This is a genomic window from Streptosporangium pseudovulgare (genome assembly GCF_014648055.1).
GTDB lineage: Bacteria > Actinomycetota > Actinomycetes > Streptosporangiales > Streptosporangiaceae > Streptosporangium > Streptosporangium pseudovulgare.
On sequence record NZ_BMQJ01000003.1, the window covers coordinates 114,582 to 345,267 of the forward strand.

The window sequence follows — 230,686 nt, forward strand, 5'->3', positions numbered from 1 at the left end:
CTCCAGTTCGGCGCCCTTCATGGTCACCGTCACCAGGAGCATCGTGCCGTCAGCCGAGACGGCCGGGGCGGCCACGCCTTCGACCTCGGGCAGCTTCCTCATTCGGGCTGTGACGTCCCGAGCGGCGGCGGTGGCCGCCCTCCGGTCCAGCGCGCCGGACCTGGCATGGATCATGACCTGTTCCACGGGTCTGCGCTGCAGGCCCCCGTCGGCCGCCATCGCCTCGGCGCGGCCGGCCTCGCCGACCCGGTAATCCTCGCTGGTGGCGCTGTTGGTGCCGGCCGCCACTCCGGCGCCGAGGCACAGGGCGACGAACAGGAGCCACGCGGCGACCGCCCGCCACGGGTGGGTGGCACTCCACCTCGCCACCCGCACGACCAGGGAACGACGTCCGGGTGATGCGGTCATCGAGCCCCACCGCCCGGCATGTCGCCGCCGCTTCGGCCGCGGGCGGCGCGCGGTTCAGGCGCCATGGACCGGGCGAGCCCGGGGGAGGATTTGCGTTCGAGCAGCATGAGCTGCTCTCCTTTCCTTGGAGGATCGTGCGCTTGAAGGCACGCCGATACGGCGTGGTCGCGCGACTTCCGCTTGCCGGGGTGGCGAGTTGCCGCTCGCCGCCCCGGGCCTGACTACCGCTTGAGGTGGAAAACCGCTGTCACGGGCCGCTGTCACGGGCCGCTGTCACGGGCCGCCGGGCGTCATCCGACGCTGCGTAGGATCTGCTCGACGGCGGCGACCCGCTGGGTCAGCTCGGCGAGCTGGGCGTTCAGCTGCTCCTGGTTTCGCGCTGTCCGTTCGGTGGCGTCGCGGTACTCCGCCATCGCCGCCCGGTGAAGCCGGAAGCAGGAGATGGCACCCACCGTGACGCCGACGGTGATGATCAGGATGATCCCGAGCGGAAGGATGACTTCCTTCATGATTGGAACTCCTGCACGTCGTCGGGTCCTTCCTGTCCGTCCGCCCGGAGGGCGTCAAGGATCGTGTCCGCCGTCAGGTGCACGTCGAACGGCACCAGCTCGAAATACTTCATCGCCTTGCCGTCCGCCGCGAGTTCCAGTGCGCCGGTGACCAGCCCCGCCTTCTCCAGCCGCTCGAGATGCATGTAGAGCAGCGGCCGGGAGATGCCGAGCCGCCGGGCCAGCTCGCTGACGTGCACCCGGCCCGCGGCCAGCTCGGCGATGACCCGCAGGCGCAGCGGATGGCCAACCGCGGCGAGTATCGCGAGCAGTTCCTCACTGGTCAGAATCCCATCCACGACACCTTGACCTTCCACCTGTAATATGAGACTTACATATGGGGTCGTGGCCGTCAAATCACCGGCGCGTTGGAGGATCCCCGGTGCGTGATGTCCGGAACCTCTCCCGTCGGGCCCGGTGCCGCGGGGTCAGCCGGTGACCCGCCGGTGCAGCAGGTCGGCGAGCGTGGCGTGCAGCTCCTCCAGCGGGCGGTCCGGGTGCAGCGCCCGGCGCTCGATGGAGACGGTCACCACCATGCCGAACACGGCGGTCGCCGCGGTCTCGACGTCCAGGCCCTCCCGCACCAGGCCCTCGGCCACCGCCCGGCGCAGCACGCCGGCGTAGACGCCCAGCACCTGGTCGCGCAGCCTGGCCACCGCGTCCTGCCAGGCGGTGCGCCACATCTCGGCGAGCAGCACCCGGGCGAACGCGCCGTACTCCTCGAAGAACCGCAGCTGCGCCATGACCACGGCGTCCAGGGCGTCCAGCGCCGTGCCTCCGCCCGGCGCGGCGGGGCCGTCGGCGCCGTCCCGTCCGGTACGGCCGGCGTCGCGCTCCGGGACGGCGGGGCCAGGTCCGCCCGACGCGGCCTCGGCCAGCGCGGCGGCCAGGTGCCCGATGCCGTGGTCGAGCATCGCCGCGAAGAGCGCCTCCTTGCTGCCGAAGTTGTAGAACACGGTGCCCTTGGCCACCCCGGCGCGCTCGGCGATCGCCTCCACCGTGGCGGCGGAGTAGCCCTGTTCGGCGATCACCTCCACGGCCGCGGTGAACAGCTTCAGGCGGGTCTCGGCCCGGCGCCCGCCCGTCTTCGCCGTGGCCCTCGGCGGGGCCGGGGCCGGGGGCGGCGCGTCCTGCCGGGGGGCGGCTCCGGACCGGCTGATCTCCGTCATGAGCCAACCGTAGCCACAGGAACGGCCCCTGAAGGAGCCGTCACGCGGACGGAGCCGCGGTACGGCCGGGCCGCCGCGCCGGCGGCCGCGGAATCCGTACCGGAGGGGCCGGAGGGGCCGGAGGGGGAGGCCACGCCGGCGGTCACAGGGACAGCTCCGGGTGGAGGCGGCGCAGCGACCAGGTGCGGCTCTTGTGCACCGCGTGGATCGTCAGGGCGAGGCCCAGCGCGATGGTCAGGCCGAGCACCCCGCACGCCTGCCAGACCACGGTGAGGTCGCCGCCGCTGATCAGCCGGCGCAGCGCGCTGACCACCCAGCTCATCGGCAGCCACGGCGAGATCGTCTGGAAGAAGCCCGGTGAGGTCTCGATCGGGTACGTGCCGGCCGAGGAGGTGAGCTGCAGCATCAGCAGGGCCAGCACCACGACCCGGCCCGGCGGGCCGAGCAGCGCGTTGACCGCCTGCACGACCGCGAGGAACGCCGCCGCGGTGAGCAGCAGAATCCCGGCCACTCCGGCCCAGTGCGCGGCCTCCATGCCGAGCCCGAAGCGCAGCACCGCCAGCAGTACGCCCACCTGGGCCGCGCCCAGCACCAGGCCCGGCAGCCAGCCGCCCACCGCGATCCGCCACGCGGCGGCCGTGCCGGCGAGGAGGCGGGGGTTGAGCGGCCGCAGCACCATGTAGCTGACCATCGCGCCCACCCACAGGGCGAGCGGGACGAAGAACGGCGCGAAGCCGGTGCCGTAGTTGGGCACCTCGTTGAGGACCTGCTTGGCCACCCTGACCGGCTCGCTCATCATGTCGCTGCGGTCGGCGCGCTCGCCCTTGCCGTAGTCGGGGATCTCCTTGGCTCCGTCGCCGAGCTTGTCGCTCAGCTCGGCGGAGCCGTCGGTGAGCTCGCCGAGGCCGGTGGTGAGCTCCCCGGCGCCCCGGTGCAGGCGGCCGACGCCCCGGTCCACCTGGGTCGCGCCGTCGCTCAGTTTGACGATCCCGCCGCCGAGCTGGTTGAGCCCGTCGGACAGCTTCCCCGCGCCGTCGCCGAGCTTGGTCAGCCCCGCGGTGAGCTTGCCGTTCGCGGCCGTCGCGTCACCGAGGCCCTTGGAGACCTGCTGGGAGCCGTCGGCCAGTTTGCCGAGGCCCGTGTCCAGTTCGTTGAGCTGGTCGCGGAGCTGTCCGACCCGCTGCCCCGCGGTCGGCGCGAGCTCCGCCGTACGGGCCGCGATCTCGGAGATCCGCTGGGCGTTCTGCCGGAGCCGGTCCGCCGCGCCGCTCGTGTCGCCGCCGCCGGAGGACCCCTCCAGCCCGCCGGACACCTGCTGGACGGCCTCGGTCAGCCGGTCGGCGATGGCCCGCAGCGAGGGGTCGGCGTCGGGGTTGGACTCCACCCAGCTCTGCAGCTGCTGGGCCTGCCGGCGGGCCTGCTCGGCGCCCTGGGTGAGGCCGCCGGGCAGTGATTTCAGTGAGTCCGCACCGCCGGCGACCCGGTCGGCGCCCTCCTCGACGGCCTGAGCCAGCGTGCGCAGCCGCGAGCCGTTCTCCTCCAGCACCGGGATGACCTCGTCGGCCACCGCGTCGACCTTCGACACCTGGGCGTGGACCTGCCGGTAGACCTTCGCGTTGCCGTCGGCGACCTGCTTGGCGCCGCCTGCGAGCTTGGTCAGGCCCTGGCCCAGCTCGCGCGAGCCGCTCTCCGCCTGGCCCAGGCCGGTGGACAGCTCGCCGGCCCCGGCGGCCAGTTTGCCGGTGGCGGTGTCGGCGCTGTTCAGGCCCACGGCGAGCTGGTGCGTGCCGTTCTTGGCCTGGCCGAGACCGTCGTTCAGGGAGGACGCGCCCTCGCCCGCCTTCGCCGAGCCGTCGCGTAGCTTGTCCGCGCCGTTCGCGGCCTTGGCGGTGGCGTCGTGCAGCTCCCCGAAGGAGACGAAGACGTTGTTCCAGTAGTCCTTGAGCGCGGTACGGCTCGCCGCCTCCCTGACCTCGGCGAACACCGCGTCGGAGATGGTGCCCATGATGTAGCTGCGGCCGGTGTCCACCCGCACGCCCAGCTCGGCGGGGGTGGGCGTGCCGTTCTTGTCGGACGGCGAGGCGAGGTGGGAACTGAAGTCGGCGGGGACGGTCAGCGACAGGTAGAAGCTGCCGTCGTTGACGCCGTCGGCGGCCTCGCGGGCGCTGACCCGGTGCCACTCGAAGACCTTCCGGTCGCGCAGTTCGTCGGCCAGCTCGCGGCCCGCGTCGATCGTCTTGCCGTCGGCCTTGGCGGGCCGGTCCTCCATGACGAGGGCGACCGGGATGTTCTCCAGGTGGCCCTGCGGGTCCCAGAACGACCACAGGTACAGCCCCGCGTACAGCAGCGGCAGCATCACCACGCCGGCCAGCGCCGAGCGGGTCAGCCGCGAGCGGGTGAACCGCCGCAGTTCCAGCCGTCCCGGTCCCAGCGCCCTCATCGGTCCTCTCCCTCGTGTCCCTCGTGTTCCTCACGTGCCTCGTGTCCGCCGTCCCCGCCGTCCCCGCCGTCCCCGCCCGGTACGGCTCCCGCCCCGCGCGCGGCGGCCTTCGGTGCCGCGGCCCGGGAGGGCAGGTGCACCGAAGGCACCGGGGCGTCCTCGACGCAGGAGGCGACGACGGTCAGGCCCAGGCCGGCCAGGTCCGACAGCGTCCTCCAGATCGCCTCCCGCCGGTCCGCGGTGACGCCGACGTCGATGTTGTCGGCCACCAGCAGCCCGGGTTCGTCGAGCAGCGCGAGGGCGATGCCGAGGCGGATCCGCTGCTCCCGCTCCAGATCGCGGACCAGGGTCCGGTCGCCGGGCGGAAGGTCCAGCCCGGCCAGCTCCAGGGCCCGCGTGGCGCGCGCCTCCTGCCGGCCGCGCCGGAGGAGGCCGGGGGACCGCTCGTGCAGGTGCTCGCCGACCGACAGCGCCTTCTCCAGGTCGTTCACCCCGTCCACCAGGCCGAGCGCGGCGACCCGCCGGATCGCCTTCGGCGCGGTGTGCCCGGCGACCGAAAGCGTGCCCTCGGTGGGTTTCATCCGCCCGGCCAGGGTGAGGAGAAGGCTCGTCCGCCCGCTGCCGGCCTGGCCGGTGACCGCCGTGACGCAGCCCGGCCCGGCGTGGAGGGCGACGTCGCGGTAGGCCCAGCCGTGGTCGCCCTTCAGCGACAGGCCCGCCGCGCGCACCTCGGCTCCTCGGAACACCGCGCTCCTCCGTTCTTTAAACTGACCAGTCAGTATAAAAACTATCACGCAAAAGAGCCCTGCCCGACGGCGGGCAGGGCTCTTACCGGCCGGTCCTCCGCGGGGCGGCCCCGGACCCGCCGGGACACCGGGCGGTCCCGGTCCCCGGCGGACCCGTTCCGGTCCCGGGCGGCGGGCCTCAGGCCGTCGCGGCGCCGTACCGCTGCAGGAAGAGCGCCTCGGCCAGGATGTTGCGGCGGAGCTCGGCGAGGTCCACGCGCTCGTTGGGCGCGTGGATCGAGGCGTCGTCGTCCTCGGCGCCGAACAGCAGGATCGAGGCCGCCGGGAACTGCTTGGCCAGCGTGGAGACCAGCGGGATCGAGCCGCCCGTGCCGACGTCGCGCGGCGGACGGCCGTAGGCGCGCTCCATCGCGTCGTTCAGCGCGGTGCGGGCCGCGCCGCCGGAGTCGGCGAGGAAGCCGGAACCGGCGACGTAGTCGCTGAAGCTCACCTTGACGCCCCAGGGGGCGACCTGGTTGAGGAAGTCGACCACGGACTCGACGGCCGTCCTCGGGTCGGCGGCCGGGGGGACCCGCACGGTCACCCGGGCGCGCGCGACCGGCTGGACCGCGTTGATGGCCCCGGCGACGGTCGGCACGTCCAGGCCGGTGACCGTGATGGCGTAGGAGGCCCACAGCCGGTCGGCCAGCGACCCCGAGCCGACCAGCGAGACGCCGTCGAGCACGCCCGCGCCCTTGCGGAACTCCTCCTCCGAGGGACCCGCCCCCAGGAAGACGCCGCGCGGCAGGCCGGGGACGCGGATGTCGCCGTTGTCGTCGTGCAGGGCGGCAAGCATGCGGATCAGCGCGGCGAGGGCGTCCGGGGCGGCGCCGCCGAACGTGCCGCTGTGCAGCGACTCGCTCAGGGTGCGCACCTCGACGGTGAACGCGCCCATCCCGCGCAGGGAGGTGGTCACCGCCGGGTCGTCGACGTGCGGGTTGCCGGTGTCGGCGACGATGATCGCGTCGGCGCGGAGCAGTTCGGGGTTGCGCTCGACGAACGCCTCCAGGCGCTCCCCGGCGTACTCCTCCTGACCCTCGATGATGATCTTGACGCCGACCGGGAAGCGGCCCTGGAAGACGCGGAGGGCGGCCACGTGGGAGATGACGCCCGACTTGTCGTCGGCGGCGCCGCGGCCATAGAGGGCGCCGTCGATCTCCGTCGGCTCGAAGGCCGGGGTGCGCCACAGCAGCGGGTCCCCGGCGGGCTGGACGTCGTAGTGGGCGTAGAGCAGGACGGTCGGCGCGCCGGGGGGCGCCGGGGCCTCGGCGTAGACGGCGGGGAAGCTGCCGTCCACCGGGATCTGGCGGACGTGCGGCAGCCCCGCGCTGCGCAGCAGCTCCTCGGTGGCGGCGGCCGCCGCGTGCACCGGCTCCTCCGGGTGGCCGGGGAAGGCCACCGAGGGGATGGCGACGAGCCGCTTGAGGTCTTCGACCGCCTGGGGCAGGCCGGCGGCGACGGCGCCCTCGATCTCGTCAGGAGTCACGAACTTTACCCCGCATCTCAATATCTGGTCGTTTCCGTTGCGGCGCGGCCGGTGGGGTGGGCCGCTCCAACGTCCGATTCCAGCACATCCCGCCTCCGACCTGCGGCCCGAGGGCCGCGCGCCGCCCGTTCCGCCCCATTATCGACTCGCGGATTCCGTTGCTTGGGCGTGGTATGGCAACGGATTTCGACGCGATCATACGGCGACACCACGTTTTCACTTGTCAATGTCCGTATTTGCCGGGCACACTGGTTGGCAGCCCAGCACAGCGAGGGAAGATGGCAATGACGCACCCCGAAAACACCGACGTGGCTTCGATCATGCAGGCCGCCCAGGACAACCTCTGGATGCACTTCACCCGGCACGGCGCCTACCAGGACTCCGAGGTGCCGATGATCGTCCGTGGTGAGGGCTCGTACATCTACGACGTCCACGGCAAGCGCTACCTCGACGGTCTCGCCGGGCTGTTCGTGGTCCAGGCCGGGCACGGCCGCAGCGAGCTGGCCGAGGCCGCCGCCAAGCAGGCCCAGGAGCTCGCGTTCTTCCCCCTGTGGTCCTACGCCCACCCCAAGGCGGCCGAGCTCGCCCAGCGCCTGGCCGAGCAGACCCCCGGCGACCTCAACCGGGTCTTCTTCACCACCGGCGGCGGCGAGGCCGTCGAGACCGCCTGGAAGCTCGCCAAGCAGTACTTCAAGGTGACCGGCCGCCCCCTCAAGCACAAGGTCATCAGCCGCCAGATCGCCTACCACGGCACCCCGCAGGGCGCCCTGTCGATCACCGGCATCCCCGCCTTCAAGCAGATGTTCGAGCCGCTGGTCCCGGGCTCGGTGCGGGTGCCGAACACCAACCACTACCGCGCCGACGAGATCACCGGCGTGCCCGGCATGACCCCCGAGCAGTACGGCTACTGGGCCGCCGAGCGCGTGGCCCGCGCCATCGAGATGGAGGGCCCCGACACCGTGGCCGCCGTCTTCGTCGAGCCGGTGCAGAACGCCGGCGGCTGCTTCCCGCCGCCCCCCGGATACTTCCAGCGCCTGCGCGAGATCTGCGACGAGTACGACGTCCTGCTGGTCTCCGACGAGGTCATCTGCGCCTTCGGCCGTCTCGGCACCATGTTCGGCGGGCAGAAGTTCGACTACGTCCCCGACATCATCACCTGCGCCAAGGGCCTGACCAGCGGTTACTCCCCGATCGGCGCAATGATCGCCTCTGAGCGCCTGTTCGAGCCGTTCAAGAGCGGCACCGAGATGTTCGCCCACGGCTACACCTTCGGCGGCCACCCCGTCTCCTCCGCCGTCGCCCTGGCCAACCTCGACCTGTTCGAGCGCGAGGACCTCCTGGGCCACGTCACCCGCAACGAGCCGGTCTTCCGCGCCACCCTGGAGCGCCTGCTCGACCTGCCCATCGTCGGGGACGTCCGCGGCTCCGGATACTTCTGGGGCATCGAGCTCGTCAAGGACAGGACCACCAAGCAGACCTTCGACGCCGACGAGTCCGAGCGCCTGCTCCGCGGCTTCCTGTCCAAGGCCCTCTTCGACGCCGGGCTGTACTGCCGCGCCGACGACCGGGGCGACCCGGTCATCCAGCTCGCCCCGCCGCTCATCTGCGGTCCCAAGGAGTTCGACGAGATCGAGTCGATTCTGCGCTCCGTGCTGACGGAGGCGTGGAGCCTGCTCTAGCCGCGCCGCGTGCCGCGCGCCGTACGTCCCCGTACCGGCGCGCGGCGCTACCCTGCCCCTTCATCCCCCTCTTCTCCGGCGTCTCGTTGGAACCGAAGGGAACCACAATGAAGATCGGCGTGCCCGCTGAGGTCAAGAACCACGAATACCGTGTCGCCGCGACCCCGGCGGGCGTGCACGAGCTCGTCCGCCACGGCCACGAGGTGTACGTCCAGCGCGGCGCCGGCCTCGGCTCGCACCTCCCCGACGAGGACTACCTCTTCGCCGGAGCCAAGATCCTCGACACCGCCGACGAGGTCTGGGGCGAGGCCGAGATGATCCTCAAGGTCAAGGAGCCGGTCGCGGAGGAGTACCACCGCATGCGCGAGGGACAGGTGCTCTTCACCTACCTGCACCTCGCCGCCGGCCGCGAGTGCGCCGACGCCCTGCTGGAGCGGAAGGTCACCGGCATCGCGTACGAGACCGTGCAGGCCGGCGACACCCTGCCGCTGCTCGCCCCGATGTCGGAGGTCGCCGGCCGCCTCGCCCCGCAGGTGGGCGCCTACAACCTCATGCGCTCCAACGGCGGCCGCGGCATCCTGCCCGGCGGCGTGCCCGGCGTGGCCCCGGCCAAGGTCGTCGTCATCGGCGGCGGCGTCTCCGGTCTCAACGCGGCGCAGATCGCCGTCGGCATGGGCGCGGACGTCACGGTCCTCGACCTCAACATCGACCGCCTGCGCCACATCGACGCCGTCTACCGGGGCCGCCTGAAGACCCTCGTCTCGAACTCCTACGCCATCGAGCGGGAGGTCCTCGCGGCCGACCTGGTCATCGGCGCGGTGCTGATCCCCGGCGCCAAGACCCCGACCCTCGTCTCCAACGAGCTGGTCTCCCGCATGAAACCCGGCTCCGTGCTCGTCGACATCGCCATCGACCAGGGCGGCTGCTTCGAGGACTCCCGGCCGACCACGCACGCCGAGCCGACCTACCGGGTGCACGACTCGGTCTTCTACTGCGTGGCCAACATGCCCGGATCGGTGGCCAACACCTCCACCTACGCGCTGACCAACGCGACCCTGCCGTACGCGGTCAAGCTGGCCGGCCTGGGCTGGAAGTCGGCCCTGCGGCAGGACCCCGCCCTCGCCCCGGGCCTCAACACCCACGACGGACGGCTCACCAACGACCAGGTGGCACTCGCCCTCGACCTGCCGTACACGCGGGTCTCCGAGGTCGTCGCCGCCTGATCCCGATCCCGTACGGCCCGCTTCCCGCGCTCCTGCCGCGCGGGGCGGGCCGTACGGCTGTCCGGGGCGGGCCGTACGGCCACGCGGGTCGGCGTCAGAGCGGCCAGGCCGACCGGAGGTCGCGGGCGACCGCCAGGACCCGCTCGACCTCCCCGGGGGTCGGCCACGGGGCGCTGCCCGGGCGCAGCAGCGTGTCCCGCACCGAGGCCAGATACGCGAGCGCGTCCCGCGGGACGTCGCTCCGCCCGGCCAGCCAGGCCAGCGCGCCGGCGCGGTCGCGCGGCGGCCGGGTCACCAGATCCCAGGTGCCCAGGATCTCGGTCAGGTCGGCCACCTTCAGCGGGGTGCCGCCCCGCCGCGCCACGGCGGCGGCCGTCAGCTCGGCGCGGGCCACCAGCTCCGGCGAGGCGGGACGGTCCCAGAACGGCGGGAGCACGACCGCCGGCCGCCGCGGGCCCGCTCCGGGATCCTCCGCCGCGTGGCGTCCGCCCTCGTCCCGACGTCCCGCCCGGGACGCCGGGCCCTCGCCGTGACGTCCCGCCCGGGACGCCCCGGCCTCGCCATGACGTCCCGCCTCCGCCGTCGGCGAGGCCAGCTCGGCGGCGGCGCCGCGGTGTCCGGCCCGCGCCGCCTCCCGGAACCAGCGCCGCCCGCCCCGCACGTCGCCGCGCTCGGCGATCAGCAGCAGGCCGAAGGTGAAGGCCGCCTCCGGGTCGCCCCCGGCCGCGGCCCGGCCCAGCCAGTGGCCGGCCGTCCGCGGATCGCCCAGCTCCACGCACACGAACCCGGCCATCCGCTGGTCGTCGATCCGCCCGGCGCGGGCGGCCCGCTCGAACCAGGCGCGGGCGGTGCGCAGGTCGCCGCGGGACAGCGCGATCCCGCCGAGCTGGGACGCGGCCCCGGGATGCTCGCTCTTGGCCGCGAGCCGGTAGAACGCCTCGGCCCCCTCGGGGTCGCGGTCGGCCCGCAGGAACAGCCCCAGGTGGTAGGCGGCGTCGGCGTGGCCGCCCCGGGCCGCCAGCTCCCACCAGCGCAGCGTCTCGTCGTCCTCGCCGCGGGTGTAGGCGATGAACCCCAGGTCGTGGGCCGAGGCCAGGTCGCCCGCCACCGCCGCCCTGCGGTGCCACTCCCCGGCGGCCCTCGTCTCCCCGGCGTCCTCGCAGATCAGCGCCAGGCGCCGGGCCGCCGACCGGCACCCGCCGCGCGCCGCCGCCTCGAACCAGCGCCGCGCGCCGGGCACGTCGCCGCGCTGCTCCAGCAGGAGTCTCGCCAGACCGGCCGCCGCCTCCGCGTCACCGGCGTCCGCCGCCAGCTCGTACCACCGCGCGGCGTCGTCGGGGCTGCCGTGCGTCTCGTGCCAGAGGCCCAGGTTGTAGGCGCTGTCCATGTTCCCCCCGGTGGCCGCCCGCTCCCACCAGTGGCGCGCCGCCGCCCGGTCGCCGCGCCGGGCGCAGTGCCGGCCCAGCAGGTGCGCGGCCCGCGTGTCGCCGCCGTGCGCGGCCGATCGCAGCGCCGTCTCCTCATCCGGGTCGAGAGCCGGATCGAGAGCCGGGCCGGGACCCGGGTCGAGAGCCGGATCAGGCCCCGGACCGGGACCCGGCCCGGGGCCGGTGCCGTGCCGGGCGCCGCGGGGAGGCGGCACCGCCGTACTCCGGGGGGCCGCCTGGGTCGAAACCGTCTCCGGACCATCGGGCCACCACCCCATGCCACCCTCCTCGTCAGGACATCCGACAGATTGCCATGTGACCGAGTGGGCACGGAGTGTAATTGAAATTTTCCCCGGGCAGGACGAAAGATGACCTCCCTTTGCGAGGGCGGCCGGTGCGCCGTCGCGCCTTTCATCTCCCGGGCCGCCCGTGCCGGATCGTCCGACGAACACGGAGAGTGATCGAATGCGGTTCGGTTCGGTCAGGTCCAGCCGGGCCTGACCAGGCCGGTCTCGTAGGCGAGGACGACGAGCTGGGCGCGGTCGCGGGCGTGCAGCTTGACCATGGCGCGGCTGACATGGGTCTTGGCGGTGGCGGGACTCATGAACAGCTTGGCGGCGATCTCGTCGTTGGTCATGCCGGTGCCGACGAGGGAGAGCACCTCGCGCTCACGGTCGGTGAGCAGGGCGAGCTCGCGGGCCGGGTGGGGCTGCTTGGCGCGGCTGGCGTACTCGGCGATCAGGCGGCGGGTCACGCCGGGGGAGAGCAGCGCGTCGCCGGCGGCCACGACGCGGACCGCCTGGATCAGCTCGGCCGGCTCGGTGTCCTTGACCAGGAAGCCACTGGCGCCGCCCCGCAGGGCCTCGAAGACGTACTCGTCCAGCTCGAAGGTCGTCAAGATGATGATCTTCGGGCCGGGAGGCATCCGGCGGGTGGCGGTCAGGCCGTCCATGCCCGGCATGCGGATGTCCATCAGCACCACGTCGGGGTCGTGCTCGGCGGCCAGCCGCAGGGCCTGCTCCCCGTCGGCGGCCTCGGCCACCACGGTCATCCCTGGCTGGGCGTCGAGCAGGGCGCGGAACCCGGCCCGGACCAGCGCCTGGTCGTCGGCGATGACGATCTTTATCATGCGGTCTCCTGGTGGATCATGCGGTCTCCCCGGCGGATCGCGCGCCTTCCCCGGGGGACGGCGTGCTCTCCTCGGGGATCGGAAGCCGCGCCTCGACGCGGAAGCCCCGTCCGTGCGGCCCGGCGGTCAGCGCGCCGCCGAGGGCCGCGGCCCGCTCCCGCATGCCGGGGATGCCGTTGCCGCCGCCCAGGCCGCTGCCCGGCCCGCCCGCGGGGGCGTCGCCGCCGGTGTCGGTCACCCGCACCACCAGCTCGCGCGGGCCGTACTCCAGCCGGACGGCGACGGAGGCGCCGGGAGCGTGCCGGGTGACGTTGGTGAGGGCTTCCTGGACGATGCGGTAGCCGGCCCGGTCGACGCCCGGCGGCAGGTCCCTCACCGTGCCCGTGACCTCGGTGACGACCGGCAGGCCGCTGCGTCCGGCCAGCTCCTCCAGCCGGTCCAGCCCGGCGGTGGGGGAGCGGGGGGCGCCGTCGCGCAGCACGCCGAGGACCGAGCGCATCTCGGTCAGCACGTCCTTGGAGGCGTGTTTGATCGTGGTGAGCGCGGTGCGGGCCTGCTCGGGGTGGTCGTCGATGAGGTGCAGCGCGGTGGACGCCTGCACGTGGATCAGGGAGATGTTGTGCGCGAGCACGTCGTGCAGCTCCTGGGCCATGGTCAGCCGCTCCTCGCTGGCCTGCCGCCGGGCCTCCTCCTGCGTCACCCGCTCGTGCTCGGCGAGCCGCTCCCGCCGGGCGCGGACGAACTCGCCCGTCGCGAGGACCGTCCCCATGGCGGCGGCGATGGCCAGGACGTGCCACAGGCCCGGGCTGGGGACGGGGGCCAGCCAGGTGGTGTAGACGACGAAGAACACGTAGGTCACCGTCGAGGAGATCCAGGCGGCGCGCCGGTGGCCCAGGGTGACGGCGATGTACAGGGCGACGGCCGGGCTGAAGAAGATGGGCCCGTAGGCGTGGCCGCGGAGGATGAAGACCCAGGTGGCGGCGATGTTGACGGCCAGCGTGACGGCCGGGTGGCGGCGCCGTACGGCCAGGGCCGCCGGCCCGGCGACCAGCAGCGCGTTGCCGAGGAGGTCGACCGGAAGGCGGTCGGGCTGGTTCCACTGCGCGCCCTGGGTCGTCACGACCTGCAGGGCCGCCATGAGCAGGGGGAGCAGCGGGTCTATCCATCGGGTTCCGGCGCGCACGCCCGAACTTTACGCCCGCCCGCCGCCGGGTTCGTCCGCCCGGCGGGGCAGGGCCGGCTACGCCGTCCGCGGTAGCCGGAGGCGGAACGGCGGTGGTCTCCGGGAGGCCGGACGACGGGCCGGGAGCCGGCGGCGGCCGTTCCGATTCGATCGGCGCCGGGCGGGAAGGGGCCGGTGGCGGCCGCGCGGGTTCGATCGGCGGCGGGCGGGAATCCGGCCGATGAGAGACGAGGGGCTGACATGACGAGCGAACCGCGAAAGGCTGGGGCGAGCTGACTGTGGGAGGCCAAATGATGCATCGCCGTCTCGCCCTGCCCCTCGCCGTGGTCCTGGCCGGGGGATCCGTTCTTTTCACCCAGCCCGCGCTCGCCTCGCCGGCGGGCCACCCGATGTCACCCGGACACCCGGCGGCGTCCGGCCACCGGATGGAGAAGAAAGCCGTCGCCGAGGGATACGGCGGAGCGGTCGCGACCGTCGACCTGGACGCCAGCCGGGCCGCGCTGGACGTGCTGCGCCGCGGGGGCAACGCCGTGGACGCGGCGGTCGCGGCGGCCGCCACGCTGGGGGTGACCGAGCCGTTCTCGGCGGGCCTGGCCGGGGGCGGGTTCATCGTCTACTACGACGCTCGGCACGGGAAGGTCCACACGATCGACGGCCGGGAGACCGCGCCGAAGGCGATGACCGCCTCCTCCCTGGAGGGCATCCCGTTCGACGAGGCCGTCACCAGCGGACTGTCGGCCGGGGTGCCGGGCAGCGTGGCCCAGTGGGAGCTGGCCCTGCGCCGCTTCGGCACCGTCTCGCTCCGGCAGGCGCTCCAGCCCGCCATCGAGGTCGCCTCCCGGGGCTTCACCGTCGACCAGACCTTCCACGACCAGGTCGCCGCCAACGCCGCCCGTTTCGCGGACTTCACCTCCACCGCCCGGCTGTACCTCCCGGGCGGCGCACCGCCGCGGGTCGGCTCCACCTTCCGCAACCCCGAGCTGGCCGCCACCTACCGCACCCTCGGCAGGGAGGGCGGCGACTGGCTGTACCGCGGGCGGCTCGGCGCGGAGATCGTGGCCACCGTGAAGAGACCCCCGGTCACCCCCGGGTCCACCCGGAACGTGCGGCCCGGCCTGATGGAGCCGTCCGACCTGGCGGCCTACCGGGCGCTCGAACGGCCGCCCACGAAGGTCACCTACCGCGGCATGGACGTGTACGGCATGGCGCCGCCGTCCTCGGGCGGCTCGACGGTGGGTGAGGCGCTCAACATCCTGGAGGCCCTGCCGGACGCAGGCCTGCACGAGTACCTGGAGGCGTCCCGGCTCGCCTTCGCCGACCGCAACAAGTACGTCGGCGACGTCCCGGGTGTGCCGCTGGAGCAGCTGCTGTCCGACGGCTTCGCCAAGGAGCGCGCCTGCCTGGTCGGCGACCGGGCGATGGCCAACCCGGCCCCCGCCGGCAGCCCCGACGGCTCCTACGAGCCGTGCCGTCCCGCCACCCCGGCCGGCGAGGCCGCCGAGGAGGCCCCGCAGGGGCCGGAGACGACCCACATGGTCATCACCGACAGGTGGGGCGGCGTGGTCGCCTACAACATCACCATCGAGTCCACCGGGGGCAACGGCATCGTCGTCCCGGGCCGGGGCTTCCTGCTCAACAACGAGCTGACCGACTTCACCTTCGGTCCCGCGGCCGGCGACCCCAACCTCCCCGGCCCCGGCAAGCGCCCGCGCTCGTCGATGGCGCCGACCATCGTCCTGAAGGACGGCAAGCCGCTGCTCGCCGTGGGCTCCCCGGGCGGCGCGACGATCATCACCACCGTCCTGCAGATCCTCGTCAACCGCTGGGAACTCGGCATGACGATGCCGGAGGCGCTGGCCGCGCCGCGCGCCAGCCAGCGCAACACCGCCCAGACCCAGGCCGAGCCCGCGTTCATCGAGCGCCACGGCGCCGAGCTGACGGCCAGGGGGCACGTTTTCGCGCCGACCCCCGAGATCGGCGCGGCCACGGCCGTGGAGTTCCTGCGTGATGGCAGGCTCCAGGCGGTCGCCGAGCCCGTACGGCGAGGCGGCGGCAGCGCCCTGGTGCTGCGCGAACGCCGCTAGCGGGCCGTTCGGGTCCTGCCCGTGGGTCCCCGCCGCGACGGGGACCCACGGGCAGGGGTGGCTCCGCGCGGCGCCGCCGCTTCCACGGCCGGACCGTCTCCGCCCCGGGCACCGGTACGGCGGGCGGCGCGTATCGGCGCGACCGCTCGCGGACGGGGAGAAGCGACCGTCCGCGGACAGGGAAAAGCGCCGGGGAACCCCACCGGCGCCGCTGCTTCGTTCGCGTGTCCCGTCCGGGTCGCGGGCCGCCCGGCCCGCGAACAGTGCGTGTCAGAGCATGAGGTAGGCGACCACGGCGATGATGACCAGCACCGCGACCGCTATCGCGATCGGCACGGCCGGCGACTTCTTCTGGGAGGCCGCCTCCGGCTCCGCCCCCTGGGCGAAAGCGCGGAACTGCTGGGTGTTGCCGGCCGGGTCAATCTGCGGATCAGACATGGGATGACTTTAGCGATATCGCGGGTTCTTCCACCACCGCTCATGCCATTTTCACGAAGAGCACGGGCGCTTCCCTGACGCTTCCCCGATGCTTCTCCAGTGCTTCCTCGGTGATTCTCCGGTGCCTCCCGGCCGCCCGGCGTGACCGGTGCCCGGCGCTCCCGGAGCGACCCGGGTGACCCGCGTGACACGGGACACCCATGAGTCGCGACACTGGGGACGGGACCGCCGATCCGGGCGGATAGCGTGGTGTCATGCTCCGCATCCTGTTCTCGCCCCGCGCGCTGGTGCTCCACCTGCTCGCGGTCGGGGCCCTCATCGCGTGCGCGCTGCTCGGCCGGTGGCAGCTCGGCGTCTTCGAGGACTCCGGGAAGCCCCGCGCGGCGCGTGACCCCGCCCCGGTGGCCGTGCAGACCCTCGCCCGGCAGGGAAGCCACCTGACGAGCGACGCGGTCAGCCGCCGGGTGACGGCGCAGGGGACGTTCGAGCGGTCCAGGCAGCTCCTGGTGGCCGAACGCGACGGCGGCCTGTGGCTGCTCGCCCCGCTCGACCTCGGGGACGGCACCGTGATCCCCGTCGTGCGCGGGTGGGTGCCCCGGGCCGACGACCCGGCCGTCGCCGCGGTGCCGGAGGGGACGGTGACCGTGACCGGGCGGCTGCAGCCCTCGGAGCCCACCGACAGCGTGCCGCGCAGGGCACGGGCGCTTCCGGCGGGGCAGGTGCTGACCGTGTCGTCGCCCGAGCTGATCAACCTGTGGCCGGGCGTCGGTCTGCGCGACGGGTTCGTGGTCGCCGCCGCCCAGTCGCCCGCCCCGGCCGTCGCGGCCAAGCCGGTGAGCGTGCCCCCGCCGACCGAGCCGGGCGGGCTCACCTGGCGCAACCTCGCCTACGCCGCCCAGTGGTGGATCTTCGGGTTGTTCGCCGTCTTCATGTGGTGGCACTTCCTGCGCGACATGGTCCGCAGCCGTTCCGGGGACCGGGACTCCGGCGCCGAACCGGCCACCGCCTGAGCCGCATATCGTTGCAGTGCCGACAACTCACAGACCGAGGTAGATGACCGTGGAATCCGCCCTCAAGCCCTTTCGCGTCCTGGCCTACATCGTCGGGACCATGCTGCTCGTCCTGTGCACATGCATCGTGCTGCGGTACGGGTTCGACGTCGCGGGGCCGTCGAAGGTCGTCTCGCCGATCCACGGCTTCCTCTACATGCTCTACCTCGTCGCCACGATGAACCTCGGGATGAAGGCCCGCTGGTCGTGGCCGTACGTCGTGGGCGTGATGCTCGCGGGCACGGTCCCGTTCCTGTCGTTCGTGTTCGAGCGCCGGGTCACCCGCCGCGTGGAGACCGAACTCGCCACGGCGCCCACGGCCGCCTGAGCACCCGGTCCCCGGGGCCCAGACGGCCGCCCGGGGACCGTCAGCGGCCGATGCCGCGCCTGCGGGCGCGGCGGAGCCGCGCGCGCTGGGACGGGTCGAGCATGAGATAGCCGACCACCGGGGCGGCGACGACGCCCAGAATGATCAACCAGGTGACCACGCTCGGCAGGGGCAGGATCAGGGCGAGCACGATCACCGCGGCGGCCCCGATGGCGTACTTCTGGACGGGCGACATCCTCAACATCCTCCGAACGCGGAGCCGGCGCCCCGCCTTTGGTCCATTCTGCGTCGCCCGTCCAACGAGCGGGCCCGTCCCCCGGGTTCCAGGCGAGATATATCTTGTCCGCCCGCGAACTCCGGGTACGGCTCAGCGCGCCCGGGACAGGGCTTCCAGGACCCACCGGGTCGCCCGCAGCGCCCCCGAGCGGGTGCGGTCGCCGGGGTCCTCGGCGCCTCCGTCGCGCTGGTACTGGACCGCGACCACGAGGTTGGCCGCGCGGAAGACCACGCCGCTGTTGTAGGTGATCCCGTTGGTGGTGGCGAAGGTGTACGCCTCCGCCGCGATGCCGGGCTGCGCGGCCGCGGGCCTGACCTGACGCAGCGGGAGGCCGGTCGAGGTCCTGTCCCGTTTCCCCTCGGAGGCCATGAAGCGCGCGTGGTCCGCGTGGGCCCTCTCGTCCGTCGGGTAGCGCAGGACCTCGACGGTGAGCGTGTACTGGAGGTTCCCCGGCAGGCTGCGGTCCTCGGTGTACCAGTCGCACTCGGTCTTTCTCACGGGCCGCGGCTCGGCGGCCAGGGTCAGCTCGGCCGCCTGCTCCTTGGTGATCAGCGAGCAGGGGTCGGGGGCGGTGGCGAAGGAGGTGGGCAGCGTGATCGGTGGGGCGGCCGGGCCTGAGGCGCGGGGCCAGAGCCAGAACGCGGCGCCGGCCAGGAGCGCGACGGCCGCCACCGCGGCCGTGACGAGGTGCCTGCGCCGGGACGCGGGAGGGGCGGGGGCGATCCGCTCCAGCGTGAGGCGGACCGAGGTGGCGTCGGGGCGGTGCGCCGGGTCGGCCGCCAGCAGCCCCTCCACCAGCGGCGCGAGCGGGCCGTGCGTCACCGTCCCGGTGGTGGGATCGGGGTCGGCCAGGGGAATGCCGTTCACCAGCGGCGGGAGGGAGCCCGTGGCCGGGGCCCGGCCCTCCAGGGCGGTGAACAGGGTGGCCCCCAGGTCCCGCAGGTCGTCGGCGGACACGGGACCGGCCACGCCGGTCAGCACGACCCGGCCGTCCGCGCCGAGCAGCACGGTGTCGGGGGTGGCGGCCAGGCGGACGCCCCTGCCGTGGGCGGCGGTCAGCGCGTCCAGCACCCGCAGGCCCACATCGGCCGCCCGCTCGGGGGCGAGCGGCCCCTCGGCGCGTACGGTCTGCAGCAGCGAGCGGCCGTCGATCGACTCCAGCACCAGCCACATCCGGTCCGGGGCGGAGATCACGTCGTGCAGGGTGACCACGCCGGGGTGGCGCAGGTCGGCGGCGGCCCGTACCTGGCCGAGGAGCCAGTCCCGGTGCGGGCCCGGCGGCGGGAGCCGTACCTCCGAGACGGTGACGTCGCGGTGGAGCACCTCGTCGCGGGCGCGCCAGGCGGTTCCGGTGCGGTCGCGACGCTCCAGCAGGCGGTAGCGCCCGGCCAGCAGGTTGCTGGGCGCGCGGGTCGGCTCAGTCACGGCTGTTCAGCTCCTCGGCGATCCGCCGCGCGGCGGTGAGCGCGTTCCCGCGCAGTGCGGTGTCGGGCCGCTTTCCCTTCCGCGACACGTCCACCTCGACCAGCACGTTGCTGACCCGGAAGCGGACCGTCGAGTAGACGCGGTCGAGGGAGGTCAGGTCGAAGGCGAACGCCTCGGCGCCGATCCGGCCCGCGTCGCGCAGCGGGCCGACCGAGCCGACGAGGCCCGTTCCGGCGTCGGCGGCGGTCTTGGTGCGGTCGGCGGCGAAGAACGCCCGTGCCGTCTCCGGCGCGGTCTTCCCCGGCGAGGGCCTGTGGTGGGTGACGGTGACGCGGACCTGCGGAGCGCCCGGTCCGCCGTCCCAGGTGCAGGAGGGGCCGTGGCCGTCCATGGCGTCCATCGGGAGCGGCTTGCCGGTCGGGCCCATCGCCCGGACCTGGGCGGGGGTCAGCAGGGAGCAGGGGGCGGGGGCGGTGGCGAACCGCCCTGCGCGCGGGTCGGGCCCGGTGGGGGCGGGCTTCACGGGGTCGTCCGAGGAGGTCAGCACCACGGTTCCGGCCACCGCGGCGGCCATCACCGCCAGCCCCGCCCCCACGAGGAGGCCGGTGCGGCCCTGCCTCGCCGTCGGGGCCGGCCCCGCCTGGTCCTCGGGGAGGAGCGGCCCGGCGGGCAGCCCCCGGGCCACCCGCTGCAGGGCCGCGCGCAGGGCGGCCTCCCCGGGCCGCCGCCGGGGATCCTTGTCCAGTACGGCGAGCAGCACCGGGGCCAGCTCGCCCGCCCGCGCGGGGACCGGGGTCTCCTCGGTGAGCACCGCGCCGAGGGTGGCGGCGGAGGCGCCCCGGTGGAACGGCCCGCGCCCCTCGACGGCGGTGTAGAGGGCCGCGCCCAGCGACCACAGGTCGGCCGCGGGGCCGTCGCCGGTGCCGCGCAGCCGTTCCGGGGCGATGTAGCCGGGGGAGCCGACGAGCGCGTCGGGGGAGGTGAGCTGGACGTCGCCCTCCAGCGTGGCGATGCCGAAGTCGGTCAGCAGCACCCCGCCGTCGTCGGCCAGCATGATGTTGGCCGGCTTCACGTCGCGGTGCATGATGCCCCGGCTGTGCGCGAGGGCCAGCGCGTCCAGCACGGCCGCCCCGATGGCGGCGGCCCGCCGCGGGTCGATCGGCCCGGAGGCGCGGACCACCTGCTGCAGGGACCGGCCCCGGATGAGGTCCATCACGATCCACGGCCGGCCGTCCTGGGAGATGACGTCGTGCACGGTCACGATGGACGGATGGCCCAGCCGGGCGGCGGCCCTGGCCTCGCGCAGGGTGCGCTCGCGCATCTCGGCGCGCTGCGCCTCCGGCAGCCCGGGACCGAGCTTGACCTCCTTGATCGCCACCTCGCGGTGCAGCAGCTCGTCCCGGGCGCGCCAGACCACGCCCATCCCGCCCGCGCCGAGGCGGTCGATCGCCCGGTAGCGGCCCGCGAGGACGGGAAGGCCCGGATCAGCCATTGGTCCTGAGGGACTCGACGACCCAGCGGGCGGCCTTCTGCGCCCCCGCGGCGAGTCTGCCCTCGGCGTCCTTCTCGACGCCGCCCTGCTCGTACTCGACCTCGCCGATCAGGTTGCTGACCCGGAAGACCACGCTCACCTTGTACGACCCGCCGTAAATGTTGATCTTGTTGTACTTGCCGGTGGTGAACGCCTCCTCGCCGATGCCCTTCAGGTCGCCGGGCGGGGCGGGCTTGGGGGTGGCGAACTCGGCGTCCCTGACGAAGTCCTTCTTCTTGCCCGCGAGGTACTCCTTGGCCCGCTGCACGCCGGAGTCGCTCTGCTTCATGGCGACCAGCCGCACCTGCAGGTCGTACCTCTGCGTGCTCGGCTTGCGCCAGTCCTGCTGGTTGAGCCAGTCGCAGACGCCGGGCTCGACCTCCGAGCTGCGGAAGCCCGGAACCAGCTCCCCGGCCTGCTTCTCGTCGAGCATGCTGCAGGCGCGGGGCGGGGCGGCGTACCGGCCCCCGGGCCCGGCGGAGGCGGACGCGACCGGCTCGTCCGCGGCGGGGTCGCCGGGAGCCGAGGCGAGCAGGTAGCCGATGACGGCCGCCATGCCGACGACCAGGACGCCGGTCAGCGCCACGATCGGCTTGGGAACCAGCACCCCGGACCTGCCCCGGGCGTACTCGGTCGGGCCGGTCGGACCCTCCTGACGCCGGGAGCGGGACGCCCGCCCGGACCCGGACGCCGCCTCCGGCGTCCCCGGACCCTGGACCGCCTCGTGCGGGGCGGGCACGCCGGGAGCGGCCGTCACCGGCGCCGGTCCCATACCGGTGACGGCCGGGCGCGGCGCGGTCGCCTCGGGGTTGGCGGCGGGGTCGTCGTCCGGCGGGTCCGCGACCGCGTTCCCCTGGCCCGCCTGCTCCCGGGCCGGCGCCGCCGGTCCGGAACCGGCGGGAAGCGCGGGCGGCGGGCCCGCCGGGGGCCCCTGGGCGTCCCGCCGCGCCGTACCGGGGGCCGGCGGGGGAACCTGGGCCGGGGCGGGCGGCTGGAACGGCGTCGCCGGAGCCGTGCCGGTCAGGGAGATCTCCAGCAGGGCGTTGCGCAGAGTCCCCGGGTCGGGCCGCCGCCCCGGGTCCCCGGACAGCAGGTGGGACAGGATCGGCCCGAGCGGGCCGGCGTTGTCCAGCGACCCGCCGGGGGCCGGCGGACGGCCCTCGACGGCGGTGTAGACGGTCGCGCCGAGCGACCACAGGTCGGCGGCCGGGCCCGTCACCCCCTCGGGGGCGGTGAAGGTCGGCGACCGGAAGGTCGGCCCGAGGAGGGTGACCCGGTCGTTCGGGCCGAGCAGCACCGAGCCCGGCCGCACGTCGCCGTGGAGCGTCCCCCGGCCGTGCACGGCGACGATCTGGTCCAGTACGGCCAGGCCGACCGCCGCGGCCTGGCGCGGCGCCATCGGCCCGCCCCGCGCGACCGCGTGCTCCAGCGAGATCTGCTCACCCGGGGACTGCTCCAGTACGGCGGGCAGCGCCGCCCCGGCGGCGGGCTCCGCCTCTGGGGTGGCGTGCCTGCGGCCGCGCCTGCCCTGGGGCCGGGTGACGTCTGGGTCGTTCATCCGCTCGCCTTCTGCTTGTTCAGCGCGTTCGCGATCCAGGTGGCGGCGGTGTGGGCGCCGGCCTGGATCGCCGGGGCGTCCTTGCCGCCGTCCACCACCGCGTATCCGACATCCAGCACCAGGTTGTCGACGCGGAAGACCACGTGGCTCTGCTCCAGGCGGCCGGTCTTCCGGTTCTCGTAGTAGTCGTAGCCGAACGCCTCGTCCCCGACCGGCTTCACCGGCAGCGGGCCGGTGGTGCGGGTGGACCGGGGGGCGGCCTTGATCTCCGACCAGCTCCAGAGGATCGTCCCGGTCGGCACGGTGCCGTTGCGCTGGTTCACCAGCAGTTCGTGGGCCTGCCGGGGGCTCTTGCCCCACGGCTTGTCCTGGCCGCTGCTGAGAGGGTCGATCCGCAGGCCGGCCCCGGGGACCGCCCACGCGCAGCCGCCGGTGTTGAGCGCCACCCCCTTGGCGTTCGACGCCGGCAGGAGTTTCCTGAGGTCGGCCGCGGCGATCTGCTTGCACAGGTCCACGGGTACGGCGAAGGCGCCCGGCTTCTCGCTCAGCCGGACCGGTTTCACCGGGGCCGCGGAGGCGTCGGTGAGGTGGGCCACGCCCATGGTCGCCCCGATGACGGCCGCGACCGCCGCCACCTCGGCGGCCGCCCACAGCGCGACCCGGACTCCGGGACGATCCGCCCCGCGCGCGGCGGGGACGGGGGCCTGGGCGGACTGCGGCCCCTGCCCGTGCCGGGGGAAGGCATCCCGCTCCGGGGCCGGGGAAACGGACGGGGCGGGGGACGGGACGGGGGGCACGGCGGCCGGACGGCCGGCGGCGAACTCGCGCAGGGCCTGGGCGACCGCGTCGAAGGACGGCCGGTCCTCGGGCCGGGAGGCGAGCATGCCGAGCAGCAGCGGGCCCAGGGCGCCGGCCCGCTCGGGCGGCCGGGGAGGCTCGGTCAGCACACGGCTGATCGCCGAGACGGGGGTGTCCGCCGGGTGCGGCGGCAGGCCCTCGACGGCGAAGTAGAGCGTGGCGCCCAGGGACCACAGGTCCGAGGCGGGCCCGCCCCGCTCACCGCGCAGCCGTTCCGGGGCGATGTAGTTGGGCGAGCCGACCAGGCGGCCGGTCTGCGCCGCGGTGGCCTCGTCCTCGACGACGGCGATGCCGAAGTCGGTCAGCACGGCCCGGCCGGTCCTGGTGAGGAAGACGTTGCCGGGCTTGACGTCCCGGTGCACCACCCCGGCGGCGTGCGCGGCGATGAGCGCGCCCGCGACGCTCACGCCGATCCGGGCGGCCTGGCGCACCGGCAGCGGACGCCCGTCGCGGACCGTCTGCTCCAGCGACGCGCCGGACAGCAGCTCCATGACGAGCCACGGCCGGTCCTGCTCGACGATCACGTCGTGGACGGTGACGATGGACGGGTGCTTGATCCTGGCCGCCAGGTTGGCCTCGCGCAGTGCCGCGTCGCACAGCTCCTGCCGCCGGGCGGGGTCGAGGTCGGGCGGCAGCCGTACTTCCTTGACCGCCACGTCACGGCCGAGCATCTCGTCGGCGGCAAGCCAGACGGTGCCCATCCCGCCCTCGGCGAGCGGGTTGAGCAGGCGGTAGCGGCCCGCTAACAGTCGAGTGTCGATCCCGTTCACCCCGTTCACTGTCCCATCGAGCACAGAAACATAGCCACTTAGGGCGATATGGACCAACGAACAAGGATCTTTCGCATCACCGAAATACCGTTGAACGGAACGGGCGACGGGAATGCCGGCCGGATGAGCCGGTTGATAGCCCGGCGGTCCCCCGATACTCTTGCGGCCTCGCCGGCCGAGGTTCGGCTGGCGACGCGACAGAAGACAGGAGGTGAGGAGCCGATGTCCACCCTCGTCACGCGCTCCCGCCTCAGGCGACAGGACGCCTGAGTCCCGGGAGAGCGCACCGCTTTTTCGGAGAAAACGTGTCTGACCTGATTTTCCGCCCGCTCACCGCGGACGGCCTCCACCTTTTCCACGCCTACGGCCCGCTGCCCGCCTCCGGTGTCGGCGCGCGCCACGCCCCCTTCGAGGAGCTGGGCTACGACCGGCCCGACTGGCTCTGGGTCGCGCTGCGCGACGACCGGGTGGTGGCCCGCGCCGCCTTCTGGGGCCCGCCCGGCGCGGAGCACCCGTTCAGCCTCGACTGGTTCGACCCGGGCACCGGCCCCGACCGCGTCGAGGTGGGCGCGGCCCTGCTGCGGGCCGCCTACGCCGCGCTCGTCACGCCGGACTACTCCTCGCCCGCCGGGGACCGTCCCGACTTCCACCTGTTCCTGCCCGCCGACTGGCACGACCGCCCCGACGCCGTCGCCGACGTCACCGACCGGGTCGAGGCGGCCGAGCGGGCCGGGCTGCGCCACTCCGTGGAGCGGCTCAACCTGCGCTGGATCCCCGAGTACGGCCTGCCGCCCCGCTCCACCCGGCTCACCTTCACCCCGGCCGACGACGACGAGGCCGTCCTCGACGTGCTCACCCGGATCGCCGAGGGCAGCCTCGACGCCTGGGACCGCCGCCGTCTCGCCGAGCAGGGGCCGCGGAAGACCGCGGAGGCGACCCTGGAGGACATCGCGGACTTCCCCGGCGGGCGTCACCGCTGGCGGCTGGCGCACGACGCCGCGGGCGACGTGGTGGGCATCACGATGCCCACCCGCAACGCCACCACCGCCACGATCGGCTACATCGGGGTGGACCCCGCGTACCGGGGCCGCCGCTACATCGACGACCTCGTCGCCGAGACGTTGCACATCTTCACCGCCGAGGGCGAGCCCCAGGTCAGGGACAGCACCGACGTGGGCAACGCGCCCATGGCGGCGTCGTTCGCCCGGATCGGCTACCGGATCACCGGCCGCCGGATGATCATGATCTGACCGCCGGGTCTTCGCGGCTCGTCCCCGCCGGGGCGGGCCGGGAGACGACGGGCCGGAGGACACCGCGCCCCGGCCACCCGCACCCGCGCCCTCCCGGCGCGGGTGCGCGAAACCTTCACAATTATCCGCGGATCGTCTGCACCGCCCCGGTCTACGCTCCGCCTATGGCAACCCCTCAGCAACGACGCGTCCTCCTGGTGGAGGACGACGAGACGATCGCGCGGGCCGTACGGCACCGGCTGACCGCGGAGGGCTTCGACGTGCGGGCCGTCGGGGACGGCGAGGCGGCGCTGGCGGCGTACGCGAGGTCGCGGCCCGACGTGGTGGTGCTCGACCGGCTGCTGCCCGGCCTCGACGGTCTGGAGGTGTGCCGGCGGATGCAGGCGGCCCGGCCGGTGCCCGTGCTCATGCTCACCGCGCTGGCCGAGGAGACGGACCTGCTCGTGGGGCTCGGCGTCGGGGCCGACGACTACATGACCAAGCCGTTCAGCATGCGCGAGCTGGTGGCCCGGGTGCACGCGCTGCTGCGGCGGGTGGAGCGGGCCTCCCAGCTCGCCGGGCCGGACACGGTGATCCGGGTCGGCGACGTCGAGATCGACGTCGCCGAGCGGCGGGTCTACACCCGGGGCGCCGAGGCGCAGCTCACCCGGACCGAGTTCGACCTGCTGTGCCGCATGGCGGAGCGGCCCGGCCAGGTTTTCGAGCGGGAACGGCTGCTCTCCGACATCTGGGGTTTCTCCGAGGCCGCCGCCACCCGCACGGTCGACAGCCACGTGCGGGCGCTGCGCCGCAAGCTGGGGCCCGGCGTCGTGCGGACCGTCCACGGCGTCGGCTACGCCCTCGTCCGCCCCTGATCACGGGATGTGCTCCGCTTGAGACCCCTCGACTTCCTGGGCCGGATCAAGGTCAAGCTCGGGCTGGTGATCCTGCTGGCCGTGGTGGTGGCGTTCGTGGTCAACGAGGTCGGCATCAACTCCGGCTACTCGCGCAACGTCCGCGTCGCGGTGGCCGCCGTGCTCGCCCTGGTCATCATGCAACTCCTCGCGCGGGGGATGACCAAGCCGCTGCGCGAGATGGCCGCCGCCGCGCAGACCATCGCCAAGGGGCGGTACGGCCTGCGCGTCACCGCGACCTCCCGCGACGAGGTGGGCGAGCTGGCCCGCGCGTTCAACGCCATGGCGGCCGACCTGGGCGAGGTGGACCGGCAGCGGCGCGCGCTGGTGGCCGACGTCAGCCACGAGCTCCGCACGCCGATCACCGCGCTGCGCGCCGTGCTGGAGAACGTGGTGGACGGCGTCTCCGCGCCCGACCAGGCGACACTGGAGACGGCGCTGGCCCAGACCGAGCGGCTCGGCCGACTGGTCACCCAGCTCCTGGACCTGTCCCGGCTGGAGTCGGGGGCCCGGCTGATCGAGCTGGAGAACGTCGAGCTGCGGCCCCTGTGCGAGCAGGCGCTGCGCGAGGCCGTGCTGGCCAGGGACGGGGTCGCCGCCCGCTGCGAGGTGCCCGGGGGGCTGGGCGTGCGCGCCGACCCCGACCTGCTGGCCCAGGTGCTCGCCAACCTGCTGGACAACGCCGTACGGCACAGCCCCGACGGCGGCGCCGTGGTGCTGGCGGCGGCGCCGCGGGACGGCGGGGTGCGGCTGCGCGTCACCGACGAGGGGCCCGGCATCCCGGAGGCCGAGCGGACCCGGGTCTTCGAGCGGTTCTCCCGCCTGGACGCCGGCCGCGCGGCCGACGACGGCGGCGCCGGGCTGGGGCTGGCCATCACCAAGGAGATCGTCGAGCTGCACGGTGGCTCCATCCGGGTGGAGGACGGCCCCGGCTGCCGCGTCGCGGTCGACCTGCCGCGGCGCGCCGCCGCGGGCGCCGCCCCGCCCACGGCGGCGCCCGTCCCGGTCCGGCCGCCGCCCGTCCCGGCCCCGTCCGGGAGCGGGCTCCCGGACCCGTCCGAACCGGAGATCCCGGGGCGGTCCCGGTGGGAGGTCCCGGCCCCCTCCGCGTGCGAGCGACGGGTGACGTTCACCGTTCCGGTCCGGCCGCCGCCCGGATCACCGGAGGCCGGCCCGGCGCCCACCCCGTCCGCGCCCGGGAAGGCGGTGAAGCCCTCCCCGGCCCCGCCGGGGACGACCGGGGAGTACGTGGCGCCGCCCGTGCTGCCCCGGCCCGAGCTGCCCCCCACCCCCCGGTGGGCGCCTCCGGCGTGCGCCGCCGTCGGGCTCCTCGCCGCGGTCGCGCTCCCGGGCAGCGCGATGAGCCTGGGGTTCGTCCTGGTCGCCGCGGCCATGGGGATGGTGGCGCTGCCCGCCGTACGGCGCCGCGTCACCCCCTGGTCGGCGGCGCTCGGCCTGATCGCCTACGGGCTGGTCGCGGTGGCGGCGTTCCGGGACGCCGACTGGCTCGCCGGGCCGCTCCTGCCGGCCGGGTTCCTGCTGGCCGCGCTCGCCCTGTCGGGGGCCGGGCGCGGCTGGGCGGGCGTGCTGCGGGGCGGGGCGTCGGTGGTGCTGGGGCTGCTGCCGGTGCCGTGGTTCCTGGCCGCGCCGGTGAGGCCGGCGAGGGGGCTGCCGCTGCGGCGGCGGATCGTGCCGGTGCTCGCCGGGATCGCGCTGAGCGCCGTGCTGGTGGCGGTGTTCGGCGCGCTGTTCGCCTCGGCCGACGCGGTCTTCGCCGAGGCCGTCGCCCGGGTCTTCAGCGTGCGGGACCTGCTGGGCGCGGGGGCGCTGCCGCTGCGGATCCTGTTGTTCGGCCTCTTCGCGGCGGTGACCGCCTCCGCCGTGCTGGCCGGCCTGCGGCCGGTGGCCGAGCCGGAGGGGCCGGGCACGCGCCTCACGGTGAGCCGGGGGGTGTGGGTGCTGCCGCTCGCCGCGCTCGACCTGCTGTTCGGCGTGTTCGTGGCGATGCAGCTCACGGTCCTGTTCGGCACCTCCAGGTGGCTGGTGTCGGCGACCGGCCTGACCTACGCCCAGTACGCCCGCTCGGGGTTCTTCCAGCTCGCCGTGGTCAGCGTGTTCGTGCTGGCGATCGTGGCGGTCGCCTCGGGGGCCCTCAGGCTGCGGGGCCGGGAGCGGTGGCTGATGGCCGGGCTGCTCGGCCCGCTCTGCGCGCTGACCATGGTCGTCCTGGTCTCGGCCCTGCACCGGCTGGACCTGTACGTCGGCGCCTACGGCTTCACCCGGTTGCGGGCCTCGGTGGAGGCGGCGATCTGGTGGCTGGGCGCCGTCTTCGCGCTGGTGCTCGTGGCCGGAGCCGTGCGGCTCGTCCGGCGTCGCGCCGCCCGGTGGCTGCCCAGGACCATGGTCGCGATGACCGGGGCGGCGCTGCTGGCCTTCGCCGCGTGGAACCCGGACCTGCGGGTCGCCGAGACCCAGATCGCCGTCCGGGGCCCGGACCGGATCGACCACCGCTACCTGGGCGGCCTGGGGGCGGAGGCCGTACCGGTGCTGGACCGGCTGCCCGAGCCGGTCCGCAGCTGCGTGCTGCGGACCGTGGTCGAACGCAACGAGCTGGCCTCGCCGGACCCGTGGAACGGCTGGAACCTCGCCAGGGAGCGGGCCAGGGAGGTGCTGGCCCGCCATCCGGTCAGGGCGTCCAGCGATTGCCGGACACCGTGATCATCGCCTGGAGGGTGACGCTGGCGGAGAAGTAGTCCCGGCGGGTGAACGCGGCGGTGGCCATCTCGTCCCACAGGGCGTCCAGCCACGCCTGGCCGCCGGGGTCGGCCATCGCCGCCACCGCGAACGGGGCGGAGAACGCGAGTTCGGTGTCGCCGGAGAGGCTGCGGCCGGCGAGGGTGCGGCCGGCGCCGATCCGGCCCGGGTCCCCGCCGGTCTCCTCCCTGATCCAGGCGCTCATCCGGCGGACCGCGGCGAGCGACCGGGCGTCCCCGGAGGTCACCGCGTCGTCGCCGATCCGCCACGGGGTACGGCAGGCGTTCCACCAGTACGCGCCGTCGTGCGGGTCCTCCAGGACCTCCCGGGGCGCGGGCTTCGGGGCGGTGCGGGTGCCGACCACGAAGTCGGCCAGCAGCCCGGTGCCCGGGGCGTACCGCGCCTGCTGGGCGGCGATCAGGTCCTGGTGGGCGTCGGTCACGGCGTCCCAGAACGGGTCGCCGGTGGCGCGGCGGAAGGCCCGGAAGTGGCCGATCATCCAGTCGGAGGACCGGCTGACCCAGTAGTACTCGTCGCCGCGGTCGGTCCAGTCGCCCAGTTTGGTCAGCCTGGTGACCGGGTTGATCTCGCCCTTCCTGATCGCGCGGATCCGGTCGAGCGCCAGCCCGCGGTAGTCGAAGGCGCCCGAGCTCCCCCACTGCCGGTCGGCCAGGAGCAGGCCGTAGGCGACGTCGAGGTCGCCGTCGGTGGCGGAGTCGCCGCCGTTCACGCTCTTGCACGAGGCGTCCTGCTCGGCCGCGAGCAGGCCGGGGGTGATCGACGAGGGGTGGGCCAGCACGTACCGCAGGAGCCCGTCGAAGATCTTCTTCGCGTCCGGGTCCGCCCCGGCCATGGTGGCGGCGACGACCATGCCGTAGCCCTGGGCCTCGGCCACGTACGGGTGGTCGGCGTCGGGGGAGAGGATCTGGTACCGGTCGTGGCCGCAGTCCTGCCTGACGAAGGCGGCCTTCCACCGCCGGTAGTGCTCGACGACCTTCGCGTCGAGGGCGGCCTGGTCGCCGCTCGGGCGCAGCGTCCCGGCGGCGTAGCGGCCCGCGTGCCCGCCGAACGGCACGCGGGGCGCGTCCGGGGCCGCCGGGGCGGGGGTGCCGGTCGCCCCACCGGTCCCGGGGGTGCCGGTCGTCCCGCCGGTCCCGCTCGCCGCGGGGGTCCGGGCGGCGGCGGAGCCGGGGTCGGCGCCGCGGGCCGTACCGCCGTCCGCGGCGCAGCCCGCCACCGCGAGCGCCGCCGCGGCCAGTGCCGCCGCCACCGGGGCCGCGGCCCGGACCGGGACGCCGCGGGGACGGCGGGGACGGCGGGGACGTCGGAGGAGCTGCCTTGTGCGCACGGGACGACGGCCTTCCTGCGGGGAGTTCCTGACCCGTGAAGGATGCCACCGCCCGCCGGTTCCGGACGCCACCGCCCGCCGGCTACGGACGCCACCGGCCGCCGGCTCCGGGCGTCACCGGCCCATCGGTGAGGGTCCCGCGCGGGCGGGGGAGCGCGGCCGTACCTCAGGCGGTGCGCGCCGCCGGAGCCGAGGGCCCGCGCGGGCGGGGGAGTGCGCCGGAGCGCGGCGGGTGGTTCAATCCGGGCATGATCTTCGATGTGCTGGTTCAGGGTGGCCGGGTGCTGGACGGCACGGGAGCCCCCGCCTTCCCCGCGGACGTCGGCGTCGTCGCGGACGAGATCGTCGCGGTGGGGAGGCTGGACGGTGCCGAGGCCGCCACGGTCGTCGACGCCTCCGGGCGGCACGTCATGCCCGGCCTGGTCGACTGCCACGTCCACGGCGACGCCCTGGCGGGCGACCCGGCGGTGCAGCTCGCCGCGCTCCGCCAGGGCGTGACCACGTTCGTCCTCGGCCAGGACGGCCTGTCCTTCGCCCCGGCCACCACCCCCGGGACCCTCGCCTACGTCACCCGCTACTTCGCGGCCGTCAACGGCGCCCACCCCTGGGCCGACGGGCCGCTGAGCGTCCGCGAGCTGCTGGACGGCCACGACAGGACGACCGCGCTCAACACCGCCTACCTGCTGCCGCACGGCACGATCCGCTACGACGTGATGGGCCCCGCCGAACGGGCCGCCACCCGCGAGGAGCTGGCCGCGATGCTCGCCCGGGTCGAGCGCGGCCTGGAGGAGGGCGCGGCGGGGCTGTCCACCGGGCTGGAGTACGCTCCCGGCCGCTACGCTGACGCCGCGGAGATCGCCGCGCTGTGCGCGCCGCTGGGCGGCCTGCCGTACGTCACCCACATGCGCGCGTACGGCGAGCGGGGCGCGACCGGCATGGCCGAGGTGGCCGCCATCGCCCGCGCGTCCGGCGTGCCCGTCCACGTGTCGCACTACCACGGCCCGGCGTCCGTCCTGCTGCCGCCGCTCGACGCGGCCCTCGCCGAGGGGCTGGACGTCACCTTCGACAGCTACCCCTACCTGCGCGGCAGCACGATCCTGGCGATGGTCGCGCTGCCCGCGCGGATCCCGGCCGCCGACACCGAGCGGGCGCTGGGGATCCTCGCGTCCGAGCCGGTCGAGTGGGACGAATCCCTCTGGCCGAGGATCACCCTCTCCTACGTGCCCGGGGCCGAGTGGGCCGAGGGGATGACGCTCCCGGAGGCCGCCGCGAAGGCCGGGACCGGCCCGGGGGAGTTCTGCCGCCGGATCCTCATCGACACCCGCCTTTCGGCCGGCTGCGTGACGGCCCGCCCGGACGACGGCCCCGAGGGGGAGGAGTCGGTCCGCGCGATCCTGCGCCACCCGGCCCACACGGGCGGCTCCGACGGCATCTACGTCGGCGGGCACCCCCATCCCCGGGGGTACGGGGCGTTCGCCCGCATGCTCGGCCACCACGTCCGCGAGACCGGTGACTGGAGCCTCCCGCAGGCCGTCGTCCACCTGGCCTCCCACCCGGCCCGCCGCTTCGGCCTGCCCCGCCGGGGCCTGGTCCGCCCCGGGCAGATCGCCGACCTCGCCGTCGTGGACGCCGCCGCCCTCCGCGACCTGGCCACCTACGAGTCCCCCCGCGTCCCGGCCGCCGGCGTGGACGACGTCCTCGTCTCCGGCGTGCCGGTCCTGGCCGCGGGACGGCTCACCGGCGCCACCCCCGGCCGGGCGCTGCGGCCGTGAGCGGCTCCGTCCCCCCGTGTCCCGGCGGACCCGGCTCCGCGCCTCCCCGGCGGTCCCGGCTCCGCCTCCCACGCGGCGTCCGTTTCCCCTGTGGCCCCCCGGACCGCGAGGATAGGGTCGGCGGGACCGGCGGCGGCCGGCGCCCGCGGGACCACCAGGACCCCCGCGACGTGGAGGCACCGTCCTCCGGGGCGGCGGGGAGACCGAAGGGAGCGGTGCGGTGACGGCGACGGTGAAGGGGATCGTGGATCCCGAGAAGGCGGTGGGGTCCTCGCTGTTCGGCGGGGCCTTCAGCTTCCCGGTCATGGTGGCGCGCCGCTCCGCGCTGGAGCACAACATCGCCACGCTCGCGGACTTCGCCGAGCGGCACGGCATGCTGCTCGCCCCGCACGCCAAGACGACCATGTCCCCCGAGCTGGTCCGCGCCCAGCTGGACGCGGGCGCGTGGGGGATGACGGCCGCCACCCCGAGCCAGGTCCTCATCCTGCGCGAGTTCGGGGTCTCCCGGATCGTCCTGGCCAACCAGTTCTTCGACCCCGCCGGGCTCGACGCCGTCGCCGCGTGGCTGGAGGAGGACCCCGAGGCCGAGTTCCTGTGCTTCGTGGACTCGGTGGCGGGGGTGGAGACGCTGTCGGCGCACGCGGGTGCCAGGCCGTTCCGGGTGCTGGCCGAGCTGGGCGTCGCGGGCGCGCGGTGCGGCAGCCGTACGCTGGGTGAGCTGCTGGAGGTCGCCGGGGCGGCGCAGGCGGCCGAGGGCGTGGAGCTCGCCGGGGTCGCCGGGTACGAAGGGGTGCTGGGCACGGCCGAGGAGGTGCGGGCCTACCTCGGACAGATGCTGGAGGCGCTCGCGCACCTGCGGGTGCGCGACCCGATCCTGTCGGTGGGCGGCAGTCAGTGGTTCGACGTGGTCGGCCGGGAGCTCGCCGCCTGCCAGGCCAGGATCGTGCTGCGCAGCGGCGCCTACGTCACCCACGACGACGGCCACTACCGTGAGCGCACGCCGTACAACCGCATCGAGGGCGAGCTGCAGGCGGCGCTGGAGGTCTGGGCGCACGTGCTGAGCACCCCCGAGCCGGGGCTGGCCGTCGTCGGGCTCGGCAAGCGCGACGCCCCCTTCGACGAGGGGCTCCCGGTGCCGCGCGGAGTCCTCACGGGCTCGGAGGTGATCAGGATGCACGACCAGCACGCGGTCGTACGGCTGGCGCCCGGATCGCAGGTCACGCCGGGCGAGCTGGTGCCGTTCGGCATCTCCCACCCGTGCACCGCCTTCGACAAGTGGCGGGTCATCCCGGTGGTGGACGACGACTACCGTGTCGTCGATCTCGTCACCACCTTCTTCTGAATTCCGTATATTTCCCTCTGTTTAAGTTGTTTTCGATCGTCCGTTGCCCGCCGAGCCGGCGGCCGCGGACACGCGACCCGATCGGAGGCGCGGCGCCGTGCCGCGCGTCCTCCCGGCCCCGCGGGCCGGGTTTCCACGCTGGAGGTAGTTGATGAGCGTCAAGCAGGAGCTGCGCACCGCCGAGGGTGCGGCGCCGGTCGGGGCGTACTCCCAGGGTCTCGTCGTCGGGGACTTCGTCTACACCTCCGGCATGGGGCCGCTGCACCCCGAGACCGGCGAGGTCGTCGGGACCGACGTGGCCGAGCAGACCCACCAGGTCATGCGCAACCTCGGCGCGATCCTGGCCGCCCACGGCCTGGACTTCGACGACGTGGTGAAGGCGACCGTCCACCTCCAGCACCTCAAGCGCGACTTCGCCGCCTACAACGAGGTCTACAAGTCCTACTTCACCCGGCCCTACCCGGTCCGCACCACCGTCGGGTCCGACCTCATGGACATCCTCGTCGAGATCGACTTCGTCGCCTACAAGGGGCGTTGAAGTCTGACCGGCTTCGACTCCGACTCCGGTTCCGGGTGAAGGGCGGCGGTTTGGACAGCTCGCTACACGTCCACGTCGAGGACGTGCGCGGGGAGGGCCGCGCGGCGGTCCTCGACCGGATCGCCGGGTACGGCATCGCGGGCGTGACCGTGGCGGCGGCCGGCGAGCGGTCCCGCGACATCACGCCCCACGGCCCGGCCCGGGTGACGCTCCGCGCGGACGGGGTCCACTTCACGCCGCCCGCGGACCTGTTCGCCGGGCTGCGCCTGACCCCGCCCGTCCAGGCCGGGGCCGCCGAGGAGCCGCTGGCCGCCCTGCGCGCGGACACCGCCCGGCGCGGCCTGCGGCTGCACGGCTGGGCGGTCTTCCTGCGGAACGCCACGCTGGGCCTCGCCGCCCCCGACGTGACCGTGCGGAGCTGCTTCGGCGACCGGGGCGCGCCCGCCGACCTGTGTCCCTCCCACCCGGACGTCCGCTCCTACGCGGTGGCGCTGGGCCGGGCGGTGGCCAGGCAGGGGGTGGACAGCGTGGTCGCCGAGGCGCTGCACTTCGGCGCCTTCGACGGTCCCTGCGGCTTCGGCCGGGGGCACCGCCCCGGGCGCGGCCACGTCCCCCTGGGGCCGATGGACGCGTTCCTGTTCGGCCTGTGCTTCTGCGACTTCTGCATGCGGCGCGCGACCGACCTGGGCGTCAACGCCGAGGCGGCGCGCGAGGAGTGCGCGCGGATCGTGGGCGGCGTGCTCGGCGGCGACCCGCCGGCGCAGGGCGAGGTGACCCGGGCGGCGCTGACCGCCTACGCCGGCCCCGAGGCGGTCGCCTACGCCAGGGCCCGTTCGGAGGCGGTGACCTCGCTGGTCTCGGAGGTCTCCGCCGCCGTCTCCGCCGAGGGCTCCAGGCTCGTCTTCCTCGACGGGACCGGCGCGGTGAAGGGCCACGACGACGGCCTGCCCGCCCCGGGGCTCGCCGCGCACGACGCCTGGCAACTCGGCGTGGACCTGGTGGCGCTGGGCGACCTGGTGCCCTCGCTCGGCGCGTTCGGCTACGCCCGCGACGCCGTCCGGGTGGCCGACGACGTCGGCGCCTACCGCCGCTCGGCGGGCGAGGAGCGGGAGCTGCGGGTCGTGCTGCGGCCCGGCCCGCCCGACACCGACTCGGCCGACAGGCTCGCCGCCAAGGTCCGGGCGGCCCGGGCGGCCGGGGCGGACGCGGTCGACTTCCACGCCTACGGGCTGGTGCCGTACCCGATCCTGGACCGCGTCACGGCCGCGCTCGCGGGCTGACCCGCACCGTCCGCGTGGCCCGCTCCTCTCGGACGGACCGGGAGGCGGGCGGGCGCACCGGTCATCGGGACGGCGCCGGGCCGCGCGGGATCAGGAGCATGGGGACGAGCGCGGCGGCGGTGATCGCCAGGGCCCACCGGAGGCTTCCCGCGAAGGCGGGCACGTCCGCCCCGCCGGAGCGGGTGAGCGACTGCAGGACGACGGCGGCCACCGCCGCGCCGAGGGCGCTTCCCACCCTGATCACGATCTGCGAGGCGGTCGCCGCCCCGGGCAGGGCCGCCCCGGGCAGGGAGCGGTAGGCGCCCGCCATGACCGCCGGGGTGACGAGGCCGTGCCCGAGGCCGATGACGAAGAGCGCGGCGGCCAGCGGGGCGGTGCCGGCGGAGGCGTCGGCCAGGGCGCAGGCGAGGATCCCGGCGAGGACGGCCGCCATCCCCGCGATCGCGGGCGGGCGGGGTCCGACCCGGTCGGTGAGCCGCCCGGCCAGCGGCATGGTCACGATCGCGCCCGCGCCCATCGGGGCGACCAGGAGCCCGGCCTCCAGCACTCCCGGTCCCGACACCGCCTGGGAGTACAGCGGGATCAGCAGGAGCACGCCGAAGACGCCCGCCGAGTAGCAGAACAGGGCCGCGACGGAGCCGGTGAAGGACCGGTCGGCGAACAGTCGCACGTCCAGCAGGGCGCGCTCCCCCCGGCGCGACGCGTGGACGGCGAACGCCGCCACGAGGACCGCGCCGAGCGCCATCCCCGCGGCCGCCCGCGCGCCGCCCGCCGTCTCGCCGACCTGGGAGAGCCCGTAGACCAGCACGGCCAGGCCGGGGGAGAGCAGCGCCAGGCCCACGGCGTCCAGGCGGCCGTCCGGGCGCGGCTCGGCGTCGTCCGGCAGCAGCCGTACGGCGAGCAGCAGCGCCACCGCGCAGACCGGCACGTTGACGTAGAACATCCACCGCCAGCTCAGGTGGTCGACCAGCAAACCGCCGGCCAGCGGGCCGAGCGCGGGGGCCAGCATCGACGGGATCGAGACCACCGCCATCATCCGTCCCATCCGGCCGGGACCGGCCGCGCGGGCGAGCAGGGTCTGCGCGACGGGCATGAGCAGGCCGCCGCCGAGGCCCTGGACCGCCCGGAAGGCGATCAGCGAACCGGCGGACCAGGCGGCGCCGCACAGGGCCGACCCGGCCCCGAACAGCGCCAGTGAGACGAGCCAGGTCCGTTTGGCGCCGAACCGCCCGACCGCCCAGCCGGTGACCGGGATCGCCATGGAGAGGGCGAGCGTGTACCCGGTGACCACCCACTGGACGGTGGCCAGCGGGATGCGCAGCTCCCGGCCGAGGACGCCGACCGCGACGTTGACGATGGTCGCGTCGAGCATCGTCATGATCGTTCCCAGTACCACCGCGAGGGCGATCCCGCGGAGGGCGGGATCGGACCGCAGACCCGCCGGTTCCTTGATCGAGGTCATTCCGGACCACCGTTCCGTACGCTGTATCGGTTTTCCGTACACCGTATCACCAGGGCGATACGCCGTACACTTTCCGGTTGTGGGATCCGAGCGAGCGCAGGGGCCGGTGTGGGCCAGGGACGCGGCCAGGCGCCGCCCGAAGCTGACACGAGAGGCGATCGTGGCGGCCGCCGTCGGAATCGCCGACGCCGAAGGGGTGGACGCCGTCTCGATCCGGCGGGTGGCCACCGAGCTGGGGGCGCGCGCGATGAGCCTCTACACCCACATCGAACGCAAGGAGGACCTGCTCGACCTGATGGCCGACGAGGTCACGAAGGAGATCCTGATCCCGGGAGAACTCCCCGGCGACTGGCGGGAGGCGATCTCGGCCATCGCCCGGAGCACGCGCGCGGCGATGCGGCGCCATCCCTGGCTGGCCGAGGTCGTCTCCCGCCGCCCGGGCGTCGGCCCCAACGCCCTGCGGCACGTGGAGCAGTCACTGGCCGCGCTGTCGGACCCGCGGATCCGCCCGGAGTGGAGACCGTCGATCGTCTCCGCGGTCGACGACTACACGCTGGGATTCGTGATCAGGGAGACCCTGCGGCGGGAGACGCCGGCCAGGTACGGCTGGGACCCCGGGGAGCGCGACGCCTTCATCCGGTCCTTCCTGGGGGAGCCGGGCGTCGCCGAGGAGTTCCCCAACCTCGCGCCGCTGCTCGCCGGTGACGCCCCCCGGGCCGCCGACGCCGACGCCGACGCCGCCGACGACGAGTTCGAGCGCGGCCTGCGCTGGCTGCTGGACGGCATGGCCCGCGACCTGCTCCCGGAGTGACCCGCGTCCCCGGGACGGCTCTCATACCCGGAGCGCTCCCTCCCGGAGCGGCCCCGCGCCGCCGGGACGACCCGCGGGACGGTCCCCTCCCGGGCTGGGCCGGCTGATCCCGTTGAGGACCCGGGGCCGGCCGGACGCCTGGCCGGACCCGGCCCGGCCGCCTGACCGAACCCCGGCCCGGACCCGGCCCGGGCACCTGACCGGACCCCGGCCCATGCGTCTGACCGAACCCCGCCCGGACCCCGGCCGGGCGTCTGGCCGGACCCCGCCGGCGGGCACTCGTCCACACCGTCGGCGTCGGCGTCGTCAGCCGTCGTCCCGGGTCAAGGGCCCGGCCTCGCGGACCACCCCGTCGAGGACCGCGGACACCGCCCTCGCGGCGAAACCGTCGTCCAGGGGCAGGCCGCGGAAGGCCACGCGCAGCCACACCGCGCCGCCGAGCAGATCCATGATCAGCAGCGGGTCGGCCGAGGCCGGCAGCTCGCCGCGCCGCCGCGCCCGCTCGAAGATCTCCGCCTCCCCGGCGAGCCGCTCGGCGAAGAAACGCCGGGCCGCGGTGGCCATCTCGGGATGACGCACGGCGGCGCCGAGCGCGGTCAGTGCCACATCCGCCGACGGCGGGCGGGTGAGCAGCCCGGCCATGCCGGTGACCAGCGCCTCCAGGTCCTTCCTGAGGCTGCCGGTGTCGGGCTGCTCCAGCGTCAGCAGGTCCGCCTCCACCAGCGCGGCGGCCAGCAGCGCCGCCTTCGACGGCCACCACCGGTAGATCGTGGTCTTGTTGACCCCCGACCGCTCCGCCACCCCCTCGACGGTCAGCCCGTCGTAGCCCTTCTCGGCCAGCAGGTCCAGTGTGGCCCGGAAGATCTGCTGCTCCTTGCGCGGTGCCATCCCTGCTCCTTGCTCCCTGCTCTCGCTCTCCGCGGTCCCGCGCGGTCCCGCGCGGTCCTGTGCGGTGCCGTGCGGGCTCACCGTCCCGTGCCGCCCGACGCCGCGATGCCGTCCGGTCCCGCGCGACTCTGTGCGGTCCCGTGCGGTTCCGCGGTGGCGTGGTGCCGGTGACGGTGCCGTGCTGTGCCGTACCGACTATAACCACGCAACGGTGCGTTGTGTTTTAATGGCGGTACGCCAAATGCAACGCACCGTTGCGTTGTAGTCTGCTCGGTACGTCCTCGAAGCGTGGAGGTCAGTGATGCTGCCGGTCGTCCTCGTCCATGGAATCCGGGTCAGTGCGACCATGTGGGACCCCGTGGCCGCCCGGATCAGCGGCCCGGTCGCCGCTCCCGACCTGCCCGGGCACGGCTCGCGCCGGGGCGAGCCGTTCACGATGGAGGGGGCCGCGTCGGCGGTGGCCGACGCGATCGACGCGCTCGGCGGCCGGGCGTTCGTGGCCGGGCTCTCCCTGGGCGGCTACGTCGGCATCGCCACCGCGGGCCGCTTCCCCGAGCGGGTGGCGGGGCTGGCCGCCCTCGGATGCACCTCGAACAGCCGACTGGTGACCGTCCCCTACCGGTTCGCCGCCTCCCTGGCCGCGCGGGACCCGGCGCGCGCCGACCGGGTCAGCGCCCGTCTCCTCCGCCGCCTCCTTCCCGGCCCGGCCGGCGCGGCGATGGTCGCCGGGGGACTGTCGTGCGAGGCGCTTCCGCAGGTCGTCGAGGCCGTCACCGGGTACGACCACCTCGCGGCGCTGGCCGCCTACCCGGGCCGGGTGTGGCTGGTCAACGGCGCTCGCGACCCGCTCAGGTCGAACGAGCGCGACTTCCTGCGCGCCTGCCGGAACGGGCGGCTGATCCTGCTGCCCCGCCGGGGACACCTGGGCGCGCTGGCCGCGCCGGGGCCGCTGGCCCGCCTGTTGGAGGACCTGCGCGACCTGTCCTGCGACCGGGAGGACGGCGCCGCGGCCGGACGGCGCTTCGGCGGGTCATGACATACTCGCCGTCGTGGGCTGGCAAAAGGCGCTGAACGCGCTTATCGGGCGATCGGCGGAGCTCGCCCGGCTGGCCGCGGTCCTCGACTCCGCCGCCGCGGGGCTGGCCGGGGTGGCCCTCGTCGGCGGCGACGCCGGGATCGGCAAGACCCGCCTGGTCGCCGAGCTGGCCGAACGGGCCGAGGCGGCCGGCTTCGCCGTACTGGTCGGGCAGTGCGCCGAACTGGGCGACGCGCTGCCGTACCTCCCGCTGGCCGACGCCCTGCGCGGCGCGCCCGCGGAGCTGCGCGCGGAGATCGAGGCACGCCCGGTCCTCGGCAGGCTGCTGCCCGGCGGCGTCGACCTCGGCGCCGAGACCGCCTCGGCCCTCACCCAGCAGCGGCTCTTCGGCTCGATGCTGGGCTTCCTGGCGACGAGGCCCGTGCTGCTGATCCTGGAGGACCTGCACTGGGCCGACCGGTCCACCCGCGACCTGCTCGTCTTCCTCAGCCGGATGCTGCAGACCGAGCGCGTCTGCCTGGTCGGCACCTACCGCACCGACGACCTGCACCGCCGCCACCCGCTGCGCCGCGTCCTCGCCGAACTCAAGCGCCTCCCCTCGGTGACGGCCGTCGAGCTGAGCCCGCTCGGTCCCGACGAGATGGCCGACCACCTCTCCGGACTCGGCGGGACGGATCCGCGGGTGATCGGCGAGGTCGTCGACCGGGCCGAGGGCAACCCGTTCTACGCCGAGGAGCTCCTGGAGGCGTTGACCGACGGCTCCTCGATGAGCGACGGCCTGGCCGACCTGCTGCTCTCCCGGGTCGAACCGCTCTCCGACGCCGCCCAGCGGGTGCTGCGGGGCGCCGCCGTCGCCGGGCGGCGCGTCGACCACGCCCTGCTCCAGGAGGCGTCCGGCCTGGACGACCTCGCCTTCGAGGACGCCATGCGGGAGATCGTCTCCCAGGGGCTGCTCCGCCCCGACGGGGAGTACGGCTACGCGTTCCGCCACGCCCTGCTCCAGGAGGTCGTCTACACCGACCTGCTGCCCGGCGAGCGGACCCGGATGCACTCGGAGTTCGCCCGGCTGCTCACCGCCCGCGAGGGCGCCGCGGCCGAGCTGGCCTACCACTACCTCGCCGGACACGACCTCGCCGAGGCGATGTCGGCCTCGGTCGAGGCGGGCCGGCGGGCCGAGCGCCTCGGCGCGCCCGCCGAGGCCCACCGCCACTTCGAGCAGGCGCTCGGGCTCTGGGACCGCGTCCCCGACGCCGAGCGCCGCGCCGGGACGGACCGCGTACGGCTCGCCATGCGCACCGCCGCCGCCGCGGCCGACATGGGCGACAACCACCGGGCCATCGCCCAGCTGCGGGAGCTGCCCCCGACGGCCGAGACCCGCGAGCGGCTCGCCTACTACCTCTACGACTCCGACGACGTGCCGGCGGCCGTCGCCGCCGCGGAGGAGGCCGTGGCGGCGGCCGCTCCGGGCACGGCCGTGCTGGCGCGGGCGCTGGCCACTCTCGCCCGCACGCTCCTCCCCACCGCCCGCGATGCGGAGATCGGGCCGCTCGCCGAACGCGCCCTGGAGATCGCGGGGGACACCGGGGCCCGCGACGCGCAGAAGAGCGCGATGGTCACCCTCGCCTCCTGCGCCGAGTACGACGGCGACCCCGGCCGGGCCGGGGAGCTGTTCGGCGCCGCCGCCGCCCAGGAGTCCGGCGACCTGGCCGTCGACCTGCGGGCGATCTTCCAGCACGCCCGGCTCACGTTCGAGCACGGCTCGATGGCGGAGGCCGCCGTGATCGCCGAGCGAGGCGTCCGGCTGGCCGAGGACAGCGGCCTGTCCTGGAGCACCTTCGGCACCGACCTGCGGTTCCTCCAGCTGCTGATCCACTACACGACGGGGGACTGGGCGCGGGCCCGCAAGGAGGGCTCGGGGTTCGGCGTGCGCGTCGGCACGAACCACGAGGCGATCCTGTCGTCCTTCGCGCTGTTCGTCGAGGTCGCCATGGGGCTGCCCGAGGTGGACGAGCGGCTGACCTGGGTGCGTCCCTTCTGGTCCGACTCCCTGGTCGCCTACATGTCCCGGGCGCTGGCCGCCGAGCACGCCCTGTGGAACGGCGACCCCGCCCTCGCCCTGGAGCACGTGACCGCCGTCCTCGACGCCCTCGACCCGGCCGACATGGGCAACATCCGCATCGGGGCGGTCGGGCTGTGGGCGCTGGCCGAGCTGGGCCGTACCGACGGTGCCGACGAGCTGCTGGCCCGCGCCCGCGGACCGGTCCGGCCCGGGACGGGGGTCGAGGGGCACGCCTGGCTGGCGAGGGCCGAGGCCGAGTGGCACCGCGTGCACGGCCGCGCCGACGTCGGGGCCTGGCGGGCCACGGTCGAGGCGTTCGGCTACGGGTTCGTCTACGAGACCGCGCGCTCGCGGTGGCGGCTGGCCGAGGCGCTGCTCGTCTCGGGGGACCACGCCGCGGCGCTTGAGGAGTGGAGGCAGGCCGTCCGGGCCGCCGCGTCGCTCGGCGCCCGGCCGCTGGGCGACGCCCTGGCCGACCTGGGCCGCCGGGCGCGATTCCCCGCGGCCGAGTCCGAGGTGCCGTCCGGGACCGGGCCCGGGGACGCTTCCGCAGATGCTTTCGGGGGCGCGGCGGGGTCGGTGGCGGGAGCCGCGGCGGGGTCCGGGTCAGGGGCCGCCGAGGGGCGGGAGACAGGGAACGGCACGCGGGGGCGGACGCCCGCCGGGTCGCGCCCGGGCGCGCTCACCGGGCGGGAACGGGAGGTTCTCGCGCTGGTCGCCGAGGGCCTGGCCAACCGTGAGATCGGCGAGCGGCTGTTCATCGCGCAGAAGACGGTGAGCGTGCACGTCTCCAACATCCTGGGCAAGCTCGGCGTCTCCTCCCGCACCCAGGCCGCCGCCGTGGCCCGCAGGGAGGGCCTGCTGTAGGGCCCCCGCGGGCATCGGGGACCGGCGCGGCGGCCAGAGGAGACCGAGCGGTGGCCGGGTGACATCGGGACACCGGCCGGGAGGTCAGCGGCCCCGAGTGGAGACGGCCAGGTCGCGGACGACCTGGATCAGCTCGGCCGGGTCGAACGGCTTGGTGAGGTAGGCGTCGACCCCGATGCCGAACCCGCGCCGCTTGTCGTCCTCCTGCGCCCGCGCGGTGATGAGAACGACCCTGATGTGGCTGGTCCCCTCGTTCCTCCGCAGCTTCGTGGCGGTCATCCAGCCGTCGAGCCGGGGCATCATGACATCCAGCGTGATCACATCGGGCATCACGTCCCGCACCTTGTCCAGGCAGTCCTGCCCGTCGAAGGCGGTCTCCACCTGGAACCCCTCAAGGGTCAGGTTGACCGCGATGAGCTGCCGGATGACCTCGTCGTCATCCACCACCAGTACCTTGCCCAGAACCTCGCCCACGGCCGTGAGGCTAACCCGTGGGAGCGGGGCCACGCGTGGTTTTCGCCGGACGCGTACCGGCGGCGCCCGGAAAAGCCGCAGAAGGCCGGGAGTCCGGAAGGCCGGGGGCCGGGGGTCCGGAAGGCGCGCCGCCCGCCGTTGGGGGCGCCATCGAGCCCGTGGGCGATGAAACCGACGGACAGCGGCGCGTCACCCGCCGCCGAGCCGCCACCCGCTGTGGGCGGCGCCGCGTTGTCCACAGAATCCCGTTCGGCTCCTTGGCGATCACACGTTCCGGCCGATCCTGGGCTCCGGTCATCCGCCGAACCTGGGAGGACACATGATCACCGCATTCCTCGCCGCCACCGCTCTCACGGCGACCCTGGCGGGAGCGCCGCAGGAGTCTCCGGCCCGGCACTGCCCCGACGCCGTACGGCTCCTGCTGAGCATCCGCTCCCTCCTCGGAGCCGGGATGCCGGACGGCATCCGGAGATGGATCGAGAGCGAGATGCGGGACACGCTCGTCGCCGCCTGCGAGGCCCGCCGGGCGGTTCCGGCCCCCACTCCGCCGGTGCCCCCGGCCCGCGACTCCGCGCCGCCGGCGCCCCCGGCTCTCGGCTCCGTGCCGCCGTGGGCGCCTCCGCCCTCCACCTCCACGCCGCCGTGGGGGGTTCCGGGCTCCGGGGACGAACCACCGGAGAAGGTTCCCGGCGCGAGCCCCGCCGGGCCCGGGGCCGCTGATCCGGACGCGATCGGGGCCGTGATACGGGGTGCGATCGGGGCCGTGACCCCGGGTGCGGCCGAGGACGGCCCGTCCCATGAGACAGGCGGCCCATCCGGCGAGGCGGGGAAGCCCGGCCTTTCGCCCGGCCCCTCGTCCGTCATCTCCCCGCGGCCGCGCCCCGTCTCACCCGCCCCCTCTCCGCGGTCGCGCCGCACCCCACCCGGCCGGACGGCCGTGGCCGCCGCCCTCCGCCAGCTCGGCAGGCCGTACGTCTGGGGAGGCGGATCCGGCGCGGGGCCGACCGGCGGCGGCTTCGACTGCTCGGGGCTCGCCCTGCACGCCTGGTCCAGGGCGGGCGTCGCGCTCACCCACTACACCGGCAGCCAGTTCAGGCAGGGCCGCCGGGTGCCGTTCTCCCGGCTCCGGGCCGGTGACCTGGTCTTCTTCGGTGGCGGCACGGGAGACCCCACGCACGTGGGCATCTACGTCAAGGGCGGCGTCATGGTCCACGCCCCCAAGACCGGCGACGTCGTCAGGATGACGAACTTCGCCGCCTCCCCCTACTACCGAGCCCGCTACCGAGGAGCCGTTCGCCCGGGCCCTCGGTGACGCCATCCGCCCGCCAGACGCCCGCCAGACCAAGCCGTTCGCCTCCTGTGATCTCCCCTCCGCGCTTCGAGTGTCGGTCCACCTCCAGAACCTGGTAATCTTTCACTCGTTGGCCCCCTTAGCTCAGGGGATAGAGCACCGGCCTCCGGAGCCGGGAGCGCAAGTTCGAATCTTGCAGGGGGCACACAGCAAAAGGGAAGCATCTCCCGACGCCGATCCGCCACCAGGCGGGTCGGCGATTTGCTTTGTAGGCGCCTGGATCGCGGGCACGTCGTCCTCCTTGCCGGTGATCCTGATCAGAACCTGGCGGGCGCCGTACCGACAGCGAATCTTCAGGTGGAAGGCGTCGAAGAGCCGGTGCCGCGGATCTTCCGCGGCGCCGTGGCCATACCGGCGGCCGTGGGGGTTCATCGAGGAGGCCGAGGCCTTCCGTGGGCCGCGGTTTGCCGACCAGGGCGTTCCGCTCTTCTGACTTCGCCTTGCGGGCCCGGGCCGGGTCCGCGTACCGGCGCCGGAGCCGCTCACGGGAGCCCCGATCGATCTCGTCGTCGCCGGGGTCCGGCCCGCTTCCGGGTGAACGGCCATACTCCAGATCGCGGTCGGTGACGGCCCGCGGGGCGGCTTCGCGATCGAGGCCGGCGACGCGGAACGTCGCCCCGCCGGCCGGACGAGGAGGCGACGGGCGGGTCTCGATCCCGGTGACCTCGGGATACAAGAGCCGCAGAGTTCGCCCGGTTGCCGGCCATGGCGGTTCCGCCATGGCCGGCAACCGGCCTGTCCGGCGATTTTCGGTTACCGGCAGGGCAACGTCTGATTGTTGTTGTTCGGAACCCGTGACTTTCGCGCAGGAGTGTTGACAGTCGTCCGAGGCCGTTTTAGCTTCGACAGATGTCAGACGTCTGATGTCCGCCACAGTGAATGCGATCCCCGCGGAAGCGAGTCCCCCCGTGAAACGCAGACTTCCCCTGGCGTCAATCGCTGCCGTCGCGTTGGTGACAGTGTCGCTGTCGCCCGCCCGAGCCGAACCTCTCCGGGCCGCACCCGTCCATGCGCAGACCGTTCTCCCGAGGACGACACCACCCGGAGGAGAGATCCGTACGACCCGGACGGTCGATCTGGCCACCAGCCAGGACGGCCAGTACCGCCAATACCGCATTCCCGCGATGGTGGTGACGAGATCCGGCACCATCGTCGCGTCGTACGACGGCCGGCATACCGTGGCCGACCTGCCGTCGAACATCGACAATCTCGTGCGTATCAGCCGTGACGGCGGGAACACCTGGTCGGCGCAGCGGGTCAACCGCTCCGGAGAATATCCGGCCGGCTTCGGTGATCCGTCGCTGGCCTACAATCCCGCGACCAACCGGATATTCCTGTTCTACGCGGCGTCACTTCGCACCGGATTCGTCGCGAGCCGTACGGGAACCGACCACAACGATCCGTACGTGGTGCAGGCCGACTACAGCTATTCCGACGACGACGGGCAGACCTGGAAGACCAAGCGAATCACCGACCAGGTCAAGGACCCGTCCTGGGGCGGCATCTTCGCCTCGTCCGGCCGTGGGCTCTATGTTTCCGCCGGCCGCTACAAGGGCCGGATCGTCCAGCAGTACAACGTCCTGAAAAGCGGCCAGGTCTATGCCGTGAGCGCGTGGACCGACGACAACGGGGAAACCTGGCATCACGGCGACCTGATCGGCCCGGGAACCAACGAGAACAAGGTCACCGACACGTCGACCGGTGACCTCCTGCTCAATGTCCGAGCGAATCCCTACAGGTTGCGGGCCGTCTCCACCGATGGCGGCCGGACCTACTCGCCGCTGACGCGGGACACGGCGCTGCGTGACCCCAATGACAACGGCTCGATCATGCGGGCCTACCCGAACGCCCCGGCCGGGGATCCGAGGTCCCGCTGGTTGATCTCCACCAACAACGACGATCCGCAGATCCGGATGAACACCACTGTCCGGCTGTCCTGCGACGACGGACAGACCTGGCCCATCTCCAAGGTCCTCGACCCGGGAGCGTCCGCATACTCCACGGCGGACATGCTCGCTGACGGACAGGTGGGTGTCCTCTACGAACGCGAGGGCTACGCAAAGATCACCTTCGCGTCGTTCCCGGTCAGCGAACTCGACGGCCTGTGCGCACCCATCGCCATCCCGGCCGGTACGGCGCTGACGGCCGACGCCACCACCATCGTGCCGGTCACCGTGACCAACCAGCAGAACGACACGCTGCCGGCGGGGGCCATCGCCCTGGGCGGTCTCGACGGCGTTTCCGGTACCGCCGCGACGCCTGCCGTCGAGCCGGGCCGGTCGATCACGCTCGACGTGCCCGTCAGAGTCGGCAAGGACGTACCGGTACGGTCGATCCGGCTGACCGGCGTCTACACCGCCGGGGGGAAGAGTTCCACCACCGTCCAGGCGGCCACCATCCAGCCGCCGGCCGGCCCCGTGACCACGGTGTACCGCGACACCGCGACCCACGCCTTCACCGGCAGGGAACTGATCGATGTCACCCCTGACCTGGCGAAGGTGCGCGCCCTGGACAACGGATCCGTCTCGGTCACCTTCACCACGACGAACGCGAACCAGACGCTCCCCCAGGTACTGTTCGGCGCCTCCCGGAACGGGGTGGACGACCACGAGTTCCTGATCACGATCAACTCCGGTGGCAGGCCCTACTTCGAGATCCGGCCGTCGCGCGCGCAGGGGTACCTCGCCAATCACCAGAGCCAGGTCAACGTCGCCGACGGCAGGGAGCACACGGTCGAGCTGCGGGCCGGCGGCGGGCAGACCACCTTCTGGCTCGACGGCGTGAAGCTCTACACCGCCCCGCGTCAGGTCTTCTTCTCCGCGCTCACCAACCTGGAGAACATGACGCTGGGCGGTGTCCACTTCAAGACCGGCAAGGACTCGGCCCCCACCGATCAGTGGTTCTTCACCGGCACCATCAGCGAGGTGCGGATCGCCACCACGGCGCCTCCGGCGTCCGGGCCGGCCCCGGCACCCGCAGTGAAGATCGAGCCCGTCCTCGACGTCTACCGGTACAACGCGCCGCCCGGACTCGGTATCAAGGACCAGGCGTCGTACATGGTCCGCGTCACCAACACCGGGAACGTGCCGCTGACCTCGCTCACCACCACCGGGAACATCGACCTGAGCGGCTGCGCCTCGAGCCGTCTCGCACCGGGGGACGACATCGTCTGCCGGAGCAGGACCCACACCTTCACCCAGAATGACGTCGACGCCCGCGCGTACACGCCTTCGGTCACGGTGAACGCGACCGCCGACGGCCGGCCGTTCACCGCCTCGGACACCGGCGGGACGCTTGCACTGCCCGCGCCGTTCCAGCTCCCGCCCGCGCCCGCGCCGGCACCGGGACCGGTCGACGGTTGCGGGACGCCGGCCCGCCCGGTGGGCGTCAAGGCCAACAGCGAGGAGTCTTTCGCCCACTACGGGGCGGAGGACACGCCGGCCACGAATGTCATCGACGGCAACAGCGGAACCTTCTGGAGCTCCGGCTGGTCGTACGGCACCCGGGAGTTCCCGAACGCCATCGTCCTCGACCTGGGCGCGTCCGCGAAGGTATGCGCGCTGAACTACCTGCCCAGGCAGAGCAACACCAACGGCAACATCGGCGACTACCGCGTCTACGTCTCCGACGCCCCGGACGACTTCGGCGAGCCGGTCGTCGGCGGGGCCTTCGTGTCCGGTACGGCCGCGCAGACCGTGTACCTGCCGAAGGCGAAGAACGGCAGGTACGTCAAGCTCGCCGCCTACGGCGACATCGGTGCGAACAACACGCAGACCACCACGGCGGCCGAGCTTTCGGTGCGGGTGGTGGGCCGATCCGCGCTTCCGGCGGTGATCCCCGCTCCGACGTCCATGGCCGCCGGTCCGGGCCCCGGCTTCGAGCTGAAGCCGGACACGCCGATCCTCACCGACGCCGCAACGAGGGAGCAGGGCGCGTACCTGGCGTCGATCCTGGCTCCGGCGACCGGCTTCCACCTGGCCGCCGGCCCCATGGTGAAGGGCGTGGGGAAGAAGCCGGCCGCCGTCACCCTCTCAGCGGCGGGATCCGCCGACCTGGGAGAGCAGGGCTACACGCTCACGGCGGACCACAAGGGCGTTCTGATCACCGGCCACACGGCCGAAGGCGTGTTCAACGGCGTCCAGACGCTGCGTCAGCTGCTCCCGCCGCAGATCAACGCCCCCACCGTGCGGCAGGGAGCCTGGACGGTGCCCGCCGTCCGCGTCTCCGACACACCCCGCTTCCCGGTGCGCGGAGCGATGCTGGACGTCGGCCGCCGGTTCTACCCGGTGACCGACGTGAAACGACTGCTGGACCACATGGCGGCCTACAAGCTGAACTCCTTCCATTTCCACCTGACCGAGGACCAGGGATGGCGTATCGCCATCGACGCGTATCCCGCGCTGACCCAGGTCGGTGGGTCCGGACAGAGCGGGATCAAGCCCGGCACCGTTGACAACGGCGTGGCCGGGCCGTGGTTCTACACGAAAGAGCAGTACCGCGAGATCGTCGATTACGCGAAGGCCCGCTTCATCCAGGTGATCCCGGAAATCGACGGACCCGGCCACATGGGTGCGGCGATGGCCTCGGTGGCCGGACTGAACTGCAACGACACGGTCATCCCGGTCTACACCGCCTTCAATCGCGGACCGAACCTCTGCCTGAAGGACGACCGGCATCTGGCCGGTATCAAGGAGTTCCTCACCGCGGTTCTGGCCGACGTCGCGGGCCAGAACCCGACCAGTGACTACATCCACGTCGGCGGCGATGAGGCGGACGGCACCCCGAACGCCCAATACCGGGCCTACACCGAGATCGCCAATCAGGCGGTGGCCGCGGCCGGCAAGAAGGTCATGGCGTGGAACACCTGGGCGAGCGGCGAGGCCCTGCCGGAAGGCGCGGTACTCCACAACTACGGACAGGAGAACGGCGAGTTGGGCCTGGCGGCCGGCGTGCGCACGGCCCTGGCCAACGGCAACAGAATCCTGATGTCGCCGGCCGACCATACCTATCTCGATATCAAGTACGACAGCTCGGTGCCCTACGGCCTCACCTGGATTCAGGGCCGCTACCTGGACCTCGCCAGGGCCTACCGATGGGACCCGAACACCGTCGTTCCCGACCCGGATGGTTCGGGGCGGCTGGAGGTCTCGGACGAGCAGATCTACGGTGTCGAGCTGGCGCTCTGGGCGGACGCCACCAACCAGAACGGCCCGACGACCCCGTGGAGCGACGACAAGCCGTTCGACCCGGTGTCGAAGTACATGGACACCATGTTGTTCCCGCGTCTTCCGGCGGTGGCGGAGGTGGCGTGGAGCGCCAGGCTCGACCGGCAAGGTGACCCGTCGCTCTTCGAGGACTTCCAGAGCCGGGTGGCTCAGCATGCGCTCGGCTGGGAGTACGCGGGCATCCGGTACTACCGGGCTCCCGACGTGCCGTGGCTGCCCGCCGTGTCCGTCTCCGGGAAACAGGCCGTTACCGGCGGCCGGATGCACTGACCGCGGCGGTCGGCAACCATCGTTACCGGCGGCCGGATGCACTGGCCGCGGCGGTCGACAATCACCGACATGTGACCGGCAACGGTGAATTGTTCGAGGGCCTTCTGGCGTGTGGGACCCGACCGGGATCCACATCGCCAGGAGGCCCCCATGCCCGCTGCCGGACCTCGTCACCCCGAGACGTCCGGCAGCCGATCGCGCCTTCGCCGGCCGCGCCGTCGTGGGGGCCGTCAGGGATGTGCGGCCGCCCGGCGCTCGTGCTTGGAGCGCCGGAGCCGTGGCACCGGGATGATAGCGGTGCCATGAGGGTCTCCACCAGGCATCCACTACGTGGATCGGCGCGGGAAGCAACGGCTGATGGCGTTATCATGACCTGCGAGAGGGGCGGCAGGGGGGACTCATGAAGTTGCGGAGCGCGGGTGACGGTGCCGCACGGCCTCCCGCGATGGCCGATGTCGCCCGGGTCGCGGGGGTCTCCCCCCAGACCGTGTCGCGAGCCCTGTCCGGCCACCCCTCGGTGCAGGAGGAGACGCGGGCGAAGGTCCTGACGGCCGTCGACCAGCTCGGATATCGCAAGAACAACGCCGCGCGGATGCTGTCGTCCGGTCGCAGCCGCAGCATCGGCGTGGTGATGCAGCAGACCAACTCCTACTCGCGCATCACCTTGATGTACGGCATCGAGAGCGCGGCCCAGGAGGCCGGCTACTCGGTCCACACCGCCACCACCGTCTCCCTTGACACCTCCGCCATCGAGGACGCCCTGTCGCGACTGGCCGACCAGGGCGTCGAGGGGGTCATCCTCGCCGTCCCGCTCATCCACGTGAGCAGGCGGATCGAGCAGCTCACCGGTTCGATGCCCACCGTCACCATCGACGGATCGCGCACCTCCGCCACCGAGGTCGTGGCCGTCGACCAGGCCCGGGTCGCGCACCTGGCGACCCGGCACCTGCTGGATCTGGGGCACGAGACCGTCTGGCATGTCGCCGGGCCCCGGGCGTGGCTCGAAGCCGCCAGTCGCGCCCAGTGCTGGCGCGATCTGCTGGAGGCGGAGGGGAGGACGGTCCCGCCCGAGCTGGAGGGGGACTGGTCACCCGAATCCGGCTACCGCAACGGCCTCATCCTGGGCAGGATCCCGAATGTCACCGCGGTCTTCGTGGCCAGCGACGAGATGGCGTTCGGCGTCATCCGTGCCCTGCACGAACTCGGCAGGCGGGTGCCCGGCGACATCTCCGTCGTCGGCGTCGACGACATCGCCCTGGCCCGGTACTGCTCCCCATCGCTCACGACCGTGGCCCAGCCGTTCACCCAGATGGGCGCCCTCGCCGTCTCCCACCTGATGCGCCACCTCGCGGATCCCGACGCCACCCCCGAACCCGCGTCCGTCGAGCCCACCCTGATCGTGCGCGCCAGCACCGCGCCGGCCGGCCGGGGCGACGCGTAGGAGTCGCCGCGCCCGAAGGGGCCGTCCCGCTCTCGTCGGCGGCCCCGCCGGGCCATGGCTCCGGCCGTGTCCGGTCGGCGCGGCCGATGCCCGCCGTCCTTCCGCAGCCGGAGCGCATCATGCCGCGGCGGCGGAAGGACGGTGAGCACCCGATGCCCCAGCCGGACCCGGCCTAGTCGATCCGCGCGGTGGAGCCCGGCCGGTCGTCTGGCGCACCAGAGACGATGGGATCGATAACATCAGCGAAACAAGCCCAGATCAATATCTGGTGTTATCGATGCCATTCATCTACTGTCTCTCTCGTCCCCCTTCGGAGCCACGAGGAAGCTGCCAGGTGGAAACCATGGCTCTGCATCTCCCCCGACCGCCCCCACGTACGTCCCCGCCGGGACCGGCTCGACATGGCACATCTGAGCCGGTGGCGTGGCTTCCGGAAACCGGTCGCGCCGGATGACGGCCGCATCCCGGATGGGACCGGTGAGCACTTCGAGACACTTCGCACCCAGCGGCTCCACACCGCGGCAGGCACACGGCGAGACGACCTGCCGACGGGCCGGGCGGGCGCCGCCGACATGCCCTGCCCACGGCAGGACGCGCCGGCCTTCAGGACACGCCGGTCCCGCCGTCGATGCGGTTCCACCTCGGCCCGCGTCCGCATGCCGGCGCCGCCTCACGCGGCGGGAACCGCCGGCTCCAACGTGAACTCCGCCACCCCCCGAGGACACGGCCCTCCGACCAGGCCCTCCAGCTCTTGCGACCGTCCTTCTCCGCGACAGCGGACTCCTGACCCGCACCAGACGTCGCCGCGATGTGCACCGGCAACCATTCAGATCAAGGGGACCAGATGCCGATCACCCCCCATCCCCGTCACCGATTGCGCAGGTTCTCCTCCGCCCTGCTGGCCGCCCTCATGACGCTCGGCACGTTCACGCAGGCCGCGGCGGCGGCTCCCAGAGGCGCTCTCCCGCCGGATGCCGAAGCGGCGCGGCAGGCCCCGGCGCCGGCGGCCGTCACCGGTACGTACCGCTTCCCCGGCAATGACGGGGCCGCCCACAAGGTCAGCTGGGACGGCTACTCGCTCAAGGTGGACGGCGCCCGCCTCAACGTCTTCTCCGCCGAGATCCACTACTGGCGGCTTCCCAGCCCCGAGCTCTGGCGGGACCTCCTGCAGAAGGTCCGGGCCGGCGGCTTCAACGCGGTCTCGCTGTACTTCTTCTGGGGCATTCACTCGGTCGCGCCCGGCAAGTACGACTTCTCCGGGATCCGGGACATCGACCGGCTGCTCACCATCGCCGAGCAGGAGGGCCTCTACGTCATCGCGAGGCCGGGGCCGTACATCAACGCCGAAGCCTCCATGGGTGGGCTGCCGGCGTACATGACGAACAACCCCGACGGCCTGCGTTCCACCCAGCCGCAGAACCTCGCCGCGGCCAAGGAGTGGCTGCACACCTTCGACCAGATCGCCAGGAAGCATCAGGTGACGGATGGTGGCGGCGCCATCCTCCTCTACCAGGTCGAGAATGAGCTGATCTCCGAGACGGCGGCCCGCGCGTCCTACGAGAAGGCGCTCGTCGAGCAGGTCCGCTCCGACGGCATCACCGTGCCGCTCTCGCACAACGACTACAGCCTCAACAAGCGGTGGGTGCCGAAGGCGGCGGGCGGCACGGGCGCCGGCGCCGACACGGGTCTGGACCTGTACACGTACGACACCTATCCGCTCGGCTTCAACTGCAACGCGGGGCGCGGCGGCATCAGTGACCTCGAGTCGGCCTTCCGCTCGTCGATCACCGGCAACCCCATCATGATCGCCGAAGGGCAGGGCGGGGCCTTCACCCCTTGGGGCGCCTCCTTCACGCCCGCCAAGTGCCGGCAGTTCGTCGACCCGGCCTTCACCCGCCAATGGGGAGTGAACAGCATCGGCTCCGGGGTGACGCTCTTCAACCACTACATGGAGTACGGCGGCACGAACTGGGGCTGGACCGGCTCCCCGTCGTCCGGCTTCACGTCCTACGACTACGGCGCCGCGATCGACGAGAACCGCCGGCTCACGGCGAAGTTCACGACCCAGAAGCAGCTCGCCTACCAGCTCGACACCCTGACCGGCATCGCCTCCATGCAGCGGGTCGTCCCGCCGGCGGTTACCGTGGCCCCCGGCGGCGCGGACGTGCTGGCTCTCTCCCGCCAGGCCACGGAGAACCAGGCGACCGGCTCGGTCACCGGCAACGGCTCCCGGTACATCGCCTTCCGCCTCGCCGACTCCAACGCCACGACGGACACGTCCTTCACCTTTCCCCTGACGCTCGGCCGGTCGCAGCCGATGGGCCTGTTCACGACCGACGACGCGGACACGGGCAAGGTCGAGTACACCGGCTCGTGGACGCACGCGACGGGCCACAGCTGGACCGCCAACGACTACAAGGGGACCGAGAGCTTCTCCGACACGCCGGGCGACTCGGTCTCGTACACCTTCACGGGCACCGCGATCCAGGTCGTCATGCCGCAGTCGGAGAACCACGGGTACGGCGACGTCTACATCGACGACGTCAAAGCGGGCCGGACGAACTCCTACCACCCGCTCACCGGACAGACCAAGCAGTGGGTCGCGTTCGAGAAGAACGGGCTCAACGATGGCCGGCACACCATCAAGATCGTGGTCAGCGGGCAGAAGGACCAGGGCTCCTCGGGCACGTACGTCTCGGTCGACGCCTTCAACGTCCCGCCGGAGGGCACCGGGGTGACCTTCGCGCGGATCCCTCAGGACACGGGCACCGCGCTGCGCCTGCACGGCCGCGACGCGCTCGGCGTGGCCGCCGATCTCAAGCTCGGGGCCCAGGAGATCTACTACACGACCTCCGAAGTCGTCGGTTTCACCCCGATCAAGGACTCCGACCTGCTCCTGCTCGACGGCTACGCCGGGGACCCCGGGGAGACCGTCCTCCACTACGCCACGCGACCCAAGGTCACCGTCACAGGTACCGCGGTCACCACGGCGTGGGACGCGGCCACCTCCTCGCTGCGGCTCGACTACACCCACGGTGGAGCCTCGCAGGTCGTCGTGAAGGCGGGCGGCCGTCCCACCCTCACCATCCGGGTGCTGTCCCGGGACGACATGGCGACGGCCTGGCGCGTCAGCGGCGCGAGCCCCGATGCCGCGGGGAACCTCACGACGGTCGTCCTCGGCGCGGATCTGGTCCGTGCCGTCCGCTACGCCGACGGCACGGTCCACCTCACCGGCTCGATGCAGTCCGCCGGGACGCTCACCGTCTTCCCGCCACCCGGCTACCCGAAGATCACGTTCAACGGCGTCCCCCTCGGCAAGACCAACGGAGCGCCCAGCCTCACCGCCCCGGTTCCCGGACCGCGGCCGGTCACCGCGCCGACGTTGTCGTGGTCCCGTATGCCGGAGAACCCGGAGACCTCCGCCGACACGGCGACCGCCGGGCCGGGATGGCGGACGCTGGACAAGAAGACGACGCACAACCCGCGGCAGGGCCCGGGCAACCAGGGCATCGTCCTCGACGCCCACGCGTACGGCGCCTTCGAGGGCCATGTGTGGTATCGCGCCGCCTACACCGCGGCGACCGACCTCACGAGCATCTCGCTGCGTGGCAACGGGTCCACGGGCTCACCGAGCGGCGGAGCGTACGGGGACCGGCTCAAGGCCGTGGGCGGCACCGCCGCGGACATGCTGGTGTGGGTCAACGGGACCTACGCCGGAGCCCGCCCGGCCAACGGCGAGGACCAGACGCTCACCCTGCCCGCCGGACTGGTCAAGGCCGGCATGCCGGTCGTCGTGTCCACGCTCGTCCTCAACCTCGGCCAGAACCTCGACTGGTCGGACGACGGCTCCTCGCGCGCCAACCGCGGTCTCCACAGCGCTGCCCTGGGCAACTCGGGACCGGTGACGTGGCGGCTGCGGGGCGCCCTCGGGTTCGGCGAGGCCCCGGCCCCGCCAGACACCGCGCGCGGTCTGTACAACAACGGCGGCCTGTACGGCGAGCGGGCCGGCTGGCACCTGCCCGGTCATCCCGACGCGACGTGGACGCCGGCGACGGACCTCCACGCGCCGAAGGCCGGCGTGACGTGGTACCGCTCCTCGGCCACGCTCGACGTCCCGGACGGTCAGGACGCGTCCTTCGTCCTCAGGGTCTCCAGCGCCCGCTTCGCCTCGAAGACCGACAAGTCGCGGGTCATCCTCTTCGTCAACGGCTGGAACACCGGCGTCTACGCCGGGAACGTCGGGCCGCAGACCGAGTTCACGGTGCCTTCGGGATTCCTCGACATGCACGGCGGCAACGACTTCGCGCTCGCCGTGGTCGCCGAGGAGGACGGCGCCGGCCCCGACGACGTCCAGCTGAAGCTCGTGGGCAACACGACGGGCGGTCTCCCCGCGGTCCAGGACGGCGCGCCCGTCATGCCCGCTCTCGGTGTCACCGCGGCGGGAGCGGCGACGGCGAGCACCGGCGAGCGTTACACCATCACCGGCACGGTCACGGTGCCCCCGCTCGTCGGGGGTGTCCAGGCCGCCGCGCGGGTCGCCTGGGGCGACGGCACGACGAGCACCTGGCCGGTGGCCGACGGCCGGTACACCGCCCGGCATCGGTACACCGCCGCGGGCGGCGACCGCGCCACGGTGACCCTCGTCGACGCGGTGTCCCACGCGCCCCTCGCGGAGGCGTCACCCGTCGAGGTGACGGTCTCCGCCGGGCAGGCCGGGGCGTCGCCGGCCCTGTCCGTGGACCACGGCACCGTGGAGGCCGGCAGGTCCGTCACGGTCACGGCGGCGGGGTTCGCCGCGGGGGAGACGGTCACCGCCACCCTCACCTCGTCCACCGGCGACAAGGTCACCCTCGGCGCCCTCGACGTCAGTGACGACGGGACGGCCGCCGGGGAGCTGACCGTGCCGCGGTACCTCGCCGCCGGCGACTACCTGCTCGCGGTCACGGACGGTCTCGACACGCCGACCGCTCCGCTGAAGGTCGCCGAGACAGCGGCGCACGGCAACCTCGCCCTCGCGTCGAACGGGGCCGGCGTCAACGCCTCCGGGAGCGAGACGACGTCGTGGACGCCCGACAAGGCGATCGACGGCGACCGGACGACGCGATGGTCGTCGGACTACTCCGACGGTGCGTGGATCACGGTGAAGCTGGCCCGCGCCGCGGTCATCGACCACGTGAACATCTTCTGGGAGGCGGCGTGCGCCGCCCAGTACAAGCTGCAGGTATCGGCCGACGGCACCACCTGGGCCGACGCGACGAGGGCCGTCTCCCCGGCCTGCGGCGGCCGTGACACCCAGACCGTCGGCGCGGACGCGGCCCCGGGCGCGGCGTACCGCTACGTCCGCGTGCAGACGCTCAAGCGGACCCCCATCGGCGGCCGGTACTACGGCGTCTCACTGTGGGAACTGGAGGTCTGGGACGGCCCGGAGCAGATCCTCCCGGCACCCCTGTCCGTCGTGCCGAAGCCGCTGACACTGACGCGGCAGGCGGGGGCCGAGCCGTTCACGCTCTCACCCGCCACCGCCGTCGTCGCGTCGGGTGAGGCCACCCCGGTCGCGGACTTCCTCGCCGGGCTGCTCCGGACACCGACGGGCTTCCCGCTTCCGGTCCGGACCTCCGGCTCGGGCTCGGGCGACATAACGATCACTCTGGATCGGGCCGCCTCCTACCCGGCGGCCGGGCCGGCGGGTACGGACGAGGCCTATCTCCTGGACGTCACCGACCAGGGCGTGCGCATCACCGCGAAGAGCGCGCACGGCGCCTTCAACGCGGTCCAGACCCTGCGCCAGCTACTGCCGGTGTGGGCCGAGGCGCCCACGAAGGTCGTGGCGTCGTGGAACGTCCCGGCGGTGCACGTGGCCGACGCCCCACGCTTCGCCTACCGCGGGGTGATGCTCGACGTCGCCCGGTCGTTCCAGACGGTTGACGAGGTGAAGCAGACGATCGACACGCTCGCCATGCTGAAGACGTCGGCGCTGCACATCCACCTCGCCGATGACCAGGGCTGGCGCATCCAGATCACCGACGACGGCAAGGACCCGGGCGATCCGATCGACTACGCGAAGCTGACGGGTCGGTCGGGGATCACCGCGATGAACCAGCAGGGGTACCGGAACGAGGTCGGCCGCACCGGGTTCTACACGCAGGCGCAGTTCCGCGACATCGTCGCCTACGCGAAGGCCCGCTTCATCCAGGTGGTTCCGGAGGTCGACGTGCCGTCGCACACGAACGCCGCCCTCCACGCCATCCCGCAGCTGAACACCGCCCGTTCCCTCCCGGCCCGGGACGCCGCCACCGGTGTCGTCGCCTGGAACGGCTCCGGCAGCGTCGGATACTCGGCGCTGGACGAGCAGGCCGACGTGACGTACCGGTTCGTCCAGCACGTCTTCGCGCAGCTCGCGGACATGGCCGGTGGCGACTACGTGCACATCGGCGGCGACGAGTCACACGCCATGGGCCACACCCGCTACATCGACTTCGTCACGAAGGCCGTGCCCAAGGTCCGTGCGGCGACCGGCAAGGGCACCATCGGCTGGAGCGAGTACGCCGAGGCCGGCCTCAGCCAGGGCCCCGGATACTGGAACGGCTCCGTCGTTCAGTACTGGGTCGGCTCCGGTGACCAGGTCCGTGACTTCATCGCCAAGGGCGGCAAGGCGATCGTGTCGGCCGCGGGGGGCGCCTACCTCGACCAGAAGTACAACGCGTCCACCCCGATCGGCCTCACCTGGGCGTGCTCCGGGAGCTGCGACGTGGACCGATACTACTCGTGGGAGCCGACCACGACGGTCTCCGGCGGCGTCCCCGAGTCGGGTGTGCTGGGCGTCGAGGCCTCGCTGTGGTCGGAGACCGTGCGGGGAGGCGACCAGGCTCAGTTCCTCGTCTTCCCACGTGCGGCGTCGGTGCTGGAGATCGGCTGGACGGACCAGCAGAACAAGGATGTGGCCGACTTCACCGGCCGGCTCGCCGTGCTCGGTGACCGGCTCGCCCTGCGGGGGACGAACTTCTACGCCACGAGCGCGGTGACATGGCGGCATGCTGTCGCGGCGACCCCGCTCACGGCCAGGACAGGTGCGACCGCGGACTGGCCGGTGGCCACTCTCGTGGCCCCGGGCACCGTGTCGGCCGACGGGACGGCCGTCCGGCCCGACCCGCTCAGCGCCTCGACGGTGGTGACCCCGCTCACGGGTGAGCTGAGGTGCCCGAGCGGCTCGGCCCCCGTGCGGTGGCGCACCGAGCAGGCCGAGGACGAGCTCCACAGCGCCGGCGTCTACACCGCGGTCGCCGACCGCGCCTTCGACGGCGCCGAGAAGTGCGTCCTCGTCACCTCCGACGGTCGGTCCACGCGGGTCGACGTCGGCGTCGCCGCCGACGCGCCCCTGCCCGCGGAGCCCGGTTTCACACCGTCCGACCCGGCCTCCGCCGCCCTCGGCGACGGTGGCGGCCCCGTCCGGGCGGGGACCTGGGTCCACCTGACGCTCACCGGGTTCGACGACCGCGACTACGTGACCCTCGGTCTGAAGAGCGCGGGCTCGACCGGTTCGACGGCCCTCGGCACCGTCCGTACGTCGCCGACGGGGACCTTCGACGGGTACCTTCCCATCCCGGCCGCGACGCCGGAGGGCTCCGCCGTCCTCACAGCCGGCCAGGGCCTCCGCACCGCCACGGCCACCGTGGACGTCTCCTCCGGCGTCAAGCCGCTGCCGAACCTCATCGACCAGAAGACGGTGAAGGTCGCCGGCGTCGACAGCCAGGAGACGGCCGGAGAGAACGCCCCGGCCGCCAACGCCCTGGACGGGAACCCGGCGACGTTCTGGCACACCCAGTGGCAGGCGGCCCAGCCGGGGTTCCCCCACTGGATCAGCCTGGACCTGGGGCGCTCCCACGACGTGACGGGGCTCTCCTACCTGAGACGGCAGGACCAGGACAACGGTGTCCTCGCCCGCTACGAGGTGTACGTCTCGGCGGACGGCGTCAGCTGGGGCGACCCGGTCGCGAGCGGCACCTTCGGCGCCGCGTTCACCCCGCAGAACGTCACCTTCCCGGCCGTGACGGCGCGGTACGTCAAGCTCGTCGGGCTCAGCTCGCTGGCCGGCAACGGCTTCGGCGGCGCCGCGGAGATCAACATCGGCGGCACTCCCAGCCCCTGACCCACACAAGCCTGATCACCACGAACCGGAGAACAGAATGGCGAGACCCGTGATCCCAAGACCCCTGATTCGAGGCGCCGCCGCGGCACCGGCGTTCGCCGCCATGGCCGGGAGACTCCGGCCCCGTGCTCCCCGGCGCCGTACCGGTGTGCTGGCGGTCCTGGTCGCCGCGCTGACCGCCCTGACGAGCACACCGGCCTCGGCTCTGCCGACGTCCGCGGGCGCGGCCGCGGCGCCGGACGCGGCGACCGCGCCGGTGACGGTCCCGGCGCTGTCCGGCTGGAAGCCCGCCGAGGGCGCCTTCCAGCTCACCCGCCGCAGCCGCGTGCTGGTCGACCCGCGCGCCACCGCCGTGCACGACGAGGCCCGGACGTTCGCGGACGACATCGCGGCGGAGACCGGCAGGCGGCCGCCCGTGGTGCACAGCACCACGGCGGCGAAGGCCGGCGACATCGTGCTGCGACTGGACGACTCCCGCGCCGACCTGGGCGCCGAGGGCTACGCGCTCACCGTCGGCGGCGTCGCCACCGTCACCGCCAAGACGGACGCGGGCGCGTTCTACGGCACCCGCACCCTGCTGCAGATGTTCCGGGCGGGTGCGGCGGTTCCGGCCGGCAGCACCGTCGACGTGCCGCAGTACGCCGAACGCGGCGTCGGCGTCTGCGCCTGCGTCATCAACGTCTCCACCTCCTGGCTGGAGCGGCTGGTGAAGGACGCGGCGTACCTGAAGCTCAACCAGCTGTGGCTGGAGCTGAAGGTGAAGAGCACCGCCCACCCCGAGTCGAACGAGTGGGGCTACTACACCGAGGCCCAGATCGCCGCCCTGCAACGGCTCGCGCACCGCTACCACGTGACGCTGGTGCCCGAGGTGAACTCGCCGGGCCACATCGAGCCGTGGATCCGCAACCGTCCCGATCTGCAGCTCACCGACAGCTCCGGGCAGAAGCAGGTCAGCCGCCTGGACATCACCAAGCCCGAGGCGTTCACCTTCCTGACGCAGATCATCGACGAGTACTTCACGGTGTTCGACACGCCGTACTGGCACATGGGCGCGGACGAGTACATGATCGGCTCGGACTACGCCCGGTACCCGCAGATGGCGGCGTACGCGAAGGAGAAGTTCGGACCGGACGCCGTGCCGCAGGACGCGTTCGTGGACTTCGTCAACCGGATCGACGACTACGTGAAGGCCAAGGGCAAGACGCTGCGGATCTGGAACGACGGCATCACCACCGCCGCGAAGGTGCCGCTCAACACCGACATCGTCGTCGAGCACTGGTACAGCTACGGCCTGAAGCCCAGCCGGCTGCTGGCCCAGGGGCGCCGGCTCATGAACGCGAGCAACGACCTGTACCACGTCCGCGGCGCCTACGGCGTCAACACCCGCAAGCTGTACGACGACGGCTGGGACCCGCGGCACTTCCTGGGCGAGACCGTCCCGTCGGCCGACGGCATCACCGGCGCCAAGATGACGATGTGGCCGGACAACGGCTCCGGCAACACCGAGAACGAGGTCGAGTCCGACGTCTTCGCGCCGTTGCGCCTGGTCGCGCAGGTCACCTGGGGCCGGCCCAAGCCCGACCCGGATTACGCGGCATTCACCGGCCGGGTGAACGCGGTCGGCCGGGCGCCCGGGTTCGGCAACGTGGACCGGACGCCGGTCGAGCCGGGCACGTACACCCTCGCGCGGGGCGACGCGTTCCTGTCCGCGGCCACGGCCGCCGAGGGCGCGTCGCTCGCCACGGGCACGGCGGAGTCGGCGTGGGACGTCAGCACCACCGCGGACGGCTACTACACGCTGCGGAACGCGGCCGCCGGCCGCTGCGCGGAGTCCCGGATCGGCACCCGCTACCTCAACACCCCGCTCCAGCCCGGCACCCCGATCACCGCGCAGACCTGCGACCCGGGCAACCGGCTGCAGCGCTGGCAGGCCACCGCGGTTGACGGCGGTGTCACCCTCACCAACGCGATCACCCGGATGGTGGCCGTGCTCGACGACGGCGGCCGCCTGGTCCAGCAGGTGCCGGACGGACACCGGGCCGCGGTGTTCACCCTCGCCCCGGCGCTGAAGGTGGCCGCCGCCGCCGACCAGGCGACCGTCGTGCCGGGCGGCACCACGACGCTGACCGTCACCGTCACCAACGGCACCGGGGAGCCGGCCTCCTCGGTCGAGGCCCGGCCGACCGCCCCGGCCGGCTGGACGGTGACCCCGGGCAGCGCGACCGCGGCGACCATCGCGCCCGGAGCGACCTGGACCGCGTCCTTCACCGCCACGCCGCCGCGGCAGGCGCAGGCCGGGACCACGTCCCTCGGGGCCGCCGTCGGCTACACCGTGGGAGGCGTCCACCACTCGGTCGCCGCCGCGGCACAGGTGCGGCTGAGCTGCGCGACCGCCCCGACCCGGCCGGCCGCCGTCACCTACGCCGACAGTGAGGAGACCGCAGGGGAGAACGGCCGCGCCGCCAACGCGATCGACGGCAACCCCGCGACGTACTGGCACACGGAGTGGTCGCGGAACGCCCCCCGGCCGCCGCACGAGATCCGGCTCGACCTGGGTTCGGCGAAGTCCGTCTGCGCGATCACCTACCTGCCGCGGCAGGGCAGCGGCGGCGGGTCGGCGAACGGCCGGATCGGCGACTACGAGATCTACCTGAGCACCGATGGCAGTTCCTGGGGCGACCCGGTCGCCAAGGGCGCCTTCCCCGACACCGCCGAGGCCCACTGGGTGCCGGTCCCGGCCACGACGGCCCGCTACCTGAGACTCGTCGAGCTGTCCGAGGTGAACGGCAACCCGTGGGCGGCCGTCGCCGAGGTCGGCGTCGACGCGACGGCCGCGCCGTAAGTCGCCTGCCGCGGCAGCCGGACCCCGTCTCGCGGCCCGCGCCGCCGGGCCGCGAGACGTCCCGGCCGGCTGACGCACCCCGATGACGCGAACGGCGCTCCGCTCCCGGTGCCCCGGCGCCGTTCCCGTCTCTCTCGTTCTCCCGACCACACCCACGAAAGCCGGCAGGTGCAACCTTGACTCCGTGTTCCCTCCGACCTCCCCGACGCACACCCCTTCCGAGATCCGGTGCCGCGGCCGCGGCCGGCGCGGCCCTCGCGCTGTGCATGCTGTCAGCCGGCGCTCAACCGGCCTACGCGGCCCCGGCCGCCGCCTCCGCCCCGGTCGTCCCGGCTCCCCCCGAGGATCCGGCGACCCCGGCAGAGCTGACCGGCCCGGGCCTGACCGTCCGGGTGGCCAAGGAGTTTCCGCAGGTCATCTCCTACACGATGGACGGCAGGACGATCGGCGGTCAGGCCCGGGTCCTGAACACCTTCGTCATCAACGGCACGCCGCACGTCGCCACCACGACCATGAAGGCCGACGGGGACCAGGCCGAATACACCTCCACCTTCGCCGACCTGCCGGACCTCACCATCACCTCCACGATCACGGTGACCGGCCGCGGGGCGGTCGTCTTCGCGGTGAAGAAGATCGAGGGCGCCGCCGCCTCCACCGTCGACCAGCTGGCGATCCCCGACCAGTCGCTCGTCTCGGTCGACTCCTCCGCCCCGCAGGCGGTCCTGGCCCGCACGAAGACCTCGACGGACTCGACCACCACCGCGGACCGGTTCATCGCGATCACCGGCGCCACTCCCACGGACAAGTCCCCCGTCGGCACGCCGTACGGCTTCGTGAGCAACGGCGAGCTGGCCGCCGGCATCATCACCAACGCCACCGACGACTCCGCCCAGGACAACAACGACAACTGGAACACCCGCCTGCAGTCGCGGATCGTGGACGCCGGCGACGGGGCCCGCCGCGCGGAGCTGTCCGTCGGCAACTACACCTACGCGCCACGGGGCGCCACCGACCCGCGGGTGACGACGTACGCCCTGCCCGAGGCGACCGTCGTGCTCTCCGCCGACGCCAACGGCGACGGCCGGGTGGACTGGCAGGACGGCGCGATCGCCTACCGCGACCACATGACCCGCCCGCTCGGCGCGGACCGCGTGCCGGAACGCGTCGTGCAGCGCATCCCCTTCAACTTCGCCAGCCAGGCCACCAATCCCTTCCTCAAGACCCTCGACAACGTCAAGCGGATCTCGATGGCCACCGACAACCTCGGCCAGTGGGTCCTGGAGAAGGGCTACGGCAACGAGGGACACGACTCGGCCCACCCCGACTACGGCGGCAACCACAACACACGGGCGGGCGGACTCGCCGACCTGAACAAGCTCACCGATGCCGGCGCCGGGTACAACGCCGACATCGCCGTACACGTGAACGCCACCGAGGCGTACCCGCAGGCGAAGAACTTCAGCGATGCCCTGATCAAGGGCCAGGCCAACGGCTGGGACTGGCTCAACCAGGCGTACCACATCGACCAGCGCACCGACCTGGGAACGGGCGCCGTTCTGGACCGGTTCCGGCGACTCCGCAAGGAGGCTCCGGGGATCAGGACCCTCTACATCGACGCCTACTACTCCAGCGGCTGGCTGGCCGACGGACTGGCCGCGCGGTTGCGCTCGATGGGATTCGAAGTCGCCACGGAGTGGGCGTACAAGTTCGAGGGCAGCTCGATCTGGTCCCACTGGGCGAACGACAAGAACTACGGCGGTGCCACCAACAAGGGCATCAACTCCAACATCGTGCGGTTCATCGCCAACTCCGACCGTGACGTGTGGAACGTCGATCCGCTGCTCGGCGGGTCCAGCATCAAGGATTTCGAGGGCTGGACCGGCCACGACGACTGGAACGCCTTCTACCGGAACATCTGGACGGACAACCTGCCGACCAAGTTCCTCCAGCACTACCAGGTGATGAAGTGGGACTTCGGCAGGTCCGCCACCCTCACCGGCGGCATCGGCGTCAGCGTGGCCGACGGTCTGCGCCGGATCACGATGGGCGACGCGGTCGTGCTCAGGGGCGACACCTACCTGCTGCCCTGGGGCGAGGCCAAGGGCGGCAACGGCGTCTCCTCGCCGAGCGACCCCGGCAAGATGTACTACTACAGCGCCTCCGGCGGCACGCACACCTTCGACCTGACCGAGCGGTTCGCCTCCACTCCCACCTTCACCCTCTACAAGCTCACCGACCGGGGCCGGGTGAAGGCCGGCCGAGTCCGGGCCCACGACGGGCAGGTGACCCTGACCGGGGACAAGGACCAGCCCTACGTCCTCGCCCCGAACGGGAACCAGGCGCCGCACCGGGACGCGCACTACGGTGAGGGCACCGGGCTGGACGACCCCGGCTTCAACGCCGGGAACCTGAACGCCTGGAACCCGCGAGGCGAGGCGGCGATCGTGCGCACCGGCAAAGGCGACAACGTCGTACGGCTCGGGACCGGCGAGTCCGGCATCTCCCAGAAGGCGACCGGCCTCGCACCGGGACGGCGGTACACGCTGAGCGCCGACGTCGAGATCGGTCCCGGGCGGCGCCGTGCCACCACGCTCTCCGTGACCGGCCATGAGGTGCGGGCCGAGAACGGTTTCGACACCACCCCGGCACAGAACAAGATGGCGGCCGACGCCAAGCGGGACACCTACTCGCAGCGCGCGTCCGTCGCGTTCACCGCGCCCGGGAACGGCAAGGTCACCGTCGCGATCGGGGCGGCCGCCGGGGACGCCGCCGTCACCCTCGACGACGTGCGCATCATGATCGACACCTCCACGCCGCTCCCGGAGAAGAGCGGCGCGTCCGGCGGCGGCGTCATCGTCCGGGACGACTTCGAGGGCAACCGGCCCGGCTGGGGGCCGTTCGTCAAGGGCGACGCGGGAGGCGTGACCGACCCGCGCACCAGCATCAGCGACCTGCACGAGCCGTACAGCCAGAAGACCTGGAAGAACACCTACTCGCCCTACGACTCGGGCGCCCTCAAGGGCCGGGCGGTGGACGACGTCATCGGCGGCGGACACTCGCTGAAGGCCCACGAGGAGAACACGGGCCTGGTGTATCGCACCATTCCCGCCACGGTGCCGTTCACCGCCGGGCACAGGTACGCGATCTCGTTCAAGTACCAGACCAACATCGACGGTCAGTGGGCCTGGGTGACGGGAGCGGACACGGTCGGGGACGGCACGGTCGTGTCCAAGGACATCACCCGTGACGCGATCGCGCCCGCGCTGGACACCGCCACCTACGCGAAGGAGATCGTCGCCGGCTGCGGCGACACCTGGGTCGGCCTGCGCAAGCTCGGCGGCGCGGCGGGCGCCGACTTCGTGATCGACGACTTCGGCGTGACCGACCTCGGCGAGGTGGACGGCGGCGCCGCCTGCGCGAACGTGACCACCCCGGCCGGCGCCGACCTGAGCGCCGGCGTGCCGAGCGAGTATGTCACGACCTTCACCAACAACGAGCAGACCGACATCGCGAACGTCGGCCTGAGGTTCGACGGCCTGCCCGCCGGCTGGACCGTGCAGGTCGAGGAACGGAACGGCAACCTCTTCGACACCGTGAAGGCGGGCGCCACCGTGCGCACCACCTGGATCCTGACGCCGCCGGCGAGTGCCGCGGGGACGTCCGCGACCTGGAAGGTCACGGCCGTCTACGCCGACGCCGGCGTCACCAAGACGGCGTCGGCGGACGCCAGGGCCACCGTCGCGACCACGCCGGTGCTCGCGCCGAGCTCGATGACCGCGACCGCCGACTCGGAGAACCTCTCCTCAGGGCCGGCGGAGGGTCCGGTCTCCAACGTGCTGGACGGAGAACCCGGCACCATCTGGCACACCGACTACACCGATTCGAACGCGCCCTACCCCCACTGGGTGACCCTGAGGCTGGGCGGCGAGGCCGAGGTCAACGGCTTCGGCTATCTCGGCCGGCAGAGCGGGGGACAGAACGGACGGGTGGCGGGCTACGAGATCGCCGTGTCCGACGACGGCACGAACTGGAAGACCGTCGCCAAGGGCACGCTCGTCGACTCACCCCAGACGCAGAAGGTCTCCTTCGACCCGGTGCGCGCCTCCCACGTGAGGTTCACCGCCCTCAACGCGCTCAACGGGCAGCCGTTCGCGGCCGCCGCCGAGATGCGCGTCTACGGCACCCCGGCGGACCTTCCGACCGGCTACCCCCCGGCCGACCGGCCGTAGGAGTCGCCTCCGGGTCCTGCCGCGTTCGGTCATCCATCCCGGCCGCGGCAGGGCCAGGGGGCTCAGGGCTCGTCGGCGGGGAGGGCGAACATCCGGATGTGCAGGGGCCGCGCCTCCGGCGGCGCGTCCTGCGCCCGGTGGCTGTACCTGAGCAGCAGTGCGACGTAGGCGTCGAAGAACTCGGCGAACTCCTCCTTGGTCATCCGGCCGAGACCGCGTGAGCCCTTGGCCCAGTCGGGATCGCGCCGGTACGCCTCGGGGAAGCGTTCCAGGAGCGCCCGGTCCTCCTCGAAGCCGACGCGGTGGAACTCCTCCAGGGCCGGGCGGTCCTCGGGCGCGAGCTGTCCGGGGGTCGGCGCGCGCAGGTCGCGTGGGGTCTCGGTTCTGCGCCACCAGCGCTCCCGGCCGGCCGAGCGCTCGGGGATCTCCTCGATGAAGCCGTACTTCTCCAGCTGGCGCAGGTGGTAGCTGGTCGTGCCGGTCTTCGCGCCGAGCAGTTCGCCGATCGTCGTGGAGGTCGCGGGCCCGTGAATGTTGAGGTGACGCAGGATGAGGCGCCGCATGGGGTGAGCCAGCGCCTTGAGGCGGGCCGGGTCGTCGAGCAGGAACGGCTCCTCGTCCTTCATGGGGTTCACCCTAGTCCTTCAGAACGATATCTGCAGAGAAAATTTTGCCGAGATCTGTCTGCAGACTAGTATCGGCGATATGCGTCAAATCGCCCTGGCCACCGGCCTCGCCCTCTCCCTGGTGGCCGCCCCCGCGGCGGCCACCGCTGCCGCCCGGCCGTCCTCCGCCGTCGAACACGCGTCCGCTCCCGGGGAGGCGCCGGTCGCCGTCCCCGCCGACCTGACCGGAAAGGAGGTGAGTTTCCTGGGCGGCGGCGGTCTCACCCTGCACGGCACCGTGCTGTCACCGGTGAAGGCGTCGCCGGAACGGCCCGGTATGGTGCTCGTCCACGGGGCCGGCACCGGCACGCCGCGCGCCAAGCTCATGGGCGAGGCCGTGGAGTTCGCCCGCAGAGGCATGTCCGTACTGGTCTACGACAAGAGGTCGGAGGGCTACTCCCGCTTCCGCCGGTCCTACTCGACGCTCGCGGACGACGCGCTGGGCGCGGTGACCGCGCTGCGGTCGCAGCAGGGTGTGGACCCGGCGAAGGTGGGCGTCTGGGGGCTCAGCGAGGGCGGCTGGGTCGCGCCCCTCGCGGCCTCCCGCTCGCGGGACGTCGCGTTCGTCGTGGCCGTCGGCGCCAACGCGCTCACGCCGCTGCGGCAGCAGACCTGGGCCGTCGCCGAGGGTCTGCGCAAGGCGGGTGTGGCGGGATCGCTGGTGGACCGGGCCGAGCCGAAGCTGTACCGCACGATCGCCGACGGCGGGATGTTCCCCGAGCCCTGGTACGACCCCGAGCCGACCCTCGCCGCGGTGCGGCAGCCGGTGCTCGCGATCTGGGGCGTCCATGACCTGCTGACGCCGCCGGAGGAGACCCCGCCGATCTTCGCACGGGCGCTGGAGAAGGGCGGCAACCGGCATTACACGTTCCGGTTCTTCGCCGGGGCCGACCACGCCGCCCACCTCACGCCCGACGGCGGCGTCACCCGGCTCCCCGCCCTCGCTCCCGGGTACGCCGACCTGGTCGGCTCCTGGGTCCGCGAGGTCGTCGCGGGACGGCCGCCGCTGGCGAGCACGTCGGGCCCCGCGCCCGAGCAGGCGACACCGACCGTTCCGGTGGAGCGACCCGCGCCCTGGGAGTCCGCCCCGGTGCAGGCGGCCGTAATGGCGCTGATGATCGTCGCTTTCGCCGCCTACCCGGTGACCGCACTTGTCCGCCGGCTGCGCGGGCGGCCCCGTACGGCCCTGCCGGCGGCGCCGCGCGTGCTCGGCGCCGCCGGGCTGGTCGCGTTGCTCGGGTCGTTCGCCTATCTGTTCTACTTGCTCATGACGGGGGGCAAGCTGGCCGCGCCGGGGCCGGTGCTGCTGGACCGTCCGATCGTCTGGCTGGCCCTGCAGGCCCTGGCGCTGACCACGGTGGCCGCCTCCATCCGGACGGTCCGGGCGTGGCGGAGGGCCGGGACACGGAGTGAGCGGGCCCGCCTCGGCCTCCTGCTCGCCGGCGGTGCCGCGTTCCTCCCGTGGGCCCTCTACTGGGGCCTGCTGCTTCCGTGAGCGGGGGGCCGGCGGGGAATCGGGCCTCCCGCCGGCCTGGGCCACGGTGATCGGCCTTCGGCCGGCGGTCCGTCGCGACGGGCATGAAGGCCCTTTCCCCCTGACACCCGTCCGTGCCGGGATTCCACCACGGGGTTTACTGTTAGGAAACTTTCTTTTATGTTTCACTTACTGCCCCCCCAACAGAGGAAGCATGACATGCGGAAACTGTTAGCACCCCTGGCGGCCCTCATCGTCGCCGCCACATCGGTGGTGGTGATCGCCTCGCCCGCTTCGGCCCACGGCTACATCTCGGACCCGCCGAGCCGGCAGGCATGGTGCGCCGCCGGCAAGGTCCCCAACTGCGGCCAGATCATCTGGGAGCCGCAGAGCGTCGAGGGGCCCAAGGGCCAGCGCAACTGCAGCGCCGGTGACCCCCGGTGGGCTCCACTCGACGATGACAGGAAGGCCTGGCCTGCCACTGCGGTCGGCAACACGGTCACCTTCAAGTGGCTGATCGAGGCCCGCCACGCCACCAGCACGTGGGAGTACTACATCGGCAGCGAGAGGATCGCGGTCATCGACGACCGCGGTAGGCAGCCGGGGTCCGTCGTCACGCACACGGTGAACCTGGGCGGCCGGACCGGCCGGATCAAGCTGCTGGCCATCTGGAACATCGCCGACACCGAGAACGCCTTCTACAACTGCGTCGATCTCCAGGTGGGTCCCGGCGGCCCGGACCCGACGCCGACCCCGACGCCCACGCCTACCCCCACGCCGACGCCGACGCCGACCCCGACCCCGACCCCCACCCCGACTCCTTCGACGACGCCCGGCGGTGCCTGGACCTCCGGCACGCCCTACAAGGCCGGTGACCTGGTCACCTACAACGGACGCACCTACCGGTGCCTCCAGGCGCACACCGCGTTGCCCGGCTGGGAGCCGTCGAACGTCCCGGCGCTCTGGCAGCCCGTGTGACCCCTCATCGAGTGACCCGGTAGATCACCGGGTCACCGCCCGCGGGTGTCCCGCGCCGGCGTACGGCGCGGGGCACCCGTAACGGACCACGCCGGGTTCGACGGGAGCGTGACGACGCCGTCATCGTGCCGTGGCCCGCGCTCGTCGTTGAGCGCGCGGTCGCCCGCGCCGACGCCGAGGAGAGCCGGCCCGGTTCCGGCGCCGGAGGATTGAAGTGCTGGTCCCCGACGCCGTGCCCGGCGGATTCGCGACTCCGCCGGGGCCGCACGTCCCCCTTGCGGGCGTGGGACGGATCTCGGTGCGGACCGGCAAGGCGAACAGCGCCGGACAAACCGTGATGCCGCGGGTTTCCCCGGCCGCGGCCGCTCCGGCGGCGATCTCCTCCTCGGTGAGCCGTTTCGGGCACAGGCTTAGCATTTCATGAAATATGAGCTAAATGCGAGCATTGTCAGAATTAACTGTTCGTTCATTTTCGTGGCATGTCTCCTAAGCAAACTGTTCCACCCGTTGTGATTTCTGTGATCGGCACACCGAAATCACCTGAAACGGTAGAAACATGACGCGCAGCAGCGCATCCCGAACACCTGCCTGGTCCGGCGCGATCACGGCGGTCGCGCTCGCGGCCGGCGCACTGGCCCTCGTACCGGCCTCCCCGGCCACGGCGGCCGACGAGAACCGGCCGGTCTACCTCGGCAAATCCCTGTACACCGGCGAGTTCCACGCGCACACCTCGGTGAGCGACGGCGTCGAGCTGCCGCCGGACGCCTACGAACACGTCCGCGGCGAGACCGACGCCGACTTCTTCGCGGTGTCCGAGCACGACGTCATGTGGGACATCCGCAACGGCGACGACTTCGTCGAGGACTGGCGGGACGCCGACTCCGCCGAATGGCGCTACCTGCACGAGAGCGCCGCGAAGTTCAACGCCGGCCGGAACGACCTGGTCGCGGTCCCGGCGATCGAGAACACCTGGTACGACGGCACCGGCCACATCAACGTGTTCGACACCGACTGGCACGTGACGGCGCGGGCGACCGAGAAGGGCAGCGTCGACGGGTACGGCAACGCGTTCGGCACCGGCGACATGAAATACGACTACTTCACGTTCCTGGCCCGGCTGAAGCGGGATCCGAAGGCGATCGGCCAGTTCAACCACCCGTCCACCACGTCCAAGGGCGATTTCTTCGGCTTCAAGGGCCTGGACCCGGCCGCCGACGAGCGGATGGAGCTCATCGAGGTCAAGTCCGCCGACGCGGTGGGCGAGTTCCAGAAGGCGCTGGACGCAGGCTGGCACCTGGCCCCGACGTGGAACGGCGACGAGCACTCCGCGACCTGGGTGTCCGGGAACCCGTCGATCACCGGCGTGTGGGCCGGGGGACACTCCCTGGACTCGCTGTACACGGCGATGCGGGACCGCAGCCTCTACTCGACCGCCGACGTCAACGCGGTCCTCGCGTTCGGCGGCAATGACAAGCTCATGGGCGCGATCCTGCCGGGCGATACCACCACCCTGGACGTCGACCTCCGCCTCGCCGACCCGGACGCCCGGGACTCCTTCACCTCAGCGCGCCTCATCACCAACGGCGGCGCGGTCGCCCACGACTTCGGAAAGATCAGCGGCAACGACCTGACGCTGAAGACCAGGCTGAACGTGCGGGACGGCGACTTCTACTACGTGCGCGCCGACCAGGCCGACGGCAACTTCCTGGTCTCCGCCCCGATCTGGATCGGGAAGACCGTCCGCGGCGCGAACTACGCCCCGCGGATCACCGTCCCGGACGACTTCCCCGCCACGGCGCAGTACGGTGACACGATCACCCTGCCGCGGGTGACGGCCACCGACGACTCCGGCGCCCGACCCACGATCACGTCCGAGGTGTTCGACTCGGCAGGGGTGGTCCCGGTCTCCGGCGGCGCCTTCCGGATCCGCTCGTACGACGACGCGTTCGTGGTCGTGAAGGCAACCGACGACCTCGGCAACACCAACGCCGAGCTGCTCCGCATCCAGGTCTCCCGGAAGGCGCCGGACCCGGCGGGCGTGTTCCGCTTCGGCGGCAACGCGTCCGTCGGCGAGAAACCCGGTTCCGCCGGCATCGCGGTCACCACCGACCGTGCCGTCGAGCGGGTCTACGCGCAGGTCCTGCCCGCGGGTTCGGACGACTGGTCCGGGGCCGAGGTGCTCACCTCGGCGAACGACCGTCCGTACGAGGTCAACGTGGTCGGCGACGATGAGCCCGTCTACCAGCACTCCATCACGGGCCAGACGCTGCGTTCCCACGAGTTCCGCCTGACCGGGCTGAAGGTCGGCACGACCTACCGGTTCCGGTTCGGCGTGGCCCGCGACGGCCGCGCCCCCACCCCCGCCGACGCGTCGGCCTGGACCGGCGCGCGGGGCGAGTTCCTCGCCGGCGGCGCCGAAGGGGAGCCGATCTACATCCTGGGCGACGTTCAGGTGCCCGACGGAAACGCCGGCGACCTCACCCTGCCGCGGCGGGTGCTCGACCGGCTGAGGAACCAGACGCCGGGTGGCGGCACCGTGGTCCAGGTCGGCGACCTCGTCGACCGCGGCGGCAGGGGGGAGAAGTGGGCCGAGATCCACGGCTCCTTCCTGTCCGGGCTCGACCTGCAGTACGCGGGCCTGGTCGGCAACCACGAGACCTACGAGGACCTCGACTACGACGCGGTCGGCAGGCAACCGGGCGCGATCTTCACCAACACGTTCGCGCTGCCGCGCAACGGTGTGATCGGCGAGAGCAACTACTCCTTCGACCGCGGCGACGTCCACTTCGCCGTGCTGAACTCCAACGCGCGCCTGGACGAGCAACTCGACTGGCTGGTCGACGACGTGCGCGCCTCGGACGCGACGTGGAACGTCGTCATCGGGCACTTCTCCTACTACGGCGGCCAGCACGCCGACGACGGCGGCATGGACATCGACCGGGAGAAGGTCATGCGCGTGCTCGACCAGCTCGGCGTCGACCTGTACGTCGGCGGCCACGACCACGTCTACAAGCGATCCACGATCTACGAAGGACGCCTGGCCAGGACCCCCGAGGAGGAGGTCGCCGGCACCACGTTCGTGACCATGGGGTCGTCCGGCCCGAAGTTCTACGACAACCAGCGGTTCTGGTGGGACGACAAGGTCTTCGACGAGAACGTCCAGATGGGCGGCGTCCTGAAGGTGACCGACGCCGGACTGCGGCTGTCGACGCACACGATCGACGGGCGCCTGGTCGACGAGGTGACCGTCGCCAAGCCGCACGGTTCCTGGAAGATCTCCTCGGCGGGGATCGAGAACCGTGAGCTGAAGGGTGTGGGGCTCCTGTCCTCCCCGGGCAGCCTGGACAAGGTCACCGTCATGGCCGCGACGTACGACAGCACGCAGCAGCGGATGATCGACGTGCGCACCCTCGACGTCGCACTCGACCACCTCGGCCGTGAGCAGTACGTCCGCTTCGGCACGCCGCTGCCGGTGGCGCCGAGCTCGACCGTCAAGCTGTTCACCTGGGACTCCCTGGCGTCCGGGAAGCCGCTGCGGCCCGCCGTGACCCTGCGCGAGGGCCTGGCCGGCGAAGGTAGTGAGAAGTCCCCGTACCTGATCGACTCACCGGACGACCTGGCCAAGGTCGACAATGACCCGGCCGGCCACTACCGGCTGACCGCGGACCTGAACCTGACCGGGCTCGCCCGTGCCCAGATCGGCCGCACCACCGCCTTCACGGGTGTCTTCGATGGCGACGGGCACACGATCTCCGGGCTGGCCGCCCTGTCCGACCAGGGACCGGGCCTGTTCGCCGACAACCGCGGCACGATCGAGGACCTGGTGGTCCGGGGCGATGTCACCACCGACCGTTCGACCGCCGGACTGGTCACCGACCAGAACCACGGCACGATCCAGCGGGTCCGCGCCGACGGGTCGCTGACCGCGAACAGCTACGTCGGCGGCATCACCGGCCATCACTTCGGCACCGTCCGCGACAGCGTCTCCACGGTGAACGTGCGCGCCACGACCCAGTACGCCGGTGGTGCCGTCGGCGTCTCCGTCGGCGGGTCGGTCACCGAGAACGTCCTGGCCACCGGCGCGGTCTCGGCGGGCGGCGCGTCCGCGGGCGGCGTGGCCGCCTACGGTTACACCGACACCCGGGTGAGCCACACGGTCGCGCTGAACACAAGCATCTCCGCGTCGAGCCACGCGCACGCCATCGTCGGCCGTGTCTACACCGGGCAGACCGCCACGCTTGAGGACAACCACGTCAGCCGGTCCGTGCCGATCAGCGGGCAGTCACTGACCGACCCGCCCGCGGCCGACAACCAGAAGGGCAAGGTGGTCGCCACCTCGGAGATCCAGAGGCAGACCTTCTACGAGGAGCGCGGCTGGGACTTCGAGACCGTCTGGCAGTGGGATGGCGTCGCCAGGCGCCCGACGCTGCGGATGGCACCCGAGACGCTCGAACCGGCCCCGGGGCCCGGGCTGCCGGCCGACGGGCGCGGCTTCCACGTCGTCGACAGCGTCGAGGACCTGACCCTGATGGGCAGGCACCCGTCCTACGACTACGTGCTCGCCACCGATCTCGACCTGACCGGCACGCCGTTCACCAGCCTGCCGGGGCCGTTCACCGGCGAACTGGACGGCGCCGGCCACACCATCACGGGCCTGACGTCCACCACCGGCGGGCTGTTCACCCAGATCTCCGGGCACGTCCACGACCTCGCGGTCCTTGACGCCAGGGTGAACACCACCACCGCGCGCGCCGGCATTCTGGCAGGCAGCAGCACCGGCACCATCGAACGCGTGTGGGTATCCGGGTCCGTGACCGCGGGCTCACGCGTGGGCGGCCTCGTCGGCGACTCGCAGGGCATCGTGCGGGACGCCTACTCCACGGCGGACGTGCGCGCGCTCACCACCGAGGCGGGCGGAGTGATCGGCGTGGCCCTGGCCGGTTCCACCACGGAGCGGGTCTTCGCCACGGGCGCCGTCACCGCGGACACCCGCAACGACGGCGGTGTGGCCGGCTACGGCTACACCGGCACCACCATCCGCGGCTCGATCGCGCTCAACCCGGCGGTCACCGCGCCCTCCTGGGCGCACCGCCTTCTGGGCCGGGTGCTGGCGAACAACGTCGCCACGCTCAGCGACAACTGGGCGGCCGAGACCGTGGTGGCGCAGTCGCAGACCGAGACCGCGACCGGCCCTGCCACGCTCAACGGCGCCACCGCGACCCGGGCCGAGGCAGCCGACCAGGCCTTCTGGGCCGACAGACTCGGCTTCGACTTCGCGTCCGTATGGCAGTGGGACGCCGGCCTCGGCCGGCCTGTTCTGCGCGGCCCGGCGGCACCCGCCACCGAGGCGAGCGCGGCGCCCGCCGCCCATGCGGCAGCGGTACGGCCCGCCGCCGCGGGTGAGACCCCCGCTGAGGCAGGGGCGGTCCGCGCCGCCGTGAACCCGCCGGCCGCCGAGGCGGCCGAGTCCGGTGGCATCCGCCACGAGACGGTCGTGAACGGTGACGGCACCGTCACCGTGACGGTGTCCGCCGGAACCGCCGGGGCGGGCGAGCAGCTGTCGTTCCTTCTGCTGAAGGCCGGCGCCTCGGTGTCGGCTCCGGCCGAGGATGACATCGCCCACCTCGGCGAGGTTCACCTCGACGACCAGGGCGGTGCCGCGCTCACCGTCCTCCTGAGCCGGCCGGACGGGACGACGCTCGTGCTCAACACCTCCGGCGACACGGAACGCCACGCCGCCCCGCTCGTCCCGGGCAGCCCGGGGACCCCGGGGACTCCGGGGATGAGGGTGCTCGACGACACCGTCACCGCCACGGTCAAAACGCAGGGGAACGCCCCCGCCCAGGCGGTGATCACTCTGGTCTGCGCCGGAGAGGAGAAGTGCCGGGAACAGGTCACCGTCACCTACGACGGCGACCCTCTCGACACCGAAAAGGTCACGCTCCAGCCCGGTAAGACCCGGGACCTGAAGCTCGACCTCCGCGGCGACGCCCGCGCCGCGCTCCGCGCCGGCAAGCCGATCACCCTGGACGTCCGGATCGGCACGGCCCCGGCGGTCCGGGTGACCGTCAGCCCGTGACGCACCGGCCGCCGGGGCCGTTGGGGCCACGGTCTTCGCGGTGACTCCCGAACCTGTGGCGCCCGCAGCCCCGCCCGCGGGCGCCACAGGCGGCGTGCGAGGGGTGAACGGAGGGCCGGAACCTCGGGCCTGCGTACGGGAGGGGCTTGCCGTGGAGCGCGCTCCAGGGCCTAGGGTCCGACTTGCGATCATTCCCGTCTGCGATCCCCAGGGAGTCCGGGCATGCGTTACCGAGTCCTCGGCGGCACCGGCATCGAGGTGAGCGTCCACTGTCTCGGCGCCATGATGTTCGGCGCCGTCGGCAATCCCGATCACGACGAGTGCGTCCGCATCGTCCACGCCGCCCTCGACCGGGGGATCAACTTCGTCGACACCGCGGACATGTACTCGGCGGGGGAGTCGGAGGAGATCGTCGGAAAGGCGCTGCGCGGCCGTCGTGACGACGTCGTACTCGCCACCAAGGTGCACTTCCCGATGGGTGAGGGCCCCAACCGGGGCGGCAACTCCCGGAGGTGGATCGTCCGGGCGGTCGAGGACAGCCTCAGGCGTCTGGGGACCGACTGGATCGACCTCTACCAGGTCCACCGGTCCGACCACACGACCGACATCGAGGAGACGCTCTCCGCCCTCAGCGATCTCGTCCATCAGGGGAAGATCCGCGCCTTCGGCTGTTCCACGTTCCCGGCCGACGAGATCGTCGAGGCGTACCACGTGGCCGAGCGCCGGGGCCTGATGCGCTTCAGGACGGAGCAGCCGCCGTACTCGTTGCTGGCCCGGGGCGCGGAGACCTCCGTGCTGCCGGTCTGCCGGCGGCTGGGGATGGGCGTGCTGACGTGGAGCCCGCTGGCCTCGGGGTTCCTGACCGGAAAGTACCGCGCGGGCCGGCCCGTCGACCTCACCACCGGCCGTGCGGCGTTGATGCCGGCGCGCTTCGACCCCTCGCTTCCGGTGAACGCCGCCAAGCTGGCCGTCGTGGAACGGCTCGTCGAGGTCGCCGACGACATCGGCTGCTCACTGCCGGAGTTGGCCGTGGCCTTCGCCGCGGCGCACCCCGGCGTCACCTCGGTGATCCTGGGGCCGCGGACGATGGAGCAGCTGGAGGCGTCGCTGAAGGGTGCCACGCTCACGCTCGATGACGCGACCCTCGACCGGATCGACGAGATCGTCCCGCCCGGAACCGACGTCTATCAGCCGGACGGCGCCTGGCGTCCGGTCGCGCTGACCGACGCCGCGCGGCGCCGTCGCCCGTTCGCGGACCGCGCCGCCGCTCAGTGACCCCTGATTCGTGGGGGTCGACGGGTGGATGGTCGGCGTGATGATGGTGAACCTCCTGATTCCGGGGGATTCGCCATCGTCGCCCGGCTATAGTCCCGTCTCATGATCAACAAGTCCTCTCGAATCCTGGCGCTGGCTCTGGCGGCGGCCGGCGTCGCCGCCCTCCAGGCCCCGGCGCACGCCGCCCCCGGCGATCGGTGGCAGCCCAAGGCCGGACTGACCTGGCAGTGGCAGCTCTCCGGAAAGATCGACACCTCGGTGAAGGCCGATGTGTACGACGTCGACATGTTCGACACCCCTGCCTCGACGGTGTCCGCCCTGCACGGCATGGGGCGCAAGGTCGTCTGCTACATCGACATCGGAGCGGCCGAGCAGGGGCGTCCCGACTTCAAGGACTTCCCGAAGTCGGTCCTCGGAAAGCCGGTCGACGGCTGGCCGCAGGAGCGGTGGGTCGACATCCGGCAGATCGACGTCATCAAGCGCATCTGGTCGGCCCGGCTCGACCAGTGCAAGGCCAAGGGCTTCGACGGTGTCGAGGCCGACCTGGTGGACGCCTACCAGCAGGACTCCGGTTTCCCGGTCACCGCCAAGCACCAGCTCGCCTTCAACCGCATGCTCGCTGCGGTCGCGCACGAGCGCGGCCTCGCGATCGGGCTGAAGAACGACCTCGACCAGATCCCGCAGCTGGTCGGGGACTTCGACTTCGCGGTGAACGAGCAGTGCGCCGAGTACCGCGAGTGCTCCGCGCTGACCCCGTTCATCAAGGCGGGCAAGCCGGTCTTCCACGCCGAGTACTCCGTGGCGCTCGGCAAGTTCTGCCCGGAGTCCAAGCGGCTCGGCCTGAGCTCCATCAAGAAGACCCTCGACCTCACCGCCAAGCGCGAAACCTGCCCCGCCTGACCCTCGACGGGGCCACGCCGACCGTCGTGAGCTGTGGCCCCCACGCATCGGCGTACGGGCGTCCGCGTCTTTGCGGCCGGTGACGGAAGTCATCCACAGAACGCGATTCGGCTCCGAAGCCACCTCCCGCGGCCGGCCATCCTGTCTCCCGTGACAGGGAAAACGCGATGAACAGTCACTTCACGGTAGTAGAGCTTCGGGAGCGCGGCTGGAGCCCGGCCATGATCCGGGCGCTTCTCGATCCGCCCGACCAGCTGGCTCCCAACCCCGTCTTCCGGTCCGCGGCGCCGATGCGGCTGTACGAGGCGAAGAGGGTGCTCCTCGCCGAGGAGACGGAGGCGTTCACCGCGCTACGCGCCAGGGCCGAACGGAGATCCCGGACGGCGCTGCTCGCCGCGGAGCGCAGGCGCGGTGAAACGCTCGCCGGCCTCGCCGCCGTGCCCGTAACGGTGCCGGTCGTCGCCTGGAACGCGCTGGCGCGCAAGGCGGTCGACCACCGCAACCACCGCGACACGGAGCGGGCCCGGCACCGGCCCGATCACGTTCCCGACCCTGCGCGGGTGACGGATGTCGATGAGTCGACCCTGCGGAGATGGGTGGTCAACTACCTCCGTCATGAGCTCACCGTCTATGACGGCACTCTGGGGGAACTGTTCGGCAAGGTCGGTCGCGCGGAGGCGACGCGCCTGCTCAGGCGGCGAATCTACGAGGCCATCGCCCGCACCTATCCTCAGCTGGCCGACGAATGCGGGCGGCAGCTCCGCCTGCGTGAGAGGGATGCCGGCTGAGGGGAAGCGACGACCGCGCCCGCCCATTCCGGGCATCGCCGATCCGATCTCGTAAGTACCGCCTCGGGTCATCGCAGGCGCCCGGGAAGATCAGGCGAATCTTCCCGGATCCGCACGGTGAAGCCGCCGTGGCCGTCGAAGGTCACGATGTGGATCACATCGAACCCGTCCGACAGGCGGGGCGGGCGGAGCCGTTTGAAGGTGGCGCGGACGCCGACCTCGGGTACTCGCGCGCGGCCGAGCCGTACAGCGTTGCGGTCCAGGGACGCGGCGAGGTCGGGAGGGAACCAGTAGGCCACCGGGTTGGCGCCGTACTCCCTGGCCGTCACGATGAGCGGGCTCCACTCCTCGGCGGAGGGATTGGTGTTGTCCACCGCCACGTGCCGCCCCTCCTCCAGCGCCTCGACGATCAGCCGGAGCTGGCGGCGCTGCCGGTGGCGGGCGTTGGGGAAGGCGTCCTTGCTCACATGGACGTGCGTCGCCGCCAGGCAGCGGCGGTAGAAGGTGGACTTGCCCGACGCCTGCAGCCCGACGAGGACGGCGACCTCCAGGTCCGTGATGCCTCCTCAGCCCGAGGGCGGCAGCCGGCACCGCGGCTCGAGATCCGCCCTTTCCTGCAGCCTTCCCCTGCGGAACGGCACGTCACACACGAGCGCTCCTGGGCCGGTCGCGGGCGGGTCGGCTGTCGAGCCGGTGAGGTCTGCCTGTTCCCTGAATCTCAGGACAGGCCGGGATCTCTCCACTCTGGGCGAACGGCTCGTCGAGCATGGCCGGCGACGTTATCTTGTCCGCAAGGGGAGTTCCTCGTTTACCAAATTGGTTAATACTCAGAGGAGGCCGGTGAGTTGGAGGTGTTCTATGCGGACCGTCGTCTCCAGCTCGTCTGCCAATCGGACCGGGAGATGCGCGCGGCCTATGGGGCCGAGGGGGCCCGGAAGCTCAGGCAGCGGCTGCAGGCCCTCCGTGTCGCGAACACCCTTGACGACCTCTTCTGCATGCCAGGGCGCTGCCACCCCCTGCGCGGGAACTACGCGGGATGCCACGCGATGGACCTTCACCGGGGCTGGCGTCTCGTGTTCCGGCTCATGACGCCCAAGGAGAAGGCCGACCAGGGGCTGGCGGAAGAAGAAGCCGCGCTGGTCATAGAGATCGTCGACTACCACGGATGAACCGCCAAGCGAGAAAGGAGCGTGGAAGATGATGCCGGCAACCGAGTTCCATCCTTCTGGCGCCCCCGACTACGCCGTGCCGCCGGGGGAGACGATCCGCGAGTACCTCGACGAACTCGGCATGACCCAGCGTGAGCTGGCGACCAGGTTGGGACTCAGCGCGAAGCACCTCAACAGGCTGGTCCAGGGACTGGTGCCGCTGAGCCACGAGATCGCGCAGCGACTGGAGCTGGTGACCGGTATGCCCGCCAGGCTCTGGAACCGCCTGGAAGCGGACTATCAGTCCGCCCTGCAACGGCTCAGGCTGGAAAAGGAGCTGCTGGAAGCGGTTCCGTGGCTGGACGAGATGCCGGTTCGCGAACTGGTGGCCCGGGGGATCCTTCCCGAGGAGCCGACGGATGACATCTCCCGGGTGCAGCAGCTTCTCGCCTTCTTCGGGGTCGCGCATCTGACGACATGGCGTGAACTGTACGAGCGGCCGGCCGCCGCCTTCCGCAGGGCGGAATCCTCCGTGATCCGCCCCGGTGCGGTCGCCGTCTGGCTTCGGCTGGGAGAGCTCGCGGCGCGCGACATCGAGTGTGGGCCGTTCGATGGTCCGGGTCTTCGGCGTGCGCTGCCTCGTCTGCGGCGGCTGACCTCGCAGCCCCCTGAACTCGCCGCGTCGATGATGCGGGATGTCTGCGCGCGGTACGGGGTCGCGATGGTTTTCGTCAGGGAGCTCGACGGCGCGCGCGTCAGCGGGGCGACAAGATGGGTGTCCGGTGACAAGGTCATGCTCCTGCTGAGTCTTCGCCGCAGAACAGACGATCACCTTTGGTTCACCTTCTTCCACGAGATCGGCCACATCCTGCTGCACGGGAAGGGTGACACGTGGATCGATGATGGTGGGTCCGCCGGCGACCCGAGGGAAGGGGAGGCGAATCGGTTCGCGTGTGACCTGCTGATCCCCGAAGAGCACTCCTCACGGTTGCGCACGATCACATCTCCGGATTCCGCCCGCGCGTTCGCCCATGAGATCGGAGTGTCACCCGGCATCGTCGCGGGCCGGCTGCAGCACGATGGCATCTGGCCCGCCGGCTACGGAGATGACCTGAAGAAGAGAATCGATGTGGAGACCGGTCTTTGACGGTCCTCGGGCCTCGGCGGCTTCGGTTCGCCATGCGGGCCGGAGCGTTGTGCCGGGGACCACACCCGTGGTGAACCGGATGCCGGGGACCACACCCGTGGCGGTGCGGGCGTCGAAGATCATTATCGTCCTGGGGTCTGGCCGGTACCGCCGCGATCGACACTGTCGCTCCGGCACCGTCGTTACGGCCGCGGACGCCGTCTTGGCGCCGCGGCCGTGACCATGGTCGCCGCTCCTCGCCCGGGAGGCGGGCCGCCGACGTGTCCGGCCGGTCAGCCGCCGCCCTGGTCTCCGGTCACCTCTTCCCGGGACGCCTCCCCGGTGCTGCGGTCCTCGACCTCGCCGGACTCGCCGGGTTCGGCGCCGATCGCCTCGCGGGCGGCCTCTCCCTCGGTGCTCTGGTCGCCCAGGGGAGCGCGGGCGCCGGTCCCCGCCATGTCGCCGATGCCCTGGACCTGGCCCTCACCGCCCCCCGTCGTGCCCGGAGTCTCCTCGGTGACGCGCTCTCCTCGCGCCGCCGGGTCGGTGTGGCCCAGCGCGGTCTCGCCCGCCAGGTGTTCCACGTGCTCGTGCGCGATCTTCTCCAGGCGCTCTCTCCGGTCGTCCTGCTCGCTCATCGGGTCCCCCTTCCTCCGACCACCCCTCCTTACCCGCTCCATGCCGGACGATCGGCTACATAACCCCATAAATCGGCAATGCCATCATTCGGCGCAGAGGTGGCGTCAACCGACCGTGCCGAGGAAGACGGCGGCGGCGCCCACACCCAGCGCCAGCGGGTAGGCCCACCACCTGGGCGCGGGACCGTTCCGCAGGACTCCGATCCCCAGCGGTACCAGCGCCGCGCACAGGCCGAGGGTGGCGACCACCGACATCGGCCCCGTCCCCTTCAGCACGCCGATCGGCAGCGCGCTCATCGAGGCCAGGGCGACGGACCTGGCGATCCCGAGCACACCCGCCCGCCACGCCCCGACGGCCAGCACGATCCAGCCGAAGAAGATCGCGGGAGACAGCGGGTGGAAGGGATGGAAAGCACCGTAGGAGTCGGCCACCGCCCTCCGGGCCGCCTCGACCCCCTGGACGTCGACGAGCTGGAAGGCCAGGTGGCTGACCCCGGAGTGGAAGGAACGGGCGAACAGTCCGGACATGACCATCACGCCGCCCCACAGCGCCCACCGCGGCCGTACCGCCCACACCCGCCGGACCAGCGCGATGACGGCGGGCCACAGCAGGACGTTCCCCACGGCGAAGGTGCCGTAGGAGGCGGTCATCAGAACGGGGTTCTCGGCGAACGCGGCGAGCTGTTCGGGGAAGAAGCCGTCGAAGCCGGCGCGGAGCAGCACGCCGGCGAGCATCAGGGAAGGCCCGAGGACGAGCCCGGCACCCTCCACCCAGCGGCCCGGGAAGTCGAACGAGGTCGTTGTCATACCGCCGATCCAACCGGCGCGGCATCCCCCGCACACTGGTGCGGGATGGAGATCCCGGGGTGGTCCTGGCACTACGTTCCGGGCCGTGCCACCGATGGGGCCCGGGGCCGGCCGGGGGCGTACGGGCGGCTCGTGCGGCGCCCGCTCGCCGCCCCGGCGTCATCGCCATGTCCCGGTGACCCCCTCGATCCGGTCCGCCGCACCGGAGGTCCCGGCCGGTACGGCCGGCGGCCGAAAGATCGCCGGAAGGAGGGCGGCCGCCTATGCTCGCCCCCATGCCCGAAGCGAATCCCGGCGCCGTGCCCGGCGGCCCCCTGCCCGAAGAGACACCCGGCGGTCCCGGCGCGGCGCCCGGCGGCCCCCTGCCCGGAACGGCGGCCGGCGGTTCCGCGCCCGGGGAGGCTCCCCGCGACCCGCTGCCCGGCGTCGTCGTGCGTCCCTCCGCCCGCGTCCTGCTCCTCGACGGCCACGACCGGGTCCTGCTGTTCCGGGGCCGCGGCCTGGTCAAGAATTCCGGTCTCGCCTGGTTCACCCCGGGCGGCGGCGTCGACCCCGGCGAGGAACTGACCGCGGCCGCCGCCCGTGAGCTGCGCGAGGAGACGGGCCAGGTGGTCTCCCCGGATGACTTCGGCCAGGTCGTCGCCGTCTCCCGGGGCCACTGGGCCGACGCCGACGACCGGCTGTTCTACGCCTGGGACCACTACTTCCTGCTGCGCGTCCCCGAGCCGACGGTGGACCTCTCCGGCATGGAGGACCTCGAACGCTCCCTGCTGGACACCTTCCGCTGGTGGCCGCTTCCCGAACTGCGGACGACCGGCGACCACGTCATCCCGCCCGGCCTTCCCGGCCTGCTCGACAGGCTGCTGACCGGCGACCTCCCGGCGGAGCCGCTGATCCTGCCCTGGCACCACCCGGAGCCGCCCCTGTAGCGGGGCGCGGAAGCGGACGGCGGCGCGGCCGCCCCCGTCCGGAAAGCCCGGTCCCGGGGCGTGCCGTCGCCGGCCCGCGGCGCCGCGCCCGTATGGGTGATCGCCGGTTCGAGTGCGAGGTCCGGTCACCGCCAGATCCCGCCGTCCCCGACTCGGCACCATTGCCCGTATGACGCTGAACGACGACGACAACGACAACGACAACGACAAGGGCGGCGAGCGGACGAGCCGGGCGCTGCTGGAGCGGTTCTACGCCGCCGAGGCGCGGTACATCGCCGCCGGCGGACCCGGCAAGGCCGACTTCTCGGAGATGGCGGCCTGCCTCGATCCCGACGTGGTCATGTACCAGGCCGAGGGGCTTCCGTACGGTGGCACCTGGCGCGGCCCGGAGGGCATCGAGGGTTTCATGGCCGCGATGAGCGAGGCATGGGACTCGCTGGAATTCATGGAGCAGCGCTACGTGGTCGACGGCGACAGGGTCGCCGTCTTCAACCTCGGCCGTCTGCGGGCGCGCGCCACCGGCCGGGTCCTCGACACGGCGGTCATGCAGCTCATCACCTTCGGGAACGGCCTGATCACCGAGATCCGCCCCTTCTACCTGGACACGATCGCGGTCGCGGAGGCGCTGGGCGTCCGGCGGACGCCCGTGGAGGCCGCCTGACATCCGCCGCGGCCGTCGGAGTGGGGGCCGGGGCGGCGGTGCGCGGAGGCGGGCGGAGGCGGGCCGTTCGCAGGACGGAGTGTTCATCGGGGATTCATCCAGCGAACACAGCGGGACAACAAGGGTGTTTCCTGGACATAGTTGGGTCTATCGGTGTCAGCGTTCCAAACTGGAGGCGATATCCGTGTCCTCACCCGTTTCCCGCCGCAACTTCCTTCGTAGCAGCGCCGCAGGCGGCCTCGGCATCGTGTTCGCCGGCAGCATCGAGGCGATCGCCGGCCCCGCGGCGTTCGCGGCGACGCGGCCCGCGCTGGGGTACGGCCCGCTCGTCGACGACCCGGCCGGTCTGCTGGCCCTGCCCGCGGGCTTCTCCTACAAGATCGTCGCTCAGGCCGGTGTGACGAAGCTGGAGACGGGTGAGCCGACGCCCAGCGACCCCGACGGCACCGGAGCCTTCCCCCACGGCCGCGGCACCACCCTGGTGAACAACCACGAGGTCGGCGGCGGCGAGCCGTACCGGGTGCCGGCCCTGCCCGGCCTCACCTACGACCCGGGCGCCGGCGGCGGCACGACCAACATCGACGTGGACGTCCGGGGTGACCGTGTCCGGGAGTACGTCAGCCTGGCCGGCACGCACAACAACTGCGCCGGCGGCAAGACCCCGTGGAACACCTGGCTGACCTGCGAGGAGACCGAGCAGAGGGCCGGTGGGCAGTACCAGAAGGACCACGGCTACGTCTTCGAGGTCGACCCCTTCGACCGCGACGCCAACCAGAACCCGGTGCCGCTGAAGTTCCTCGGCCGCTACTCGCACGAGGCCGTCGCCGTCGACCCGCGGACCTTCACGATCTACGAGACCGAGGACGCCTCCGGTCCCAACGGCCTGTACTACCGCTGGACCCCGCCCGCGCGCTTCCGGGGCGGCAAGGGCGCGCTCAAGGCCCTGGCCCAGAGTGAGGGCGGCGACACCGCGGGCACCCTGGAGGCGATGAGCTGCTACCACGGCTCCGAGCACATCCAGGACCTGTCGCAGGCCACCCGGCCGGGCACCCGCTACCGGGTCCGGTGGGTCCCGGTGCCCGACCGCGACGCCCGCAGTGTCTCGACGCGCAAGCAGTTCGCCGACGACCAGGTCACCCGCAGCCGCAAGCTGGAGGGCGCCTGGTGGGCCGACGGCGGCGCGTACTTCGTGGCCAGCTTCGCCCGGCACAGCGACGGCAGCGTCAACGAGCACGACGGCCAGGTGTGGTTCTACGACCCCAAGAGCCAGACCGTCACGCTGAAGACCATCTTCGGCGTCAACACCAACCCCGACGAGGACGGCGCCTTCGACGGGCCGGACAACATCACGGTCTCGCCGTACGGCGGGGTCATCCTGGCCGAGGACGGCGAGGGCGTCCAGCACCTGGTGGGCGTCACCGACCAGGGCAAGTCCTACCCGATGGCCCGCAACGACCTCAACGACAGCGAGTTCACCGGCCCGACCTTCAGCCAGGACGGCAGGATCCTGTTCGCCTGCATCCAGACCCCGGGCCACGTCTTCTCGATCACCGGCCCGTGGGGCCGCCCCAGCAACGGCGCGCACTGACGTACGGCGCGAGCCGGGCGGCGCCGTACACCGGGGCGCAGGCCGGCCGTGCGGTGGTCAACGGTGAGGCGGAACGGCCCGCCGCGTCCTCCCCGGAAGGCGCGGCGGGCCGTCCGGCGTCCGGCGGCGTCCGGCAGCATCCGGCGGTGTCCTGCGGCCTCCGGCGACGTACTGCGGCGTCCGGCGGCTCCCGCCAGGCGGGAATCCCCGTTCCCCGATCCCGCACGAACCGTGAAACAGTGAGCACAGACGGCCCGGAAGAGAGCGGACCTTCCAGCCGGGTGACGGCCACGGGCGGCCGGGAGGGGACGCGATGGACGAAAGCCGGATGGTGCGCGTTTCCAAATACCTCGCCAAGCACCTGCGGCACCGGCCCGAGCGGATCGGCATCGAGCTGGACGAGCACGGCTGGGTGGAGATCGAGACGCTGCTGGCCGCCGCGGCCGGGCATGGCTTCCCGATTTCCCGGGCGGAGCTGGAGCAGGTCGTCGCGGACAACGACAAACGCCGGTACGCGATCGAGGGCGGGCGGATCCGCGCCAGCCAGGGCCACTCGGTGCCGGTGGACCTCGGTCTGCCCGAGGTGGAGCCGCCCCCTATCCTCTACCACGGCACCGTGGGGGCGAACCTCGCCGCGATCCGCGCCGAGGGGTTGCGGCCGATGGGCCGCCACCACGTGCACCTGTCACCCGACCGCCGGACGGCGGAGAAGGTGGGGGCCCGGCGCGGCAGGCCGGTCGTCCTCGTCGTGGACGCCGCCGCCATGCGCGCCGCCGGGCACGTCTTCCACCTCAGTGCCAACGGCGTCTGGCTGGCCGGACACGTCCCGCCGGCCTTCATCCGCCTCCCCGGATGACCGGCGGCCCTTCTCCCGTGAAGACCGCCGGAGCTCCGGAGACCGAGAGGCCCGACCGAAGAGGAGGCACATGACCACCCCAGCCGAGGGGACGCCGACGACCGGCCCGGCCGTGGCCGTCGTCGGCGAGTGCGTCGCCGACGCCTTCGCCGACCCCGGAGCGTCCCGGCGGGGAGAGCTCGCGCTGCGCGTCATCCCCGGCGGGGGCCCGGCCAACGCCGCGGTCGCGCTCGCCCGGCTCGGCACCCCCGCCCGCTACCTGGGCAGGATCTCCGCGGACCCGTTCGGCCGCCTCTTCCACGAGCGCCTGACCGCCTCCGGCGTCGACCTGTCCGGCGTCGTGCGCGCCGCCGAGCCCAGCACGCTGGCGGTGGCGACGCTCGACGCGGAGGGCCGGGCCGAGTACTCCTTCCACGCCGAGGGCACCGCCGATTGGCAGTGGACGGCGGAGGAGCTCGCCACCCGGGACCTCGGCGGGGTCGCGGCGGTGCACACCGGCTCCCTGGCCCTGGTCATGGCGCCCGGCGCCGCGCGGATCGAGGAGTTCCTGGCCGGCGCCCGCGCCGGGGCCACGATCTCCATCGACCCGAACGTCCGTCCCGGGCTCGTCGATCCGGCGGTCTACCGGGCCCGCCTGCCCCGCTGGGCGGCGCTCGCCGACATCGTCAAGGTGAGCGAGGAGGACCTCGACCACCTCGGCGACTTCGACGGGTTCCGCGAGGAGTGCCACGCGGCCGGCGCCAGGCTCGTCCTGCTCACCCGGGGCGCGGACGGCGTGACCGCCTCCCTCGACGGCGTACGGCTGGCGGTGCCCGCCCCCGCGGTGAACGTGACCGACACCGTTGGAGCGGGAGACGCGTTCACGGCCGGCCTGCTGCACCGGCTGGGCGCCCGGGGCCTCCTCGGCGGACGCCTGACCGGCCTCACCGCCGGCGACCTGTCCGAGGCCCTCGCCTTCGCGGTTCGCGTCGCCGCCCTCACCTGCGAGGTCGCGGGCGCCGACCCGCCCTGGCACCACCAGCTGGCCGCCCCCGCACCGCTCACCCCGTAACCGGACCGGCACGCCCTGGCCGCCAGGCGACCGGGGCGGGTTCAGCCCTTGATCTGGCGGAGGATCGACTCGTCGGTGATGTCGGCGTCGTGGGCCAGGAGGAACGCCTTGCTGAGGATGAGGGCGAGGCGGCCGTCGTCCTCGAAGGGCAGGAACAGGCCCTTCCCGGCGGCGGGCGCGGCGACGACGCACAGGTGGACGTCGCCGGGTTCCATGAGGACGCCGGCGCTGCCGAGGTGGATCCGGTAGGTGCGCAGGTCACCGCGGACGACGAGGTGGCGGTCGGTGAGGGTGCAGCGGCCGGCGATGGCGGTGCGGGGGAGCAGGCGGGCGAGGGCGTCGCGGCGGACCTCCGCGGACGGGGACAGGGGAGCCGAGGACGCCGCGTGGCGGTAGTCGCGGTGGCCGTCGTCGTCGCCGGTCCAGGCGGGGTCGGTGGCGATGGAGGTCAGGGCGACGAACAGGTCCACGTCCCGCATGGCCTCGCTGAACACCAGCGGCGGCACCTCGGGGAGCGGCGCCTCGTGCCACTCGCCGGAGACCTTCCGGTGGAAGCGGACCCGGCCGGTGACCGCGCGGTCCTCCGTCTCCCCGTAGAGGTAGGAGTGGAGGAGGGAGACCCGCCACCGGCCCCCGGCGAGCACCCGCCGGGCCTCGTCCTCCCCGCCGCCGTCCCAGGGGCCGAGCATGGACGACGTCCAGCCGCGCTGCCTGAACAGGGCGTACAGCGTGCGGTACGCCACGATGTGGGCCGCGAACCGGGCGGAGTGGAAGCGGGCGGCCTCCTCGGCGGGGGTGAGCAGGTAGACCTCGCGGAACGCCTGCTTGAACGGCTGGCGGATCCGCTCCCCGGTCACCCGGTCGCGCCAGGCCGTCACCTCCGCGAGCGGGGCGCGGGCCGGGTGCCACAGCCGCACCGGGGTGTCGGGCGGCGGCGCGGCCACCGGCTCTCCCGCCGCGTCGCGGGGCTCGGCGCCCATCATGCTCCGCCACTGCCCGGGGGCGTGCTCGAACTCCCAGATGAGGCGGTCGGCGACGGTCCCGGCGATCGGGTGGCCGGCGATCTCGGCCCGCCACCTGGCGTAGGGATGGACCGCCTCGCCGGGGTAGCCGCCCTCCAGCGCGCGGACGAGGGTGGTCAGCTGCCGCCGGACCTGCTGGACCTGCTCGCGCAGGTGCTTCACCTCGCCGGGGTGGTCACGGCGGACCGCCGCCGGGACGCTCCTGAACCGCTTCTCGCCCCGCTGCCAGGTCAGCTCGACGTCGTCGCCGATCGTGATCACACCCGTGTGCTCGCCGGCCGGCACGCGGAGCACCCCGCCGGGCCCGAAGCCGAGGTCCGGCATCCGGAAGGCCACCTCGACCCGGTCGGCCAGCGCGGGGTCGATCCGCTTGAGCATGCGGTCGAGCCGCCTGGGCACGCCCGCGTGCCGCGTCGCCCCGCGCGCGGCGCGCAGCGCGGTGACCGCCTCGGGGGTCGGGAAGTCCTCGACGGCCCGGGCGATCTCGTACAGCAGCGCCTGGGACGGCAGGGTCCGCGCGGTGCCGGGGGCGACCGCGATCCCGGTCAGCAGCGGGGTGAGCAGGCCGGGCAGCCACTCCTCGTCACGGGCCAGGGCCAGCCGTACGGCGCGGCCGAGCGCCTCGGTCTCCGACGCCTCGAACGCGCGGTCGGCGCGGTAGGGGATCTCGCCCGCGTGGATCGCGGCGACCCGGGCGGCGGCGGTCTCCAGGGCCGCGCGGGCGAAGGCGGCGTACCCGGGGATGTCCGCCAGCCGTTCCCAGACGTCGGGCAGCGGCGGCGGGGAGCCGAACGACCTGTTCCGCAGGGTCTCCAGGAACAGCGCCCGGTGTCCGGTGCCCCAGCTCGCGAGCAGGCGGAGCTCGTCGGCGCCGATCGGGCCCCGGCCCGCTTCGATCGCCCCGGTCACCTCCGCGTCGAGTCCGTCGCCGCCTCGCCCGTCGCACCCGGCGAGCCCCGCGACGGCCAGCAGCGCGTACGGCTGGTCGGTCCGGCCGGCGTCCAGCAGGAACCGCACCAGCGTCCGGGCGGGGGCCGCGAGCGCGGCGAGGGGCGGCCCGTCCGGGCAGCGCACCAGCGAGGCGGCGCCGAGGTGCAGGTCGGCCCATTTGCGGGTGGCCAGCCCGTCGACCAGCGCCGCGAACAGCTCGGCGCAGGACCCGGGGGTGAACGCCGGCTGGCGCTCCCGGGCCTCGTCCTCCACCATGAACCTCGCCGACATCCCGGCGGGGGTCGCGGGGACGCGGTAGGCGAAGGGCAGCAGGGCCCCCAGCTCGTGGGGGCCGAGCTCGGCGCGGCCGGGCCAGGTGGCCGGGTACTCCGCGGCCGGGTCGGTCATGAGCGCGAGCAGCCGGCGGGCGGCGGGGGAGAGCTCCATCCGGGTCGATCCTCAATCTGGTGGTGGGGCCGGTGGGGTCCGGCGCGGCGGCCGGGGACGCGCGGCCGTACCGGGGGCCGGGCGGCGGCGTCCGGCGCCCCGGCGGTCGGGTGACCACCGGGGTCGCCCACGGCCACCCGGCCCGCGGCGGGTACGCGCATGCCACGATCCTGCCGGGTTCCACCGACAGAAGCCGACAGAAGCCGGCGGAAGCCGACAGAAGCCGGCGGAGGACCGGCCCCGGCGGAGGACCGCCGGGGCCGATGGGCCTCTGGGCAGGCCCCTGTGATGTCACGCGCCGCGTGCGGTGAGTGCGGACGAACGCCTCCGGACGAAGTCGGCGGATCGGTTGAGGACACCACCGTCGGTCAATGACGCACCGGACTTCACCGGGAGGCGTTCATCTACATCCTCACCGTCAGTTGACGGTGATGGTGAACGTCGAGGTCGTGTTCCTGATGTTCACGGAGTTGTCGCTCATCCTCAGGTTGTTGAAGGTCACCGACCCCACGGCCGGTCCCTGGTTGGGTTCGGGCAGCTCGTTGGCCCAGATGGCGAAGCCGGACTTGGCGTCGTAGGCGTCACCGCTCCGGTGGGCGCCGGTGATCGAGATGTTCGTGAAGACGGTGTCCTTGACCGGGTTCAGCGGTCTGCCTCCCGAGTAGCCGGTCTGGAACATGATGCCGTGGTAGGTGGGGTCGACGATGTCGACGTTGCTGACCCGGATGCCCTGGAACACCTTCGAGGCGGAGAAGACCCAGATGCCGGGGAAGGTCTGCGCCCCCCAGAAGTGGCCGCCGGCCCGGACGATCGAGACGTTGTCGAACCTGGTGGGCGGGTCGGCCCCGAAGCCGTTCATCGGGTAGCCGAAGTCGAGCGAACTGATCGTGATGCCGGAGTAGACGAGCGTGTCGGCGATGTAGATGTTGCGGAAGACGTTGTCGTAGCCCCCGTACACCGCGATGCCGGCGGCGCGCCAGGGGAGGATCGCGGTCAGGTTCTCGTAGACGTTGCCCTTCATGTCGGCCCCGCCCGCGTCGATGGCCGAGAAGAGGGCGAAGCTGTCGTCGCCGGTGGAGCGGGCCGCGTTGTTGCTGACGAGGTTGTCCGTACTGCCGTTGGTCATGTTGACGCCGTCGGCGAACATGTCGCGGATGCGGGAGTTCCTGATCGTCATCCGGTCGGTGTTGGCGCCCCAGTAGAGGCAGACCAGGTGCTCGCTCCAGATGCCGTCGATGACGATGTCGGCGACGTTCTGGAAGTCGAACACCTTGCCGGGGCCGTCGATGCGGGAGGTGTAGTTGCCGAAGTAGGCGAAGCCGGTGAAGGCCGAGCCGTTGGCGGAGGACTCGGCGCGGAAGCCGACGTCGGTGTTCTCCTGCGTGACGGGGGCGTGGAACCGGGTGTACCAGGGGCCCGCGCCGACGACCTTGACGGGCTTGCCGTACACCTGGAACTTCTGCGCGGTCTGGTAGTCGCCCGGCGGCAGGTAGACGCCCAGCCACCCGGTCTCCATCCGCGCCCTGTCCAGGGCGTTCTGCACGTCCTGGTGGGTGAACCCGGACGGGACGACGTACCGCGCGGGGTCGGGGTTGGGGACCGGCGTGACCTGCTCGGTGTCGATGAAGTCGATCGCGTAGGTGGTGGTGTTGGCCGTGCCCTTCTGCAGCCTGATCCTGCTGCCCTTCGGGACGGTCGAGTTGAGCATCATGTTGGCCTCGTCGTAGATGTGCCGGGGGCCGCCCAGGGACGGGGAGTTCCCGGGGCTCGCCTCGGGGCCGTACAGCCAGGCGTACTTCGAGGTCAGGTTGAGGGCCTTGTGGAAGACGCCGTCGACGTAGACGTCGAGGGTGGCGTCGATGCCGCCGCCGCCCGGCGCGTCCGGGATGGAGAACCGGGTGACGAGGGTGTTGGTCGGGGCCCTGGTGGTGAACTCGACGTAGGCGCCGGTGGTCGCGAGCTTCACCGCCCTGCGGCCGGACGCCTCGCCGGCCAGGTCGCCGACGGTCCTGTTGGGTCCGACGACGGTCGCGCCGCCGCCGATTGAGGCGTCCTCCGCCTCGTAGGTGTCGTAGGGCATGTTCGCGCCGCGGCCGACGAACAGCGGGGTCGTCACGGTGTTGTCGTCCCGCTTCACGGGAAGCTCGCCGGCGTCGGCCGCGACCTCCGTCCGTACGGTGTACCGACCGTTCGCCGCGGTCCACGTTCCGAGGGTCACCGGGGCGGTGGTGGCTCCCGCGGCGATCGCGCCGCTGTACGAGCCGGTCAGGGTGCGCACCGCCGTCCCGGCGTCGTTGAGCAGGGTGAGCGTGATGGCGTGGCCGCCGCCCGCGGACGCGATGTTGCCCTTGTTCCGGATCGCCACGGAGAAGGTCACCGTGGCGCCGTTCGCCGGGTTGCCCGGGGTCCAGCTCGCCACGGGTGTCAGGTCGGAGCTGTCGACCGGCTTGACGACCAGCGGAGAGGAGGCGGTGAGCGCGTTGTTCAGCTCGTTCTGCTCGGCGACCGCGTCGGCCTCGTCGACCTTGGCGGTCACCGGGTAGGAGCCGGCGTCCCACCGGCCGGCGGACGCCGAGACCTCCGCGGAGGCGCCGGCCGCCAGCGCGGTCAGCGGGGCGGAGCCGACCTTGGTGGCGCCGAAGGAGAAGTTCACGCCGGTCGCGCCGGAGGCGCGGTTGCCGGAGTTGCGGACGGTGGCCCGCAACGTGACGGTGTCGCTCTCCGTCGGCGACTGGGGCGTCCAGGAGACGGCGGTGACCGTCAGGTCGGGGTTCGGCGCCGGGACGCCGATCACCTGGAACTCGGCGACCTGCCCGCCGGGCGCCCCGGTGTTGGAGGTGAACCTGAGCTGGACGTCGGCGACGTCACCGCTGACCGGGATCGTCACGGCGTTCCCGGTGGCCGGGTCGAAGGTGTACGGCGCCGCCGCCTTCAGCGTGGTGAGGGAGGAGGCGCTCTGCTCGCGGCCCAGCACCTCGATCGTCTGGGTGCGCCGGCCCCAGGCGGGGTCGGGGTTGAGCTTGAGCACGACCGAGGTGACGCTCGCGTTCGCGCCCAGCTTCACCGTGAGCGTGGCGGGATAGGCGCCGGGCCCGGACTCCCAGTAGGTGGCCGTGTCGTTGTCGACCGCGTTGGCCGCGACGAAGGTGTGGACGTAGGAGGAGGCGCTGACCTGCTTGCCCACGGCCAGGTTGGAGCCGGCGCCGCTGCCGGTGCGGGTGACGGCGTTGCTCGGGGCCGACCGGTTGCCGGCCGCGTCCTTCGCCCGGACCCGGTAGGTGACGGTGGCGTTGGCGGGCTGGGTGTCGGTGTGGGTGAGGACGTTGCCCGCGACGGTGGCGCGCAGGACGTCGTCGGCGTAGATCTCGTAGCCGGTGACGCCGACGTTGTCGGTGGAGGCGGTCCAGGTCAGTTTGATCTGGCCGGCGGCGGGTTCGGTGTAGGCGAGGTTGCCGGGCGCGGTGGGCGCCTGGGTGTCGCCGCCGTACACCTCCAGCTCGGAGACCTGCGCCGCGGGCCATCCGGTGTTGGCCGTCATGTTCAGCCGGACGTAGCGGGTGACGGTGGCGGGCAGGTCGACGGTGACCGTGTTGCCGGAGCCGGGGTCGAAGGTGCGCGTGGCGGGGCCGGCGATCGTGGTGTAGGCGGCGCCGTCGGTGCTGCCCTGCACCGAGAACGTCTGCGTGCGCGGCTCCCAGCCGGGTGGGAGCTTCACCACGACCCGGTCGACGCTCGTGCTCGCGCCCAGGTCGACCCGGATCCACTGCGGGAAGGCGTGTGACGGGCTCTCCCAGTAGGTGGACGGGTTGCCGTCGGTCGCGTTGCCGGCGACGTAGACGTCGGTGTGCCCGCTGGCGGTGACGGCCTTGCCAGCCGCCAGGTTCGGGCCGGCCGCGGCCGCGGCGGGGAGGGGTGGTCCGGTGACGATCAGGAGGCCGAAGGCGGCCAACGCCGCGATCAGCCGGAGTAGTGTGGCGCGCTTGTGTGTCATCCGTTCCTCTGTCTCATGTCTGGAACGCCGGGGGGTGCCGGGATCGGGGGAGCGTGCCCTTCGTCGGGTCGGATGGCTGAACCGTAAAATGACAAATCGATGTCTGCAATATTTCGACTTAATTTCGCAATGAATTGACTTCGTGTTCCCGTGTGAGAGGGCGGCATCATCGCTGCTCAGCAAGGGGCTTTGGGGCGGGGAGCCGCTGTCGTGGACCGCAAGCGGCTGACGTTCGGGCCCGCAAGTGGCTGCAAATATTTGCTTCAGATGTCGTATGGTTTGCGCATGACGCGACGACTTGCAGAGGTGGCCAGGAAGGTCGGGGTGAGCGAGGCGACGGTCAGTCGCGTGCTCAACGGGAAGCCCGGGGTCTCGGAGACGACCCGGGAGGCGGTGCTGACGGCTCTCGACGTGCTCGGCTACGAGCGGCCCACCCAGCTGCGCGGGGACCGGGCCCGGCTGGTCGGCCTGGTCCTGCCCGAGCTGCAGAACCCCATCTTCCCCGCCTTCGCCGAGGTCGTCGGCGGCGCGCTGGCCCAGCAGGGCTTCACCCCGGTGCTGTGCACGCGGACGGTGGGCGGCGTCTCCGAGGCGGAGTACGTCGACCTGCTGCTGCAGCAGCAGGTGTCGGGCGTGGTCTTCGCCGGCGGCCTGTACGCCCAAGCCGACGCCTCGCACGCGCACTACGAGCTGATCCTGGAGCGCGGGCTGCCCGCCGTGCTGGTCAACGCGGCCGTCGACCACCTGGGTTTCCCGCAGGTGTCCTGCGACGACAAGGTGGCGGCCGAGATGGCGCTCGGGCACCTGAAGGCGCTGGGCCATGAGCGCGTCGGCATGCTGCTGGGGCCGAAGGACCACATGCCCTCCCGCCGCAAGCTGGAGACCTTCGTCGCCGCCGGCGGGGACCCCGCCCTGGTCGAGCACACGATGTTCTCCCTGGAGGGCGGGCACGCGGCGGCGGCGAGGCTGCTACGGGCCGGGGTCACCGGCGTGGTCTGCGCCAGCGACCCGCTCGCGCTCGGCGCGATCAGGGCGGCCCGCAGGTCGGGGCTGTCGGTGCCGGCCGACGTGTCGGTGGTCGGGTACGACGACTCCGCCCTGATGAACTGCACCGAGCCGCCGCTGACCACGGTCCGGCAGCCGATCGACGCCATGGGGCGGGCGGCGGTGGACCTGCTGGTCGCGCTGATCGGCAAGGCGGCCGTGCCCGCGGACGAGCTGCTCTTCGAGCCGGAGCTGGTGGTGCGGGCCTCCACGGCGAGGCCGGCCGCGGGCTGAGCGCGGCCGCTGGGACGGCGCGGAAGGGGTGGCCCGATCGGTGGGTCACCCCTTCCGCGTTTTCGCACGGGAAACGCGTGACTCAGTCGTTATGTTTCATATTTCTGTCGAAATATTGCATCACGGTGTCGGGGATCCTATGGTGAGGCCACGCCGGAGCGGACCGTCCGGCTCACTCCTGGCCTCCCCCAGCAGAAGGGTCAGCTTCATGACGAGATCCGGGTGTCGCAGGCTCCTCGGGCCGCTGCTCGCGAGCGCCCTCGTCCTCGCGGCGTCGGCGTGCGGTTCCGGCGAACCCACCGCGGACGGCACGCAGCCGTCCGCGTCGGGCTCCGCCGGCGGTCCCGTGTCGATCACGGTCAACTGCATGCCGCCGAAGACCAACAAGGCGCAGCGCACGACCTACGAGGAGGACCTCGCGGCGTTCCGGAAGCTCAACCCGGACATCAACATCGAGAAGGTGACCGACGCCTTCCCCTGCTACGAGCCGCGGACGTTCGAGGCGAAACTGGCCGGCGGCCAGCTCGAAACGGTCTTCTTCGTCAACTTCCCCAACGTCGGGCGACTGGTGGACGCCGGCCAGGCCGCCGACCTCACGCCGTACGTCGGGGAGCTGAAGACGTTCAAGGACTACAACGCCTCCCTCGACATCTTCAAGAAGGACGGCAAGGTCTACGGCCTGCCCACCGACGGCTACGGCATGGGCCTGGTCTACAACCGCGACGTGTTCACCAAGGCCGGCCTCGACCCGGCCAACCCCCCGAAGACCTGGGCCGAGGTGCGGGAGGCGGCCAAGAAGATCTCCGCCCTCGGGCCCGGCTACGTCGGCTTCGGCGAGTACAGCGGCAACAACGTCGGCGGCTGGCACTTCACCGCCTCCCTCTACGGCCGCGGAGGCGACGTCGTCACCCCCGACGGCAAGAAGGCCGCCTTCAACAGCCCCGAGGGCGTGGCGGTGCTGGAGAACCTCAAGCAGATGCGCTGGACCGACGACAGCATGGGCTCCCGCCTCTACATCGACTGGCCCGCGCTGATGAAGGCGATGGCCGGCGGCAGGATGGGCATGATGCTCGGCGCCCCCGACGTGCTGATCTCGCTGCGCAACGACTTCCAGGCGAAGTTCGAGAACTACGCCATCACCGCGCAGCCCGAGGCCAAGGCGCTGTTCAACGGCGGCGCCGGATACATGATCAACCCCAAGGCCACGCCCGAGCAGATCAGGGCCGGCCTGAAGTGGATCGAGTACGAGTTCCTCACCCCCGGCAAGGGCCAGCTCGACTACGTGCGCGCCAAGGGCGCGAACCTGACGGTCGGCCAGCCGTACCCGGACCTGTACGGCGCCGACACCCCCTCCGGCCAGGAGGTCCTGCGGCTGCGCTCCGAGAACGCCAACGTCGCGCCCGAGCAGTTCGCGCTCTGGGTGGAGGGCTCCAAGGGCATCACGCCCAAGGCCGAGCCGGGGCCGTACGCCCAGGAGATCTACGCCATCCTCGACACCCCGATGTCCGCGGTGCTGACGAGGCGGGACGCCGACCCCGCCAAGCTGCTCGCCGACGCCGAGGCGAAGGTCAACGCCCTGCTGGCGAAGAAGGGCTGACCCGGCGGCACGGGCCGGGGCGCCGGTACGGCGGGCGCCCCGGCCGCGCCGGGAGGCGGAGGGCCGGTACGGCCGGCACCCCGGCCGGCACCACGGCCGCGCCGGGCCCCTCGGCCGGAGCCGGAGCGAAACGAGCGGACCGCGGAGAGCGCGGGTGCGGAGGACCGATGACCACTGTGACCATGCGAGGCCCGCGGCGGGGGGACGACCCGGGACGGCGACGGAACGCGCGGCGGCGGCTCGCCGTACGGCGGAACGTCACCGCCTACGGGTTCCTCTGCGGAGCGCTGATCTGCTTCGCGTTCTTCTCCTGGTACCCCATGGTCCGGGAGGTCGTGCTCAGCTTCCAGCGGACCAACTTCGTCGACGCGCCCGTCTGGGTGGGACTGGAGAACTTCGTCACGGTCGTCCAGGACGCGGCCTTCGGGCCCGCCTGGAAGAACACCGTGGCGTTCACCGTGCTCGCGCTGGTCCTCGGCTACGGCGTCCCGTTCGTCGCCGCCCTGGTGCTCAACGAGCTGCGCCACGCCCGCGCCTACCTGAGGCTCGTCGTCTACCTCCCGGTGATGCTGCCCCCGGCCGTCGGCGTGCTGCTCTTCCAGTGGTTCTACGAGCCGGAGTCCGGCCTGTTCAACCAGGTGCTCGGCTTCCTGCACCTGCCGCCCCTCGACTGGCTGAACAGCACCGACACCGCGCTCGTCTCGCTCGTCATCGTCTCCACCTGGATGAACCTCGGCAGCGGCACGCTCATCTACCTCGCCGCGCTGCAGACCATCCCCGGCGAGCTGTACGAGGCGGCCGAACTCGACGGCGCCGGGCTCTTCCGGCGGATCCGGCACATCACGATCCCGCAGACCAAGCTGATCCTCCTGGTCATGCTCCTGCTGCAGATCGTCGCCACCATGCAGGTCTTCATCGAGCCCTACCTGCTCACCGGGGGCGGCCCGGAGAACTCCACGGTCAGCGTCGTCTACCTCATGTACCAGTACGCCTTCAACTTCGGGAACATCAACGGCGGCAACGCGCTCGGCGTGATGCTGATGATCGTTCTGATGGTCTTCTCCGCCGTCTACCTGCGCGTCTCGCGGGAGGACAAGAGCTGATGCCGAACCTCGCCGACCTCACGGCCGCCCCCGCCACCGCCTCGCCCGCTCCGCCCGAGTCCCGCCCGCCACGGCCGCGGCGACGGCCGCGGCGGATCGAGTCGGAGTTCCGCACCGCCGTCTCCCCGCACCGGCTCAACTCGCCCGGGGGCCGGATCGTCTACTGGACCGTCCTCGTCGTGGTCGTGGTGGGCTTCACCGCCGCCTTCGTCTTCCCGCTGTACTGGATGGTCACCGGGGCGATGAAGTCCACCGAGGAACTGGTGCGGATCCCGCCGACGTTCCTGCCGTCGAAAGTCACGTTCGACGCCTACGCCGAGGCGTGGGAGCTGATGGACCTGGGCCGGCTGCTCGGCAACACCGCCCTGTACGCGGGCGGGGCCTGGCTGTTCACGCTGGCGGTCGACGTCACCGCCGCCTACGCCCTGTCCAAGCTGCGGCCGGTGCTCGGCAAGCTGATCCTGGCCATGATGCTGGCCACGCTGATGATCCCGCCGATGGTGATCATGCTGCCGGCCTACCTGACGGTCAAGGACCTGCCGCTCCTCGGCTGGGACCTGCTGAACACGCCGTGGGCGATCTGGCTGCCCGCGGCGGCCAACGGGTTCAACGTCTTCCTGCTCAAACGGTTCTTCGACTCGATCCCCCGCGAACTGCTGGAGGCGGCCGAGATCGACGGCGCCACGCCGGGGCGCATCCTGTGGTCGGTCGTCATCCCGATCTCCCGCCCGATCCTGGGCGTGGTGTCCATCCTGACCGTGGTCAACGCCTGGCGCGACTTCGTCTGGCCGCTGCTGGTGCTGACCGACGACGAGAAGATGTCGGTCAGCGTCGGCATCGCCAACCTGTCGGCGCAGATGCCGCAGAACGTGCTCATCGCCTCGCTGGTGATGGCCAGCGTCCCGACCATCGTGGTCTTCCTCGTCTTCCAGCGCCACATCATGGCCGGCCTCACCGCCGGCGGCCTCAAGGGCTGACGCGGTGACCGGCGAATCCCTACCAGTGAGGAGTCACAGCAGCATGCCGGAAACGTGGTGGCGGGGGGCCGCGATCTACCAGGTCTACCTGCGCAGTTTCGCCGACGGCAATGGTGACGGGACGGGAGACCTGGCGGGTCTGCGGGCCCGCCTGCCGTACCTCGCCGACCTCGGGGTGGACGCCGTCTGGCTCAACCCGTGGTACCCGTCGCCGATGGCCGACGGCGGGTACGACGTGGCCGACTACCGGGGCATCGAACCGGTCTTCGGCACGCTGGCCGAGGCCGAGAGGTTCATCGGCGAAGCCCACGGGCTGGGCATCAGGGTCATCATCGACGTGGTGCCCAACCACGGCTCCGACCGGAGCGCGTGGTTCCAGGAGGCGCTGGCCGCCGGGCCCGGCTCACCCGAACGGGAACGCTTCTGGTTCGCCGACGAGCCCGGCGACTGGCGGTCCATCTTCGGCGGGCCGGCCTGGACCCAGGTGCCGGACGGGCAGTGGTACCTCCACCTGTTCGCCCCCGAGCAGCCGGACTTCAACTGGACCAACCCCGAGGTGCGCGAGGAGTTCCGCGACGTGCTGCGCTTCTGGTTCGACCGGGGCGTGGACGGCATCCGCATCGACTCGGCCGCGGTGCTGGTGAAGGACTTCGACGGCGGCGACCCCGACGGCTACACCGACCTCGACGAGGTGCACGAGATCTACCGCGACTGGCGCCGCCTGGCCGACGGGTACGGCGACCGCATGCTGGTCGGCGAGGTGTGGTTCCCCGACCAGGAGCGCTTCGCCCGCTACCTGCGGCCCGACGAACTGCACACCGCCTTCAACTTCGACTTCCTGGCCTGCCCCTGGGAGCCCGCCGCGCTGCGCCGCTCGATCGAGCAGACCATCGCCACGCACGCCCCGCTCGGCGCGCCGCCCACCTGGGTGCTGTCCAACCACGACGTGGCGCGCGTGGTGACCCGGTACGGCAGGGCCGACACGTCCTGGGACCACGGCGACCGCCGGGACGGCGCGCCGTCGGACCTGGGGCTCGGCGGACGCCGGGCCAGGGCCGCCGCGCTGCTGGCCATGGCGCTGCCGGGCGGCGTCTACGTCTACCAGGGCGAGGAGCTCGGCCTGCCCGAGGTCGACGACATCCCCGACGCCCTGCGTCAGGACCCCATGTGGACCCGTTCCGGCCACACCGTGCCGGGCCGGGACGGCTGCCGGGTGCCGCTGCCGTGGTCGGGGGAGAAGCCGCCGTTCGGCTTCGGCACGGGCGAGCCGTGGCTGCCCCAGCCGGAGGAGTGGCGCGCGCTCACCGTGGAGGCCCAGTCGGCCGACCCCGGCTCGATGCTCACCCTCTACCGCGCCGCGCTGCGCATCCGCCGCGACCGGCTCGGCGACGGCACGCTCACCTGGATCGACCTGGGGTCCGGCGTGCTGGCCTTCACCCGCGAGTCGGGGCTCACCTGCGTGACCAACCTCGGCCCCGACCCCGTACGGCTTCCGCCGCACGGGTCGGTCCTGCTGGCCAGCGGCCCGCTCGACGGCGCTGTCCTCCCCGCGGACACCACCGCCTGGCTCGTCTGAAACCGCTCCTCCGGACCGCTCGCGGGGATGCCCTCCGGAAGCCGGGTCCGGAGGCCGACGGCCGGTGGCCGGAGCCGGGGGTCGGGGCCGGGGAGGGGTCGGGGCCGGGGAGGGGAGCCGGCGGCCCGGGGAGGGCCGGCCGGTTCCGTTCAGGACGACCGGCCCACCCGGACGCCGCCGAACACCCCGTAGGCGCGGACGGTGACCACCGGGCCGTCGGGCGCCCCGGCGCCCTGCTCGACGCGGTGGCCGCCGAACAGGTGGAACCCCCCGACCTCGACGCGGACGCCCGCGGGGACGGTGAGCTTCACCCCGCCGGCGAAGGAGACCTTGGTCAGGGTGAACCGGCCGCCGGAGAAGGCGGCGCCGGTGAGGTCGAGGTCGGCTCCGCCGACGGCGGTGACGACGACCAGGTGCTCGGGCAGCCGCTGGGGGCCGCGCTGCTTGACGCCGCCGAGGAGGGAGATCTTCCAGGACTTCGGGGTGGTGTTCGTCATGGTCACCACGCTACGAAGTCAGCGATCTCCTGATAAGTGCTGCGGATCGTGATCTCACCCAGGACGGTCGTCACAGACCGGCCCCGGCCGTCCGGCCCGGGTCGCGTGAACGGTCTCCCGCGCGCCCGGGTCGCGTGAACGGTCTCCCGCGCGGCCGGGTCGCGTGGACCGGCCTCCCGCGCGCCCCGGCCGCGCGCCCCGGCCGCGCGGCCCGGTCTCCCGGGCGCGGGGTTCCGCGACCGGCTCGCGCCGTCCGGCCGGACGTCAGAGCCAGCCCTTGGAGACGGCGATGTCGATGGCCTCGGTCCTGGTCCGGGCCCCGAGCTTCTGGATCGCCGCCGACAGGTGGTTGCGGACGGTCCCCGGCGACAGGTGCAGGTCGCGGCCGATGTCGGCGATGGTGCCGTGGGCGCGGGCGGCGGCCAGGACGTCCTTCTCCCGCGGGGTGAGCGGGCTGGCGCCCTCGCTCAGCGCCGCCACGGCCAGCGCCGGGTCGACCACCTGGCCGCCCGCGGCGACCTTCCTGATGCCCGCGGCCAGCTCGGCGACGGGCGCGTCCTTGAGGAGGAAGCCGCGGGCCCCGGCGGCCATCGCCGCGTGCAGGTAACCCGGCCGGCCGAAGGTCGTCACGATCACGACCCTCGTCTCCGGCACGGCCGAGCGGAGCCTGCGGGCGGCCTCCAGCCCGTCCATGCCGGGCATCTCTATGTCGAGCAGCGCCACGTCGGGCCGGAGGCGTTCGCACGCGGCGACGACCTCGTCCCCGCGGGAGACGTCGCCGACCACCTCCAGGTCGGCCTCCAGACCCAGCAGGGCGGCCATCGCGCCGCGGAACATGGTCTGGTCCTCGGCGAGGAACACCCGGATCAACCCGTCACCTCCACTCGCGGCCGGAGCCGGACCGGCCCCACGCCTCCGTCCGCGGCCGGAACCGTCGACCGGCCACCTCCGCCCGCAGCCGGAACCGGGATCAACCGGTCACCTCCACTCGCAGCCGGAAGCCGCCCCCGTCGCGCCTGCCCGCGGTCAGGGAACCGCCCAGGGCGCGGGCCCGCTCGCTCAGCCCGGCCAGGCCGTTGCCCGGCCGGCCGTCGCCGTCGCGGTCCCGTACGGCGCCGTCGTCGGCGACCTCGACCGCGATCCCGGCGGTGACCCCGGCGGCGTCCCCGGCGTCCCCGGTCACCGTGATCCAGCAGTTGGCGGCGCCGCTGTGCCGCAGCACGTTGGTGATGCCCTCCCGGACCGTCCAGGCCAGCAGGCCCTCGACGGCCACCGGCAGGTCCCAGGAGTCCGGGCTGGACACCTCGCAGCGGATGCCGGCCGCCCGGGCGGCCTGGACCGCCGACGACAGCTCGGCCGCCAGCGTCGGCTGCCGGTAGCCGGTGACCGCCTGCCGTACCTCCGACAGGGCGCGGCGCACGATGGCGTCGATGTCCTTCAGCTCGCCGTCGGCGCGACCGGTGTCGATCGGCAGCAGGCGGCGGGCCAGCTCGGTCTTCACGGCCACCACCGACAGGCTGTGCCCGACCAGGTCGTGCAGGTCGCGGGCGATGCGGTTGCGCTCCTCGACGACCGCCAGCCGGGCCAGCTCCTGCTTGGTCTCCCGCAGCTCGGTCATCAGCTCCGAGGCGTGCCGGGCCTGGACGGTGAAGAAGCCGACGAGCGCGACGAACCCGCCCAGCACCAGGGCCAGCCCGGCGTCCCCGCCGCCGGCGAAGGCCAGCAGGCCCGCCGACAGCCCGAGCCCCACGACGTACGGCTGGGCCCGCCGCGAGGGCCCCCACCCGGCGGCGGTGCTGGCCCACGCGGCGGTCGCCGCCCACCAGGGACCGGCCACGAAGGCGAGCAGGAGCGGGATCGCGGCCAGCGCCGCGAACCGCGGCCACCACACCCTCGGCTCGGCGGCGGAGCGGACCGTCAGCCCCAGCAGGGACAGCGGCGCCCCGAGGGCGATCGCGGTGGCCGTCAGCCACGCCGGGGTGCCGGCGGCCACCTGGGCGGCCGAGGCCCAGACCGTGACGGCGACCATCAGCAGGAGCCGGGAGCGGTCCCGGGCCGACCACAGGCGGGTGATCCGGCCCTCGTCCTCGGCGTCCGGGAGCCCGTCCACACCCGAAGACCCGGCGGGCCGGGCCCGCCGGGTCCAGCCGGCCGTTCCTCCGGGCGCGGCTTCGGAGGCCGCCCCGGACGTCACCGCGGGCGCCGTCCCGGGCGCCGCCTCGGACGCCGCCCCGGGTGTCGTCTCCGGCGCGGTCACCCGTCCGAGCTCCAGCGCCGCCGCGCCAGCACCGCCGCGCCGGCCAGCGCGGTCCAGGCGGCCAGGACACCGGCCTGACCCAGGCCGGTGTCCCGGCCGTTCGCCGCGGCGCCGCCGTACAGCAGCAGGCTGTGGGACGGGGTGAGCTCGCGGACCCGCTGCCAGGCGCCGGGCAGGTCGCCCTGGCCGATCACGCCGCCGAGCGCGGCCAGGGCGAAGAAGACCACCACGATCCCGAGCTGGGCGGTCTTGCCGCGCAGGGTCAGCCCCAGGAACAGCCCCAGCAGGCAGAACGGCAGCGACCCGGCCAGCAGGACCCCGGCCAGCGCGGCCCACCGCGTGGGCGGCAGGTCGGTGCGGCCGACCAGGACGGCCGCCAGGCAGACGGCGAGGATGCCGGGCAGGGTCATCACGACGCCGAGCACGACGCGCCCGGCGAGCCACCGGGCGCCGCTCAGCGGGGTGACCCGCAGCTGCCGCAGCCAGCCCTGGGCGCGGTCGTCGGCGACCCCGCCGCCCGCGGCCATCAGCGCGCCGCCGGTCGCGGCGTAGACCGCCATCGCCACCAGGGCGGCGTCCGAGCCGCGCCCCCACATCAGGTAGAAACCCACCGGGACGGCCACCAGGAACACCAGGTACTTGACATTGCGCAGGGCGCGAACGAGTTCGAACCGCACGAGGGGCAACATTACGCGGCCTTTCCGGAAGACAGAAGGATCAGGGCTTCATCGAGACCGGCACCGGTCACCTCGAGGTCGCGCACCCCGCCGATCGCGGAGTAGAGGGCGCCCACGGTCCGGTCGGCGTCGTCGGTCCGCAGCTCCACCTGCCCGGCGCGGACGGTCACCTCCGTCACGCCCGGCAGGGCCAGCAGACGCTGCGGGTCGGGTTCGGCCAGCACGCAGCGGACGATCCGCCCGCCCACCCGGGCCTTGACCGTCGCCGGGGCGGCGTCGGCGACCACCCGGCCGTGGCCGAGCACCACGACCCGGTCGGCGAACTGGTCGGCCTCCTCCAGGTAGTGGGTGGCGAACACGACCGTCGTGCCCTCGGCCTCCCGGCAGGCGCGGACCGCGTCCCAGAACTCGCGGCGGGCCTCGACGTCCATCGCCACGGTCGGCTCGTCGAGGAACAGCAGCTCCGGCCGTCCCGCGACCGCGATCGCGAAACGGACCCGCTGGGCCTGCCCGCCCGACAGCGCGGTCGCCTGCCGCCCGGCCAGCTCGGTCAGCCCGGCCAGTTCGAGGACCTCGCCGACCTTCCGGCGCCCGCCGTACAGCCCGCAGGCCAGCCGGACGATGTCGCGGACCGAGGCGCCGTCGGGCAGCCCGCCGCTCTGCAGCATCGCGCCGACCCGGCCCCGGGCGACCGCCTTGGCCGGGGAGCCGCCCAGGACGCCGACCCGCCCGCCGTCCGGGCGGACCAGCCCGAGCATCAGCGCCACCGCCGTGGACTTGCCCGCCCCGTTGTGGCCCAGCAGGGAGACCGTCTCCCCGCGCGCCACCGTGAAACCCGCCGCGTCAAGCGCCCGGACCTGGCCGTAGCGCTTGCTCACCTCGTGGAACTCGACCGCCGCTCTCTCCATGACGCCAACCCTAGGAATCGGCGTTTTCCCAGGTAAGTGGCGGTCATCGTGACTTCACCCCTGACGGTCGTCACAGGCGCCGGGCGCCGGGCGCCCGGGGGCCGCCCAGGCGGTGAAGAGCGCGAGGCTCTCGGGGAGCTGGGAGTGCGGCCGGTCCGGAAGCCGGCCGGGTGCGAACCAGCCCAGCTCGTCGAACTTGTGGGGCTCCCCGATGGCGACCTCGGCCGGGTCCACCCGGACCGCGAAGACCACCGCCACCCAGTGCGAGGAGACCGGGTCCCCGCGCAGGACGTTCCGGACGCCGATCGTCTCGATCTCCAGGGCCGCCGCCGAGTACTCCTCGCGGACCTCGCGGGCGACGGCCGCCTCGAACGTCTCGCCGTACTCCAGCGCCCCGGCGCCGCAGTCCCAGGCGCCGGGCTCGTCCCGCGCCCCGGCGCCACGCCGGGCCAGCAGCACCCGGCCGGCGCCGTCGTGGCAGACGAACACGCACGATACGGAGGGCTTCGATGTCATGTCTCCCCGTTTCCCGGTCTTCAGGCGGAGGCCCGGCCGATGCGGCGCGGTGGCGGCGGGCGGCAGCAGGCGTCAGAAGTGGTCGAGCAGCTCCGGGAACCTCCGCAGCCGCAGCACCCGGTCGTCGTCCGGGGCGAGGTCGGCCCGCTCCAGCACCCAGGTGTTGTCGTTGGGGATGAAGACGGCGTTCATGCCCGCCTGCCGGGCCGGCAGGATGTCCGACTTCGGGGAGTTGCCGATCATCCAGGTCGTCGCGGGCGTCAGGTCGTGCTGCCGCACCAGCCTGCGGTAGACCTCCACGTCCTTCTCCGGGACGATGTGGACCTCGCGGAAGTGGTGCGCGAGCGCGGAGACCTCCAGCTTGCGCCGCTGCTCCTCCAGGTCGCCCTTGGTGAGCAGGAGCAGGTCGTGGCGGTCGCCGAGGGAGGCCAGGGTCTCCGAGACGCCCGGGATCAGCTCGACGCGGTGCTCGACGAGCGCCACCGCCAGCTCCTCGATCCGGCGGCGCTCCTCGGCGGTCGCCGGCCGCCGGTGCAGCCGTTCCAGGCACTCGCCGAGGCTGCGCAGGAAGACCTTGCTGCCGTAGCCGTGGGCGACCGCGTTCGCCGCCTCGATGTCGTCGAGGATGGCGCGGATCTCGGCCCGGTCGAGGGTCGGGTGCGCGAGCCAGCCCAGGAAGTCGTCGATGACCCGCTCGAACAGGACGTTGTTCTCCCAGAGCGTGTCGTCGGCGTCGAAGATGAGCACCTGCCCGGTGAGCCTCATGACCTTCTCCCCTCCCGAGGTCGCTGCCCGCCGGAGGCTATCAGCCGGTGGGTGCGGGACTCATGTCCATTTCCGCGGTCCGTTTCCGCCCGTCCCGGCGCACACCGCCGTCGCCGTCGGTGGAACGTTCCCACCCGCCCCGCGGTGCGCCTCCGCCGCTCCGCCGCACCTCCGCCGCACCTCCGCGACGGCCGCCCTACGGCCCTGGAGTGCAGGTTCGGGCTGGAAAAGTGAGCATTGATCATGATTTGAAAAATCTGTGGAAATGTTGCGGAACTGTTTCGGGTGAGGCTGATGTGGTCTAGGCTCCATCGGTTATGTGGGGGGAAACATCCGGTTTGGTGCTTCATCGCCGGGCTCGGGTGCCCGCCCGCCCTCTCACAGGCTTGTGGTCCGGGACCGAATGGAGTGACGTGACGACCCAGCATGTGCCGTACGGCGGTCTGGACGATGGCGAGGGCCTGCCCGGCTCCCGCGGGGAGCACATCCTTCAGAAACTCTTCGACACCAGGGAGCGGGCGGAGCGGTTCTACGGCCGTCAGGTGGTCGACCACCTGACGCCCCAGATGCGCGAGTTCGTGGCCCGACAGCAGATGGCGTTCGTGGGCACCGCGGACGCCGCCGGAAACTGTGACACGACGTTCCGCTCGGGCCCGCCCGGGTTCGTGCGCGTGCTGGACGACAACCGGATGGTCTACCCGGAGTTCCGGGGCAACGGCGTGCTCGCCAGCATGGGGAACATCCTGGAGAACCCGCACATCAGCCTGCTGTTCGTCGACTTCTTCGAGGACCTGGTGGGCCTGCACGTCAACGGCACGGCGAGCATCATGACCGCCTACGACGCCTCCCGCCGCTACGGGCTCAACGACGAGGACCAGACCGCGCCGGGCAGGAAGGCCGAGCGCTGGATCATGATCGAGGTCGAGGAGGCCTACATCCACTGCTCCAAGCACATCCCGCTGCTGGTCAGGCAGGACCGCCGGGAGCGCGTCACGGAAGGACGCAGGCCCGCGGGTGACGACTACTTCGGCGTCGGGCGGATGAGGGGTGTGGGACTGAGCCGGCACGAGGCGGGGAAACCGGTTGGGTGACGCCATGACACTCGACATCCGGCTCATCAGGGAAAGCTGGGCGCTCGTCGAACCGGTGGCCGACCAGGTGACCCTGGACTTCTACAGCAGGCTCTTCGCCGAGAACCCCCGCATCCGCGAGCTGTTCCCGCCCGCGATGGACCTTCAGCGCGACCGCCTCTTCGGTGCGCTGACGCAGGTGGTGCTCAACCTGGAGGACACCGAGGGGGTGCGGGAGTATCTCGGCCAGCTCGCCCGCGACCACCGCAAATACGGGGTCCGGCCCGAGCACTACCCGGCGCTCGGGCACTGCCTGATCGCGGCGATGCGGGCGGGCTCCCGCGGCGCCTGGCAGTCCGCCTACGACCAGGCCTGGTCGGCCGCCTACGACTTCATCGCCGAGGTGATGATCCAGGCGGCCGACCAGGACGCGGCCACCGCCCCGCCCGCCTGGATCGGCACGGTGGTCGGGCACGAGATGCGCACCCCCGACGTCGCCGTCCTCACCGTCGAGCCCAACCACCCGTACCCGTTCCGGGCGGGCCAGTACACCACCGTGCAGACCGCGCTGTGGCCCCGGGTGTGGCGCGCGTACTCGATCGCGAACGCCCCCCGCCACGACAACAGGATCGTCCTGCACGTGCGGGCCATCCCCGGCGGGTGGGTCAGCACGGCGCTGGTCAAGCACACCCGCCCGGGGGACACCATCCTGCTGGGCCCGCCCAGGGGCACCCTGTCGCTGGAACAGGCCACCACCTCCCACCTGGTCTTCATCGCCGGGGGCACGGGCCTCGCGCCGCTCAAGGCGCTCATCGAGGAGTCGGTGTGGATGCCCGAGCGCCCCGCCATCGACCTCTTCTACGGCGTGCGCCGCGCCGCCGACGCCTACGACACCGAGGCCCTGAACAACCTGCGCATGCAGCACCGGCGCCTGCGGATCGTGCAGGCGGTCTCCGACGAGCCCGGACCGGGGTACGGCCAGACCGCCATCGACGCCCTGGAGTACCACCGGATCATCCCGTCCGGAGACGTCTTCGTGTGCGGGTCGCAGGAGATGGTGCGGGCGACCTCGGACCGGCTGGTCCGTCTCGGCGTCCCGGCCGGGCGCATCCACACCGAGTACACCCCGGACACGCCGGTCCCCGTGGGCTGACGGCACCGGACGCCGCCCGCGGGCGGGCGGCGTCCGGTGCCGTCAGCCCGGCCGGTCCAGGGCGGTCAGCGTGGTGTCCTCGGGGTAGGGCGAGCGCCGTACGGCCTCCTCGCGGCTCATCCGGCCCGCGGCCACCTCCCGGCAGAGCCCGGCGACCGCCTCGATCTCGGCGTGCTGGGCGGTGACGAACGCCCGGTCCACCGGATCGCCGTGCCCCGGCACCACGACGGCGTCCCCGGCGAGGCCGAGCAGCCCGCCGAGGGTGTCCGGCCACTCCAGGGGGAAGGCGTCGGCGTAGGCCGGCGGCGCGCCGTTCTCCACCAGGTCACCGGCGAACACCACGCCGGCGTCCGGCACCGCGATCACCAGATCGCACCGCGAGTGCCCGCGTCCCAGGTGCGACAGGACGGCGCGACGGCCGCCGGCCGTCACCTCGGCCCGGTCGGTCACCAGGCGGTCCGGCAGCACGATCTCCGTCTTCTCGATGTCGGCGGCCACGTCGGGCCGGCCCTGCTCGCGGTAGCGCCGCGCCCACGCCTCCTTCGTCTCGGCGCCGTCGGCGACCAGGTCGGCGTGGCAGTCCTCGTGGGCCCAGACGGGGCACGAGAGGAACGGCCGGGTGCCGAAGGAGTGGTCGAAGTGGGCGTGGGTGAGCACCACGGTCCACGGGTCGCGGGTGATCCGGCGCACCTCCGCGGCCAGCTCGGCGCCCTGCCGCTCGTCGCCCCGGGTGTCGACCACCAGGCAGCCGCCGTCGCCCAGGACAAGCCCCACCGACAGGTCCAGCTCGGCGTACCGGCGCACCAGCACCCGGTCCGCCACTTCGATCCAGCGTCCTTCCATGGAGGGATTATCCTCCGGACCGGACCCGGCGGCGCACTTCCGGACCGGACCCGGCGGCGCACTTCCGGACCGGACTCGGCTGCGCGCTCCGGAACCCGCGGCGTCGTCGGGTGAGGACGCGGTGTCAGGCGAGGACGCGGCCGACCATCCTGGCGTACATCCGGCCCGGGCTGGGCACCGACGCCTCGTGGAGGAAGCCCGGAAGCATCGGCAGGTTCACCGCGAAGGGCTGCAGGCGCTCGTACAGGGCCTCGGCGCACGCGGGACGCCGCTCGGGGTCCTTGGCCAGGAGCTCGGCCAGCAGGGCGTTCAGCGCGGCGGGCACGCCGGGCACGTCCGGCGGCAGCTCGTTGACCTGCCGCTCGAACACGGCGTACTCGGTGACGCCGGTGAACAGCTGCCGCCCGGTCAGCATCTCGTGGATCACGCAGCCCAGGGCGTACAGGTCGCTGCGCGGCCCGGACAGGCCGCGCTGGATCTGCTCGGGGGCCATGTAGGCCGGGGTGCCGAGGATCTGGCCGATCCGGGTGAACTGCGACGAGCCCGACTCGCGGACCATGGCGAGGCCGAAGTCGAGGACCTTGACGCTGCCGTCCGGGCAGAGCATCAGGTTGGTGGGCTTCAGGTCGCGGTGGTAGATCGACAGGGCGTGGGCGGCCGCCAGCACCGCGCAGGACTGGGCGGCGATCGCGGCGGCCCACGGCACCGGGAGCGGGCCGTGCTCGCTGACCAGGTCGGCGACGGTCACCCCCTCGATGAACTGCATCACCTGGAACAGCCGCTGGTCGAAGGTGCCGAAGTCGTACAGGACCGGGGCGCCGGGGTGCTCCAGCTTCGCCAGGATGCGCGCCTCCCGCAGGAAACGCCGGGTCAGCTCCTCGTCCGGGCCGGTGAGGAAGCGCAGGATCTTGACGGCGACCCGGCGGTCGAGATGCTTGTCGTGGCCGCCGTAGACGGCGCCCATGCCGCCCTGCCCCAGGGGAAGGTCGTCGAGTACGTACCGGTCACCGATGACCATCCGACCCTCCCGAGGACTCCCAGGGACATCACACCCCTTGGTCGCACGGCCGGAGATGACCGTCAACCAGTCCGTCAAAGCCTAGCCGGATCAGCGTTTCCCCCAGCGCGGTCGTCTCACGCACCCGGTCCTCCAGCGCGAACAGCTCCCGGAACGCCGCGCCGTAGCGCCGCTGGTCGGCGAGGGGGAGCACCGGCACCCGGGCCCGCCGTACGTCCAGCCGGCTGAAGCCGGGATGTGACCTGTTCGTGTCGGCCGAGCGGATGAAGCCCGCCACGAAGTCGGGGTCGAGCCGCTCGGGGTCCACCCGGTAGAGCGTGAGCTGCGGCCCCAGCGCCGCGCCGCCCCGCGTCATCACCCGGACCGCGCCCAGGACGCTCGTCACGATGTCCCCGGGCCTGATCATGACCAGGTCCGGGTCGAGGGTGGTCCCGCCGGTGGGGGCGGAGCCCACGGCCGTGTCGCCGGCCGTCAGGACCGGTAGAGGGCCCTCGTCGGCCGGCATCCTGGCCGGGGCCTGCAGGATCGTGACCAGCCCCGCCTTGGCCAGCTCCCCGACGGTGGTGGCCGGCAGGTCCTGCCGTTCGGCGAGCACCTCCAGCGCCGGGGGCGCGTCCGGCAGCGTGGCCGACGCGCCGCGGAAGCGGTCCAGCGCGTCGGTGAAGTCCCGCAGGAAGTCCGGCCCGCCCTGCTGGGGGCGGCGCCGGGTCGGGCTGACGTCCACCTCCTCGTCGAGCAGGTCGATGATCCGCACGCTGCGGCCGTCGCCCGGCGGCTCCGCCTCCGGGTCCCGCAGGTGGGCCCGCCAGGCGGGCTCCACGACCGACAGGTCCTCGGAGGCGTCGAGGAGCAGGAGCCTCGACGGGGGCCGCCCGCCGTCCGGGCGGCGCAGCAGCCACAGGTCCGGCCCGGCCGCGCCCAGCGTCACCACGGCCCGCAGCGCGCCGGCGCGCAGCAGGTTGGCCCGGATCCGCCGGCCGGGGCGGCGGGACGCCGCGGCCGGCGGCATCAGGATCGCCACGGGCCCGCCCGGCCTCACATGGGCCAGGCAGTGCTGCACCCAGGCCAGCTCGCCCTCCCCGCGGGGCGGCAGGCCGTACTCCCAGCGGGGGTCGCCGGTCAGCTCGCCGTATCCCCAGGCGCGCTCGTTGAACGGAGGGTCGCAGACCACCGCGTCGGCCTGCCTGCCGGCCAGGCCGTCCTCCCGCAGGGAGTCGCCGGCCACGATCCGGGCGTCGGCGCCGCGCAGCAGCAGCCGGACGGCGGAGACCAGGGCGTTCGTCGCGTCGGCCTCCTGGCCGAGCGCGGAGCCGGCACGCAGCAGGAGGGTCCCGACGCCGCAGGCCGGGTCCAGGACCGTGCCCCGTCCCGCCAGCCGCCACATCAGGTCGGCCACGTCGTCCCGGGTGACCGCGAGCCGGCGGGAGTGGGCCTCGGCGTAGCGCTCGCACAGGAACTCGAACGTGGCGAGCGGGCCGCGTTCGGCGGCCAGCTCCGCGACCAGACCGAGAAGGCCGGGGTCGTCGGGTGGGGCGATCGGGGCGCCGGGGAGATCGGCCGTGGCGGCGGCCACGGCGTCCGCCGTCCGCGTGCCGCGTCCCGGCCAGGCGCCCGGCTCGCGCCGCAGGAACAGCAGGAAGGCGCCGACCCGGCCCACCAGCTCACCCAGGCGCAGGTCGTCGGCCGAGGTCCGCAGCCGCTGCCACACCAGGTCGCCGAGGGAGACCTCGAACGGCTTGCCGTTGCGGCGCAGCCACGCGGCGACCTCCGGCAACGAGAAAAGTGGGCTGGAGGTGGTTCCGGCGACCGGACGGGGGAAGTCGTCGTGGCGGCGGCGCCAGTTGCTGACCGCGGCACGGCCGACGGAGGCGAGCCGGGCGATGTCGCCCGCGTTCACCGTGATGTCCTGGCTCTCCTCCATGCCGAACAACATAGTTCACGTCGCTGAAGCGGTCTACAACATGTTTGCTTGTGAAGTGCTTCAACCAATGCTTTACTGCCTTCATGGCACTCAACCAAGCGTTGGCGCTGCGCTACGCCGCTCGATCCGATGTCGGCGTCCGCCGCGAGGCGAACGAGGATTCCGGATACGCGAGCGCTCGCCTACTCGCCATCGCCGACGGCATGGGCGGTCACGCGGGCGGCGAGGTGGCCAGCTCCCTGGCGGTCAGGGCCATGGCGGCGCTGGACGAGAGACTCCCGGCCGGCGGCGTCGACCTCGTGGCGGCGCTCAAGAGCACGGCCACCGAGGTCAACCACACGCTGCACGACATGAGCGAGCAGGATCCCACACTGCGCGGGATGGGCACCACCCTCACCGCCATGCTCTGGGACGGCCCCAACTTCGCCCTCGCCCACGTCGGCGACTCCCGCGCCTACATGCTGCGCGACAGCGCCCTCTACCAGATCACCCACGACCACACCCTGGTCCAGTCGCTGGTGGACGAGGGCCGCATCACCGAGGAGCAGGCCGCCGAGCACCCGCGCCGGTCCATGGTGCTGCGGGTCCTGGAGGGCACCGGAGACGGCGAGCTGGACCTGTCGCTGCGCGAAGCCCAGCCCGGTGACCGCTACCTGCTGTGCTCCGACGGCCTGACCGGCGTGGTCGGCCCGGAGACCCTGTTCAACACGCTGACCGAGATCGACGACCCGGCCGAGGTCGTACGGTGGCTCATCGACCTGGCCAACCGGGGCGGCGGCCCCGACAACATCACCTGCATCGTGGCCGACTACGGCCAGCACCCGCCGTCGGCCGACCGGTTCGTGGTGGGCGCCGCCGCCGAGGGACGGCTCACCCACTGACCGCCGCGGGCTCCGCTGCGGGCCCCGCCGCGGCGGCGGGGCCGCGCCGCGGTCGCTTCACGACCACGCGGCGCCCGGGACCGGCCCGCCGGGCCCGCGCGTCACCACGTCTCGCCGGTGATGCGCTCGTACGCCTCTACGTAACGGGCCCGGGTGGCCTCGACGACCTCGGCGGGCACCTCGGGGGCGGGCTCCTTCTTGTCCCAGCCGGTGCCGGTCGCCCAGTCGCGGACGTACTGCTTGTCGAAGGAGGGCTGCGACCGGCCCGGCTCCCACTGCTCGGCGGGCCAGAAACGCGAGGAGTCCGGCGTCAGCAACTCGTCGCCGAGGGTGAGCGTGCCGTCGGCCGCCCGGCCCAGCTCGATCTTGGTGTCGGCGATGACAACGCCCCGCCCGGCGGCCAGCTCGGCCCCCCGGCGGTAGACCTCCAGCGTGATCCGCCGGAGCTCCTCGGCGGTCTCCGCGCCCACCCGCTCGACCACGCCCCCGAAGGAGATCGGCTCGTCGTGCTGCCCGAGCGGCGCCTTGGTGCTCGGGGTGAAGATCGGCTCGGGCAGCCTGGAGCCGTCCACCAGCCCCGGCGGCAGCGACACGCCGGAGACCGAACCGTGCTCGCGGTACTCCGCCAGTCCGCCGCCGGTGAGGTAGCCCCGGGCGACGCACTCGACCGGCAGCATGTCCAGCCTCCGGCACCGGATGGCCCGGCCGGCGAACTCGGCGGGGACGTCGGTGGCGGAGACGACGTGGTTCGGCACGACGTCGGCGAGCCGCTCGAACCACCACAGCGAGAGCTGTGTGAGGATCTTCCCCTTGTCGGGGATGGGCGTCGGGAGGATCACGTCGTAGACCGACACCCGGTCGGACGCCACGAGAATGATGTCCCCGCGGTCCTCGTAGACGTCCCGGACCTTCCCTGAGTGGAGAAGCTTCACCGTTTTCCCTGCTCTCACGTGCCGTCGTGCCGCCGTATACCGGGCGGCAACAGACTAATGGGCACGCGCCGGCGCGGTGGACGCGGCCGGGCGGCACGGGGACGCGGCGGGGCGGACGCCGGGCGGCGCGGGGACGCGGCGGGGAGGGTCAGGCGGGGCGCGTGATCATGTAGGCCAGGCCGACCAGGATCACGACGGGGATCAGCCAGACGATGGCCTCGATGGCGAATTCCTTGTACATGGGCGCGCGTCCTTCCGGGGGTGGCGAGCGGCGAGAAGCACGGGAAACCGACGATAGCGTCTGCGCCGCGCCACGGCCAGGACACGCGGTCCCGCCGTACGGCGCGTCCCCCGCGGAGGCGGAGCCGTACGACGGGACGCCTCAGGAGGGGACGGCCGCGCCGACCGTCACGGGCGTGTCGGAGCCCGGCCCCTCGACCACGTCGGCGACCACGCAGGTGATGTTGTCCGGGCCGCCCGCCTCGCAGGCCAGCTCGATCAGCCGGCGGGTCACCTCGTCCAGGTCGTCGACCTCGGCGAGCACCTGGCGCAGCCGCTCGGCCTCCACCACCCCGGAGAGGCCGTCGGAGCACAGCAGGTAGCGGTCGCCGACCTCGGCGTCGCGCAGGGACAGGTCGGGGTCGGGGTTGTCGCCGCCGTCGAGGACCTGCAGCAGGATCGACCGGTGCGGATGCCTGGCGGCCTCCTCGGCGGTGATCCGGCCGTCGTCCATCAGCGTCTGGACCAGGGTGTGGTCGTAGGTGATCTGGTACAGGTCGCCGTCACGGAGCAGGTAGGCGCGGGAGTCGCCGATGTGGGCGAGCGCCACCCGCGGGCCGTCCCACAGCATCAGCGTCAGCGTGGTGCCCATGCCGGTGAGGCTCGGGTCCTCCTCCACCAGCTCCCGCAGACGCTGGTTCGCCTGGCGTACCCCGGCCTCGGCCGTGGCCACGAGATCGTCCGGCTGCTCCCGGTCGAGGGCCGCGACCGCGGTGATGGCCGCCGCGCTGGCGACCTCCCCGCCCACGTGGCCGCCCATTCCGTCGGCGACGGCGAGCAGCCGGGCACCGGCGTACGCCGCGTCCTCATTACCCTGGCGGACCCGGCCGACATCGGAGCCCGCCGCATAACGAAGCGTGATCATCTGCACATCACTGAAAGATCGAGTTGCACGAGCGGGTCGCTTTCCGGGCAGTCGGGACGGGCATGGGGCGAACCATGGTGTTCCACAATCCACCGAACACCATGGTGACGCAAGCGGCCGGAGGAAGTGTTGCCACATCTGTTGACGGCCGCGCTGCACGTAAGCTGTCCCCGTGCCCTTCCGAAGCGTTTCCGAACGGGCCGGCCCCCATCTCACCCCCAGCACGGCGAGGAGAACAGCAATTGACCGCGATCATTGAGGAGGCGGCGCGGCGTCGCACGTTCGCGGTGATCAGCCATCCCGACGCCGGAAAGTCCACCATGACCGAGGCGCTGGCGCTGCACGCGTCGGCGATCACCGAGGCCGGCGCGGTGCACGGCAAGGCCGGCCGCCGCGGCGTCACCTCCGACTGGATGGACATGGAGAAGGCCCGCGGCATCTCCATCACCTCGGCCGCCCTCCGGTTCGAGTACCGGGGCCACATGTTCAACCTCGTCGACACCCCCGGCCATGCCGACTTCTCCGAGGACACCTACCGGGTGCTGGCCGCCGTCGACTGCGCGGTCATGCTGCTCGACGCCGCCAAGGGCATGGAGCCGCAGACGCTGAAGCTGTTCGAGGTCTGCCGCCACCGCCGCATCCCCGTCATCACGTTCGTCAACAAGTGGGACCGCCCCGGCCGCGAGGCGCTGGAGCTGCTGGACGAGATCGAGGAGAAGACCGGTCTGCGGCCCACTCCGATCACCTGGCCGATCGGCACCGGCGGATTCTTCCACGGGGTGATCGACCGCGTCGCCGACCGGGCGGTCCGCTACACCCGCACCCCCGGCGGCGCCACCAAGGCCATCGAGACCGACCTGACCCCCGAGCAGGCCGAGGCCGAGCTGGGCGACGACTGGACCCGGGCCAGCGACGAGGTCGAGCTGCTGGGCGCGATCGGCGCCGACCACGACCAGAAGGCGTTCGAGGGCCACGAGTCCACCCCGGTGCTTTTCGGCGCCGCCCTGAACAACTTCGGCGTCGGCCGCCTGCTCGACGCGATGGTCGACATCGCCCCCGCCCCGGCGCCGCGGCCCGACGCCAAGGACGTCCCGCGTCCCCTTGAGGAGCCGTTCTCCGGGCTGGTCTTCAAGGTGCAGGCCAACATGGACCCCTCGCACCGCGACCGGATCGCGTTCGTCCGCGTCTGCTCGGGGCGCTTCGAGCGCGGCATGGTGCTGACCCACGCCGCGACCGGGCGCCCCTTCGCCACCAAGTACGCCCAGGCGGTCTTCGGCCAGGAACGCGCCACCATCGACGAGGCCTACCCCGGCGACGTCGTCGGCCTGGTGAACGCCACCGCCCTGCGCCCCGGCGACACCCTCTACGATGGCCCGTCGGTCGAGTTCCCGAAGATCCCGAGCTTCGCGCCCGAGCACTTCTGGACCGCCCGCTGCCGCGACGCGGGCCGGGCCAAGCAGTTCCGCAAGGGCATCGAGCAGATGGAGGCCGAGGGCGTCGTCCAGGTGCTGCGCTCCGAGATCCGCGGCGACCAGTCGCCGGTGCTGGCGGCGGTCGGCCCGATGCAGTTCGACGTGGTGAAGCACCGGCTGGCCGGGGAGTTCAACACCGAGATCGCGCTGGATCGGCTCGACTTCAGCCTCGCCCGGATCACCGACGCCGAGTCGGCGCCGATCCTCGCCCGGCAGCGGGGGGTGGAGGTCTTCACGCGCTCCATCGACGGGGAGCTGCTGGCGCTGTTCACCGACGAGTGGCGGATGCGCGGCGTGCTGCGCGACCATCCGGACCTGGTGCTCAAGGCGCTGCTCGCCGACACCCGGGGCTGAGCTTCTCGCGGCGGGCCCGCCGTACGGGGAGTCTTCTCCGTACGGCGGGCTCTTGCGTACGGCGGGCTTCCCTGTGCGGCGGGTTCTTGTGTACGGCGGGCTTCCCTGTGCGGCGGGCTTCTTACGTGCGGCGGGCTTCTCTGTACGGCGGGCTCTTCCGGCGGAAGGTGGGGCGTGGTGCGGCGTGGCCGTACATGGTGGGATATGTCGCCATGAGCACCATCAGATGGGGCATCCTCGCGACCGGCGGGATCGCGGCCACGTTCACCGGAGACCTGAAGCTGCTGCCGGACGCCGAGGTGGTGGCGGTCGGATCACGGACCGCGGAGTCCGCCCGGGCGTTCGCCGACCGGCACGGCATCCCCCGCGCCCACGGAAGCTGGGCCGAACTCGCCGCCGACCCCGACGTGGACATCGTCTACGTCGCCAACACCCAGAACGCCCACTACGACGCCGTGCTGACCTGCCTGAACGCGGGCAAGGCCGTACTGTGCGAGAAGGCGTTCACGCTCAACCGCGTCCAGGCCGCCAAGCTGGTGGACCTCGCCCGCGAGCGCGGGCTGTTCCTCATGGAGGCCATGTGGACGCGCTGCGTCCCGGGCGTCCGGAAGATCGTGGAACTGGTCGAGGACGGTGCGATCGGCCCGGTCGCCTCCGTCCACGCCGACTTCGGGATCCTCGCCTCCGTCGGCCCCGAGCACCGGCTCCGCGACCCGGCGCAGGGCGGGGGAGCCCTCCTCGACCTCGGCGTCTACCCGATCTCCTTCGCCCACCTCCTGCTCGGCGACCCCGCCGAGGTCCGGGCCTGGGCCCGGCTGACCCCCGAGGGCGTGGACGAGAACACCGGCATGGTCCTCGGCTACGACAGCGGCGCGGTGGCGGTGCTGTCCTGCGGCATCACCGCCGCCACCCCGGTCACCGCGACGATCTCCGGCCCGCTCGGCCGGATCGAGGTGCCCGGACCGTTCTTCCGGCCCGACACCTTCGTCCTGCACCGCTCGGAAGCCGAGCCGGAGACCTTCCATGTCCCCTACGAGGGGTCGGGCATGCTGCACGAGGCCGCCGAGGCCATGCGCTGCCTGCGCGAGGGACTGCTGGAGAGCCCGCTGGTGCCCTGGCAGACGACGCTGGACGTGATGGGCGTCATGGACGAGGTCCGTGCCCAGGTGGGGGTGCGTTTCCCGGGCGAATGACCGGCTCGGGCCGTCCGTGTTTCCCGTAGGGCTGAGCAGGGGCTCTCAGCGTTGCGGGGGTTTCCCGGGTGGCCGGACGGGTCGTTCGGCGGGCCCCGTTACGGGGCGTTTCCTTGGGTTCGGGCGGGTCGGTGGTTGCCGGGTCGGTCGTTTGCGCGCGCTGCGGTGGGTGGGTGTTCCGGCCGGCGTTGTGGCTGGGCTCTGGTTCCGACCGGCCTCCGGCCTGGCCTCGGGCGCGGTGGTTGCCGGCGTTTTGAAGCCGGCCGGAACACCCACCCACCTCCGCGCCAAGACTGCTTCGGTCGTACGGCCTGCTCGCCGTAGCTTCTCCCTTTCCGGCCGCCCACGGTCCTCACCGCCGCTGAAGCGTCCCTGACGCTGGTTGCCAGCGGGCCGCCGTAGCCTTGCGGCCACGCTGGCGGGGGAGAGCGCAGGGCCGGGCGCCGTAGCCTCTCCCTCTCGGGCCGCTCACGGTCCCCGCCGTAGCCAACCCCTTCCGGCTGCTCATGGACTCCGCCGTAGTCGCTCCCTTTCGGGGCTCTCATGGTGTCGCCGTGGGGTGTGAAGCGGATGGCGCGCAGAACTTCCCGCAGAGATCAAGAAAGCAGAGAGGAAACGGGGCGAGGAGGGCTTTCAAAGCTTCTTGCGCATCACCGTGCAGGGGCGGCCGTGCTGGAGGTCCGGGCGGTGGTCGAGGACCTCGTAACCCAGGGCGCTCCAGAAGGCGAGGCCCTTGGTGTTGGCGTCGAGTACGGCGAGGCGGACCGCCGTCCGGCCCGCCGCCCGGAAGCGCTCCTCCACGGCGCCCGTCAGCGCCCGGCCGTACCCCGAGCGGTGCATCCGGCCGTCGATCAGCAGCAGGCCGATCCACGGGTCCGGGTCGGCCGGGTTCGGGTGGTGCGCCAGAGTGATCGCGATGCCCGCGAGCGGTCCACCGGCCTCCGTACGGCAGAGCAGCACCTCGGTGTCCGGGTTCACCAGCTCTTCGGAGAGCGAGGCCGAGATCTGCTCCGGCCGGATGTCGTCGGGGTCGGGGAAGTCGCCGCTGATGGCGAAGAACTCCCGGTTGGCGGCGTGGAGGGCGGTCAGCTCGGCGAGCAGCGGCTCCGGAAGCACGCCGTCTCGGGGGGCGGCGAGTGGCTCGATGATCACGAGCAGGCAGCCTACCGACTGTCGGTCAGGCGCCGCCCGACGTCGGCCGTCAGCTTCTCCAGCAAACCGGCGAGCAGGTCGCGTTCGGAGTCGGACAGGCCGCTGACGAGCATGGCCTCCCGGCCGAGCACCGCGTCGACGGAGCGTTCGATGAGGGAGTGGCCCTCGTCCGTCAGGGACACCATGACGGTGCGGCGCCCGGTCGTTCCCGGCGCGCGCCGTACGAGCCCCTCACGTTCGGCTCGGGCGACCCGTTGGGAGATCGCGCCGGCGGTCACGAGCGTCCGGCGGGTGAGCTCGCGGGTGCTGAGGGCGTAGGGCGGTCCGGAGCGGCGGATGACGGACAGCAGGTCGAGGGTCGCCGCGTCGATCCCCGCGGCTCGCAGAACTCTGACGCGGTCGTCCGAGAACAGCTTCGCCAGGCGCCAGATGGGGGTGACGATCTCGATCGAGCCGGTCGGGGTGCCCGGACGCTCCCGCTGCCAGGCGGCCGCGATCTCCGAGGGTGAATGGGTGGGGTCCGAACCACCGGCCATGGACGTCATGTCCGCCATGGTGCGAACCCCCTCGATCATCGCTGGTACGTTTAGATCTAAACGTACCAGCGATGGGGAGGAAGCCTTGACTCGCACCGTGCTCGTCACCGGAGGCACCAGCGGCATCGGCCGGGCCGTCGCCGAGAGGTTCGCCGCAGACCGGGCCGAGGTCTTCGTCACCGGACGCCGCGCCGATCTCGTCGAGAAGACCGCCCTGGACCTCGGGGTGCACGGCGTCGTCTGCGACGCGACCCGGCCCGAACAGGTCGCGGTGCTGGCGGACCGGATCGGCGGAACGCTCGACGTCCTCGTCAACGCGGCCGGCGGTCTGGCCGACGCGGTACCCGACGGTGCTCCGCCCCTGGAGGCGCTACTGGCCCAGTGGCAGGCCGACCTGGCCCAGAACCTGCTCGGCGCGGTGCTGACCACGGCCTCCGTCCGGGAGAGGCTCGGCTCCGGTGGTTCCATCATCAGCATCGGGTCGATCGGGGCCGAGCGCCGGGGTGGTTCCTACGGGGCGGCCAAGGCCGCGCTCGCCGCCTGGAACGCCTCCCTGTCCGCCGAACTCGGCCCCCACGGCATCACCAGCAACGTCATCTCCGCCGGGTACATCGAGGGCACCGACTTCTTCCGCGGCGGGATGACCGAGGAACGCCGCGCCGCGCTCATCGCGGAGACGCAGAACAAGCGGCCCGGCACCCCGTACGACATCGCCGAGACGGTGTACTTCCTCGCCTCCCTCGGCGCCCGGCACATCACCGGCCAGACCATTCACGTCAACGGCGGCGCCTTCACCACCCGATGACCTGCCGGCCGCCGTCCTCACGGCTTCTCTCGTTTCCCGCAGACCGCCTTCCCAGGGTGGGCGGTCCGGGAACGGGCAATCGTGGCAGGCGGAGAGCCTGTGGCTTCCCGGCCCACCGTCAAGGGCGGATCGAGCCGCCGGCGAGGTGAAACCAGACGGCGGTCTCGCCATGTGATGACGGTCGCCCCCTGGCGTGTGCGGTTTCAGCGTTCTGCCCCGGGGGCGGGGTCTGCGCCGTCGTCCTCACCGTCCCGTTAGGAGGACCGGACGTGTAGGGCTCATCGGCGGCGGCCCTTCTGGCGGATCTTGATCTGTCGCATGTCCGTCACCGCGACCTTCAGGAGGTGGTAGGCGTGGCCGTGCGCGTCCAGCGCCGCGACGGCCTTCCGGGTGGCCTCGGGCTCACCGTCGTCGGGACCCGCGGGCACCTGGCAGCGGAAGGTGAAGGCCGCGAAGCTCCCGTCGTGGGTGAAGGCTCCCGTCTCGGTGAAGGCGGCGCCGCCGGCGGTCTGGACGGCGTCGCGCCCGGCGTCGTCCAGGCCGACGAACTTGCCCCGGATCATCACTCGGAACACGGTCAGTCCTTTCGTGTGGCATAGGTGAGAACGCGTTCGCCGAGCACGTCCTCGACGGCGTCGAGCAGTTCCAGCACGGCCTCGGCGATCGTGTCGGGGCTCTGGCCCGCCGAGGTGCGCCGGCCGATCTCCTGCAGCACGAGGGAGTGCAGGGAGCCGAGCTGCCAGGCCACCACGCGGGGGAGTGGGGCGTCCTGGGCGGCCCCGGTCTCCTCTGCGAGCGTGGCGGCGAGCGCGTCGGTCATCTGGGAGCCGAGCTCTTCCAGCCGGGCGGTCAGCGTGGGGGCGGCCCGCATCATCTCCAGGAAGCGGCCGAATCCCTTGGTCAGCCCGAGCCTGCGGTCGCGGCGGCGGGCCTCCTCGCGCAGGTGGTCCAGCACCGCCCGCGCGGCGGACACGCCGGGCGGGCGGGCGCGCACGATGTCGGCGAGCCGCTGGGGGGAGGCCTCGTCCGGTGGCAGGACGAGGTCCTCCTTGGCTTCGAAGTAGTTGTAGACGGTGTTGACCGAGACCTCTGCCGCCGCGGCGACCTCGGCGATGGTGACGTGGTCGAAGCCGCGCTCCACGAACAGGCCGGTGGCCACCTCAGAGATGCGCTGCCGTGTCTGCCGCTTCTTGCGTTCCCGCAACCCCTCCGTCATGGCTGAATTCTAACCACACTGCAAATTTCAAGTCGACTGAAAATTTGCCATGTCCTGTGTTTTTCCCGTCGCCATGTCCACATCCGTCATCCACGCCCAGGGCCCGACCCGGACGTGCCACCTCAGGACCGGCCCGCGCACGCCGTCCGCGAGGTCTTTCCGCGCACTATGTCCGCCCTGCTCGGCGGTGCCCGCCCTCTTCTGCCGCGCCGCCGGATGAGAGAAGGACGCGCACATGACGAACCGAACGCGGACCGGCCTGGCGGGGGCTCAGGGTCGGCTCGTGACGAAGGCGTCCAGGTGGTCCAGGACCCAGGTGCCGAAGTCGGTGGGTAGGCGTCCGAGGGCGCGTTCGACTCCGTCGGTCAGGATGGCGTTGCCCCCGTCCCGGATGATCCTGATGCCCCTGAGCCTGCTCTCCACCATCTCGCCGTCCATTCCGGAGGCGAGCATCTGCTCGCGCACCACGTCGAGCGGAACGTCAACGGTCTTGATCGTGCGTCCCAGCGCCGTCTCCAGCCGAGCTATCTGGTCGGCGAAGCTCAGCAGCTCCGGGCCGGTCAGCGTGTAGGTCTGTTCTTCGTGCTTCGCCGAGACGAGAGCTTCGACCGCGATCTCGGCGATGTCGCGCGGGTCGATGACCCCCTGCGCCGCGGTTCCCGTCATGTTCGGCACGGGCTCGTCGGCGCGCACCGCCGCGGCCCATCGCAGTGCGTTGCCGGCGAAGGCGGACGGCCGCAGCAACGTCCAGCTCATGCCACAGGCGCGCACCGCCTGTTCTCCGGTCCGATGCCAGTGGCCGTCCGTGGCATCGGCCCCGATCGACGAGAGCTTCACCACCTTGCGCGCCCCGGCTGATCGGGCCGCGGCCAGCACCGCCAGGTCGTACCGTTCGGTGGACGGCCCACCCGGAGCCACCAGGAAGACGCCGTCGACCCCGGATACGGCTCTCTCCAGCGACGCCGGATCGTCGAAGTCGCCTGCCACGACCTCGACGCCGGGCGGTGTCCGGGCACGTGAGGGGTCTCGTGTCAACGCGCGGACCGCCTCGCCGCGTGCCGCGATCCGCCGGAGGACCTCACTGCCGATGGTGCCGGTGGCACCGGTGATCAGAATCATGCCCCAGACCCTGCCGCGCGTCGTCCCGGATCGAATAGGAGATTCCGGCACCGAGCACATGACAGGGTCGTTCGTTCCGATGGCGGATAGCGTGAAGCACGTGAGTGCGACGTGGGGTCACGAGATACCCGTTCCAGGCGCTCTGCGGCCCTGGGTGTCCGACGTCCGGGGTGTGACCGCCGACGCCGACCAAGGAGTCCTGACGCATCCGCCGGAGGCTTCCACGGCACTTGTGTTTCGCGTACTGGACGACCGGCACGGTGACCTGATGGTCGTCGGCCCCCGTACCCGTGCCCGGTACCACCGGGGCAAGCACGTGCCTTTCGGCATTCGGCTCCGTATCCGGCCGAGCCGGGCTTCGCTGCTGCTGGGTGTGCCGGTCGGTGAGCTTGTCGACCAAGCCGTTCCGTTGCGGGATCTCTGGGGAACCCCGGGTGATCGTCTGACTCATGAACTGGCCGGACTCGGCCCCGATCACATGTCGGTCCTCAAGCGGATCGAGGCGGAGTTCCTGGCCCGCATTTCCCTCGCGGCACCGGGCGACCTGTCGCGAAGCGACCTCGTTCAGGCCGCGATCGCAGGACTGTCCACGAGCACCGGTGCGCGACCCGAGCCGGTACCCGCCATCGCACGACGGCTCGGCGTCAGCGAGCGCCACCTGCGTGATCTCTTCAACAGAGCGGTCGGCGTGTCACCGAAACGCTTCGCGCGCATCGAACGCCTGCGAACCGTACTCGCTCGTGCCCGTACCGGTTCGTGGGCCAGGCTCGCCGTCGAAGCGGGGTACTACGACCAGTCGCACCTTACGGGAGAGTTTCGCGAAGCGATGGGCGTGCCTCCCGGCTCGTTCGTCACCGGACACCTGCCCGCCCCCACTCCGTGCGGGACCTCACGCCCCCTCGGGCCTTCCCGCGGGGACCCGTACGGTCCCCGCCGCGGTCGCCACCCCTGAACGGCTGACAGTACGACCGCCGGGAGCGAGAGCGGCGGGGGAGCGGGGCTCAGGGGGAGGTGAGGATCAGGGAGGCGTTGTGGCCGCCGAAGCCGAAGGCGTTGGCCAGCGCCGCCGACACCCGGCCCCGGCGGGGGCCGCCCGTGACCACGTCGAGCTTGACCTCGGGGTCGAGGTCGTCCAGGTTCCGGACGGCCGGGACCACCCCGTCGCGGATCGAGAGGATCGCGGAGATCGCCCCCATCGCCCCGGCGGCTCCGCACATGTGGCCGGTCATCGACTTGGTCGCGGTGACCGCCGGGTGCGTCCCGATCGCCTCGGCGATGGAGCGGGCCTCGGTCACGTCCCCGGGCGGGGTGGAGGTGGCGTGGGCGTGCACGTGGTCGATGTCGAGCGGGCTCAGCCCGGCGGATGACAGGGCCGCCCGGATGGCGCGCATCTGCCCCTCCGGGTCGCCGGCGGTGATGTGGTAGGCGTCGGACGTGACGCCCGCGCCGGCCAGCGCCGCGTACGCGCGGGCCCCGCGAGCCGCGGCGAACTCCGCGCGCTCCAGCACCACGAGGGCGGCCCCCTCTCCGAGAACGAAGCCGTCCCGTGCCGCGTCGAAGGGCCGCGACGCCTCCTCGGGCGCGTCGTTGCGGGTGGAGAGCGCCTTGGCCTGGGCGAAGCCGGCGATGGTGAGCGGGTGGACGCACGCCTCGGCTCCGCCCGCGATGACGACGTCGGCGCGGCCGAGCCGGATGAGGTCCAGGCCCATCGCGATCGCCTCGGACCCCGAGGCGCAGGCGCTCACCGGGGTGTGGGCACCCGCTCGGGCGCCGAACTCCATGCTGACCACCGCGGCGGGACCGTTGGGCATCAGCATCGGGACGGTGTACGGCGAGACCCGCCGCGCCCCGGTGGTCCTGCGGACCTCGTCCTGGGCGAGGGTGCTCAGCACCCCGCCGACCCCGGTGCCCACGACCACGGCCAGGCGCTCGGGATCCGTCTCCGGAGCTCCGGCGTCGGCCCACGCCTCACGTGCGGCGACCAGGGCGATCTGCTGGCAGCGGTCCAGCCGCCGGGCCTGGACCCGGTCCAGCACCTCGGTGGGCTCCACCCGCAGCCGGCCCGCGATCCGCACCGGCAGACCGTCCGCCCACTCCTCCTCGATGAGCCCGATGCCCGACCGCCCCGCCAGCAGGGCGGCCCAGGCGGATGCCACGTCACCCCCCACCGGCGTCGTCGCGCCCAGCCCCGTGACCACCACGTCGGTCCTGCCGTCCGCCATCAATGCCCCCTTCACCGTGGAGACGCGGAGACACCACTTTGGAAGCCGCGCGTCCCGAACCGGACTCCACGCTGCCAGAACGACGGCCCACCGGTCGGGTGGGACGATCGACGAAGATGACGGGCCAAAGTTTGTCGGAAACGTTCATGATTACCCTCCCGCGCCCCGTCTCTCCGGCCTTGATCCCCCTTCGGGACCCGCCGGCAGGAGGGCGCGATGCCGAGGGCTCAATGCGACGCCCCGGCCACCCTGTACCGGCGAACCGGCCCCGGTTGCCGGTCCGGCGGGTGACGCTCCACATGGAGGACGGCGGATGCCGTCCACTCACGGATCAGGCTTGGGCGGTCTTGACGGCGGACAGGTCGAACTCAAGCGTGATCTTGTCGGAGATCATCACGCCGCCGGTCTCCAGAGCCGCGTTGTAGGTGATGCCGAAGTCCTTGCGGTTGATCACCGTACTGCCCTCGAAGCCGACCCGGGTCAGGCCCTGGGCGTCGACGGCGGTGCCGGTGTACTCCAGGGGGAAGGTGATCTGCCGGGTCACGCCCCGGATCGTGAGCTGCCCGGTGACCTCGAACCCGTCGCCGTCCACGTGCTTGACGGCGGTGGAGTCGAAGGTGATGTGGGGGTGGGCGGCGGCGTCCAGGAAGTCGCCGGTGCGCAGGTGGTCGTCACGGATCTGGCTGCCGGTCTGGATCCCGGTCACGTCGAGCACCACATGGACGGTGGAAGCGGCGGGATTGGCGGCGTCCAGGGAGGCGGTGGCCTCGTGGACGGGGATGCTGCCGCGCACCTTGGTCACCATGGCATGACGGGCGACGAAGCCGAAGCGGCTGTGGGCGGGGTCGACGGTGTAGGCACCGGTGAGCCGGCTGGGGAACATGATGACTCCATATCCGCATTTATTTCAGCGCTGTAAGGTTCGGCGCGACGCTATCGGCACTTACTTCAGTGCGCAACATTCCAGTAGGGTGACTTCTGTGACCCGATGGCTCAACGACGAGGAGCAGCACGCCTGGCGGACCTTCGGCCTGGCCACCCGCCTCCTGACCGACCGCCTGGAACGTGACCTGCTGGCCGCGGCCGACATGCCGCCCACCTACTACGAGCTGCTGGTCCTGCTCTCGGAGGCGCCCGAGCGCACCATGCGCATGAGCGAGCTGGCGCACTGGACCAACTCCAAACCCAGCCGCATCTCCCACGCGATCAACAAGCTCGAACAGAAGGGCTGGGTGCGCAGGCAGCACCACACCGGCGATCGGCGCGGCTGGCTGGCCGTCCTCACCGACGACGGGCTCGACGCGCTCCGGGTCGCGGCCCCGCGGCATACGGAGAGCGTCCGTGAGCACCTGATCGACCTGCTGACCCCTGAACAGCTGCGGCAACTCGCGGACATCGGCCAGGTCCTCCTCGACCACCTGACCGACCGGGACTCCCGGTGACCGCCCAAGCCGACCGAACAGCGGCCTGAGGTAAGCCGCCCTCTCGCCCGCCACCTTGCTCCCCTGCCACCCTGCTCCCCGCACCTTGCTTTCCGCGGGAAAGGCCCTCCTCATGGGAGGCGCTCCCCATGAGGAGAACCCCGAGCAACCCGAAGGGAGTGGCTGCGGCGGGGACGGTGAGCGGCCCGAAAGGGAGAGGCCGAGGACCGCGAACGACCCGAAAAGGAGCGGCTACGGCGGGGACCGTGGGCGGCCAGAAAGGGAGCGGCTACGGCGCCCGGCCCTGCGCTCTCCCCCGTCAGTGTGGCCGCAAGGCTACGGCGACCCGCCCTGAGCCAGGAGCAACGGGTCGCTTCAGCATCGGCGAGGACCGTGGGCCGGCGGAAAGAGAGCGGCTACGGCGAGCACGCCGTACGAACGAAGCAGGCATGGCGCGGAGGTGGGTGGGTGTTCCGGCCGGCTTCAAAACGCCGGAAACCACCGCGCCCGAGGCCAGGCCGGAGGCCGGAGACCACCGGAGCCCAGCCACAACGCCGGCCGGAACACCCACCCGCCGCAGCGCGAACCGCCGACCAGCCCGGCAACCACCGGCCCGCCCGAACCCAGGAAAACATCGCCAAGCGGGAAAAGCCCCAGCCTGAACGGCCGGAACACCCACCGCAGCGCGCACCACCCACCAACCCGGCAACCACCGACCCGCCCAAGCCAAGGGAAGCGCCCCGCAGCGCGAACCATTCCAGCCCAGCCCCACGGGAAACGTCCCGCGATGTGAAAGACCCGAGCCCGAAGCGCGGAGCCCGCCCAAGGAGCGTCAGACCCGCTCCCAGTCGTGGCGTTCCAGGAAGTCGCGCCCGCCCGTGGCGTACTCGGCGAAGGCGGTGCGGACCGCCTCCAGGTCGGGCACGTGGGTGCGGAACATCAGGTCCCGGCCGCTGTCCTTGTATTCCAGCTCGTAACCGGTTATCTCCGGAGAGACCTGGATGAAGTGTGAGCCGAAGACGACCAGCGCGGTGAACGGGTTCTGCGGCGACAGGGTGGCCAGGGCGTCGTGGACCAGCCCGAGGTCGGGATCGACGACGATCATCCCGTCGCCCGTGTGCAGTTGCATGCCCGCGTAGACGCCCAGGGGCGCCAGGTTGTGGACGAGCCCGCGCTGCGGGTCGTAGCAGACCAGCCCGCACTCGCGGGCCAGGGCGAAGACCTCGCCGGACACCTCGTCGGCCCGCTCCGGTTCCACGGTGACCAGGGCGAACTCCGGGGAGACCTGCTCGGCCCCGGCCAGTTGCGCGGCGAACGCCGTCACCTGGGGATGCGACTCGACGGCATCGGGCTCCCCGCGGTGGAGCGCGTGGTAGGCGCGCTCCGCGCGCTCCCTGCTGATCGGCTCGGGTTCGTACCAGACGGCCAGTTCGAAGCTCACCGTCTTATGGTCCTACAGGCGGCCTCCAGGCCGGACCGGCGCCACGGTCCTCGAACGCTCGAACCGGCCGGCGAGGACCGGCCGGCGAGGATCGATCGGCGAGGACCGGCCGGTAGGGACCGACCGGCGACGACCGACCGGGGAAACGGCCCGGAAGCGGGCGGGAAGCGGCCGATGACGGGAAGCGCCCGGGAACCGGCGGGACCGGAACGCCACCCGGCCCCGTGCCGGGCGTCAGACCGGCGGCTTGTCGGCCGCGCGGACCGCCGACAGCTCCACGGTGCAGAACGCGCAACGGCTCGCCTCGACAGGGATGTCGCTGCGGCACTCCGGGCACTTCTTCTCGGTCGCCTCCTTGTCCCGGTCGAAGAAGGAGATCAGCCGGGTCATCGGCATCACGACCAGCCAGTAGATCACCGAGGCGATGATCAGGAAGCTCAGCAGGTGGTTGATGAAGTCGCCGTACATGAACTTCGCGCCGTTGACCGTGAAGTAGTACTGCGAGAAGTCCGGCTCCCGGCCGCCGGTGATCGCCGCGAGCAGCGGGGTGATCAGATCCTTGACCAGCGCCTGCACCAGCCCGCTGAAGGTGGCTCCGACGACGACCGCGACGGCCAGTTCGACGAGGTTTCCTCTCATGAGGAACTTCTTGAATCCGCTCATCCTCGCGTCCTCCACTCGTGAGACCGCTCGGAACTACCCGGGCGTCAGGCGGCAAACGTCAGAAAGCCCTTGCCGCAGTGGTCACCCCGATCCGGGAAATCCCCTGAAAGCCCCGCGAATCCGGACGAGACCGTCCACTACTATCGGCCCGATCCATGAAGAGGTGACCGATGGAATTTCGCGTGCTGGGGCCGGCCGGTGCGACGGCCGACGACGGGACGCCGCTGGACATCGGGCCCCATCAGCAGCGGGCTGTACTGGCCCTGTGCGTGCTCGCCGCGCCTCGCCCGGTGGCCCCGGCCCGGCTGATCGATGCGCTCTGGGAGGACGGCCCGCCGCCCGGGGCGGTCAACACCCTCCAGGCGTACATCTCCAAGCTCCGCCGCGCGTTCGAGCCCGGCAGGCCGCGCAGGGTGCCGCCCCGGGTCCTGGTCAGCAGGGCCGGCGGTTACGCCCTGGACGTCCCGGCGGCCCGGATCGACCTGGGCAGGGCGCGTGAGCAGGCCGCCGAGGGGCGGCGCGCGCTGGGCGACGGTGACCACGAGGACGCGGCGCGGAGGTTCCGTTCGGCGCTGGGGGAGTGGCGCGGGGAGCCGCTGGCGGACTTCGGGGCCGACGGCTGGGCGGCGGACGAGATCGCCCGCCTGACCGATTTCCGGCTGGCGCTGGAGGAGGACGCGGCCGAGGCCGAGCTCGCCCTCGGCCGGGGCGCGGCGCTGAGCGGCGGCCTCACCCGGCTGGTGGCCGCGCACCCGTTCCGGGAACGGCTGCGCACCCTCGGCGCCCACGCGCTCTACCAGGCCGGGCGGCAGGCGGACGCGCTGGCCGTGCTCGCCGAGGGCCGCCGCCTGCTGGTGGAGGAGATGGGGCTGGACCCCGATCCACGGTCCCGGGAGATGGAGCGGCGCATCCTCGCCCAGGACCCCGCCCTCACCCCCCGAACCCCGGCGACGACCCCCCGGGTCCCGGCGGCCACCTCCTGGATCCCGGCGACGACCTCCCGGACCCCGGTGACCACCTCCCGGGCCCCGGCGACGCCCCTCACCGAGCCGCGGACCCGGCTGGTCGGCCGGGACGCCGAGATCGGGGCGCTGGAGGAGTCGGTCACCGGGGACGGGCACCGGGTGGTGCTGCTGGCCGGGGAGCCGGGGATCGGCAAGACCAGCCTCGCCGAGTGGGCGGCCGGGACGGCGCGGGCGCGGGGGCACCGGGTGGCGTGGGGCCGCTGCTGGGACGGGGTCGGCGCGCCGCCGTTCTGGCCGTGGACGCAGGCCGTACGGGATCTGACGGACGGGGACGGGGACGGGGACGGCGGGACCGGACGGCTTCCGTCGCCGCCCGACGGAACCGCGCATCCCCAGCCCGCCGGATCATCGTTGCCCGCCGGGACCGGCCAGTTCCAGCGGTACGAGGCGTTCGCCCGGCTGATCGACGGGCACGGCCGCGTCCTGGTCGTCCTCGACGACCTGCAGTGGGCGGACGCGTCCTCGCTGCGGCTGCTGGAGTTCCTGGCCTCCACCCGGCTCTGCCCGCGGCTGACCGTGGTGGCGACCTACCGCGACACCGACGTGCGGCCCGGCGGCCCGCTCGCGCAGGCGCTCGGCGCGCTGACGCGGCTGCCGAACGTGCGGCGGCTCGCGCTGCGGGGGCTGGGGGAGGCCGAGGTGCGCGCCTACCTCGCCGGCGCCGGGGCCGACCCGGACCGGGCCGCCGAGATGGGCAGGCTGACCGCGGGCAACCCGTTCTTCCTGGGCGAGGTGCTGCGCCTCGGGCGGGCGCCGCAGGAGCTGTCGGACGTGGTGCGCGGCCGGCTGGCCGGTCTGCCGCCGGACACCGAGGAGGTGCTGACCGTCGCGGCGCTGGTCGGCCGGGAGGTGGAGGCGGACGTCCTGGTGGCGGTGTCGGAGGTGCCCGAGGAGCGGGTGCTGGACATCCTCGACGCCGCCGTCCGGGCCCGGCTGCTGGCCGAGGGCGACGGGCCGGCCTGCCGGTTCGTCCACGACATCGTCCGTGACGCGCTGCGCGACGGCCTGCCGCCGCTGCGGCGCCGTCGCCTGCACGGCCGGATCGCGGAGGTGCTGGAGCGGCGGAGCCCGACCCGCCTGACGGAGATCGCGCACCACTACCGGGAGAGCGTCGTCAACGACCGTACGGCGGGCAAGGCCGTCGGCCACACCCGCCGCGCCGCGGCCCAGGCGATGGCGCAGTTCGCCCCGGAGGACGCGGCGGAGCTGCTGGAACTGGCGCTCGCCGTGGCCGGCGGCCGCCCGGCGCCCGACGGCGCCCTGCGCTGCGATCTGCTGCTCGACCTGGCCGAGGCGCAGATGGCGGCGGGGATGAGCATCGAGGCCCACGCCTCCCTGGAGGCCGCCGCCGGGATCGCCGAGCGGCTCGACGACGGCAGTCGGCTGGCCAGGGCGGTGCTGGGTTTCTCCGATCCGATCCACCTGGCCATGTACGAGGAGATGACCGGCATCGACCGGCTCGCCGAGCGGGTCGGGCGGGTCCTCGGCTCCGGCCTGGCCGGGGACTCGCCGTGGCGGGCCCGGCTCCTGGCCGCCGCCGCGACGACCGGTTTCGCGACCCGGCCGGTGGAGCGCAGCGCGGAGCTCGCGTGGGAGGCGGTGGGGCTGGCCCGCCGTACCGGCGACGACCGCGCCCTGGCCAACGCGCTGGTCGCCCTGGTGATCGTGCTCCGGCACGGCCGTGACCACGACGCCCGGCGGGCGGCGGCGGAGGAGATCGTGGAGATCGGGCGCCGCACCGGCGACCTGGCCGTGGAGTGGCTGGGCCGGGAGTCCGCCTACGTCGAGCGGGTCGCCCGGGACGGCATCGCCGGGGCCGCGGAGCCGCTGGCCTGGCTCAGGGAGACGGCCGGGCGGCTCCGGCTGCCCTCGATGGTCTCGCTGGCCGCCTGGCAGGCCGCGATCCACGCCTACCTCGACGGGCGCCCCGACGACGCCCTGGCCGCGGCCGAGGAGTCGGCGGCGGCCCACCCGCAGGGGGCGCTGGGCCGCGACGACGCCCGCCTGCGCGGCGGCGTCTTCCGTTTCCTGGCGCTGCGGGGGCGGGGCGAGCCCGCCGCGGCGCTGGCGGTGGCCGGCGAGATGCTCGCCCTGCGCCCCGGCCAGTGGCCCTGGCTGCTGCTGCGCTGCCTGGCCCTGGCCGACCTCGGCCGGACCGGCGAGGCCCGCGAGGTCTTCGCCGGCCTCGCCCGGGACGGGTTCGCCGTGCTCGGCCCCGGCCTGGCCCACCGGTTCGCGGCGGACGCCGCCGCCGAGCTCTGCCTGGTGCTCGGCGAGGCGGACGCCGGCCGGGACCTGTACGGCAGGCTCGCCCCGGACGCCGGCCGGCTGGTGGGCTGGTCGGTCGCGGACCTGTGCCTGGCGCGGCTCGCGCTGCTCGCGGGCGACCGGGAGCGGGCCGGGGCGCACCTGCGGGCGGCCGGGGAGTTCGTCGCCGCGGCGGGCCTGCGCGGGTACGGGCCGGCCCTGCGCGCCCTGCGCGACCGGCTCGCCGTACCCGTGCCCGGAGCCGGAGCCGGAGCCGGAGCCGGGGACCGCGCCGCCGGGTGAATGCGTCCGGGGAGCGGGCACCGGCGCCGATGTGCTCGCGCTCGCGCCGTGGGCCGGTGAGCCCGCCCGGGGAGCGGGCGGCCGCGCGCGACACACCGGGACGGAACGCGCCCGTACCGAAACCCACGCCTTAGCCTGCCCACAACGGTGCTCGACCTGAACGGCCTGGTCGTGGGGGTCTCCACGCCGGTCCGGGACGCGTAGGAGCCTTGGACGCCGCGCGCGGCGCACTTCAAAGTGACAAGGGTGGGAAATGCGTGCATGACCTGGGGAAGACAGGGCATGTCTTCCCACCGCTGAAGGGGCGGTGTGATGATTGAGATCTGGCCGGGGGACCCGTACCCCCTGGGGGCCACATACGACGGCGCGGGGACCAACTTCGCGCTCTTCACCGAGGTCGCCGAGCGCGTCGAGCTGTGCCTGTTCGACGACGACGGCGAGGAGACCCGGGTCGCCCTCACCGAGGTCGAGGGGCATGTCTGGCACGGGTACCTGCCGGGCGTCTCTCCCGGGCAGCGGTACGGCTACCGCGTCCACGGGCCCTACGACCCGGCGAACGGGCAACGGTGCAACCCCGCCAAGCTCCTGCTCGACCCGTACGCCAAGGCGATCGACGGGGACGTGAAGTGGGACGAGGCGGTCTACGGCTACCGCTTCGGCCAGCCCGACAGCCGCAACGACGCGGACTCGGCGCCGTTCATGCCGAAGTCGGTCGTCATCAACCCCTTCTTCGGGTGGGGCCACGACCGGCCGCCGGCGACGCCGTACCACGACACGGTGATCTACGAGGCGCACGTCAAGGGCCTGACGATCAACCACCCGAAGATCCCGGAGCGGATCCGGGGCACGTACGCGGCCCTCGGCCACCCGGAGATCATCGACCACCTCACCGGGCTGGGCGTGACGGCGCTGGAGCTCATGCCGGTGCACCAGTTCGTCACCGACCACATCCTGATGGACCGGGGCCTGACGAACTACTGGGGCTACAACACCATCGGGTTCTTCGCCCCGCACAACGCCTACTCCAGCACCGGCCAGCGCGGCGGCCAGGTGATGGAGTTCAAGGCCATGGTCAAGGCGCTGCACGCGGCGAACATCGAGGTGATCCTCGACGTGGTCTACAACCACACCGCCGAGGGCAACCACCTGGGTCCGACGCTGAGCATGCGCGGCATCGACAACGCCGCCTACTACCGGCTCGTCGACGACGACAAGCGCTACTACATGGACACCACGGGCACCGGCAACAGCCTGTTCATGCGGTCCCCGCACGCACTGCAGATGATCATGGACTCGCTGCGCTACTGGGTCACCGAGATGCACGTGGACGGGTTCCGGTTCGACCTGGCCGCGACCCTGGCGCGCGAGCTGCACGAGGTGGACCGGCTGAGCGCCTTCTTCGACCTGGTGCAGCAGGACCCGGTGCTGTCGCGGGTCAAGCTGATCGCCGAGCCGTGGGACGTCGGGCCGGGCGGCTACCAGGTCGGCAACTTCCCGGCCCGGTGGACCGAGTGGAACGGCCGCTACCGTGACACGATCCGCGACCTGTGGCGGGGCGAGCCGGCCGCGCTGCCGGAGTTCGCCTCCCGGCTGACCGGCTCCAGCGACCTCTACCAGGACGACAGCCGCCGCCCGGCCGCCTCGATCAACTTTGTGACCTGCCACGACGGGTTCACCCTGCAGGACCTGGTGTCCTACAACGGCAAGCACAACGAGGCCAACGGCGAGCACAACCGCGACGGCACCGACGACAACCGGTCGTGGAACTGCGGCGCGGAGGGGCCGGCCTCGCTGGACGTCGAGTCGCTGCGCGAGCAGCAGAAGCGCAACTTCCTGACCACGCTGTTCCTGTCCCAGGGCGTGCCGATGATCTCCCACGGGGACGAGCTGGGGCGCACGCAGCGGGGCAACAACAACGTCTACTGCCAGGACAACGATCTGAGCTGGGTCGACTGGTCGGACGTCCGGGAGAACTGGCTGCTGCTGGAGTTCACCCAGAAGCTGGCCAGGCTCCGCGCCGGCCACCCGGTGTTCCGCCGCCGCCGCTTCTTCTACGGCCGGCCGGTGCGCGGCTCGGGCGACAGCCTCAGCGACATCGAGTGGTTCACCCCGCTGGGCGAGAAGATGACCGACGCCGACTGGAACGTGGGATACGCCAGGTCGCTGGCGGTCTTCCTGAACGGCGACGCCATCACCGAGCCCGACCGGCGGGGGCGGCGGATCAGGGACGACTCGTTCCTGCTGCTGTTCAACGCCCATCACGATGTCATCGGGTTCACCATTCCCAAGGACTACGGGGAGATGTGGATGACAGAGATCGACACGGCCATGCCGATCACGGTGGACACCCGGATCTGCCGGGCCGGGGAAGAGGTGCCGGTGACCGGACGGTCGGTGAGGGTGCTGCGCCGTGTCTGACCCCACCGTCTCCTCCGCGACCGCGTCCGTCGCGCCCGGGCCCGCCGTGGCCGGGCCCGCGGCCCCCCGCTCCACCTACCGGATCCAGCTCACCCCCGACTTCGGCTTCGCCGACGTGGCCGCCCTGGCCCCCTACCTGCGGGACCTGGGGGTCGATCACGTCTACCTGTCGCCGATCCTGCAGGCCGACCCGCCCTCGCGGCACGGCTACGACGTGACCGACCACTCCAGGATCCGCGAGGAGTTCGGCGGGATCGACGGGCTGCGGGCGATGGCGGCGACGCTGGCCGGGCACGGCATCGGCGTCGTGGTGGACATCGTGCCCAACCACATGACGGTCCCGGTCCCGGAGTCGGGCAACCCGGCGCTGTGGTCGGTGCTCAAGGAGGGGCGGGCCTCGCCGTACGGGCGGTGGTTCGACATCGACTGGAGCGACGGCAGGGTCGCGATGCCCGTGATCGGCGACGACGTCGAGCCGGCCCCCGACGGCGACGTGCTGCGCTACCACGACCACGTCTTCCCGCTGCCCGACACCCACTACCGGCTGGTCGACTGGCGCCAGGGCCCCGGCTACCGGCGGTTCTTCGACGTCTCCTCGCTGATCGGGCTGCGGGTGGAGGACCCCGAGGTGTTCGAGGCCACGCACGAGGTGATCCTCGGCCTGGTGCGCGAGGGCCTCGTCCAGGGGCTGCGGGTGGACCACCCCGACGGGCTGGCCGACCCGCGCGGCTACCTGGCGCGGCTGCGCCGCGAGTCGGGGGTGTGGACGGTCGCCGAGAAGATCCTGGTGGGGGAGGAGCGGCTGCCCGCCGACTGGGACTGCGACGGCACCACCGGCTACGACGTGCTCAACCGGATCACCGGGCTGTTCGTCGATCCGGCCGGGGCCGAGCCGCTGACCGAGCTGTTCACCGCCCGCACCGGCGTGCCGCGCGACTACGCCGAGGTGGTCAGGCGGTCCAAGCGGCACGTCATCGACCTGTTCTTCCGCGCCGAGGTGGACCGCCTGAACGCGCTGCTCGGCGCGGACCGCGAGACGCTGGTGGAGCTGCTGGTCGCGATGCCGGTCTACCGGGCCTACGTGGTGCCCGGGGAGCCCGTCCCGGCCGCCTCCGCCGCGATCGTCGAGGAGGCCGGGAAGATCGCCGCGGCCCATCTGCCCGAGGGCGCGCCGGTGGAGGAGGTCGTCGGGAAGGTCCTCAACGGCCCGCCGGAGGCGGTCGTGCGCTTCCAGCAGCTCTGCGGGCCGGTGATGGCCAAGGGGGTGGAGGACACCGCGCTGTACCGGTGGTACCCGCTGTCCTGCCTGAACGAGGTGGGCGGTGAGCCCGACCGGTTCGGCGGGACCGTCGCCGCCTTCCACGACTTCTGCCGGGAGCTCCGGCCCGGCACGATGACGACGCTGTCCACGCACGACACCAAGCGCTCCGAGGACGTCCGCGCCCGGCTGGCCGTGCTGTCGGAGATCCCCGAGGAGTGGGCGGCGGCGGTCGCGGACTGGTCGGGCCGGGTCTCCTTCGACCCGTCGCTCGACCACCTGGCCTGGCAGAACCTCATGGCGGCCTGGCCGATCAGCGAGGAGAGGTTCTTCGAGTACCTGTTCAAGGCGGCCAGGGAGGCCAAGACCGCGATCTCCTGGGCCACGCCCGACCCGGCCTACGAGGAGGGCCTGCGCGACTTCGTCCACCGGGCGATCGAGGAGTGCGGCGAGTCCGTCGCGCGGTTCGCCGCCCGGATCGAGCCCCACGCCCGGTCCAACTCTCTCGGCCAGAAGCTCGTCCAGCTCATGCTGCCCGGCGTGCCCGACGTCTACTGGGGCAACGAGATCACCGACTTCTCCCTGGTGGACCCGGACAACCGCCGCCCGGTCGACTTCGCGCTGCGCCGCCGGATGCTGGCCGGGGAGGCGGAGGGGGCCTCGGACTGGGACGCCGCCAAGCTGGCCGTCACCCGCGAGGCGCTGAACCTGCGCCGGCGGCTGGACCCCGCGCTGCCGTACGTCCCGATGGAGGCCGGGGAGCACGCCGTGGCCTTCGCCCGCGGCGACCGCGCCGTGGCCGTCGTCACCCGGCTCCCGGTCGGCCTGGAGCGGCGCGGCGGCTGGGGGGACGAGATGGTCGATCTGCCGCCCGGCTCGTGGCGCGACCTGCTGTCCGGCGTACGGCACACCGGGCGGATCTCGCTCGGCCACCTGCTCGCGACCCGGCCGGTGGCGCTGCTGGAGAGGGAGTGAACGGCGTGTCCGAAGTGCGGGCGCCCGAGGTTCCGGAGAGGGAGTGAACGGCGTGTTCGAGGTCTGGGCCCCCGCGGCGACGGCGGTGGACGTGGTGATCGGGGATGTCCGCCACTCGATGGACGCCGCGGGCGGCGGCTGGTGGACCGCGGAGGTGGTCGGGGCCGGCCACGGCACCGACTACCGGTTCAGCGTCGACGGCGGCGACCCGATGCCGGACCCGCGCAGCCGCTGGCAGCCCGAGGGGATCTTCGGCCCGAGCCGGGTGTACGACCACGACCGGTTCGCCTGGAACGACGACCTGTGGCGGGGGCGGAGCCTGCCCGGCTCGGTGATCTACGAGCTGCACGTCGGCGCCTTCACCCCCGCCGGGACCTTCGACGCGGCGGCCGGCAGGCTCGACCACCTCGTCGAGCTGGGGGTCGACTTCGTGGAGCTCATGCCGGTGCCGCCGGTGCCGGGGACGCGCAACTGGGGCTACGACGGGGTGGACCTGTGGGCCGTCACCGACGACTACGGCGGTCCGGACGGGCTCAAGCGGTTCGTGGACGCCTGCCACCTGCGGGGCCTCGGGGTGATCCTCGACGTCGTCTACAACCACCTCGGCCCGTCGGGGAACTTCCTGGCGCCGTTCGGCCCCTATTTCCACGACAGCGCCGCCTCCTTCTGGGGGCAGGCGGTCAACCTGGACGGCCCCGGCTCCGACGAGGTGCGCCGCTACTTCATCGAGAACGCGTTGCAGTGGCTGCGCGACTACCACGTCGACGGCCTGCGGCTGGACGCCGTGCACGCGCTGCACGACAGGAGGGCGGTCCACTTCCTGGAGGAGCTGTCGGCCGAGGTGGACGCGCTGTCGGCGGCCGTGGGCAGGCCGCTGACGCTCATCGCCGAGTCCGACCTCAACGACCCCCGGCTGATGACCCCGCGTGAGGCCGGCGGGTACGGCCTGGCCGCCGCCTGGAACGACGACGTCCACCACGCCCTGCACGTGGCGGTGACCGGGGAACGGCACGGCTACTACGACGACTTCGCCGGGGCGCTGCCCAAGGTGCTGACCTGCGCCTATCTCCACGACGGCACTTTTTCGTCCTTCCGGGGCCGCTCGCACGGCCGCCCGGCGCGGCACGTCCCGGGGCACCGGTTCGTCTGCGCGGCGCAGAACCACGACCAGATCGGCAACCGCGCCGAGGGCGACCGGATGCCGGCCGAGGCGCTGCGGCTGGCCGCCGGGCTGCTGCTGACCTCGCCGTTCACCCCGATGCTGTTCATGGGTGAGGAGTGGGGCGCGAGCACGCCGTTCCTGTTCTTCACCGACCATGTCGAGCCGCACCTGCGGGAGGGGGAGGCCGACCGGCGGCGCCGGGAGTTCGTCGGCTTCGGCTACGACGACTGGGCGGAGCGGGCCCCCGACCCGGGTGAGGAGACGACGTTCCTGCGCTCCAAGCTCGACTGGAGCGAGCTGGACCGGGACGCCCACCGGGCGCACCTCGACTGGTACCGGGCGCTGATCGCGCTGCGCAAGGCGCATCCGGAGCTGTCGGACCCCCGGCTGGACCGGGTCCGGGTGGACCACGGCGACGGCTGGCTGGTCGTCCACCGGGGGCCGTGCCAGGTCGCGGCCAACCTCGGCCAGGTCGCGCTCACCGTACGGCTCGCACCAGGTCAGGTGCTGCTGGCCTCCGACCCGAAGGTCACCGCCGAGGGTGAGGAGCTGTTCCTGCCGCCGCGCTCCCTGGCGATCGTCAAGGCCGGCTGACCGTCCGGGGGCCGGGGCGCCGGTCATGACGCCGCCCGGCGCGTCCGGGGTCTGGTCGGACGCGGCCGGGCGGCGGGCCGGTGCGGCGGTCAGGCCGGGACGTGGTTGCGCAGCCGCAGCGCCCGGGGGTAGGGCGCGAAGTAGGTCTGGTCGCGGACGTACTCGGCGGCCTCGCCGCGCGCGTGGTGGCGCAGCAGGGTCGCCGGAACGCTGAGCGCCACCTCCCCGGCGCGGTAGGAGTCGATCACCTCCGCCAGGTCGGCCCGGCGGGTCTCGTCCAGGTGGTCCTTCATCATCCCCATGCAGTGCTGGAGGACGTTGACGTTGCGCCCGATGCTCGCCTTGTGGGTGAGGGCCGTGCGGAAGGCGTGGGCGTAGGCGGCGGCCAGCTCGTTCCGGGAGGCCGTTCCCGCCCGGGACACCACCTGCCCCGCCCGGTGGTAGGAGGCCGGGTCGTGGGCGAGCAGCTGCATCTTGTGCCGGGAGTGGAAGGCGATCAGGTCGCGCGGGCGCCAGTCGCTCTCCAGCAGCGCGCGCAGCCGGGCGTACGCGAAGATCCGCTCCACGAACGTCTCGCGGAGCAGGGCGTCGTTCAGCCGGCCCTCGTCCTCGACCGGCAGCAGCGGGTGGGCGTCCATGACGCGGGCCGCGAAGACGCCCATGGCTCCGCGGTCCACGACCCTGTCGCCCGCGTAGATCGGGATGCCGTGGATGCCGCAGCTGGGGCTCCTGGCCTTGAAGACGTAGCCGTCCACGTCCAGGGTGAGCGCCCGCTCGGCGGCCAGCGCGTTCATCCGGCCGGTCAGGTCCGTCCCGGTCTTCCTGGTGACCAGGCGGGGGCCGTCGGCCGAGCGCTCCAGGCGCAGCGATTCGCGCGGCGCTCCGAGGCCGATCTCCATCTCGGGGCAGACGCGCACCCAGTCGACGTACGGGTCCAGCTCCCCGCTGACGAAGCGGTCGCGGCTGTGCCCGCCGTTGAAGCGCACCGGGTCGCCCAGCAGGCAGCTCGACACCGCCACCCGCGGCCGGGGCTGCCGTTCCGTGTCGTTCCACTCGCCCATGTCATCCATGGTGTCCCCCCGGTCCGTGTCGTCCCGAGGGCGGGTCATGCCGCCGGGACGAGGATGTCCGACAGGCGGCGCAGGCCGCGCGCCGTACGGGCCTTGATCGTGCCGAGCGGCACGCTCAGCCTCTCGGCGATCTCCCGCTGGGTCAGTTCGCCGTAGTACGCCAGCTCGATGGCCTCACGCTGGGGTGCGGGCAGTTCGGCCAGCGCCCGCCGCAGTTCGTCGCGGGCGGCCACCCCGTCGCCGTCGGCCCGGCCGTCCGCGCCGGGCGGGTCGGCGACCACGTCCAGCGGCACCGTCTGCAGGGTCCGCGCCCGCAGGTGGTCGACGGCCCGGTTGTGGGCGATGCCGATCAGCCAGGCCGGCAGGTTGCGCTCGGGGTCGAAGCGGTGCCGTGAGCGCCACACCTCGGCGAACACGATCTGCTGCACGTCCTCGATGTCCTGCGGAGGGATGAAACGCCGCAGGTAGGAGCGGATGAGCGCGCCGTGCGCGGTGAGGCACTCGGCCAGCGCCGCGTCGTCGCCCTGCGCGAGCCGGACGTTCAGGGTGTCTGTCATGGTGGCCTCACTTACCCTGGAAACCTATTCAAAACTTATTCATACCCGCCGGCTTCCGGAAGCGCAAATGAACCCGCCGGTCAGAGCGGCGGGCAGGGTCGGTGGATCGGGTTCAGCGGACCGCTTCGCGGATCCGGGTGACCGCCTCCGGGAAGGACGTGACGAGGGCGGCCGACGGCGGCAACCCCTCCCGCCAGCCCGGGCCGCCCGCGACGATCCGGCTCGCCGGACGCAGCGTGGGCAGCGAACCGAGCGGCGCCGGGTCGCCGGTCTCGGACCGCTGCGACCAGACGAAGACCACCGCCGGGCTCAGCCGCCGCATCGCGTCGGCCAGGGCCGGATACGGGGTCCGGGCCCCCAGCACCCGGGTCTCCAGGCGGTGCACCGTGGCCAGCTCCGCCGCCAGGGCGTAGACCGGCAGGCTGTGCTGCTCCTCGGCGGCGCAGGCCAGCAGCACCGGGCGGTCGTTGACCGGCCGGGCGGGGCGCAGGACGAGCCGGGTCAGCGCGGCCAGCACCCGGTCGGAGAACAGGTGCTCGACCTCGACGCTCGCGCCGGTCTCGGCCTGGCGGTGGCAGATCGTCTCGAAGACCGGGAGCACCAGCTTCTCCCAGGTCCACACCACCCCGTGCCGCTCCAGTGCGGCGCCGATCCACTCGGCCACGGTCGAGCTGTCCAGCGCCACCGCGGCCCGCGCCAGCATCGCCACGGTCGGGATCCGCGCCCCCGCCCCCGGCGCGGCCGGGACGATCCGTCCCAGGACGGGGTCGCCCTGGGTGGTGGAGACGGCGGCGCCCAGGCCGGGGTCTGGACGCGGCAGCCCGTCGGAGGGGGCCTCCCGCCGGGCGGCCCCGGACCTGAGGACCTCCCGCGCCGCGTCGGCCGCCGGGACGCCGAGCTTGATGAGGCGGTTCATCTCCTCAAGGCGGCGCAGGTCGTCGGCGTCGTAGCGGCGGTGCCCCCCCGGGCTGCGGCGGCTGGGCCCGATGCCGTACCGGAGGTTCCAGGTGCGCAGCGTGGGCGCGGGCACGCCGAGCCGGCGCGCGACCGCGCCGATGCCGTACCCCGGCTCGTCCTCGGGGACCGGCCGGCCCGGTTCGTCCATTCTCGTCGTCACCCCGAATCCCTCCCCGGTCATCGCCTTGCACCAGCTTGCCAGCAGTGCGACGCCTCCGGTGCGGGGCGCCCGTCCACGACTACTCCTTCGTACGGCCCACCTGGGCGGATGCAGGACGCTCCGGAGGAGGCGGCCGGCGCGGCCCACGGCCGGTGCAACCGCTCCCGCCGCGTGGCCGGCCGGTGCAACCGCTCCCGGCCGGTCACGCGAAGTCATCGTCGATGGACACCGTCATCGTCTTGCTCAACCGCGACCTGAGGGTGCACGACCACCCGGCGCTCGCCGCCGCGTGCGCGGAGGCCCGCCGGGTCGTCCCTCTCTTCGTGCTGGACCCCTCCGTGCCCGCCGGCCGCCGGTCCGGGTTCCTGGCGGAGTCCCTCGCCGACCTGCGCCGGTCGCTCCGGGAGCGGGGCGGCGACCTCGTCGTCCGCCGGGGCGATCCGGTGGCCGAGACCGTCCGGCTGGCCCGGGAGATCACCGGCGGGGCCGACGGCGGATCCACCGGGGTCGTCGAGGCCGTCCACGTCAGCGCCGACGTCAGCGCCCTCGCGCGGCGCAGGGAGCGCCGCCTGGCCGAGGAGTGCGAGCGGCACCGGATGGGGTTCCGGGCCTTCCCCGGGGTGACGGTCGTGCCGCCGGGCGCGGTCACCCCCTCCGGGGGAGGGGATCACTACCGGGTCTTCACCCCCTACTGGCGGGCCTGGCAGACCCACTCCCGCCGCGAGGTCCTTCCCGCCCCGGCCAGGGTGACCCTCCCCGAGGGACTGGATCCCGGCGTCCCGCCGCCCGGCCATCCGCACCGGCCGCACGAGCTGTTCCGGGGCGGCGAGACGGTGGCGCGCCGGCGCATGCGGCAGTGGCTGAAGTACTGCGTGGCCGACTACGCCGCCGGTCACGACGACCTGGCCGGCAACCGCACCTCCAAGTTCAGCCCCTATCTGCGCTTCGGCTGCCTGTCGCCCCTGGAGCTCGCGTCCCTGGCCGAGGACGGCGACGACTTCGTCAGGCAGCTCTGCTGGCGCGACTTCTTCCACCAGGTGACGATGGCCTTCCCGGCCATCAACCGCGCCGACTACCGGCCGCGCGGGCTGACGTGGAACGACGACGCCGAGGCCCTCCGGGCGTGGAAGGAGGGCCGGACCGGGCTGCCGATCGTGGACGCCGGGATGCGGCAGCTCCTGGAGGAGGGCTGGATGCACAACCGCGCCCGGCTGCTGACCTCGTGGTTCCTGGTCAAACGGCTGCGGGTCGACTGGCGGGCGGGCGCCGACCACTTCTTCGGCCTCCTGCTCGACGGCGACGTGGCGAACAACTACGGCAACTGGCAGTGGGTCGCCGGGACCGGCAACGACACCCGGCCCAACCGGACCGTCAACCCGGTACGGCAGGCCCGGCGGTTCGACCCGGACGGGGAGTACGTCCGCCGCTACGTGCCCGAGCTCCGGAACGTCCCGCCGAAGACGCTCCACGAACCCTGGCGCCTGCCGTCGGGGGTCCGTGGCTATCCGCCGCCCCTTGTGTCCCCGGCCTGACCGGCCGGGCGCCGGATCGGCCGGTGGGGCTGACGGGGCCGCCCGGCGGTGACAAGCTCGGCGTGAAGGCAGCGCACGTCCCGAGCGGCTCGATGGAGGCCGGCATGTCGACGCCCCGCGTGGTCCCGTTCCTTCGCTACGAGGACGCCCCGGCGGCCGTGGCGTGGCTGGGTGAGGTCTTCGGGTTCCGCCCGCTGGCCGCCCCGCCCGGCGGCGGGGGGCCCGGACACACCCGGCTCGCGCTCGGGGACGCGGTGGTCGTGCTGGCCCCGGTCCGCGACAGCGAACCGTACCTGCGCAGCGCCCTGGACCTGCCCGCGGTCAGCCAGGGCGTGTTCGTGGTGGTGGACGATCTCGACGCCCACTACGAGCGGGCGGCGGGCCGGGGCGCGGAGATCGTGACGGAGATCGAAGCCACCCCCGACGGCGCCAGGGCCTACCTGGCCTTCGACCTGGAGGGCCAGCTCTGGGCCTTCGGGGACGGCTTCGCCTAGGTCCCGCGGGGCGTTCCGCGGCGCCCGGGTGCCGTTCCGCGGGCCCCGGCCGCGGCGAGGGGCCCCCGGCGACCTCGGCGGGCGGGACGATCCACGGAACAGGGCCTAGTGGTGGTGGTGGTCGTGCTCGCCGTCCTCGTCCTCCTCCGCGGGGCCCTCGGAGGGCTCGACGCCCAGCACGGCCTCGCGGGGCTCGATCGACTCGATGTGCTCGATCAGGCCGAGCACGTGGTCCGGCTCGATGAGCCACTGCAGCGCGGTCGCCCCGCTGTCGTCGGCGGAGACCAGCTCCGCCTGCTCCCGGCGCTCGGCGTCGTCGAGGTCGGCCTCGGGGTGGTTGATCTCCTTCAGCGCGGCGGCCTGGAGCGCGCCCAGGTCGTTCACCTCCACGGTCAGTTCGACCGTGAGGCGAAGATAACGTTCGGTGTCCGATTCATCACTCATGGTGGTAAATCTTAGTGCCCCCGGCGGGCCGGGCCGACCCGGGAGGTGGGACACGGAGGCCGGGAAGGGGATGATCCGCGGGACGGGACCCGCGGATCCGGGTGCTGTGCTCGCGGATCGGCCCGCCCGCCGCGGTCATCCGGCCGGGGGTCCGCGGTGGAGCCTAGGGGAGCCGCCAGTCGACCGGGTCGGCGCCCTGCTCCTCCAGCAGGTGGTTGGCGCGGCTGAACGGGCGGGAGCCGAAGAAGCCGTTGCGGGCCGACAGCGGGCTCGGGTGGGCCGACTCGACGGCCGGGTAGGGACGCAGCATCGGCTGCAGGTTGCGGGCGTCGCGTCCCCACAGGATCGCCACCAGCGGCTTGCCGCGTTCGGCGAGCGCCCGGATGGCCTGCTCGGTGACCTCCTCCCAGCCCTTGCCCCGGTGCGAGGCCGGCTTGCCCGGCATGACGGTGAGGACCCTGTTGAGCAGCAGCACGCCGTGCTCGGCCCAGGGGGTCAGGTCGCCGTTGCTCGGCATGGGCAGCCCGAGGTCCTCGGTCAGCTCCTTGTAGATGTTGCGCAGGCTGGCCGGGATCGGGCGCACGTCGGCGGCCACGGAGAAGCTCAGGCCGATCGGGTGGCCCGGCGTGGGGTAGGGATCCTGGCCGACGATCAGCACCTTCACCTGGTCGAAGGGCTGCTGGAAGGCGCGGAGGACGTTGGGGCCGGAGGGGAGGTACTGCCTGCCCTCGGCGACCTCCTTCCGGAGGAAGTCGCCCATCTCGGCGATCTTGCCGGCCACCGGCTCCAGGGCCTTGGCCCACCCGGCTTCCACGACTTCGTTCAAAGGGCGTGCGGACATGGGGAAACCCTATCGACCTTTGAGGTCCGGTACGGCTCGCCCGGGAAAACCGGGCAAGCCGTACCGGACCTGCCCCCTTACTTCACCGAGCCGGCCATCATTCCCTGGACGAAGTACCGCTGGAAGGCGAAGAAGAGCACCAGCGGGATGATCAGGGAGAGGAAGGCGCCCGGCGCCAGGATGTCGATGTTGGTGCCGAACTGCCGCATCTGCGACTGCAGGGCCTTGGTCATCGGCTGGTTGTCGGAGTCGGCGAACACCAGCGCGACGAGCAGGTCGTTCCAGACCCAGAGGAACTGGAAGATCCCCAGCGACGCGATCGCGGGCTTGGCCAGCGGGAACACCACGGTCGAGAAGATGCGCCACTCGCTCGCGCCGTCCATCCGCGCGGCCTCCAGCAGCGAGGCGGGGATGCCCACGAAGAAGTTGCGGAGCAGGAAGATGGCGAAGGGGAGCCCGAACGCGACGTGGAAGAGCACCACGCCGGCGATGGAGCCGAAGATCCCGAGAGCGCCGTAGAGCTTCGCGATCGGGATCAGCGCGATCTGGATCGGCACCACCAGCAGGCCGACGACCACGAGGAACAGCGGGTCCCGGCCGGGGAAGTCCATCCAGGCGAACGCGTAGGCCGCCATGGCCGCGATGCCGATCACCAGGATCGTGGCGGGCACCGTGATGGCCACGGTGTTCCAGAACGACGAGGTGAACCCGGTGGCCAGCAGGTCGCCGTAGCTCTTCAGGGTGAACTCGGCCGGCTTGGTGAACGCGGTCCACCAGCCGGTGGAGTTGTTGGCCGCCTCCTCGCGGATCGAGACCACGAACAGGCCGAGGGTGGGGACCAGCCAGAAGACGCCGATCAGGACCATCAGGGCCTGGATCACGCCGCCGCCGATCCGGTCCGTGACCCGGCTGAGGACGCCGCGCCGCGGGGCCCCGGCGATGGTGGAGGTTGTCACTGGTTGTCCCTCCTGAACCGGCGGATGTTGATGATCATGAACGGCAGGACGAGGATCAGCAGGAAGATCGCCAGCGCGCTGCCCAGACCCTGGTTGTTGCCGCCGCCGAAGGCGACCCGCCACATCTCCAGCGCGATCACGTTGGCCTGTGGCTGCACCGATCCCGGCGCGATGACGAAGACCAGGTCGAAGACCTTCAGGGTGTTGATGATCATCGTGACGAACACGACGAGCAGCACCGGCGACAGCAGCGGCACGGTGATCTTGCGGAACACCTGCCACTCCGTGGCGCCGTCGATGCGGGCCGCCTCCAGCGCGTCACGCGGGATGGCCGACAGGCCCGCCGCGATCAGCACCATGGAGAACCCGGCCCACACCCAGATGAAGGCCCCGATGATGGCCGGGGTGATCAGCGTCGGGCCGAGCCAGGAGACCCCGCCGAATGCCGCCTCGAAGTTCGACTGCGGCAGCCGTACGACGTAGTCGCCCGCGGACAGCCCGGTGAGGCGGAAGGTGCCGTCGGCGCCGGTGGTGGCGGTGGCCTTGACCTGGCCGTTCTGCACCGCCTCGACCGTCAGCCCCGCAAGGGCCTTCTCGGTGGGGTCGACCTCGTTGAGCCGTCCGCCGCCGCCCTGGGTGAAGTCCACCCAGACGGTGCCGGCCAGCTCGCCGGGCCCGGCCTGCGGCGCCGCCTTGGCCGTGGAGGCCGTGGCGAGGTCGGCGGGCTTCACGCCCACCAGCGGGACCAGCACGGCCTTGCCGGGCTGCGCGGGCTGCTTGGTCACCACCGCGCCCTGCTGGGCGGCGATGGGCGCCTGGTCGTTCTCCCGGGGCCGGGCGTCGGGGAAGCCGTTGTGGCTGCCGAAGACGCCCTGGACCGAGGTGATCACGGCGTTGGCCACGCCCCGGTCGGGGGCCTGCTCGTACACGAGCCGGAAGATGACGCCGGAGGCCATCAGGGAGACGGCCATCGGCATGAAGACGATCAGCTTGAACGCGGTCGCCCAGCGGATCCGCTCGGTCAGCACCGCGAAGATCAGGCCGATCACGGTCACCATGGCGGGGGCCACCACGACCCAGATCAGGTTGTTCCTGATCGTGGTGAGGGTGCCGGAGTCGGAGAAGATCGCCCCGTAGTTCTCCAGCCCGACGAAGGCGTTCCCGGTGCTGTCGTAGAGGCTGCGGAAGATCGAGTAGATGATCGGGTAGATCACCATCGCGCCGAGCAGCACCACGCCCGGCAGCAGGAACAGGATCGCCAGCGTCGGCGACGGTCCCAGCCGGGAGGGGCCGCGCACCGCCCCGGGCGCGGCCGGCCCGGCGGTGGCGATCTCCGGCTCGACGGCCGGCGTCATCCGCTCGGCGGGGTCGGCGGAGGTGGCGGGGGTCACGTCGGCGAGGGCGGGGTGGACATCCCCGTCCGCGCCGGTGCCGGGGCCGGTGGCCTCGGCCGCGTCACCGGCGGTCCCGGTGGCGCCGCCGGTTCCGGCGGTGGTCCCGGCGTCCGCCGGGGAGGGGGAGTCCTCGTGTGGGCCGGCGGGGGAGCCGGCTGCGTCATCCGGTCCGGGAGAGGACCCGCGGGCGGCGTCGCCGCCGCCGCGCGGGGCCCGCGGGCCGTCCAACCGTTCGGTCACGGCCGCTCTCCTCTACTTCCAGGCCTTCTTGGCCTCGGCCTCGAGCTTCTCCTGGATGTCCTTGATCTTGGAGGGGTCGCGGACGAAGTCCTGCAGGAGCTTCCACTCGCCCTTGCCGTCGGTGCCGCCGAAGGCGCTGGGCGCGAGGTCGGACATGTCGTAGCGGACGGCCTCACCGGCCGAGACGATCGTCTGGGCGAGCTTCTTGGTCAGCTCGGAGGGGTAGTTGTCGGGCGAGACGTTGCGGTTGGGCGACAGGTAGCCGGGGAGCTTGGCCCAGACCTCGCCGCCCTCCTTGGAGGCGAGGAACTCCATCAGCGCCATCGCGCCCTTGGACTCCTTCATCACCACCGCGATGTCGCCGCCCAGCACGACCGGCTCGGTGTCACCGGCCTTGGGGAACGGGAAGTACTTCGCCTCCTCGCCCACCTTGGCCTTGGACTCCTCGGCGGTGGTGCCGACGAAGTCGGCCTCGATGACCATCGCCGCCTTGTCCTGGCCGTAGACCTGGGTGACGCAGGTGGGGAAGTCGGTCTGCAGGGCGCCGGAGGTGTCGCCGAGCAGGAACTCCTTCTTGCCGACGAGCTGGCCGATCTTCTCCAGCGCGGTGGTGACCGAGGGGTCGGTCCAGGGGATCTCGTGCTTGGAGAGCTTGGTGTAGTTCTCCGGGCCCGCGCTGGACAGGTAGACGTTCTCGAACAGGTCGGTCAGGGTCCAGCCGGAGGCGCCGCACAGGGCGAACGGCGGGGTGCCGGAGTCGGCGATCGTCTGGGCGGTCTTGACGAACTCGTCCCAGTTGGTGGGCGGCTGCGCGCCGGCGTCCTGGAAGGCCTGGTCGCGGTACCAGACCAGCGACTTGTGCGCCGCCTTCATCAGCACGCCGTAGACCTTGCCGTCGGCGGAGCCCAGCTCCTTCCAGTACGGGGTGTAGTTGTCGTCGAGCTGCTTCTGCACCTCGGGGGCGAGCTCCTTGAGCGAGCCGTCCTTGGCGTACTGCTGCAGCAGGCCCGGCTGCGGCAGGATCGCGATGTCCGGCGGGTTGCCGCCCTGGATGCGCGGGCCGAGGTAGGCGCCGGTGTCCTCACCGGTGGAGGCGTAGGTGACCTTGGCGCCGGTCTTGGCCTCGAAGGCCTTGAGGACCTGCTCGAAGTTGGCCTGCTCGGCGCCCGTCCACTTGGCGGCGACCTCGATCTTCACGCCGTCGAGGGTCTTGGCCGCCGGGGCCGAGCTGCCGCTCGCCGCGGCGGAGGGCGAGGCGGCGTCGCCGCTCTGGCCGCCGCAGGCGGCGAGCGCGAGCGCCAGGCCCGCGGTGGTCATCGTGATGACGGACTTGCGCATGCTGGGAAGACCTCCTGTGCTGGCGGAGAACCCGGGGAGCCGGGTCTTCCGGGGGGTGATGGAGAAGGGGAAGCCGCGCCGCGCGAGAACGGGGATGACGACTCGCCGAGGGGATCACCCTCGGTCACTGAGTCCGTATGATCTCGCTGAGCTGGCCTTTCATGGAGGCGACGATGTCGCCGTCGTCCTCCTCCTGGGGGTGCGTGAGGGCGTTGGAGACCGCACTGGCGATCACCAGGCTCACCTGGTTGTAGTTGGCGCTCGCCGGTCTGGGGCGGGCGGACAGGATGCTCTGCTTCAGGACCGGCAGGTAGGGGAATCGTTTGATCAGGCCGGGGTCGTCGTACAGCTCGGCCCACACGGGCGGGAACGAGCCGTCGGCGAGCACCCGGCGCTGGTTCTCCAGGCCGGTGAAGTAGCGGATGAACTCCACCGCCGACTTCTGCCGCTTGGAGAAGGCGCTGACCGCGAGGTTGACCCCGCCCAGCGAGCTGGAGCCGGGGCCGTTGAGACCGGGCAGCCGGGTCACCCCGAACTTCTCACCGACCGCCGAGGCGGTGGCCGGGCCGTAGGCGTGCGGCCAGTTCCTGGCGAAGGCCAGGCGGCCCTCCTGGAACGCCAGCCGCGACTCCTCCTCCTTGAAGGAGAGGGCCTCGGCCGGGATCCATCCCTCCCGGACGCCGCCGGTCAGGAAGTCCAGGCCCGCCTTGGCGCGGTCGGTGTCCATGGCGACCCGCGTGCCGTCCGGGCTGAGGATGTCGGTGCCGGCCGACTGCACGGCCTCGGCGAAGTTGACGGTCAGCCCCTCGTAGGCGAGGAACTGCCCGGCGTAGCCGCCGACGCCGTACTTCCCGTGCAGGGTCCTGGCCTGCTCCCGCAGCTCCGCCCAGGTCGTGGGCGGCTTGAAGCCCTGCTCGGCGAGCAGGTCCTTGCGGTAGTAGAGCAGGCCGGCGTTGCTGGTGTACGGCACCGCCCAGAGCTTGCCCCGGTAGACCGCGGTGTCGACCACCGGCGGCAGGAACCGGCCCAGCGGGAACATGCCGCGGTCGAGCGGCACGATCCAGCCGGCGTCGGCGAACTCCGCCGTCCAGACCACGTCGAGGCCGAGAACGTCGTAACGTTCGCTCTTGGCCTGAAGGTTGGCGACCATCTGGGCGCGCTGCTCGTCGGCCGCCTCCGGAAGCTCCAGAAGGGTGACGCGCTCGGCCGGATGGGCCTCGTTCCAGCGGTCCAGGAGCGGCTGGAGATACCCGGTCGTGTCCCGTCCCGTGACGAAGGTGATCGGACCGGTCCCGCTCGACCGTTCCGGCGTCTCCTGCGTGACGGCCCCCGAGCATCCCGCCGCCAGCAGCGCGGCGAGCGCGACCGGGAGCAGCCTGCGCATGATTGCCACCTCGTTTCGGTGCGGTTACATACGTGTTAGGTAGATGCATGCATGTTATGCACAGCGTTAATGTGGACGTCAACGGATAGTGCCGTAACGCTCAGGTAACGAGCTCCTGGAGGAGGTGGGGGGTGAGGCTGTCGCTGCTGGCGCTCCTCGCGAAGGAACCTGCCCACGGCTACGAGCTCAAACAGGCGCTTGAGCAGATATTCGGCCGGGCGTACCCCTCGCCGAACATCGGGCAGATCTACGTGACACTGGGTCGTCTGGAGAAGGACGGCCTGGTGAAGGCGGTGGACGTCGAGCAGTCCAACCGGCCGAACAAGAAGGTGTACTATCTCACCGCCAAGGGCCGGGAAGCCCTCGACGCGTGGGCCGACGAGCCCACCGAGGGACCCCGGGTCCGGGACGAGTTCTTCATGAAGCTCGTGCTGGCCCCGATGACCGGCGTCGCGGACCGGACGGCGCTGATCAACCGCCAGCGCCGCCACTACCTCGCGCTCATGCGCGACCTCAACGAACTGGCCGAGCGGACCGACCGGGGGGATCGCGTCGCGCTCCTGCTGATAGAGGGGGCCATGCTGCACCTGCAGGCCGACCTCGACTGGCTCGAACGCTGTCAGGAGGACCTCCCGTGAGTCCACCCCCCATCGTCAACACCGTCAACCTCGTCAGGATCTACCAGGACGGCGGGGTTCCGGTGCCCGCCGTACGAGGGGTGGACCTGAAGGTCGAGGCGGGGGAGTTCGTCGCGATCATGGGGCCGTCCGGGTCGGGCAAGTCGACCCTGGTTCACATGCTCGGCGGCCTGGACGCCCGGACCAGCGGTGAGATCTGGCTCGACGGCTCCCGCGTCGACACGCTGAGTGAGAGCGCCTGGGCGCTGCTGCGCCGCAGGAAGATCGGTTTCGTCTTCCAGTTCTTCAACCTGGTCGCCAACATGACCGTCGCCGACAACGTCGAGCTGCCCGCGCTGCTGGCCGGAGCCTCCCCGCGCGAGGCCCGCGAGCGCCGGGAGTACCTCCTCGGCGAGCTCGGCCTGGCCGACCGCGCCGACGCCGCCCCCGCCCAGCTCGCCGGCGGCGAGCAGCAGCGGGTCGCGCTGGCCCGCGCGCTGGCCAACCGGCCGAGCCTGCTGCTGGCCGACGAGCCCACCGGCAACCTCGACAGCCGCAACACCCGCGACGTCCTGCGCCTGCTCGGCGAGGTCCACCGCGACGGCCAGACCATCATCCTGGTCACCCACGACGCCCGGGTGGCCAGCCTGGCCGACCGCGTGGTCTCCCTGCTCGACGGCCAGATCGTCGACGACGGAGCCGTCGGTCCGGTACGGCGCCGCCCCCGCGCCTCCGCGGGCGACGTCGTCGAGCTGAGGAGCTAGCCGCCGATGAGCACGACCGGCCGGCCGCCGGCCCATCCGCCCGCGCGCCCGGAGCGGCGCGTCGTCCCCGCCCACCCGGGATCCCCGGCATGAGCACGGCCAGGGCGTCGGCCCGGTGGATCCGCGCCGACCTGAGGGCCCGGCGGGGGCAGGCGCTGCTGACGGTGCTCGCGGTCGCGGGGATCGTCACGGCGCTGATCGTCTCGGTGACCCTCCTGGAGGACGGCACCAATCCCTGGCGGGGGCTGTTCACCGAGTCCCGCGGCGCCCACGTGTGGATCCACACCGGGAACGCCCCCGACGTGACCGCGCTGTCCCGCCTGCCGGGCGTGGCCGAGGTGGCCGGGCCGTACCGCACCGCGCCGGTGACGCTCACCCTGGAGGGCAAGAAGTCGCCGGTGGCGCTGCGCGGGATGGAGGCGAGACCGCCGGCGGTGGCCACGCCGCTGGTCCGGCAGGGGCGGTGGCTGCGCCCCGGCGACGCCGACGGCGTGGTCGTCGAGCGGTCCTTCGCCGAGGCGCTGGGCCTGCGGGTCGGCGCGTCCTTCCCGGTCACCGCGCTCAACGGCGCCTCGCACCCGCTGACCGTGGTCGGCCTGGCCGACACCGCCGACCAGGGCTTCTACCCCGAGTGGACGCCCGGCCTGGCCTGGACGCTCACCTCCGCCCTCGCCCGGATCGAGCCGGCGCTCGGCCGCAGCGAGTCGGTCACCGGCCTGCGGCTCGTGGACGGCGAGAACACCCTCCCGGCCGTGCACGGCGCGGTCACCCTGCTGGACGACCAGATCCGGCGCATGTCCACCTGGCGTGAGGTCCGCGCCGCCATGGAGCTGGACAACCGGCTGCTCGGCCTGCTGCTGGCCCTGTTCGGCGTCACCGGGCTGGTCGCCGCCGCGCTGGCCGTCGCCAACGCGGTGGGCGGCCGGGTGCTCACCCAGACCCGCGACATCGCCACCCTCAAGTCGCTCGGCTACACCCGGGGCCAGATCTTCGGCCTGCTGACCGTGGAGCACGGCGCGCTCGGCCTGCTCGGCATCGCCTGCGGGCTGGTCTGCGGGCAGCTCGTCGCCTTCTTCGCGCTGGACGGGGTGCCGCTCCTGCCGCCGTCGCCGCTGCCGCTGCTGCTGATCATCCTCGGCACCGCCGCGGTGGTCGTGGTCGCCGCGGCCCTGCCCGCCTGGCGCGGAGGCCGCACGCCGCCGCTGCCCGCGGTGCCCGCCGCGCCGCCCCGGGGCCGCCTGTCGCGGATGGCCCGCCTCGCCCTCCTGGTACGGCTGCCGCCCGCGCTCGTCCTGGGCACCCGCGACGCCTTCACCCGTCGGACGCCCGCGCTGCTGAGCATCTTCGGTCTCGCCGTCCCGATGATGATGATCACCATCGGGCTGGGGTGCTGGGCGACCCTGGACGACTTCCTGCGCCACCCCGAGCGGGTCGGGCAGGCGGCGGCGCTGGTCGTCCACCCCGACAAGCTCCCCGCCGAGGAGGCCGCCCGGCTGGCCGCGGCCGACCCGCAGGTGCGGGCCGTCTACCCCGGCGCCGAGGTCTCCGCGCTGGAGCCGGAGCAGACCAGGACCGTCCTGGCCAGGGCGCTGGGCACCTCGGCCGAGCCGTACCCCTTCCGGGTGGCCGAGGGGCGGATGTTCGCCGCCCGCGGCGAGGCGCTGGCCGGGCAGGGGCTGCTCGACCTGCTGGGCGTGAAGATCGGCGACCGGGTGCGGATGACGGTCGGCGGCACGCCGCTGATCGTGCACATCGTGGGCCGGGTGGTGGAGCCCGACCAGGACGGCGAGGTGCTCTCCCTGGGGATGGACACCCTCGCGGCCAAGGACGCGGTGCCGCCGCAGTTCTACAGCCTGGTGCTCGAACCGGGGGCCGACCCCGCGGCGGTCCGGGCCCGGCTGCTGGCCGCCTCCGGCGAGAAGCTGGAGGTGGCCCGGGTGGTCAACCCGGCCGAGCGGCTCTCGGTCATCCGCGTGGTGATCGTCGCGCTGATCGTGGTGCTCTCGCTGCTGGGCCTGGCGAACCTGCTGACCGCCAGCGCCCTGGGCCTGCGGGACCACGCGCTGGACCTGGCGGTGCTCAAGGCCATGGGCCTCACCCCCCGGCAGGTGGCCGCCACGCTGGTCACCGGCACCGGCCTGCTCGTCGTGCTGGGCGTGGTGGCCGGCGCCGCGGCCGGGGCCTCGGTGGTGACGGGCCTGGTCGACCTGCAGGGCCACACCAGCGGCGTCGGCGCGGGCATCGGCCGGGCGCCCTCGCCGCTGACCCTGACGGTGGCGGTGGCCGTCGCGGTCGGCGCGGCCCTGCTGGTCGCCCTCATCCCGGCGAGGAGAGCCGCCCGCGCCCAGGTCCCGGTCACGGCCCGATAGCCACGGGCCCCCGACGGCCACGGGCCGGCGCCATCGGCGCCGGCCCGCCGTCATGCCTCAGGCCATGACGGCGCGGTCGCTTCGCCCGCCGGACGCGGAAAACGGCGCGGTACGGCGGGGCCGTACCGCACCGTCTCCCATACGGGACCGTCAGGGGCGGGTGAGGGAGAACCAGTAGAAGCCGTAGGAGGGGAGGGTCAGCAGGTAGGGCAGGGTTCCGATCTGGGGGAACGGAACCGAGCCGCGGGCCTCGACCGGCGTCATGCCCTCGAAGCGGCGCAGGTCCAGCTCGACCGGCTGGGGGTACTTCGAGAGGTTGTTGACGCACAGCATCAGGTCGTCGCCGTCCTCGCGGATGAAGGACAGCACGGCCGGGTTGCCGGACCACAGCTCGTTGTAGACGCCCGTGCCGAAGACCGGGTGGTTGCGCCGGATCTCCAGCATCCTGCGGGTGAAGTGCAGCAGCGACGCCGGGTTCCTCTCCTGGGCCTCGACGTTGATCGCCTGGTAGCCGTAGATCGGGTCCATGACGGTGGGCAGGTACAGCCGGCCCGGGTCGGCCTGGGAGAAGCCGGCGTTGCGGTCGGGGCTCCACTGCATCGGGGTGCGGACCGCGTCGCGGTCCTCCAGCCAGATGTTGTCGCCCATGCCGATCTCGTCGCCGTAGTACATGACCGGCGAGCCGGGCAGCGACAGCAGCAGGGCGGTGAACAGCTCGATCTGGTCGCGGTCGTTCTCCAGCAGCGGGGCGAGACGGCGCCGGATGCCGAGGTAGGCGCGCATGCGCGGGTCCTTGGCGTACTCGGCGTGCATGTAGTCGCGCTCTTCCTCGGTGACCGTCTCCAGCGTCAGCTCGTCGTGGTTGCGCAGGAAGATGCCCCACTGGGCCTTCTCGGGGAGCTTCGGCGTCCGGGACATGATCTCGGAGATCGGCTCGCGGCTGCCGCGCCGCACGGCCATGAAGATGCGCGGCATCAGCGGGAAGTGGAACGCCATGTGGCACTCGTCGCCGCCGGTGGTCGGGTCGCCGAAGTACTCCACGACGTCCTCGGGCCAGCCGTTGGCCTCGGCGAGCAGCACCCGGTCGGGGTAGAGGCGGTCCACCTCGGCGCGGACCTTCTTCAGGTAGGCGTGCGTCTCCGGCAGGCCGGAGCAGGACGTGCCCTCACGCTCGAACAGGTACGGCACCGCGTCGAGGCGGAAGCCGTCGATGCCGAGGTCCAGCCAGAACCGCAGCACCTCCAGCATGGCCTCCTGGACCGCCGGGTTGTCGTAGTTCAGGTCCGGCTGGTGGGAGAAGAAGCGGTGCCAGTAGTACTGCTTGCGGACCGGGTCGTAGGTCCAGTTGGACTCCTCGGCACCGATGAAGATGATCGGGACGTCGGGGTAGCCGGTCGGCTCGTCGGCCCAGACGTAGAAGTCGCCGTAGGGTCCGGTGGGGTCGTGGCGGGACGCCTGGAACCACGGGTGCTTGTCGCTGGTGTGGTTCATCACCAGGTCGGTGATGATGCGCAGGCCCCGCTGGTGGGCCTCCTCGACGAGCTTCACGAAGTCCGCCAGGTCGCCGAACTCCGGCAGGATCTTCATGTAGTCGGAGATGTCGTATCCGCCGTCACGCAGCGGTGACTCGTACAGCGGCAGCAGCCACAGACAGTCCACGCCGAGCCACTGGAGGTAGTCCAGTTTCTCGATGAGACCCCGGAGGTCTCCCGTGCCGTCGCCGTTGGAGTCCTTGAACCCGCGGACCAGCACCTCGTAGAAGACCGCGCGCTTGTACCACTGCGGGTCGGAGGAGACGAAGTCCTCGGACACGGTCTCGGGGGAGGGGGATGCGTGCATCGTGTTCTCGCTCAGGGTGAGAAAGGGCAGGACGATGTCGCCGGTCTACCGGCTGAACATGTTGTGATGACCGCGCTGGCCGGGAGTCGTCATCCCCATGAGCTCCGGGCCCCGGTCGGACCGAATTTGTGATTCGGTGCCGTCCGTTTGTGGCGCTTTATGCGCGAAGACTACCAGCCGGAGGGGCCCGGCGAACCCCCAGAAATCGGACGGTCCCCGCTTCGTTCCGCGGATTCCCCGCGAGTATCGCGCCATCCGCGCGTAGCCGTCACGACACTTACCGTTTCTTTACCGGAAAGCCGCGGGTCACGGCCGCGCTGACCTGGGCGTACGGACACCCGGCGGGCGCGCGCCGACGACGATCGGAAAGGGCTTTCCGGGGGCGCGGCCCCGGGAGGACCGGGCCCGGAACGGCGTCCCTCAGGCCCAGGGCGGGGTGAGGCCGGTCAGGCGCTCCTCGCGGTCGGTGAGCCAGGCCCCGAAGAGCACCAGGCCGCGCACCCAGAACCGGTCGTTCCACCCGTTGAACCGCGCCAGGGCGTCCGGCCCGGCGGCGACGACGTCCTGGAGCGGCTCCGACAGCAGCGTGGGCACCGTCGAGGCGACCCGCGCCAGCATGCGGTGGCCGTACTCGCGGGCCGGCGCGGCGGCCGAGCGCAGCGGGACCCGCTGGAGCGGCTGCTTGACCACGTTGGTGGAGGGCAGCGCCGCGACGCGCGGGTTGGCCGCGTGCAGCAGCTCCCGGTAGAAGCGCCCGCCGTCCTTGCGGGCCACCCCCACCGACAGCGCCGCGTCGAAGAAGGCCGGGTGCATGAACGGCGCGGCGAACGACACCTCGGGCCCGACCAGGTTGACCGCCGAGCGGGCGATGCCCTTGGCCGTCCGGGTGTGCAGCACGGAGAGGGGCAGCTCGGCCCGGTGGCCGTTCAGCATCGAGGTCGACTGGGCGAAGGCCGTCCGCACCGCCGAGTCGATCCACTCGGCGGCGGCCTCGGACAGGAACGGCACCGAGGGGGCGCCCAGCGACAGCGAGCCCAGCAGCGCGGCCTTGCGCTCGGCCTGCGAGGAGGCGGTGATCGCGGCCCCGCTGACCATGAAGTTCTTCAGCAGCGGCCCGCCGGCCAGGCCGTCCACCAGGGTCCGGCCCGCCCGGTGGACTTCGCGGGCGAAGGGGGCGTACCAGGCGTGGTGCGGGGTGAGGAACTCAAGACGCCGGGCGACGTCCAGCGCGTCGGCGGGATAGGCGGCGGCGTCCTGGGGGATCACGCGGTGCCGTACGCCCAGCTCGCGGGTGATGGCGCGGGCGAAGGCGATGTCGGTGTCGGTGCCGTCGTCGGGGCTGGTCGTCCACGACTCCACGTCGGCGCCCCGGGCCACCGCGACCGAGCACAGCAGCCGCGAGTCGTAGCCGCCGCTGACCGGCACCAGCAGCGGCCGGTCCTCGAAGTCCTTGTAGACCTCGTGCAGGATCTCCAGGATCTCCCCGGCCGAGCGGCCCGCCTCGAACGGCTCCTCGCGCAGCCAGCGGGGCAGCATCCGCTCGGTGGCGATCCGGCCGGTGGCCCGGTCGAGCACCAGCGCCCCCGACCCGGTCAGCCGCTTGACGCCGGTGTAGGGGGTGTCGTCGCGGAGCGGGAAGGTGACCTGGATGATCGCGGCCCAGGCCTCCCAGTCGACCTCGTGCGGGCCGCTGGTCAGCGACAGCAGCGGCTCCAGCAGGGAGGAGAAGTAGACCACGCCGTCCAGCGCCAGGTAGTAGACGTCCACCAGGCCGAGCCCGCCGGCGTGCAGCACGATCCGCTCGTCGTCGCCGATCAGGCCGGGCGTCTCGAACTCCTCCGCCACCCCGATCCACGACCGCGTCCGGCCGGGCCCCGACGGCCCGCGCTCACCCCAGGCGAACGCCCACGTCCCCTCGCCGCGGTGGTACGGCGGCAGCGGCGAGGAGCTGAACAGGGCCGCTCCCGGCTCGCGCAGCGCGGGCCGCACCCGCGGTCCCGCCTGCCGGAGGGTCTCCAGCGCGGCCTCGTCGAGGTGGCCGATGCCGCCGCAGACGTACGGCCTCACATTGAACGTCGGCCACTGCACCGTGCTACTCCTCTATGTCGCGATTGAGTAAAGGGTATCCTTTCGCCCGGCTCAGGAATCGGAGGACGACGTGGCGGGCGATCAACTCGAGAGCACACGGCTGGCGCTGCGGGACGCGGTTGCCCAGGCGGAACGGGCTGCCGAGCTGGCCAGACTGCTCGACGCGGCGCAGGCGAGGATCGCCGACGCGGAGCGCGCGTCGGCCGAGGCGAACGCGCTGCGCGAGCGTCTGGAGCAGGCCGAGAAGGGCCTCGCGGCGGCACAGGCGGCCGAGGAGAAGCTCCGCCGCGACCTGGCCGAGCAGCGCTACCAGGCCGAGGTGGCCAGGTGGAAGCTGTCGTCGGTGCAGGTGGCCCGCTGGTCCCGGCTCGGCGACGCGATCAAGACGGGCAAGAGCAACCCGGTCCGGCTGGCGCGGGGCCTGCGCGGGGCCGCCAAACCCGCCAAGCGCCCGGCCGCGCCCAAGCGGCAGCCCATCCCGGTCACCAAGAAGACCGACCGGCAGGTCCCCGGCGCGTCGTTCCAGGCCACCACCTCCACCCGGATCATCGGCGGCGCCTCGGTCAAGCTGAAGCCCTTCCGCGTGCCGACCGGCCCCAACACCCGCCCCCACCTGACCGCGGCCGTCGTCGCCGAGCCGCACGCCGAGGCGCTGCTGCGCTACGAGTGGCGCCAGACCGCCGGGTTCACCCCCGGTGACTTCGCCCGCGCCCTGTCGGCCGAGATCCCGCACCTGCTGCTGGTCGAGTCGGTCACCGAGGGCCCCTGGGCCGACGAGGTGCGCGAGGCCGGTCCGGCGCTGCGCGCCCTGCTGGCGTGGTGCGCCGAACGGGGCATCCGCACCGTCTTCTGGCACACCCACGGCGAGGTCGGCCGGTTCGCCGCCGCCGCGAGCCTGTTCGAGCACGTCGTCTCGGCGCTGCCCGGCACCGTCAAGGAATGGGGCGCCACCCTGGCGGCTCGGGAGCCGGAGCCCGGCCGCCGCCCGCCCTCCCTGGGCCTGCTGCCGTTCGCCGTCCAGCCCCGGGTGCACAACCCGCTGCCGCTGGCCGGGGACCGCTTCGACCGGGTGCTGACCCTCGCGGAACTGCTCCCCGCCCACCTGGCGTATCCCGACGTGCTCACCTCCTACCGCTGGCCCAGGGCCGTGTACTGCCCGCCGGGCACCGAGCCCTGGCGGATGGCCGAGCTGGCCGCCTGCGGCACGCCGATCACCCCGGTCAACCCGGCCGAACCCGTGGCCGCGACGCCGCCGCAGGCCGGGCCGCCCGCCCCGCCGGACGCCCTCGCCCTCTCCGCCGACGACCGCCGGGCCCACGTGGCGCTCCGCCAGTCCTACGCCGCCGGCACGATGAGCCAGAAGGTCGACGACCTGCTCGGCGCGGTCGGCCTGCCCAGCGCCCGCGCCACCCTGAACATCTCGGTCATCCTGATCGACCGGGGCGACCTCGACCACGCCCTCGCCCAGGTCGCGCCGCAGAAGGGCGTCGTGCAGCTCGTCGTGCTGTCGGACGCCCCCGACGCGGCCGAGCGGGCCCGCGCCGCGATGCCCGACCGGGTGGACGTCGCGGCCCGTCGTACCGAGTCCGGGCTGACCCTCGGCGGCATGCTGAACCGCGCCCTCGACCTGTGCGAGGGCGACCTGGTCGCCGTCATGGACGGCCGCGACCTCTACGGCGAGCACTACCTGACCGACCTCGCCCGTCCCTTCCTGTTCACCACCGCCGACATCGTCGGCAAGGCGGCCTACTTCGCGCACATGCGCGACGTCGCCGCGACGGTGCTGCGCCAGCCGTCGGCCGAGTACTCCTACCTCCCCGAGGTCTCCGGGGCGACGCTGCTGGCCCGCCGTACCGTCCTGCGCGGCATCGGCTTCGCCGACGTCTCCGAGGGCTGGGACGAGGTGCTGATGCGCCAGTGCCGGGCCGACGGGATCAAGGTCTTCTCCGCCGACCGCTACGGCTACGTGTGCGTGCGCGACCGCGACCGCTGGCTCCTCGGCGCGGCCCGGCTCGTCGACTACGGCCCGCCCGAGCCGCACGCGCTCGTCTAGACTGCGCGGCGTGGCACCGCTCACCGGCGCGTTCACCGGCGTGGCACCGCTCGCCGGCGCGCTTCCCGGCGGCCGGCCGTGACGCCCGGCAGGCTCGCGGAGGTCCTGGGCCTGCCGCCGATCCCGCGCGGCACCTGGGCCGAGGCGGCGACGTACGTCTCCCCGGCCGCGCTGCGGCGCGGCGAGGACCCGGAGGCGATGGCCGCGCGGCTGCGCGCCCTGCCCGGCATCGCCGGCGTGCGGGTACGGCCCGGCGGGTTCCTGGAGATCGAGGTCGCCGTGCCGGGAGAGCTGGTCGCCGAGATCGGCCCGGCCGCCGCGGCCCCCGTGACCCCCGCCGCCGGTCCGTCCCCCTGGCCGGACTTTCCCCGGACCTGGGCCAACCCCGGCTTCGCCGTACGGTACGCCCACGTGCGGGCGGCGGCCGTGCAGCGCTGGGCCGCGGAGCTGGGCGTGACCGGGGACTTCCGGCCCGGCCTGCTCACCGGACGCCGGGACCGCGCCGTCCTCAGGTCGCTCGCCGAGCTGCCCGGCAGGCGGGTGAGCAGGGACCCCGGCTGGGCCGCCTACACCGAGCAGCTCGCCCTGGCCTACCACGACGCGTTCGAGCGCGCCCCCGCCCTGCCCTCGGGCGACGAGCCGCCCTCGCCGCTGCACGCGGCCCGGGTACGGCTGGCCCGCGCCGTACGGGACGTGCTGGCCGAGGGGCTGGCCGCACTCGGCGAGACAGCGCCGACCGGCCTGTGATAGACCCTCACGGACAGTCCGTGAGGAACCTTTACGGAGCGAACGGACGGGAGGGGTCGATGAGCGGTCCGCGGGACTGGTCGCCCGGGGAGCCGCGGCGGCCCGGGGTGGTCCGGCGCGTCCTGCCGGTGGCGCTGGCCTTCGCGATCATCGCCTGCGGGACGGTCTACCTCCGCGGCGATCTCCAGGGCCTCATCGGGACCGCGCCCGGCTCGCCCCGGTCGGCCGCCGCCACCCACCGCCTCTACGCCGCCACCAGGCCGGTCGGCGGACGCTGCGCCGGGCTGCCCCGCGACCTCGACGCCCGGCCGGGCGTGACCCTGCGCGCCCTGGCCCGCTGCCTGGACGGGATGTGGGCGGCGTCGCTCGCCGAGGCCGGCATCGACTACACGCCCCCCGCCGAGCTGCGGCTGGTGCGCGTCCCCGCGGACGCCGCGTGCGGCAAGGAGGACCACGACTGGGCCGGGATCTACTGCCCGCGGGAACGCGTGGTCAACGTGCTGGTCCAGGGCGGCGACGGCCGGACGGCCCCGATGATGTTCACCCTCGCCCACGAGTACGCCCACCACGTCCAGGAGGTCAGCGGGATCGCCGACAGGCGGGGCTCGGAGACCTTCGACGAGGCGTGGTCGCGGCGGCTCGAACTGCAGGCCGACTGCCTGGCCGCGGCGGCGCTGCGGGTCGTCGGGCCGCGCCTGCTGCGCGAGCAGCGCCGGGTGGCCGCCGCCGACGCCGGTGACCCGGACGGCCCGGCGGCGAGCTACCGCCAGTCGCACGGCTCGGGCGCCAGCAGCGCCGCGTGGATCGCCCGGGGGCAGCGCACCGGCACGGTGGGGGCGTGCAACACCTGGGGCGCCCCGGCGACGCAGGTGTCCTGAGGCCCTCCCGGCGGCCGGGGCCGACGGCGCGGTCTCCGGGCCTGGTCTCCGGGCCCGGTCTCCCGGCGGGGCGGGGCCGGGGCGCGGATCTCCTCACGGCGGAGGCGGGGGAAACGTAAAAATATCGCGCTCCCGGTGTGAAACACGTGAAAACTTCATGCCATTGGGGAGGACGTCGTCTCGACAGGTGGTCATTCGTCTCATCGGCGCCGCCGGGTCCGATAGCCTCGATCGGGTGAGTCGATTCGCCCATCCCGCCGGTGACCGGCACGCCGAGGTGCTGCCCGAGGAGCGCCCTCCGCACGCGCCCGCCGACCTCAACGGACTCGATCCCCACATCTGGCCGCGAACGGCCGGCCGTGACGGCGGCGCCGTCACGATCGGCGGCGCCGACGTCAGGGACCTGGTCGCCGAGCACGGCACGCCTCTCTACGTGGTGGACGAGGAGGACTTCCGTTCCCGGTGCCGCGACTACCGCGAGGCGTACGCCGACGGCGACGTCCACTACGCCGGCAAGGCGTTCCTGTGCCGTGAGACGGCCCGCTGGGTCATGCAGGAGGGCCTGGGCCTCGACGTGTGCAGCGGCGGCGAGCTGGCCGTCGCGCTGAGCGTCGGCTTCCCGCCCGAGCGGATCACGATGCACGGCAACAACAAGTCGCTCGCCGAGCTGGAGCGGGCCGTCGAGGCCGGTGTCGGGCACATCGTGGCCGACTCCTTCGAGGAGATCGCCCGCCTGGGCTTCCTCGCCGACAGGCACGGCAGACGCCCCCGGGTGATGATCCGCGTCACCGTGGGCGTGGAGGCGCACACCCACGAGTTCATCGCCACCGCCCACGACGACCAGAAGTTCGGCTTCTCCCTCGGCAGCGGCGCCGCGGCCGAGGCGGCCCGCCGCGTCCTGGCCCTGCCCCAGCTGGAGCTCGTCGGCCTGCACTCCCACATCGGCTCCCAGATCACCGACACGGCCGGGTTCGAGGTCGCCGCGCGGCGGCTGGCCACGCTCCTGGTGCAGATCAAGGAGGAGCACGGCGTCGTCCTGCCCGAGCTCGACCTCGGTGGCGGCTACGGCATCCCCTACGTCGAGGGCGACACCGCGCCCGACGTCAAGGTGATCGCCGACGGCCTGCGGGAGATCGTCGCCAGGGTGGCCGAGTCCGCCGGCCTGCCGGTGCCCCGGCTGACCGTCGAGCCGGGCCGCAGCATCGCCGGCCGCGCGGGCGTGACGCTCTACGAGGTCGGCACGATCAAGGACGTCGAGGGGCTGCGCACCTATGTCAGCGTCGACGGCGGCATGAGCGACAACATCCGCACGGCCCTGTACGGTGCCGAGTACACCGCGCGCCTGGCCTCCAGGGAGAGCGACGCCGAGCCGATGCTCTCGCGCCTGGTGGGCAAGCACTGCGAGAGCGGCGACATGGTGGTCCGCGACCTGTGGCTGCCGGCCGACCTCGCCACCGGCGACCTGGTCGCGGTGGCCGGCACCGGCGCCTACTGCCGGTCGCTGGCCAACAACTACAACTACCTCCCCAAGCCCGCCGTGGTGGCGGTCAGGGACGGGGAGTCCCGGGTGATCGTCCGCCGGGAGACCGAGGAAGACCTGCTGAGGGGCCAGCTGTGAGGGCGGCCGTGAGCGAGAAGGGTGGTGCGGGCGCGTGGCTCTGAAAGTAGCCCTCCTCGGGTGCGGCGTCGTCGGCTCCCAGGTGATCCGGCTGATGCGCGAGCAGGCCGACGACCTCGCGGCGCGCGTCGGGGCCCCGCTGGAGCTCGCCGGGGTGGCCGTGCGGCGGCCCGGCCGCAGGCGCGACACCGACGTGGACCCGGCCCTGCTGACCACCGACGCCGAGGCGCTGGTGGCCCGGGACGACGTCGACATCGTCGTCGAGGTGATCGGCGGCATCGAGCCGGCCAGGTCCCTGATCCTGTCGGCCATGAAAGGCGGCAAGTCGGTCGTCACGGCCAACAAGGCGCTGCTCGCCGAGGACGGCGCGACCGTCCACGCCGCGGCCCGGGCCAACGGCGCCGACCTCTACTTCGAGGCGGCCGTCGCCGGGGCCATCCCGCTGATCCGCCCGCTGCGCGAGTCGCTGGCGGGCGACCGGGTCCACCGGGTGATGGGCATCGTCAACGGCACCACCAACTACATCCTCGACAAGATGGACTCCACCGGGGCGTCGTTCTCCGACGCGCTGGAGGAGGCCCAGGCCCTGGGGTACGCCGAGGCGGACCCCACCGCCGACGTCGAGGGCTTCGACGCCGCCGCCAAGGCCGCGATCCTCGCGAAGATCGCCTTCCACAGCCGCGTGACGGCCGCGGACGTCCACCGCGAGGGCATCACCGAGGTCACCGCGGCCGACGTGGCCGGCGCCAGGGCGATGGGATACGTCATCAAGCTGCTGGCGATCTGCGCCCGCTCCGACGACGGCCGCTCCTTCGGCGTACGGGTCCACCCGGCCATGATCCCCAGGTCGCACCCGCTGGCCGGGGTCCGCGAGGCGTACAACGCGGTCTTCGTGGAGGCGGAGTCGGCCGGCCGGCTCATGTTCTACGGCGCGGGCGCCGGCGGCGCCCCGACGGCGAGCGCCGTGCTGGGCGACATCGTGGCCGTGGCGCGCAACCACCTGGCCGGCACCCGCGGCCCGGCGGAGTCCACCTACGCCGACCTGGCGGTGCACCCGATGGGCGAGACCGTCACGCGCTACCACGTCTCCCTGGACGTCGCCGACAAACCGGGCGTGCTCGCCCGGGTGGCCGACATGTTCGCCAGGCAGGACGTCTCCATCCAGACCGTCCGCCAGGAGGGGCACGGCGACGACGCCCAGCTCGTCCTGGTCACCCACCGCGCCGGCGACGCCGCCCTCTCGGCCACCATCCAGGGGCTGCGCGAGATGGACATCGTCCGCGACGTGGTGAGCGTCATGCGCGTCGAGGGCGAGGACATCGCCTGATCCGCCGCGAGGCCGGCCCGCCCCGGGGTCCCGCGTGGGTTCCCGGGGCCGTCCGTTCCGCGGCTCGGACCTGATCCGGCCTGCGCGGCGGGCCGGGCGGGCCGGGCGGTCCGTCGCCGGGGTCCGGGGCCGTCCCGGCGGTTTCGCCGGGACGGTTCGATGACATCCCGTGCGCCGGTGATCACCGGCTTGTACCGTGGTGCGCATGACCCCCTCCGCCGCCCGCAGGGCCGTGCCCGCCGACAGGACCGTCCGCCGGACGCGGCCGCCGGTGACGGCGGCCGTCCTGACGACGCTTCTGACCGTGCTCCTGACGGCGCTTCCCGCGATGCTCCCGGGGACGCTTCCGGGCGCGACGGCCCGGGCGGACGGTCGGGGGGATCCCGGGGCCGCCGGGCACCGTACGGCGGGAGGGGCCGGCGCGGAGGCCGACGGAGCCCGCGCGGCCGGGACGGCCGGGACCCGGGCGCCGAAGCGGGCCGGGGCGATCGTCTCGCTGACCTTCGACGACGGCGACGCCACCCACCCGGCCGTCGCCCGCATGCTGGAGCGGCACGGCATGCGCGGCACCTTCTACGTCAACACCGGCACGGTCGGGCACGAGCTCAAGCTGACCCGCCGCGGGCTCGCCGCGATCGCCCGGGCGGGCCACGAGATCGGCGGCCACACGCTGACCCACCTCCGCCTGCCCGAGCTGTCCGTCGCCGAGCAGCGCGCCCAGATCTGCGACGACCGCAGGAAGCTGGTGGCCTGGGGATACCGGCCCGCCACGCTCGCCTACCCCTTCGGCTCGGTGGACGCCCGCGCCGAGGCCGCGGCCCGCCGGTGCGGCTACGACGCGGCCCGCGACGTCGGCGGGCTCCGCGAGTTCTCGTGCCCGGCCTGCCCGGCGGCGGAGACCCTGCCGCCCAGAGACCGGCACGCGATCCGCACGGCGAGCTCGGCGGGCCCGGACACGCCGCTGAGGCGCCTGAAGCAGCAGGTCTTCGACGCCGAGAAGAGCGGCGGGGTCCTGCCGCTGGTCTTCCACCGGGTCTGCGAGGACTGCGGCGACTACTCGGTGTCGCCGAAGCTGCTGGAGGACTTCCTCGGCTGGCTGGCGACCCGCGGGTCCCACGGCACGGCCGTCCGGCCGCTGGGGGAGGCGGTCGGCGCCCGCTACCGCCCGCTGCCGCGCGGCGAGTGACCCGCCCGGCCTCCGACGCACGGGCCGGATGGGACATTTCGTGAAAAATAGCCTTTCACCCTCGCTATCCTTCGCTGGTGCCCGTTCAGCCTTCCCCCTCCCCGGACGTCCCCGAGTCCCCCGTCCCGGACACCGCTGAGACGGGCCCCGCCGAGGCGGATCCCGCCGAGACCGGTCCCGCCGAGACCGGTCCCGCGACCCCCGAGGGGTTCAAACGAGCCGCCGACGGGCCGGTGGCCGAACTGGTGTGGGACGGCCGGCGCTGGGCCGCGGACGGCGAACCGCTCGGCGAGCGTCCGAGCGCCGCCGAGGTCGCCCGCCTGCGGCCGTTGCGGGGCCTGGCCGTACGGTGGCCCGCCGAACCGGTGCCGGCCGGCACGGTCACCGGGCTGGCCGCGGCCGGGGTGCCGCTGCACGCCGCCGCCTCGCCGGGCTGGGTCGAGCCCGGCCTGGCCCGCCTGCTCGCGGCCTGGACGCCCGGGGACGACCCCGGCGGGCCCCGTTCGGTGTCCGCCCTGCGCCGTGAGGAGCACAGCGTGCGGCTGCGCCGCCACGCGCTGCGCGGCCCGGCCGCCGGGACGGCGGGAGCCGCCGGAGCCCGAACCGGGGCCGGGGCCGGGGCCGGTGCGGGCACGGCGCCGAAGGTCAGCGTCGTGATGTCCAGCATGCGGCCGCACCACCTCGGCCAGGCGCTCACCCAGATCGCCCGCCAGCGGGGGGTGGAGGTCGAGGTCCTGCTCGCCCTGCACGGCGTTCCGGCCGGCCACGAGGCGGTACGGCGGGCCCTGGCCGCCTGCGAGGCGTCGGTGACGGTCGTCGAGGTCGCCGCCGACGTCCCCTTCGGGACGGCGCTCAACACGGCCGCCCTGCGGGCCGGCGGCGACTACGTCGCCAAGTGGGACGACGACGACTGGTACGGGCCCGAGCACCTGGCCGACCTGCTCATGGCGCGGTCCTACTCCGGCGCCGACATCGTGGGCACCGCCGCCGAGTTCTTCTACCTGGAGCCGCTGGACGCCACCGTCCGCCGCACCGACTACACCGGCGAGATCTGGTCCGACCACGTGGCCGGCGGCACGATCCTGCTCGCCCGGGACCGGTTCACCGAGACCGGCGGCTTCCCCGCCCTGCCGAGCGGGGTGGACGCGGCCTTCCTCAAGGCCGCCCACGCCGCCGGGGCGCGCGTCTACCGCACCCACGGCCTCGGCTACGTGCTGCGGCGCTCGGTACGGGCCCAGCACACCTGGCGGCTCCCGCTCGCCCACTTCCTGCGCGTCGCGTCCAGCCAGTGGCGCGGCTTCCGCCCGAGCCTGCTTCTGGAAGCGTGATGACACCACGGATCCCCGGCAACGACCACCGCGTCCTCACCCCGCCCGAGCCCGGCGCCTGGACGCCCTCGCTGCGGGTCAGCGTGGTCGTGCCCGCCTACGGCGGCCAGGACAAGCTCGACCTGGTGCTCGCGGGGCTGGCCGGGCAGAGCTACCCCGCCGAGCTGACCGAGGTCATCGTGGTGGACAACGGGAGCGACCCGCCGCTGCGCCTGCCCGCGCTCCGGCCGCCGGGCACGAGACTGATCGCCTGCCCGGTCCCGGGCCGGGCGCACGCCCGCAACGCCGGGCTCGCGGCCGCCACCGGCGACGTGATCCACTGGCTCGACTCCGACGTGGTCCTCGACCGCCTGTCGGTCGAGGCGCACATGCGCTGGCACCACGTGGCGCCGTACCTCGTGGTGACCGGCTACCTGCGCTTCACCCCCGCGGAGTTGCCCACGCCGGAGGCGGTGGCCGCCGCCGGCGACCTGGCGGAGCTGTTCGAGCCCGCCGAGCCGCACGCCTGGCTGGTGGACCTGATCGAGCGCACCGGCGGCCTCACCGACAACCCGCACCGCGCGTTCAGCCTGCACGTGGGCGGCGCCACCTCGGTCGGCGCCGCGCTGCTCACGGCGGCCGGGCCGATGGACACCGACCTCATCCTCGGCCAGGACACCGAGATGGGCTACCGGCTCGCCCAGGCGGGCGCGGTCTTCGTGCCCGAGCCGCTGTCCCGGGCCTTCCACCTCGGCCCCACCATGCGGATGCGCGGCAAGGCGCCGATCGACCGGGTCAGCCACGCGTTCGTGGCCGACCGGATCCCGTCCTACCGCTGGCTGCGCTCCCACCCGGCGCGGCAGTGGAAGGTGCCCTACCTGGAGGTGGTCGTCGAGGCCGGCGGGCGGGCGGGCTACGACGAGGTCCGCGCCACGGTCGACGCCGTCCTCGCCGGCACCCTCCCCGACGTCGCGGTCACCGTCGTCGGGCCCTGGGACCGCGTCGCCGCCGAGGGTCGCGCGCCGCTGCGCAACCCGGACCTGGAATCGGCGCTGGTCCGCGGCCACTACGCCCACGAGGGGAGGGTGCGCTTCGCCCTCACCGCCCCCGAGGCGGCCCGCGTGACCGTGCCGTACCGCGAGGGGGCCACGCCGTACCCGGGGGAGCGGCCGGAAGGGGAACGGAGGCCGGAGGGGGAGCGGGGCTCGGTGACGGCGGCGCCGTACCGGCTGCGGCTGCCCGCGGGCTGGACGCCGGACGAGGACACCCTGGCGCGCCTGCTCGACCTGGCCGTCGAGGGCGAGTACGGCCTGGTCTCCGTGCTGCTGGCCGAGGAGACCGGAAACGCCGGGGACGCCGGGGACCAGGGGAACGCGGACGGCGCCGAGGGCACCGAGGGCACCGGGGACACCAGGGGCGGGGCGAGTGAAGGAGGCGACGGGGACGCGGGGCTGGTGACGGCCCGGCTGGAGCGCACCGCCGCGTTCGCCCGCGCCGCGATCGTCGCCGGCGAGGGCGAGGACCTCGACGATGCCGTGGACGACGTCTTCGGGGTCCTCTGGGTGGACGGCGAGACCTACGGATTCACCACGGGGCCGCGGCAGATCACCGGACGCCGGAGCGCCTACCGGGCCCGGACCGAGGCGCGGGCCGAGGCCGACCGCCTCGCCAGGGAGGCCGAACGGCTCCGTGGCGAGGTGGCCCGGTGGAAGGAGGAGTCGGGCCGCTGGCGCAGGAACGCCGTCGAGCTGCGGCGCGAGGTCGGCGGGCTGCGCAAGGAGCTGGCGGCGGCCCGCAAGGAACTGGCCGCCGCCAGGAAGGTGATGCAGCTCGGCCTGCTGTCGTCGGTCAGGCGGGCGCTCGCGCGCCGCCGGTGACGACTCCGGCTCAGCCCGGGGAACGGTCTCTCCGGGCGGACGCTCACGCGCCGCGGACTCCGGGCCGCGCGGGGAGCGGCCCTCCCCGGCGGATGCTCACGCGCCGCCGGTGACGACCCCGACCCCGCCCAGGAAGTAGTTCCCGATGCCCCGGTAGGGCACCTCGGCGCCCGGTTCGGGACGCCACTCGGGAAGGTTGACGACGCCCGGCTCCACCACGTCGAAGCCGTCGAACATGCGGACGATCTCCTCGCCGGTCCGGGCGACGAAGGGCGCGGACGCCCGGTCGTAGGCCTGGGTGACGGCGCCGGCGGCCTGGGGCCGGGCGTCGATCGCCACGTGCGACAAGATCAGGTGACTGCCGGGCGCCATGGCCTCGCGCAGCGTGGCGATGACGCCCAGCGGGTCCTCCTCGTCCGGGACGAAGTGCATGACCGACAGCAGCAGGACCGCCACCGGCCGGTCGAAGTCGATCGCCGCCCGCACGTCCGGGTCGGAGAGGATCTCGCGGGGGCGGCGCAGGTCGCCCTCGACGATCGTCACCCGGTCGTCCTTGCCGAGGATCGCCCTGCCGTGGACCAGGACGGTCGGGTCGTTGTCCACGTAGACGACCCGGGCGCCCGGGGCGACCTGGTGCACGTTGTCCTGGGTCGGCAGGCCGGCCCCGAGGTCGAGGAACTGGTCGATGCCGGAGGCGGCGGAGAAGGTGACGGCGCGGCCCAGGAACGCGCGGTTGAACCGGGTGCTGTGCCGGATCTCCGGGACCGCGGCCAGGGCCCGTTCCGCGGCCTCCCGGTCGGCGGGGAAGTTGTCCTTGCCGCCCAGGTAGTAGTCGTACATGCGGGCGACGTTGGGAACGTCCGTGCGAATGCCCTTGGGTATCTGGTCGGTCACGAGCCGCTCCCCCGGGGTGGTTTTCCGAAATGCGGTGATCATATCGGTAGGAGGGCCTTGGAGAAGCGCCCCCGGAGCTGACAAGATCGCCGCATGGCCGCCTCCTCCCCGCGCCGGGTCCTTGGCCTCCAGCTCGCCGACGGCATCGGCCGCGGCAACATGTGGGCCTTCCTGTTCCTGGCGTTCACCTCGACCATGGTCATCTCCTTCCTACCCGCGGCGCAGCCGTACGTGCTGAAGGGTGTCCTGGGCGTCGCCGGGGACGACACGGGGAAGATCGTCGGGTTGCTCGGCTCCGCCGCCGAGATCGCGATGATCGCCAGCCTGGCCTGGTACGGGGCGCTGGCCGACCGGTTCGGCCGCCGGCCGATCGTGGTCATCGGGTTCACGCTGTGCGCGCTGGGCGCGGGGCTGTTCCCGTTCGCCGGGGACACCGGCGTGCTGGTGGCGCTGCGGGTGGTCTTCGCCCTGGGCGTGGCCGCGCTGAACGGCATGCTCTCCACACTGGCCATCGACTACGTCCGCGACCGCTCCCGGGGGAAGTCCTACGGCCTGGTCGGCCTGTTCAGCGGGCTCGGCGCGATGGTCGCGGTGCTCGCGCTGGTCCGCCTGCCCCAGGCCCTGGAGGAGGGCGGCGCGGAGCCGGTCACCGCGGCCCGCCTGTCGTTCCTGCTCGTCGCCGCCGCCGTCCTCGGCGTCGCCGTGCTGATGTGGTTCACCCTGTCCGCCGCGCGGGTCAGCGAGAGCGCCGCGCGCGTCCCGCTCACCCGCCTGGTCCGCGAGGGCGTGACGCTGGCCCGCGATCCCGGGGTGGCGCTGTCCTACGCCGCGGCGTTCGTCGCCCGCGCCGACCTCGCGGTGGTCGCCGGCTTCCTGTCGCTGTGGATCACCGACTACGCCACGAGGGAACACGGCATGTCGGCCGCCGAGGCGCTGGCCCGCGCCGGGGCCGTGGTCGGCGTCGCGCAGACCGTCGCCATGCTCGGGGCGCCGCTGTTCGGCTGGCTGGGCGACCGGATGCGCCGCCAGGACGTGCTCATCCTCGCCCAGGTGGTCGCGGCCGCCTCCTACCTGTCCACGCTGCTGGTCGACGATCCACTCGGAGCCGGGATGATGCCGGTGGCGGTGCTCGTCGGACTGGGGGAGATCGCCGCCATCACCACCGCGGGCCCGCTCCTGGCCGAGCGGGTTCCGGCCGCCGTGCGCGGGTCGGCCTACGGCGTGCAGACGCTCTGCGGGGCCGTGGGGATCCTGGTGGTCTCCTCGCTCGGCGGCGCGCTGTACGACTCCTGGCGGCCCGCCGCGCCGTTCGTGATCTCGGGGGTGTGCGGCCTGCTCGTCGTCGCCTTCGGCCTGGCCGTACGGCGGCGCATCGCGCCCCCGGCCGCCGAGCGTGAGGACGAACCGGCCGCCGCCCGCTGACCCGGCCCGCCGGGCGCCCGTCCGGCCGCCGGGCGGACGCGCCGTACGGGCGGGCGCGCCGTACGGGTGGGTCAGTCGGGCCGCCGGGTCGAGCGCAGCAGGGAGCGCCAGTTCCGCCGCCGGGCCGCCGCGGACGCCGTCCGCCCGGGGACGCGCGCGGACGGCCGGGCGCCGCCGGAAGCCGCCTGCCCCGTCTTCGCCGCCTTGTCCGCCTCTACCGCCTTGTCCGTCTGGACGGCCTCAGCCGTCTTCGCGGCCTTCTCCGGCTGGGCCGCTTTCCCGGGCTGAGCCGCCGCTTCCGGCCGGACCGTCTTCTCCGCCCGCGTCGCCTGGGCGGCCCGCGCCACCTGCGCCGCCTTCCCCGCCCTCTCCGTCTTCTGCGCCTTCTGGTCCTTCTGGTCCTTCGCGGGCCAGAAGTCGGCCCGTGCGCCGTGCCGTACGCCGTGGGTCGCCTCGATCGAGGCGGTGACGTCGGCGGCGCCCAGCAGCAGAGCCCGGCCCAGCGCCTCGGTCCGCACCAGCGTCGCCGGGCCGTCCTCACCGAGGTCCACCACGAGCATGCCGGACCGGTCGTCCTGCATCGCGGCGATCATCCGCTCCAGCGAGTCGCGGCCCGGCGGCACCGAGACCGGGCCCGTGTAGCGGAACGGGATCGGCGCGGGCGTGGTCGTGATCCCGCCGACCCCGCCGGCCGCGGTGATCCCGTCGCCCTCGTCGGCCAGCCGTACCCGGCGGTCATGGGCGAAGTGCTCACGCAGCAGCCGCAGCTCGAAGAGGGGGTCCTCCGGCCCGGGACGGCCCTCCGACAGCTTCGACCAGGGGGCGACGAGGGTGACCACCACGTCGGGCAGCGACCCGGACAGGGCCGCGCCCACCGCCGCGCGCACCCGCCCGGGGTCCGGGTCCTCCCCGAGACGGAACACGATCTCCACGTACGGCACCAGCCACTGGCGACCCGGGTCCTTGCGCAGGTCGCGGCGGAGCGGCACGCGCTGGGCGAGGTAGGGCGCGACCGTGCGGACCGCGCGCTCACGGTCGAGGCGCTGCGCGGGGATGCCCAGGTGCACCGCCTGGGCATCCATGTCGGGCACGAACACCACGCCGTGCGCGGCGAGCCGGTAGGCGAACTCGGTGTCCTCGCCGCGCAGGACGGCCGGGTCGAACCCGCCGACGGCGTGGAAGACCTCCCGCCGCAGCGAAACCGTGGGGCCGGTGCACACGTGGTAGGGGTTGCGGCTGGTCCGCAGGCCGTTCGTGCGGGCGATCGTCTGCTCGGTGGAACTGGCCTGCGCCGCCGACAGGTCGAAGACCTCCCCGAGCGAGCCGGCGCGCACCGCGTCGTGCACCTCGCCGGGGGACAGGACGGGCTCCTCCACGAACCGCTTCGCGCCGATGGCGACGACGTACCCGGCCAGGTGGTGCCAGCGCGCCAGTGCCTCGATGTGCTCGCGGCAGACGACCATGTCGGAGTCGAGCCGCTGGACGATCTCGCCCCCGGCGCGGGCGGCCCCGGTGTTGACCGCGTGCGCGATGCCCCAGCCGCCCGGGGCGGCGGGCTCGATCCTGGCGCCCGGCGGCGCGATCTCCGGCAGCCTCAGCGGGGGGTCGCTGCCGTCGTCCACCACGATCACCTCCATGAGGTGGGCGGGGTAGCTCTGCGCGGCCAGGGCGGCCAGGGCGAGGTCCAGCCGGTGCTGGCCGCCGCGCGCCGGGATGACCACGCTGACCGGCAGGGACGGCTCCCACGCGCCGAGCGCGGGCGGGGTCAGGGGGGAGTGGTCGTTGTGCCGGATCGGTGGCGGCCCGGCCGCTGCTCCATCCGTCATCCGAAAATGCCCCTTGTCTGCGTCGCCGCTTGTCAAGTTCCCGCCGACCCTACCCGGGCAGCCTGAGGGTTTCCTGTACGGAGCCACCGAGACCGGGCGGATTCATCCCATCTGGTGGACGGCGAATCCCGTCGCGCGGGCGGTTGCCCGTAGAATCGTGCCAACACCGCAGGTAGCGCGCGTGGTGTCACCGCGCGCGAGAGGAGCAATCATGACCAGGGCGTGGCGTGGCCTGATCGAGGAGTACCGTGACCGGCTTCCGGTGACCACCGCGACGCCCGTCGTCACGCTCCTGGAGGGCGGTACGCCGCTCGTCCCGGCTCCCCGGCTGTCGGCGCTGACCGGCTGCGACGTCCACCTGAAGGTCGAGGGCGCGAACCCGACCGGCAGTTTCAAGGACCGCGGCATGACCATGGCCATCAGCAAGGCCGTCGAGGCCGGAGCCAAGGCCGTCATCTGCGCCTCCACCGGCAACACCAGCGCCTCCGCCGCCGCCTACGCCGTACGCGCGGGCCTGACCTGCGCCGTGCTGGTGCCGCGCGGGAAGATCGCGATGGGCAAGCTGGCCCAGGCGCTGGTCCACGGGGCCCGGCTGCTCCAGGTCGAGGGCTCCTTCGACGACTGCCTGGAGATGACCAGGAAGCTCTCGGAGAGCTACCCGATCGCGCTGGTCAACTCGGTGAACCCGTTCCGGCTCCAGGGGCAGAAGACCGCCGCCTTCGAGATCGTGGACGCCCTGGGCGACGCGCCCGACATCCACTGCATCCCCGTCGGCAACGCCGGCAACATCTCCGCCTACTGGATGGGCTACACCGAGTACGCCGCCGACGGCGTCGCGACCCGTACGCCGCGCATGTTCGGCTTCCAGGCCAGCGGGGCCGCGCCGATCGTCAACGGCGCGCCGGTCTCCCACCCGCACACCATCGCCACCGCGATCCGCATCGGCAACCCCGCCTCCTGGCACCTCGCCGAGGCGGCCCGCGACGAGTCCGGCGGCCTCATCGACGCCGTCACCGACCGGCGGATCGCCGCCGCCTACAAGCTCCTGGCCCAGGAGGAGGGCGTGTTCGTCGAGCTGGCCTCGGCCGCCAGCGTGGCGGGCCTCCTCCAGGCCCACGAGCGGGGACTCGTCGCCCCGGGCCAGCGCGTCGTCTGCACGGTGACCGGCAACGGCCTGAAGGACCCCGACTGGGCCATCTCCGGCGCGCCCGCCCCCGTCACGATCCCGATCGACGCCCACGCCGCCGCAACAGCCCTGGAACTCGCCTGACACGTGACGCCGACGTGGGTCGTCCTTGAGCGGGTCCGGGCCGCCACACAAGGAGACCAATGATCAATGTTCCCCGCGGGAAGGCCGTCGTCAGGGTCCCCGCGACGAGTGCCAACCTGGGCCCCGGATTCGACTCGCTCGGGCTGGCGCTCACCCTGCACGACGAGGTCGAGATCGAGATCGGCACGACGGGCGGGCTGAGCGTCGACGTCGAAGGCGAGGGAGCCGGGCAGGTCGGCGCCGGTGAGGACCACCTGGTCGTCAGGTCGATGCGCGCGGCCTTCGACCTCTTCGGGGCCAAGCAGCCGGACGCGGTCCGGATGGTCTGCCGCAACCGGATCCCGCACGGGCGCGGCCTCGGCTCCTCCTCTGCGGCGATCTGCGCCGGCATCGTGGCGGCGCGCGCCCTGGCCTTCCCGGATCTCCCGGGCGGGGGCGAGGACGCGCCGTCGGAGGACGCCCTGCTGATCCTGGCCACCGAGATCGAGGGGCACCCCGACAACGTGGCGCCCTGCCTGGCCGGGGGGCTGACCATCGCGTGGACGGAGCAGTCCGGAGTTCCGCGTATGGTGAAACTGGCCCCCCACCCCGATGTCCGGCCCGTGGCCCTCGTTCCGGGGCACCGGCTGTCCACCGAGGTCGCCCGAGGTCTGCTTCCCGCGCAGGTGCCGCACGCCGACGCCGCCGCGAACGCCGCCCGGACCGCCCTTCTGGTGGCGGCCCTGACCACCAGGCCGGAGCGGGAGCTCCTGATGGCCGCCACCGAGGACCGCCTGCACCAGGGTTACCGCGCGCCTGCGATGCCCCGGACCGCGGATCTGGTACAACGTCTGCGCGGGATCGGCGTCCCCGCGGTCGTCTCGGGGGCCGGTCCCACGATCCTTGCGTTTTCCACAGGGGATACGCAGGATTTGATCGCACCGGAAGTGGGTAATGATTGGCACATCCAGCCACTGGATGTCGAAACCCACGGTGCCGGCGTCGTCTCTGCCGAGACACGCTGATGCCTCTTCGACCTTCAGGGAATAGCTGTGTGCGCTGGTGATGTTAGGCTGATAGCCGCACCAGGTGTCCCCTTGTTGGATGCGTGCTTGTCAGTCACACATCGCTGCACCACGACTCACCTCGTGAGGCGTGAGCGCCGCAGTGGCCTCCCCGAATCCGTCGCCTCCGAATGCTCCATATTCGGATGGGGCAACGCGAGGCGGCGTTTGAGGAGACATGCTCGTTCGAATTACCTCGACATCTGGTTGCCGGTAGCAATCCGGGGGGTGTCCTCCAAGCCCCACCGTCGGCGAATCTCGATGGTGACGGCAAGGATGTGCCCTTCTCCGACAGTGGCGGCGGCCTCCACGGGCCGCCGAGGATCGCGACGTGCAACCCGACCCGGTCTGTCCCTCCGGGTCGATCGCACCACCGGGACGATTGGCTGATCATGGCCACGCCCGACCCCTGGGAAGGACCCATTTAGTGAGCGACACCACCGAACTCCTCTCCGACGCCCCCGGCACCCCGGTGGCCGGTGACACCCCCACCCGCCCCGCGGCCAAGCCGCGCCGTCGCTCCGGCACCGGCCTGTCCGCCATGGTGCTGCCCGAGCTGCAGGCCATGGCGTCCGGTCTCGGCATCAGCGGGACCGGGCGGATGCGCAAGAGCCAGCTCATCGCCGCCATCCAGGAGAAGCAGGGCGTCTCCGCCGAGAGCACCCCCGCCTCCACCAGCGCCGCCGAGGCCCCCGCGGCTCCGGTCGTCACGGCCGAGCCGGCCGCCGAGCGCCCCGCCCGCAGCCGCCGGGAACGTTCCCGCGCCGCCGCGGCCGAGACCGCGCCCGCGGCCCCCGCGCCCACCGCGGCCCCGGCGGCTCCCGTCGCCGAGCAGACGGCTCCCGAGCCCGTGGCCGCGGCCGCTCCCGTCGTGGAGCAGCAGGCGAACGAGGGCCAGGCCACCGAGGGCCGCGCCGAGCGCGGGGAGAGCCGCCGCGAGCGCCGCAGCCGCGGCGAGCGTGGCGAGAGCCGCCGTGAGCGCGGCGAGCGTGGCGACCGCGGTGAGCGCGGCGAGCAGCGGACCGCCGACGGCGGCCAGGGCCGCGACCGCGACGGCCGGGGCGAGCGCGACGGCCGCGACGGCCGGGGCGACCGCGACAGCCGGGGTGACCGTGGCGACCGCGGTGACCGTGGTGACCGCGGCGACAGGGGCGCCCAGAACCGCGGCGCGCAGGACCGTCAGGACCGTCAGGACCGCGGCGACCAGCACGGCGGCGACGATGACGACCGCCGCGGACGCCGCGGCCGGTTCCGCGAGCGCAACCGCCGCGGCCGTGACCGCTTCGACGGCAACGAGCCGGTCGTGAGCGAGGACGACGTCCTCATCCCGATCGCCGGCATCCTCGACATCCTCGACAACTACGCGTTCGTGCGCACCAGCGGCTACCTCCCCGGCGCCAACGACGTCTACGTCTCCCTGGCCCAGATCCGCCGCAACGGCCTGCGCAAGGGCGACGTCATCACCGGCGCCGTCCGGCAGCCGCGCGACGGCGAGCGCCGCGAGAAGTTCAACGCCCTGGTCCGCCTCGACACCGTCAACGGCATGGACCCGGAGCAGGCGCGCCAGCGCCCCGACTTCAACAAGCTGACGCCGCTCTACCCGCAGGAGCGCCTGCGGCTGGAGACCGAGCCGAACGTCATGACCACCAGGATCATCGACCTGGTGTCGCCGATCGGCAAGGGCCAGCGCGGCCTCATCGTCTCGCCGCCGAAGGCCGGCAAGACGATGGTGCTCCAGGCGATCGCCAACGCGATCACCCGGAACAACCCCGAGTGCCACCTGATGGTCGTCCTCGTCGACGAGCGTCCGGAAGAGGTCACCGACATGCAGCGGTCGGTGAAGGGCGAGGTCATCCACTCGACCTTCGACCGCCCGGCCGAGGACCACACCACCGTCGCCGAGCTCGCCATCGAGCGGGCCAAGCGCCTGGTGGAGCTGGGCCACGACGTGGTCGTCCTGCTCGACTCGATCACCCGCCTGGGCCGCGCGTACAACCTCGCGGCGCCCGCCAGCGGCCGCATCCTGTCCGGCGGTGTCGACTCGACCGCGCTCTACCCGCCGAAGCGGTTCTTCGGCGCCGCCCGCAACATCGAGAACGGCGGCTCGCTGACGATCCTCGCCACGGCCCTCGTCGAGACCGGCTCCAAGATGGACGAGGTCATCTTCGAGGAGTTCAAGGGCACCGGCAACATGGAGCTCAAGCTCAACCGCTCCCTGGCCGACAAGCGGATCTTCCCCGCGGTGGACGTCGACGCGTCCGGCACCCGCAAGGAGGAGATCCTCATGTCGCGGGACGAGCTGCAGATCGTCTGGAAGCTGCGGCGCGTGCTGCACGCCCTGGACATGCAGCAGGCCCTGGAGCTGCTCCTGGAGAAGATGAAGGAGACGAAGTCCAACGCGGAGTTCCTCCTCCAGGTGCAGAAGACGACGGTCAACTCCGACCGCGACTGATCACCGGCCTCACCCGTCGTACGGCGAACGCCCCGGCCCCCGCGGCCGGGGCGTTCGCCGTTTCCGGCCGCCCTCCCGCGGGCGCCGGCCGTCCGCTCCGGCGCGTCCGGGCACGCGGTGCGGCCCGGCGCGGCCCGGCGCGTCCTGGCGCACCCGGGCACCGGTCGCCCGGGGCCGGGGATGTGGCGGTCCCGCCCCTTGTGCGTCCGGGACCCGGCGTGTATCCATGGCGTGATGGCGCCCGTACGCTCCGTCCCGCCGCGCCCGCGCGGCGCCGCCGAATCCGCTCCGGAGGACGGGTCCCCGGGCGTGGACCGCGACCGGCGGTCGCGGCGCACCGAGCCGGAGGGGGCGCATGACCGTCGAGACCGTCGAGACCGCGAACGGGCGGACCACGCCCGCGCCGCCGCGCGGGCGGACGCCCCCGGGGCCGTACGGGCCGCTGGGACTGCTCACCGACCCGATGACCTGGCGGGCCGTGCCGTACCTGCTGGCGAACATGTTCTACGGCCTGGCCTTCTTCGGCCTGCTGTCGTTCGCCGTCCCGGCCGCGTTCGCCCTGACGGTCGTCGGTGTGGGGGTGCCGCTGCTCGCGCTCCTCATGGTCGTGTGGCGGGCCGTGGCGATGGCCGAGCGCCGCCTGCTCCGGCTGGCGTTCGGGGTCGTGATCGCCGACCCCTACCGGCCGTCCGCCGGGGGCGGCCCGCTGCGGCGCTGGCGGGAGATGGTCGTCGACCCGGCGACCTGGAAGGACCTGCTGTACCTGCTGCTGCTGCCGCCGATCGGGTTCGTGGAGCTCGTCGTCTCGGTGGTGCTGTGGACGCTCGGGGCGGTCCTGCTCGTCGCGCCGCTGCCGCTGCTGTTCGGCGGCGAGCCGCTGAAGGTCACCGACGGGCTGCTGGTGGACGACTGGGCCAAGGCGCTGGCGTGCCCGCCCGCCGGGCTGGCGGTCCTCGTCGCGGCGCTCTACGCGACCCGCGGGCTGGCCTGGCTGCACGCGCTGCTCGGCGTCGCGCTGCTCGGCGCGGGCGAGAAGGAACTGCTGGCCGCGCGGGCGGCCCAGCTACGGACGAGCCGGGCCCGCGGGGTCGACGCCGCCGAGGCGGAGCGGCGCAGGATCGAGCGCGACCTGCACGACGGCGCCCAGCAGCGGCTGCTGACGGTCGCCATCGACCTGGGCCGGGCCCGGGAGAGACTGGACCGCGATCCCCGGGAGGCGGAGGAGCTCCTGGCGCGGGCCCATGAGGGCGCCAAGGCCGCCCTCGCGGAGCTGCGGGACCTCGCCCGGGGCATCCACCCGGCGATCCTCACCGACCGGGGGCTGGAGGCGGCGCTGTCGTCCCTGACGGCGCGGGCGCCGGTGCCGGTGCGCCTGTCGGTGGAGCTCGACGGGCGCCCGCCCGCCGCGGTGGAGAGCATCGCCTACTTCGTGGTGTCGGAGTGCCTGGCCAACGTCGCCAGGCACGCGTCGGCCACCGAGGCGTCCGTCCGGATCGGCCGCCTCGGCGAGAGGGTGGTCGTCGAGGTGCGCGACGATGGTTCCGGCGGCGCGGCGCTCCGTCCCGGTGGCGGGCTCGCCGGCCTGGCCGACCGGGCGGCGACCATCGACGGCGTCCTGACCGTGGACAGCCCGCCTGGAGGCCCCACGGCGGTCCGCGCGGAACTTCCGTGCCGATGGTGACCCCTCCGGCCACGCGAGTGGTGATCGCCGAGGACTCGGTGCTGCTGCGCGAGGGGCTCGCCCGGCTGCTGGCCGACGGCGGGATCGAGACCGCCGGGACGGCGGGGGACGGCCCCGGCCTGGTGGCGGCGGTGGCCGAGCACGATCCCGACATGGCCATCGTGGACGTGCGGATGCCGCCGACCCACACCGACGAGGGGCTGCGCGCGGCCCTGGAGGTCCGGGCGCGGCGGCCCGGCCTGCCGATCCTGGTGCTGTCGCAGTACGTCGAGGAGCGGTACGCCGCCGAGCTGCTCGGCGGTGGCGCCTCGGCGGTCGGCTACCTCCTCAAGGAGCGGGTCGCCGACGTGGCGGAGTTCCTCGATGCGGTCCGCCGGGTGGCGTCGGGCGGCACGGCCGTCGACGCCGAGGTCGTCGCCCAGCTCCTGGGCCGGCACCGCCCCGGCGACCCCCTGGCGGCGCTGACCGTCAGGGAACGGGAGGTCCTGTCCCTGATGGCCGAGGGCCGCTCCAACACGGCGATCGCCGCGCGCCTGGCCGTCACCGAGGGGGCGGTGGAGAAGCACATCTCCGGCATCTTCTGCAAACTGGGCCTGGATCCGGCGCCGGACGATCATCGCAGGGTCCTCGCGGTCCTGGCCTACCTGGGCCGGTGAGCGCGGCCCGCGGGGCCGGTGGACGGGGGCGGAAGGCCGCTGATCAGGGGCCGGAGGGCCGGTGCGCGGGGGCCGGGGGGCCGCCGGGGAATGTCTTGTGGCCTGGGATGGTTGGAGCATCTGGCACACTGGTAGCCGAACCGAAGCGGTTCCGGTTCCCGCCCGCGCGCGTCCCAGTGTGCTGACCGCGCGCGAAGCCCATCAGGCGGCAGACAGTGGCGACCCGGCGACCGCGCTCTGGAGAGGAAAGCAAGCGATGAAGCCCGACATCCACCCGGACTACAACGTCACCGAGGTCACCTGCACCTGCGGTAACACCTTCACCACCCGCAGCACCGCCAAGAACGGCGTGATCCACGCCGACGTGTGCTCCGCCTGCCACCCGTTCTACACGGGCAAGCAGAAGATCCTGGACACCGGTGGCCGGGTGGCGCGCTTCGAGAAGCGCTTCGGCAAGAAGACCACGGGCCAGTAGCCCACCCCCGACGCCGGCCCGGAACCGCCCGCCTCCACCGAGGGCGGGTGCGCCCGGGTCGGCGTTCGTGGTGATGAGGCACGTCACGAAAGGCTCCGCAGGAAGGACGCACGGTGAACATCGACGAGCTGCTCAGTGAGTACGCCGAGCTGGAACTCAAGCTCGCCGACCCCGCCGTGCACGCCAGCCCCACCCAGGCGCGCACGCTCAGCCGGCGTTACGCCGAGCTGACCCCGATCATCGCCGTCAGCCGGGAACTGGAGAGCCTCCAGGAGGACCTCGCCACGGCCCGGGAGCTGGCCGCCGAGGACCAGGCGTTCGCCGAGGAGGCCAAGGAGCTGGAGGCCCGCGTCCCGGAGCTGGAGGACCGTCTCAGGCACCTGCTCGTCCCGCGCGATCCCAACGATGACAAGGACATCATCATGGAGATCAAGGCGGGCGAGGGCGGCGAGGAGTCGGCCCTGTTCGCCGGCGACCTGCTGCGCATGTACCTCCGCTACGCCGAGCGCGCCGGCTGGAAGACCGAGATCATCGACGCCACCCACTCCGACCTCGGCGGCTACAAGGACGTCACGGTCGGCCTCAAGGCCAGGGGCGACGAGGGCGTCTGGTCCAGGCTGAAGTTCGAGGGCGGCGTCCACCGCGTCCAGCGGGTGCCGGTCACCGAGTCCCAGGGCCGCATCCACACCAGCGCGGTCGGCGTGCTCGTCTACCCCGAGGCCGAGGAGGTCGACATCCAGGTCGACCCCAACGACCTGCGCATCGACGTCTACCGCTCCAGCGGCCCCGGCGGGCAGAGCGTGAACACCACCGACTCCGCCGTCCGGATCACGCACATCCCGACCGGCGTGGTCGCCTCCTGTCAGAACGAGAAGAGCCAGCTCCAGAACAAGGAGTCGGCCATGCGCATCCTGCGGGCGCGCCTGCAGGCCATCGCCGAGGAGGAGGCCAACGCCGCCGCGATGGCCGAGCGCAAGTCCCAGGTCCGCACGGTCGACCGCTCCGAGCGCATCCGCACCTACAACTACCCTGAGAACCGAATCTCCGACCACCGCGTCGGCTTCAAGGCCTACAACCTCGATCAGGTGCTGGACGGTGATCTCACGGCCGTCCTCCAGGCCCTGCTCGACGCTGAGATGGCGGAGAAGCTCGCCGCCCACTCATAGAGCGCCCGATGACCTTTCTGCTGGACGAGATCGCCCTCGCCACCGCCCGGCTCGCCGAGGCAGGTGTGCCGTCGCCGCGCACCGACGCCGAGGAGATCGCCGCGTTCGTCCACGGTGTACGGCGCAGCGAGCTGCACACCGTCTCCGATGCGGAGTTCGACGCGCTCTTCTGGGAGGGCATCGCCCGCCGGGAGGCCCGCGAACCGCTCCAGCACATCACCGGCCGGGCCTACTTCCGCTACCTGTCGCTGGAGGTCGGGCCGGGCGTCTTCATCCCCCGCCCGGAGACCGAGGTCGTGGCGGGCTGGGCGATCGAGCGGCTGCGGGAGATGGACGTCGCCTCGCCGGTGGTCGTCGATCTCGGCACCGGCTCCGGCGCCATCGCGCTGTCCATCGCCCAGGAGATCGCACTGGCCACGGTGCACGCGGTCGAGGTCGACCCGCACGCCTATCACTGGGCCAAGCGCAACATCCTGGAGCACGGCCAGGGGCGGGTCCACCTGCACCCCGAGGACCTGGCCGACGCCCTGCCCGAGTTGAACGGCCGGGTCGACCTCGTCATCTCCAACCCGCCCTACATCCCGCCGGGCGCCGTCCCCCGCGACCCCGAGGTGCGCGACTACGACCCCAGGCGGGCCCTGTACGGCTCGGGCGGCGACGGCCTCGACGAGGTCAGGGCGGTGGAGCGGACCGCCAGGCGGCTGCTGCGGCCGGGCGGGTTCGTCGCGGTGGAGCACGCCGACGAGCAGGGCACCGCGGTCTATCTGATCTTCCCGGAGGACAACGGCTGGCGCGACGTCCGCAGCCGCCAGGACCTCACCCGCAGGGACCGTTTCGTCACCGCTCGGTTCGGCCAGGAGTAGGCCGGGAATTCGGCCGGGATCCGGCCGGGAATAGGATGGGTCGCCGTGAGCCGCCGTTATGACTGCACAGACACCGAGCAGCGGGCTGCGGGCCTGACCGACGCGGCGTCAGCCGTACGGCGGGGCGAGCTCGTGGTGCTGCCCACCGACACCGTCTACGGCATCGGGGCCGACGCCTTCACCCCGGCCGCCGTCACGTCGCTCCTGGAAGCCAAGGGCCGTGGCCGCGACATGCCCGTGCCCGTCCTCGTCGGCACCGTGCGCGCCGCCACCGCCCTGGTGGAGAATCTCGGCCCCTACGGCCAGGACCTCATCGACTCCTTCTGGCCCGGCCCGCTGACCCTGATCTGCCGGGCCAACCGGTCGCTGTCATGGGACCTGGGCGACGCCAAGGGCACCGTGGCGCTGCGGATGCCGCTGCACCCGATCGCCCTCGACCTGCTCAAGGAGACCGGCCCGATGGCCGTCTCCAGCGCCAACCGCTCCGGCGCCCCGCCCGCGACCACCGCCGCGGACGCCGAGGGGCAGCTGGGTGAGTCGGTCGCGGTCTACCTCGACGGCGGACCGTGCGCCGACGACGTGCCCTCCACCATCCTCGACCTGACCACGGCCGTTCCCCGGCTGCTGCGCCAGGGCGCCCTCCCGGTGGGCAAGATCCGCGGTGTGATCGGCTACGTCGCGACGGACGCGGAGCCCGACTCCGCGGGCTGATCCGGTGTGTTCTCGCGGCCTGTGCTCACGGTCCGTGCCGTGAGCCATGCCGTCTGATTATCACCGTGACGCCGGGCGATCTCCCCGGTACCTTGAAGTGGGCCGACACTTCTGGGAGACGTCCATGGGCAAGTTCGACGGAATGGACCCCGAGCTGGTCCGCGATCTGCTGTCCGAGGTGCGTCAGGCGGCCGAGCAGATGCGGGCCGTCGAGGGCAGGGTCACCCGGCTGATGAGCGCGGCCGGCCTGTCCTCGCAGTCCGCCCACCGCCCGGCGCAGGTGGCCGACTCCGGCGAGAAGATGGTCCGCGACGTCTCCGCCCGCGTGGCGCTGCTGGAGAAGAAGATCAAGCAGGGCACCGGGCACGAGGTGGGCCCCAAGGCCGCGGCTCCCAAGCCGGACACCGAGCCGTCGAAGGCCGACGACCGCGCCCCGGAGAGGCCGAAGGCCGAGGACCTCACACCGGCCGTTCCCAAGGACGACGGCGGCTCGGACGCCAGGCACGACGCGGGCTCGGACGCCAAGAAGGACTCGGGTGCCAAGCACGGCACGGGCTCCGACGCCAAGCACGACCCGGACGCCGAGAAGGATGCCGGCCCGGGGGACAAGCAGGAGGTCCGGCGGGACGCCAAGGTCGAGGACAAGCCCCAGACCGGTTCCAAGGGGGACGAGACCGCCCCGCGCCGGGACGGCACCGGTTCGGACGCCGAGCACGACACGGGGTCGCGGTCCAAGCAGGACGCCGGCTCGGATGCCAAGCACGGCTCGGGCGACAAGCAGGACGCCGGCCCGGGGGACAAGCAGGAGGTCCGGCGGGACGCCAAGGTCGAGGACAAGCCCCAGACCGGTTCCAAGGGGGACGAGACCGCCCCGCGTCGCGACGCCTCCGCCCCCGACACCTCCGCGCGTCGGGACGACCCGGTCCCGGACACCTCGGCCCGCCGCGACGACTCCGTTCCGGACACCTCCGCGCGTCGGGACGACTCGACCCCGGAGTCGCCCGGCGGACGCTCCGACGGGAAGATCGAGATCATCTCCATCGGAGACCACGACGCCGGGCAGGATCCCGGCGGTGACGCCGGGGCCAAGCAGGACACCGGTTCCAAGGGCGACGAGCGCTCACCCAGAGCGGACCAGACCGGGACCCAGCAGGTCGGGACGGGCCAGCAGGGGGCCGACCGGACCGGAACCGATCAGCAGACGGCGGACCGGACCGGAACCGGCCAGACCGGGACGGGCCAGCAGACGGCAGACCAGACCGGGACCGGGCAGGGGACGTCCGGTGCCGACATCCTGGACACCCCGCGCAAGGACCACCCCGACGACATCGACCAGAGCGACCCGAGGCCGAAGGTCGTGTCGGTGGACGGCGTGAAGGTGCTGCAGATCCCGCTCGACCCGCCCACCGCCGCCGAGGTGACCGAGCTGCTGAACAACGCGGGGGACGTCCCGCCGGCCGACGTGCCCACCGTGGACGGCGTCCCCGATCCCGCGGGGGCGCCTCCGGCTCAGGACGCCTCCCAGGGCGTGCCCACCGCCCAGGGCACCGCGCCGGGCGCCCCCACCACCCAGGATGTCTCCCAGAGCGTTCCCACGGCACAGCACACATCCCCGGGTGCCTCCGTCCCCCACACCGTCTCCCAGGGAGTTCCCACGGCACAGGACGCCGCCCACACCGCCTCCCAGGGCGTCCCCACGGTCCAGGGCGCCGTGGACGTCCCCGTCGCGCAGGGAACCGCGGACGCCCCGGCCACCGGGACGCCGGCCACGTCCGGCGGCTCCGGGGCCGCGGAGATCCCGCTCGACCGGCCGGGGCAGGTCGAACCGCACGGACCGGTGCGGGACGTCAAGCCCGCCTTCCCCATCCCGGACACCGTCGAGCCCGTTCCCGACCAGGAGATCCAGCCGCCGGGCACGGGCGGGGAGCCGGAGACCCGGAGCTCCGGCACGGCCGGCGACGCCGTACCGCGGCAGGCCCCGCCGGTCGCGGGAGCGGCGGGCGGCGGCGACGTGGTCTCGGTGCGGGTGGTCCCGCCGGACCCGGACGTCCTGGCGGCGCTCGTCGACGACGCGCGGGACGTCGAGCCGATGGACATGCCGAGCGTGCGGGTCCCCGACGGCGAGGTGTGGGGCGAGGGGGCGTGGAGGCCCATGGACGTCGGGCCGGACGGCCCGGCGGGTGACCTGGACCCGGGAGACCCGCTACGGCCGATCCCGCCGCCCGGCGACGAGCGGCAGGGCGGACGGTGACCGTGAGGAGCGTGTGATGTACGTGGACCCGCCCGCGCCGCAGCCCATGCGTCAGGGAGAGACCCCTCCGGTCTCCCCGACCCCCGGCCTGCCGACCCCGGGCACGGCGACCGCCTGGGAGTTCAACCCCGACTACCAGAAGCTGGTCACGCTGTGGCGGGAGGTGCTCCCCCTGCTCGACACGCTGGCCACCAGCCTGGACAAGGCGTACCGGATGGCCAGGAGCGGGGACGTCTGGGACGCGCCCGTCGCTGAGCGCTACGTGCAGGACATGACCGAGTGGCGCAACCGCCTCGGCCTCTACCGGCAGGCGATCCTCACCTCGATCAGCGACCAGGCGGCCGACACGCCGAGATGGGTGCCCGCCGACGTCGGGGCGCCGCACGCGTTCTCCTGACGGCCGGAGGCCCGGCCGGGACGGGCGCCCGTCCCGGCGGCGGGCCCGCGTCCGATCCGGCGAAAGACCCGTGCCTGACCTGGGACGGGGAGGTGGTTGGACTTAGAGTGGGTTGAGTCACCGTCCCGGGGATGTGAGCCATGGACGACGCAGAGCCGTACTACGGTCCCGACTTCGGTCTCCTGCGGAGGCAGGACCCGGAGATCGCGAGCGTCCTGCTGGACGAGCTCGACCGGCTTCGCGGGGGCCTCCAGCTCATCGCCAGCGAGAACTTCACCTCGCCCGCGGTGCTCGCCGCCCTCGGCTCGACGCTCACCAACAAGTACGCCGAGGGGTACCCCGGCAGGCGCTACTACGCCGGGTGCGAGGTCGTCGACCGGGCCGAGCGTCTCGCGATCGACCGGGCCAGGCGGCTCTTCGGCGCCGACCACGTCAACGTGCAGCCCCACTCGGGGGCCTCGGCCAACCTCGCCGCCTACGCCGCGCTGCTCCAGCCCGGTGACACCGTCCTGGCCATGGCGCTGTCGCACGGCGGCCACCTCACCCACGGTTCCAAGGTCAACTTCTCCGGCCGGTGGTTCGACGTCGTCGCGTACGGCGTGCGCCGGGACACCGAGCTGATCGACTACGACGAGGTCAGGGAGCTGGCACTGCGGCACCGGCCCAAGATGATCATCTGCGGGGCCACGGCCTACCCCCGCGCGATCGACTTCGCCGCCTTCCGCGGGATCGCCGACGAGGTGGGCGCGTGGCTGCTCGCCGACGTCGCGCACACCATCGGACTGATGGCCGGCGGCGCCCTGCCGTCGGCGGTGCCGTACGCCGACGTGGTCACCTTCACCACGCACAAGGCGCTGCGCGGGCCGCGGGGCGGCGGGATCATGTGCACGGAGGAGCTGGCGGCCAGGATCGACCGGGCGGTCTTCCCGTTCGTCCAGGGCGGCCCGCTCATGCACGCGGTGGCGGCGAAGGCGGTGGCGTTCGGGGAGGCGCTCCGGCCGGAGTTCGCCGGCTACGCCCGGCAGGTGGTGGCCAACGCCAGGGCCCTGGCCGACGGGCTGGCCGCGGAGGGCATGCGCCCGGTCGCCGGGGGCACCGACAGCCATCTGGCCCTGATCGACCTGCGCGGCACCGGGATGTCCGGCGCCGCGGCCGAGGCGCGGTGCACCGCCGCGGGCATCACGCTGAACCGCAACGCGATCCCCTACGACCCCGAGCCGCCCACGGTGACGTCCGGAGTCCGGGTCGGCACCCCCTGCGTCACGACGCAGGGGATGGGCGCCGAGGCGATGAAGGAGGTCGCCTCGATGGTGGCGCAGGCCGTCCGGAACCCGGACGCGGCGGGAGAGATCAGGGCGCGGGTGGCGGAGCTCACGCGGGAGTACCCCGCATATCCCAGCGAACTGTGAGGGGTTCTGTACCCTTTTCCGGTCACAGCCGGTCGTGGCATCCGCGAAACTAGGTCCGTGCGCGAGTATCTGTTCATGGCGCTGGTGGCGGCCGCGGTGACATACCTGCTGGTGCCCCTGGTCCGCGTGTTCGCCATCCGCATCGGCGCGATGCCGGAGGTCCGCGACCGAGACGTGCACACCATCCCGACGCCCCGGCTCGGCGGCCTGGCGATGTACGGCGGTCTCGTCGCCGGCCTGCTGGTCGCCAGCAACCTCCCGTACGCCGGGGGCAAGCTGGCCGAGGGCAAGACCGTCATCGCGCTGATCGCGGCGGGCGGTCTCATCACCCTGACCGGCTTCCTGGACGACTGGTGGGGGATGGACGCCCTCATCAAGCTGGCCGGGCAGATCGGCGCCGCCGGAGTCCTGGTGGTGTTCGACGTCAGCCTGCCGTGGCTGCCGCTGCCCGACTCGCTGGGCGGTCAGGTCATCCTCGACTCCACGCTGAGTCCGCTGATCACCGTCATGGTCGTGGTGGTCATGATCAACGCGGTGAACTTCGTCGACGGCCTCGACGGGCTGGCGGCCGGCATCGTCGGCATCGCCGCGATGGCCACGTGGAGCTACTCGGTCGTGCTGTCGAAGGACTACGGCAACACCAGCATCAACGTGACGGCGGCGATCGCGGCGGTGCTCATCGGGGTGTGCCTGGGCTTCCTGCCGCACAACTTCCACCCGGCCAAGATCTTCATGGGCGACACCGGGGCGATGCTGATCGGTCTGGTCCTCGCCTCCACGATGATCACGATCACCCCGCTCGACTCCGAGACCTTCGCGGTCAACAGCTTCCCGGTGATCCTGCCGCTGGTGGTGCCGGTCGCCATCCTGGTGCTGCCGCTGCTCGACCTGATCATGGCGGTCATCCGGCGCACGTCCAACGGGCTGTCGCCGTTCGCGCCCGACCGGGGGCACCTGCACCACCGGCTGCTGGACATCGGCCACTCCCACCGGCGCAGTGTGCTGCTGATGTACGCCTGGACCTTCCTGTTCGCCTTCGCGGTCGTGGCCATGGCCGCGTGGGGTGTGCCGCTGCTGCTGTTCCCGCTGGTGGTGCTGCTGGCCGTCGGTGTGCTGGTGATGATGGCGCTGCCGCGCTGGCGGGCGCGCCGGGGTGGCGGGGGGGCGGCGCCCGCCGCCGGGCACCACGACCGGCCCGACGCAGGTCCGGGCGGTCCGGACGGCGGCCGGGCCCGTCCGCTCCCGGGGGAGGCGCCGGGGCTGCCGCCGGAGATGCCCGGCCCCCGGTCCTCCGCCGCGGGGGACGACACGGCCACGCTGGCGGTGCTGCCCGACATCTCGCTCACGGCCCCCGGGCCGGGTGTTCCGGGTCCTGAGACGAGGCGCTGACCGCCTCGCGTCCACTGCTTGATCGTTTACTTGAAACGGCAGGTAAAGGCGCTCTTCCATGAGCTTGTGATAGCTTTCACTAGCAGCCGCCGAATTGGACGCGACCTGTAAGGTACCAATCGCTCGCTTGATAACCACCCACCTGGAGCGCTGATGCAGGACAACGATCTCCGGATCCTCAGGGCCGCCGCGATTCCCACGGCCCTGGTCGGTCTGGTCGCCGTCGTCGTCGCCGCGCTTCTCGCGGGAGGGCAGGGGGCGCTGGGGGCCGGCGTCGGCGTCCTGGTGGTGGCGGCGTTCTTCACGATCAGCCTGGTCGCCGTCGCCTACGCGGCGCGGATCTCGCCCACGATGATGATGGCCGCGGCGATGGGCAGCTACTTCGCCAAGATCCTCATCCTGGCGGTGCTGCTGGAGGTCTTCTCGGACTCCACCGTGTGGAACCCGAGGGCGTTCGCCCTGACGGTCATCGCCTGCACGATCTGCTGGACCATCGGCGAGGCACGCGGGTTCCTCCGGCTGCGCATGCTGTACGTCGACCCCGACACCAAGGTTCCTGGCCAGTACCAGGGAGGCAAAAGGTGATATTTCGCCTTTCGCTACCAGGGTCCCCTAGACTCGCTGTGACAGACGGGACGGAACGAGTCGCCGTCGGACGCCTGCGGGGGAGGGCCTCCGGAGGTTGGTTCGATATGACTAGTCAGAGTCGCGCCTGCTATTGTCGCGTGCGCGATAAACGAAGGTAGGGGAATGACCGCCGGGGCCACAGAGTCCTGGCCTCTCCGCCCTTTTCCACGTTCCTCGTCCGGCCGGTCCGCTCTCGGCGTGATCCGCTGGATGGCCTTTTGACCAATCACCACGACGAAGGGAACGCCGAGTGAGCGCCGCGCTGACGCCTCTCGCCTCCGAGGAGTTCCAGGCTCCGGGGCTCGGCATATTCGACTGGCCGCCGCTCGTCCAGGGTCAGGCCTGGTTCAACAAGCCGGCCCTGCTCGCGCTGATCGGCTCGCTGCTGGTCATCGTGCTCGTCTACGCCTCCTTCTCCCGCCCCAAGCTGGTGCCGAGGGGCATGCAGAACCTCGGCGAGATGGCCTACGAGTTCGTCCGCGAGCAGGTCGCCCGGCCGAACCTGGGCAAGGACAGCGACCGGTGGATGCCGCTGCTGTTCACCATGTTCTTCTTTGTGTGGATCATGAACCTGTTCGGTTCCGTGATCTTCATCCAGTTCCCCGTGATGTCGCGGATCGGCTACCCGGCGGTCCTCTCCCTCGGGGTCTGGGTGCTGGTGATGTACCTCGGCGTGAAGCACCAGGGACCGGTCAAGTTCTTCACGAACGTGATGTTCCCCCCCGGCCTGCCGAAGTGGATCTACGTCCTCGTCGCGCCGATCGAGCTCATCTCGACCTTCTTCCTGCGCCACATCACCCACGCGGTCCGGCTCTTCGCCACCATGATGGCCGGCCACCTGATCATCGCGCTGTTCTCCGAGGTCGGCTGGCACTTCCTGTTCGTCCAGCTCACGCCGCTCGGCGCACCGCTCGGTGTCCTCGGCGTCCTCATGACGATCCTGCTCACGGCCTTCGAGCTGTTCATCCAGGCCCTGCAGGCGTACGTCTTCGCCCTGCTGACCGCGATGTTCATCAACGACGCGCTGCACCCGGCGCACTAGACCTTCCGCTCCCACCGCCAGAGAGCCCCGGTGGACACCTTCCACTGGTCGATAGAAAAGGAAACCCAAGAATGTCCAACGTCCAGCTGCTCGCTGAGGTGACCGGCAACCTCGGTTCGATCGGTTACGGCCTCGCCGCCATCGGCCCCGGCGTCGGCATCGGCATCATCTTCGGTCAGGGTGTCCAGGCCATCGCCCGCCAGCCCGAGGCCTACGGCCTCATCCGGCAGAACATGATCCTGGGCTTCGTGTTCGCCGAGGCGCTCGCGCTGATCGGTATCGCTCTCGCGTTCGCCTTCCGGGCCTGACAAACGACCAGCCCTGAAGGAAGGCAGCAGTCATGAATCTGCTAGCTGCAGAGGAAGCGACGAACCCGCTCGTCCCCAACGTGGCCGAGATGGTCGTCGGGGGATTCGCGTTCCTGGTCGTCCTCTTCTTCGTCGGGCGTCTCCTGGTCCCCCGTATCCAGAAGACACTCGCCGATCGCGTCGACGCGATCGAGGGTGGCCTGAAGCGGGCCTCGGACGCGCAGGAAGAGGCGCAGCGGGCTCTCCAGCAGTACAAGGATCAGCTCGCCGAGGCTCGTCACGAGGCTTCCCGCCTGCGTGAGGAGGCTCGCGAGCAGGGTGCGCAGATCAAGGCCGAGCTCCGCGAGGAGGCCCAGGCCGAGGCCCGGCGTCTCGTCGAGGCCGCGCACGCCCAGATCGAGGCCGACCGCCAGCAGGCGTTCGCGCAGCTCCGCAACGAGATCGGCCGCCTGTCGGTCGAGCTCGCCACCCGCATCGTCGGTGAGTCCCTCGAGGACGAGGCGCGTCGCCGCCGCACCGTCGACCGGTTCCTTGAGGAGCTGGAGTCCAGCAACGCGGCGGTCCGCTGATGACGGAGCGAACCCGACGCAGTGAGCGGAGTGGCTCGCGAGGAACGAGCGGGCCGCGCAGCGAACGAGGAGGGGTGAGCGACCGATGAGAGGGCTGAGCAGGGCCTCGCTGGCCGAGGTCGAAGAGCGCTTCAACGCTGTGGCGGGAAGCGCCGACCTCGGCTCGCTGGCCGACGAGCTCTTCGCGGTCGCCGACCTGCTCGACCGTGAGCACGGGCTCCGCCGTTACCTGTCCGACCCCTCCCGCGACGTGGCCCAGAAGGGGCAGGCCGTACGGGTCCTGCTTCAGGGCAAGGTGAGCGACGCGGCGCTGGAGACGGTCGTGGCGGCCGCGTCCGCGAGGTGGACGCGGCCCGGCGACCTGGCCGACGCGCTGGAGCGGCTCGGCGTCGTCTCGGCGGCCGCCGAGGCCGAGGCGCAGGGCAGGCTCGACGACGTCGAGGACGAGCTGTTCCGGTTCGGCCGCGTCGTCGCCTCCAACCGCGACCTGCACCAGGCGCTGTCCAACCCCAACGTCCCCGAGGGGGGCAAGCGGGAGCTGCTCGAGACGCTGGTCGGGAGCAAGGTCGTACCCAGCACGCTCCGTCTGATCGGGCAGGTCGTCGCACACCCCCGAGGACGTAGCCTGGACGGAGGGCTGGAGGAGTTCGGCAGCCTGGTCGCCGCCCAGAGGCATCGCCTCGTCGCGGTGGTGCGCAGCGCCGTCGAGCTCTCCGAGGAGCAGAAGCAGCGTCTCGCCAGGTGGCTGCGCACTACATACGGTCACGACGTTCAGCTGAACGTCGAGGTGGATCCGCGGGTGCTCGGAGGGTTCTCGATCCACATCGGGGACGACCTCATCGACACCACCGTCGCGGGACGAATCGAAGAAGTCCGCCGCCGGTTGGCCGGCTAGGCGAATAGGGAGACTGAAGAGAGATGGCGGAGCTTACGATCCGGCCGGACGAGATCCGGGACGCCCTTGAGCGCTTCGTCCAGGCATACGAGCCGGAAGGTGCCGCGCGCGAGGAGATCGGGACCGTCGTCGACGCCGGCGACGGCATCGCCCACGTCTCCGGCCTTCCCTCGGCGATGGCGAACGAGCTGCTGGAGTTCGAGAACGGCACGCGCGGCCTGGCCCTGAACCTCGACACCCGTGAGATCGGTGTCGTCGTCCTGGGTGACTTCAGCGGGATCGAGGAGGGCCAGACGGTCCGCCGGACGGGCCAGGTCCTGTCCGTGCCGGTCGGCGACAACTTCCTCGGCCGCGTGGTCGACCCGCTGGGAGTCCCGATCGACGGCAAGGGCGCCATCGAGTCCGAGGGCCTGCGCGCCCTCGAGCTCCAGGCCCCGTCCGTGGTCCAGCGCCAGCCGGTCAAGGAGCCGCTGCAGACCGGCCTCAAGGCCGTCGACGCCATGACGCCGATCGGCCGCGGCCAGCGCCAGCTGATCATCGGTGACCGCGGCACGGGCAAGACCGCCATCGCCGTGGACACCATCCTCAACCAGCGGGAGAACTGGCTGTCGGGCGACCCCGACAAGCAGGTCCGCTGCGTCTACGTCGCGATCGGCCAGAAGGGTTCGACGATCGCCCAGGTGAGGGGCCGCCTTGAGGAGGCGGGCGCGATGGAGTACACCACCATCGTCGCCGCTCCGGCCTCCGACCCGGCCGGTTTCAAGTACCTCGCCCCCTACACCGGTTCGGCCATCGGCCAGCACTGGATGTACCAGGGCAAGCACGTGCTGATCATCTTCGACGACCTGACCAAGCAGGCCGACGCCTACCGCGCGGTCTCGCTGCTGCTGCGCCGTCCGCCGGGCCGTGAGGCGTTCCCCGGCGACGTCTTCTACCTCCACTCCCGCCTGCTGGAGCGCTGCGCCAAGCTCTCCAAGGAGATGGGCGGCGGCTCGATGACCGGTCTGCCGATCATCGAGACGAAGGGCAACGACGTCTCGGCGTTCATCCCGACCAACGTCATCTCCATCACCGACGGCCAGTGCTTCCTCGAGACCGACCTGTTCAACGCGGGTGTGCGTCCGGCCATCAACGTCGGTGTCTCCGTCTCCCGAGTCGGTGGCTCGGCGCAGATCAAGGCGATGCGCAAGGTCGCCGGCACGCTCCGTCTGTCGCTGTCGCAGTACCGCGACCTGGAGGCCTTCGCGGCCTTCGCCTCCGACCTGGACGCGGCCTCCCGCGCCCAGCTGGAGCGCGGTCAGCGCCTGGTCGAGCTGCTCAAGCAGTCGCAGTACGCCCCGTTCCCCATCGAGAAGCAGGTCGTGTCGGTCTGGGCCGGCACCTCCGGTGAGCTCGACGACGTTCCGGTCGAGGACATCCGCCGCTTCGAGGCGGAGTTCCTGGACCACCTGGAGCGCAACAACAAGGGCGTCTTCGACGGCATCCGCGAGACCAAGGAGCTGTCCGACGACGCGGTGACGACCCTCAAGGACGCCATCACCGAGTTCAAGAAGACCTTCGAGACCGCCTCGGGCGAGCTGCTGGTCCGTGACGAGTCGGTGGCGGCCATGGACGCCGGCGACGTCGGTCAGGAGAAGATCACCAAGCACGTCCGCACGGCTGAGAAGAAGTAGCCGATGGGTGCCCAGCTAAGACTGCTGCGGCGGCGGATCCGGTCGGTCAGGTCCACGGCGAAGATCACGCGTGCCCAGGAGCTCATCGCTTCGTCGCGCATCGTGAAGGCGCAGCAGCGGATGCAGGCGGCCATGCCGTACGAGCGCGAGATCACGCGCGCCGTCACGGGCGTCGTCAGCAACACCGCGAGCGTCGACCACCCGTTGACCGTGGCCAAGGAGCAGCCCGCCAGGGCCGCAGTGCTCATCCTGAGCAGCGACCGCGGGTTCGCCGGCGGTTTCAACGCCAACGTCCTGCGCGAGGCCGAGGCCCTGCGCGGCCTCCTGGAGAGCAGGGGCGTCACGCCCATGCCCTACGTGGTGGGCCGCAAGGGCATCGCCTGGCACTCCTTCCGGGGCCGCGAGATGGGCGGGCAGTGGGCCGGGTTCTCCGACAACCCCTCCTACTCCCACGCCAAGGAGATCGCTGACGCCCTGATCCAGGCGTTCTCGGCGGAGGACGGGGTGGACGAGATCCACATCGTCTCCACCGGATTCGTGTCCATGCTGACCCAGGAGGTGCGGGTCAACCGCATCCTGCCGCTGGAGGTCGAGGAGACGACCGAGACGCCGGACACGCCGCTGCCGTACTTCGAGTTCGAGCCCGGCGCCGGTGCGGTGCTGGACTCGCTGCTGCCGCGCTACGTGGAGTCGCGCATCTTCAGCGCGCTCCTGCAGTCGGCGGCCTCCGAGCACGCGGCGCGCCGCCGGGCCATGAAGTCGGCGACCGACAACGCCAACGAGCTCATCCGCGTCTTCACCCAGCAGATGAACCAGGCTCGCCAGGCGGAGATCACCCAGGAAATCAGCGAGATCGTCGGTGGCGCGAACGCGCTGGCTGACGCCGCAGCGGGGAAAGAGTGAAATGACTGCAGAGACTGTTGAGACCGGCGTGGGCCGCGTCGCGCGGGTCACGGGTCCCGTCGTCGACGTGGAGTTCCCCGTCGAGGCGATGCCCGACATCTACAACGCCCTGACCGTCGACGTCACCATCGGCGGCGAGTCCCAGACCCTGACCATGGAGGTCGCCCAGCACCTGGGTGACAACCTGGTCCGGGCCATCTCCATGCGGCCCACCGACGGTGTGGTCCGCGGCGCCGCCGTGACCGACACCGGCGGCCCGATCTCGGTGCCGGTCGGCGACGTCGTCAAGGGCCACGTGTGGAACGCCCTCGGCCAGCCGCTGGACACCGACGTCGCGTCGCTGCAGGTGACCGAGCGCTGGGGCATCCACCGCCCGTCGCCGTCGTTCGACGCCCTCGAGTCGCGCACCGAGATGCTGCCCACCGGCATCAAGGTCATCGACCTGCTCACCCCGTACGTCAAGGGTGGCAAGATCGGCCTGTTCGGCGGCGCCGGCGTCGGCAAGACCGTTCTGATCCAGGAGATGATCCGCCGCGTCGCGCTGAAGTTCTCGGGCACCTCGGTGTTCGCGGGCGTCGGCGAGCGCACCCGTGAGGGCAATGACCTCTGGCTGGAGATGGAGGAGGCGGACGTCCTCAAGGACACCGCGCTCGTCTTCGGCCAGATGGACGAGCCGCCGGGCACCCGTCTGCGCGTCGCGCTCTCCGCCCTCACCATGGCGGAGTACTTCCGTGACGTGCAGAAGCAGGACGTGCTTCTGTTCATCGACAACATCTTCCGGTTCACCCAGGCCGGTTCCGAGGTCTCCACCCTGCTCGGCCGCATGCCGTCCGCGGTGGGTTACCAGCCGACCCTGGCCGACGAGATGGGCGTCCTGCAGGAGCGCATCACCTCGACCCGCGGTCACTCGATCACCTCCATGCAGGCGATCTACGTCCCCGCGGACGACATCACCGACCCGGCCCCGCACAACGCGTTCGCGCACCTCGACGCGCAGACCGTTCTGTCCCGGCCGATCTCGGAGAAGGGCATCTACCCCGCGGTGGACCCGCTCGACTCCACCTCGCGGATCCTCGACCCGCTGATCATCGGCGAGGAGCACTACCGCGTGGCCCAGGAGACCAAGCGGATCCTGCAGAAGTACCGCGAACTGCAGGACATCATCGCGATCCTCGGTATCGACGAGCTCTCCGAAGAGGACAAGGTCACCGTCCAGCGGGCTCGCCGTATCGAGCGCTTCCTCTCCCACCCGATGTACGCCGCCGAGGCGTTCACCGGCCAGCCGGGTGAGTTCGTGCCGCTGGACGAGACGATCGCCTCGTTCAAGGGTCTGTGCGCCGGTGAGTACGACCACCTCCCCGAGCAGGCGTTCTTCATGGTCGGTGGCATCGAGCAGGCCATCGCCAAGGCCAAGGAACTCGCCCGCTAGTCGCCTTGGGCGCCGGCACGGCCCGGGGCCGTGCCGGCGCCTGGTTCGAAAGGAACTGGAAAGAAAGTGGCGAAGCTGCGAGTAGGCGTCGTCTCTCCGGAGCGGGAGCTCTGGTCGGGAGAGGCCGACATGGTGATTGCCAAGACCATCGACGGCGAGATCGGCATCATGCCGAGGCACGCCCCGGTGATCGGTGTCCTCGTCGAGGGCGGCGTGCTGAGGGTCAAGCGCGGTGGCGGCGAGACGGACCTGGTCGCCGCGGTCCACGGCGGGTTCATCTCGGTGGCCAGCGACGAGGTGTCGATCCTGGCCGAGACGGCCGAACTCGGCTCCGAGGTCGACGTCGACCGGGCCCGGGACGCGCTCCAGCGGGCCCAGTCCTCTATGGACGCGGGCCAGGCCGACGTCAGCGTCGATGTCACCGCCGCCAAGCGCGCCAAGGCCAGGCTGCGCGCGGCCGGCGAGGAAGTCGGTTAAATTCTGCTTCTGAGCGGTACGGCTTTTGGGAGCGGGAATGACGGCGCTGAACGTACTCATCGTGGTGACGGCGGTCGTCGTCCTCGTCGCCCTCCGCGGGCTGGTCCTGGCGCGCTCCCGGGGATCGGTGCTGTGTTGCCTGCGCCCGGTTCCGGGGAAGCGAAGCTGGCGGGTGGGAGTGGCCCGCTACGCCAAGGACCAGCTCAACTGGATTCCGCTCATAGGTCTGCTGCCAAGGCCGCGCCACGTGATCGTGAGGCGCGGCCTTGTGGTTTCCGGGCGCCGCAGGGTGGGGTCCGGCGAGTTCTTCGGGTTCATCGAGGGGGTCACGGCGCTGGAGTGCCGTAACGGCCCCGACGCCTTCGAGATCGCCATGGGCTACCGCGCGCTGACCGGGTTCGTCGCCTGGCTGGAGTCCGCCCCGCCCAGCGCCTACCTCGACGTCGCCTGACCCTTCTTCCGCCGCCTTCGTACCGACGACAGGCCCCGTCCCCGGTTCGCCGGGGCCGGGGCCTGTCGTTTTTCCCGGCCCCGGCCCCGGCCCCGACCCCGGACCGGCCCCGTTTCCGTCCCCGGTCCGGTCCTCTTCCCCGGCCGGGTGCCCGCCGTACGGGATTGACCGGTCGTCGCACGCCTTCTATGGTTCATTACTATAGTAATGAACCATAGAAGCAGGTGCCATGTTCGACGACCGGAGCCCGATCTACCGGCAGATCGCCGAGCGCATCAAGGCCGATGTGCTGAGCGGGACGTTGCGCGGCGACGAGCAGGTCATGTCCACCAACCAGTACGCCGCCTTCTACCGGATCAACCCGGCGACGGCCGCCAAGGCCTTCCAGCAGCTGGTGGACGAGGGCGTGCTGTACAAGAAGCGAGGGATCGGCATGTTCGTGAGCCCGGAAGCCCCGGAGGTGCTCAGGGCCGGGCGCAGGGAGAGGTTCTTCACCGACGTGGTGGACCCGATGGTGGCCGAGGCCAGGGCCATCGGGATCCCGCTCGGCGAGGTCATCGGCCGCATCGAGGAACTGGAGGGGAGATGAGGATCGATGTCCGCGATCTGGTGCTGCGCTACGGCGAGACCACGGCGCTCGACGGCCTGACGTTCACCCTGGAGAGCGGGAAGATCTACGGGCTGCTCGGCCGCAACGGCTCGGGCAAGTCGAGCCTGACGTCGGTCCTGGCGGCCTTCCGCCGCCAGACGAGCGGGGAGGCGCTGGTGGACGGGCGGCCGGTGTTCGAGAACGCCGACCTCACCCGCCGGATCGGCCTGGTCCGCGACGAGGGGGAGGCGATCACCATCGGCACCGTCGAGGACGCCCTCTACTTCGCCGAGGGGCTGCGCCCGAACTGGGACGCCGGTTACGCCCGCTCGCTGCTGGAGACGTTCGGGATCCCGCCCAAGGCGAACGTCAAGGCGATGTCGAAGGGCCAGCGCTCGGCGCTGGGAGTGGTGGTCGGCCTGGCGAGCCGGACACCGCTGACCATGTTCGACGAGGCGCACCTCGGCATGGACGTGCCGTCCCGGCAGGCGTTCCACGACGCGCTGCTCGCCGACTACATGGCGCACCCGCGCACGTTCGTCCTGGCGAGCCACCTGATCGAGGAGGCCGCCCCGCTGTTCGAGGAGGTGCTGATCATCGATCGTGGCCGGCTCGTCGTGCAGGAGGACGCCGGGACGCTGCTGTCGAGGGGGGTCTCCGTGACCGGCCCCGTCGCCCGGGTGGACGCCTTCACCGCCGGGCTGACCGTACTGGGCGCCAGGGACCTCGGTCCGACCAGATCGGCGATGGTCTACGGAGATCTCGACGACACCCGGCGCCGCGAGGCCGCCGAGGCCGGCCTCGAACTCGGGCCGGTCGCCATGCAGGAGCTGTTCGTCCACCTGACCGGAGGCCCCCGATGAGGTTCCCCAGCCGTCTCCTGGCCGCCAACATGGTCTTCGCGCTGCTGCTGTGGGGGGTGCTCCTGGCGGGCGTCGCGCTGGTCGCGGCGGGCGTCGCGGTCTTCGGCACGCTCACCGAGAGCACGTGGGAGAAGGGCGTGCAGCTCGCCCGATGGTACGCGCTGTTCGTCGGCGTGGCCCTGGTGCGGGAGTACCTGCCGATGTACGTCGCGCACGGGGTGACCCGCCGCCAGTTCGGCGCGCAGGCGGCCGTCACGGCCACCCTGTTCGCGCCGTTCCTGGCCGTCCTGGTCGCGGTGGGCTACCTGCTGGAGGCGGGAGCGTACGGCCTGGCCGGCCTGTCCCAGACGCTGGACCGGGCCCACCTGTTCGCCGAGCCGACCCACGTACCGCTCGTCCTCGCCGAGTACCTGATCGAGCTCGCCGCCTGGCTCGTCGCGGGATCCGTCATCGGCGCCGCCTTCTACCGCTGGGACGGCGGCGGGCTGCTCGCCGTCCCGGTCGGCGTCGGGCTGGTCGTGCTGGCGGAGAGCGCGATAGGCACCGAGTTGCGGCTGCCGTTCGTCAGCCGCCTCGCCCTGGGCCTGGACGTTCCGCAGTCCCCGGCGGTCACCGCCGGCCTCGGGCTGGCCGCGTTCCTGTTCGGTCTGGCCCTGACCTGGCTGGTCATCCGCGACGTGCCGCTACGCAACAGGCCGGCCTGAGCGGCGGGTAGGGGCCGGGTTCCGCGCGGCGGCGCGAACCCCGGTCGCGAACCTGCTGCTCAGGCCGGCCTCCGCCGATTTCGACATCGTCATGCTCCGCGGCTCAGTGATCACGGCTTTCGGTGAGGATCGCCCCGCTCGCAGGCGCGCTGATCAGCCTGTCGGCCAATGTGAAGACGACTCCGGGAAGTGTGTGTATGGTTGTGTGTATGGCACGCAGGAACGTCTACATCGACGACGAGCTGGACGCGCAGCTCAGGAGGCACCGGAAGCTCAACGCCTCCGAGATCTTCCAGAAGGCCGTGCGGGACGCGATCCTCGCCAGCGAGATGGACGACTATGTCGCCGGGGTCGAGGCCGAACTGGCGGAACGGGGTGTCACGGATGAGGAGTGGGCCGCCGCCGAGCACTACGCGGACGAACTGATGAACCGCATCGCACCCTCCGGGGACGACAAGCGGATGGTCGGCTAGAGGTGCCGCGTCTGATCCTCGACTCCGGGGCCGTGACCTTCTTGGCCGGCAGGACCCCTGAGTCGGTCGCCGTCATGCGTCGGCTTCGCCACGAAGGCGTGTGGCCCCCCCTGATTCCTTCGGTCGTGCTGGTCGAGTGCTTCACGGGCCATCCGGCGCGGGATGTGGGAGTCGATCGTTTTCCTCCGGCACGCACTCCTCGCACCGAGGTGCCGAAGGAACTCGCCAGGCGTGCGGCGGCCTTGCGTACCAAGGCCATCGCCGCCATGACGAGATCGGACCGTAAGGCACCGCCCTCCGCGGTGGACGCGCTGGTGGTGGCGTACGCCGAGGCGGAAGGACCCGCGTTCGTCCTGACCGGTGACGGCAAGGACCTGCGCCCCCTGGCGGCCGAGGCGCGGGGAGTCCAGGTCGAGATGCTCGCCCAGGCGGTGGAGAAGTCCCGCGGCCACCGTTGACGCCTGAGTCCGGCGTGGCGGTCGCGGCCGGGTTCCGGGCCGCGACCGCGCCGCCGCGGGACGTCAGCGGGTGCCGCCGGGCTTCCAGAGGATCTCGTCGCCGTGGGCGGCGACGCGGCACAGGATGAACATCAGGTCGCTCAGCCGGTTGAGGTACTTGGCGGTCAGCGGGTTGACGTCGTCGTGGGCCGAAAGGGCCGCCCAGACGGTCCGCTCGGCCCGCCGTACGATCGTGCGGGCCACGTGGAGCTGGGCGACGGCGGGGGTGCCGCCCGGCAGGATGAAGCTGCGCAGCGGCTTGAGGCGCTCGTTGAACTCGTCGCAGCGCTCCTCCAGCCACTCGATGTAGGAGGGCTCGACGCGCAGCGGCGGGAACTCGGGGTTCTCGGTGACCGGGGTGCACAGGTCGGCGCCGACGTCGAACAGCTCGTTCTGGATCCGGCCGAGGACCGCCGCGACGTCCTCGTCGAGGGCGCCGGTCGCCAGGGCCACGCCGATCGCCGCGTTGGCCTCCTCGACGTCGGCGTAGGCGGCCAGCCGAGGATCGGTCTTGTGGGTGCGGCTCATGTCTCCGAGGGCGGTCGTGCCGTCGTCGCCGGTCCGGGTGTAGATCTTGGACAGCACCACCGGCTTGTCCCTGTCAGCTCGCGTCATGGGGCTCAGCGTAGCGACCGAAAAACACCTACGATCTCCTCCATAGCGGACAATATGCTGGGTAAATGGGCTCTGGTTTCTACCTCCGATTTCCCCATCTTTCCCGCGACACGCTGACGTTCGTCGCGGACGACGACGTCTGGGCGGCCCCTGCGGACGGCGGGCGCGCCTGGCGCCTCACCTCTGACCGGGCCCCCGCGGCACATCCCCGCCTCTCCCCGGACGCCACGAAGGTGGCCTGGACGAGCCTCCGTGACGGCGATCCCGAGGTGTACCTCGCGGACCTGGAGTCCGGCTCCGCCGAGCGGCTGACCTACTGGGGGGACATGCGGACCCGCACCCGCGGCTGGACGCCCGGCGGCGAGGTCCTCGCGATCAGCGCGACCGGACAGCCCTTCACCCCCTGGAGCTGGGCCTACGCCATCGGCGACGGCCTGCCCGAGCGGCTGCCGTACGGGCCGGTCACCGACCTGTCGATCGCCGGAGCCGCTGAAGGGACGGCCGGGGAGGTGTCCGGCGCGGTGGCGCTGCTCACCGGCGCCCTCGGCCGCGACCCGGGCACGTGGAAGCGCTACCGGGGCGGCACGGCCGGACGGCTGTGGATACGGCGGGCGGGCGAGGAGTCGTTCACCCGGCTGCTGGCCGACCTCGACGGGCACTTCGCCAACCCGATGCTCGTCGGCGGGCGCCTGGTGTTCCTGTCCGACCACGAGGGGGTCGGCAACCTCTACTCCTGCGCGCCGGACGGCACCGGCCTGCGCCGGCACACCGACCACGACGTCTTCTACGCCCGGCACGCCACCACCGACGGCACCCGGATCGTCTACCAGAACGCCGGCGACATCTACCTGCTGGACGGCCTGGACGCCGAGGCCCGCAAGCTCGACGTCAGGCTCGGTTCCCCGGTGCGGGGGCCGCAGCCGTACCAGGTGGACGCCGGACGGCGGCTGCACGGCCTGGCGGTGGACGAGACCGGCCGGGCCAGCGTGGTCGAGGTGCAGGGGACCGTGCACTGGATCACCCACCGGGACGGTCCGGCGCGGCAGCTCAGCTCCGGCCTGGGGGCCGGCACGCCGCGCGTCCTGGGCGCGGACAGGGTGGTGTGGGTCGTCGACGACGGGCACCGGCAGGGCTTGGAGATCGGCCCGGCCGGCGGCGGGGAGACCCGCAGGATCGCCGAGGGGATGCTGGGCGAGGTCGGCGACCTGGCCGTCGCGCCCGACGGGAACACGATCGCGGTGGCGGCCAGGGACGGGCGGCTCCTGCTGGTGGACGTCACCTCCGGCGAGGTCGTCGAGCTGACCCGGGCCGACGGGCAGGTCGACGGGCTGGCCTTCTCGCCCGACTCGGCCTGGCTGGCCTGGTCGCACCCCGAGGCAGATCCGCTGCGCAGGATCCGCCTGGCCCGGCTGGCGGACCGGGTGATCACCGACGTCACCGACGGCCGGTTCGTGGACACCTCGCCCGCCTTCACCGGCGACCACCTGGCGTTCCTGTCGCGCCGCGGCTTCGACCCGGTCTACGACGCGCACTCCTTCGACATGTCCTTCCCGTTCGGTTACCGCCCCTACCTGGTGCCGCTGTCGGCGGCCACCCCGTCGCCGTTCGCGCCCAGCGCCGAGGGGCGACCCGTAGGGTCCCCGGACGACGACGGAGACGACAAGGGCAAGGACGACGTCCCCGCGCTCACCGTCGACCTGGAGGGCATCGCCGGCCGGGTCGTGCAGGTGCCTGTGCCCGAGGGCCGCTACTCGGCGCTCAGCGCGGTCAGGGACGGGTTCGTCTGGCTGCGCGAGCCGCTGGCCGGGGAACTGGGCGAGGACCGCGAGAAGGTGGGGGCCGACGCGCCCAAGCCCGCGCTGGACCACTACGACCTGGTCAAGCGCAAGTGCGAGGAGATCGTCGACGAGCTCGACGGTTACCGGGTGAGCGGCGACGGCACCCACCTCGTCGTCTCCTGCGACGGTGAGCTCACCGTCCGCAAGGTCGGCGGCAAGAACGACGACGACGTGACCGTGGACCTGTCGCGGATCCGGGTCACCGCCGACCCCCGCGCCTACCGGCGGCTCGCCTACGACCAGTTCGGCCGCCGGATGCGGGCCGACTTCTGGGTCGAGGACATGGCGGACGTCGAGTGGGACGCCGTGCTGGAGGAGTACCGGCCGCTGGTGGATCGCGTCGCCACCTCCGACGACTTCGCCGACCTGCTCTGGGAGGTCGCCGGGGAGCTCGGCACCTCGCACGCCTACGTCATCGCGGCCCCGTGGGGGCGACCGGAGTCCGAGGGGGTCGGCCTGCTGGGGGCGGACCTGTCCCGGGACGCCGACGGCCGCTGGCGGGTGGACCGGGTGCTGCCCGGCGAGTCGTCGGACGTGCGCGCCCGCTCGCCGCTGGCCGCGCCCGGCGTGGCCGTCCGCGCGGGGGAGACGCTGCTGGCGGTGGACGGCCGTCCGGTGACGTCGGACGGGCCGGCGCCGCTGCTGGTCGGCGCGGCCGACAAGCCGGTCGAGCTGACCCTGGACGGCGGGCGCAAGGCGGTCGTCACGCCGCTCGGCGACGACCGGCGCCTGCGCTACCAGGACTGGGTCAACGGGCGGCGGGCGCGGGTCCGCGAGCTGGGGGAGGGCCGGGTCGGTTACCTGCACATCCCGGACATGGTCGCCGAGGGCTGGGCGCAGTTCCACCGCGACCTGCGCCGGGAGATGGCCTGCGAGGCGCTGGTCGTGGACGTCCGCGGCAACCGGGGCGGCCACACCTCCGAGCTGGTCATCGAGAAGCTGATCCGCCGCGTCATCGCCTGGGAGAGCCCCCGCGGCATGACGCCCATGACCTATCCCCGGGACGCGCCGCGCGGCCCGCTGGTCGCGGTCACCGACCGCGACGCCGGGTCCGACGGCGACATCGTCACCGCGGCCTTCAAGTTCCACCGGCTCGGACCGGTGGTGGGCACCCGCACCTGGGGTGGGGTGATCGGCATCGAGGACGACCACCGCCTGGCCGACGGGACGAGCTTCACCGTGCCGAGGTACTCCTTCTGGTTCGAGGACCTCGGCTGGGCGGTGGAGAACCACGGTGTCGAGCCGGACGTCGACCTGGACATCACCCCCGACGACTGGGCCGCCGGGCGCGACACCCAACTGGAGGAGGCCGTACGGCTGGCGCTGGCCGCGCTGCGGGAGCGCCCGGCGGTGACCCCGCCCGACCCGGCCACCCGGCCCTCCCGCCGCCGCCCGGCGCTGCCGCCGCGGCCGTAGCCGGCGGCGTCGTCACCGGAGGCCGTGACCGGCATCCGCCGTCGCCGGACCCGGCGCGGCCCGCGGGACCACGGCCGTCCGGGCTCCCGGAGAGGCGACGGGATGGCTCCCGGAGAGGCGACGGGATCGGGCCATCCGGTCTTCCGCGGAAAAAGGTCGGCTCCGGCAGAATTTTTTCCCTCCGCCGGGGCAGGCCTTTTCTGCAGGTGGAAGGACCGCAGGGGCCAGACCATCGTCTTTCACATCACGTTACGACCGAAACGCCCCACGTGACCGTCCCCGCGGTCGCGCGTCGCGGGTTTTCGTCCGGCCTCGTCCCCGGCGGCCGGGCACGAGGAGGAGGCATGCGCGTCGCTGAGAACCCCGAAGCACAGGTGGTCGACGTCGGGAACCGTCTCGACGTGGGCACCGTCGCCGAGGTGCGCCCGCGGCTGCACGAGGCCGTCGACACCGGGCAGGGCGACCTGATCGCCGACCTCTCCGGCCTGGAGATGATCGACGCCACCGGCCTGGGAGTGCTGGTCGGCACGCACCGGCGCGCGGCGGCCGCCGGACGCCGGCTCATCCTGCGCCGGGTGCCGCCCAGGGTCATGCGCGTGCTGGCGGTGACCCGGCTCAACCGGGTGCTCACCGTCGAGCTCCCGGTGGGCGCGGTCGCCTGACCCCCGCGACCCCGGATCCCGGACTCCCGGAAGCGATCCCGGCTCCCGCGGCGCCACCGGGCGGTGAGTCCCTCTCATGCCACGAAGGACCGGTGGAAGACGCGCACGGCGGTGTCGATCAGGTGGTCCACCTCGGGCGGGTCGTCGGCCAGCACCCATTCGGTGAGCAGCTCCTGGATGGCCCCGATGACCCCGAGGGCCAGCAGCCGCCGGTCGATCCCGGCCGGACCCGCCAGGGCGGGGTCACCGGGACCGATGATCTCGACGGCCTCGAAGAAGCCCGCCAGGGCCTGCTCGCGTGCCTTGGTGAGGCAGCCGCCGGCCCGCCGTACCTCCAGATGCATGAGGCGGGCCCGCCGCCTGTCCTCGGTGACGAAACCGATGTATCCGCCGATGCCCGCCCTGATCCGTTCGAGCAGCGAGTCGGGGGCCTGCGCGACGGACTTCGCCACCGACGCCAGCGACTCCTGCACGCACCGGTCGTGCACGGCCTCCATCAGTTCGTCACGGCCGGAGAAGCACTCGTAGAAGGCACGGTTCGAGATGCGCGCGGCGGCGCACAGCCGCTCGATCGTCGTCTCCGGGAAGCCGGGATCGCAGTAGAGCGTGTACGCCGCCGTCATCAGGCGTTCCCGGCGGTCCGCCAGCCGCTCCTCGGATGACATTCCCCGATAGGGCCGTCCATTCACGTCAAGCTCCCGGCGTTGTCGTGAGCTTGACAAATCATCGCTTTATCACTTCCACCCCAACGTTATGGCCCCAGAATCCACCATTATGGGTGCAAGATCCGTTTTTCTGGAAGAGTCAGAACGTCACATGTTCCGGCGTTCATGTAAGAAGGTCAGGGATCTGACCGGCCGGTCAAGCGCTCCGGGAGGCCGGGGCGGAGAAACTGAGGAGGTTTCTCATTTCGGGCGGCTATACGGAGTTCCGGAAAGGCGGTCCAGGATGGTCCGAAAAGCCGTACGGCCCCGTGGCCCCCGGGAAACCGCCGGTTCCGTGACTCCCGGAAAGCCGCCGGTCCGGGTTCCCGGAAAGCGGCCGGCGGCGGGAGGGCGACGAAAGAGCGCCGGGCCGCCACCCCCTTTTTTGTCCGTCCCGGGGCGCGCCGTGCGCCCCGGGACATGCCACGTCTCCCGGCCCGGAGGACCGGGAGACGTTCAGAACAGCGTGTCGGTGCGCTCGATGCCCCGCAGCGCGTCGTAGTCGAGGGTGACGCAGCGGATGCCGCGGTCCTCGGCGAGGGTCCTGGCCTGAGGCGCGATGGCCTGGGCCGCCAGGACGCCGGCGACGGGGGCGAGCAGCGGATCGCGGTTCATCAGCTCCAGGTAGCGCGTCAGCTGCTCCACGGCGTCGATGCCCGCGCGGCGCTTGAGCTCCACGGCCACGGTCGCGCCCTCGTGGTCGCGGCACAGGATGTCCACCGGTCCGATCGCCGTCATGTACTCGCGGCGGACCAGCGTCCAGCCCGCGCCGAGCGTGGTGATGTGCTCGGCCAGCAGCTCCTGCAGGTGGGCCTCGACGCCGTCCTTGATCAGGCCCGGATCGACGCCCAGCTCGTGGCTGGAGTCGTGGAGGATCTCCTCCATGGTGAGGATGAGCTTCTCGCCGCTCTTGCCGTGGGTCACCGTCCAGGTGCCCTCCTCCTCGCGGAGCCGGCACGGCGGGTTCATCCAGTTGAGCGGTTTGAACGCCCTGTCGTCGGCGTGCACGGACACGCTGCCGTCCGCCTTGATGAGGATGAGCCTCGGCGCCATCGGAAGATGAGCGGTGAGCTTCCCGACGTAATCCACACTGCATCGCGCGATGACCAGCCGCATGGGGGCCAACCTTACCGCCGGAACACCGGTGCCGGTGGCCGGGACCGCGGATCCGGTGACCTGCGCCGACGTTGAGCTGGTTTTGGGGTGGTTTTGGGGAGAGCGGGAGACCTCTGGGAGACTGGTCGGCATGACGCGCAGCTTCGACCGGGCCGGAGCGGCCGCCCCCGGCGCGACGGGCGCCGCGGCCGCCGAGGTCCTCGCCCCCGCGCCGCCGCCCGGCCGCCTCGTCACGGCCGGGGTGCGGAGCACCCGCGACCTGCCATGAGCCCCCGCCGGTCCCACCGCAAGGACCCCTTCGCCCGCGACGGCCGCGGCGGGCGCGGAGGCTCCGGCCGGCCGCCGTCCTCCCGCCCCGTGGGGATGTTCGTCGCCGGTGTCGACCAGGTCGAGGAGTGGCCGGACGGCGACTGGCACGTACGGCGGGTCACCGGAGCCGGGGCGGACAAGACCTACCGCTGTCCCGGCTGCGACCAGGAGATCAGGCCCGGCCTGCCGCACCTGGTGAGCTGGCCCGCCTGGGCCGGTGGGGAGGACGAGCGCAGGCACTGGCACACCGCGTGCTGGCGCCACCGGACCAGGCGCGGGCCGGGCCGGACCAGATACTGAAAGGCCGCCGGAGGGCCGCCGTACGGTCCCGGCGCCGAAGGCCGCCGACGGCGACCGCACGGTTCCGGGCCCGCCGGCGCCGGCCACGACACGACGTCACGAAGTGAGGAACACATGGAGATCCGGGCCTCCACGGTGCTGCCCGCGCGCAGGGAGCCGATCGAGCTGGTCACCGCCGACGGGCTGACGCTCGTCGGCGAGCTGGCCCTCCCGGCGGACCGGCCCCCGGCCGCCACGCTGGTCTGCCTGCACCCGCTGCCCACGCACGGCGGCATGATGGACAGCCACGTCCACAAGAAGGCGGCCAACCGGCTGCCCGCGCTGGCGGACCTCGCCGTGCTGCGGTTCAACACGCGCGGCACCACCTCCGACCGGGGCACCTCCCAAGGAGCCTTCGGCAACGGTGAGGACGAGCGCCTCGACGTCGCCGCCGCGCTGGAGTACGCCGAGTTCCACGATCTGCCCCGGGCCTGGCTGGTGGGCTGGTCCTTCGGCACCGAGCTGGCGCTGAAGTGGGGCCGCGACCCGCTGGTGGAGGGGGCGATCCTGCTCTCCCCGCCGCTGCACCGGGCCACCGACGCCGACCTCGACGGCTGGGCGGAGTTCGGCCGGCCGCTGACCGCGCTGGTCCCCGAGTTCGACGACTACCTGCGGCCGGCCGAGGCCCGCGAGCGTTTCGCCCGGGTGCCCCAGGCCGAGGTCGTCGGGGTGGACGGCGCCAAGCACCTGTGGGTCGGCGAGCCGTACGTACGGATCGTCCTCAACGAGATCGTCCGGCGGGTGAACCCGGCCGCGTACCCCCTGCCCACCGAGATCCCCGAGCCTTGACGCGCTCCCCGGCCTGAAGGCCGGAGCGCTGACCCGCATTTCGGTAGCACCCGGCGCGGCCCGGCCGGTGCGGGCCGTCCCGGGACGCGGGGCGGCGCGGCCGCCCGGACGGCCGGGAGAGCCGACACGGGCCGGCGCGGGCCGGCGCGGGCCGGCGCGGGCCGGCGCGGCGGTCCCGGCCATGCCGCTTCGCGCGTCAAGGGATGTCAGATCCGGGACGCGCGACTACCGTGGATCTGTGCATCTGTACACCCGGTCGGCGGGCGAGGGAGTTCCGGTCGTCCTGCTGCATGCGTTCCCCCTGTCCTCTGCCATGTGGCTGGCCCAGCGCGAGGGCCTGTCCGCACTCTGCAAGGTCATCACCCCCGACCTGCGCGGCTTCGGCGGTTCGGTGCTCGGCGACGAGGAGCCGTCCCTCGACGTGATGGCCGACGACGTCGCGCGGACGCTCGACCGCGAGGGCGTCGATCGAGCCGTCGTCGGGGGGCTGTCCATGGGCGGCTACGTGACGATGGCCCTGTGCCGCCGCCACCCCGACCGGCTGATGGGGGTCGTCCTCGCCGACACCAAGGCGAGCGCCGACCCCGACCAGGCCCGGGCGAACCGCGAGCGCATCGCCGCCGCCGTGGTCGAGGACGGCTCCGCCGTACTGCTGGAGGAGGTCCTCCCGCCGCTGGTCGGGCGGACCACCGCCGAGCGCCGGGCGATGGTGTACGGCAGGGTGCGCGGGCTGGTCCAGTCGGCCCCGCCGCGGGCGGTGGCGTGGGCCCAGCGGGCCATGGCGGCCCGCCCCGACTCCTTCGACACCCTGCGCGGGCTCAAGGTGCCCGCACTGGTGCTGGTGGGGGAGGAGGACGGCCTCACCCCGCGGGGCGACGCCGAGGCGATGGTCGAGGCGGTGCCCGACGGACGGCTGGCCGTGATCGAGAAGGCAGGTCACCTGAGCGCGGTCGAGCAGCCGGAGGCGTTCAACCGCGCGCTGGCGGGTTTCCTCGCCGAGCTGGCGGGGCGGGCACCGCTCGGCGGCTGAGCGCGAACCGATCCCGGGAACACCGACCCGGGAAGTCGGGGACCCGGGGACGGGGACCGGGCGGAACGCGAGGACCGGGGACCCCGGAAGACGAAGAGGAGCCCGGCGATCCACACGGATCGCCGGGCTCCTCAGATCAGCCGTCTCAACGCCTCCCGATCAGCGTCCCCCTACTCCTGCCACCACTCGGCGTCGTCGTCCTTGGTCTCGGTCCTGGACGCCGGAGCCGGAGCCGGAGCCGCGGCCGGGGTCTCGGCCGGGGCGGAGATGGCCGGCTTGGCCGGGGCCGGGGCGATCGCCGGCTCCGGGTCGGCGGCCGGGAGCGGCGCGCCGCCGAGCAGCTGGCGCAGCTGCGCGAGGTGGCTGGTGATGCTGTCGCGCTGGCGGGTCAGTTCGTCGACCTGGCGCTGGGCGACCGAACGGCTCCGCTCGGCCTCGGTCTTGGCCTCGGAGACGATCGTCTCGGCGTTCGTCTTCGCCTCGGCCACGAGCTGGTCGGCGTTCTTGCGCGCGTTGGCGAGCAGCTGCTTGGCGTGGGTGTCGGCGTCGCGGCGGGTCTGCTCGGCCTGCTGGGTGGCCTTGGTGGCCCGCTGCTCGGCGGTGGCGGCGCGCTGCTCGGCCTCGGAGACCATCCGCTGGGTGTTGGCCTGCGCGGTGGCGTGGCGCTCGGCCTCCTGGCGCTCGGCCTCCTCGCGCCGGGCGGCGAGCTGGATCTCGAACTCGGCCTCGTCCTGGGCGCGCTTGGCCTCCGACTCCTCCAGGATCCGCTGGGCCTGGGCGCGCATCTCGTCGGCCTGGCGCTTGGCGGTGGTGAGGATCTCGTCGCGCTCGCGCTTGGTCGAGGCCCGCAGCTGGGCGACCTCGCGCTCGGTGGTGGTGCGCAGCTTGGCGATCTCGCGCTCGGCGTCGGCGCGCTTCTCGGCCACCTCGTGGTCGGCGGTGGCGCGCAGCTTGGCGACCTCGCGCTCGGTGGTGGAGGTCAGCTCGTCGGCCTCGCGGCGGGCGGTCGAGCGGATCTCCTCGGCCTCGCGCTCGGCGGTGGTGCGCATCTCGTCGGCCTCGCGCGTGGCCAGGGCGCGCTTCTCGGCCGCCTCGTTCTCCGCGGCGGCGCGCACGTCGGCGGCCTCGACCTTGGCCGCGGCCCTGATCTCGTTGGCCTCGGACCGGGCCGCCTGGACCAGCTCGGTGGCCTGCTCCTCGGCGAGCCGGAGCAACTGCTCGATCCGCGCGCCCAGGCCGGAGTAGGTGGGGCGCTCCTGCTCCTGCAGCTGGCGCTGGGAGTCGGCCAGGTCGCGCTGCAGGCCCTGCACCTGCTCCCTGGACTGGCGCAGCTCGGCGTCCACCTGCTTTAGATGATCATGGACCTGGTGCCGGTCATAGCCACGGAGCACCACGTCGAATTCCCGAGCGGGGGTGTCTTCAAAGAAGTTGTTGAGCTGGGCGTCGATGTCGGACTGCATGGAGGCTCGATCCTGGGTTGTCGAGACGGCTACACGGGGCGGACGAAGGATTCGGACACCCGAGGTGGGGGCCGTGGCGGGACCCACGTCCGGTGATAGGCCAGCGTACTCTGGAGTTGCCGCGTTGGCGGTCCCCTCTGACTTTCTGCGTGACTTGTTACGTATGAACCCTTCCTGCATGTGACGCGGCACCCGGCCGCCGCGTTGACACCGGCCGAAAAGGCGTCGGCCGCATCCGACGGCCGCGTTGACACCGGCCGAAAAGGCGTCACCGCGTCCGGCGGCCGCGGCGACGACGACCGGCGGGCGGGTCGACCGCGTCCGGCCGGCGCGCTGACGACCGGCGGGCGCGCTGACGACGACCGGCGGACGCGCCGGCGCCGGGACACCGCGTCGTCAGTGCCCGGGTGCCGCGTCGCCGGTGTCCGGGGCCTGCACCAGCTCGGTCAGCACCCCGCCCATGTCCTTGGGGTGGAGGAAGGCGATCGACGACCCCAGCGTGCCGTGCCGGGGCTCGGCGTCCAGCACCCGGACACCCCTGCCGCCGATCTCCCGCATCGCCTCCGCCACGTCCGGCACCCCGAACGCCACGTGGTGCACCCCCTCCCCGCGCTTGGCGAGGAACTTCCCGACCGGGGTGTCGGGGCCGAGGGGCTCCAGGAGCTGGATGTAGGAGCCGCCGCCCTCGCCGTCGGCGATGTGCAGCATCGCCTCCTTGACGCCCTGCTCCTCGTTGGTCTCGCGCGCGACCACCGTGAGGTCGAAGGTGCGCTCGAAGAACGCGATCTTCTCCTCCAGGTCGTGGCAGGCGATCCCCACATGGTCGATGCGCATGAACATATGGACGGCCTCCATGGCGATCGGTCCGGTACTCATGGGTATGGTGGCAAAGTCGTTCGGAGACTCGCCAGGAGGCCCCTGCTCATGTCTGGTTCCGTCATCGTCGCCGGAGCTCGCACCCCCATCGGACGGCTGCTCGGCTCGCTGTCCGGCCTCACCGCCGCCGAACTCGGCGGCATCGCGATCAAGGCCGCGCTGGAGCGCGCCGGCGTCGCCCCCGAGACCGTGCAGTACGTCATCATGGGCCAGGTCCTGCAGGCCGGGGCGGGGCAGATCCCCTCCCGCCAGGCGGCCGTCCTGGCCGGGATCCCGATGACCGTGCCGTCGCTGACCATCAACAAGGTCTGCCTGTCCGGCCTGGACGCCATCGCCCTGGCCGACCAGCTCATTCGGGCCGGCGAGTTCGACATCGTGGTCGCCGGCGGCATGGAGTCGATGTCGAACGCCCCGCACCTGATGCGCGGCCTGCGCCGGGGCGTCAAGTACGGCGACGCCACCGTCGTCGACTCGATGGCCTACGACGGCCTGACCGACGCCTACGACCAGATCGCGATGGGCGAGTCCACCGAGCGGCACAACGTCCGCCTGGGCCTGACCCGCGAGGAGCAGGACGCCTACTCCGCCCGCTCCCACCAGCTCGCCGCCGCCGCGATCAAGAACGGCACGCTCGACGACGAGATCGTCCCGGTGCCGGTCCCGCAGCGCAAGGGCGACCCGGTCCTGTTCTCCGCCGACGAGGGCGTGCGCGGCGACACCACCGTCGAGGTCCTGTCGCGGCTGCGCCCGTCGTTCGTCCCGGACGGCACCATCACCGCCGGCTCCGCCTCGCAGATCTCCGACGGCGCCTGCGCGGTCGTCGTGATGTCGAAGGCCAAGGCCGAGGAGCTGGGCCTCGACTGGCTCGCCGAGATCGGCGCGCACGGCAACGTCGCCGGCCCGGACAACTCGCTGCAGTCGCAGCCGGCCAACGCCATCAAGCACGCCCTCGCCAAGGAGGGCATCACCATCGGCGACCTCGACCTGCTGGAGATCAACGAGGCGTTCGCCCAGGTCGTCCTCCAGTCGGTCAAGGAGCTCGGCGTCCCGCTGGAGAAGGTCAACGTCAACGGCGGCGGCATCGCCATCGGCCACCCGATCGGCGCGTCCGGCGCCCGCATCGTCCTGGCCCTCGCCCACGAGCTGAAGCGCCGGGGCGGCGGGACCGGCGCGGCCGGCCTGTGCGGCGGCGGCGGCCAGGGCGACGCCCTGATCATCCGTGTCCCCTCGGCCTGACATGGAGACGTCCAGCCCCGCGGCGCGGCGCGACCCGCTGCCCGCGGAGGTCTCCGAACTGGTCGCGCAGGCGCGGCAGGGCCGGCCCCGGGCGGTCGCGCGGCTGATCTCCCTGGTGGAGAACGGCTCGCCGCTGCTGCGGGAGGTCACCGCCGAGCTCTGCTCGGCCCGGCCCACCCGGGCCCGCGTCATCGGGCTGACCGGCTCCCCGGGGGTGGGCAAGTCCACCTCGACCGGGATGCTGGTCCAGGCGTTCCGCAAGCTCGGCAGGCGGGTCGGCGTGCTCGCCGTGGACCCGTCCTCGCCGTTCACCGGCGGGGCGCTGCTCGGCGACCGGGTGCGCATGCAGGACCACGCCACCGACCCGGAGGTCTTCATCCGGTCGATGGCCAGCCGGGGCCACCTGGGCGGCCTGTCCTGGGCGACGCCGCAGGCGCTGCGGGTCCTGGACGCCGCCGGGTGCGAGGTCGTCCTCGTCGAGACCGTCGGGGTCGGCCAGGCCGAGGTGGACATCGCCTCGCTGGCCGACACCACCGTCGTGCTGCTCGCCCCGGGCATGGGCGACGGCGTCCAGGCCGCCAAGGCGGGCATCCTGGAGGTCGCCGACGTGTTCGTGGTGAACAAGGCCGACCGCGACGGCGCCCAGGCGGTCGTGCGCGAGCTGCGCACCATGACCGCCCAGATCGAGGGGCCCTGGCGGCCGCCCATCGTGACGACCGTGGCCTCCCGCGGAGAGGGCGCCGAGGACGTCGTCGCCGCCCTCGATGAGCACCTGGCGTATCTGGAGGAGTCGGGCGAGCTCGGCCGCAGGCGCCGGGTCAGGGCCCGCGACGAGATCGAGGCCATCGCGGTCGCGGCACTCCGTACCCGCTTCGCCCACCTGCACGGCGACCGGCGGCTCGACGCCCTCGCCGAGCGTGTCGTGGCGGGCGGTCTCGACCCCTACACCGCCGCCGACGAACTGCTGGACGCCGCCGGCTGACCCCGCGCCGGGCCGTACGGCCCGGCGCCGGCTTCGCCCCGGGCGCGCGGTGCCGGCGGCCGGAGCCGGACGACGGGCCGCACGCCGGGCCGCACGCCGTACGGCCCGCCGTCCCGTGACCGGCGGGCGGGGTCTACGGCCGGCCGTCCACCGTGACGGTGACCTTCTCGAAGCCCAGGCCGCCCAGCATGCCCTGGAGCATGGCCTTGGTGTTCTGGTCGGCCCGGTCGCGCAGGTCGCTGGCCTGCGCGGCCTCGGCGATCTTCTTCTCGGCCAGCTGGTAGAGCTCGCGCTGGTCGGCCGGGGAGGACGACAGGAAGTCCTGGACCCGGTCGAACAGGCCGCGCTGCTGGGCGTAGACGTAGGACCGCCCGTTGTCGAGGTTGGGCTTCTCCAGCCGCGCGTGCGGCAGCTTCACCGTCACCTCCTTGCGGTCGGGCGAGACGGTCAGCGCGCCGGAGGACAGGCTGCCGAAGTCGACGTAGGCGTCGACGCCGCCGGCGCCCACGAAGAGGGTCCGGGTGCCCTTGACGGCGTCAGGCAGGAACGCGGCGTCCTTCTCCAGGTCGACGATGACCTGGAAGTTGCCGGTGGCCGCCTCGAAGCGGCTGAGGTCGTGGATCGACTGCAGCAGCGCGGGCTGGCTGCGGTCGATCGAGGTCTCGCCGAACGGGTTCAGCCGTGACCAGACCAGCCAGGCCGCTCCGGCGACGATGGCCAGCGTGACGACGACCCCGGCGAGGAGGCGTAGGCCGCGCCCGCGACGTGGCGGGGACGCCCCGGGGGGTGCCTGTGGAGAAGCGTTCACGACGATCTCCTTCCCCCCACGGGGTCCTTCTCACGCCCGCCGGCCCGGCCGTGCCCCCGGAGGCCGCCCCGGATGCCGGGACGGGAGCCGCCCGGCGGTCCGGCGGCGGGCCTCAGCGGTCCGGCGCGGCCGGCGCGGGCCGGCGGGCCGAGACGGCCGGGGCCGTCCGGGGGAGGGGCGGGGCGCCCGCGGCGGTGGGCGCCCCGCCCGGCGTTCCGTAGAGGGCGGACGCCTGGGGAGCCGGCCCGGCGGACGCCGGGTATCCGCCCTGGGCCGGCGCGGCCGGCTGCGTGACCTGCGGGACCTGCCCGCCGAAGTCGCCGCTCTGCAGCCCGCACCCGGCGAACCGGTCGTAGTGCGTCCGCAGCCAGTCGCGCCGCTGGGTGTCGGTGAGGCCCGCGAACCACGCGGCGGCGTACTGGTGCTCGGCCAGCGGCCCGCCGGGCAGCGGCCGGCCGGCCAGCCACGCGACCACGATGTCGCGGTACCCCTGGGCGGTGGTGCCGGCGCAGCGCGGGGCCAGGCCCTCGACGAACTCGGCGGCCGCCTGGTCGGCGAACCCGCTGGACAGGTCGTCCACGTGGATCGGCACCGAGCCCGGCGGCAGCGGGGCGTCCTCGCGCCGCGGGCGCTGCTCCAGCCGGGAGAACTCCCCGGGCGTCCCGGCCAGCCGGGAGGCGATCCTGACGAACGCCGAACCCAGCTCGGGCAGCCCGTCGCGCATCCCTGGGTGCACGCAGACCATGATCGGCCACTCCTCGCAGCTGTAGACCACCCGCTGCGCGGTGACCGTCCGCGGCTCGTTGAGCAGCCGGGCCATCCCGGCCGCCGCGGCGAGCACGGCGAGCAGCGCGCCGGCCAGCGCGAGCGACTGGCGCGTCACGACCGCGGCCCAGCCGAGCAGCAGCACCGCGCTGATGCCCAGCAGCCAGAACGTCTGGTCGGCGAACGCCGCCGTGCTCAGTCCCTGGAAGGGGTCGTACGGCTCGCGCGTGGCCGGGGCGAGCCGGTCGGCCCAGGTCCCGCTCTGGGCGAGCCAGGCGAACAGGCCGTAACAGCCGAGCCCGGCGATCACCGGGGTGATCGTCCAGGGCAGCAGCCACCCGGTCACCCAGCCGATGGCGACGTACAGCGCCAGCCCGGCCATCCCCATGAGCAGGCCGCTGGGCGGCAGCCGTCCGGACTGCTCGCCGAGGATCGTCCGGACGGCGAGCACCAGCGCCGTCGCGGCGAACGCCACGGCCGGCACCGCCGCCACCGCCAGCGGCGTGCGCACCGCGCGCCAGGTGGTCGGCAGCCATCTGCCGCTCTCGCGCCGCCTGCGCACCGCCACCCAGGCGGCGAACGCCGCCGACACCGGCCCGGTCAGGCGGAGCGAGCCGATCATGGCGACCACGGTGTTCTCCCAGGCTCCCACGCCGGGTATGAGGACGCTCCACGCCGCGGCCAGCCCCAGCACGAGCAGGACGGCGGCAGCCACCAACGCGCTCTGCTGGAGTTCTTCGCGTGAAACGCCCCTGTGCTCACGCACCGGCGTGCGTGGAACGCATCCACGCCGCGTCGGCCGGCCATGAGCTCGCGTGGCGCACGAGCGCCATCGGATCGTCGTTCATCAAGCACCCCCCGTGCTGTGAATGTGCGGTGGCCGGTCCCCTCGGCAACCGGTCCGGCGTGCATCCCCCGCAGCCGGACTGAGACGGCGCGGCTTTGGCCGCGCCCTCACCATTCGATGTGGGAACCATAACTGAGCGTGACGTTTGGCGCCCGGGTTCTTGGTGAAGCGGTCAATCTTGTGACTCTACGTATACGGGCGAACCGGGATGAGCTCGCGCTACCGTAGCTCTGTGGCTACAGGTCAGCTGAATCTGCCGTTCGACCCCATCGAGCGAGCCGCCCGGACGTGGCGCGTTCACTTCGGGCCGTCCTCGGCCATGGCCGCCGTCACATCGATCATGAGAGCGCACCAGATCCTGCTCTCGCAACTGGACACGCTACTCAAACCGCATGACTTGACCTTCGCCCGCTACGAGGCGCTGGTGCTGCTCACCTTCAGCAGGACCGGGTCGCTGCCGCTGTCGAGGATCGGCGAGCGCCTGATGGTCCACCCCACGAGCGTGACCAACACCGTCGACCGGCTGGAGCGCGCCGGGCTGGTCCGGCGCATGCCCAACCCGCGCGACGGCCGGGGGGTGCTGGCCGAGATCACCGACAGGGGCCGGGAGGTCGTCGAGGGGGCCACCGCCGACCTGATGGCCGCCGGCTTCGCCATGACCATGTACGGCGAGGCCGAGCTGGAGGAGATGTTCGGCCTGCTCCGCACGCTGCGGGTGGCGGCCGGCGACTTCGCGGACTGAGTCCCGGCTGGCCGTACGGCTCCCGCGCCCCTCCCGATGGCGGCCTCGCCTTCCCGGCGAGGGCACCCGCGTCTTCCCGGGGCGGCTCCCGTTTCTTCCCCCGTGCCTTGACCGGAAATTATTAGGACGTCCTAGTATCTCTCCTAGGGGGTGTCCCGGGTCCAGTCCGTCACGAGCGGCGGTCCGCCGGCGTCCTCCACGAGGCCACGAGCCACGAGGCCACAAGCCGCACACGAGCCGCGAGCCGTACAAGGGAGTGGGCATGAACGCCGAGGAGATCGAGGCAGGGCGGGCGCGCTGGCAGGCGCGGTTCTACCAGACGGCCAGGCGGCCGACGGAGTTCCGGACCCTGTCGGGGCTGGAGGTGGAGCCCGTCTACGGGCCCCAGAACGACGACCCGCGGATGGAGCGCATCGGCTGGCCGGGGGAGTACCCGTTCACCCGCGGCCTGCACGCCACCGGCTACCGCGGCAAGACCTGGACCATCCGGCAGTTCGCCGGGTTCGGCAACGCACGGCAGACCAACGAGCGCTACAAGATGATCCTCGCCGCGGGCGGCGGCGGGCTGAGCGTCGCCTTCGACATGCCGACGCTGATGGGCCGCGACTCCGACGACCCGCGCTCGCTCGGCGAGGTGGGCCACTGCGGCGTGGCGATCGACTCCGCGCTCGACATGGACCTGCTCTTCGACGGCATCCCGCTCGGCGACATCACCACCTCGATGACGATCAGCGGCCCGGCCGTGCCGATCTTCTGCATGTACGTCGTCGCCGCCGAGCGGCAGGGCGTGCCGGTCGGCAGGCTGAACGGCACGCTGCAGACCGACATCTTCAAGGAGTACATCGCCCAGAAGGAGTGGCTGTTCGCCCCCGAGCCGCACCTGCGGCTGATCGGCGACCTGATGGAGTACTGCGCCGCCGAGATCCCGGCCTACAAGCCGCTCAGCGTGTCCGGCTACCACATCCGCGAGGCCGGCTCCACGGCCGCGCAGGAGCTGGCCTTCACCCTGGCGGACGGGTTCGGCTACGTGGAGCTCGGCCTGTCGCGGGGCCTGGACGTCGACGTCTTCGGGCCCGGCCTGTCCTTCTTCTTCGACGCGCACATCGACTTCTTCGAGGAGATCGCCAAGTTCCGGGCGGCGCGGCGGATCTGGGCGCGCTGGATGCGCGACGTCTACGGCGCCAAGACCGACAAGGCCCAGTGGCTGCGCTTCCACACCCAGACCGCCGGGGTCTCCCTCACCGCGCAGCAGCCGTACAACAACGTGGTGCGCACCGCCGTCGAGGCGCTCGCGGCCGTGCTCGGCGGCACCAACTCGCTGCACACCAACGCCCTGGACGAGGTCCTCGCGCTGCCCTCGGAGAAGGCCGCCGAGATCGCGCTGCGCACCCAGCAGGTGATCATGGAGGAGACCGAGGTCGTCAACGTCGCCGACCCCCTCGGCGGCTCGTGGTACGTCGAGGCGCTCACCGACCGGATCGAGGCCGAGGCCGAGGCGATCTTCCAGAAGATCCGCGACATGGGCTCCGACGGGACGATGACCTCCGGCATCCTGCGCGGCATCGAGGACGGCTGGTTCATGACCGAGATCGCCGAGGCCGCCTTCGACTACCAGCGCAAGCTGGAGAAGGGCGACAAGCGGATCGTCGGGGTCAACTGCCACACCTCCTCCGTCGAGGAGCCGCTGGAGATCCTGCGGGTCAGCCACGAGGTCGAGCGCGAGCAGAACCGCGTCCTCGCCGACCGCCGCGCCGCCCGCGACCGGAAGACCGTCGACGCGGCGCTGGCCGAGATGACGCGGGTCGCCGCCGGTGAGGGCAACCTCATCCCGCCGATGCTGGACGCGGTCCGCGCCGAGGCCACGCTGGGCGAGATCTGCGACGCCCTGCGCGGGGTGTGGGGCGTCTACAGCGAGCCCGCCCGCTTCTGAGAGCCACCGCTGGGAGCCACCGCTGGGAGCCGCCGCCTCCCTCCGGGCCCGCCGTGGAGCGGGCCCGGAGGGAGGCGAACCCAGGGTGGCGATTCTGCGCGGCCTGCGGGATACGGCAGGATTGGAGTCATGAGCCCAGCGGACTTCAAACGACCCGGATCGCTGTACGGTGCCGTGGATCTCGGCGCGCGCAAGCAGGCCATGGAGGCGCAGGCCAAGCGCGAGGCCGCCGCCCGGGAGGGCGGCGGGACCGCGGCGCAGGTGATCCACGCCGATGACGCCACCTTCGCGACGGAGGTCGTCGAACGCTCCATGAACAGCCTCGTGCTGCTGGAGCTCACGGTGACCCGCGCCGAGCAGGCCAAGGAGTACAGCCTGCTGCTGGACAAGCTGGCCGCCGAGAACGCCGGCCGGTGGGTCCTCGTCCGGGTGGACGTGGAGACCAGCCCGCAGATCGCGCAGGCCCTGCGGGTGCAGAACGTCCCCGCCCTCTACGCGATCTTCCAGGGGCAGCCGGTGGCGGTCGCACCCGGCATCGCCACCGAGGAGCAGCTCCGCGACTGGCTGTCGCAGCTCATGCAGGCCCTGGCCCAGTACCTCCCGCCGCCCGGCGAGGGCGCCCCCGAGGGCGACCAGGCCGCCCCGGAGCCGCAGGCCGAGCCGGAGATCATCGCCGCCGAGCAGGCCATCGACGCCGGTGACCTCGACGGCGCCGTGGCCGCCTACGAGCGGCTGCTGGCCCGCTCCCCGAACGACGTGGACGCCAAGCTGGGCCTGGCCGGGCTCGGCCTGATCCGCCGGACCCAGGACGTCGACCCCGCCGACGTGCAGCGGCGCCTGGCCGACCCCGCCGACGTCGAGGCCCAGCTGCTGGCCGCCGACTTCGAGATGCTCTCCGGCGAGGTGGACGCCGCCTTCGACCGGCTCGTCGCGGTGGTGCGCCGCACCTCCGGCGAGGAGCGGGACCGGGCCCGCGTGCACCTGCTCGGGCTGTTCGACACGCTGCCCGCCGAGGACCCGTCCCTCGCCCGGGCCCGGCGCAACCTCGCCAGCGCCCTCTTCTGAGCGCGGCCGGGGACTCCCCGGGGCGCCCGGCGGGCGCCCCGGACGGAGTGCCGCCGGACGCTCCGGCCCCGGCACGGCGGACGCCGCCGGAAACCGGCCGACGCGGCGGGCGCGAAGAATGCTGAACGCGCTCCCACGGGGCATCAACCGGGCATGCGGGTCGTCACCATCTCCGCGACGTACGGCACCGCCGGAAGCGTGATCGGTCCGGCGGTGGCCGGGCGCCTGGGTGTGCCCTTCGTGGACCGGGCGATCCCCGGCGAGGTGGCCGAGGTCCTCGGCTGCACGCTGGAGGAGGCCCTGGCCCGCGACGACCGGGCCGAGCACGGGCTGTCCATGCTGCTGTCGGGGGTCATGCGGCTCCCCGCCGTCACCTTCGGCGGCCTCGACGTCTATCTCCCCGGGGCGACGCCGCCGCTCCCTGAGGACTTCGTCACCCACACCGAGCGGGTGATCAGGCGGACGGCGCGCGAGCGGGGCGGGGTGTTCCTCGGCCGCGCCGCGGCGATCGTCCTGGCCGACCATCCCGGCGCGCTGCACGTGCGGCTGGACGCCCCGGTGACGCGCAGGGTCATCCAGACCGCGACGCTGACCGGAGTCTCCGAGGAGGAGGCGCGCAGGCTGGTGCGCGACGCCGACCGGGCGCGGACCGCCTACGTCCGTCATTTCTACCGCGCCGACCCGGCCTCGGCGACGCTTTACCACCTCGTGCTCGACAGCACGACCATTCCGGTCGACACGTGCGTGGAGGTCATTGTGACCGCTTCGACAGCGCTGAGCTGACCGGGGTGGGCCCGTTCACTCGTCAGGTGATGGCACGATGGATGCATCCTTGTAGCAAGTCAGTCGCAAAGGAGCGGATGACTGTGGCCACCGTGCCGAGCGTGTCGTACTCCATCACCGTGCGCCTTGAGGTGCCGGCCGGCGGCAAGGCCGTCAGCCAGCTCACCCACGCAGTAGAGTCCGCCGGGGGTGTGGTCACCGCGCTCGACGTGACCACGGCCGGCCACGAGACCCTGCGCATCGACGTGACCTGCGCGGCGAGGGACACCGAGCACGCACAGGCGATCGTCGACAACCTCGGCGAGGTCGAGGGCGTCGTCATCCACAAGGTCTCCGACCGCACCTTCCTCATGCATCTCGGCGGCAAGATCGAGATGAAGTCGAAGGTGCCGCTGCGCAACCGTGACGAGCTGTCCATGGCCTACACCCCCGGCGTCGCCCGGGTCTCGATGGCCATCGCCCGCAACCCCGAGGACGCCCGCCGCCTCACCATCAAGCGCAACAGCGTCGCCGTCGTCACCGACGGTTCGGCCGTGCTGGGCCTGGGCAACATCGGCCCGGCCGCCGCGCTGCCGGTCATGGAGGGCAAGGCCGCGCTGTTCAAGCGGTTCGCCGACATCGACGCGTGGCCGATCTGCCTGGACACCCAGGACATCGATGAGATCGTGCGCACCGTCCAGCTCATCGCCCCCGGCTTCGGCGGCATCAACCTGGAGGACATCTCCGCGCCGCGCTGCTTCGAGGTGGAGCGGCGGCTGCGCGAGCTGCTGGACATCCCGGTCTTCCACGACGACCAGCACGGCACCGCGATCTGCGTGCTCGCCGCGCTCACCAACGCGCTGCGCGTGGTCGGCAAGGAGCTGGGCGAGGTCCGCATCACCCTCGCCGGCGCCGGCGCCGCGGGTACGGCGGTGCTGCGCCTGCTGATGGCCGCGGGCGCGCGCAACATGATCGTCTGCGACTACCTCGGCGCGGTGCACGGCGGCCGCGACGACCTGGACGACACGCTGCGGTGGATCGCCGACCACACCAACGCCGAGGGCTACGCGGGCGACCTGCGCGGCGCGATCAAGGGCGCCGACGTGTTCATCGGCGTCTCCGCCCCGGGCATCCTCAGCGGCGACGACATCGCCACGATGGCCGACGACGCGGTGGTCTTCGCGCTGGCCAACCCCGAGCCCGAGATCTCCCCGGACGACGCCCGCGAGCACGCCGCGGTGGTCGCCACGGGCCGCTCCGACTACCCGAACCAGATCAACAACGTTCTGGCCTTCCCCGGCGTCTTCCGCGGCCTGCTCGACGCCCAGGCCAACCTGGTCAGCGAGGAGATGCTGCTCGCGGCGGCCAAGGCTCTGGCCGCCGTCGTCACCGACGAGGAGCTGGGCCCGAACTACATCATCCCCAGCGTCTTCCACGCCGACGTGGCCGGCGCCGTCGCGGCGGCCGTGCGCGAGTCGGCGGGCGGCCGGGCGCGCAGCGGCATGACCGAGGCGTGACCGGGGCGTAGGGTCTCTCCGCCCGCGGGACGATTCCCGGGCGGTTCGCGGAGAATCCGGGCCGGGGTGAGCGGCGCGAAGCGGTCCGTACCCCTCATCATGGATGTATGGCGGAAGCGATCTACGTCGGTGGGCTGCTGGTGGCCGCGCCGCAACTCGACGACCCCAACTTCCGGCGCAGCGTCGTCCTGATCCTGGAGCACGACGCCGAGGGCGGCACCCTGGGCGTCGTGCTCAACCGGCCGAGTGACATCTCGGTGACGCAGGTGCTGCCGACCTGGGACACGATGGTCACCGGGCCGTCCGTGCTGTTCCAGGGCGGTCCCGTGCAGACCGACAGCGCCCTGGCGCTGGCCGCGGTCCCGAGCGGGCAGGAGCCGCTCGGCTGGCGGCGGTTGCACGCCGGCACCCCGGCGGTGTCGCGGCTGGGCACGGTCGACCTCGACGCCCCTCCGGAGATCCTCGCGGGTGAGATCGCCCAGATGCGGATCTTCGCGGGATACTCCGGATGGACCGCCGGGCAGCTGGAGGCCGAGATCGGGGAGGGCTCCTGGTACGTCGTGGACGCCGAACCCGGCGACACGTTCTACCCCGACCCCGGTTCGCTGTGGCGGGCGGTGCTGCGCCGCCAGCCGGGCGAGCTGGCCTACGTCGCGACCTGCCCCGACGACCCCTCCATGAACTAGCCCGTACGGCCGCCGTCGCCGGCGGGGTCTACTCCCGGCCGTCCGGGACGGAGCCGTCCCCGGCCGTGCCCTCACCGGAGCCGGGGCCCGCTCCGGAGGCCGTACCGTCGCCGGGCGCGGGCCGGTCCCAGCCGGGGCGTAGCGAGCGCTCGGCCAGCTCCATCACCCGATCCACGTGCCGGGTCAGGTCGGAGAGGTCGTTGAGCTGGCCCGGCCCGCACGCCTCCAGGCCCACCCGGATGGCGGCGGTGAACAGCGAGACGGCGAAGTGGGGGAGCAGGTCGTCGGGGCTCATGCCCTCGCGCCGGGCGATCTCGGCGACCAGCAGCCGCTCGTTCTGCATCATCATGCGCACGCCGCCGGCGAAGAGCGCCGGGGTGCTCTCGATCAGCTCGCGCGCCTTGAGGAACCTGCTCCGGTCGGCGGTGTCGCCCTGCTCCAGTATGGTGATCATAGTGTTCATCGCGCGGCCCAGCGCGGTGAACGGGGGTTCCTCCGCGGGCCTGGCGGCCAGCTCGGCGAGCAGGATCTCCTGCCCGTCGGCGTCCAGGGAGAGGGCGACGTCCTCCTTGGTCGCGAAGTAGCGGAAAAAGGTGCGGGGGGAGACGTCCACCGCGGCGGCGATCTGGTCGACGGTCGTGGCGTCGTATCCCTGTTCGGCGAACAGGTCGAGAGCCGCGTCGATCAGTGCCAGCCGCGTCTTCTGTTTCTTGCGCTCACGCAGGCCGGGCCGGCTCATCCATGTCACCTCTTCGAAACGTGGTGTTCACAGTGTGCCACATGTCACGGGGTGACAAAGTAAATAGTTTGTCAGTTGTCAGTGACTGCCATAAATTACTCCCATGTGACGCCTCATCCGGGGCGGCCGAGCCCAAGGGGGAGTTCTCATGGCAGAAGCCAAGACGGTGACCGTGCCGTCGCCGGACGCCGGTCCATCACCGGAGCAGCGACATCCGTGGCTCACCCTCCTCGCGGTATCGCTCGGCGTGATCATGGTGATGCTCGACGGCACCGTCGTCGCCATCGCCAACCCGGTGATCGCCACGGACCTGAAGGCGTCCCTCGCCGACCTGCAGTGGGTGACCAGCGGCTACCTGCTCGCCCTCGCGGTGTTCCTGATCACCGCCGGCAAGCTCGGCGACCTGTTCGGGCACAAGATGATCTTCCTGGTCGGGGTCGCCGGCTTCGCGCTCTCCTCGCTCGCGATCGGCCTCAGCTCCTCGGTCGGCATGCTGATCGCGCTGCGCGTGCTCCAGGGCCTGTTCGGCGCGATGCTGCAGCCCGCCGCGCTCGCGCTGCTGCGCGTCGCCTTCCCCGGTGAGCGGTTGAAGACGGCGATGGGCGCCTGGGGCGGCATCATCGGCCTGTCCAGCGCCGCCGGCCCGATCGTCGGCGGCCTGCTCGTCGAGCACGTGAGCTGGCAGTCGGTCTTCTTCATCAACGTCCCGGTCGGCGTCGTCGCCCTGGCCGTGGGTCTGTGGGTGCTCGTCGAGAGCAGAGCGCAGACCCTGTCCAAGGTCGACTGGCTGGGCGTCGTGCTGCTGTCGCTCACGATGTTCTCCCTGGTCTGGGCCATCATCAAGGCCCCCGACTGGGGCTGGGGCGACCCGCTGACCATCGCCTTCCTGGCCGCCACCGTGGTGATCGGCGCCGCGTTCGTGTGGTGGCAGTCGCGCGCCGCCGAGCCGCTGGTGCCGCTCAGCCTCTTCGGCAACGCATCGGTCTCCATCGGCACCGGCCTGATGGTGCTGGTCGCGTTCTCCATGTTCGGCGCGATGTTCTTCCTGACGTTCTTCTTCCAGGGCGTGCACGGGCTCTCGCCCATGGACTCGGGCCTGCGCATGCTGCCGATGAGCGCCGGAATGATCTTCGCCTCGCCGCTCGCCGCGGTACTGATCGGCAAGCTGGGGCCCCGGGTGACGATCTCGGGCGGCATGCTCGTCACCGCCCTGGCGATGTTCCTGCTGTCGCGGCTCAGCCTCGACGCCGCCTTCATCGACAGCGCGATCCCGTTCGTGCTGCTGGCCTTCGGGCTTTCGCCGGTCTTCGTCGGTGCCACCGAGATCATCGTCGGCAACTCGCCCGAGGAGCTCAGCGGCGTCGCCGGCGGCGTCCAGCAGTCGGCCATGCAGGTCGGCGGCGCGCTCGGCACCGCGATCCTCGGCGCGATCGTCTCGGCCCGGGTCGCCGACGTCTACCCGCAGCACTGGGCCGACGCCAAGCTCCCGGCGCTGCCGCCCGCACAGGCCGAGCCGCTGAAGGCGCTGGCCCAGTACGGCAACGCGCCCACCGCCCAGCAGATGCCCGGCATTCCCGAGCAGGTCGTCCAGGGCATCGCCGACGTCTCGCACCTGTCCTTCCTGGACGGCATGCACCTCGGCTTCACGGTCAGCACGGCGGTCGCGGTCCTCGCCGCGGTGTTCGCCCTGTTCGTCAGGGCGGGCCGCAAGACCGCCGACGCCCCGATCCACATGGGCTGACCCACCGGGCCCGATACGGCTCCCACCCGGGTGCGGCTCCCGCCCGCCGGGGTGGGAGCCGTACCCGTTTCGCGGCTCTGAGCTGCGCTGACGCGACCGGGAAGGGGATTGGAGGTTCCCATGAACGGTTAGACGTCAGACATGAGAACGATCACCCACTGTTTCGGGATCGCAGCGATGATCACCGTTTCCACGATGACTCTCTCCACCGGTCCGGCTCGCGCCGGCGCCGTTCCGCCCCGGGACTCCCGCGGGGTCCCCCCGCCGGGACCGCCCGTCCTCCGGTTCGGCGACTCCGGCGGCTCGTACGGCCTCCGCGCCGGCCGCGCGCCCCATGCCGACGATCTCCCCCGCGCCGACGACACCTCCCCTGACCCGGGCGACCCGGGCGATCTCGGCCGGGAGATCGTCGCGGTGAAGAAGCGGCTCAACGAGCTGGGGTTCAACGTGGGCCCGCCCACCCCCGTCTACGACTCCGGGATGCGCACGGCCGTGTGGGCGTTCCAGAAGGCCAACGGGATGCGCCCGGTGGACCGCGTCGACACGGCCACCTGGCGGGCGCTGGTCCGCCCGGCGCGGATCAGGCCGCTGGTGCGCGACGGGGAGCCGTCGAGGGTGGAGATCGACCTGCGCCGCCAGCTCCTCACCGTCTGGCGGCACGACAGGCCCGTGCTGGTCAGCCACGTGTCCACCGGCGCGGAGCGGTCCTACTGCGAACGCGGCCACTGCGGGTTCGCCGACACCCCGCCCGGCGACTTCCGGGTGGGGGAGCGGGTGCGCGGCTGGTCGATGGGCTACCTCGGCGCGATGTACTACCCCGTCTACTTCAACGGCGGCATCGCCATCCACGGCTCCACGCTCGTCCCGCGCTACCCCGCCTCCCACGGCTGCGCCCGCATACCGCTGCACAACGCCGTGCCGCTCTTCCGCCTGGCGCAGCCGGGAGAGCCGGTCCACGTCCGCCGGTCCGCGCCGGAGCGGCGGTACCCGCGCCCCGCCGGTGAGCGCCGGAGCGGCGACCGGCGGGATGCGGGCATAAACTCTGCAAGGTGAGCACGAAGATTCTCCCTGAGAGCGACGTCCGGCCGAACCTCTCGCACGGTGACGGCGACCACGAGCGGTTCGCCCACTACGTCGAGAAGAACAAGATCATGGAGAGCGCGCTGAGCGGCACCCCGGTGCGCGCGCTCTGCGGCAAGGTCTGGGTGCCCAACCGCGACCCGCAGAAGTTCCCGGTCTGCCCCGAGTGCAAGGAGATCTACGAGGGCCTCCCCAAGGGCGACGACTCCGGCGGCGAGTGAGTGTCGCTCGCGGCTGATCGCCGCAGCTCGGGCTAAGGTCGGATGTCGCCCGGCGGCGAACGACCGGCCGGGGTGACCTGTCGGGGGATACATGGCTCGGCGCGCGATCGCCGTTCTCGTGATGTGCGTGTCGGCGGCGGGCTCCGCTCCCGGCGTGCCGTCGCGGCCGTCCGCGGTGGCCGGGCCGGCCCGGTGCGCCGAGACCGCGCGGATTCCGATCCCCGGCCCGCCGGCCGTACGGGCGTCGCCTTCCGGAACGCGGGCCGAGACCGCGTGGGCGCGGGCACCGTACCCCGGCGTGCGGGCGCCGCTTCCCGGCGCGCCCGCCGGGCCGAACGGCTCCGGACGGGTCCAGGCCGAGGAGATGCTGGCCGACCTGCGGGCACGCCAGGCGAGGCTGCCACATCCGGCGAGCCTGAGCTGGGCCCCCGTCACGGTGCCCGTCTGGGCGCACGTCATCACCGCCGGCTCACTCGGCGCGCCCGACGACGCGGTGCGCGCCCAGGTCGCCACGCTCAACGCCGCCTACGGCGGCCGGTACGGCGGGGCCGACACCGGGATCAGGTTCCGCCTCGACGGCCTGACCCGCGTCGACGACCCCGCGCTTTTCCGCGACCCCCTGGGCCGTCTGGAGACGCTGGAGCGGATGCGCCGGGGCGGTCAGGAGACCCTCAACCTCTACGTCGCCCAGCTCGGCCGGCTGGTGCTGGGCTACTCGACCTACCCCTACTGGTACGCCGGCGACCCCGCGGGTGACGGCGTGGTCCTCGACTGGCGCACCCTGCCGGGCGGGTCGCTGCGCAACTTCGGCCGCGGCTTCACCGGGGTCCACGAGATCGGCCACTGGCTCGGGCTGCTGCACACCTTCGAGAACGGCTGCCTGCCGCTGGGCGACACCATCGACGACACCCCGTCCGAGGGACTGCCCACCCAGGGCTGCCCGGTGCACAAGGACACCTGCGCCGGCGACGGCGCGGACCCGGTGCACAACTTCATGGACTACGCCCACGACCGGTGCATGTCGGGGTTCACCGAAGGCCAGGCGACCAGGATGCAGGAGATGTGGACGGCCTACCGGCAGGCGCCGCCCATGGAACCGGGACCCGAGGCGTCACACCGGCAGACGCCGCCCGTGGAGCCGGGGCCCGAGACGCCGCGCGAGTAGACGCGGCCACCGGGCCGAGGCCGGGCACGGCGTACCGGCGGGCGCCGCCCGTGGAGCCGGAGCCGGACACTACCCTTGTCAGGTGACAGTACCGAAGACGGTTGAGACTCCGTACGAACCCCCTCGTATCTTCGGCCCCGAACACCGCACCGCCTCACTCGGCATCCTCCTCGTCGTCACGCTCATCGCGTTCGAGGGCATGTCCGTCGGCGCGGTCATGCCGGCCGTCTCCAAAGATCTCCACGCGCTCGACCTGTACGGCATGAGCTTCTCCGCCTTCCTCATCGCCGGCCTGTTCGCCAACGTCGTCGCGGGGCTGTGGTCCGACCGGCGGGGGCACGCGGCGCCGTTCCTCCTCGGCGTCGGCCTGTTCGTGGTGGGCATGGCCCTGGCCGGCGCGGCCGGCTCCAAGGAGCTGTTCATCGTGGCCCGCGCCGTACAGGGCATGGGCGGCGGCGCGACCATCGTGGCGACGTACGTGATGATCGCCCGGGTCTACCCCCCGGTGGTCCGGCCCAAGGTGTTCGCCGCGCTGTCGGCGGCCTGGGTGCTGCCCGCGCTGATCGGGCCGAGCGTCGGCGGCGTCATCGCCGAGGTGTTCGGCTGGCGCTGGGTCTTCTACGGCATCGTGCCGCTGGTGATCCCCGCCATGCTGATGCTGCTGCCCGCGCTGCGCACCGGCGGGGGGCCCGCGCCCGTGCCCGCCACCGGCCCCCGCTCCCGGCCGCTGGCGATGACCCTGTCGGCGGCGGCCACCGCCGTCGGCGCCGGCGTGCTGCTGTACGGCGTGGACCGCCTGCACACCACCCCGGTCGTCGGCGGCGTCGCCGCCGTCGCGGGCCTCGCCGGGCTGGCCGCGGGTCTGCCCCGGCTGCTGCCCGTGGGAGCGCTGCGGTTCGGCCGCGGCCTGCCCACCACGATCATGATGCGCGGCCTGCTGTCCTCGGCGTTCTTCGGGGTCAACTCCTTCATCCCGCTGGCGCTCACCTCGGTGCGCGGCTTCAACGTCACCGAGGCCGGGATCGCCCTCACCACCGGCGCACTGGGCTGGTCCACCGGCTCCTACCTGCAGAGCCGCCGAGACTACGACCGCGCCCTGCTGGTGCGGATCGCCTCCGCCGCGGTCACCGTCGGCATCCTGCTGACCCTGCTGTCGCTGGTGCCGGGCATCACCGGCTGGATCGACGTGCCCGCGTGGATCATCGCCGGGTTCGGCATGGGCATCGGCACCGCGAGCGTCAACGTCACCGCGATGCGCCAGTCCCCCGACGAGGAGCAGGGGGCGAACTCCGCCGCCCTCCAGGTCGTCGACACCCTGGGCAGCGCGCTCATGATCGGTTTCGGTGGCGTCCTGATCAACCTGATCGGCCACGACGACATCCGCACCGGATACACCATGATCGTCGTCCTGACGGCGGCCGTGGGGCTGCTCGGCACGATCATCGCCATCCGCATGCGCGAGCCCGCCTCCTGACGGAGGCGATCCCCCCCGGCGCACCCGGCCCCGGCTCCTGACGGAGGCGATCCCTCCCGGCGCACCCGGCCCCGGCTCCTGACCGCGACGGTCCCTCCCGGCGCGCCCGCGTCCGGCCCCGGCTCTTCCCGATCGGTCTATGGCCTGATCGCCGTCCGGAAGGCATGGTAGGACGGGGATGACCGTGACCACCGGAGGGAGTCGTCGTGGGCGAACGGCCTCGCCGGGCGTCGCAGCCGGAGGAGCCCGGCGGACGCCCGCACTCCCCGGAGGAACCTGAGGGGCCTTCGCAGCCCGCGGAGTCCCCCCGCCCCCGGCTCGGGCTGGGGGCGCCCCGCGACTTCGAGGAGTTCTGGACGCCGGACGACCACGACCCCCCGGGATTCCGGGGTTTCCGGATCTTCCGGGGGCTACGAGGCTCTCAGGACGCCCGCGACGACCGGGACTCCCGGCCGCCCCGGGACGCCGGGGGTGCCCGGGGTGCCGGAGAGCGGGATGCCGGGGCTGTCCGGGGCTTCGGAGGTTCTGAAGGCCGCGGAGGCTCCGGGGATTCCGGGGATTCCGGGACTTCAGGGGGTTCCGGAGGCGACAGCCGGGTGTGGCCGCCCGAGGAGCGCGGACGCCGGGGCCAGCACCGGGCCCGGCCCGGAGACGGGCGGACCCGGCAGGCCGAAGAGCGGTCCCGGCAGCCCGAGGAAGGTGCCTGGCCGGCCGAAGAGCGGTCCCGGCCGGTCGGGGACGTCCGGTTCGCCGGGGAGCGGGCCCGGATCGCCGAGGAACCCGCGCCTCCGCCCCCGCCGGCCAGGCCCCGCCGGGCGCGGCACGCGGGCATGCCGAAGGAGGAGGATCTCCCCGCCCCGGCCCGCCGGTACGGCGGGCTCGCCGGGGTGCCGAAGGAGGACGACCTGCCCCCCTCGGCCCGCTGGTACGGCGCGCCCGCGGCCCCCGCCCCCGCCCGTGTCTCCGGCCCGCTGCGCCGCGTCCTGCTCGGGCTGCTGGCCGTACTGGTCGCCGGCGGGGCCGTCGCGTGGGGGGCCGCACTCCTGCTGCGGACCCTGCCGTCGTCCTCGGGACCCGCCGCGGTGAGCGACCCCGCCGCGGGCGTGCGCTACCCGCTGCCCGAGGGCTGGCGGACGGGCGGGCCGCCGCCGGTCACCGGGTTCACCTCCGTGGCCGGCCGGGACGGGCTGGTGACGGTGCTGACCAGGCCCGCCGATCCGGTGACCGACGCGCGCAAGGAGACGGTCCGGCTCGCCGACCTGTACGGCAGGCTGCTGCTGCACGGCGACGAGGTGAAGGTCGTCGAGGACCGGGAGGTCACCGTGGGCGGGCGGACGGGCTACAGCCGCACCCTCCGGGCGGAGTACCGCGACGTGGTCAACCGCCCGGCCTACCTGCGTGTGGTGTTCCTCACCGGCCAGACGGGACCGCCGGTGGTCGTGCTCGCCGCCGCCCAGCCGGACGACCCCCGCACGCGCGCCGAACTCGACACGGTGGTGGCCGGAATCCGCTAGGGGGCGGCACCGTACGGTGTCCGGAGTCCTTTAGCACCCGGAGGCGATATTGGCGAGCATCTCACCGGATCGGCACGTCCTGTCGGCGACTCAGATTACGCTGGGGACACTGTGAGCACTTCCGCCGCATCCCACCTGTCCCCCTCGTACCCCGACCGCGCAGCCTGGGGCACCGCGCCGAAGCTCCGTGCCTGGCAGCAGGAGGCGTTCGACCTCTACTGCCGCCGCGCGCCGCGCGACTTCCTCGCGGTCGCCACGCCCGGCGCCGGCAAGACCACCTTCGCGCTGCGCATCGCGAGCGACCTGCTGTCACGGGGGATCGTCCGGGCTGTGACGATCGTCACACCCACCGAGCACCTCAAGAGGCAGTGGGCGGACGCCGCGGGCAGGGTCGGCATTCCCATCGACCCCGAGTTCAAGAACAGCCAGGGCACGACCTCGCGCGACTACATCGGGGTGGCCGTCACCTACGCCCAGATCTCGATGCACCCCGCGCTGCACCGCGCGCGCACCGAGGCCCGCAAGACCCTCGTCATCTTCGACGAGATCCACCACGCGGGCGACGCGAAGTCCTGGGGCGACGGCGTGCGCGAGGCGTTCGAGCCGGCCGCGCGCCGCCTGGCGCTGACCGGCACGCCGTTCCGGTCCGACGTCAACCCCATCCCGTTCGTCACCTACGCCGAGGACGGCGAGGGCGTCCG

182 protein-coding genes and 1 tRNA gene (2 of these 183 only partly in view) are annotated in these 230,686 nt (G+C 72.8%); 115 read left to right on the forward strand and 68 right to left on the reverse strand.

Going from position 1 to position 230,686, the window contains the following annotated elements; genetic code table 11:
* The 7 genes from IEZ10_RS07870 to IEZ10_RS07900 all read right to left on the reverse strand — a co-directional run.
* Nucleotides 1-408 carry the 5' end (the start) of an MMPL family transporter gene (locus tag IEZ10_RS07870; protein WP_189245828.1) on the reverse strand. It extends 1,794 nt beyond the left edge of the window, so the window shows 408 of its 2,202 coding nt (coding positions 1-408); it begins with the start codon at nt 406-408; its stop codon lies off the left edge, out of view.
* A gap of 290 nt (nt 409-698) precedes the next feature.
* Entirely contained in the window at nt 699-917 is a 219-nt protein-coding gene (locus IEZ10_RS07875) for a hypothetical protein (RefSeq protein WP_229811057.1), read from the reverse strand.
* Entirely contained in the window at nt 914-1,255 is a 342-nt protein-coding gene (locus tag IEZ10_RS07880) for an ArsR/SmtB family transcription factor (protein ID WP_229811058.1), read from the reverse strand. Before IEZ10_RS07880 ends, IEZ10_RS07875 begins: the two co-directional genes overlap by 4 nt.
* A gap of 129 nt (nt 1,256-1,384) precedes the next feature.
* Nucleotides 1,385-2,125, reverse strand: a complete 741-nt coding sequence (locus IEZ10_RS07885; protein ID WP_189245829.1) for a TetR/AcrR family transcriptional regulator — start codon at nt 2,123-2,125, stop codon at nt 1,385-1,387.
* 142 nt (nt 2,126-2,267) lie between these two features.
* Nucleotides 2,268-4,565, reverse strand: coding sequence for a YhgE/Pip domain-containing protein (locus IEZ10_RS07890; protein ID WP_189245830.1), 2,298 nt, complete (start codon nt 4,563-4,565; stop codon nt 2,268-2,270).
* Nucleotides 4,562-5,311 (reverse strand): ATP-binding cassette domain-containing protein, encoded by a 750-nt coding sequence (locus IEZ10_RS07895; protein ID WP_189245831.1) that lies wholly within the window; start codon nt 5,309-5,311, stop codon nt 4,562-4,564. The genes IEZ10_RS07890 and IEZ10_RS07895 overlap by 4 nt, the downstream gene beginning before the upstream one ends.
* Nucleotides 5,312-5,489: 178 nt before the next feature.
* Nucleotides 5,490-6,836: a M20/M25/M40 family metallo-hydrolase gene (locus IEZ10_RS07900; protein ID WP_189245832.1), complete on the reverse strand. Its 1,347-nt coding sequence runs from the start codon at nt 6,834-6,836 to the stop codon at nt 5,490-5,492.
* A 284-nt stretch (nt 6,837-7,120) separates the two neighbouring features.
* Between IEZ10_RS07900 and IEZ10_RS07905 the strand changes: the two genes are divergently transcribed.
* Both IEZ10_RS07905 and ald read left to right on the forward strand, forming a co-directional pair.
* Nucleotides 7,121-8,515 (forward strand): aspartate aminotransferase family protein, encoded by a 1,395-nt coding sequence (locus IEZ10_RS07905; RefSeq protein WP_189245833.1) that lies wholly within the window; start codon nt 7,121-7,123, stop codon nt 8,513-8,515.
* A 107-nt stretch (nt 8,516-8,622) separates the two neighbouring features.
* The gene (gene ald, locus IEZ10_RS07910) at nt 8,623-9,738 is read left to right on the forward strand and encodes an alanine dehydrogenase (RefSeq protein WP_189245834.1); all 1,116 of its coding nucleotides are present in this window, start codon (nt 8,623-8,625) and stop codon (nt 9,736-9,738) included.
* Nucleotides 9,739-9,832: 94 nt separating this feature from the next.
* Here ald and IEZ10_RS07915 read toward each other — a convergent pair whose 3' ends face one another.
* The 3 genes from IEZ10_RS07915 to IEZ10_RS07925 all read right to left on the reverse strand — a co-directional run bounded on the left by IEZ10_RS07915 (nt 9,833) and on the right by IEZ10_RS07925 (nt 13,477).
* On the reverse strand, nt 9,833-11,380 hold the full coding sequence (locus IEZ10_RS07915) for a tetratricopeptide repeat protein (RefSeq protein ID WP_189245835.1): 1,548 nt from the start codon (nt 11,378-11,380) through the stop codon (nt 9,833-9,835).
* Nucleotides 11,381-11,646: 266 nt separating this feature from the next.
* Nucleotides 11,647-12,294, reverse strand: coding sequence for a response regulator transcription factor (locus tag IEZ10_RS07920; RefSeq protein WP_189245836.1), 648 nt, complete (start codon nt 12,292-12,294; stop codon nt 11,647-11,649).
* Between the two features lie 16 nt (nt 12,295-12,310).
* Nucleotides 12,311-13,477 carry an ATP-binding protein gene (locus tag IEZ10_RS07925; RefSeq protein WP_189245837.1) on the reverse strand — a complete coding sequence of 389 codons (1,167 nt, stop codon included), beginning with the start codon at nt 13,475-13,477 and terminating at the stop codon, nt 12,311-12,313.
* 290 nt (nt 13,478-13,767) lie between these two features.
* Between IEZ10_RS07925 and IEZ10_RS07930 the strand changes: the two genes are divergently transcribed.
* Complete coding sequence (locus tag IEZ10_RS07930; protein ID WP_189245838.1) at nt 13,768-15,561, forward strand: gamma-glutamyltransferase family protein; 1,794 nt, start codon at nt 13,768-13,770, stop codon at nt 15,559-15,561.
* Between the two features lie 270 nt (nt 15,562-15,831).
* Here the strand turns inward: IEZ10_RS07930 and IEZ10_RS07935 are convergent, their stop codons facing one another.
* Entirely contained in the window at nt 15,832-15,999 is a 168-nt protein-coding gene (locus IEZ10_RS07935; RefSeq protein WP_189245839.1) for a hypothetical protein, read from the reverse strand.
* Nucleotides 16,000-16,253: 254 nt separating this feature from the next.
* On the opposite strand from IEZ10_RS07935, the gene IEZ10_RS07940 reads away from it, so the two are divergent.
* Nucleotides 16,254-17,009: an SURF1 family protein gene (locus IEZ10_RS07940; RefSeq protein WP_189245840.1), complete on the forward strand. Its 756-nt coding sequence runs from the start codon at nt 16,254-16,256 to the stop codon at nt 17,007-17,009.
* Nucleotides 17,010-17,052: 43 nt separating this feature from the next.
* The gene (locus IEZ10_RS07945; protein WP_229811059.1) at nt 17,053-17,376 is read left to right on the forward strand and encodes a DUF3817 domain-containing protein; all 324 of its coding nucleotides are present in this window, start codon (nt 17,053-17,055) and stop codon (nt 17,374-17,376) included.
* Between the two features lie 40 nt (nt 17,377-17,416).
* On the opposite strand, the gene IEZ10_RS07950 is transcribed toward IEZ10_RS07945, so the two are convergent.
* The 5 genes from IEZ10_RS07950 to IEZ10_RS07970 all read right to left on the reverse strand — a co-directional run bounded on the left by IEZ10_RS07950 (nt 17,417) and on the right by IEZ10_RS07970 (nt 23,795).
* On the reverse strand, nt 17,417-17,611 hold the full coding sequence (locus IEZ10_RS07950; RefSeq protein ID WP_179819333.1) for a tail-anchor membrane protein: 195 nt from the start codon (nt 17,609-17,611) through the stop codon (nt 17,417-17,419).
* A 132-nt stretch (nt 17,612-17,743) separates the two neighbouring features.
* Nucleotides 17,744-19,078 carry a serine/threonine-protein kinase gene (locus IEZ10_RS07955; RefSeq protein WP_189245841.1) on the reverse strand — a complete coding sequence of 445 codons (1,335 nt, stop codon included), beginning with the start codon at nt 19,076-19,078 and terminating at the stop codon, nt 17,744-17,746.
* Complete coding sequence (locus tag IEZ10_RS07960) at nt 19,071-20,570, reverse strand: serine/threonine-protein kinase (protein ID WP_189245842.1); 1,500 nt, start codon at nt 20,568-20,570, stop codon at nt 19,071-19,073. The genes IEZ10_RS07955 and IEZ10_RS07960 overlap by 8 nt, the downstream gene beginning before the upstream one ends.
* The gene (locus IEZ10_RS07965; protein ID WP_189245843.1) at nt 20,563-22,167 is read right to left on the reverse strand and encodes a serine/threonine-protein kinase; all 1,605 of its coding nucleotides are present in this window, start codon (nt 22,165-22,167) and stop codon (nt 20,563-20,565) included. Before IEZ10_RS07965 ends, IEZ10_RS07960 begins: the two co-directional genes overlap by 8 nt.
* Entirely contained in the window at nt 22,164-23,795 is a 1,632-nt protein-coding gene (locus tag IEZ10_RS07970; protein ID WP_189245844.1) for a serine/threonine-protein kinase, read from the reverse strand. The genes IEZ10_RS07965 and IEZ10_RS07970 overlap by 4 nt, the downstream gene beginning before the upstream one ends.
* A 305-nt stretch (nt 23,796-24,100) precedes the next feature.
* Here IEZ10_RS07970 and IEZ10_RS07975 point away from each other — a divergent pair, with 305 nt between their 5' ends.
* The 3 genes from IEZ10_RS07975 (at nt 24,101) to IEZ10_RS07985 (ending at nt 28,656) form a co-directional block, all read left to right on the forward strand.
* Nucleotides 24,101-25,045: a GNAT family N-acetyltransferase gene (locus IEZ10_RS07975; protein WP_189245845.1), complete on the forward strand. Its 945-nt coding sequence runs from the start codon at nt 24,101-24,103 to the stop codon at nt 25,043-25,045.
* A gap of 164 nt (nt 25,046-25,209) precedes the next feature.
* Nucleotides 25,210-25,899: a response regulator transcription factor gene (locus IEZ10_RS07980; RefSeq protein ID WP_189245846.1), complete on the forward strand. Its 690-nt coding sequence runs from the start codon at nt 25,210-25,212 to the stop codon at nt 25,897-25,899.
* Nucleotides 25,900-25,917: 18 nt separating this feature from the next.
* Nucleotides 25,918-28,656 carry a DUF4153 domain-containing protein gene (locus IEZ10_RS07985; protein WP_189245847.1) on the forward strand — a complete coding sequence of 913 codons (2,739 nt, stop codon included), beginning with the start codon at nt 25,918-25,920 and terminating at the stop codon, nt 28,654-28,656.
* On the opposite strand, the gene IEZ10_RS07990 is transcribed toward IEZ10_RS07985, so the two are convergent.
* Complete coding sequence (locus tag IEZ10_RS07990; protein ID WP_229811061.1) at nt 28,625-30,040, reverse strand: family 8 glycosyl hydrolase; 1,416 nt, start codon at nt 30,038-30,040, stop codon at nt 28,625-28,627. The two genes, IEZ10_RS07985 and IEZ10_RS07990, sit on opposite strands and share 32 nt — an antisense overlap.
* 248 nt (nt 30,041-30,288) lie before the next feature.
* On the opposite strand from IEZ10_RS07990, the gene IEZ10_RS07995 reads away from it, so the two are divergent.
* From IEZ10_RS07995 to IEZ10_RS08010, 4 genes are all read left to right on the forward strand, one after another.
* Nucleotides 30,289-31,812, forward strand: a complete 1,524-nt coding sequence (locus IEZ10_RS07995) for an N-acyl-D-amino-acid deacylase family protein (protein ID WP_189245849.1) — start codon at nt 30,289-30,291, stop codon at nt 31,810-31,812.
* A gap of 220 nt (nt 31,813-32,032) precedes the next feature.
* Nucleotides 32,033-33,154 (forward strand): alanine racemase, encoded by a 1,122-nt coding sequence (locus tag IEZ10_RS08000; RefSeq protein ID WP_229811062.1) that lies wholly within the window; start codon nt 32,033-32,035, stop codon nt 33,152-33,154.
* A 151-nt stretch (nt 33,155-33,305) separates the two neighbouring features.
* Nucleotides 33,306-33,692, forward strand: a complete 387-nt coding sequence (locus tag IEZ10_RS08005; RefSeq protein WP_189245850.1) for a Rid family detoxifying hydrolase — start codon at nt 33,306-33,308, stop codon at nt 33,690-33,692.
* Between the two features lie 50 nt (nt 33,693-33,742).
* Nucleotides 33,743-34,972: a hypothetical protein gene (locus tag IEZ10_RS08010; RefSeq protein WP_189245851.1), complete on the forward strand. Its 1,230-nt coding sequence runs from the start codon at nt 33,743-33,745 to the stop codon at nt 34,970-34,972.
* Between the two features lie 61 nt (nt 34,973-35,033).
* Here IEZ10_RS08010 and IEZ10_RS08015 read toward each other — a convergent pair whose 3' ends face one another.
* A complete protein-coding gene (locus IEZ10_RS08015; RefSeq protein ID WP_189245852.1) occupies nt 35,034-36,434 on the reverse strand; it encodes an MDR family MFS transporter in 1,401 nt (466 codons plus the stop codon).
* Nucleotides 36,435-36,513: 79 nt separating this feature from the next.
* On the opposite strand from IEZ10_RS08015, the gene IEZ10_RS08020 reads away from it, so the two are divergent.
* Complete coding sequence (locus IEZ10_RS08020) at nt 36,514-37,245, forward strand: TetR/AcrR family transcriptional regulator C-terminal domain-containing protein (protein ID WP_189245853.1); 732 nt, start codon at nt 36,514-36,516, stop codon at nt 37,243-37,245.
* 306 nt (nt 37,246-37,551) lie between these two features.
* On the opposite strand, the gene IEZ10_RS08025 is transcribed toward IEZ10_RS08020, so the two are convergent.
* Nucleotides 37,552-38,133: a TetR/AcrR family transcriptional regulator gene (locus tag IEZ10_RS08025; protein WP_189245854.1), complete on the reverse strand. Its 582-nt coding sequence runs from the start codon at nt 38,131-38,133 to the stop codon at nt 37,552-37,554.
* Between the two features lie 301 nt (nt 38,134-38,434).
* Here IEZ10_RS08025 and IEZ10_RS08030 point away from each other — a divergent pair, with 301 nt between their 5' ends.
* Together IEZ10_RS08030 and IEZ10_RS40255 are read left to right on the forward strand one after the other, a co-directional pair.
* Complete coding sequence (locus IEZ10_RS08030) at nt 38,435-39,169, forward strand: alpha/beta fold hydrolase (RefSeq protein WP_189245855.1); 735 nt, start codon at nt 38,435-38,437, stop codon at nt 39,167-39,169.
* A 13-nt stretch (nt 39,170-39,182) separates the two neighbouring features.
* Nucleotides 39,183-42,095, forward strand: coding sequence for a helix-turn-helix transcriptional regulator (locus tag IEZ10_RS40255; RefSeq protein ID WP_189245856.1), 2,913 nt, complete (start codon nt 39,183-39,185; stop codon nt 42,093-42,095).
* Nucleotides 42,096-42,179: 84 nt separating this feature from the next.
* On the opposite strand, the gene IEZ10_RS08040 is transcribed toward IEZ10_RS40255, so the two are convergent.
* A complete protein-coding gene (locus IEZ10_RS08040; RefSeq protein ID WP_189245857.1) occupies nt 42,180-42,569 on the reverse strand; it encodes a response regulator transcription factor in 390 nt (129 codons plus the stop codon).
* A gap of 319 nt (nt 42,570-42,888) precedes the next feature.
* Here IEZ10_RS08040 and IEZ10_RS08045 point away from each other — a divergent pair, with 319 nt between their 5' ends.
* The 7 genes from IEZ10_RS08045 (at nt 42,889) to IEZ10_RS08100 (ending at nt 66,073) form a co-directional block, all read left to right on the forward strand.
* Nucleotides 42,889-43,881, forward strand: a complete 993-nt coding sequence (locus IEZ10_RS08045) for a C40 family peptidase (RefSeq protein ID WP_189245858.1) — start codon at nt 42,889-42,891, stop codon at nt 43,879-43,881.
* A 112-nt stretch (nt 43,882-43,993) separates the two neighbouring features.
* Nucleotides 43,994-44,065 (forward strand) — tRNA-Arg (locus tag IEZ10_RS08050).
* Between the two features lie 979 nt (nt 44,066-45,044).
* Nucleotides 45,045-49,415, forward strand: coding sequence for a family 20 glycosylhydrolase (locus tag IEZ10_RS08055; protein ID WP_189245859.1), 4,371 nt, complete (start codon nt 45,045-45,047; stop codon nt 49,413-49,415).
* 445 nt (nt 49,416-49,860) lie between these two features.
* Nucleotides 49,861-50,856: a LacI family DNA-binding transcriptional regulator gene (locus tag IEZ10_RS08060; RefSeq protein ID WP_189245860.1), complete on the forward strand. Its 996-nt coding sequence runs from the start codon at nt 49,861-49,863 to the stop codon at nt 50,854-50,856.
* Nucleotides 50,857-51,700: 844 nt separating this feature from the next.
* Entirely contained in the window at nt 51,701-59,002 is a 7,302-nt protein-coding gene (locus IEZ10_RS38795) for a beta-galactosidase (protein WP_229811063.1), read from the forward strand.
* A gap of 49 nt (nt 59,003-59,051) precedes the next feature.
* Nucleotides 59,052-61,844: a family 20 glycosylhydrolase gene (locus IEZ10_RS08095; protein WP_189245861.1), complete on the forward strand. Its 2,793-nt coding sequence runs from the start codon at nt 59,052-59,054 to the stop codon at nt 61,842-61,844.
* A 266-nt stretch (nt 61,845-62,110) separates the two neighbouring features.
* Nucleotides 62,111-66,073 (forward strand): endo-alpha-N-acetylgalactosaminidase family protein, encoded by a 3,963-nt coding sequence (locus tag IEZ10_RS08100; RefSeq protein ID WP_189245862.1) that lies wholly within the window; start codon nt 62,111-62,113, stop codon nt 66,071-66,073.
* A gap of 62 nt (nt 66,074-66,135) precedes the next feature.
* On the opposite strand, the gene IEZ10_RS08105 is transcribed toward IEZ10_RS08100, so the two are convergent.
* Nucleotides 66,136-66,699, reverse strand: a complete 564-nt coding sequence (locus IEZ10_RS08105) for an ArsR/SmtB family transcription factor (RefSeq protein ID WP_189245863.1) — start codon at nt 66,697-66,699, stop codon at nt 66,136-66,138.
* Nucleotides 66,700-66,778: 79 nt separating this feature from the next.
* Here IEZ10_RS08105 and IEZ10_RS08110 point away from each other — a divergent pair, with 79 nt between their 5' ends.
* The 6 genes from IEZ10_RS08110 (at nt 66,779) to IEZ10_RS08135 (ending at nt 78,232) form a co-directional block, all read left to right on the forward strand.
* Complete coding sequence (locus IEZ10_RS08110) at nt 66,779-68,233, forward strand: alpha/beta hydrolase family protein (RefSeq protein ID WP_189245864.1); 1,455 nt, start codon at nt 66,779-66,781, stop codon at nt 68,231-68,233.
* A 198-nt stretch (nt 68,234-68,431) separates the two neighbouring features.
* Nucleotides 68,432-69,190 carry a lytic polysaccharide monooxygenase gene (locus IEZ10_RS08115; protein WP_189245865.1) on the forward strand — a complete coding sequence of 253 codons (759 nt, stop codon included), beginning with the start codon at nt 68,432-68,434 and terminating at the stop codon, nt 69,188-69,190.
* Between the two features lie 556 nt (nt 69,191-69,746).
* Entirely contained in the window at nt 69,747-75,269 is a 5,523-nt protein-coding gene (locus IEZ10_RS08120; RefSeq protein WP_189245866.1) for a metallophosphoesterase, read from the forward strand.
* Between the two features lie 222 nt (nt 75,270-75,491).
* Nucleotides 75,492-76,544 carry an aldo/keto reductase gene (locus IEZ10_RS08125; RefSeq protein ID WP_189245867.1) on the forward strand — a complete coding sequence of 351 codons (1,053 nt, stop codon included), beginning with the start codon at nt 75,492-75,494 and terminating at the stop codon, nt 76,542-76,544.
* Nucleotides 76,545-76,646: 102 nt separating this feature from the next.
* A complete protein-coding gene (locus IEZ10_RS08130; RefSeq protein ID WP_189245868.1) occupies nt 76,647-77,444 on the forward strand; it encodes an endo alpha-1,4 polygalactosaminidase in 798 nt (265 codons plus the stop codon).
* Nucleotides 77,445-77,611: 167 nt separating this feature from the next.
* Entirely contained in the window at nt 77,612-78,232 is a 621-nt protein-coding gene (locus tag IEZ10_RS08135) for a hypothetical protein (RefSeq protein ID WP_229811064.1), read from the forward strand.
* 68 nt (nt 78,233-78,300) lie between these two features.
* Here the strand turns inward: IEZ10_RS08135 and IEZ10_RS08140 are convergent, their stop codons facing one another.
* Nucleotides 78,301-78,792 (reverse strand): AAA family ATPase, encoded by a 492-nt coding sequence (locus tag IEZ10_RS08140; RefSeq protein ID WP_308426257.1) that lies wholly within the window; start codon nt 78,790-78,792, stop codon nt 78,301-78,303.
* A gap of 342 nt (nt 78,793-79,134) precedes the next feature.
* Here IEZ10_RS08140 and IEZ10_RS08145 point away from each other — a divergent pair, with 342 nt between their 5' ends.
* Nucleotides 79,135-79,401: a type II toxin-antitoxin system RelE/ParE family toxin gene (locus IEZ10_RS08145; protein ID WP_189245869.1), complete on the forward strand. Its 267-nt coding sequence runs from the start codon at nt 79,135-79,137 to the stop codon at nt 79,399-79,401.
* Between the two features lie 28 nt (nt 79,402-79,429).
* A complete protein-coding gene (locus IEZ10_RS08150; RefSeq protein ID WP_189245870.1) occupies nt 79,430-80,527 on the forward strand; it encodes an ImmA/IrrE family metallo-endopeptidase in 1,098 nt (365 codons plus the stop codon).
* Between the two features lie 272 nt (nt 80,528-80,799).
* Here the strand turns inward: IEZ10_RS08150 and IEZ10_RS08155 are convergent, their stop codons facing one another.
* Entirely contained in the window at nt 80,800-81,144 is a 345-nt protein-coding gene (locus IEZ10_RS08155) for a hypothetical protein (protein ID WP_189246164.1), read from the reverse strand.
* A 105-nt stretch (nt 81,145-81,249) separates the two neighbouring features.
* On the reverse strand, nt 81,250-81,951 hold the full coding sequence (locus tag IEZ10_RS08160) for a hypothetical protein (RefSeq protein WP_189245871.1): 702 nt from the start codon (nt 81,949-81,951) through the stop codon (nt 81,250-81,252).
* A gap of 275 nt (nt 81,952-82,226) precedes the next feature.
* Between IEZ10_RS08160 and IEZ10_RS08165 the strand changes: the two genes are divergently transcribed.
* The 5 genes from IEZ10_RS08165 (at nt 82,227) to IEZ10_RS08185 (ending at nt 87,036) form a co-directional block, all read left to right on the forward strand.
* The gene (locus IEZ10_RS08165; protein WP_189245872.1) at nt 82,227-82,880 is read left to right on the forward strand and encodes an NUDIX hydrolase; all 654 of its coding nucleotides are present in this window, start codon (nt 82,227-82,229) and stop codon (nt 82,878-82,880) included.
* A 169-nt stretch (nt 82,881-83,049) separates the two neighbouring features.
* A complete protein-coding gene (locus IEZ10_RS08170; protein WP_189245873.1) occupies nt 83,050-83,541 on the forward strand; it encodes a nuclear transport factor 2 family protein in 492 nt (163 codons plus the stop codon).
* A gap of 184 nt (nt 83,542-83,725) precedes the next feature.
* A complete protein-coding gene (locus IEZ10_RS08175) occupies nt 83,726-85,129 on the forward strand; it encodes an alkaline phosphatase PhoX (protein ID WP_189245874.1) in 1,404 nt (467 codons plus the stop codon).
* A gap of 313 nt (nt 85,130-85,442) precedes the next feature.
* Nucleotides 85,443-85,985, forward strand: a complete 543-nt coding sequence (locus IEZ10_RS08180) for an RNA 2'-phosphotransferase (protein WP_189245875.1) — start codon at nt 85,443-85,445, stop codon at nt 85,983-85,985.
* A gap of 70 nt (nt 85,986-86,055) precedes the next feature.
* Nucleotides 86,056-87,036 carry a carbohydrate kinase family protein gene (locus IEZ10_RS08185; RefSeq protein WP_189245876.1) on the forward strand — a complete coding sequence of 327 codons (981 nt, stop codon included), beginning with the start codon at nt 86,056-86,058 and terminating at the stop codon, nt 87,034-87,036.
* 41 nt (nt 87,037-87,077) lie between these two features.
* On the opposite strand, the gene IEZ10_RS08190 is transcribed toward IEZ10_RS08185, so the two are convergent.
* Both IEZ10_RS08190 and IEZ10_RS08195 read right to left on the reverse strand, forming a co-directional pair.
* Nucleotides 87,078-89,435, reverse strand: a complete 2,358-nt coding sequence (locus IEZ10_RS08190) for a DUF4132 domain-containing protein (protein ID WP_189245877.1) — start codon at nt 89,433-89,435, stop codon at nt 87,078-87,080.
* 418 nt (nt 89,436-89,853) lie between these two features.
* Complete coding sequence (locus tag IEZ10_RS08195) at nt 89,854-93,426, reverse strand: galactose-binding domain-containing protein (protein ID WP_189245878.1); 3,573 nt, start codon at nt 93,424-93,426, stop codon at nt 89,854-89,856.
* A 285-nt stretch (nt 93,427-93,711) separates the two neighbouring features.
* On the opposite strand from IEZ10_RS08195, the gene IEZ10_RS08200 reads away from it, so the two are divergent.
* From IEZ10_RS08200 to IEZ10_RS08220, 5 genes are all read left to right on the forward strand, one after another.
* The gene (locus IEZ10_RS08200; protein ID WP_189245879.1) at nt 93,712-94,704 is read left to right on the forward strand and encodes a LacI family DNA-binding transcriptional regulator; all 993 of its coding nucleotides are present in this window, start codon (nt 93,712-93,714) and stop codon (nt 94,702-94,704) included.
* 208 nt (nt 94,705-94,912) lie between these two features.
* Nucleotides 94,913-96,301, forward strand: a complete 1,389-nt coding sequence (locus IEZ10_RS08205) for an ABC transporter substrate-binding protein (protein ID WP_189245880.1) — start codon at nt 94,913-94,915, stop codon at nt 96,299-96,301.
* 167 nt (nt 96,302-96,468) lie between these two features.
* Nucleotides 96,469-97,404 carry a carbohydrate ABC transporter permease gene (locus IEZ10_RS08210; protein ID WP_189245881.1) on the forward strand — a complete coding sequence of 312 codons (936 nt, stop codon included), beginning with the start codon at nt 96,469-96,471 and terminating at the stop codon, nt 97,402-97,404.
* Nucleotides 97,404-98,381 carry a carbohydrate ABC transporter permease gene (locus IEZ10_RS08215; protein WP_189245882.1) on the forward strand — a complete coding sequence of 326 codons (978 nt, stop codon included), beginning with the start codon at nt 97,404-97,406 and terminating at the stop codon, nt 98,379-98,381. The genes IEZ10_RS08210 and IEZ10_RS08215 overlap by 1 nt, the downstream gene beginning before the upstream one ends.
* A gap of 43 nt (nt 98,382-98,424) precedes the next feature.
* On the forward strand, nt 98,425-99,957 hold the full coding sequence (locus tag IEZ10_RS08220; RefSeq protein WP_189245883.1) for a glycoside hydrolase family 13 protein: 1,533 nt from the start codon (nt 98,425-98,427) through the stop codon (nt 99,955-99,957).
* Between the two features lie 149 nt (nt 99,958-100,106).
* On the opposite strand, the gene IEZ10_RS08225 is transcribed toward IEZ10_RS08220, so the two are convergent.
* The 7 genes from IEZ10_RS08225 to IEZ10_RS08255 form a co-directional block, all read right to left on the reverse strand.
* Entirely contained in the window at nt 100,107-100,454 is a 348-nt protein-coding gene (locus IEZ10_RS08225; RefSeq protein WP_189245884.1) for a hypothetical protein, read from the reverse strand.
* A 264-nt stretch (nt 100,455-100,718) separates the two neighbouring features.
* Nucleotides 100,719-101,324 carry a response regulator transcription factor gene (locus IEZ10_RS08230; protein ID WP_179819289.1) on the reverse strand — a complete coding sequence of 202 codons (606 nt, stop codon included), beginning with the start codon at nt 101,322-101,324 and terminating at the stop codon, nt 100,719-100,721.
* Nucleotides 101,325-101,424: 100 nt separating this feature from the next.
* On the reverse strand, nt 101,425-102,564 hold the full coding sequence (locus IEZ10_RS08235; RefSeq protein WP_189245885.1) for a sensor histidine kinase: 1,140 nt from the start codon (nt 102,562-102,564) through the stop codon (nt 101,425-101,427).
* A 143-nt stretch (nt 102,565-102,707) separates the two neighbouring features.
* A complete protein-coding gene (locus IEZ10_RS08240; RefSeq protein ID WP_189245886.1) occupies nt 102,708-103,388 on the reverse strand; it encodes an ABC transporter permease in 681 nt (226 codons plus the stop codon).
* 11 nt (nt 103,389-103,399) lie between these two features.
* Nucleotides 103,400-104,296, reverse strand: coding sequence for an ABC transporter ATP-binding protein (locus IEZ10_RS08245; RefSeq protein ID WP_189245887.1), 897 nt, complete (start codon nt 104,294-104,296; stop codon nt 103,400-103,402).
* A 54-nt stretch (nt 104,297-104,350) separates the two neighbouring features.
* Nucleotides 104,351-104,812 (reverse strand): NUDIX hydrolase, encoded by a 462-nt coding sequence (locus tag IEZ10_RS08250; protein ID WP_189245888.1) that lies wholly within the window; start codon nt 104,810-104,812, stop codon nt 104,351-104,353.
* A 72-nt stretch (nt 104,813-104,884) separates the two neighbouring features.
* Nucleotides 104,885-105,577: an HAD family hydrolase gene (locus IEZ10_RS08255; protein WP_189245889.1), complete on the reverse strand. Its 693-nt coding sequence runs from the start codon at nt 105,575-105,577 to the stop codon at nt 104,885-104,887.
* A 413-nt stretch (nt 105,578-105,990) separates the two neighbouring features.
* On the opposite strand from IEZ10_RS08255, the gene IEZ10_RS08260 reads away from it, so the two are divergent.
* Entirely contained in the window at nt 105,991-106,668 is a 678-nt protein-coding gene (locus IEZ10_RS08260; RefSeq protein WP_229811065.1) for a pyridoxamine 5'-phosphate oxidase family protein, read from the forward strand.
* 4 nt (nt 106,669-106,672) lie between these two features.
* Nucleotides 106,673-107,800, forward strand: coding sequence for a globin domain-containing protein (locus IEZ10_RS08265; protein ID WP_189245891.1), 1,128 nt, complete (start codon nt 106,673-106,675; stop codon nt 107,798-107,800).
* 42 nt (nt 107,801-107,842) lie between these two features.
* Here IEZ10_RS08265 and IEZ10_RS08270 read toward each other — a convergent pair whose 3' ends face one another.
* The 3 genes from IEZ10_RS08270 to IEZ10_RS08280 all read right to left on the reverse strand — a co-directional run bounded on the left by IEZ10_RS08270 (nt 107,843) and on the right by IEZ10_RS08280 (nt 111,582).
* Nucleotides 107,843-108,643, reverse strand: coding sequence for an MBL fold metallo-hydrolase (locus IEZ10_RS08270; protein ID WP_189245892.1), 801 nt, complete (start codon nt 108,641-108,643; stop codon nt 107,843-107,845).
* Between the two features lie 124 nt (nt 108,644-108,767).
* Nucleotides 108,768-109,661 carry a serine/threonine-protein kinase gene (locus IEZ10_RS08275; protein WP_189245893.1) on the reverse strand — a complete coding sequence of 298 codons (894 nt, stop codon included), beginning with the start codon at nt 109,659-109,661 and terminating at the stop codon, nt 108,768-108,770.
* A 28-nt stretch (nt 109,662-109,689) separates the two neighbouring features.
* Entirely contained in the window at nt 109,690-111,582 is a 1,893-nt protein-coding gene (locus tag IEZ10_RS08280; protein ID WP_189245894.1) for an N-6 DNA methylase, read from the reverse strand.
* A gap of 83 nt (nt 111,583-111,665) precedes the next feature.
* Here IEZ10_RS08280 and IEZ10_RS08285 point away from each other — a divergent pair, with 83 nt between their 5' ends.
* Nucleotides 111,666-112,463: a PP2C family protein-serine/threonine phosphatase gene (locus IEZ10_RS08285; RefSeq protein ID WP_189245895.1), complete on the forward strand. Its 798-nt coding sequence runs from the start codon at nt 111,666-111,668 to the stop codon at nt 112,461-112,463.
* Nucleotides 112,464-112,564: 101 nt separating this feature from the next.
* Here IEZ10_RS08285 and IEZ10_RS08290 read toward each other — a convergent pair whose 3' ends face one another.
* Together IEZ10_RS08290 and IEZ10_RS08295 are read right to left on the reverse strand one after the other, a co-directional pair.
* Nucleotides 112,565-113,395: a phosphoribosylaminoimidazolesuccinocarboxamide synthase gene (locus IEZ10_RS08290; protein WP_189245896.1), complete on the reverse strand. Its 831-nt coding sequence runs from the start codon at nt 113,393-113,395 to the stop codon at nt 112,565-112,567.
* A gap of 382 nt (nt 113,396-113,777) precedes the next feature.
* On the reverse strand, nt 113,778-114,539 hold the full coding sequence (locus IEZ10_RS08295) for a PP2C family protein-serine/threonine phosphatase (protein WP_179819276.1): 762 nt from the start codon (nt 114,537-114,539) through the stop codon (nt 113,778-113,780).
* A 209-nt stretch (nt 114,540-114,748) separates the two neighbouring features.
* Here IEZ10_RS08295 and IEZ10_RS08300 point away from each other — a divergent pair, with 209 nt between their 5' ends.
* Both IEZ10_RS08300 and IEZ10_RS08305 read left to right on the forward strand, forming a co-directional pair.
* Nucleotides 114,749-116,365, forward strand: coding sequence for a peptide chain release factor 3 (locus IEZ10_RS08300; protein WP_373287384.1), 1,617 nt, complete (start codon nt 114,749-114,751; stop codon nt 116,363-116,365).
* A 212-nt stretch (nt 116,366-116,577) separates the two neighbouring features.
* Nucleotides 116,578-117,558: a Gfo/Idh/MocA family protein gene (locus tag IEZ10_RS08305; RefSeq protein ID WP_229811066.1), complete on the forward strand. Its 981-nt coding sequence runs from the start codon at nt 116,578-116,580 to the stop codon at nt 117,556-117,558.
* 633 nt (nt 117,559-118,191) lie between these two features.
* Here IEZ10_RS08305 and IEZ10_RS08310 read toward each other — a convergent pair.
* Together IEZ10_RS08310 and IEZ10_RS08315 are read right to left on the reverse strand one after the other, a co-directional pair.
* A complete protein-coding gene (locus tag IEZ10_RS08310; protein ID WP_189245899.1) occupies nt 118,192-118,710 on the reverse strand; it encodes a GNAT family N-acetyltransferase in 519 nt (172 codons plus the stop codon).
* Between the two features lie 11 nt (nt 118,711-118,721).
* Entirely contained in the window at nt 118,722-119,285 is a 564-nt protein-coding gene (locus tag IEZ10_RS08315; RefSeq protein ID WP_229811067.1) for a MarR family winged helix-turn-helix transcriptional regulator, read from the reverse strand.
* Between the two features lie 46 nt (nt 119,286-119,331).
* On the opposite strand from IEZ10_RS08315, the gene IEZ10_RS08320 reads away from it, so the two are divergent.
* On the forward strand, nt 119,332-120,051 hold the full coding sequence (locus IEZ10_RS08320) for an SDR family NAD(P)-dependent oxidoreductase (protein WP_189245900.1): 720 nt from the start codon (nt 119,332-119,334) through the stop codon (nt 120,049-120,051).
* Between the two features lie 278 nt (nt 120,052-120,329).
* Here IEZ10_RS08320 and IEZ10_RS08325 read toward each other — a convergent pair whose 3' ends face one another.
* The 3 genes from IEZ10_RS08325 to IEZ10_RS08335 all read right to left on the reverse strand — a co-directional run bounded on the left by IEZ10_RS08325 (nt 120,330) and on the right by IEZ10_RS08335 (nt 122,386).
* Entirely contained in the window at nt 120,330-120,626 is a 297-nt protein-coding gene (locus IEZ10_RS08325) for a DUF6204 family protein (RefSeq protein WP_189245901.1), read from the reverse strand.
* Between the two features lie 2 nt (nt 120,627-120,628).
* Nucleotides 120,629-121,267 carry a TetR/AcrR family transcriptional regulator gene (locus IEZ10_RS08330; RefSeq protein WP_189245902.1) on the reverse strand — a complete coding sequence of 213 codons (639 nt, stop codon included), beginning with the start codon at nt 121,265-121,267 and terminating at the stop codon, nt 120,629-120,631.
* 270 nt (nt 121,268-121,537) lie between these two features.
* Nucleotides 121,538-122,386, reverse strand: a complete 849-nt coding sequence (locus IEZ10_RS08335) for an NAD(P)H-binding protein (protein WP_189245903.1) — start codon at nt 122,384-122,386, stop codon at nt 121,538-121,540.
* 172 nt (nt 122,387-122,558) lie between these two features.
* Between IEZ10_RS08335 and IEZ10_RS08340 the strand changes: the two genes are divergently transcribed.
* Nucleotides 122,559-123,338 (forward strand): helix-turn-helix transcriptional regulator, encoded by a 780-nt coding sequence (locus tag IEZ10_RS08340; protein WP_229811068.1) that lies wholly within the window; start codon nt 122,559-122,561, stop codon nt 123,336-123,338.
* A 49-nt stretch (nt 123,339-123,387) separates the two neighbouring features.
* Here IEZ10_RS08340 and IEZ10_RS08345 read toward each other — a convergent pair whose 3' ends face one another.
* Complete coding sequence (locus IEZ10_RS08345) at nt 123,388-124,608, reverse strand: beta-ketoacyl-[acyl-carrier-protein] synthase family protein (RefSeq protein WP_189245904.1); 1,221 nt, start codon at nt 124,606-124,608, stop codon at nt 123,388-123,390.
* 331 nt (nt 124,609-124,939) lie between these two features.
* Nucleotides 124,940-125,491 (reverse strand): YceI family protein, encoded by a 552-nt coding sequence (locus tag IEZ10_RS08350; RefSeq protein WP_189245905.1) that lies wholly within the window; start codon nt 125,489-125,491, stop codon nt 124,940-124,942.
* Between the two features lie 97 nt (nt 125,492-125,588).
* Between IEZ10_RS08350 and IEZ10_RS08355 the strand changes: the two genes are divergently transcribed.
* Entirely contained in the window at nt 125,589-126,050 is a 462-nt protein-coding gene (locus tag IEZ10_RS08355) for a MarR family winged helix-turn-helix transcriptional regulator (protein ID WP_229811069.1), read from the forward strand.
* An 811-nt stretch (nt 126,051-126,861) separates the two neighbouring features.
* On the opposite strand, the gene IEZ10_RS08360 is transcribed toward IEZ10_RS08355, so the two are convergent.
* Both IEZ10_RS08360 and mscL read right to left on the reverse strand, forming a co-directional pair.
* The gene (locus tag IEZ10_RS08360; RefSeq protein ID WP_189245906.1) at nt 126,862-127,470 is read right to left on the reverse strand and encodes a hypothetical protein; all 609 of its coding nucleotides are present in this window, start codon (nt 127,468-127,470) and stop codon (nt 126,862-126,864) included.
* Between the two features lie 234 nt (nt 127,471-127,704).
* Nucleotides 127,705-128,133 (reverse strand): large conductance mechanosensitive channel protein MscL, encoded by a 429-nt coding sequence (gene mscL / locus IEZ10_RS08365; RefSeq protein WP_189245907.1) that lies wholly within the window; start codon nt 128,131-128,133, stop codon nt 127,705-127,707.
* Between the two features lie 170 nt (nt 128,134-128,303).
* On the opposite strand from mscL, the gene IEZ10_RS08370 reads away from it, so the two are divergent.
* The 4 genes from IEZ10_RS08370 to treZ all read left to right on the forward strand — a co-directional run bounded on the left by IEZ10_RS08370 (nt 128,304) and on the right by treZ (nt 138,115).
* Nucleotides 128,304-131,708 carry an ATP-binding protein gene (locus IEZ10_RS08370; RefSeq protein ID WP_189245908.1) on the forward strand — a complete coding sequence of 1,135 codons (3,405 nt, stop codon included), beginning with the start codon at nt 128,304-128,306 and terminating at the stop codon, nt 131,706-131,708.
* Nucleotides 131,709-132,020: 312 nt separating this feature from the next.
* On the forward strand, nt 132,021-134,126 hold the full coding sequence (gene glgX / locus IEZ10_RS08375) for a glycogen debranching protein GlgX (RefSeq protein ID WP_189245909.1): 2,106 nt from the start codon (nt 132,021-132,023) through the stop codon (nt 134,124-134,126).
* Nucleotides 134,119-136,359: a malto-oligosyltrehalose synthase gene (gene treY, locus IEZ10_RS08380; RefSeq protein WP_229811070.1), complete on the forward strand. Its 2,241-nt coding sequence runs from the start codon at nt 134,119-134,121 to the stop codon at nt 136,357-136,359. Before glgX ends, treY begins: the two co-directional genes overlap by 8 nt.
* Before the next feature lie 52 nt (nt 136,360-136,411).
* A complete protein-coding gene (treZ, locus tag IEZ10_RS08385; RefSeq protein ID WP_189245910.1) occupies nt 136,412-138,115 on the forward strand; it encodes a malto-oligosyltrehalose trehalohydrolase in 1,704 nt (567 codons plus the stop codon).
* An 89-nt stretch (nt 138,116-138,204) separates the two neighbouring features.
* Here the strand turns inward: treZ and IEZ10_RS08390 are convergent, their stop codons facing one another.
* The 3 genes from IEZ10_RS08390 to IEZ10_RS08400 form a co-directional block, all read right to left on the reverse strand.
* Nucleotides 138,205-139,176 (reverse strand): YbgA family protein, encoded by a 972-nt coding sequence (locus IEZ10_RS08390; RefSeq protein WP_189245911.1) that lies wholly within the window; start codon nt 139,174-139,176, stop codon nt 138,205-138,207.
* 44 nt (nt 139,177-139,220) lie between these two features.
* Entirely contained in the window at nt 139,221-139,742 is a 522-nt protein-coding gene (locus IEZ10_RS08395) for an RNA polymerase sigma factor (protein ID WP_189245912.1), read from the reverse strand.
* A 112-nt stretch (nt 139,743-139,854) separates the two neighbouring features.
* A complete protein-coding gene (locus IEZ10_RS08400) occupies nt 139,855-140,859 on the reverse strand; it encodes a MerR family transcriptional regulator (protein ID WP_229811071.1) in 1,005 nt (334 codons plus the stop codon).
* Nucleotides 140,860-141,080: 221 nt separating this feature from the next.
* Between IEZ10_RS08400 and IEZ10_RS08405 the strand changes: the two genes are divergently transcribed.
* Nucleotides 141,081-142,391: a cryptochrome/photolyase family protein gene (locus IEZ10_RS08405; protein ID WP_189245913.1), complete on the forward strand. Its 1,311-nt coding sequence runs from the start codon at nt 141,081-141,083 to the stop codon at nt 142,389-142,391.
* A 104-nt stretch (nt 142,392-142,495) separates the two neighbouring features.
* The gene (locus IEZ10_RS08410) at nt 142,496-142,885 is read left to right on the forward strand and encodes a VOC family protein (RefSeq protein WP_189245914.1); all 390 of its coding nucleotides are present in this window, start codon (nt 142,496-142,498) and stop codon (nt 142,883-142,885) included.
* A 105-nt stretch (nt 142,886-142,990) separates the two neighbouring features.
* Here IEZ10_RS08410 and IEZ10_RS08415 read toward each other — a convergent pair whose 3' ends face one another.
* The 6 genes from IEZ10_RS08415 to IEZ10_RS08440 form a co-directional block, all read right to left on the reverse strand.
* The gene (locus tag IEZ10_RS08415) at nt 142,991-143,329 is read right to left on the reverse strand and encodes a hypothetical protein (protein ID WP_189245915.1); all 339 of its coding nucleotides are present in this window, start codon (nt 143,327-143,329) and stop codon (nt 142,991-142,993) included.
* Nucleotides 143,330-143,492: 163 nt separating this feature from the next.
* Nucleotides 143,493-144,170, reverse strand: coding sequence for a uracil-DNA glycosylase (locus IEZ10_RS08420; RefSeq protein WP_189245916.1), 678 nt, complete (start codon nt 144,168-144,170; stop codon nt 143,493-143,495).
* Between the two features lie 77 nt (nt 144,171-144,247).
* Complete coding sequence (locus tag IEZ10_RS08425) at nt 144,248-145,126, reverse strand: carbohydrate ABC transporter permease (RefSeq protein ID WP_179819253.1); 879 nt, start codon at nt 145,124-145,126, stop codon at nt 144,248-144,250.
* Nucleotides 145,123-146,481, reverse strand: a complete 1,359-nt coding sequence (locus IEZ10_RS08430) for an ABC transporter permease subunit (RefSeq protein WP_189246138.1) — start codon at nt 146,479-146,481, stop codon at nt 145,123-145,125. The genes IEZ10_RS08425 and IEZ10_RS08430 overlap by 4 nt, the downstream gene beginning before the upstream one ends.
* 291 nt (nt 146,482-146,772) lie before the next feature.
* Nucleotides 146,773-148,098: an ABC transporter substrate-binding protein gene (locus tag IEZ10_RS08435; protein ID WP_189245917.1), complete on the reverse strand. Its 1,326-nt coding sequence runs from the start codon at nt 148,096-148,098 to the stop codon at nt 146,773-146,775.
* 124 nt (nt 148,099-148,222) lie between these two features.
* Complete coding sequence (locus IEZ10_RS08440) at nt 148,223-149,482, reverse strand: ABC transporter substrate-binding protein (RefSeq protein WP_189245918.1); 1,260 nt, start codon at nt 149,480-149,482, stop codon at nt 148,223-148,225.
* A gap of 131 nt (nt 149,483-149,613) precedes the next feature.
* Here IEZ10_RS08440 and IEZ10_RS08445 point away from each other — a divergent pair, with 131 nt between their 5' ends.
* From IEZ10_RS08445 to IEZ10_RS08455, 3 genes are all read left to right on the forward strand, one after another.
* On the forward strand, nt 149,614-150,120 hold the full coding sequence (locus IEZ10_RS08445; RefSeq protein ID WP_189245919.1) for a PadR family transcriptional regulator: 507 nt from the start codon (nt 149,614-149,616) through the stop codon (nt 150,118-150,120).
* Nucleotides 150,117-150,863, forward strand: coding sequence for an ABC transporter ATP-binding protein (locus IEZ10_RS08450; protein WP_179819249.1), 747 nt, complete (start codon nt 150,117-150,119; stop codon nt 150,861-150,863). The genes IEZ10_RS08445 and IEZ10_RS08450 overlap by 4 nt, the downstream gene beginning before the upstream one ends.
* Nucleotides 150,864-150,952: 89 nt before the next feature.
* Nucleotides 150,953-153,232 (forward strand): ABC transporter permease, encoded by a 2,280-nt coding sequence (locus IEZ10_RS08455; protein WP_189245920.1) that lies wholly within the window; start codon nt 150,953-150,955, stop codon nt 153,230-153,232.
* 150 nt (nt 153,233-153,382) lie between these two features.
* On the opposite strand, the gene treS is transcribed toward IEZ10_RS08455, so the two are convergent.
* The gene (gene treS, locus IEZ10_RS08460) at nt 153,383-155,071 is read right to left on the reverse strand and encodes a maltose alpha-D-glucosyltransferase (RefSeq protein WP_189245921.1); all 1,689 of its coding nucleotides are present in this window, start codon (nt 155,069-155,071) and stop codon (nt 153,383-153,385) included.
* 420 nt (nt 155,072-155,491) lie between these two features.
* On the reverse strand, nt 155,492-157,159 hold the full coding sequence (locus IEZ10_RS08465; protein ID WP_189245922.1) for an asparagine synthetase B family protein: 1,668 nt from the start codon (nt 157,157-157,159) through the stop codon (nt 155,492-155,494).
* Between the two features lie 70 nt (nt 157,160-157,229).
* Here IEZ10_RS08465 and IEZ10_RS08470 point away from each other — a divergent pair, with 70 nt between their 5' ends.
* From IEZ10_RS08470 to IEZ10_RS08505, 8 genes are all read left to right on the forward strand, one after another.
* A complete protein-coding gene (locus tag IEZ10_RS08470) occupies nt 157,230-159,212 on the forward strand; it encodes a cell envelope integrity TolA family protein (protein WP_189245923.1) in 1,983 nt (660 codons plus the stop codon).
* A 78-nt stretch (nt 159,213-159,290) separates the two neighbouring features.
* A complete protein-coding gene (locus IEZ10_RS08475) occupies nt 159,291-159,959 on the forward strand; it encodes a DALR anticodon-binding domain-containing protein (RefSeq protein ID WP_189245924.1) in 669 nt (222 codons plus the stop codon).
* 59 nt (nt 159,960-160,018) lie between these two features.
* Complete coding sequence (locus IEZ10_RS08480; protein WP_189245925.1) at nt 160,019-160,837, forward strand: neutral zinc metallopeptidase; 819 nt, start codon at nt 160,019-160,021, stop codon at nt 160,835-160,837.
* Between the two features lie 235 nt (nt 160,838-161,072).
* Entirely contained in the window at nt 161,073-162,455 is a 1,383-nt protein-coding gene (gene lysA, locus IEZ10_RS08485; RefSeq protein WP_189245926.1) for a diaminopimelate decarboxylase, read from the forward strand.
* Between the two features lie 34 nt (nt 162,456-162,489).
* The gene (locus IEZ10_RS08490) at nt 162,490-163,782 is read left to right on the forward strand and encodes a homoserine dehydrogenase (protein ID WP_189245927.1); all 1,293 of its coding nucleotides are present in this window, start codon (nt 162,490-162,492) and stop codon (nt 163,780-163,782) included.
* 205 nt (nt 163,783-163,987) lie between these two features.
* Complete coding sequence (locus tag IEZ10_RS08495) at nt 163,988-164,968, forward strand: polysaccharide deacetylase family protein (RefSeq protein WP_189245928.1); 981 nt, start codon at nt 163,988-163,990, stop codon at nt 164,966-164,968.
* 77 nt (nt 164,969-165,045) lie between these two features.
* Nucleotides 165,046-166,296: a glycosyltransferase family 2 protein gene (locus IEZ10_RS08500; RefSeq protein ID WP_229811072.1), complete on the forward strand. Its 1,251-nt coding sequence runs from the start codon at nt 165,046-165,048 to the stop codon at nt 166,294-166,296.
* Nucleotides 166,296-168,152 (forward strand): glycosyltransferase family 2 protein, encoded by a 1,857-nt coding sequence (locus IEZ10_RS08505; protein WP_189245929.1) that lies wholly within the window; start codon nt 166,296-166,298, stop codon nt 168,150-168,152. Before IEZ10_RS08500 ends, IEZ10_RS08505 begins: the two co-directional genes overlap by 1 nt.
* 96 nt (nt 168,153-168,248) lie before the next feature.
* Here the strand turns inward: IEZ10_RS08505 and IEZ10_RS08510 are convergent, their stop codons facing one another.
* Entirely contained in the window at nt 168,249-169,046 is a 798-nt protein-coding gene (locus IEZ10_RS08510; RefSeq protein ID WP_189245930.1) for an SAM-dependent methyltransferase, read from the reverse strand.
* Between the two features lie 93 nt (nt 169,047-169,139).
* On the opposite strand from IEZ10_RS08510, the gene IEZ10_RS08515 reads away from it, so the two are divergent.
* The gene (locus IEZ10_RS08515) at nt 169,140-170,468 is read left to right on the forward strand and encodes an MFS transporter (protein ID WP_189245931.1); all 1,329 of its coding nucleotides are present in this window, start codon (nt 169,140-169,142) and stop codon (nt 170,466-170,468) included.
* 71 nt (nt 170,469-170,539) lie between these two features.
* Here IEZ10_RS08515 and IEZ10_RS39840 read toward each other — a convergent pair whose 3' ends face one another.
* Entirely contained in the window at nt 170,540-172,294 is a 1,755-nt protein-coding gene (locus IEZ10_RS39840; RefSeq protein ID WP_189245932.1) for a glycosyltransferase family 2 protein, read from the reverse strand.
* 211 nt (nt 172,295-172,505) lie between these two features.
* Between IEZ10_RS39840 and thrC the strand changes: the two genes are divergently transcribed.
* The 28 genes from thrC to IEZ10_RS08660 all read left to right on the forward strand — a co-directional run bounded on the left by thrC (nt 172,506) and on the right by IEZ10_RS08660 (nt 199,518).
* Nucleotides 172,506-173,564: a threonine synthase gene (thrC, locus tag IEZ10_RS08525; RefSeq protein WP_179819235.1), complete on the forward strand. Its 1,059-nt coding sequence runs from the start codon at nt 172,506-172,508 to the stop codon at nt 173,562-173,564.
* Nucleotides 173,565-173,623: 59 nt separating this feature from the next.
* Nucleotides 173,624-174,568 (forward strand): homoserine kinase, encoded by a 945-nt coding sequence (gene thrB / locus IEZ10_RS08530; protein WP_189245933.1) that lies wholly within the window; start codon nt 173,624-173,626, stop codon nt 174,566-174,568.
* Nucleotides 174,569-175,034: 466 nt separating this feature from the next.
* The gene (gene rho / locus IEZ10_RS08535) at nt 175,035-177,059 is read left to right on the forward strand and encodes a transcription termination factor Rho (RefSeq protein ID WP_189245934.1); all 2,025 of its coding nucleotides are present in this window, start codon (nt 175,035-175,037) and stop codon (nt 177,057-177,059) included.
* 355 nt (nt 177,060-177,414) lie between these two features.
* Nucleotides 177,415-178,740 (forward strand): sensor histidine kinase, encoded by a 1,326-nt coding sequence (locus IEZ10_RS08540; protein ID WP_229811073.1) that lies wholly within the window; start codon nt 177,415-177,417, stop codon nt 178,738-178,740.
* Entirely contained in the window at nt 178,734-179,396 is a 663-nt protein-coding gene (locus tag IEZ10_RS08545; protein ID WP_189245935.1) for a response regulator transcription factor, read from the forward strand. The genes IEZ10_RS08540 and IEZ10_RS08545 overlap by 7 nt, the downstream gene beginning before the upstream one ends.
* Before the next feature lie 256 nt (nt 179,397-179,652).
* Nucleotides 179,653-179,871, forward strand: a complete 219-nt coding sequence (gene rpmE, locus IEZ10_RS08550; protein ID WP_179819231.1) for a 50S ribosomal protein L31 — start codon at nt 179,653-179,655, stop codon at nt 179,869-179,871.
* A gap of 113 nt (nt 179,872-179,984) precedes the next feature.
* Nucleotides 179,985-181,037 carry a peptide chain release factor 1 gene (prfA, locus tag IEZ10_RS08555; protein WP_189245936.1) on the forward strand — a complete coding sequence of 351 codons (1,053 nt, stop codon included), beginning with the start codon at nt 179,985-179,987 and terminating at the stop codon, nt 181,035-181,037.
* Between the two features lie 8 nt (nt 181,038-181,045).
* Nucleotides 181,046-181,900 carry a peptide chain release factor N(5)-glutamine methyltransferase gene (gene prmC / locus IEZ10_RS08560; RefSeq protein WP_189245937.1) on the forward strand — a complete coding sequence of 285 codons (855 nt, stop codon included), beginning with the start codon at nt 181,046-181,048 and terminating at the stop codon, nt 181,898-181,900.
* Nucleotides 181,901-181,945: 45 nt separating this feature from the next.
* Nucleotides 181,946-182,611, forward strand: coding sequence for an L-threonylcarbamoyladenylate synthase (locus IEZ10_RS08565; protein WP_189245938.1), 666 nt, complete (start codon nt 181,946-181,948; stop codon nt 182,609-182,611).
* Nucleotides 182,612-182,735: 124 nt separating this feature from the next.
* Nucleotides 182,736-184,862 carry a hypothetical protein gene (locus IEZ10_RS08570; protein WP_189245939.1) on the forward strand — a complete coding sequence of 709 codons (2,127 nt, stop codon included), beginning with the start codon at nt 182,736-182,738 and terminating at the stop codon, nt 184,860-184,862.
* Between the two features lie 16 nt (nt 184,863-184,878).
* Entirely contained in the window at nt 184,879-185,259 is a 381-nt protein-coding gene (locus IEZ10_RS08575; protein WP_189245940.1) for a hypothetical protein, read from the forward strand.
* A 140-nt stretch (nt 185,260-185,399) separates the two neighbouring features.
* Nucleotides 185,400-186,668, forward strand: a complete 1,269-nt coding sequence (gene glyA, locus IEZ10_RS08580) for a serine hydroxymethyltransferase (RefSeq protein WP_189245941.1) — start codon at nt 185,400-185,402, stop codon at nt 186,666-186,668.
* A gap of 57 nt (nt 186,669-186,725) precedes the next feature.
* Nucleotides 186,726-188,057 carry a glycosyltransferase family 4 protein gene (locus tag IEZ10_RS08585; protein ID WP_189245942.1) on the forward strand — a complete coding sequence of 444 codons (1,332 nt, stop codon included), beginning with the start codon at nt 186,726-186,728 and terminating at the stop codon, nt 188,055-188,057.
* 153 nt (nt 188,058-188,210) lie between these two features.
* Nucleotides 188,211-188,642 (forward strand): Cg1360 family ATP-synthase-associated protein, encoded by a 432-nt coding sequence (locus IEZ10_RS08590; RefSeq protein ID WP_189245943.1) that lies wholly within the window; start codon nt 188,211-188,213, stop codon nt 188,640-188,642.
* Between the two features lie 292 nt (nt 188,643-188,934).
* Nucleotides 188,935-189,726: a F0F1 ATP synthase subunit A gene (gene atpB / locus IEZ10_RS08595; protein WP_189245944.1), complete on the forward strand. Its 792-nt coding sequence runs from the start codon at nt 188,935-188,937 to the stop codon at nt 189,724-189,726.
* Between the two features lie 71 nt (nt 189,727-189,797).
* On the forward strand, nt 189,798-190,034 hold the full coding sequence (gene atpE / locus IEZ10_RS08600; protein WP_189245945.1) for an ATP synthase F0 subunit C: 237 nt from the start codon (nt 189,798-189,800) through the stop codon (nt 190,032-190,034).
* Between the two features lie 32 nt (nt 190,035-190,066).
* Entirely contained in the window at nt 190,067-190,603 is a 537-nt protein-coding gene (locus IEZ10_RS08605; RefSeq protein ID WP_189245946.1) for a F0F1 ATP synthase subunit B, read from the forward strand.
* Between the two features lie 85 nt (nt 190,604-190,688).
* Nucleotides 190,689-191,498: a F0F1 ATP synthase subunit delta gene (locus tag IEZ10_RS08610; protein ID WP_189245947.1), complete on the forward strand. Its 810-nt coding sequence runs from the start codon at nt 190,689-190,691 to the stop codon at nt 191,496-191,498.
* 23 nt (nt 191,499-191,521) lie between these two features.
* On the forward strand, nt 191,522-193,171 hold the full coding sequence (atpA, locus tag IEZ10_RS08615; RefSeq protein WP_189245948.1) for a F0F1 ATP synthase subunit alpha: 1,650 nt from the start codon (nt 191,522-191,524) through the stop codon (nt 193,169-193,171).
* A gap of 3 nt (nt 193,172-193,174) precedes the next feature.
* Nucleotides 193,175-194,074: a F0F1 ATP synthase subunit gamma gene (locus IEZ10_RS08620; RefSeq protein ID WP_189245949.1), complete on the forward strand. Its 900-nt coding sequence runs from the start codon at nt 193,175-193,177 to the stop codon at nt 194,072-194,074.
* 1 nt (nt 194,075) lies between these two features.
* Nucleotides 194,076-195,503 carry a F0F1 ATP synthase subunit beta gene (gene atpD / locus IEZ10_RS08625; protein WP_189245950.1) on the forward strand — a complete coding sequence of 476 codons (1,428 nt, stop codon included), beginning with the start codon at nt 194,076-194,078 and terminating at the stop codon, nt 195,501-195,503.
* A gap of 66 nt (nt 195,504-195,569) precedes the next feature.
* Nucleotides 195,570-195,980: a F0F1 ATP synthase subunit epsilon gene (locus IEZ10_RS08630; RefSeq protein WP_179819215.1), complete on the forward strand. Its 411-nt coding sequence runs from the start codon at nt 195,570-195,572 to the stop codon at nt 195,978-195,980.
* A gap of 37 nt (nt 195,981-196,017) precedes the next feature.
* Nucleotides 196,018-196,431 (forward strand): DUF2550 domain-containing protein, encoded by a 414-nt coding sequence (locus tag IEZ10_RS08635; RefSeq protein ID WP_189245951.1) that lies wholly within the window; start codon nt 196,018-196,020, stop codon nt 196,429-196,431.
* Nucleotides 196,432-196,660: 229 nt separating this feature from the next.
* Entirely contained in the window at nt 196,661-197,020 is a 360-nt protein-coding gene (locus IEZ10_RS08640) for a GntR family transcriptional regulator (RefSeq protein ID WP_189245952.1), read from the forward strand.
* A complete protein-coding gene (locus IEZ10_RS08645; RefSeq protein ID WP_179819212.1) occupies nt 197,017-197,883 on the forward strand; it encodes an ATP-binding cassette domain-containing protein in 867 nt (288 codons plus the stop codon). The genes IEZ10_RS08640 and IEZ10_RS08645 overlap by 4 nt, the downstream gene beginning before the upstream one ends.
* The gene (locus IEZ10_RS08650) at nt 197,880-198,587 is read left to right on the forward strand and encodes a hypothetical protein (protein WP_189245953.1); all 708 of its coding nucleotides are present in this window, start codon (nt 197,880-197,882) and stop codon (nt 198,585-198,587) included. The genes IEZ10_RS08645 and IEZ10_RS08650 overlap by 4 nt, the downstream gene beginning before the upstream one ends.
* A gap of 209 nt (nt 198,588-198,796) precedes the next feature.
* A complete protein-coding gene (locus tag IEZ10_RS08655; RefSeq protein WP_189245954.1) occupies nt 198,797-199,060 on the forward strand; it encodes a hypothetical protein in 264 nt (87 codons plus the stop codon).
* A 266-nt stretch (nt 199,061-199,326) separates the two neighbouring features.
* On the forward strand, nt 199,327-199,518 hold the full coding sequence (locus tag IEZ10_RS08660) for a hypothetical protein (protein ID WP_189245955.1): 192 nt from the start codon (nt 199,327-199,329) through the stop codon (nt 199,516-199,518).
* A gap of 63 nt (nt 199,519-199,581) precedes the next feature.
* Here IEZ10_RS08660 and IEZ10_RS08665 read toward each other — a convergent pair whose 3' ends face one another.
* Nucleotides 199,582-200,172 (reverse strand): cob(I)yrinic acid a,c-diamide adenosyltransferase, encoded by a 591-nt coding sequence (locus tag IEZ10_RS08665; RefSeq protein ID WP_189245956.1) that lies wholly within the window; start codon nt 200,170-200,172, stop codon nt 199,582-199,584.
* 65 nt (nt 200,173-200,237) lie between these two features.
* Between IEZ10_RS08665 and IEZ10_RS08670 the strand changes: the two genes are divergently transcribed.
* Together IEZ10_RS08670 and IEZ10_RS08675 are read left to right on the forward strand one after the other, a co-directional pair.
* Entirely contained in the window at nt 200,238-203,426 is a 3,189-nt protein-coding gene (locus IEZ10_RS08670; protein WP_189245957.1) for a S41 family peptidase, read from the forward strand.
* Between the two features lie 344 nt (nt 203,427-203,770).
* Nucleotides 203,771-204,088, forward strand: coding sequence for an STAS domain-containing protein (locus IEZ10_RS08675; RefSeq protein WP_189245958.1), 318 nt, complete (start codon nt 203,771-203,773; stop codon nt 204,086-204,088).
* A gap of 74 nt (nt 204,089-204,162) precedes the next feature.
* Here the strand turns inward: IEZ10_RS08675 and IEZ10_RS08680 are convergent, their stop codons facing one another.
* Both IEZ10_RS08680 and nucS read right to left on the reverse strand, forming a co-directional pair.
* The gene (locus tag IEZ10_RS08680; protein WP_189245959.1) at nt 204,163-204,753 is read right to left on the reverse strand and encodes a TetR/AcrR family transcriptional regulator; all 591 of its coding nucleotides are present in this window, start codon (nt 204,751-204,753) and stop codon (nt 204,163-204,165) included.
* Between the two features lie 495 nt (nt 204,754-205,248).
* The gene (gene nucS, locus IEZ10_RS08685; RefSeq protein ID WP_189245960.1) at nt 205,249-205,908 is read right to left on the reverse strand and encodes an endonuclease NucS; all 660 of its coding nucleotides are present in this window, start codon (nt 205,906-205,908) and stop codon (nt 205,249-205,251) included.
* A gap of 130 nt (nt 205,909-206,038) precedes the next feature.
* Between nucS and IEZ10_RS08690 the strand changes: the two genes are divergently transcribed.
* The 4 genes from IEZ10_RS08690 (at nt 206,039) to IEZ10_RS08705 (ending at nt 208,375) form a co-directional block, all read left to right on the forward strand.
* Nucleotides 206,039-206,176, forward strand: a complete 138-nt coding sequence (locus tag IEZ10_RS08690; RefSeq protein ID WP_189245961.1) for a hypothetical protein — start codon at nt 206,039-206,041, stop codon at nt 206,174-206,176.
* The gene (locus tag IEZ10_RS08695) at nt 206,173-206,517 is read left to right on the forward strand and encodes an Rv1322 family protein (RefSeq protein ID WP_189245962.1); all 345 of its coding nucleotides are present in this window, start codon (nt 206,173-206,175) and stop codon (nt 206,515-206,517) included. Before IEZ10_RS08690 ends, IEZ10_RS08695 begins: the two co-directional genes overlap by 4 nt.
* Before the next feature lie 114 nt (nt 206,518-206,631).
* The gene (locus IEZ10_RS08700; RefSeq protein ID WP_189245963.1) at nt 206,632-207,345 is read left to right on the forward strand and encodes an alpha/beta hydrolase; all 714 of its coding nucleotides are present in this window, start codon (nt 206,632-206,634) and stop codon (nt 207,343-207,345) included.
* A gap of 238 nt (nt 207,346-207,583) precedes the next feature.
* The gene (locus IEZ10_RS08705) at nt 207,584-208,375 is read left to right on the forward strand and encodes an alpha/beta fold hydrolase (protein ID WP_229811074.1); all 792 of its coding nucleotides are present in this window, start codon (nt 207,584-207,586) and stop codon (nt 208,373-208,375) included.
* A gap of 170 nt (nt 208,376-208,545) precedes the next feature.
* Here the strand turns inward: IEZ10_RS08705 and IEZ10_RS08710 are convergent, their stop codons facing one another.
* Nucleotides 208,546-209,835: a DivIVA domain-containing protein gene (locus tag IEZ10_RS08710; protein ID WP_189245965.1), complete on the reverse strand. Its 1,290-nt coding sequence runs from the start codon at nt 209,833-209,835 to the stop codon at nt 208,546-208,548.
* Nucleotides 209,836-210,231: 396 nt separating this feature from the next.
* On the reverse strand, nt 210,232-210,675 hold the full coding sequence (gene mce / locus IEZ10_RS08715; protein WP_189246141.1) for a methylmalonyl-CoA epimerase: 444 nt from the start codon (nt 210,673-210,675) through the stop codon (nt 210,232-210,234).
* An 84-nt stretch (nt 210,676-210,759) separates the two neighbouring features.
* Between mce and IEZ10_RS08720 the strand changes: the two genes are divergently transcribed.
* Together IEZ10_RS08720 and meaB are read left to right on the forward strand one after the other, a co-directional pair.
* Nucleotides 210,760-211,947, forward strand: coding sequence for an acetyl-CoA C-acetyltransferase (locus tag IEZ10_RS08720; RefSeq protein WP_189245966.1), 1,188 nt, complete (start codon nt 210,760-210,762; stop codon nt 211,945-211,947).
* 1 nt (nt 211,948) lies between these two features.
* Nucleotides 211,949-212,929, forward strand: coding sequence for a methylmalonyl Co-A mutase-associated GTPase MeaB (meaB, locus tag IEZ10_RS08725; RefSeq protein WP_189245967.1), 981 nt, complete (start codon nt 211,949-211,951; stop codon nt 212,927-212,929).
* Between the two features lie 133 nt (nt 212,930-213,062).
* On the opposite strand, the gene IEZ10_RS08730 is transcribed toward meaB, so the two are convergent.
* Complete coding sequence (locus tag IEZ10_RS08730) at nt 213,063-213,737, reverse strand: DUF4230 domain-containing protein (RefSeq protein ID WP_189245968.1); 675 nt, start codon at nt 213,735-213,737, stop codon at nt 213,063-213,065.
* Between the two features lie 112 nt (nt 213,738-213,849).
* On the reverse strand, nt 213,850-215,217 hold the full coding sequence (locus tag IEZ10_RS08735; protein WP_189245969.1) for a hypothetical protein: 1,368 nt from the start codon (nt 215,215-215,217) through the stop codon (nt 213,850-213,852).
* Between the two features lie 340 nt (nt 215,218-215,557).
* Between IEZ10_RS08735 and IEZ10_RS08740 the strand changes: the two genes are divergently transcribed.
* From IEZ10_RS08740 to IEZ10_RS08765, 6 genes are all read left to right on the forward strand, one after another.
* Nucleotides 215,558-216,091, forward strand: a complete 534-nt coding sequence (locus IEZ10_RS08740; RefSeq protein WP_189245970.1) for a MarR family winged helix-turn-helix transcriptional regulator — start codon at nt 215,558-215,560, stop codon at nt 216,089-216,091.
* A gap of 262 nt (nt 216,092-216,353) precedes the next feature.
* The gene (icmA, locus tag IEZ10_RS08745; protein WP_189245971.1) at nt 216,354-218,021 is read left to right on the forward strand and encodes a coenzyme B12-dependent isobutyryl-CoA mutase large subunit; all 1,668 of its coding nucleotides are present in this window, start codon (nt 216,354-216,356) and stop codon (nt 218,019-218,021) included.
* Between the two features lie 129 nt (nt 218,022-218,150).
* The gene (locus tag IEZ10_RS08750; RefSeq protein WP_189245972.1) at nt 218,151-219,086 is read left to right on the forward strand and encodes a tetratricopeptide repeat protein; all 936 of its coding nucleotides are present in this window, start codon (nt 218,151-218,153) and stop codon (nt 219,084-219,086) included.
* 153 nt (nt 219,087-219,239) lie between these two features.
* Nucleotides 219,240-219,869: a cytidylate kinase-like family protein gene (locus IEZ10_RS08755; RefSeq protein WP_189245973.1), complete on the forward strand. Its 630-nt coding sequence runs from the start codon at nt 219,240-219,242 to the stop codon at nt 219,867-219,869.
* A gap of 83 nt (nt 219,870-219,952) precedes the next feature.
* Entirely contained in the window at nt 219,953-221,365 is a 1,413-nt protein-coding gene (locus tag IEZ10_RS08760) for an NAD-dependent malic enzyme (protein WP_189246142.1), read from the forward strand.
* Nucleotides 221,366-221,472: 107 nt separating this feature from the next.
* Nucleotides 221,473-222,051, forward strand: coding sequence for a YqgE/AlgH family protein (locus IEZ10_RS08765; RefSeq protein WP_189245974.1), 579 nt, complete (start codon nt 221,473-221,475; stop codon nt 222,049-222,051).
* A gap of 28 nt (nt 222,052-222,079) precedes the next feature.
* Here IEZ10_RS08765 and IEZ10_RS08770 read toward each other — a convergent pair whose 3' ends face one another.
* Nucleotides 222,080-222,790 (reverse strand): TetR family transcriptional regulator, encoded by a 711-nt coding sequence (locus IEZ10_RS08770; protein ID WP_189245975.1) that lies wholly within the window; start codon nt 222,788-222,790, stop codon nt 222,080-222,082.
* A 148-nt stretch (nt 222,791-222,938) separates the two neighbouring features.
* On the opposite strand from IEZ10_RS08770, the gene IEZ10_RS08775 reads away from it, so the two are divergent.
* The 7 genes from IEZ10_RS08775 to IEZ10_RS08805 form a co-directional block, all read left to right on the forward strand.
* Complete coding sequence (locus tag IEZ10_RS08775; protein WP_189245976.1) at nt 222,939-224,531, forward strand: DHA2 family efflux MFS transporter permease subunit; 1,593 nt, start codon at nt 222,939-222,941, stop codon at nt 224,529-224,531.
* 195 nt (nt 224,532-224,726) lie between these two features.
* The gene (locus IEZ10_RS08780; protein ID WP_189245977.1) at nt 224,727-225,584 is read left to right on the forward strand and encodes a L,D-transpeptidase family protein; all 858 of its coding nucleotides are present in this window, start codon (nt 224,727-224,729) and stop codon (nt 225,582-225,584) included.
* The gene (locus IEZ10_RS08785) at nt 225,581-225,832 is read left to right on the forward strand and encodes a DUF3039 domain-containing protein (protein WP_179819188.1); all 252 of its coding nucleotides are present in this window, start codon (nt 225,581-225,583) and stop codon (nt 225,830-225,832) included. The genes IEZ10_RS08780 and IEZ10_RS08785 overlap by 4 nt, the downstream gene beginning before the upstream one ends.
* 91 nt (nt 225,833-225,923) lie before the next feature.
* Nucleotides 225,924-226,997, forward strand: coding sequence for a zinc metalloprotease (locus IEZ10_RS08790; protein WP_189245978.1), 1,074 nt, complete (start codon nt 225,924-225,926; stop codon nt 226,995-226,997).
* Nucleotides 226,998-227,079: 82 nt separating this feature from the next.
* On the forward strand, nt 227,080-228,471 hold the full coding sequence (locus IEZ10_RS08795) for an MFS transporter (protein ID WP_189245979.1): 1,392 nt from the start codon (nt 227,080-227,082) through the stop codon (nt 228,469-228,471).
* Between the two features lie 830 nt (nt 228,472-229,301).
* Nucleotides 229,302-229,985 (forward strand): hypothetical protein, encoded by a 684-nt coding sequence (locus IEZ10_RS08800; protein ID WP_189245980.1) that lies wholly within the window; start codon nt 229,302-229,304, stop codon nt 229,983-229,985.
* A gap of 111 nt (nt 229,986-230,096) precedes the next feature.
* Nucleotides 230,097-230,686, forward strand: partial view of a DEAD/DEAH box helicase gene (locus IEZ10_RS08805; protein ID WP_189245981.1) — the beginning only. It continues 1,159 nt past the right edge of the window; the window shows 590 of its 1,749 coding nt (coding positions 1-590); the start codon lies at nt 230,097-230,099; its stop codon lies beyond the right edge, outside the window.

Excerpts from the sequence above, each read along its gene's own strand:
- IEZ10_RS08145 (WP_189245869.1), top strand. The coding sequence starts at position 79,135 with ATGCGCGCGGCCTATGGGGCCGAGGGGGCCCGGAAGCTCAGGCAGCGG.
- IEZ10_RS07905 (WP_189245833.1), top strand. The coding sequence starts at position 7,121 with ATGACGCACCCCGAAAACACCGACGTGGCTTCGATCATGCAGGCCGCC.
- IEZ10_RS08610 (WP_189245947.1), top strand. The coding sequence starts at position 190,689 with ATGAGAGGGCTGAGCAGGGCCTCGCTGGCCGAGGTCGAAGAGCGCTTC.
- IEZ10_RS08780 (WP_189245977.1), top strand. The coding sequence starts at position 224,727 with ATGACTCTCTCCACCGGTCCGGCTCGCGCCGGCGCCGTTCCGCCCCGG.
- IEZ10_RS08110 (WP_189245864.1), top strand. The coding sequence starts at position 66,779 with ATGCGTCAAATCGCCCTGGCCACCGGCCTCGCCCTCTCCCTGGTGGCC.
- IEZ10_RS07960 (WP_189245842.1), bottom strand. The coding sequence starts at position 20,570 with ATGGCTGATCCGGGCCTTCCCGTCCTCGCGGGCCGCTACCGGGCGATC.
- IEZ10_RS08190 (WP_189245877.1), bottom strand. The coding sequence starts at position 89,435 with ATGGAGCTCTCCCCCGCCGCCCGCCGGCTGCTCGCGCTCATGACCGAC.
- IEZ10_RS08185 (WP_189245876.1), top strand. The coding sequence starts at position 86,056 with ATGACCACCCCAGCCGAGGGGACGCCGACGACCGGCCCGGCCGTGGCC.
- IEZ10_RS08720 (WP_189245966.1), top strand. The coding sequence starts at position 210,760 with ATGTCTGGTTCCGTCATCGTCGCCGGAGCTCGCACCCCCATCGGACGG.
- IEZ10_RS08405 (WP_189245913.1), top strand. The coding sequence starts at position 141,081 with ATGGACACCGTCATCGTCTTGCTCAACCGCGACCTGAGGGTGCACGAC.
- IEZ10_RS08395 (WP_189245912.1), bottom strand. The coding sequence starts at position 139,742 with ATGACAGACACCCTGAACGTCCGGCTCGCGCAGGGCGACGACGCGGCG.
- glgX (WP_189245909.1), top strand. The coding sequence starts at position 132,021 with ATGATTGAGATCTGGCCGGGGGACCCGTACCCCCTGGGGGCCACATAC.
- IEZ10_RS08650 (WP_189245953.1), top strand. The coding sequence starts at position 197,880 with ATGAGGTTCCCCAGCCGTCTCCTGGCCGCCAACATGGTCTTCGCGCTG.
- IEZ10_RS08245 (WP_189245887.1), bottom strand. The coding sequence starts at position 104,296 with ATGGAGAGAGCGGCGGTCGAGTTCCACGAGGTGAGCAAGCGCTACGGC.
- IEZ10_RS08215 (WP_189245882.1), top strand. The coding sequence starts at position 97,404 with ATGCCGAACCTCGCCGACCTCACGGCCGCCCCCGCCACCGCCTCGCCC.
- thrC (WP_179819235.1), top strand. The coding sequence starts at position 172,506 with ATGACCAGGGCGTGGCGTGGCCTGATCGAGGAGTACCGTGACCGGCTT.
- nucS (WP_189245960.1), bottom strand. The coding sequence starts at position 205,908 with ATGCGGCTGGTCATCGCGCGATGCAGTGTGGATTACGTCGGGAAGCTC.
- IEZ10_RS08775 (WP_189245976.1), top strand. The coding sequence starts at position 222,939 with ATGGCAGAAGCCAAGACGGTGACCGTGCCGTCGCCGGACGCCGGTCCA.
- IEZ10_RS08440 (WP_189245918.1), bottom strand. The coding sequence starts at position 149,482 with ATGCGCAGGCTGCTCCCGGTCGCGCTCGCCGCGCTGCTGGCGGCGGGA.
- IEZ10_RS08165 (WP_189245872.1), top strand. The coding sequence starts at position 82,227 with ATGCCCGAAGCGAATCCCGGCGCCGTGCCCGGCGGCCCCCTGCCCGAA.
- IEZ10_RS08205 (WP_189245880.1), top strand. The coding sequence starts at position 94,913 with ATGACGAGATCCGGGTGTCGCAGGCTCCTCGGGCCGCTGCTCGCGAGC.
- IEZ10_RS08435 (WP_189245917.1), bottom strand. The coding sequence starts at position 148,098 with ATGCGCAAGTCCGTCATCACGATGACCACCGCGGGCCTGGCGCTCGCG.
- IEZ10_RS08330 (WP_189245902.1), bottom strand. The coding sequence starts at position 121,267 with ATGACGGAGGGGTTGCGGGAACGCAAGAAGCGGCAGACACGGCAGCGC.
- IEZ10_RS08670 (WP_189245957.1), top strand. The coding sequence starts at position 200,238 with ATGGGCTCTGGTTTCTACCTCCGATTTCCCCATCTTTCCCGCGACACG.
- IEZ10_RS08790 (WP_189245978.1), top strand. The coding sequence starts at position 225,924 with ATGGCTCGGCGCGCGATCGCCGTTCTCGTGATGTGCGTGTCGGCGGCG.
- IEZ10_RS08265 (WP_189245891.1), top strand. The coding sequence starts at position 106,673 with ATGACACTCGACATCCGGCTCATCAGGGAAAGCTGGGCGCTCGTCGAA.
- IEZ10_RS08645 (WP_179819212.1), top strand. The coding sequence starts at position 197,017 with ATGAGGATCGATGTCCGCGATCTGGTGCTGCGCTACGGCGAGACCACG.
- IEZ10_RS08280 (WP_189245894.1), bottom strand. The coding sequence starts at position 111,582 with ATGGAGGAGAGCCAGGACATCACGGTGAACGCGGGCGACATCGCCCGG.
- IEZ10_RS08220 (WP_189245883.1), top strand. The coding sequence starts at position 98,425 with ATGCCGGAAACGTGGTGGCGGGGGGCCGCGATCTACCAGGTCTACCTG.
- IEZ10_RS08740 (WP_189245970.1), top strand. The coding sequence starts at position 215,558 with ATGAGCTCGCGCTACCGTAGCTCTGTGGCTACAGGTCAGCTGAATCTG.
- IEZ10_RS08455 (WP_189245920.1), top strand. The coding sequence starts at position 150,953 with ATGAGCACGGCCAGGGCGTCGGCCCGGTGGATCCGCGCCGACCTGAGG.
- IEZ10_RS08315 (WP_229811067.1), bottom strand. The coding sequence starts at position 119,285 with ATGATCGAGGGGGTTCGCACCATGGCGGACATGACGTCCATGGCCGGT.
- IEZ10_RS08620 (WP_189245949.1), top strand. The coding sequence starts at position 193,175 with ATGGGTGCCCAGCTAAGACTGCTGCGGCGGCGGATCCGGTCGGTCAGG.
- IEZ10_RS08060 (WP_189245860.1), top strand. The coding sequence starts at position 49,861 with ATGGCCGATGTCGCCCGGGTCGCGGGGGTCTCCCCCCAGACCGTGTCG.
- IEZ10_RS08160 (WP_189245871.1), bottom strand. The coding sequence starts at position 81,951 with ATGACAACGACCTCGTTCGACTTCCCGGGCCGCTGGGTGGAGGGTGCC.
- IEZ10_RS08640 (WP_189245952.1), top strand. The coding sequence starts at position 196,661 with ATGTTCGACGACCGGAGCCCGATCTACCGGCAGATCGCCGAGCGCATC.
- rpmE (WP_179819231.1), top strand. The coding sequence starts at position 179,653 with ATGAAGCCCGACATCCACCCGGACTACAACGTCACCGAGGTCACCTGC.
- IEZ10_RS08025 (WP_189245854.1), bottom strand. The coding sequence starts at position 38,133 with ATGGCACCGCGCAAGGAGCAGCAGATCTTCCGGGCCACACTGGACCTG.
- mce (WP_189246141.1), bottom strand. The coding sequence starts at position 210,675 with ATGTTCATGCGCATCGACCATGTGGGGATCGCCTGCCACGACCTGGAG.
- IEZ10_RS08770 (WP_189245975.1), bottom strand. The coding sequence starts at position 222,790 with ATGAGCCGGCCCGGCCTGCGTGAGCGCAAGAAACAGAAGACGCGGCTG.
- IEZ10_RS08130 (WP_189245868.1), top strand. The coding sequence starts at position 76,647 with ATGATCAACAAGTCCTCTCGAATCCTGGCGCTGGCTCTGGCGGCGGCC.
- IEZ10_RS07875 (WP_229811057.1), bottom strand. The coding sequence starts at position 917 with ATGAAGGAAGTCATCCTTCCGCTCGGGATCATCCTGATCATCACCGTC.
- IEZ10_RS07965 (WP_189245843.1), bottom strand. The coding sequence starts at position 22,167 with ATGAACGACCCAGACGTCACCCGGCCCCAGGGCAGGCGCGGCCGCAGG.
- IEZ10_RS08015 (WP_189245852.1), bottom strand. The coding sequence starts at position 36,434 with ATGACCTCGATCAAGGAACCGGCGGGTCTGCGGTCCGATCCCGCCCTC.
- IEZ10_RS08195 (WP_189245878.1), bottom strand. The coding sequence starts at position 93,426 with ATGACACACAAGCGCGCCACACTACTCCGGCTGATCGCGGCGTTGGCC.
- atpA (WP_189245948.1), top strand. The coding sequence starts at position 191,522 with ATGGCGGAGCTTACGATCCGGCCGGACGAGATCCGGGACGCCCTTGAG.
- IEZ10_RS08515 (WP_189245931.1), top strand. The coding sequence starts at position 169,140 with ATGGCCGCCTCCTCCCCGCGCCGGGTCCTTGGCCTCCAGCTCGCCGAC.
- IEZ10_RS08115 (WP_189245865.1), top strand. The coding sequence starts at position 68,432 with ATGCGGAAACTGTTAGCACCCCTGGCGGCCCTCATCGTCGCCGCCACA.
- IEZ10_RS07935 (WP_189245839.1), bottom strand. The coding sequence starts at position 15,999 with ATGTCTGATCCGCAGATTGACCCGGCCGGCAACACCCAGCAGTTCCGC.
- IEZ10_RS08420 (WP_189245916.1), bottom strand. The coding sequence starts at position 144,170 with ATGTCCGCACGCCCTTTGAACGAAGTCGTGGAAGCCGGGTGGGCCAAG.
- IEZ10_RS08255 (WP_189245889.1), bottom strand. The coding sequence starts at position 105,577 with ATGAGGCTCACCGGGCAGGTGCTCATCTTCGACGCCGACGACACGCTC.
- IEZ10_RS08005 (WP_189245850.1), top strand. The coding sequence starts at position 33,306 with ATGAGCGTCAAGCAGGAGCTGCGCACCGCCGAGGGTGCGGCGCCGGTC.
- IEZ10_RS08410 (WP_189245914.1), top strand. The coding sequence starts at position 142,496 with ATGTCGACGCCCCGCGTGGTCCCGTTCCTTCGCTACGAGGACGCCCCG.
- thrB (WP_189245933.1), top strand. The coding sequence starts at position 173,624 with ATGATCAATGTTCCCCGCGGGAAGGCCGTCGTCAGGGTCCCCGCGACG.
- atpD (WP_189245950.1), top strand. The coding sequence starts at position 194,076 with ATGACTGCAGAGACTGTTGAGACCGGCGTGGGCCGCGTCGCGCGGGTC.
- IEZ10_RS08590 (WP_189245943.1), top strand. The coding sequence starts at position 188,211 with ATGCAGGACAACGATCTCCGGATCCTCAGGGCCGCCGCGATTCCCACG.
- IEZ10_RS08750 (WP_189245972.1), top strand. The coding sequence starts at position 218,151 with ATGAGCCCAGCGGACTTCAAACGACCCGGATCGCTGTACGGTGCCGTG.
- IEZ10_RS07945 (WP_229811059.1), top strand. The coding sequence starts at position 17,053 with ATGACCGTGGAATCCGCCCTCAAGCCCTTTCGCGTCCTGGCCTACATC.
- IEZ10_RS08540 (WP_229811073.1), top strand. The coding sequence starts at position 177,415 with ATGACCGTCGAGACCGTCGAGACCGCGAACGGGCGGACCACGCCCGCG.
- IEZ10_RS08545 (WP_189245935.1), top strand. The coding sequence starts at position 178,734 with ATGGTGACCCCTCCGGCCACGCGAGTGGTGATCGCCGAGGACTCGGTG.
- IEZ10_RS07995 (WP_189245849.1), top strand. The coding sequence starts at position 30,289 with ATGATCTTCGATGTGCTGGTTCAGGGTGGCCGGGTGCTGGACGGCACG.
- IEZ10_RS08570 (WP_189245939.1), top strand. The coding sequence starts at position 182,736 with ATGGGCAAGTTCGACGGAATGGACCCCGAGCTGGTCCGCGATCTGCTG.
- IEZ10_RS08150 (WP_189245870.1), top strand. The coding sequence starts at position 79,430 with ATGATGCCGGCAACCGAGTTCCATCCTTCTGGCGCCCCCGACTACGCC.
- mscL (WP_189245907.1), bottom strand. The coding sequence starts at position 128,133 with ATGAGCGGATTCAAGAAGTTCCTCATGAGAGGAAACCTCGTCGAACTG.
- IEZ10_RS08250 (WP_189245888.1), bottom strand. The coding sequence starts at position 104,812 with ATGACATCGAAGCCCTCCGTATCGTGCGTGTTCGTCTGCCACGACGGC.
- IEZ10_RS08350 (WP_189245905.1), bottom strand. The coding sequence starts at position 125,491 with ATGTTCCCCAGCCGGCTCACCGGTGCCTACACCGTCGACCCCGCCCAC.
- IEZ10_RS08345 (WP_189245904.1), bottom strand. The coding sequence starts at position 124,608 with ATGGCGGACGGCAGGACCGACGTGGTGGTCACGGGGCTGGGCGCGACG.
- IEZ10_RS08200 (WP_189245879.1), top strand. The coding sequence starts at position 93,712 with ATGACGCGACGACTTGCAGAGGTGGCCAGGAAGGTCGGGGTGAGCGAG.
- IEZ10_RS08030 (WP_189245855.1), top strand. The coding sequence starts at position 38,435 with ATGCTGCCGGTCGTCCTCGTCCATGGAATCCGGGTCAGTGCGACCATG.
- IEZ10_RS08660 (WP_189245955.1), top strand. The coding sequence starts at position 199,327 with ATGACGAGATCGGACCGTAAGGCACCGCCCTCCGCGGTGGACGCGCTG.
- IEZ10_RS08635 (WP_189245951.1), top strand. The coding sequence starts at position 196,018 with ATGACGGCGCTGAACGTACTCATCGTGGTGACGGCGGTCGTCGTCCTC.
- IEZ10_RS08270 (WP_189245892.1), bottom strand. The coding sequence starts at position 108,643 with ATGGAAGGACGCTGGATCGAAGTGGCGGACCGGGTGCTGGTGCGCCGG.
- IEZ10_RS08295 (WP_179819276.1), bottom strand. The coding sequence starts at position 114,539 with ATGATCACGCTTCGTTATGCGGCGGGCTCCGATGTCGGCCGGGTCCGC.
- IEZ10_RS08575 (WP_189245940.1), top strand. The coding sequence starts at position 184,879 with ATGTACGTGGACCCGCCCGCGCCGCAGCCCATGCGTCAGGGAGAGACC.
- IEZ10_RS08800 (WP_189245980.1), top strand. The coding sequence starts at position 229,302 with ATGCCGAAGGAGGAGGATCTCCCCGCCCCGGCCCGCCGGTACGGCGGG.
- IEZ10_RS08180 (WP_189245875.1), top strand. The coding sequence starts at position 85,443 with ATGGACGAAAGCCGGATGGTGCGCGTTTCCAAATACCTCGCCAAGCAC.
- IEZ10_RS08430 (WP_189246138.1), bottom strand. The coding sequence starts at position 146,481 with ATGACGCCGGCCGTCGAGCCGGAGATCGCCACCGCCGGGCCGGCCGCG.
- IEZ10_RS08275 (WP_189245893.1), bottom strand. The coding sequence starts at position 109,661 with ATGGTCATCGGTGACCGGTACGTACTCGACGACCTTCCCCTGGGGCAG.
- meaB (WP_189245967.1), top strand. The coding sequence starts at position 211,949 with ATGGAGACGTCCAGCCCCGCGGCGCGGCGCGACCCGCTGCCCGCGGAG.
- IEZ10_RS08690 (WP_189245961.1), top strand. The coding sequence starts at position 206,039 with ATGACGCGCAGCTTCGACCGGGCCGGAGCGGCCGCCCCCGGCGCGACG.
- prmC (WP_189245937.1), top strand. The coding sequence starts at position 181,046 with ATGACCTTTCTGCTGGACGAGATCGCCCTCGCCACCGCCCGGCTCGCC.
- IEZ10_RS38795 (WP_229811063.1), top strand. The coding sequence starts at position 51,701 with ATGCCGATCACCCCCCATCCCCGTCACCGATTGCGCAGGTTCTCCTCC.
- IEZ10_RS08655 (WP_189245954.1), top strand. The coding sequence starts at position 198,797 with ATGGCACGCAGGAACGTCTACATCGACGACGAGCTGGACGCGCAGCTC.
- IEZ10_RS08170 (WP_189245873.1), top strand. The coding sequence starts at position 83,050 with ATGACGCTGAACGACGACGACAACGACAACGACAACGACAAGGGCGGC.
- IEZ10_RS08700 (WP_189245963.1), top strand. The coding sequence starts at position 206,632 with ATGGAGATCCGGGCCTCCACGGTGCTGCCCGCGCGCAGGGAGCCGATC.
- IEZ10_RS08605 (WP_189245946.1), top strand. The coding sequence starts at position 190,067 with ATGAATCTGCTAGCTGCAGAGGAAGCGACGAACCCGCTCGTCCCCAAC.
- icmA (WP_189245971.1), top strand. The coding sequence starts at position 216,354 with ATGAACGCCGAGGAGATCGAGGCAGGGCGGGCGCGCTGGCAGGCGCGG.
- IEZ10_RS07980 (WP_189245846.1), top strand. The coding sequence starts at position 25,210 with ATGGCAACCCCTCAGCAACGACGCGTCCTCCTGGTGGAGGACGACGAG.
- IEZ10_RS08225 (WP_189245884.1), bottom strand. The coding sequence starts at position 100,454 with ATGACGAACACCACCCCGAAGTCCTGGAAGATCTCCCTCCTCGGCGGC.
- IEZ10_RS08680 (WP_189245959.1), bottom strand. The coding sequence starts at position 204,753 with ATGTCATCCGAGGAGCGGCTGGCGGACCGCCGGGAACGCCTGATGACG.
- IEZ10_RS08495 (WP_189245928.1), top strand. The coding sequence starts at position 163,988 with ATGACCCCCTCCGCCGCCCGCAGGGCCGTGCCCGCCGACAGGACCGTC.
- IEZ10_RS08155 (WP_189246164.1), bottom strand. The coding sequence starts at position 81,144 with ATGAGCGAGCAGGACGACCGGAGAGAGCGCCTGGAGAAGATCGCGCAC.
- IEZ10_RS39840 (WP_189245932.1), bottom strand. The coding sequence starts at position 172,294 with ATGACGGATGGAGCAGCGGCCGGGCCGCCACCGATCCGGCACAACGAC.
- IEZ10_RS08755 (WP_189245973.1), top strand. The coding sequence starts at position 219,240 with ATGCGGGTCGTCACCATCTCCGCGACGTACGGCACCGCCGGAAGCGTG.
- IEZ10_RS07885 (WP_189245829.1), bottom strand. The coding sequence starts at position 2,125 with ATGACGGAGATCAGCCGGTCCGGAGCCGCCCCCCGGCAGGACGCGCCG.
- IEZ10_RS08125 (WP_189245867.1), top strand. The coding sequence starts at position 75,492 with ATGCGTTACCGAGTCCTCGGCGGCACCGGCATCGAGGTGAGCGTCCAC.
- IEZ10_RS08695 (WP_189245962.1), top strand. The coding sequence starts at position 206,173 with ATGAGCCCCCGCCGGTCCCACCGCAAGGACCCCTTCGCCCGCGACGGC.
- treS (WP_189245921.1), bottom strand. The coding sequence starts at position 155,071 with ATGCACGCATCCCCCTCCCCCGAGACCGTGTCCGAGGACTTCGTCTCC.
- IEZ10_RS08120 (WP_189245866.1), top strand. The coding sequence starts at position 69,747 with ATGACGCGCAGCAGCGCATCCCGAACACCTGCCTGGTCCGGCGCGATC.
- atpE (WP_189245945.1), top strand. The coding sequence starts at position 189,798 with ATGTCCAACGTCCAGCTGCTCGCTGAGGTGACCGGCAACCTCGGTTCG.
- IEZ10_RS08285 (WP_189245895.1), top strand. The coding sequence starts at position 111,666 with ATGGCACTCAACCAAGCGTTGGCGCTGCGCTACGCCGCTCGATCCGAT.
- IEZ10_RS07930 (WP_189245838.1), top strand. The coding sequence starts at position 13,768 with ATGATGCATCGCCGTCTCGCCCTGCCCCTCGCCGTGGTCCTGGCCGGG.
- IEZ10_RS08665 (WP_189245956.1), bottom strand. The coding sequence starts at position 200,172 with ATGACGCGAGCTGACAGGGACAAGCCGGTGGTGCTGTCCAAGATCTAC.
- IEZ10_RS08505 (WP_189245929.1), top strand. The coding sequence starts at position 166,296 with ATGACACCACGGATCCCCGGCAACGACCACCGCGTCCTCACCCCGCCC.
- IEZ10_RS08390 (WP_189245911.1), bottom strand. The coding sequence starts at position 139,176 with ATGGGCGAGTGGAACGACACGGAACGGCAGCCCCGGCCGCGGGTGGCG.
- IEZ10_RS08415 (WP_189245915.1), bottom strand. The coding sequence starts at position 143,329 with ATGAGTGATGAATCGGACACCGAACGTTATCTTCGCCTCACGGTCGAA.
- IEZ10_RS08210 (WP_189245881.1), top strand. The coding sequence starts at position 96,469 with ATGACCACTGTGACCATGCGAGGCCCGCGGCGGGGGGACGACCCGGGA.
- IEZ10_RS08710 (WP_189245965.1), bottom strand. The coding sequence starts at position 209,835 with ATGCAGTCCGACATCGACGCCCAGCTCAACAACTTCTTTGAAGACACC.
- IEZ10_RS08135 (WP_229811064.1), top strand. The coding sequence starts at position 77,612 with ATGAACAGTCACTTCACGGTAGTAGAGCTTCGGGAGCGCGGCTGGAGC.
- IEZ10_RS07920 (WP_189245836.1), bottom strand. The coding sequence starts at position 12,294 with ATGATAAAGATCGTCATCGCCGACGACCAGGCGCTGGTCCGGGCCGGG.
- IEZ10_RS08765 (WP_189245974.1), top strand. The coding sequence starts at position 221,473 with ATGGCGGAAGCGATCTACGTCGGTGGGCTGCTGGTGGCCGCGCCGCAA.
- IEZ10_RS08045 (WP_189245858.1), top strand. The coding sequence starts at position 42,889 with ATGATCACCGCATTCCTCGCCGCCACCGCTCTCACGGCGACCCTGGCG.
- IEZ10_RS08100 (WP_189245862.1), top strand. The coding sequence starts at position 62,111 with ATGCTGTCAGCCGGCGCTCAACCGGCCTACGCGGCCCCGGCCGCCGCC.
- glyA (WP_189245941.1), top strand. The coding sequence starts at position 185,400 with ATGGACGACGCAGAGCCGTACTACGGTCCCGACTTCGGTCTCCTGCGG.
- IEZ10_RS07890 (WP_189245830.1), bottom strand. The coding sequence starts at position 4,565 with ATGAGGGCGCTGGGACCGGGACGGCTGGAACTGCGGCGGTTCACCCGC.
- IEZ10_RS08305 (WP_229811066.1), top strand. The coding sequence starts at position 116,578 with ATGAGCACCATCAGATGGGGCATCCTCGCGACCGGCGGGATCGCGGCC.
- IEZ10_RS08675 (WP_189245958.1), top strand. The coding sequence starts at position 203,771 with ATGCGCGTCGCTGAGAACCCCGAAGCACAGGTGGTCGACGTCGGGAAC.
- IEZ10_RS08480 (WP_189245925.1), top strand. The coding sequence starts at position 160,019 with ATGAGCGGTCCGCGGGACTGGTCGCCCGGGGAGCCGCGGCGGCCCGGG.
- IEZ10_RS08055 (WP_189245859.1), top strand. The coding sequence starts at position 45,045 with ATGGTGGTGACGAGATCCGGCACCATCGTCGCGTCGTACGACGGCCGG.
- IEZ10_RS08370 (WP_189245908.1), top strand. The coding sequence starts at position 128,304 with ATGGAATTTCGCGTGCTGGGGCCGGCCGGTGCGACGGCCGACGACGGG.
- IEZ10_RS08105 (WP_189245863.1), bottom strand. The coding sequence starts at position 66,699 with ATGAAGGACGAGGAGCCGTTCCTGCTCGACGACCCGGCCCGCCTCAAG.
- IEZ10_RS08335 (WP_189245903.1), bottom strand. The coding sequence starts at position 122,386 with ATGATTCTGATCACCGGTGCCACCGGCACCATCGGCAGTGAGGTCCTC.
- ald (WP_189245834.1), top strand. The coding sequence starts at position 8,623 with ATGAAGATCGGCGTGCCCGCTGAGGTCAAGAACCACGAATACCGTGTC.
- IEZ10_RS07950 (WP_179819333.1), bottom strand. The coding sequence starts at position 17,611 with ATGTCGCCCGTCCAGAAGTACGCCATCGGGGCCGCCGCGGTGATCGTG.
- IEZ10_RS07940 (WP_189245840.1), top strand. The coding sequence starts at position 16,254 with ATGCTCCGCATCCTGTTCTCGCCCCGCGCGCTGGTGCTCCACCTGCTC.